A 230,686-nucleotide genomic window follows, 5' to 3' on the forward strand; every position below is an offset into this window, starting at 1 on the left:
CTTGGCGAGCGGGCCGAGGTACTTCTTCTTCAACTCCTCGGAGCCGGAGAGGATCACCGGGAGCGAGCCCAGCTTGTTCACGGCCGGGATCAGGGACGAGGACGCGCAGACGCGGGCCACTTCCTCGATCACGATGACGGTGGCCAGCGCGTCGGCGCCCGCGCCGCCGTACGACTCCGAGACGTGCACCGCGTGGAGGTCGTTCGCGACCAGCGCGTCCAGGGCCTCCTGCGGGAAGCGCGCCTCCTCGTCCACCTCCGCCGCGAACGGCGCAAGCTTCGCCTCGGCCAGCGAGCGCACAGACTCCCGGAGCATCTCGTGCTCCTCGGAGAGGCGGAAGAGATCGAAGTCATGGCGCATGCGGGGGTACCCCAGTCTGTCCCGGCCGCCCACAGGCTAGCGACGGCAACGAAGATGGCACTCAGTACCCTAAAGTATGCACACTCAGTGCCATGAATCCAGTCCCTGCCCTGGTCGCGTGGAGCCGGCCGCAGGCCACCCGAGGACGGTTCCGTCCGGTGCTATGTTCCCGGCATGAGTGAGGCACATGGACACGCTTCGGGGGGCGGCGGCAATTCCGTGAAGCCCTCGATGCGCGATGCCCTGATCGCGGCGGCGTTCGAGCTGTTCCTGGAGCGCGGATTCGAGCAGACCACGATCGACGACATCGTCGGGCTCGCTGGTGTCGGCCGGAGATCGTTCTTCCGCTACTTCCCGTCCAAGGAGGACGTGGTCTTCCCCGATCACGAACGGTGCCTCGCCGAAATGACGGCGTTCCTGCAGCAGGAGGGCGGCGAGGAAGAACCCGTGGCACGGGTCTGCGACGCCGCCCGCCTCGTCATGCGGATGTACGCGGATGACCCCTCCTTCTCCGTGCAGAGATATCGCCTGACCAAGAGCGTGCCGGGGCTCCGCAGCCATGAGTTGTCCGTGGTGTGGCGATACGAACGCACCCTCGCCGACTACCTGCGTCGACGCTTCGCCGGCTGGTCCGACGGGACCCTGCGGGCCGATGTGATTGCGGCCTCCGTCGTCGCGGCCCACAACCACGCCCTTCGGTCGTGGCTTCGCTCCGGCGGGCAGGGGGACGTCGCGGCCCGCATGGACCTCGTCCTCGAGTACGTACAGAGTGCCTGGGGTCCGGAAGTGGAGGCTCAAGGCGCCGGCGGGCGCGAGGCAGAGGGTGTCGTAGTCCTGATCGCGAAGCGCGGAACGCCGATGTGGCGCGTGGTCCGCGGGATCGAGTCCACCCTCGAGGAGAGCTGACCCCTTGGGTCGCCCACACCCTCCTCTAAGGGAACTCAGTTCCTTTACAGGTGGCACTCAGTGCCATAGTCTCTCGCTGGCGCGCCGCCGTGTGGCGGCCTACGTGCCACAGCCGTGACCGGGATGGTCCATTCACCTCCTGTCGCGGAACGCTTCGGATACCTCCGGCTGCGCGTGCAGGGAGATGACACGGTGTTCTATGCAGCGACCGAGACCTCGGACGACGATCCCCTCCGAGGGAATGGCGTTTTGAGCGCCGAACCTGCGCCGCCCGGGGACTCGGATCAGCCAGGTCGAGATTCCCCGGACGGGGTGCGGGGCGGCGAGCTGTACTTCCAGCGCTGCCGTTGGTGCCGTACCGCGGTCTTCCGCCGCCTGCTGTGCCCGGTCTGCGCTTCCACCGATCTGGCATGGGAGCGCAGCGCCGGCACCGGCGTCGTTCGCCACCTCGCCGTCGCCGGCCGGAACACCGGTACTCCCCGAGTGCTCGCCATCATCGACATGAGGGAGGGGTTCTGGCTGCGCTCCAGGATCGTCGGCGTGTCACCAGGCACCGTGCGGGTGGGAGCCGTGGTGCGTCTGGCCGCGGACAGCGGACCGGGACCGCAGGAACTCGCCTTCCGACTCGGCGACGTCTCCCACGGTGTTGAGCCGCAAGCCAAAGACCGGGGGATCTTCTTCTCGTAGCCGGGGTCGATACGCTCCATCCAGCCGGCGTCGTCCCGGTTGCGCAGTCCGCAGGCCAGGTACGGCTCGTGCAACCGGGCCAGCGCGTCGCGGTCGCGTACGACGCCCAGCCCCGGGCCCTTCGGCACTGCACCGGTCCGTCCTCGAAGGGCAGCACGCCGCTTCGCCTGCCGCCCGGCACGGTGGCAGCCGTTCTGATGAATCAGGAGCCTGCGCCGCCGGCCTGGCTAGCTCGGAGCGCTCGGAGCGCTCGGCAAGCATCACGGGGAGGTGCGCCAGCCGGTGGCCTTCGGCATAGGGCGCTGCATCCGGTGCAGTGTGCCGTAGGCGGCGGAGGAGGCGCTGGTGGCCTTGCAGGACATGACGGAAAGGTGACGCCCCCGTCGCTCTTTGAGAGAACAAGGAGAGACCGGTCGCCAGGGCACCCACCCAGACGTCGCCGGTGGGCTTGTCGGGGGTGCATCCCGTGGCCGGATGCGTGGGCGCGAAGACCTTCCGCAGGCAGTTGACCGCTCCCGGCACCGCCCCCTGCCCGGCCAGCGCGTCGGCCACCTGGCGCACATCGAGGACCCGGGTTTCCCCCGGCCGGACTGGCTGGACGCCACCACCGGGCCAGGCTCCCTCTCCGCGACCCCGGGCCGCTGGGCGGCGGTCGCGGCCGCCGGGCCGGGTCAAGAGTGAGGGTCGAATTTCGGACGCTCAAAGGGTTGACACGTGAGTAACATGCGCGCAAAATCGCGGAACCGGACGACATTGCCGAACGACGTTCGGATCATGACCCAAGGGTGACGCCCCGGCCCTATCTCCACGGATGGCCGCAAACAGCGCCGAAGTCCCCGGAGGCAGATCGGGCACGCCCATCAGTCATCTGCAGCCACGGTCTGTGGTGTGCACTCCCGTTCCCCCGAAAGGGCATACTCGTGCTTGGCCTGCGCTCGATCCTGACCGTCCTCGCACTCGCGGTCACCACCATCGCCTGCCCGCTTCCGTCCGCCGTCGCCGACACCACCGACGTTTCTCCGCCCGGCGCGAATGATTGGTCCTGCAAGCCCACCGCCGAGCATCCCGACCCGGTCGTGCTCGTGCACGGCACGTTCGAGACCATGGCCAAGAACTGGCCGACGCTGAGCCCCGCGCTGAAGCGAGAGGGCTACTGCGTCTTTGCCCTCAATTACGGTGACAATGCCATGGGACCCATCGCCGAGTCGGCGAAGGAACTCGACACGTTCGTCGACGCGGTACTGGGGGCCACCGATGCCCGCAAGGTCGACCTCGTCGGGCACAGCCAGGGCGGAATGATGCCCCGTTATTACATCAAGAACCTCGGCGGAGCTACTGAGGTCGACGACCTCGTCGGGATCGTTCCGTCCAACCACGGCACGAAGAACGCCATCCCCCGGCCGGTTGAATTCCAGAACAGCCCCTGCCCGGCCTGCGACGAGCAGCAGGCGGGGTCGCAGTTCCTGACCGACCTGAACGCAAAGGACGAGACGCCGACCGGCCCCGACTACACGGTCGTCACGACCAAGTACGACGAGGTCGTCACGCCCTACACCAGCGCGTTCCTCCAAGGCCCGGCTCGCGAGGTCACCAATGTCACCCTCCAGGACGCCTGCCCGCTGAACACAATCGAGCACGACCAGGCGCCCAACGATCCGGTGGTCCACCAGTGGGTCCTGCACGCGCTGGAGCGCACCGGCCCGGCCGACCCGGCCTTCCTGCCCTCCTGCATCGTCTGACGCTCGGCTCTCTTCCCGGCAAGAACCGCACCGGGACGGATGCCTTGGTATCGGCCGCCGGTTCCGGGGCTCCCGCCGTTCACGGTGACAACACTTGCGGGCGGCACGCCATGATCACGGTGCGACGCAGGCAGCCAGGCAGCCAAGGGTCGGGAAACGGCAGCGCGTCCGTGTCCAGCAGCCGCGGAAGCGCAACCGGTCACAGCGGCTGCCCACTCCCCGAAGACCCGGACGGCGAGAAGAGCCTGTCCGCCGCAGCAGGCGCCGGCGCGTTTCCAAGCCAGCGCGAAGCCGACTTCCAACGGGGGCGGCCAGCACGTCCCATCGTCGTGCGTCGTCGACTCCTGCCACCGCTCGAACGTCCTCTTCTGCCGATGTGCGTGCAGTCAACTGTCGGACGTGACCGCGGTGCCGGCTTCAGCTGTCGTGCCCGGCGGTTCGGCGCCGCTGGGCACGGTGGGTGAGCGCATCGAGGATGCGTTGCCACGCCGGTGATGCCTCGGAGATCCGGGAAACGACCAGCTTCAGGTACCTTGGCCGGCTGCTGTCTCGTTCGTGTTTGATCTCCCATGCGTCCAGGTCATCGATGAGCCGGTCCAGGCGTGGATCGTGCGGATCCCAGTCGACTGATTGATCACAGGCGAGATACAGGCGCGTCGTCTCGGGGTCGTCGAAGCCGGCGTTCTTGTCCCGAATCCGCTGCGGCATGGCGCTCGGATCCAGTGCCTGCATCAGGATCCACGAGTCGCGCTCCAGTCGTACCCGCTGTTCGCTGACCCCAAGACCGCGCATCCGGTTCAGGATGGCGACCACCTCGGGGGGCAGGACAAGCCTTTCGCCGCTGGCCAATTGAGCGATCCGGCGGCGGTAATCGGTGAGCTGGTCGATCTTGCGCTGCAATTCGGCGTCGATGTCGGTGATGGCCGAGACGAACTCGGTCGGCTGTGCATGCAGCAGCGCGTCGATACGGGCCAGCGGAACACCGGCATCGGCGAGGGTCCTGATCCGGATGAGATCCACCGCCGCTTGTGCGCTGTAGCGGCGGTAGCCGGAGGCATCGCGCTCGGGCTCGGGCAACAGGCCGACGTGGTGGTAGTGGCGAACGGTGCGCACGGTCACGCCGGCGGTCGCCGCGAGTTGGCCGATCGTGAGCACCGTCCTCCTCGGGTTCGTAATACGTGATTGTGCCGAGTCTAGGGGCGAGCCGCCCGGGCGACGACGTCGCGGATCGCCTGGACCACGGCATCGGGGCGGTCGAAGCAGAGCCGGTGGTGGAGGGTGTCGGAGAGGATGCGTTGTTCCCCGTGCGAGACCGCGTTCACCAGGGCCGCGTCCATTCTCGTCTTGCCATCATGCATCTCTTGCAACGTCCGCTCCGACGTCAGCGCCTGCTGGGCGGGGTCGATGCCCAACACGGTGAGAGCGACCACCGGTACGTCAGGGATGTTCGGTCCGGCCCGCAGTTCAGTGGCGAGTTCGGCCAATGTGCCGCGCTCGGCGATGCCGACGTGGATCCATTCGTCACTCTCATGGGCATCGATCAGCGGTTCCCGCACATGCTCCGGGTAGTCCGCAAGCAACTCGCCGCGCATCTCGCGCAGGGCCGGGCGCATCTGTTCGAGCTGCTCCAGATCAGGTGCCATCTGCTCGCAGGCGGCGAGATGCATTGCGGGCGGCAGGAAGTTGTCCCAGTCGCGATGGAGGGCGTCCAACCAGACCAGTCCCGCCACGTCCCGCGGGTACAACTGCGCGAACCGATGCGCGTAGAAGCCGCCGAGGGAATGTGGCACGAGAACGTACGGGCCGGCGATGTCCTGGGAGCGCAGCAGCTCGTGCAGTTCCGTGGCGACCGCGGCGGCAGTGCGTGGCAGCGGGAGGGGATCGCTGTAGCCCGTGCCGCCGCGGTCGTACACCACGGCGGTGGTGAACTGCGAAACCCCTTGCTGGACACCGAAATAGTCCAGGCCGACCGCGCTGGCGCCCGGCAGGAACACGACGGCCGGTCCGCCGCTGCCCGACCGGTGCACGAAAAGACGGCGGCCGTCGATCTCCTGGAACCCTCCGAGCGGCGGAGCGGGCCGAGCCGAGGGAGTGATGTTGTTCGTCATGCGACAAGGCTCCAACCCTGACGCAGGGGCAGGGTCAATCCCTTCCGCCGCAGTACCCGAAAGGTGCGCATCTGTTCAACGCTCTGCCATGCGGCTGACCGGAAGTCCATCGCGACGGTTGGGCAGGGCGCTGATCGGGAGCGATTCGTCCCGCTGTGGCTTGCCGTGCTCACCGGCTCGTGCGGTCGGTCGGCGGAGGCAGGGGTGGCAGCGCTCGGCGGCCCGCTGGCGTGCTCGCCGAAGCAGGAAAATGGAACGTCCGTACGCCAGTGCAAGGAGCGGCCGCCTCTCACGGCCGGCAAATTGATGACACCGGAGACGGACCCGCAGTACGGGCCCGTCTCTGGACTCGGGTTACGAGTCGAGCTCTGACCGGTCAGTGACTGGCAGTCGCAGGCTCACCGCTGTTGTGATCGGCGACGGCGGGCGTGAAGGTGACGTCCAGGCGTGTGAGACCGCGGAAATTGAGACTGCGCTGCCACTGCAGCGAGGAGCCGTCCAGGCGCAGATCGGGCAGCCGGGTGAGGAGGGTTTCCAGGACGACAGCGCCTTCCAGGCGGGCCAGCGCCGCTCCGAGGCAGAAGTGCGGCCCGTACCCGAATGCGACGTGTCTCCCGCCGGATCGGTGAAAGTCCAGCTCGTCGGGGTCGGGGAAAGCGTCTGGATCCCGGTTCGCGGCGCCGCACACCAGGAGCAGCACCTGTCCGGCGTCAATGGTGCGCCCCGCCAGTTCCAGGCGGCGCCGCGCCCGACGCAGCAACAGCTGAACTGGGCTGTCGTACCGCAGAAGCTCTTCGACCGCGGCGGGAATCAGGTCGGGGCGCCGGCGCAGCTGGTCGGCTGCGCCGGGGTTGCGGAGCAGCGCCAGTGCGGCATTGCCGATGAAGTGGGTGGTGGTCTCATGTCCGGCGATGAGCAGCAGGGCGCAGTTGGCGAGGAGTTCGTCGAAGTCCTGGTCGGTGTCCTTTGCCTGCGTGGTGAGCAGAGCACGCAACGTGTGGGGCGCGGGGGCATCGTGACGGGTGAGGAGTATCCGAAGATAGGCGAGCATGTGGGCCATGCTCTGCGAGGCGGCACGACGTTCGTCGGCGTCGAGCCGGGAACTGCCGATGGCCGCGGCGATGGGGTCGGACCAGGAAGACAGCGCAAGTCGATCCTCTTCCGGCACATCGAGGAGATCGCAGATGACGGTGAGGGGCAAGGGGCGGGCGAGGTCTGCGACGACGTCCATCCGCCCGGTCGGCGCGATCTTCATGACGATCCGCTCGACAGCCTCACACATGTGATCGCGGAGCACCGCCACGGCCCTCGGGGTAAAGGCCCTGCTGAGCAGGGCACGCAGCCGGGAGTGATCAGGAGCGTCGCTGTAGAGCATTTGCCGGCTCAGGACTTGGGCCAGTGGCCGCAACTCCTCCGACACGGACTCGATGTCGGGATAACGCACCGACGACAGCCGCGGGTCACCAGCGGCGCTGCTGACCACCGCATAACTGGTCGCGACCCAGGCATCCAGACGACGGTCCCAGAAAAGGTCATCGGTGCGCCGTAGCTCCTCATAGAAGTCGTAGAGGCGTTCTTGAGTCCGGGGCCGCATGGCCAGCAGCAGGGATGCCGGCGACGAGTGGGTGCGCATCGGCCCACGCTAGCGCCGCGTCAAATCGCATCGGTCCGATTGTCGTTTTCTGTCCGATCGGCGGCCTCGGCGGGGCAGGTGATGGCCGGGGCTGTTCCAGTGGGACTCGCTCTGCACTCCCCCCGCTTGGGGCAGTCCGGACACCTGCCCGGACCACTGGTGAGCACCGCCTCCACCAGCAGGGCGTTCGCTGACGCGCTCCACTCGCACATCGATCCCGGGGAACGGCACGTCGCGACCGTCTTCCAGGCACCCACGGTGTCATCACCCGCTCGGGGCGAGTGCTGGGTACGGGAGTGTCAGGCGTCGCGTCGGTGTACGGCTCCCCAACCGGCCAGTAGCGCAGCTGCCGCCCACAGCGCCGTCACTGCGAGACCCGCCCAGGGGCCGACGCCTCCCGCCGGGTCCTGGTACAGGACTTGTTGTCCGGCACGGTCCGGGAGATAGGAGGCAGCGCCCTCGGCGATGTCTCCGACCACGAAGGACACGATCAAGATGAACGGGACAAGCAGGCTCAGCACGGCGACGGCGCTGCGAAGCAGGAAAGTGAGTCCCGTGGCGAACAGGGCCATCAAAGTGAGGTAGGCCCCTGCGCCGATGCAAGCCCGCAGCGCTCCCGGCTCGTTGAGGCCGATGGCGTACTCCCCCAGGAACGCCTGGCCCGCGAAGAAGGCGGCGAATGCGGTTGCAAGTCCCACGACGAGGGCGGCGGTGGCCACGACCGCCGTTTTGGCTGCGTAGAAGAGACCCCGGTGCGGCACGGCCGACAGTGAGATCCGCAGGGCACCGCCCGCATACTCGGATGACACGGCGGTTGCCCCGAAGGCGATGGCGGCGATCTGCGCGAAGTTGATCCCGTAGAAGGCTCCGAAGACAGGATCCCCGCCGTTTTCCGCCTCCGCTCGGCCAACGGTGGCGAAGACAAGCAAAGTGATGGCCAGCGTGGCAGCGAAGACCGCGACCAGCGATCCGAAGCTCGCCCTCACCGACCTGATCTTGATCCATTCGGAGTGGAGCACTGCGGCGACGGACATGGTCAAGCCTCCTGCGGTGTGGTCGGGGACATGGGAGTTGTGCCAGCGAATTCCGTCTCGCCCGTCGTGAGAGCGAGATAGGCCTGCTCCAGAGAGGCACGCTCGTCAGTGAGTTCGAGAACGGGAATACCCTCACGGGCGGCGACGGCTCCGACGTGCTCGGCTTTGGCGCCTTCCACCACCCATCGGCCGTCGTCATCTCCCACAACCGTGTATCCCTTGGCCAGCAACGTGGCCCGCAGCCGGGCGGGGTCGCTGGTGCGTACTCGTACGCGCCCCTGGCTGTGCTGTTCGAGGAACTCCTGCATGGGGACATCGGCGAGGAGTCGGCCCCGGCCGAGGACGACGAGGTGGTCGGCGAAGGTCGCGGTCTCGTTCATCAAGTGGCTGGAGACCAGGACCGTGCGGCCTTCGCGGGCGAGCCGGCACAGCAACTGGCGGATCCAGATGATCCCTTCTGGGTCCAGGCCGTTGGTGGGCTCGTCCAGCATGAGGACGGGCGGATCCCCGAGGAGCGCGGTGGCGATGCCCAGGCGCTGGCGCATGCCGAGCGAGAAGGTTCTGATGCGGCGGCGTGCCACGGTGGCGAGACCGGTGTCCTGAAGGACCTCATCCACGCGGCGGGCCGGGATGCGGTTGCTGACGGCGAGGAAGCGCAGATGGTCACGGGCGGTGCGGGAGCCGTGGGCTGCCTGCGCGTCCAGCAGGGCGCCGACAGTGCGCAGGGGCTCGCGGCTCCCGTGGGCACGGAACCTGACGCTGCCCTACGAGGTGGGGATCCCGCTCCTCGACCGGCTCTTCGCGGACCCCACACGCTACGTCACCCGGTCCGTGGCCAACCACGTCAACGACATCTCCAAGAAGGACCCGAACCTGGCGCTCGACACCCTTGAGCGGTGGCAGAGCTCTGGGCGCCGGCGTCCGCGCGAGATGGGCTATGTCATCCGCCACGCCGCGCGGACCCTGGTTCGCGCCGACCATCCTCGCGCGCTGGGCATCGTCAGGTCATCCCTCGTCGAGGCGCGACAGGCGACAGGCGAAGATGAAGAGTAGCCTCCCCACCACGGTTGAACATGCGGCGCTGGGTCTTGCCGGACGACGCCTGCAGCGGGCTGACGCCGCGGAGTGCGGCGAAGGATGACTCGCTGCCCGCCGGCCGGGCCGGACACCATGGCCGCTCAAGCGGCAGAACCCACGGCCGCGCCGGCTTCGGATGTCACGCCCTGCTCGTCAGCCGACCACCGCTTCACGCATACCGAGCGCCCTGTCTACTGGCCGTCTTCACCGCCCTGCGCCGCCAGACTCCGTACGTGCGCCACGGCCTCGCCGAGAAGTTGTGCGGGGACGAGCCAGTAGTCGTAGATGCCGCCCTGCGCGGAGTTGTAGCCGCAGAGCACGGCCACTCCTGTGCCGAGGTGGTCCTTGAGCTCGCCGGCCAGCCACCCTACGAAGCCGCTGTTCTCGGCTGCGGCCGGGAAGTGAAAGGAGAAGACGCCGAAGACCTCCGCCTCGTCACCTTGCGCCGGCTCGAGGATCGACCAGCCTTCCTCGTCGCGCACCAGAGCAAGCGCGTCGGCGGACGGCTGCGGCATTGGCCCCGCGGAGTGCTCGTGGTACGCCCAATGCCCCGGCAATACTTTGAAGACGGCCCCTGCAAGCACTCGGCGCAGCCGCGTGCGGGTTTCCTGTGGTGTTTCGTGGCTGATGCTGACCATGTGCCGTTCCTTATTTGGTTCCGGGGCGTTCGTCCACTCCGCAGGATTCGCCCCCTGGGCGTGCGGCCGTCGTGCGCGCCATTGCTCCCGGGGGGCCGCCCCACCGAGGCCCCCGGTGCCGAGCATGGCATGCCGCCATGGCGCGTGCCTCGTGGGCGGGGGCAGTCGTACGTTCCCGCAGCGCGGTGACGATCGCCCCGTGCATCAGCAGAACGAACTGCCGTGCGAGTTCTGCGGCTTCAGGGTGACCGCTGTCCGCCAGCAGGCCGGCGACATAGGCCGTGACGCTCTCCTTGTGCTCGGCCGCGACCCGGTAGGCAGGGCTGCCGGTGTCGGCGGTCTCGGGTCTTCCGTCCAGCGCCCCCTGCGTCCGGTCCCGCCACCCGGGCTTGCTCGCGCCATCTGCCACGGCGGCCGGGGCCAGATCCGGCAGGCACACCGCGGCGGGCAGGGAGATCAGTTGGCCGGCCTGGGACTCGTCCTCAACGCCGTGGTGCTCTGGAACAGCCGCTGCCTGAACGCCGCCGTCGCCCATTGGAGTCTGGGGATCTTGGGACGTAGGTTGGCGGCATGGTGGAGGGGGCGAAGGCCGCGGCGGAGTTGGCGTCCGCCGGTGAGCAGACGGAGGGGCGGCACGCCGCTCCACAGGGTGGGGCGAAGGGCGGACTGGCGCGTTCGTCGTTGCTGATGGCGCTGGGCACGGTGGTCTCCCGCGCGACTGGGCTGATCCGTCAGGTGCTGCAGGCAGCGGCTTTGGGCACGGGGCTGCTGGCCAGCACGTACAACACTGCGAACACCGTGCCGACGAGCCTGTACACCCTGCTGATCGGCGGAGCGCTCAATGCCGTGCTCGTGCCTCAGTTGGTACGGGCCAGGTCGACGCAGCCCGATGGAGGGCGAGCTTACGAGCAGCGGCTGGTGACTCTCGTACTGTGCGTCCTGGGTGCGGGGACAGCACTGGCGGTGTGGGCCGCGCCGCAGATCGTGGGCCTGTACATGCGTGACACCCCGGAAAGCCACGAGGCGTTCGAGCTGACCGTGGTGTTCGCCCGGTTCCTGCTTCCGCAGATCTTCTTCTACGGCCTGTTCAGCATCCTCGGCCAGGTGTTGAACGCGCGAGAGAAGTTCGGCGCGATGATGTGGACACCGGTGCTGAACAACATGGTGCTGATCGGCATGTTCGGCGTGTACCTGGGGCTGATGACGATCCCGGACCAGGTGGAGGACATCACCGCCACGCAGGTGCGGTTGCTGGGCCTTGGCACCACGGCCGGTATCGCCGTGCAGGCCCTGGCACTGATTCCCTTCGTGCGTGCTGTGGGTTTCCGGTTCCGGCCCCGCTTCGACTGGCGGCGCACGGGACTGGGCAGGAGCATCCATGCCGCGAAGTGGACCCTCCTGTTCGTCTTGGTCAACCAGGTGGCACTGGCCGTCGTTACCAACTTCGCCAACGCTGCGGACCAGGAACTGCCGCATGCCGGCACGGGCTACTCGGCCTACATGTACGCGCAAACCATCTGGATGTTGCCGCAGTCGATCGTGACTGTCTCCCTGGTGACCGCGATGCTTCCGCGCATGAGCAGGGCCGCTGCCGAGGGGCGCATCCCCGACCTGCGGGTGGACCTCTCGCAGGCCCTGCGAGTCACCGGTGTCGTCATCGTGCCCGCCGGGTTCCTCTTCCTTGCGCTGGGCCCGCAGATCTCCACCCTGCTGTTCGCCCACGGCGCGGCGGACGCCGCGTCCGCTCAACCGCTCGGGCACATGCTGCAGGCGTTCGGGCTCGGACTGATTCCGTTCTCCGCTCAGTACCTGCTCCTGCGCGGCTTCTACGCGTTCGAGGACACCCGGACCCCGTTCTTCATGGCGGCCTGGATCGCCGCGGTGAACATCGCGCTCGCCATCGCCTGCCATGTGCTGCTGCCCGCGCGCTGGGCGGTGACCGGCATGGCGGGCGCATACACCCTGTCCTATCTGGCCGGGCTTGTGCTCACCGCAGGACTGCTGCGCAAGAAGCTTGGCGGTCGGCTCGACGACGGAGGGCTGCGCCGCACCTACGTCAAGCTGCTGATTGCCGCCGGACTCGCCGCGGGTTCGGGCTGGGCCGCTGCTCGGGCCTGTGCAGCCATGCTCGACACCGGCACCGGGCCCAATGCGATCACTCTTGCCGCTGGAACGATCGCGATGACGCTGGGATACCTGCTTTTCGCCAGGCTGATGAGGGTCAGCGAGCTGCGAGTCCTTCCCGGTGTGAAGTGAGAGCCTGCGCCGAGCATGACGGCTCGGCGTCACGCGCATGGCGCGCCTCCCTTTCCGCCGCGGCGAGTACGGAAGCTGTCCTGAACAACGGTGAGGGAGGTGAAGGCTGGATCCGTGCCGTGCGACCCTCAGCCGGCCCACCGGCGCGGACGCCTCCGCCTCGATCAACTCGCGGTGGAGGTCTTGCGCCAACGGTCTCCTTGAAGGTGTGCGGCACACCGCTCAACGACTCAGAGATGGTGCAGTCAACACACCAGCGGCGCCGGCAGTTGGCGAACTGCGAGACGGTGCAGGGTGGAAGGTGCGCATCTCACCGCGCATCCGGCACATCGCGCGAACGATGACGCGGCCCTTGTTGGCGGTGCGGATGTCGTGGATCCCGATGGTGCGCACCGAGACTCTTAGCCGTCGCTGTCGATGTAGAAACCTCGCGTTGCTATGCCGTCACGTTCTCGACATGAGCCCTCCGAACACGGCTCGGTTGTAGAGCCGCTGGTGCCACTCGTTGGCGTCCGATCCGGGATCCGTTTTCAGGACGGGGTTCGGGCCGGTCTCGATGAGGTGCAGAAGCGTCCAGGCGGCGCCGTAGCAGTCGTCCGGACCGAAGCAGGCGACCAACGCCTTCGCTTCCTCACCTGTGACTGGCCTAGTGATCGCGTGGATCTGCTGATCGCGCCTGTCTATCTCCTCTTCGCTCGCGTCCCAGTCCGGGAGCGGACCATCGGCGACGAATTCCTGCACTTCGGGTCTCATGGACGAATGATCGGCTGTCGTCGCCGGCATGGGCAAGGCGTCTTCCCCGCTGGTCACGCGGCTGTGGCGTCTGCCAACGACGTCGCAGGGAACGCGTGCTGCTCGTCGAAGAGTTCGCGCTTGTTGAAGTAGTGGGAAAGCTGCCCGATCATGCGGTTGAAGAGGTTGCGCTGGGCGGCCGCGCGCCGGTCCCCTTGTTCGCGTCGTCGCCGGTGGTGGGCGTTTGCCCACCTTGATCATTGTCGAGACAGACATCTACGACGCCCGCAGAGGCTTCAACGAGGTGTGACAACGGTCACGAGGCTCGCTGTTCGACAGGTGCGCCGGGACGCCCCGGCACGGCAGCGCACGCTGCGCGCGGCCCCTCCCTTCGAACTCGGCACCGCCCTCGACGGCAGCGCCATCGGCGAGGTGATCGCCTCCCGCGCCGCGTCCGTACCGGTCGGGGCGACCGTCTCCCACTTTCTGGGCTGGCGCGAACACGCGGTCCTGGACGCGACGGCGGCCACCGTCGTCGACACCGCGCTCGCCCCGGCCTCCGCGTATCTCGGCCCGCTGGGCACCACGGGCCTGACCGCCTACGCGGCACTCACCCGAACCGCGCCAGTGGGCGAGGGCGACGTGGTCTTCGTCTCCGCCGCGGCCGGCGCGGTCGGCAGCGTCGCCGGGCAACTGGCCCGGCAGCTGGGGGCGTCCCGTGTGATCGGCTCGGCGGGCAGACCGCGCAAGACCAAGAAGCTCCTCGACGCGTTCGGGTTCGACGCGGCGGTCGACTACCGCCAGGGTGGGTTGACCGAGCAGCTCTCGGAAGCGGCCCCCGACGGCATCGACGTCTACCTCGACGCCGTGGGCGGCGACCACCTGCACGCGGCCATCGGGGCGATCCTCGGGTCGGGCATCTCCTCCTTCTGCGGCATCGAGGACGCGTCGGTCCACTTCGTGTACGACTCCCTCAACGCGGGTGAGGCGGCACTCACCTCCCCGGACGCCGCGCTCGACGCCCTCGTCACGTAACAGGCGCCGGAACGCCGTCGGGAAAGCCGGGCGCCGCTCCCATCCGGCAGGCCCTCAGGCAGAGGGACCGAACCCGTCCCATGAGACCAGTGCCGACGCGCGTACCTGCACATCGGACGCCGACCCACAACACAGCCAGTGGCCCAGAGCCTTCTGCCACCGCGGCTGGGACGCCGCTCCGCGTACAGCGCTGCCCAGCCGGTCCACCGTCATCGGCCCTTTGGAGCCGCATCACTGGTGGTGGACGCACTGGGGCGGGTGGCTCGATCCTGGTCGATCTGCGCACCACCCACAGCGATGACCACCACGACGGAGCCGGCGAGCACCTGCATGCCGGTGCTGATGACGGCCCGGAGCAGGTACAGCAGCGGAGCAGTCAGTAGCATGACGCCGCCGGCGATGCCCACGTACAGCCAGTTGGGGGTGAGAGCGATGTCGGAGTTGTCCGCGCCGGGATCGAACGGCTTCCAGCCGGTGTAGTCGATGCCGAGCAGGAAGGCCGCTACGGCCCCGATGACATCGAGGACGAGCAGCCAGACGGCCAGGGCGATGTCCCCGACGACGGGCAGCCACCGGCGTCCGGTTCGCGGGGGCGGCACGTTGGCACCGCGGAACTGCGGGAGGCCGGAGGGCTGTCGAGAGGCGGGGTCGGTCATGGGTAGAAGCTTCCCTCGAAAGCCGGGCCGGGTCGTGAGTACAGAAACTCAGGACCCGGCGTCGTGCACATGTCAGCCGTGCACCAGCGGCGAACCGAGAAGTTCCTTGAAGGGTCGGTGCCGCGTCGTTCCACGCCGCAGGCGTAAGCCCTGAGATGCCGGAGCATCCCGGCTTGCGCCGAAGGTGCCTCGAGGACGTGGCTGCCAACTCGGCTGATGCCATCGGTATTCAACGGGGCACGGTTCGTGAAGAACCCGATCGCCCACCGGAGCGACATGCCACGCGGTGGCGGGCCCAGGACGGTGACGGACGAGCAGGTCGCCGCCGGTCGTCACCAGGACGCTGGAGTCCACACAACTGCATGGGGCTGCCAAGGCCCCCGCACAGGCCGGTCGTTGCGTCCATGGACTCACCCCCTGCCATGAACCGCGGAGACCGAGGCCCTCACCGCTGCACGCGCTTCCTGCGCATCCGACGCCGCCAGGGCGATCGAGGCGAGGCGGCGGCACTCGTCAAGGGTGTGGGCCGCCAGGGCTGCCCGGACGTCGGCCAGGCAACCAGGTGCGGTTGACAGGCTGGTGACGCCCAGTCCGACCAGGACCAGGGCCAGCAACGGATCGGATGCCGCCTCCCCGCACACCCCGGTGGGACGGCCGTGTGCAGCGCCGGCCTCGGCAGTGCTGCGCACCAGGTCGAGCAGGGCGGGCTGCCACGGGTCGAGGAACTCGGCCAGACTGCCGAGCATGCGGTCGGCGGCGAACGCGTACTGAGCCAGGTCGTTGGTGCCGATGCTGAAGAAGTCGCAGCTCTGCGCAAGGGTCCCGGCGCGCAGGGCTGCCGCGGGCACCTCCACCATGGCGCCGGCCGTGCGCAGTCCGTGCGACCTCGCCAGGTCGGTGAACTCCGCCGCTTCGGCCGGCAGGGACACCATGGGCGCCATCACCCACACATCGGCCGTGCTGTCCTCGGCCGCCGCGGCGATGGCGGCCAGTTGCGCCGCCAGCAGCTGCGGATCGCGGCGGGCGGTGCGCAGTCCGCGGACGCCCAGCGCCGGGTTGGGCTCGTCGGGCGCGGTGACGAACGGCAGGGGCTTGTCGGCTCCGGCGTCCAGAGTGCGTACCACGACACGGCGCCCGGCGAACGCCTCGAAGACCTTGCGATAGGCGAGGGTCTGTTCCTCGGCGGTGGGAGCCTGGGCGCGGTCGAGGTAGAGGAACTCCGTACGGAAGAGTCCCACGCCCTCGCTGTCGGCCTCTGCGGCCGCCGGAAGTTCGGACAAGGCGCCCAGGTTCACCAGCAGCTTCACCGCGTGACCGTCCGCCATGCGGCCTGGTCCGCTGACTCGTGCCGCGTTGCGCCGCCGGTGTTCCTCTCGTGCGGTCGCTTCGGCGACAGCGTCCGGCTCCGGGTCGGCCACGACCGTCCCGGCAGCGCCGTCCACCAGCACCAGCTGTCCGTCCGTGAGCGCGGCTGCGTCTGCGCAGCCGACGACGGCGGGCAGCCCGAGGATCTTCGCCAGGATGGCCGTGTGGCTGGTCGGCCCGCCCTGCTCGGTGACGAGGGCGAGAACCTGCGTCGGGTCGAGGAGGGCGGTGTCGGCGGGCGCGAGGTCGTCGGCGACCAGGACATGGGGACGGCCGGGGGCCGGCAGGCCTGGCATGGGCAGCCCCAGGACGCGAGCCACCGCGCGGTTGCGCAGGTCGTCGAGATCGGCGGCGCGTTCGGCGAAGTAGCCGCCGGCCGCCAGCAGCGAAGCGCGGAACCCTGCGAACGCGGCGTCCAGCGAATGCGCCGCGTCGCTGCCCTCGTGCACGAGCGACTCCGCCCGGTCGGCGAGGGACGGATCGGCGGCCATCATCGCCTGCGCGGACAGGACCTCGGCCGCCTCACCGGCCACGGCCGCGGCGCGCCGCTCCAGGTCGGCCGCGACGTCGGCCAGGGCGTCGCGAGCCACGGCGGCTTCTGCCGGGGCGTCGACCGCCTCGATTCTGCGGGGTGCGGGTAGAGCGGGTGGGGGTGCCATGCGGGCGACCGGGCCGTAGGCGGTGCCGCCGCCGACCCTGATACCGCGCATCAGCATGGGCGTCACGCCGGTCGTTCCGGTCACTGCTGCCCCTTCGCGTCGAGGTCGGAGGCGACGAGCGCGGCCAGTTCGTCGATCGCGGCATCGGCGCCGTCGCCTTCGGCGGCCAGGACGAGCAGGTCACCGTGCTCGGCTCCGAGGGCGAGCACGGACAGCAGGCTGCGGGCGTCGACCGGAGGCTGTCCGTCCCGGGCCACGGTCACCTTGACCGGCTGCCGGGAGGCGGCCTGGACGAAGAGCGACGCGGGGCGGGCGTGCAGTCCGGAGCGCGAACCGATGGCGACTGTGCGCTGAGACATGGATGGCCCTCCTACAAGAGGTTGCGGGGACGTGGTGTCCGGTGACGTGTGCGACGGGTCAGCGGGGCACGACGCTGTGCCCGGGACGACCTGGTCTGTTGCCCAGCGCTTCGGGACGCCTCGGCCGCTTCGGGCAGCGGCGGGAGCATTCGCCCCGCGGGCGGCGACCGGGCGTCGCAGAGAACGCCGACGCCCTCGCGCGGGGCGCGCAGAGCGGCTCCGCCGTCTGTCGGTGCTCCACCAGGTACATGTTGATTTGAATCCGTTCAATGACCGAACCTGTGGTTTTCAGGGATGCTACGCACTTCATCGGGGCGAAGTAAAGAGATACGGGCATGAAACATGGGGTGGTACGTCGATCAGGGCACACGATCGGACAGCGGACGGACACAGCCGGGCATGCGGCTGGAGGCCTCCGGGGCGAGCCCGCGCAGCCGTCTCCCCCAGGCCCTGGCGGCACGCCCCGTAAAACGTCCCGCGCCACGCCCGTCAGATGTCCGGCGACGGGTCTTCGCGGTGTCCGTCAGCCGTCCGAAGTCACCAGGCAGCCCGGCGGAGCGGACGAACGCGCCCGTGACCTGTCCGCGTACGGCCGCGGCCCTCCTCCCCACGAATGGTTGGTCCTGAACCGCCCGAGACGGAGCAGAGAGCTTCTTCGATTCCTTACGGATAGGGTCCGGCCATGACCGGTGAGTGGCGAAGGGATCGGATCGGTGCCGCTCTGCGGGGCGAGAACCCGACCGTGCTGCGAAGGCTCGATTCGGGGTTCGCGGTGATCGGCGACGTTCAGTTCCTGCCGGGTTACTCGGTTCTTCTGGTGGATGAACCGAATGTGCAGCGGTTGAGCGACCTTCCGAAGGTCAAGCGGTCGTCGTTCCTGTCCGACATGGACCGGCTGGGCGAAGCGGTCGAGCGAGCGTGCCGGCGGCTGGACCCGGCTTTTCGGCGGGTCAATCTGGAGATCCTGGGGAACACCGACCCGTTCTTGCATGCGCATGTCTGGCCTCGGTTCGAGTGGGAACCCGCTGAGCTGGTGCGCCGCCCGGTGTGGCTCTACCCGCGTGACAGGTGGAGCGACGAGCAGTACAGGCTCGGCCCGCACCACGACGCCTTGCGGGATGCGATCGGCGGCGAACTGGATCAGTTGCGCTCGACAGCCTGAAGGCATGGTCTGTCGACTCGTCGGGGCACGGCCCTCACGACACGCACCGGTACGGAGCCGTGCGAGCCGTGCCAGGCCGTCCCCCACGCGCCGCCTCTGCGGTGCCACCACGGAGGTTCGGACGATGCAGCACACCCGCGCCCGGCACGCCGTTCTCGGCGTGCTCGCCGCGCTCGTTCTCCTTCCGCCCGCGGCCTGCGGCGGCGGGTCCCCGGCCGGTCAGGGCGACTCAATGGACCCGGCGCCTTCCCCGTCCCGACCGACGTCCCCGGCCGAGGAGCGCCTCTCGGTCCGCAGCCCCGGCCTTCATCCTGACCGGCGAGAACATCGACAACTGCGCCCGGTTCATCGGGCCTGATGACAGCGACTCGGCACCCTGCCCCGACAGGGGCCGGCCCGGCCGCCTCGACGCCCAACAGCAGCCCGCGCGAGGAGGTGGTCAATGGACGACGTCGAAGACGTTCTTCTGCAGGCCGTTGGCGTAGACCTCGTGCTCGACGAGCTTGAGCTTCTGGGTGTCCTTGTCCGTGTCGCTGAACAGACGCTTGCCCGCGCCGAGCAGGAGCGGGTAGACGAGCAGGTGGTATCGGTCGATCAGGCCGGCGTCCGAAAGGGTGCGGTTGAGGGTGGCACTGCCGTGGACGATGATCGGGCCGCCCTCTGTCTGCTTCAGCGCGGCGACCTCCTCGAGCGTGCGCAGGATCGTCGTCTCACCCCAGTTCGACACCAGGTCGTTCTCGGTGAGGGTGGTGGAGACGACGTACTTCGGCATCGCCTTGTAGCGGGCGAACTCGTCCATGCCCGGCCACACCGGGCTGAACGCCTCGTAGCTGACCCGGCCCATCAGCATCGCCGTGGCCTCCTCCTGCTCCCGGCCCTTGATGTCGAACGCCTCCGGGACGAACTCGATGTCCTTGAAGGTCCACCCCGAGTTCCGGTAACCGGGCTCCCCGCCCGGGGCCTCCACGACGCCGTCGAGCGAGACGAAAGCGGTGCTGATCAGGGTGCGCATCTCACAACTCCCAGGTGTTTCAAGGCTGTGGGTCAACAGAATCGGTCGGTGCTTGCTTCGACCTCGAGGCCGGAGTGCACCACCTGTCACTGACTGACTGCCGACCGCGGAAAAACTCATCGGTCGCTGATCATATGGCCGGCTCGCACAGGCAGCAGGCCCTCGGGGCCGTGCGGCCGCGGCGACGCCCTGATCCGGTTGAACGTACTGCGGGGCAGCCCGGCCGGGTCACCCTCGAATCGAGGGCGACCCGGCCGTCACCGTGCCTGGCGCTGTCAGCGCGCCGCCGGGTTGACCACGGTGACCGTCAGGTCGTCACCGGCGTCGCCGGTCACCGTGACCTGCACGCCGTGGCCCGCGACCTTGACGCTGGCCTGCGGCGCCGACGTGTCGTAGTACGCGTTCGGGTCGGTGTCGTCGAAGACCGGGATGCCCGGAACCGACGGCGCGCAGGCCGCCTTCGTCACGACGGTCTGGTTCGGTCCGTTGCCCGACAAGACCTCCTTGTGGAGGCAGGTCGCGTCGGTGGCCTCCAGGCCGAAGGTCGCGTCGAACGGCTGGCGCCGGTTGCTCGGCGCGGTGCCGTCGTCGTAGCGGAACGGCGCCGGGCGGGCGTCGACGGCCATCGCCGAGCCGCCGCCGGGGTGCGCGCTGACGTTGTTGTCGTCGAAGGACCGGTCGACGTACCAGACGAGCATGCCGTTCTGGTACGTGAAGAATTCGACCCAGTCCGGTGCCGTGATGCCCTTGCTGAACTGGTAGGGGCCCTCGGCGAGGAGCTGGTCGCTGCCGGTGTACTCGCGGTTCTCGACGAGGTAGTAGCGCGGGTACGTGGCCGTCTCCGTGCCGGTCGAGATCTTCCACCTGCCGGTCGCCGTCCAGCCGCCGGCGCCCTGCTCGACGTCGTCGGTCAGCAGCGTGGTGCCGCCGGAAGAGAGCGTGATGTCGTCCAGGAACGCACCGGCGAAGTGCACGCCGCCGTCGGTCTGGTAGCGGAAGCGGAACAGCGATGGCTTGCCCTGGGAGTCGTACGTGTGGCGCAGCGTCGTCCACTTGCCGGCCGAAGAGCCGTCGACGGCCGCGCCCGCGCGCTGCCAGTTGGCCCCGCCGTCGAGGGAGTACTCGGCGAAGAGGTAGTCGAAGTCGGCCTCGATCTCGTACCAGGCGCTCGCCTTGACGGTGACGCGCGAGGCGGCGGGGACGGAGCGGGTGAGGGACTGGTTGAGGCCGTCGGCCGAGCCGGTCCACCAGGCGTGGGCGCCCGAGGTGGGCGTGGCGTACGAGGTGCTGCTGGTCTTGTCGGGCAGGGCGACGCGGACGGCCTGTTCCTTTCCGGTGACGTGGAGCTGCGCCGGGTTGAGGGTGAAGCTCCCCGACGTTCCGAGCGGGGCGTCCGCATAGTCCAGCCAGCCCAGGAACAGCTTCTCCTCGGCCCCCATCAGGCCCGGATGGGTGCCGATGCCCGCGTTGGCGGCGGCACCGTGGCTCAGCCAGGAGCCGGAGCTCATCAGGGTCCAGAAGGCGGTGGAGTTCTCGCCACCGCCCGTGTCGTAGTAGTCCGGCAGGCCGAGGTCGTGGCCGAACTCGTGGCAGAAGACGCCGAGTCCGCCGTTCTCTCCCTCGGTGGTGTAGTCGCCGAGCCAGTACTTCGACTGGCCGATGCGTGCGCCGCCCGCCTTGTTCCGGGTGCCGGACACGTCCGGGCCGGTCAGGCCGTAGTCGTCGCCATTGACGTACCAGCGGTGGGACCAGATGGCGTCCTCGCCCTGCGCACCGCCCCCGGCGTCCTCGCCCATGCCGGCGTGGACGGCCTGGAAGTGGTCGATGTAGCCGTCGGCCTCGTCGAAGTTGCCGTCGTGGTCCCAGTCGTTGCGGTCCCAGACGTCGAACTGGGCGAGGTGGGCGTCGATCTCGGCGGGGGTCTTGCCGGCCGCGATCTGGGCGTCCCACCAGGCATTGCCGGTGTCCTGGACGAAGGCCCACGAACCGCCGTTGTCCTCCACGGCGTTGTCGCCGTACCAGGAGGCGTTGTAAGGGACCTTGACCCAGTCCTCGACGGTGTTGGTCACCGAGTAGCGGCCGTTCGACAGCTTCTCGTAGTACGTCTTCATGGACTCGCCGGAGCCGTTGAAGAGGTTCTCGTAGTACGCCTTGTCGAAGTCGGCGGTCCAGGCGTTGGAGTTGTCCACGCTCCGGTCGGGCTGGGCGATCTGGTTGTGCAGCGGGCCGGGGACGGTGCCGTACTTGCCGGCGCTCTGGTCGCCGAACTCGGAGAGGATGGTGAAGATCTTCTCCTGGCGGACGGCCGTGGTGGTCTCGGTCTCCACGAACTTGCCGGGCGCGACCTCGACTACGCCACGGGCGTTCGCCTTGGCCTTCCCCTTGGCGATCCTGTCGATCGCCTGCTTGCGCAGCTCGGTGCGCTGCTTCGTGAGCGGTCCGGGACGGTTGTCGGAGCGGGGCGCGGCAGCGGTGGCTCCGGCGGTCTCCGACGAGGCATCCCGGGCCTCCTGCGCGGCGGCGGGCTGTTGCCCCGCGGCGAGGAGGGCAGCGAGCACCGACCCGAGGGTCATGCCCACGACAGATCTCTTCACGTTGCGATCCCTTTCGCATGTATGCGTCGCATGGTTCGCGTGATTCCGTGTGGTGCTTGGGGTCTCCCCAGGCCCGCATGGCCCAGGGGAAGGATCGCCTGGGGGAACGATCGCCGCAGAGTCTGGCATGAAGAGAGGCGTCCCGAGGAGAGGGAAAGACCGTAATTCCGCGCCGACTTGCGCGGTACGACGCAAGGACGTTGCGCACGGCGACCGGATGGCCGGATGGCCGGATGGCCGGATGGCCGGGCGCTCAGGGGGCGCCTCGGATGGACCACGCCTGCAGTGGGGCGCGCAAGGATTCCGAGGAATCCCACGATGCCGGTGCGTCCCGACCTACGGGTGGCCCTTGCCTCGCCGCGGCGCACGGTCGAGGGCATCCTCCGCGTCGCCGAGGCCGAGCGCGGCGGCGGGGCCCGGCCTGCTCACCGGCGGGGTGCCGGGTCCATCGCCGAGTCGACCGGAAACCCGGTGATGGTCTCGACGGTCCGCTGCCTCGGCGAGGTGCTGCGCAGCGGCATCCGAGTCACGCGGACGAACGAGGCGCGACGGGGCGACTTCATCGAGGCGGTCAGGCAGGAGCACCACGCCATCGTGTCCGCGATCGAGTCCGGCGACGCCGAGGCGGCCCGGGCCGCCGTGCGCCGTCACACGGGGCACGCCGCCTCGCGGCTGCGGGACGCGGACGAGGGGTTCTGGAACCAGACCGGGGCATCCACGTGGATCTCGACTCCGCTCCCTGACGACACAGCAGCAGGCCCCGAGCGGGTGCCGGGCCGGTGCACGACCGGCCCGGCACCCGCTAGGCCACGTCCTGGCCGGTTCGGCCGGTGTGGCGTAGGCCGGCGAGCCCCTGCTGCCGAGGTGGATGGATGTGGCCGTCCGTCGCGGGAACACCGCCGAGCTGCCCGACCCGCAGGTCGGCGGACGTTGTCGCAGCCCTCTCCCCCGGCTGACCCACTCGGCTGGCCCACCGGTCCGCCGAGGTTTGGCGGAAGGTGGACTGGACAACCGCACAGTCGGGGCCTGGGTACGGGATGGAGGGATGCGCCTCCCTTCGGCGGTCCCACGAACCCACACGGGTACGAGGTGCTGACCATGACGCTTCCGATCCGACGCGGCGGCACGGCCGAAGAGGAGCGGACCTGAGCGACGGCCTCCGCATGGGGCGCATCCCCGAGCACGGAGGCGTTCGAGCGGCGCAAGGTCAAACAGAAGAGTGGTGCCGCACGAGCCCAGGAGACACGAGCCCAGGAGGCGCTCTCCCGGCTTGCCGCCGGTCGCGTACCTGCTCGTGGGCCGGTCGGCGGCCACGTTCGGGCAGAGGGGTCAGGAGGTGTCGCACGTGGCGTCACGTCTGCGGTTGACTTTGCTCGGGGTGGGCGCGATGAATTCGCCGCGCTACGCACCGGCAGGTCTGCTGCTCCGCCACGGACGCCGCTCGGTCGCCTTCGACGCCGGGCCCGGTGCCGATCCGCCGCCGCGCCTGGACGGCTGGCTGGTAACCGACGAGCGGGCCGAGCTCAGGTCGGCCCTCCGCCGCACGGCGGCGGACCGTGACGTGCCGCTCCGCATGGGCGACCTGGACCTGGGCGACGTGCGTATCCGCGCGTGTCCGGTGGTCCACACCTCGCATCCCGCCTGCGGATACCGGATCGAACTCGACGGGATGGTGGCCGTGTGGGCGCCGGAGTTCTGGACCTTTCCGGCCTGGGCGGCGGGCGCCGACCTGATGTTCGCGGAGGCGGCCGGCTGGGATCGGCGGATCCGCTTCCGCGGCGGGGTCGGTGGCCATGCCCACGTACAGGAGATCGGCCCCGAGGCGGTGCGGCACCGGGTACGGCGCCTGGTGTACGCCCACATCGGCCGGCCGTGCCTGCGGGCGATGGACGCGGGGCGACGCCCCGAATGGGGCGAGTGGGGCCGCGAGGGCAGGACGTACACGCTGCCATCAGCCGGGGCCGGCGTACCGGAGCAGACCGCGGGGCGGCCGACCCCGGCCGACTCCCCCAGCGACACCGGCGGCGAGTCCGCGGGCGACAAGGCCGGACCGGCGGCCGAGGAGGAAGTCGTACACATCCACGCGGAGGACGATGCCGACGCACCCCCACCCGGGGAGTGACGGGCCACGAACCGGTGAGGGGCAACGGGCATCCCGCCTCTGGACCGCACACCATGGGAGGCGAAAACGCCATGACCGAGCCGCTCACCGCCTCGCACCAGCTCATCGCAGCTCATCTGGTCGACGGCCGGATGGCACCGGGCGAGGAGATCGGCCTGCGGGTCGACCAGACCCTGTGCCAGGACGCCACCGGCACGCTCGTGATGCAGGAACTGGAGGCGCTCGGCCTGGACCGGGTGCGTACCGAGCTGAGCGTGCAGTACGTCGACCACAACATCCTCCAGGCCGACGAGCGCAACGCGGAGGACCATCTCTTCCTGCGCTCCGCCGCGCAGCGCTTCGGCCTCTGGTACTCCAAGCCCGGCAACGGCGTCTCCCACCCCACCCATATGCAGCGTTTCGGCGTCCCCGGCAAGACCCTCATCGGCTCCGACTCCCACACCTGCGCCGCCGGCGCGCTCGGCATGCTCGCCGTCGGCACCGGCGGCCTCGACGTGGCACGGGCCATGGCCGGCGAGCCGCTGTATCTGCGCATGCCGCACATCTGGGGAATCCGCCTGGAAGGCGAACTCCCCGACTGGGTCAGCGCCAAGGACGTCATCCTCGAACTGCTGCGCCGCCACGGCGTCAAGGGCGGTCTCGGCCGGATCATCGAGTACCACGGCCCCGGCCTCGCCGCACTCACCGCGATGGACCGGCACGTCATCGCCAACATGGGCGCCGAACTGGGTGCCACCACCAGCGTCTTCCCCTCCGACGAAGCGGTACGGCGGTTCCTGCGCGCGGAGGGCCGCGAAGAGGACTTCAGCCCGCTCACCGCCGAACCCGGCACCCCGTACGACCTCACGGAGGTCATCGACCTCTCCGCCCTCGAACCGCTGATCGCCGCGCCCACCTCCCCCGGCAACGTCGTCCCGGTCGGCGAGGTTGTCGGCACCCCGGTGAGTCAGGTGGTGATCGGGTCCTCCGCCAACCCAGGCCTGCGCGACTTCGCCGTCGCCGCCGCGATGGCGAAGGGCCGTCAGACCCACGGCGGGGTCAGCTTCGACGTCAACCCGAGCTCGCGCGAGGTGCTCCAGGACCTGACCCGGACCGGTGCCACCTTCGACCTCATCGCCGCCGGGGCCCGTATCCACCAGGCCGGCTGCCTCGGCTGCATCGGCATGGGCCAGGCGCCGGCCGCCGGGCGGCACTCGCTCCGTACCTTCCCCCGCAACTTCCCCGGCCGCTCCGGCACGTCGGACGACTCCGTGTGGCTCTGCTCTCCGGAGACCGCCACCGCCTCCGCGCTCACCGGGAAGATCACCGACCCCCGGGCCTGGGCACTGCGGCAGGGGGTCGAACCGCCGCACCTGGATCTGCCTGAACGGGCCTCGGTCAACCGCGCGATGCTGGAGGCCCCGCCCGCGCCCGAGACCTCCGCCGCGGTGTCTCTTGTCCGCGGCCCGAACATCTCCGCGCTGCCCGACCTCGACCCCCTGCCGGACGAACTCGACGGACCCGTGCTGCTCAAGGCCGGTGACGACGTCTCCACCGACGAGATCTCACCGGCCGGTGCCCAGGCCCTGCCCTACCGCTCCAACCTCCCCAGGCTCGCCGACTTTACTTTCACCCGCGTCGATCCCGACTACCCCGACCGCGCCCGGCGCGCGGGCCCTCACGTCATCGTGGCGGGCGACAACTACGGCCAGGGCTCCTCCCGCGAACACGCGGCAATCACGCCCCGCCTGCTGGGCCTGCGCGCCGTCATCGCCCGGTCCTACGCCCGCATCCACTGGCAGAACCTCGCCAACTTCGGAGTCCTGCCCCTGGAGTTCACCGACCCGGCTGACTTCGACCGGATCGACCAGGGCGACCGACTGTCCCTGACCGGTCTGCGGACCCGGCTCGGCGACGCCCAGGAGGCTCATCTGCTGGTGCACAACACCACCAAGGACGAGGACTACCACGTCACCCACCGGCTCACCGATCGGCAACGGTCTGCCGTCCTCGCGGGTGGCGTCATCCCAGCCCTGGCGGCCCGGCAGGCGTCGCCCTCACCGGCGCGTCCGGTCCGCTCGCATGACGGTTCGGGATGAGCGGGTCGCCGGCTCCTGTAGGGGACCGACGAAATGCGGCTCGCGAGGTGACGGAATGCGCCTGGTGGCCGAAACCTGCCGGGAGATCTCAGCGTTGCATCACGGTCCTGCTATGTCCTGGGTTGGTCCGTCTGCGGCTACCGTCGCATCGTGGCAACCTTCCGGCCGCAGGGCGGCAAAGTCCTGACGGGGACATGCCCGGCGACACCGTCGGGGTGAAGAACGGCTCGATGGCGGCCCACGACGACCAGTTGGCGTTGAGAAGACAGCAGCGACGGCGACGATGGCGTACGCGGATTGGTGAATCGCCGGTCGACCGGTGTTCGCCCCGTCCTTACTTCCGCACAGCGGCAGTGGGGCTGCTCGTGGGTAGGGATATGGCTGTCCTCGGCTTCACGGTGATCGACAGAGGGGGATCTTCATGCAACGCGGTCTTGCAGCAAAGAGCGCCGTCGCGGTGGTGGCGGCGCTTGCGCTCGCGGCGTGCCAAGCGTCCGGTGGCGACGGATCGGAGGGCACCGGGCACAACCGCGGAACGGACAGCAGAGCCTCCGGTACACCCACTCCGAAGATCCGCGGTGTCAAGGCCCCGGAGCGGTTTTCGATCGAGCGGGCCATCGCCCTCCCCGAGTCCGCAGGGGCGGGCAATGTCGCCATCGCCGGGGTGCGGAACCCCCTGCCCATCGCCCTCCGCAAAGGCGTGGCGTACATCGCCAGGCCTGACGGAATGGAGATCGCCAGCGGGTACTCCCGGAGCGACCCGGTGCGGATCACCTCCGAGCGCGAACCCCTCACCACACTCGACCGTTTGGGACCGACGGTAGGCGGCAACCCCGCCCGCAGGCCGATCATCACCCAGCACGGGGGCCGGACTCTGGTCCTGAGCAGCCTCGTCGCCAGGGTGCCGGGATCCGGCACGACCAAGGGGCACGACGCGTTGGAACTGATGGCCGTGGACGCCGACAAGACCACCAAAGTCTGGTCGGTCGAGATCCCTCTCGCCGAACACGACTTCGGCGTCGACGAGGGCCAGAGCGAGGTCGTCGGACGCAACGGCGACATCGTGGCCGTCCTCGCGCACGGGCAGCTCTTCGGCGTGGACCTCGGCAGCCACCGCAAGGTGTGGGCGGCGCAAGGCACGTACGGCGAGGGTGCCGCCCTGGCCGGCAGCACTCTCGTGGCGCTGCGTCGGGTGGACGGCTTCAACCCGCCCCTGGTGGGGATCGACCCGGCCACCGGCAAGCAGAAGTGGATCTTCGACGGCATCACCTCCTCCACAGTCGCGGCGGCGGGCCCCGACACGGTCATCGCGAGCGGGTACGTGCGCGACGCCGAAGACGACGGTGCCCTCCTGCTCGACGCAGCGACCGGCAAGAAGGTGCGGCAGTTCCCCGACGACGCACCGGCATTCGGAAAGTGCACCTACGACAATCTCTTCACGACCGTCTGCATGTCCTTCGATGGGGTCGCCGCCTATGACCCGGCGACCGGCGAGCAGCGGTGGGCGCTGCCCGACAAGGCCGGGAGGCGTGCCGCCCCCAACGTGACGCTGGTCCGGGAGGGGCTGGTTTACGGCACCACCGAGAACGGCCCGGTGGTCCTGGACGCCACCACTGGCGAGGACAAGGAAGACCGGCCCGGCATCGCGCCCTACATCAGCGACGGTTACATCGGCATCGCCCTCAAAAAGCCGGACAACACGGTGACGGCCTACCGAGTCCAGGACTGAGGCCCGCGCTTCATCGGGGGCGTCCACGCGGGACACACCGCATTTCAGGGGCGACCGGGCCAGCCACCCGACCATGCTGCTCGGCGACGACCTCACGGTCGTCGCCGCCGCGCTCAGAACTGGTGGCTACGCCGCAGCAGGGGGAGCTGCCGGTGGGGACGGAAGCCCAGCTTCCGCCCCCAGCCGGGTAATGAAATCGCCGATGGTGTCGGGGTCGAGTCCGCCGTGTGTGAGGGCAACCGACGAACTCGGCACGTGAGGTGACGGTTGCCTGCCGGCAGGCTCAGCGAGCCGGGCGGCCGCCACGAGCCCAGTGACGCTCACGCTCCGATGCGCGCCCAGTCCGCGAACGCGGAACTAGCTGGGCGTGGTGCTGCCGCGGGCGTCGCGCTCATGGTCCCGCCCCCTTCGGTCAGCGCCGCTCGGGCATCATGTACGTCGGCAGGTCGCCGGTTCCCGTCACCTCAAACCCGCGGCCGTTGTTGTCGAGGACCTTGCTTCCGCGCTCCCCATCGGCCACCCACTCCACTTCGACCGTGAAGCGTACGTGCCAGTCACCGGGGTCGAGTTCGAGGCCGAGCTGCTCGGGGTCACTCTCCGAGACCTTGAGAGGGAAGTCGACGGTCGTACCGTCGTCCGCGGCTCTCGGCAGGACTTTCACCGGATACTTGGAGAGATCCACGTCGAAGGGACGGGTCATCATGGAGCCCCCGCACGCCCGTTCGACGACGATGACTCCGGAGTTGGGCACCGCTGCGCGTTTCAGGACCTTGACCTTCACTCCCGTGACCACAACGGCTTTGGGCGTCGGAGTCTGCAAGGTCAGCACCAGTTCCGGTGGATAGCCTTCGCCGTCGTACGCATCCACTCCAGGGTCGGCGGTGCCGTAAGGGTTCCGCCTCATCTCGTCCAGCGTCGCGTCGGTATATCTGACACACCCGACGATGCCATAGCTGTGGTGCACCGTCACACCGGGCGGCTCCGGGTCGCTGACCTTGCCCCACACCCAACCCCACCAGCCCAGGAGCACCGTCGGGACCAAACCGGCCAGCACGGCGAGCCAGAAGGCGATCCACTGTGCTCTGTGCCGTGAGGGCGACGGCGTCCGCGGCGGATAGGGCGGCATCGGTGGAATCCCGGCCCTCCCGGGGCCAGGAGGCGTCGGTGGCTGCCCGCCCGACGGCACAGGTGCGCTTCCCATCCGTGGTCACCCCCAGCTCCGTGCCTCTCAACCGCGGTATCCGTGCGCGTGTCCACCATGTCCCAACCCGTGCCACCGTGCCGGTCACTTCACAACTTCTCTTCCATGCCGTCCCGTCTTGAGGTGTCCAGGGCGCGCTCCCGTCGCCCCGCCTCCTCCCGCGCGCGTGTTCGGGACGGGTTGACGTGGCTCCGCTCTGAGCGTGATCGGCACTGAATGTGGCCCCACCTGGGCGGGAGGGCCTGTGGGGCATCCGGCATGCCGGATGCCCCACAGGCCCTGGTTGCCGACCCGGACCGGTCGGCCAAGCCGGCCGTCCAGCACGCCTCAGCCGAGTACCGCAGCAGTGCGCCCGCGATCCCGGCCCGCTCGGCTGAGGCCGAGACCGAGACCGAGACCGAGGCGCAGAAGGCGTGCACGGCCGAGACGCGCAAGCACCGGCACGCCACCGATACCGCTGCCCGGGAAGGCGCGGCCACAGCTGCTCACGCGGCCCGCGACGGCACCGGCCACCACGGGGCTGCCCCATCGAGGACCGACCTGCACGTGCCGAACTGTTGACGTGGCGTGCAAGGAGGCTGTTGCGCCTGGTGAGGAACGCCCTGGCGCGAAGGTGTGGCCCGGCGTGCCTTACCCGGTCACCAGGTGTGTGCGACGTCCACGATGAGCTTGTCGCCGGACTGGAGCACCCGGAAGGGAAGTTTGGCGCGTACGCCCAGGCCGATCTGGGTCTACCCTTCGAAGCTCGCCCCGAACTTGGTGTCCGTGAAGGTCTTGTATCCGGTGATCTTAACGCCCGGTAGCGGCTTCCCCGCCTTCGCGGCGTACGTCGGCTTGGTCGTCGCCGGGTCGTAGCTCGGCGCGGACACGAAGATCTGCAGGATGCCGCCGCCCTTGACCGGGATCTGCTCGCCGGAACCGTCCTGATGGAACTTGGCCACGTAGCCGACGTGGTAGCCGATCTTGCCACTCACGCCTTTGACGTCGAAGACCATGCGGTCGTAGCAGGTGCTTTGGCTGGTCGTGATGTTCTTCAGCGGCTTGGAGTCGGAGTCCGTGGCCGACTTGGTGCCGCTGCCCCAGGCACTCGAACAAGCCTCGGCCAAACCGGACTTGTCCGCGAGACCCGTTGCGGCGCTCGCCGCCCCGGCCGTGCCGACGAGACAGGCGCCCGCCAACACGAGCACCGCTGCAGTTGTTCCTAACTTTGGCATGACGTACCTCAGAGAAGATTGAGTACAGGACCATACGGAGGGGGCAGCGCCCCCTTCCGTGATCTGCACCCTTTCGTCAGGCCAGGCCAGTGTCCATCCGTCCTCGTACTCAACTCGCCTCTAGGTACCGCGCGGCTTCCCCAAGGTCTGCGGGGCATGGATCTCCATGCTTGCGGCCGGGACGGTTGTTGAGGGGCCTGTGCTCACCTGACGTCGGACCCGGCGATGACACACTTTCGGCGGTCGCCGTGCATGACGTGGGGCTGAGGTGTCCCCCTCGTGCGGTGACCGGTCGATCGAGCCGTCGGTGTCTGAAGCGGCTCGCGTGGCGACAGAACGGGGATGAAGCACGGTCCGTTGCCGTCCTCCGACTGCCCGGTGAGCAACGTCAGACGGCGGCGACTTTCCGACTCCCCATAGCCTCGCAGGTTACTGTCCGAACTCGCGGAACCTGAGAGCGCGGTCAGCCGGCGCCACGCCAACTGCTCGGCCGGATCATCGCTGTTCGCGCGGATTGAGGACTGGTGATCGGCCGCAGCCATGTCCGTGAGTTCCACCGCCAGCGCGGCAACGTCGCGCGCCACTCTCGACTCCCTGGTCATGTCGGCGCGTTGTGCTCGCTGACCGCAACCCTAAAGGCGCATATCGGGTGTAAAGATCATTCCGGAGAACGGTGACAGGTGCCTCCGCGCACCGGGATAATGGATCTACGCGCGAAGGCAGAGCCGGATCGCTGTGACGGTCACGGTTGCCCTGGAAGACGTAGAGACGCTTGGCGTATGGCGTGGCCACCGCCTGAAACGCCTTGCGGGCGTTGATCGTCAGCTCGACTTCGTTGCGGCGCTTGCAGATCTCCTTCCGAGGCACCGGCTCAGCGGCGCAGGGCGGTCTCCCGTTGCATGTGCGACAGCTTCTCGGGATTGCGCACGGCGTAGAGCCCGGTGACGAGGCCGTCGTCGATGCGCACCGCCACGACGGTGTCGATCGCGCCGTCGAACCGGAGAATCAGCGCCGGGTAGCCGTTGACCTGCGCCGGCCGCAGCGAGCCCGCGGCGGCGATCCTGCCCAGCCCGGCGGCCAGCAGGCGGCCCACCTTGTCGGCCCCCACGACGGGCCGCAGGACGGCCTGCTTCACTCCACCACCGTCCCCCAGGAAGACGACCTCCGGCGCGAGAATGTCGAGCAGGCTCTGCAGATCACCCGTTTCGGCCGCCCGTTGGAACGCATCGAGCGCGTCTCGGGTCTCGGCCGGGGAAACGACCCCGCGCGGCCGCCTGGCCGCGACGTGCGCCCGTGCCCGGTGTGCGATCTGGCGGACCGCGGCCGGGCTCTTGTCGACGGCTTCGGCGATCTCGTCGTACGCCAGATCGAACACCTCGCGCAGCACGAACACCGCCCGCTCGGTCGGCGTGAGCGTCTCCAGCACCAGCAGCATCGCCATCGAGACGCTGTCGGCCAGCTCGACGTCCTCGGCCACGTCCGGGGCGGTCAGCAGCGGCTCGGGCAGCCAGGGGCCGACGTAGGACTCCCTGCGGCGGCCGAGCGTACGCAGCCGGCTCAGCGCCTGGCGCGTGGTGATCCGGACCAGGTACGCACGCTGATCCCGCACCGTGCCGAGATCGACACCCGCCCACCGCAACCAGGTCTCCTGCAGGACGTCCTCCGCGTCGGCGGCCGAGCCGAGCATCTCGTAGGCGACGGTGAACAGCAGGTTGCGATGGGCGACGAACACCTCGGTGGCGGGGTCCGTGCCCCCGCCGCCGGTGAGCTGCCCGGCCGTGTCCTCTGTGCGCTCACTGTGCGCGCTGCGCTCGCTCTTCACCGGCTGCTCCTGCCTGCTCGCTCTCGACGGTGCCACGCGCACAAGACGCCGGTCCCCGCAGCTTTGTGACACGCATGAGCCGTGGCGCACGTCACACCACCGCGGCGTCACAAGGAGCGGGTCGCCGGCATCTCGTGTTCGTCCAGTGCAACACCACGAGTGAGGACGAAGTCATGGACGTCCGATTCAATCTGTTCGACAACGAGATCGCCGCCAAGTTCACCAAGCGGTTCGCAGGCGCCGGCCTGGTGATCCACCAGTCGCCGCTGCCGAAGTCCACGCAGGAGCTGGTGTCGCTGCGTGCCAGCCAGATCAACGGCTGCGGTTGGTGCATCGACATGCACACCAAGGAGGCCGCAGCCGCCGGTGAAACCGCGGTCCGGCTGAACCTGGTCGCCGCCTGGCGCGAGTCCACCGTGTTCACCGAGGCCGAGCAGGCCGCGCTGGCGCTCGCCGAAGAGGGCACCCGGCTCGCCGACGCCCACGACGGCGTGTCCGACGAGACCTGGGCCCAGGTGCGCAAGCACTACGACGACGACCAGATCGCCGCGCTGGTCTCCTTGGTCGCCCTGATCAACGCGGCCAACCGGCTCGCCGTGATCGTGCACCAGCGGGGAGGTTCCTACGAGCCCGGCATGTTCGCCGCCGCGGTCGACTGACGGCAGACGAATCCGGCCCGGCCGGGATCATTCGATCCCGGCCGGGCCCGCGCATGTCCGGTCGCGACTACGGCGACCCTGACCACACGGCTGAAACCGGCGACCTGACCGGCCGGGCAATATCCGGGTCAGGGCCTCGTGATCATCCCACAGGCGGGTCTTCCGGCTCGGTCATGGCGAACTCCCCCTCCGTCTGGCCGGACGGCGTCAGATGCGCCAGGAGCGGATGCGGTCGGCGGCGTCGTACGCGTCGGTTCGGCCGGCGTCGATGTCGCGGGCGAGGTCGATCAGGGCGCCGTACGGCGGGTTGATGCCTTCACCGGTGGCGTCCATGTACGCCACGGCGATCGCCGCGCCGAACAGGGCGTTGCGAGCCGGGAGAGGCTCCAGCCGGACGAGGGCGTGCATCAGTGCGGCCGCGCGCCAGGCGTTGTCGACGGTGACACCGACCTGCGGAGTGTTGACGCGGTGGCGGGCGACGGCAGCCACCAGGTTGGAGAAGTCGTGGATCGAGGGCTGCTTGGGCAGGACCTCCGCCTGGCGCTCCAGGAGCCACCGGATGTCGATGTGGAGGTCCACGGTCAGGCCGCCCGCCGCGAGGCGTCCAGCCGGTCGGGGGCGTCATCGGGGAATGCCTCGTCGAACACGGCAGCGTTGTCCGTGACGAAGGCGCGGAAGACCTCCGCGGCGCCTTCCAGACGGGGGTCGCGGACCGCGTTGCGCGCGGCTTCGGTGATGAGCGAGGTAACCGTGGTGCCTTCGGCTTCGGCACGCGCCTGCAGTTGCGCGTGGAGCTCTTCGGGGACTCGGATCGTCACTGGTTTCGACATGCTCCGAACGTACAGCAGGGCGTACAGCACGGAAACCGGCTCGACGGAACTGAACCGATACGAGTGACCTTCCCGAGCACCCGGCCTCAGACCCCAGCCGCCCGAGTGGCTCCAGGCCACCCGGGAAGACGGCGGACCCAGGACCCAAGGTCCGGCCGCCGTGCCGGGTCCGACCCGTCGGCGATGACATGGGGCCGTCCGATCGGTGGCACAGGTATGTGCCCAGCAGGAGAAACAGGGGGCTGATCGCGCAGATGACACGGGCCGCGGCTGGTCAGGCCGGGGTGCGGGGCCTGCCCTCGTGTCACCACGGAAGGCGATGCCCCGGGCGACCGCTCGGGGGGTGTCACGCCGTCGGGCCGTCACGCCGGAATCGCCCCAGCACGGGGCTCCTGACCCTCTTCGGCACTCAAAATGCATCCACTTCGGATATTCCGGGCGAGTGCTGTCGCGTGGCCGGATGGCGGCGTGACAGGCGATCGGGACGTCGCGACGGTAACGGAGAGTGACGGCGGGAGGCGTGATTCACAGGTCCCCCAGTCCCCCGCTCTGCTCACAGGCACTGTGGATCTGCCGCCAGGTCCCAGCCGGACCAAGTCCAGCAGCTGGTTCGCGGGCCACCGGGTGATGTCGCGCCGGCCGCGGTGGCCCAGAGGACGCCCACCGCCGGCGATACAGCGGGCCCGATCGTCGCGGCGGTCCTCCGTGCGGGGGGCTTGAGAGCGGGGGCTGGGGAACGGCCGCACATCTGCCGCCCCTAGTGTGGGGCACCTCTTGGTGAGGAGCTGGGGGAACGGCGAACGGCGGAGGACTTGTGGGCAAGAGAAGGCGCGCCGCGCGCAGGAGAACGCACCCTGCGCTGATCGGCGGCGTGGTCGCGGTGGTCGTGGGCGGCGCGGGGTTCGCCACGTACAGCATGTACGGCGCCGTGGCGGACGAGGACACGACGGCGGGCGGCACTGCGAAGTCGGTCAAAGCAGGCCCGGTGACGGCCGCGGAAGCGAGGGCGACGACCGACAGGTTCCTCACCGCGTGGCAGCTGGGCAACGCCGCGCAGGCCGCCGCGTACACCGACGACACGGCTGCGGCGCAGACCGCGCTGACCGCGTTCCGCAAGAACGCACACATCGACCATGTGACGCTGACCCGTGGCGAGGCGTCCGGCGCGACGGTGACGTTCAAGGTCTCCGGCATCGTCTCGTACAAGGGCAAGAGCAAGCCCCTGGCCTACGACTCCCGGCTCACGGTCGTCCGCCAGGCGAAGGACGGCAAGCCACTCGTCGGGTGGCAGCCGTCCGTCGTCCACCCGGACCTCAAGCAGGGCGACACCCTGGTCACCGGTGAGGCCGGGGACCCGCCCGTCAAGGCAGTGGACCGCGACGGCAGGGAGCTCACCCAGGCGGACCACCCCTCGCTCGGAACCGTCCTGGACGGGCTGCGGGAGAAGTACGGCAAGAAGGCCGGGGGTACGGCTGGGATCGAACTGCGGGTGGTTCGGGGAGGCAGCGCGGACGTCTCGCAGAAGGACGACGGCTCGGGAACGAGCGAGGAGAGTGACGACGAGACCCCCGACAAGACGCTGCTGACGCTGTCCGACGGCACCCCGGGGACAGTGAAGACCACGCTCAGCGCGACCGCGCAGGCCGCCGCCGAGCGGGAAGTGGGTAAGCGCGAGCGGGCGTCCGTAGTCGTCATGAAGCCGTCGACCGGTGAGATCCTCGCCGCGGCCAATTCGAGCCATGGCTTCAACACTGCACTCCAGGGGTCCCTGGCGCCCGGCTCCACGATGAAGATCGTGACGTCGTCGATGCTGCTGGAGAAGGACCTCGCGTCGATCGACAAATCGCACCCGTGCCCCAAGTACGCGTCGTACGGCGGCTGGAAGTTCCAGAACGTGGAGAAGTTCGAGATCAAGAACGGCACGTTCCGATCGAGCTTCGCCGCCTCCTGCAACACCGCCTTCATCACGCAGGCCGAGAAGCTCGACGACGACGATCTGACCAAACAGGCCCAGCAGGTCTTCGGTCTCGGGCTCAACAACTGGTCGATCGGGGTGTCCAGCTTCGACGGGGCCGTGCCAGTGCAGAGCAATGCGCAGATGGCGGCGTCGCTCATCGGGCAGGGCGGGGTACGGATGAACCCGTTGAACGTGGCGTCCATCATCTCCACGGCCAAGACGGGCGTCTTCCGGCAGCCGTACCTGGTCTCGCCCGACGTCGACGACCGCACGCTCGCGACGGCCGCGCGCAAGCTGGACGCGTCCGCGCAGACGCAGCTGCGCGAACTCCTGAACTACACCGCGACGTCGGGCTCCGCCGCTGAGGCCATGGCGGGCGTCGGATCGGACATCGGCGGCAAGACGGGCTCCGCGGAGGTCGACGGCCAGACCAAGCCCAACGGCTGGTTCACCGCATGGAGCGGCGACCTCGCCGCGGCGGCGGTGATCCAACAGGGCGGCCGCGGCGGCAAGTCGGCGGGGCCGCTGGTGGCGGCGGTGCTGAAGGCGGGCAGCTGACGGCCGCCCACAGCGGTGAGGGAACGCACTCGCGTGCCCGTACACCCCTTCGGCAGATCTCGTTGTCGAGATCGGCGACGGACACCAGCCCCCGCTTCTCGCCGATTCACTCGGCGAAGACGGCGACCCGGGAGCGCTGTACGGATCGGCGTCCGCGCGCGGCGTCAGGTGGTCGAGCCCGGGGCGGCAGTCACCGACGTCGAGGGAGGTTCTTTCGACGTGCTGGGTGTTGCACCTCTGGCCGTGCGGCCCGGCGGGGCTGTTCGGCCTGGTGCTTCTTCTCGTACGGGCCGAAGCGGATCGGGTCGAGCCCGGGCTGATCCACGCACTCGCGAGTGAGATGAAGCTCGAGGCGGCCCGGTGAGGACGACGGCGTATCCGAACGGGTCGGTGTAACGGACGGGCCGGTTGACTCGCGGGCGAATCAGCTCTCGGAGCGGGTGCGGAGGGCTGGCCGACCGGTTGCTGCACGGCCCGGCCGTCGCCCACAGAGCGTTGGGCACCATCGGAACGGGGGTTCGTCGCTGTAGCCGCCGGCCGCTCCGCTCCGGAGATCACCGGCACAGCGGGCCGGGGGCGGGCTCGTACGCCGGGTCTGCGACGAGTCCGGCGCCCGCGGCCATCAGGTCGTCCTCGACACGGCGCTCCAGCAGGGAGTACGGGTGCTGGTTGGCCGGCGGGGGTGCCGAGCGCCGTGAGGATCGCGGCGGCCCGAGCGGTCCGGTCGGGACTGTCGTTCGACAGGCCGGTGCAGAGCGCCTTGCGATGGCGCACGGCCGTGTCCAGCGCACCCATCGTCACCTCGAGCGAACCGCCCGGATCGGGCCGGTGTACGTGGAAGACATTGGCATCTGGCCAAGGCCAGAGGCCCTCAGGCATCCCGTGCGAAGCGGTCGAGCAGTGCGTCCAGCCCTGTGGCCAGCCCCTCCAGCCCGCCGTGCTCGGCGATGGCGGGGGCGATCTCCCGGAGTCGGGGAAGCTCCTGCGCGGGCATGCGGTGCAGGCCGAGCCGGAATGCGGGATCGGGTTCGTCGGGATTGTCCACCATGGCTCGCAGCTCCACGAAAACGTAGCCGAGGACCCAGCTGGTGAAGGCCCGGAATGCGCCGGCGACCTCGCTCTCGTCGAGGCCGGCCTGTTCGAGGAGGGCCAGCACACGCTTGTGTTCCTTGAGGACGGCCCGCATCCGCGTGGCCAGGAGCGGTACCACCCGGGGGTGCGCCAGGGAGACCCGATAGGTCGCCTCGGCGGCCCGGTGCAGCTCGATGCGCCATTCGGGATCCTTCGCGGTGCCGCCCGGGGCCGTCGCTTCCTCGCCACCGGCGGCGAGGAGGCCCTGCACCTCGAGATATAGCTCCTCGACCAGCCCGTCCAGGAGTGCGTCCTTGCCGTCTGCATACCGGTACAGGGTCATGGCTTCCACGCCGAGCTCGGCTCCCACTCTGCGCATACTCAGCGCCGAGAGCCCCTCGCGGTCGACGAGTTCCAGGGCAGTGGCCAGGACGCGTTCCCCGCTCAGCCGACCGTAACGGCCGCGGTCCCCGGCGCGCCGACCCCCGCCGGACTCTGAGTGCTTCATCGTGCCTCGCCTCCGGATGCAGATCGTTCCTGGTTGGTCCGAGCGCCTTGACCCCATGCACACATCGGCGCAAGATGTACATATACGACGTAAACATACGACAACAGGATACGGCGCATACCGTGCCGTTCCCGCACCATCTTTCAGGACGTGTCTCATGGAGCGATTCGCATCGGAGGCCGACGGCGGCACCGACCGCATGGTTCCTGCCGGCGAACGGGAGCAGGCGGCCCTCGAGGCGCAGATCCGGCGGCTCTCGCGCCGCAACGTTGTGCGGATCACGGGCGACGGGCCGGTATTCGCCCATCCCCCCCGCTCCCGCGTGCCGAAGCGTGACACCTTCGTTCCCGTGCTCGGCATCCGTGACAGGGCGATGGTCGCCGCACTGACCATCGGCTGGCTCCTGTGCTTCGTCTGGTTCTGGCTCTGGTGGCTGCAACCGGAGCACCGCGTCGGCTGGGCCGGGCTGATCGTCAACAGCGTGCTCCTGCTGTATCTCGCCTCTCTCCCGTGCTACTTCCTCATCGCGGTCGGCCGCCTGCGCCAGGTCACGCCCTCGCTGGAGATTCCGCGCACCCCGGTGGCGTTCGTGGTGACCCACGCTCCGTCGGAGGAGTGGACCACGGCACGCCGCACGCTGCAGGCCATGCTCAGGCAGAAGTTCCCCCACCCCTATGACGTCTGGCTCTGCGACGAGGACCCGACACCGGAGAGCCTCGACTGGTGCCGTGAGAACGGTGTCCGCGTCTCCTGCCGACGCGGAGTCGCCGCGTACCACCGGGCGACCTGGCCACGTCGCACCAAGTGCAAGGAAGGCAACCTCGCCTACTTCTATGACCACTGGGGCTATCGGCAGTACGCCGTGGTGTCCCAGCTCGACTGCGACCACGTGCCGAGCCCGACGTATCTCGCAGAGATGGTCCGACCGTTCGCCGATCCCGCGATCGGCTATGTGGCCGCGCCAAGTGTGTGCGACGCCAACGCCGCGGGCTCTTGGGCGGCGAGGGGAAGGCTGCACCGAGAGGCGCCGCTTCACGGCCCCTCCCAACTCGGACTTGCCTACAGGCTTGCTCCGATGTGCATCGGCTCGCACTATGCGGTGCGTACCCGGGCCCTGCGCGACATAGGGGGCATCGGCCCGGATCTGGCCGAGGACTTCTCCACCACGTTCCTGCTCCACTCGGCCGGATGGCACGGAGCGTTCGCCATCGACGCCGAGGCGCACGGCGATGGACCGCTCACGTTCGCGGACATGGTCACCCAGGAGTTCCAGTGGTCACGCAGCCTCACCACCATGCTTCTGGGTCTCCTTCCACGGCATCTCGGACGGCTGCCGTGCGTGCTGCGACTACGCTTCGCGTACGCGCTCTCGTACTACCCTCTTCTCGCGCTGACGATCAGTGGCGGCCTCTTGCTCTCGCCCGTCGCGGTGGCCACCGGGCTGCCGTGGATGAACGTCAACCTCATCGACTTCCTGCTTCACTTCTGGCCGTTGAGCGCCTGGATTCTCATGACACTGCTGCTGATGCGGCGGCGCGGGCTCCTACGCCCGGCCGCGGCTCCTGTTCTGAGTTGGGAGGGCTGGCTGTTCGCCCTCGCGCGCTGGCCCTTCGTCGCCTGGGGGGTGCTCACGGCAATACGGCAGAAGGTCCGGCCACGGCCGGTCGTCTTCAAAGTCACCCCCAAGGTCCGCTGTGGTCTTGAGCCGCTGCTCACCCGGCTGGTGGCTCCGTTCGCCCTTATTGCTCTGACGCTGTCCGCCGCCGCCCTCTACGGCGAGATGACCAGTCCTCAGGCGGGCTACGTCTTCCTGTGTCTCCTCGGTGCGTCGGCCAATGCGACGGTCGCCATCGCGGTGCCGTTGCTGCACGTGCGGGAGACGTCCCGAGCGGCGGGCACGCCCGTCCGCTCGGCCCTGGCGACCGCTCGGCTGCCGATCTTCACCGGCGTCGTGGTTCTGCTTCCGCTCGCCCTGGCTGTACGGGTCTACCCGCCGTATCTGGGCGCGGTCCTCGGCTGGTGAGGCGCTGAGACATTCACACGACATCGGCCCTGCGACCCCTGAAGGAGAAAGCCGTGACGAATCCCTCAACGATCATGGTGACCGGTGCCACCGGTTTCATCGGCAGCCACACATGCGTCGAGCTGCTCGACCACGGCTACCAGGTCGTCGTGGTCGACGATTTCTCCAACAGCTCGCCGCAGGTCGTCTCACGGATCCAGCGCCTGGCAGGCCGCTTCCTGGATGCCGTCTACAAAGTGGACGTGCGGGACCGGCGAGCTCTGTCGTCGGTGTTCGACCGTCACCGCGTGGACGCTGTGGTGCACTTCGCCGCGAAGAAGGCCGTCGGGGAGTCCGTGCGTCTGCCTGTCGAGTACTACGACGTCAACGTCGGCGGGACGACTGCGCTGCTGGCGACGATGCATGAGCACGGGGTGCGCCGACTGGTGTTTTCTTCGTCCTGCTCCATTTACGGGGACGTCGACACGAGCCCTCTGACCGAGCAGGACCCGGCCCGGCCCAGCAACCCCTATGCCGCTTCCAAGTGGACCTGCGAACAAATGCTCGCCGATGTGTGCCGTTGCCGCCCGGACTACACCGTGCTGTCACTACGTTACTTCAACCCCGTGGGAGCGCACCCCAGCGGACTGCTGGGAGAAGCCCCTCTCGGGGAGCCGGACAACCTGATGCCGTACCTGGCTCAGGTCGCCGCCGGCAGGCGCGAGCGGCTCAGGGTGTTCGGCAGCGACTACGCAACAGCGGATGGCACGGGCGTCCGCGACTACATCCATGTGATGGATGTGGCGGAGGCCCACCGCATCGCTCTGGAGCACCTCGGCGACAGTACGGGCCTGCGGGTGTTCAACCTCGGCGTCGGCTCCGGCACGTCGGTCTTCGAACTCCTGACGGCGTTCGGCGAAGTGTCCGGAAAGACCATCCCGTACGAGGTTGTGGACCGCCGCCCGGGTGACGTCACGGAACTCGTCGCCGACCCCAGCGCGGTGACCCGGGAATGGGGCTGGCGCGCGAGCCGTGATCTCGCCGCGATGTGCCGCGACGCATGGCGCTTCCAGCGGCTCAACCCGACCGGCTACGCGGCGGGCTGAAGCCCACGGGTACCGGCACCGACCGGGCGGCTGCCTCCACTTTCGCCGACCCGGCAGCATGATTCACCAAGGAGATCGACATGCGGATGACAGTCATCGGAACCGGATATGTGGGCGTTGTGCACGCCGCCTGCATGGCAGACATCGGGCACGAGGTCCTCGGCCTCGACATCGACGCCGAGCGGATCGCCGCGCTGTCCGATGCCAGGCCGCCGATCTACGAGCCCGGACTGCGGGACCTGCTCGCCAGGACCGTGGCATCGGGCCGGCTGCGCTTCACCACTGACCTCGTCGAGGCGGCGGCTTTCGCCGAGACGCACTTCGTCTGCGTGGGCACGCCGCAACAGCAGGATTCCTGCGCGGCCGACCTGCGGTACGTCGACGCAGTCGTGGACGGCCTGGCGCCGCGTATGCGCCCCGGGAGCCTGATCGTGGGCAAGTCCACGGTCCCGGTCGGCACCACGGCCCGGCTCGTCCGGCGTCTGCGCCGGATCGCGCCCGACGTCGAGATCGCGTGGAATCCGGAGTTTCTGCGCGAGGGGTTCGCCGTCCAGGACACCATGCGACCGGAACGACTCGTGGTGGGCGTCGCATCGCATCGCGCCGAGGCGGTGCTCCGGGAGATCTACGCGCCCATGATCCACGCGGGCGTCCCGTTCTTCTGCACCGATCCCGCCACCGCCGAACTGGTGAAGGTGGCGGCCAATTCCTTCCTGGCCACGAAGATTTCGTTCATCAACGCCATGGCCGAGGTGTGCGATGCGGCGGGCGCCGACGTGGTGACGCTGGCCGAGGCCATCGGCGAGGATTCACGGATCGGGCACCGCTTCCTCCAGCCGGGTCTGGGATTCGGAGGCAGCTGCTTCCCGAAGGACATCCGTGCCTTTGCGGCCCGCGCGGAGGAGCTCGGAGTCGGCGAGGCGGTGGCCTTCCTCCACCAGGTCGACGAGATCAACACCCGGCAGCGCCGGCGTACGGTCGCGCTCGCCCGCCGACTCATCGGTGGATCGTTCGCCGGCCACAATGTCGCGGTCCTGGGAGCGGCCTTCAAACCGGACAGTGACGATGTGCGCGACTCGCCGGCTCTCGCGGTCGCGGCCGCCATCAGGAGCGAGGGCGCGCGGGTGCGCGTCCATGACCCCGAGGCCCTCGACAACGCCCGGGCCGCCTTCCCCGAACTGCAGTTCACGCTCGACGTGTCAAAGGCGTGCGAGCAGGCGGACCTCGTGCTTCACCTGACCGCGTGGCCCGAGTACGGCGACATCGACCCGAGCGAGCTCGCGAAGGTGGTAAGCCGCCCGGGGATGCTCGACGCGCGCGACACCCTCGACGCGGCGGTGTGGCGATCGGCCGGCTGGACGCTGCACGCGCTCGGCCGCCCGCAGCCCGCCCTGACCTCAAGGAGGAACTCATGCGTGTCGTCGTGACCGGTGGTGGGGGATTCGTCGGATCGCATCTGTGCGATGCCCTGCTGAGCAGAGGAGACTCGGTCTGCTGCCTGGACGACTTCTCCACGGGAAAGCCGGAGAACGTCGCACACCTGCTGGGCACGGAACGGTTCGAGTTCATACGTGCCGATGTCACCGAGGGAATGGACGTATCCGGCCCGGTGGACGTCGTGGCACACCTCGCCAGCCCGGCTTCACCGCCCGACTACCACCGTCTGCCGCTCCAGACGCTCGCCGTGGGCAGCCGGGGGACGGAGAACGCTTTGGGATTGGCCGACCGGCATGGAGCCCGTTTCGTCCTGGCCTCGACGAGTGAGGTGTATGGCGACCCGGAGGTTCACCCCCAGGAGGAGGCGTACTGGGGCCATGTCAATCCCATCGGGCCACGCAGTGTGTACGACGAGGCCAAGCGCTTCGCGGAGGCGCTTTCCGCGGCATACCGGCGCAGCCTTGGGACCGACGTCGGAATCGTCCGGATCTTCAATACCTACGGCCCCCGCATGCGGCCTCATGACGGTCGTGTGGTGTCCAGCTTCATCCGCCAGGCTCTGGACGGTGAGCCGCTCACCGTCTACGGGGACGGTAAGCAGACGCGGAGTTTCACCTATGTCGACGACCTGGTCCGGGGCCTTGCGGCAGTGATCGATTCGACTGAGTACGGGCCGTTCAATCTCGGGAACCCAGAAGAGCGCACTGTGCTGGAACTGGCGGAGCTTGTGCTGAAAGTGACCGGATCGCGGTCGGAGATGCGATTCCTTCCCCTGCCTGTCGACGATCCTGTCCGCCGACGTCCCGTGATCGGGCGCGCCCGGATGCGGCTGGGCTGGCGCCCGGAGATCGTGGTGGAGGAAGGAGTGCGCCGCACCGTCGACTGGTTCAGGTCGCGAGCGGCGCGGAACCTGCCCACGAGCCCGGTCCGGGCTCTGGAGGAATCTGTGGAGTGCTGATGGCTGAACGGGTGAAGAGCCTGTGGCCGGCAGCCCTTGCCGTTGCGCTGGGAGTCCTGCTGGGAAGCGGATGCGTAGACGTTCCTCACTACACGCCCCAGCACGTTTTCTATGTCGCCCCGGACGGCGACGACAACAACGATGGCGGGTCGCCCGGCACGGCATGGCGGACCCTCGGCCGGGCCGACCGCGAAACATTCAAGCCGGATGACCGGCTGCTGCTCCGGGCGGGGGCCATTTTCCGGGGTCAGCTGAGCCTGAGGGCCGACGAGGCGGGCCGGGCGGGCAAGCCGCTGATGATCGGCTCGTACGGAGACGGGCGTGCCACGATCAGAGCTGTCGGCGCCTCGGGCATCGCCGTCCACAACACCGCGGGGGTGGAGATCCGTGACCTGAGGATCGTCGGCAACGCCGACAGCTTCGCGCGCGGGAGCGGGATCAGTTTCTACGCGGACGACCCGGGCGGCCGGAAGTCGAAACACGTCCGTGTATCAGGGGTTGATGTATCCGGGTTCAGGTATGGCGTGGTGGTGGGTGGAGGAGGCAGTGGCGCGGCGGGATTCACGGATGTGCGGGTCAGTGACTCCAGACTGCATGACAACAAGGATGCGGGCCTGTTGACGTACGGTCCACGATTTGATGCCGAGTCACCGGACTTCGCCCATGAGGACGTCACGCTGTCCCGTGTTGAGGCGGATCACAATCCCGGTGATCCCACGGCGCATGACCGCCACACGGGTAGTGGCATCGTCCTGGGCAGTGTGCGGGACGGGAAGGTGGAGCGGTCCACGGCGCACGACAACGGGGCGGACTCGGCCACCGACGCGCCTGAGGGGCCGTTGGGGATCTGGGCGTACGATTCGACCCGCCTGGTGTTCCAGCGCAACGTGTCCTACCGGAACCACACGGGCTCCCAAGTGGACGGCAGCGGCTTCGGGCTGGACCAGAACACCTCGTTGTCGACGATTCAGTACAACCTCTCGTTCGGCAATGACGGTGCCGGTTATCACGCGTACACCGGACTCAAGAACGGCGCGCATCATGGAAACACCATCCGTTTCAACATCAGCAGTGAGGATGGGCGCAAACTCGCCGGCAACGGCGGACTGACGGTGCACGGCGCGCGGATCGAGGACCTCCAAGTCCACAACAACACGGTCGTGCTCACGCGTGCCGGGCCGGGGGAGGCGACAGTCGTCCGTGTGTCGGGGGGGCCGCACGGCGTGGCGCTGCGCAACAATCTGTTCGTCAGTCCCCAGGCCCCGTTCATCGACGCCGCGAAGTCGTACACACCGGCCGAGATCGTCCTGCAGGGCAACGACTACTACGACGCCGCCGGGCCGTGGACCGTGCGATGGGGAAACAGGACCTTCACCGATCTGGCGGAGTGGCGCTCGGCCATCGGCCAGGAGCGGCACGGTTCAGCACCGACAGGCGTGCGGGCCGACCCTTGCCTGGCGGGCGGCGGGGATCCGGTGATCACGCGCACCGGCGGTGCCGCCGCCATGGTGCCCGAGTGCGACAGGCTGGCAGGAAAGGGCCTGGACCTGCGGTCGTCGTTCGGAGTGGACCCGGGGACAGTGGACTACTTCGGCCAGAGCATCACCGAAGCGCTTCCGATCGGTGCCGTACGGCCGCAGCCGACGGGCTGACCGGGGCAGGCACCGGCTGCTCCGTCCGAGCACGATGCCTCGGACGTGATCCTGATCCTCGATGACGACGACTCACCTGCGCACTGTCCAGTCCGTCGATCTCAACGACTTCAAAGCGGTCAAGGACAAGAGGGGCCACTCGGTCGAGGGCGCACTCCTCGTCGCGGTGTCACACGACGGTTGACCGGGACGCTGTCGGGCAGTGACACGGCGGCGCGTCTGCGTCCTGGCCCCCTGGGCACCTCTGCGTCCGGACCCCGAACTCCAGCGGACTGACCATCGTCGAGATCCCCTCGCAACGGTGCGGACCTCGAGGCGGTCGGGAACTTCCTCTGGGATCATGAGATCTACGCCGCGCCGGCGGCCTATCCGCTCGCCCGCTTGACCGCGTCGGGTCCGCCGCCACATCATCGCCGCGAACACCGACGACGACTTCGTTCGGCACCCCCACCGCGCTGTCCGTCATCGCTCTCGCCCCGGCCGTCCCGCGGACCGCTGGTGCTGGTCGGCGGTGTCGCCTCTGACCGGTTCGGCCCTCGCAAGGTGATGCCGACCAGTGAGCTGGTCCGCGGGCCAAGACTGGCAGTGCTCTCTGTCCGCGCGCTGACCGGACCCCTTCAGCAGTGGCACGTGATCTGCGTGTTCGCGCTGTACGGCGGTCGGCGAGCAACTGGCCGACTTCCCCCCAGGCTTTCATCCATCTCGCGCTGATCATGGCCACGGTGGCCCTCGACGAGGCACTGGACTGCGCCGAGGCGTGATGCCGGCGCCGCACCGACCGGCGCCGCGTGGGCACGATGTCGGGGGCCGGCCGGTCCGCCGCGGCTTCAGGTGCACACCGGCTCGGGGTCGACCAGTTCTGGGCGTCGGGATGCGGGCGTTCTTTACCGATGATCAGCCCATCCCCCCGGGCCGGCCCTTGAGGCAGTCGCCGTCGAGTTCGGCGACCCAGGCGCCGTCGCGGAGTTCGCCGTCGGGCTCTACGGCCGCTGTCCACGAAGCCCGGGATGGCCGGCGCCGCGGTGTCGATGGCGTCGGTGAGGGGCATGCCGACCGAGTACGACGGCCTGCGCCCACTCTGGGAAAACAAGACGACGAACTCGTGGGTGCCGCCGCCGGAGTCGGTACGGATCAGCGTCTGGCGTCCACGCCGTAAGCGCTTCGGCAGCTGTGCCAGGGCCGGCTGCGTGGCTTCGACGCGGTCTGCGGCGGTGGCTGACGCGGCCGACGCGACCGGTCTCGGCGGGCCGGGAGTGGGCAGACCGGAGAGGCTGCGACCAGCCGGCGGACGGTTCTCTGCCGCCTTCAAGGTCTGCCGATCACGCACGGCTCCAGCCTCGTGGATGATGTGACATGCGCCATGCCGCGTTCCGCTCCAACGATGCCTGTTAGCAGGAGACTCCCGACGAGATATGCACGCATACCTCTCGTAACGGGCATACGTCACATTCACGAACACGGCATGCGGCCCGCTCGGCGCTTTCGCCGCCCCGCACGCGATAACAGTGTTTTCACAGCGCCACAGACGCCTTCCCCGAACCCTGGCTCCGGGACAGCACGCCTGTGAGCCCATAGGCAAGGCCCCTTCCCTCTACGAAACCGCTTAGTAGCGATCTCTTGTTGCCCTGTATGTGCGGCCCTCCTAAGAATGACGGGGCCGCGGGGCGACCCGGGTGGCTCAGGCGCAGCCCAGCGCCGGAAGCCTGGTCGGTAAGTCGGTAGGGAAGGACGAGAATGAAGCGAAAGATGGCGACGATACTGGCCATGGCGGCGGTTACCCTTTCGCTCATGGCCGTGCCGTCCGAGGGTGCCGTCACCCCCTCCCGCCTGGGTGTCTATGTCGGCCCGGGAAAAACCGATGCAGTGAAAAACTTCCAGACGTGGCTCAGCCGGTCGCAGGTTCATGCGACCGACTATGCGGACCCGTCCGAGAACACCCAGTGGAATCAGTACGCGTTCAAGTACTGGGGTGACTGGAAGAGGACCGAAGGCCATCGGCAGTTCATACTTGGTCTGCCTATGCTGCCCAAGGGCGGCAACTTCGCGGACGGGCTCGCCGGTAAGTACGACAGCCAGTTTCGAGACCTCGCCGACCTGATGGTCAAGAACGGCTTGGGCGACTCGGTCGTACGCCTCGGGTACGAGGGCAATAACAAGATCATCGGTCCATGGCAGGGTACCGACGATCCGGCAGCTTATCGGGCGATGTTCCGACGCGTGGTCACTCTTATGCGTGCCCGTACCGGAGCGGCTTTCCAGTTCGACTACAACATGGCCGTCGGTACCTCGGGCAAGGTGACGTCATTCGAGACGCTGTACCCCGGCGACTCCTACGTCGACATCGTCGGGTTGAACATCTACGACGTGTGGTGGGGGCACCCGGGCGCTACGCCGGCTCAGCGGTGGAACCACACTCTCACCACCGCCATGGGAGTGAACGAGTTCAAGGAGTTCGCCGCCGCCCACAACAAGCCCAAGTCCTACCCGGAATGGGGCCTGTACCTGAAGGGTGACGACTATGCGGGGGGCGGCGACTCGCCCTACTTCATCGACCGGATGGCCGAGCTGGTCCAGGACTCGAAGTACCAGGCGTATTTCAACCTGGACTGGGGCGGCGGGACGCTGGACAACTTCCCGAACGGCAAGGCGCAGTACAGGCTCCGCTTCGGAGGCTAGCCTCGATCGTTCATGATGGCCCGTCAGTTTACTGACGGGCCCTCTACCGTGGCTCTACGACGCCGCCATGGACGGAATCGACGCGGAGCGGCAGCACAGTCGCTGGGTATCGCCCCGATGGCGCTCGGATCATGGTTCACGCCTTTCAACGAAGGACGGTACGTCCGCCCTGTGCCGCCGGCGAGTCCGGAGGACGCACGGTCACACGCGTCACGGCCGCCGGCGGAGTTTGGGCCTCCGCCTCGACCTGGACGCCGAGGCGCCGAGGACCGTCACCGCATTGCTGCCGCGCTCACTGCGCTGGCGCGGGTCAGCCGTGGCAGGGCGAGGAAGACCGTCGAGGCAGCGAGCAGGGCCGCCGCGCACGGCACCCGGTAGCCCGCCGAGGCCCCCGCCGCGTCGACCACCCACCCGGACGCGGCGTAGCCCAGTGCGACCCCGACGGAGAGACCTGAGACGATCCAGGTGATGCTCTCGGTGAGCTGGGCGGCCGGTGCCAGGAGGCCCACCAGCTCCATCGTGATGGTCATGGTCGGCGCGATGGACATGCCCGCCACGAAAAGCATCCCCGCCAGCATCGCGAGATTCGTCGCGAACAACAGTGGTGCCATCGTCACCGCCATCACCCAGACGCTGACCAGCAACCGCCGCGGAATCGCCCCCCGCGGCCTGATCGCGCCGAAGACCACGCCCGCCAGGCCCGAGCCGAGCGCGAACACGCCCAGGAGAAGGCCGGAGAGGGCCTCGTGGTGGTGAGCGTCGGCGAACGCCACCGTCACGACCTCCACGGAACCGTAGGACGCGCCCACCAACATCAGCGTCAGCACCAACAGGACGAGTCCCGGGATGCGCAGCGCCCAGCCCCCGGCGCGTTGCGGCTCGGGGCGCACCGGCGGTTCCGTACGTCGCTGAGCGGCGAACAGCAGGACGCCGACGGCGAGCAGGACCGCGGCCGCCAGCGGGCCGGCCTCGGCAAAGCCCCTCGTCGACAGCGTGATGGCGAGGATCGGCCCGACGACGTAGATCACCTCGTCGAGCACCGACTCCATCGAGTACGCGGTGTGCAGCAGCCGCGGTGACTCCCGGTGGATCTCCGCCCAGCGGGCCCTGACGAGCGCGCCCATGCTGGGCATGCAGCCCGCTACGGCCGCCGCGACGTACAGCGTCCAGACCGGGGCGGCGTACCGGGCACACAGCAGCAGCGCACAGATGGCGGCGACCGTCACGGCAGTCGCCGGGAGGACGACCCGGCGCTGGCCATGTCGGTCGACCAGCCGGGAGATCTGCGGCCCGATCACTGCGGTAGCAAGCGCTTGCGTGGCGGAGACCGAGCCGGCGAGCGCGTAGTCACCGCCGAGCTGCGACAGCATGGTGACGATGCCGATGCCGATCATCGACAACGGGAGGCGTGAAATGAAGCCCGCGGCGGAGAAGAACAGACTGCCTGCAGGAGAAAAGATCCGGCGGTAATCGTAGAGCATGGGGACTCCACGCTCCGTCAGGAGCCGAGCGTCACTGGGTGGTTCCGGTCCGCTTTCCGCGTCCTCCATTCTGACGCATGGCGCGGTATCCCGCGACCCGACGCGGCATCGACGCGGCATCGCACCGTGCGCGTGCGGGAAATGGCGAGCCGAGTAATCTGGATGGAAGACACGTCGATGTCTCGGCGAGAAGGAGCCCGTATACCAGCGACCGTGTATACCGGCGATCGTGTTCACAGGCGACCAGGGACGAGTCCCGACCGACCCTGGAGAATTCTCCTTTATCAGCCCGATCTCACGGGCTCTTCGACGTCGCCCGGTGCCGTTCGCCCAACTCGGTCTGCCTGACGAGTGGCCCTCCCAGGAGGTGACTTGGGTGAAGGCGCGACTGCGCAGCCAGGCCGCGATGGCCGCCGTCACTGCATGCATCGTCGTGCTGACCGCGGTTTACTACACATTTCCGGAACAGCGGCTGATCTACGTCTCCATCTCAATGACCGGAGTCATCGGTATTGTCCTGGGTGTATTCCTCAACCGCCCGGCGCATCAACTCTCCTGGCTGTTGCTGGCTGCGGGAAACTTGACCTTCGCCGCGGGCCAGGCCACTCAGATCTTCCTTCTCCAGGCGTACCAGGAGGAGATGCCGTTCCCGTCGATCGCCGACGGCTTCTATCTCGCGGCATATCCGCTCTACGCGGCCGGGCTGCTGGACTTCGTCCGCTGGCGCACGGCCCGGCGCGACCGCGCGAGCCTCGTCGACGCGCTGATGCTGACAGTCGGTCTGGCACTGCTGTCGTGGCTCTTTCTCATCGATCCGTACGCCCGGGTCGCGGATCTCACGTGGGTACAGAAGGCGTTCTCCATCGCCTATCCGCTCGGCGACGTCCTCGTTCTGGCGATGCTGCTGCGCCTGCTCGTCGGCGGTGGCGGCAAGAGCCGCTCCCTCATGCTGCTCACCGTGGGCACCGTCGGCCTGCTCACCGCCGATGTTGCTTACGGCCTCATACAACTGAACGGGACCTGGCGCACGGGTACCGCGGTCGAGCTCGGCTGGGCCGTCCTGTACGGCGCCTGGGCGGCCGCCGCGCTCGATCCGTCCATGCGGTCGCTGACCCAGCCGGCGGAAAAGCGCGCCGATACCGGCAGGGGCCAGCTGAGCCTGCTCATCCTGGCGTCGCTGATCGCACCGGCGCTCCTCCTGACGCAGGCGGTGCGCCGCGTGAGTGCCAATGTCGGCGTTATCGGGGTGTTCTCCGCGGTGCTCTTCGCCCTGGTGCTCTACCGCCTGGCGGGCGTGGTGGCGACGCACCGGCAGGCGGTCGGCCGGGAGAAGGTGCTGCGCATCGCGGTGTCGTCGCTGGGCGGAGCGGGCGATGTGCGGGATGTGGCCGCCGCCGCCCACTCCGCGGCGATGAACCTGATGCAACACAGCTCGCCGCGTTCCGCGCTGCTCACCCTGCCGGACAACATGCTCTGGCTGGACGGGGACTGCGGCGGACGCGGGCCTGTTTCCGTGCGGGTGACCGCAGCCGTACGGGAACTGATCGCGTCCGGCGAGAACCGCCTGGTGGCCCTCGACGGTGTGGGGCCCTATCTTGCCGCCGACCTCGCGGGCGACGAGGAGTCGGCCCGCCGCGGCCATGCGCTCGTCTGCCCGCTCACCTCCCAGGATCATCCCTCGGGCGATTCGCTGATCGGGGCGCTCATCGTGGCCGGCGACGAGCAGGACCTGCTCGTGCTGCGGGAAGCGCTGGCGACCCTCGCCGCGCAGACAGCACTCGCCGTGGCGCGGGTCGCCCTCGCCGAGGAGGTCAACCGGCGTAACAGCGAGGCGTACTTCCGCACGCTGGTGCAGAACGCCTCCGACGTCATCCTGATCCTCGACGACGACGACCGGGTCCGTTACGCCAGCCCTTCCGCCGACGAGATGCTCGGCATTCCGGACCTGGAGGGCACCCACCTCCTCGATCTGGTGCCGCCGCAGGACAGCCGCGCGGTGGTCGAGACGCTCGGCAGAATGCGGAGCCGGGAAGGCCAGACCAGGCGTGAGCACTGGCGCATGGCCCGCGCCGACCGGGCGTCCATCGAGGTCGAGGTCAGGTGGAGCGACCTGCGCGAGGAGGCGACCGTCGGTGGGGTGGTGCTCACCCTGCGGGACGTGACCGAGCAGCGCAAGCTCGAACGCGAACTCACCCACCAGGCGTTCCATGACTCGCTCACCGGTCTGGCCAACCGTTTGCTCTTCCAGGACCGGGTCAGCCACGCCCTGATCCAGGCTCAGCGCGACGGCACGGTGGTCGGCGTGCTCTTCCTCGACGTGGACGACTTCAAGGTCGTCAACGACATACACGGCCACAATGTGGGCGACGAACTCCTGGTCGCGCTGTCACTGCGGCTCCAGACCGCCGTCCGTGCCTCCGACACCGCCGCGCGCATCGGGGGTGACGAGTTCGCCATACTGGTGGAGGGCTCCGTCCTGCCGGCGGGCGTGGAGCGGTTCACCGAACATGTGATGACGATCTTCGCCGAGCCGTTCCGGCTCAGTGTGGGGCCGGTGAGTACGTACGCCAGCGTCGGCGTCGCGACGACGGAGGACAGCATCGACTCGGTCGAACTGCTGACACACGCCGATCTCGCGCTCTACGCGGCAAAGACGGCGGGCAAGCGCCAGTGGCGCCGCTACCACCCGGATCTGCAGAGCGGCATGGCGGAGCGCGCCAGGATGCAGGAGGGCCTGGACAATTCGCCGATCGAGACTGCGTTCATGGTGCTTTACCAGCCCATCGTGGAGCTCACCAGCGGGCAGATCGCCGGCTTCGAGGCGCTCGTTCGCTGGCCGCACTCCACACGCGGCATGGTGCTGCCGGATGACTTCATCACGCTGGCCGAGGAGAGCGGGCAGATCGTGCCGCTCGGCGCCTGGGTGCTTGACCGGGCCGCGAACGAGGCTGTCCGGTGGCAGGGCTCCGTGCGGCGCACCGGGATGGCCGACCGCATCGCACCGTACGTCAGCGTGAACGTGTCGCCGCGTCAGTTCCGCGACGAGGCTTTCTATCAGGTGATCCGGCGCGCCTTGGATCTCTCAGGCATCGAACCATCGTCTCTCGTCCTTGAACTGACGGAGAGTGTGTTGATGTCCAACGACGAACGCATCCGGTCCGAGATGGGTTCGCTCACCGACCTCGGGATCCGCTTCGCGATCGACGATTTCGGAACGGGCTACTCGTCGCTGAGCTATCTGCGTGAGTTCCCGATCTCGATACTGAAGATCGACAAGTCGTTCATCGACGAACTCGGGCGCTCCCCCGAACAGTTCGCTCTGGTCGAGGGCATCACACATCTCGCGGACACACTCGGCCTCACGGTGATCGCCGAAGGAGTGGAGAACGTGGGGCAGCAGCAGTTGCTGATCTCCATGGGCTGCCGCTTCGGTCAGGGGTACCTCTTCGCCGAGCCGGTCAGCGCCGAGGAGTCGGAGCACCTCGTCCTCGCGCCGCCACTCGGCCGCCTGGCCGGATGGCCCGGTGCGCCTGCGGAAGGGAAGCCGTGATGGCGGCCGCCCTCTCCCGCGAGAAGCGCAGGTCATGCTCCGCAGGACGTCGCGCGAGGCAGGAGACCCAAGGTGACAGAACGTGATCACCCGCCGGGTGAGTCGGCTGCGCTCTGCGTCGTGCTGCGCAACGACGAGGAGCAGTACGCTATCTGGCCCGCCGATCGCAGGATCCCCGCCAGGTGGCGTCGAATCGGCGGACCGGCGTCCGCCGCGTGGTGCGAAAGCGTGGTCGACCGCCTGTGGACCGACATGCGGCCCGCAAGCGCCCGCGCCGAGCGGCAGCACCCCGGATCCGGGTCAGGCACTGTGCCCGAGCTGGTCCGGGAGCGGGCGCGGCGTGAGCCGTCCGCTCTCGCCGTGCTCTCGGACGAGGGTCAGCTCAGCTACACCGAACTGACCGACCGCGCCGACCGGCTTGCCCACCAGCTGCGGGAGTCGGGCGTCGACGCAGAGTCCGTCGTCACCGTGTGCCTCGACCGCGTGCCCGATCTGGTCGTTGCGCTGCTGGGGGTGCTGAGCTCCGGCGGCGCGTTCCTGCCCCTCGACCCGGCCACTCCGCGGCAACGGATGGTGGGACTGGTCGCGGAGACCGGGTCCCGCCTCATCGTCTCGAGCCGCGAGCACGCCCCGAAGTTCGCCGGGTGCGAGGCGCGCATCATCGACGCCGGGGAACCGGACAGGAAAGCGCCGGTGGAGGCACCGCGGCCGGCACGCGGCCCCCGGCCGGACGACCTCGCCTACGTGATCTACACCTCCGGATCCACCGGACCCCCCAAGGGTGTGATGATCACCCACCGGTCGTTGGCCCACTCCCTCACCTCGGTGGCCCGGGCGTACGAACTGGCGCCCGGCGACCGAGTGCTGCACGCCGCTGCGCTCGGCTTCGACACTTCAGTGGAGCAGATCTTCGCCACGCTGATCAGCGGCGCGACACTCGTCCTCGCAGGAACACAGCCGTGGGCGCCCACCGACCTGCTGCGCCGCCTCCCGGAGTACGGGATCACCGTCGCCGACCTGACCCCCGCCTATTGGCAGCGGATCGTCTCCATCGCGGACCGCGGCGAGATCCTCGCGTCGCTGAGGCTCGTCATCGTCGGCGGCGAGATCGTCACCGCGAAGGACTGCCGCGCCATTCTGCGCCGGATCCCCGGCGCGCGGCTCGTCAACGCCTACGGACTCACCGAGACCACCATCACCTCCACGCTCTGCGACCTGAACGAGGAAGTGCTCGCCGCGCCGGACACCGCCGTCGCCCCGGTCGGCAGGCCCCTGGAGGGAAATCACGTCCATGTCGTCGACGCCGAACTGCGCCCGGTACCGCCGGGCGGGCGCGGCGAGATCTACATCGGCGGCCCGGGGCTGGCGCGCGGTATCTGGCGGCAACCCGCCCTGACCGCCCAGCAGTTCCTCCCCGACCCGCACGGCTCCGGGCCGGGGGACCGGATGTATCGCACCGGGGATCTGGGCCGCCGGCGCTCGGACGGCAACCTGGAAGTCCTGGGCCGGGTCGACGACCAGATGAAGATCCGCGGGTTCCGGGTCGACCCGGCGGAGATCGAGGCCGCACTCGTCTCCCACCCGGAGATCGGCCAGGCGATGGTTATGGGTCGGACACGCGACAACGGCGAGCGGGACCTCGTCGCGTACTACACGCCGGCCGCGCCGACGACCGGCAACGGGGCGGCGCTGCGCTCACGGCTGCGGTCGGCGCTCGCCGAGCTCCTGCCGGGTTACATGATCCCGGGAGCCTTCCACGAGGTGGACCGGCTGCCGGTCACGCCCAGCGGAAAGCTCGACCGCAGGGCCGTGCCGGAACCCAGGGCGGCGGCGACGACGGCCGGCGCCGACGACCGTCCGGTGCTGCACGGGATGGCCCAGTTGTGGGGCCAGATCTTCGATGTGGATTACGTTCGTCCGCACGACGACTTCTTCGAGCTGGGTGGCAACTCGCTGCTGGCCATGGAGATGCTCGCCCGGACCCGCATCATCTTCGGGATCGGCGTCACGCAGATCCGCGATCTGACCCGGTCGCTGCTGCTGTGTCCGACGCTCGCCGCGTTCGCCGAGTCCGTGCGCCGGGCACGTGCCGGCACACTGGCCCACCCGAACGGCGGCAGCGTCGACTTCGCCGCCGAGACCGATCGGCACCTTCCGGCGATAGGCCATGACGCGCCGACTCCGGACCCCCGGCACCCCGGCGACGTCCTCCTCACCGGGGCGACGGGATTCTGCGGCGCGCACATGATCGAAGAGCTGCTGCGCAGGACGACGGGACGGATCTTCTGCCTGGTCAGGGCCTCCGACGACCGGCACGGCATGGAGCGGATCCGCGCGAGTCACCAGCGGTATGTCCTCAGCGATCTGTCCAGCGAGCGCGTCCAGCCGGTCGTCGGCGACCTGGGCAAGCCCGGACTGGGCCTGTCTCCCGGCCGGTTCGAGGAGCTGGGATCGACCATCGACGCCGTCTACCACTTCGGCGGCCAGGTCAACTTCATCTACCCGTACCACGAGTTGCGCGCGGCCAACGTCGACGGAACATACGAGATCATCCGCCTGGCCGCCCGAAGGGCCGTCCCCGTTCACTTCGCCTCCAGCATGGCGGTGCTCGCCGGATTCGGGCCCGCCGGGGTGCGCGAGGTGACAGAGAGCACGCCGTTGCGCTTCGCCGAGTATCTGTCGGTGGGATATGTGGAGACCAAATGGGTCGCCGAGGCGCTGCTGAAGAAGGCGTCCGACGCGGGCCTGCCAGTCGCCGTCTACCGTCTGATGGACATCACGGGCAACAGTGGAACCGGCGTGATGAACACGGGCAGCGAGATGTGCGCCCTCATCGGCTTCATCGCGCGGACCGGGCTGTGCCCCGACGTCCGGCTGCTGCTGGATTTCCTGTCGGCCGACTGCCTCGCCCGCGCACTCGGACACATCTCCACCCGCCGTCCCGCTCGTGGCGAGGTCTACCACCTGACCAACCCACGTTCCGCGCTGCTGGGTTCGCTCGCCGAGCGCATGCGCCTGCGGGGTTACCCGGTCCAGGAGATCCCGTACGCCGATTGGATCGCCGCTCTGGTGAAGTACGCGGCCGGGCACCCCACCGACCCGATCACCCCGTTCGTCCCGCTCTTCGTCGACCGGTGCCACCGCGCCGACATCACCGTGAGCGAGATGTACTTCCAGGGCGTTTTCCCGAACTTCACCCGCACCAACGCGGTACGGGCGCTGATGGACGCCGGGATCGACGTTCCGCCGGTGGACGCGGAGATGATGGACCGCCACATCGACTTCCTCCAACGGACCGGCTACGTCTGGCCGGTGAAGAGCCCGGGGCAGGGAGCGGCACAGTGGTGAGCCGATGCCCCGGCTGGGAGGCGCTGGACGTGCTGCGAGCGGCGCCCGACGGTCCGGTGGCCTTCGGCGCTGATCTCAGTCCCGCCGGCCTCCTGGCGGCGTACCGCGCCGGGGTCTATCCGTTCCCGGCATCCGACGAGTACACCCGCACCCTCAACGAGGTGGTCTTCGCCGATCAGGTCCAGCAGGGCCGCATACGGCTCGTGGGTGAGGAATCGGCCGATCCCTACGCCGTCTCCTGGTGGTCGCCCGACCCCAGGCCGGTGCTGCCCGTCTCGGCCGTGCACCTCAGCCGCAGCCTCGCCCGCCGGCTGCGCAACAAGCTGCCGTGGTCGACCACCCTGGACCGACAGTTCGAGCGGGTCGTCCTCGAATGCCGCGCCGACCGCATCCCCCGGTGGCTCACCGAAGAGCTGATCTCAAGCTTGATCCGCCTCCACGAACTCGGTCATGCTCACAGCGTCGAGGTGTGGGAGGACGGCAATCTGGTCGGCGGCGTCTTCGGCCTCCGGGTCGGATCGGTCTTCAGCATGGATTCGATGTTCTTCCGCCGTTCCGGCGCCTCGAAGGTCGCGGTGACCGACCTCGCGGCGCGCTTCGCACAGGCCGGCGGCGTGCTGCTCGATGCGCAGCGGGAGAGCCCGCACGTCAGCGGTATGGGCGGCATCCTCGTACCGCGAGAGCAGTACGTGCGACACCTGCGCCCCACCGCGCGCGACAGCCCGCCGATGCCCACAGCCACCTTGCCCGCCCGCCGCCTCGCCCAGCCGACAGGATCGCGCTGACCGCATTCGTCGGCTCCTGTTCACCTATACCGCCGTGTCTCTGCCCCTGCTCCAGTGGTGATCCGGGGCGCGTACGCGCACAAGGACGCCGCCTTCCGACGGCCGTCCGGCGACTTGTCTGGACAGGGGGCGCTTCTCACTCCGTCTTTCCGAAAGGGGCGAGCAGCGCGTCCAGCCCGGCGGTCAACGCCTCGGGGCCACCTCGTTCGGCGAGGACGGCGGCCGTCTCCCGGAGTGTGGGCAGTTCCTGCGGTGGCATCCGGTGCAGGCCGAGGCGGAACGCGGGCTCGGATTCCTCCGGGTTGTCCACCATGGCCTGCAGTTCCACGGAGACGTAGCCGAGGACCCAGCCGGTGAAGGCACGGAAGACCGCTGCGGAACGGGCCTCGTCGAGCCCAGCCCCCCGCAGCAGCGCGAGCACGCGCTCATGGTGCCTCAGGACCGCGAGGGGCCGGCGGGCCAGCGGGACGGCCAGCATACGGGTCGAGAGCAGCGGCACCACGTGGGGATGGGTCAGGCAGACGTCGTACGTGGCCTCCGCGATCCGGGCGAGTTCGGCACGCCAGGCGGACGCCTCGGCCCCGGCGGCCAGACGCTCCTCGAGTTCGACGTACACGGCTTCGACCAGGCCGTCCAGGAGGGCGTCCTTGCCTGCGGCGTACCGGTAGAGAGCCATTGCCTCCACGTCGAGCTCGGCGCCCAGCCGGCGCATGCTCAGCGCCGAGAGACCATCCCGGTCCACCAGCTCCAGCGCGGTGGCCAGCAGGCGCTCCCGGCTCAGCCGGCCGTAGCGACCACGGTCACCGGCCCTGCGTGCCGGAGCCGCCGCGGTGTCCCCGACTGTCCCTGCGGACTCCGCCCTGTCCTTGGCCATGCCTCGCCTCCTGCTGATCGCCCCCGAGCGGTGTCCCGCCTGTATTGACTCTACGCACATCCGGGTACAAAATGTAAGTATACATCGTAAACATACGGCACTGGCGATCGCGTGGTTCGCGGCACAGCTGGACACGTCACTACAGCGGCCGGTGCCCTGGCGACGGCAGCGCAGCGCGGAGCGCGTTATGACCGACACCCGCATCCAGGCGATGCGGAACTCGCCGACAGGCCGACGGCCGCCCACGACCAGGTGCACCGCGCTGGACCTAGGTATCGATCATGAGAACACTCATCGAGGATTACGCTCTCATCAGTGACCTGGAAACCGCCGCCATGGTCGGCAGGGACGGGTCCCTGGACTGGCTGTGCCTGCCCCGTTTCGACTCGCCGGCCTGTCTGGCCGCTCTGCTGGGCACGGAGGACAACGGATTCTGGCGGGTGGCTCCCGCCACCCGCCTTCCCTGTACTCGTCGGGCGTACCAACCGGACACTCTGGTCCTGGAATCGGAATGGGAAACCGGAACCGGCGCGGTGCGGGTCACGGACTTCATGCCGCCGCGCACCCAGCTGCCGGGCGTCGTCCGCATGGTCGAGGGCCTGTCGGGTTCGGTGCACATGCGCAGCGAACTACGGCTGCGTTTCCACCAGGGCCGTGTTGTGCCGTGGATTCGGGTCGCAGAATCCGGCACGGTCGCGGTCGCCGGACCGGACGCCGTCTGGCTGCACGCCGACGGGTCGGTGCCTGCGCTCCACAACCAGGACTCCACGGTCCTGGAGTTCACCGTCGCGGCCGGACAGCGACTGTCCCTGACCTTGGTTTGGTCGCCGTCGCACCGGCCGGAGCCGCCGGCACCGCTGTGCGTTCCCGCGGAGACAGCGCTGAAGGAGACGAGGGACTACTGGCGGCGCTGGAGCGCCCAGTGCCGCTACCAGGGACCGTGGCGGGACGCGGTGGTGCGTTCCCTCATCACCCTCAAGGCGCTGACCTACGCGCCCACGGGTGGCATCGTCGCCGCGCCGACCACCTCGCTGCCGGGGTGCATCGGAGGCGAACGCAATTGGGACTACCGGTACTGCTGGCTGTGCGACTCCACTCTGGCACTGTCCTGCCTGCTGCGCAGCGGCTACCGGGAGGAGGCGAGGGCATGGCTGGACTGGCTGGTGCGGGCCATCGCGGGCGCCACCGCCGACCTTCAGACCGTGTACGGCGTCGGAGGGCAGCGGCTCCTGCCGGAGACCGAGGCGCCGTGGCTGCCTGGCTACGAGGGTTCACAGCCGGTCCGGTTCGGCAACTCAGCAGTGGATCAATACCAGTTGGACATGTACGGCGAGGTCCTGGATACGCTCTGGCTGTGCCTGCGGGCCGGGATCCCCATGCCGGCCCACGTGTGGAGCCTGGTCGAAGCGCTCATGGGCCACCTCCGGCGGCACTGGCACGAGCCGGACCAGGGGCTGTGGCTAGTGCGGGGAGCCCGGCGGCAGTTCGTGCACTCCAAGGTCATGGCGTGGGTGGCCGCCGACCGCGCCGTGCGCATGGGGGAACTGCTCGGGAGGAACCAGTCCTTGGGCCAGTGGCGCGCCATGCGCGAGGACGTACACCGGGAGGTCTGCCGTGAGGGCTGGGATGCGCAGAGGAGATCGTTCGTGCAGTCCTACGGCTCATCGGCCCTGGACGCCTCGGCACTGCTGATCCCCAGGCTCGGCTTCCTGCCTGCCCGGGACGAGCGGGTGCGCGGCACCGTGCGTGCGATGCGGCAGCTGGACCACGGGGGGTTCGTGCGGCGGTACGAGTCCGACGGCCGCGGCGTGCACGGTGTGGACGGCATGCGCGGCCCCGAGGGCGCATTCGTGTCGTGCTCCCTGTGGTACGCCGACGGCCTCGCCGCCACCGGGCATCCGCAGCAGGCCAGGGAGGCCTTCGAGCGCGTCCTCGCCATCCGCAACGACGTCGGTCTGCTCGCCGAGCAGTGGGACCCCGACACCGGCCGTCAACTGGGCAACGCACCGAAGGCGTTCAGCCACATCGCCCTGGTGGAGACGGCGTTCGCCCTGTCGGCAGCACCATTGCCGGCGGGAGGGCCCGGACATCGCCGTGGGCGGCGAGCACCCGCGACAGTGCGGCCGACAGGGTCGGCGGAAGGTTCGGGTTCAGGCGACGCCACAGCGCGTGGAACCGCTGCCGGCCGTCGTCCGGGCCCTCCCGGCATCAGATAGGCGACGTTGGCGGCAGCCGATCCACGGCTCGATACGGCGGCTCCCGGCGGCGGCGAGCATCAGCGGGCACAGGTTGGGACCGGCCCCGAACTCCAGGGACCGGGCAATGCCATCCGGCGCAAGCGACCGACAGAGGGCCGCGTAGTGGGGCGATGCCCGCCGCGTCGGCCGGGTGCAGCTCGCGGCAGTCCTCGACGAGGTGGTCCCTGATCGGCCATGACGCCCGGGGCCGCCGTCCGGCCATTTCGCCAGGTGAGGGAATGCGGTCCCACCGCCGCCGAGGAGGGGCAGCCGAGGACCACCGACACATTGCACGCCGTGCCGCCTGGTCAACGCCGGGCCCGGCCAGGGGCCCGCCGGTGTCGGGCTGGTGCGGTCGCGCCGATCGACACGACCGCACCGCTGAGGGAAGTGAACCCGCGGCTCCAGCCCAGAACCGCGTGCCTGCGCCTGAGTGCCGGGACCGGGGATTCACTCGGGAGATGCAGCGGACCATGACTGACTCCACCGGCGCAATCATGATGTCGCACGGGAGTATCAGCCGGTGACCTTTCCTGTGGCGACAAGTGCGAAGTCGGCGTCGGTCGCGGGGGTCTCCACGTGTCCGTCCGAGTTGACCTGGCTGGCGATGACCTCGATCGTCCAGCTGCCGGCGGCCGGGTTCTGGATGAACACGTTCTCGACGGTGTCGATCGTGTTCGCCGAGCCACCCGGAGTTGACCAGTTTCCTGCCGCGAGTCCGTTGTTTCCCCAGTACACGGTGCCGTCCGGAGCTGTGAGCTTCAGGGTCAGGTCGTTGACGCGAGCCTGGGCCGCCGACGGGGATCCCATCGGGTCGGTGTAGGCCATGGTCGCCTTCAGCGGCTCGCTGCCGTCGGTGGTCAGCGTGTACGTCGCGGCCTGGCCTGCCGTGAGTACGTCGGTCTCGTCGACCAGGATCGGCAGCTGCCAGTTGTTGGCCTCTGCCTGCTGGTACAGGTTGCCGGCGCTGGCCGAACCCCAGCCCTGCTTCATCCGTGCCAGGTCGTGGGAATCGCCCGTGAAGGCGTACTGGTCGGCCGAGTTGATCAGCAACGCCTTCGCGGTGGCGGCGTGCGGCCGGGACGCGAAGACGTCGCGGTCCAGACCGGGGCCGCCCTCGAAGACCCCGTCGGCCCACATCTGGAAGATGAGGCCCGCGTAGCCGCAGGTGATCGGGGTGGAGGCGCTGGTGCCGCTGAACGTGCCGGTGTACGCGGCGTCACCGCCGCTCGCGGTGGTGTGGACCGCGTCGTAGTAGTTCGACAGGTCCGGCTTGATCCGCCCGTCCGCGGCAGGGCCGATGCTCCCACCGCCGTTCCACGCGTCGTCGGCGCGGGAGACGGTGTCGTAGTGGTAGATGCCGCCGACGGACACCACGTTCTTCGCCCACGCCTGTGGCCGGGCGGAGCGGTTACCGGTGTTGCCCTGGGTCTGGCAGATCAGGATGTCGTGGTCGAAGACGATGTCGTCCATCGCCGCCGACGTCGAGTTGTAGCCGAAGGTCAGCGCGCTGCCCCAACTGTTGGACTGGAACACCGCCCGGTACGGGCCAGTCGGGTCGACGAGCTGCGCGGTGTGCGCCCACCGGTCGGACACCTGGTTGTTGGCGAAGATGGGCTGCGCCTGGGGAAGCAGACCGCGGGCATTGGCGTTGACTCCGGAGGAGAAGATCTGTCCGTACGTCGAGGTGCCGTGGCTCGTGCTGGTGGTGTTGGCGGTATGCATGATCGGCGGGAATGCCGCGAACTCTTGGTGCGTGGTGCGCAGCCCGGTGTCCATCACCTCGCCGCGTACGCCTTGGCCGAGATAGCCCCGGGCGGTCTCGATCGCGTTGGCGCCGCCCGCGACGCGGGCGTTGTTCATGTCCACTTCGGGTGCCGTCCAGACGTCGAGCGCGAGCACCGCGTCCAGGTGCGCCACGGCAAGCGCCTGCGCCGGCTCCAGGGTTGCCTCGATCAGTTGCCGGCTCGCCGACGCGACGTGCACCTTCCCGCCGATCGCCTTGATCCGCTTGACCACGGCCCGTTGGTCGGCGGCGCTGCGTTCCACGAGGGTGATGAGGTATCGGCGGCTGCTGGACGGGACGACCCCGCCTTCGATCTTGTCGCCGGCGTCGTACGGGCCGACCCATCGCACGAACGGGAGCGCAGCGACCTGCTCTCGGGTCGCGTGGTCCATGCGCACCACGTACGCGGCGTCCGGAATGTAGGCGCCGATCCGGGCGCCGAGGGCCGCCAGCGCGGCGCGGTGGCTGTCGCGCGGCGTGGTCGCGAACTGGACCAGGTACGCGCGGCCGACCTCCGACCGCAGGCGTCCCCGCGGCCGGGAGCGTTCCGCTTCCGGTGTGGTCGGATCGAAGGTGCGGGTGCGCAGCCGGATGAGCGTGGGCTGGTGGTCCTCGCTGGCGCTGGCGAGCCGGGTCGGTTCCGTGCGGCCCTGGTACGCCGGCATGGACAGGGCGGGGCTGGCGGCGGCGGCGAGGGCCAGGGCCAGGGCGAGGACGGTGTATGTCGCTGCGCGCGCGGAGTTACGCATGGGGCTCCTGGACGAAGATCCGCCGAAAAGCGCGGATGGGCGAAACCGGTCGAGGAACGCTAACCGGTAACAGTCAGACAGAAACCGCCTGAACGGGTGACGATGGATCAAAAGCACCCGCAGCGGGATCTATAGTCGCGGCGTGCAGATGCTGTGGACGCTTATGGGCGTCGCTTCGGCGGTCATGGTGACGGTGCTGCCCGGTGTGGCGGTGCCGGTGGAGAGTCACGCTTCGGGACGTGTCGAGCAACCACCGGGCACACTGTCGATCACTGTGCCGGCCGCGGTGAGTCTCGGCGGGGCCTCGCCCGGTTCATCGATCAGCCGACAGATGGGTGAGGTTCGGGTGTCGGATACGCGGGGGAGGCGGCCGGCGGTCTGGACGGCGACGGTGTCGGCGAGCGACTTCACGACGCCGGGCGGCGGCGCCGCTCGGCAGATCTCCAGGAGCCAGCTCTCGTACTGGTCGGGTCCGGCCACCAGCACCATGGGCCCCGGCACCCGCGTACCGGGCCAGGCCACGAGCGCGCAGGCGCAGAGCCTGAGCGTCCCGCGTACCGCGTTCACCAAGACGTCGGGCAACGGGAACAACACCACCGCCTGGCAGCCGACACTGATCCTCGCGGTGCCGGCGACCGCCGTGGGCGGCACCTACACCGGGACAGTCACCCACTCGGTGGCATGAAACACACTCGGTGCCGACATACCGTCATATACAGAGCTACGGTGATTCCGTGCCTAAAAGACCTTTGATTTCGTGTGTCATTGCCGTCGCCTTCGTCGGGGCGGCATCGCTGCCTGCGGTCGCCCAGCCGTCGGGGGACACGACCGTGACGTTCACCGTGGCAACGGCGAACCTCAAGATCGAGGTGCCCACCTCGCGCAATCTGGGGTCCGGGTTCCCGGGGCAGACGGTCAGCGGCCAGCTCGGCACCGTGACGGTGATCGACGAGCGGGCCGCGGCGGACGCCACGTGGACAGCGTCTGTGGTCTCGACGCAGTTCGACACCGGAACAGACCAGGAGACCGAGGTCATCCCGCCGAACCTGGTGAACTACTGGTCCGGACCGGCGACCGCCACCTCCGGCAACGGCACCTTCGTGCCCGGACAGCCCACTCGTGCCGACCGAGTCAGCCTGGAGCGGCCACGCACCGCGTTCTCCAAGACCTCGGGCAGCGGAAACAACAGCGCGAGCTGGAACCCCACCCTGGAGATCACCATCCCGCAGCACGCCGTCGGCGGTCTCTACAGCGGGACGGTGACCCATTCGGTGGCATGAGCCGGTGGGTGGCCTGCTCCTTGCGGTGTCACTGTTCCTGGGATCAGTCGCGCCCGTAGCCGCGGAGGCACCGCCGCGGGGGTCTGGCGACGTGAGCGTCGGAATCCGGCTCGTCGACGCGCCGGTCAGCCGCCGCGAAGACAGCCGTGCCCACCGATACATCATCGATCACATCAAACCAGCCCAGCAGATTCGCAGGCGCATCGCAGTCACCAACTACTCGGACACCCGTCACCGCGTACAGCTCTACCCCGCAGCCGCCGCGGTCCACAAGGACGGCTTCGCCTTCGCCCCCGGTCGTACCGGCAACGAGCTCACCAAGTGGGTGACGGTCGAGCCCAGTGCACTCGTCCTGGCACCCGACGAGACGGCGACAGTGTGGACTGAGGTCACCGTGGCGAACGATGCGACCGGCGGCGAACACTACGGTGTCATCTGGGCGGAGATCAGCCCCCATCACGACCGCTCGGAGCAGGTACGCAACGTGGCCCGCGCAGGGGTGCGCATCTATCTGTCCGTCGGGCCCGGCGGGGAACCGCGCTCGGACTTCCGCATCGAAGATCTCACCGGCATCCGCGCCGCGGACGGCGTACCGGTGGTCACGGCCCGAGTGAAGAACACCGGCGGGCGGGCCCTCGACCTTACGGGCAAGCTCACCCTGTCGGACGGGCCGGGCGGCGCGTTCGCAGGCCCGTTCAACGTCAAGGCAGGCACCATCGGCCCGGGTCGCTCGACGCTGGCGAAGACCACACTCGACCCGCGGCTGCCGGACGGTGTGTGGACCGCACGACTGACGCTCACCAGCGGACTCGTCAAACGAGAGACCAGCGGCCGCATCACCATTGGTCAGCGCGGCGGGAACACCTCGATGGCCATACTCACGGTCGGCGGCCTCTTTTCAGTTGCCGCAGCGCTGCTCGTCGCGTACGCATACCGCCGCCGCAACCGCTTCCGCTGACCGGGACAGGCCGGGATGCCGGGAGCGCGGCGTCAGGGGCATTCGCCTCGGCCATACGCTTCCGGAGGCGGACATGCGCCGCTTCATCGATGGTGAGGACTGGCTGACGGCCTTCAATTACCTGTCTGCGCACCCGAGCTCGAACGAGCCGCGCACACCCGGTCGGGCCACAGCTTGCGGCGGCGGTTGACGGTGAGCAGATCGCCGGCCAAGCGCGTCCGATGATGCACCCGCCTACGGCCCGGATGGGCTCAGCGGCATCACCCGCTCCAACCGCCGGATCCTGACCCCGAATGGCAGCAGGGGACTCGACAGAACACCCACGGCAACAAGAATGGGAGACCGCGGACGGACATGAGGGGGCGGCATGTCGGCGTATCTGTGGCGGGGAGGCGGCGGCCGCCGGCGGGGGTGGATCCGCTATCTGGCCGCAGTCGCGGCCGGTGCTCTGGCGCTGATGCTGGCGGCGGTCTGGACGTCCGGACCGCTGGCCACCGGTATCGGTGCGGCGGTGACGACGGTGTACGGGCTGGTGGCCGACCTGTTACGCCCACAGCGGGAACCGCAGGACAGCGGGGAACTGCTGCGAAGCCGTTCGGGGCGGATACCCCGGGTGCTGCATGTTGACCGTCCCGAGCTTGCCGGGGTGCACGCCGCCGAACCCGACCAGGTGACGGAAGGGGGCGGCCCGCCACCGTACATCGAGCGAGATGTCGAACCGGAACTGCGCCAAGCGGTCACGCAGGCACGGTTCGTCCTGGTCGTCGGGGAGTCCACGGCGGGTAAGACCCGTCTCGCCTACGAGGTCGTCCGGTCATGCTTCCCGAGGCACGCGTTCGTCCGGCCCATGACACGCGCCGCCCTCGCCGAGGCCTTCCGCGTGGCGCGGCGCAGGCGCAGGGCGGTGCTGTGGCTGGACGACCTCGAGGACTATCTGGGCGCCCAAGGCCTCACCGTGGCAGCGCTGGCCACGCTGCTCGACGCCCGGCCCGGGCGGGTCGTGGTGTTGGCGACGATGCGGTCGGAGGAACACCGCCGCTACGACGCGCGGGAGGAGAGTCGGCTGACCGGCTCCGACCGCGATGCCTGGCGTATGCAGCGCGAGGTGCTCAGTATGGCCGCCGTCATCCGGCTGGCCCGGCGATGGTCGGACGCCGAATGCCGACGGGCGGAGCCCTTCCGTCACGATCCGCGGATCAGGCAGGCGCTGAACGGACGCGAGCGCTTCGGCATCGCCGAGATCATCGCGGCCGGCCCCGAACTGCTGGCCTCCTGGCAGAACGCCTGGGCACCCGGGGCGAACCCTCGCGGTGCGGCGGTGGTCGCAGCCGCGGTCGACTGCCGCCGTGCGGGGCTGCGGTGTCCCGTGACCCGCGAATGGCTGCGCGATCTGCATCCGCCGTACCTGGATGGGCGCGGCGGCGGCGACCTGCAACCCGAGGACTTCGACGACGCCATGCGCTGGGCGTGCCAGGCCGCGTACGCCACCAGCGGACTGCTCATCGGCAACTACAGCCAGGGGTACCTTGCCTTCGACTACTTGCTCAACGCACCCGATCTCGCTCCGGTGCCCGACCATCTGTGGGACGCGCTCCTGGACCTGGTGGCTCCGACCGATGCCTACGACCTCGGTCTCGTCGCCCACCAGGAGGCACGACTCACCCGCGCCGTCACCGCGCTGGAGCGCGCCCGGGGGGCGGGCATCCCAGGGGCGGCGTTCTCACTGGCCATCGCCGTCGGGGACGCCGGGCAGCCGCGCCGGGCAGCCGGCGAGCTACGGGCCCTCGCCCAGGAGCGAGCCGCGGCCCTCGGCCCCGCACACCCGGACACCCTGGCCGCCCGACACCAGCTCGCCTTCTTCACCGGCGAGTCGGAAAACCTGCGCACAGCTACCACGCTGTTCAGGGAGCTGGTCGAAGACACAAGGCGCGAGCTGGGCCCCGAGCATCCCGACACGCTGGCGGCGCGCCACCAGCTTGCGTACTGCACCGGCGAGGGCGGTGACGCCGATACCGCGGTGCGACAACTGCGGGCGCTCCTCGACGACCGATTACGCCTGTTGGGAGCGGCGCATCCGCAGACGATCGCCACCCGCCGCAGTCTCATCTGGTTCACCGGCCTCCGCGGCGAAACCGACCGAGCCGACCGTGAGATGCGGGAACTGCTCTCGGACGCGCTGCGCAGCCTCGGGCCCCTCGACCCCCACACGCTGGCCATTCGGAGCAGCCTGGCGTCCTTCGCTGCCCTTGCAGGGCGGGCCGATGAGGCCCTCGCGGGCTTCGACGCTCTCGCTGCCGACCGTACGACGCTTCTCGGCGTGGACCATCCCCACGTCCTTCACACCCGACTCGACCAGGCCCGTGCGCTCGCGATGGTGGGGCGCCCGACCGAGGCCGCCGAGGCTCTGGTGCGGATCACTGCTGACGCTCGCCGCATCCTGGAGCCGGGCCACCGGCATCTGCGCGTCGCCGAACAGTTGCTGGGTGAACTGGGCGGAAGGTAAGAGCCGGTCGTTCTTCCCTGCCGTGCAAGGAGCGCGGCTGGGCAGTTTGAGGCGACCCCCGACAGCCGGGTCCTCAGCAAGGGCCGCATCCGGTAACGGCCGCCCTGTAGTCGATCTGAGGATCGATCGGTGATCGGGAGGGCTGCGACTCGGCACGCGACCACCCTTCAGCCGGGGTGCGCCGGCCACGCTCGCGTATCTGTCACCCGTCGCTCCTCGGCCTGTTCGGCGCCCCGGTCGTGGATGCAAACGGCCACAGATGGAAGCCGATCCAGTCATCCAGGGCCTGGCGCGGGCGTGGTCGCCGGACAGCAGCAGGATCCGTTCAGAGGGCGCCATGCACGCAAGCCGGTTCTCCTGGAGGCGCTGACGGCCGAGGTGCGGGCGCTGCGCGAGCGGGTTGCCGCGCTGTCGGAAACCGGGGTGGGCGCAATGCCCACCCCGGTCGGTTCACCCGAGGAACCCGACGTGCGGGGCTGAGGAACCCGCGCTGTGCGGGCCGACAAGCCGCGGTGCGCGGCTGACGGTCACCACATCCCGCCGCCGGGAACCGTGGCTCCCGCCAGCCGGATGACCGCAAGCAGGGTGTCAATGCCACCGAGCACGACGGCGACGAGTGCCGGGACGGGCTGAGCGCCGTTCCAGCGGCGGCCCATGCCGAGCCAGCCGCAGGCGATCGCGATCGGGCCGAGGATGATCCCCAGCACGAAGAATCCCGCGATCGCACAGATCAGCCCGATGATTCCGAGTGCCGCGCGATCCGGCCCGCTCCGTGACCACGTCCGGCCACGTGAACGGGGGCTCCTGCGCGTGGTGTGTCCAAAGCCCGCCATCATCACTCCCTGAGTCGTCGAATCGGGCTCCGACAGCGGGTACCCCCTCTCAGCGCTCCCAGACCTTGAACGCTCCGACCCGGTACGGGGGATTGGCGAACCCCGGGTACCGCCGCCCCGGGGATGTGTCGAACCGGCCCGTCTCGGCGCTCTCCGCCGACCGGTACGCAGCAACGGGCCGCCCGGTCCGGTTGGCGAACGTCTCTGCCGTGGTGCACCGGCTCCAAGCTGACGGGGGTATCCCTGCACGATGGCTATGCCGTCAAGCAGGATGGGCCACGTAAACACGCACGGAAGCCGAGCCGTTGAAGACCTCGTTCAGAGGCCTTGGCCTTCGGCCAGGGGCTTTGGCAGGGGCTTTGTTCAGGGGCTTTGGCCAGGGGCCGTTCGCGAGGTGCCGCTGGCCCGTGAGAGCGTCTCCCTGCCCCTTGGCTGCGTTCTGCGATGTCGTCGAGGTCTCACAGGGAGAACCGGCGCAGTTCGTCACCCTTGGCGCGTACTGCCGCAGGAGCCGGTTCGTGTTCTCGGAGAGCCCCTGTGCCCCAGCTGGCGAGCGGTATGTGGGTCGCGCGGCCGCGTCGGATTCCGGGACACCACCGCGCCGAGCACGTCGGTCACGACCAGCTCGACCTGGAGCGCCGAACAGCCCGGCCGTGCCCGGCATGTAGGCGGTCGTGAGGCCGCGATCGGGGCGCGCGGTGCGACCGATACCCAAATCGCATAAGCTCCACGGTAGTTGAGGAACTGCGAGGAGTGAGCATGCGCTCTGCCGTCATCGGCTCCACGGAAGGCCGGCCGATCTGATGTCCGCCCTCCCCGACCCCGGTGCCGATGACCTCGACCCCGCGTCCGCGCCCTTGGTGCCGACCGCGCGTGACACCGTCACTCCGCGATCGCGTGCGAACGCGCGTAACCGGGTGGTCCGTTTCGCGATGCCGTCGGTCATCGCGCTCGGTGGCGCCCTCGCCTCCTACGCCAGCGTCGGTGAGGGATTCGCCGGCAGCCCGTCCCTGTCCCAGGTGGTCGCGACAGGTTTGACGGCCTGCATCACCTATCTCGGTGCCGCCGCCGTGACCGACGGCGGCGCGGTGAGCCCCGGTCGGGCCGACGATCCGCACGGCGTCCAAGATGTTCCGCCGGAGCAGCGGACCGTAGCCCTCTGCTACCTGCCGGGAGAGCGGACCTGGGCGGACTGGACCGCGACGGTGCTGGTCCGCGCGGGATTCACCGTCCTGCGACGGGGCGGGCTGCCGCCGCAGGACGAAGGCATGGAGCAAGCCGCCCAGCAGCTCCTGGACGGCGCCGACAGCGCCCTGATCCTGCTCCCCGAGATCCCACCCCAGGATCTCCCCCGCTACGCCGACTGGCTGAACCAGCTGGTCGCCGCTCATGAGGAGGGCGAGCCGATCGGCTGGATCCGCTATGGCTCGCTCGATCTGTGGGACAACGGGCCGACGGGGGCTGTGAATCCGCTCGAGGCGCTGCCCCACGACGCCTGCCTGGACCTGTCGTCCGGGGAACCGGATGTGGTCGCGTCCACGCTGGTGACGCGACTTCACCGGTTGGGGCTGCGCCCCGGGGGCGCCGTGACGGATGTGGCACTCCTTGCCGCCGGGCTCAGCTATCCCGCATGGGGTGCGGCCATCACCAATTTCCCGCCGCGCAATCCGCACTTCACGGACCGTGACGCAGCCCTGGCCACGTTGGCGCGATGCCTGCTCTCGGACGACGGCGGGCCCCGTCCCGACGCCGGTGGTCTTGTGGGTCTGCCGGGCGTCGGCAAGACCCAGACGGCGTTGGAGTTCGGACATCGCTTCGCCAGCCACTACGACGTGGTGTGGTGGGTCAACGCCGAGCGTCAGGTGTCGCTGAGTGGCCAGCTCTCCGAACTCGCCCGGGCCCTCGGGGCGGAGGAGGTGCCCGACCTGACGGTGATGCTCACCCGCCTGTGGGCCGCTCTGCGCGGGCGTAGCCGTTGGCTCCTTGTCTACGACAATGTCGAGCAGCCCCCGGATGTCTCCACGATCTGGCCCCGGGCGTCGAACGGCGACGTACTGATCACCTCGCGCAACCCCAACTGGGGATCTCTGGGCGTGACCCGGGTGCCGCTCAAGACCTTCGATCTGGACGACGGAGAGGCCTTTCTCCTCAAACGCACTCGGGAGTCCGACCGCGACGCCGCGCGGGATGTCACCGCCCGGCTCGGCGGTCTTCCCTTCGCCCTGGAGTACGTCGGCGCCTATGTGGAGGAGCGCCGTGCGTCCCTGGCCGGCTACCGGGCCCTTCTGGGTGAGGGACCGCGCCACATGTCATCAACAGCCGACACGGATTGGTATGCCTCGGCCATGGCCACTTCCTGGAACGTCAGCTTCGACCAAGCCAACGACGAGGACCCGCATGTGCGGGCACTTCTCTCCGTCTTCTCCTTTCTGGCGCCGGACGGCATTCCCCGAGACATGGTTCCCGTTCACATCGGCGTCGTGGGTGGGGAACGAGGGGGGTTGCCCGCCACGCGCGCCGAGTACGACCGCGCGGTGGCTGTCCTGGTCAGGCTGTCGCTGGTCGACGCCACGGAGGACCGCATCACCATCCACCGCCTGGCCCAGGAGTATGTGCTCAGCCGGATGACCGGTCCCGAGGAGCAGCGCTGGGCGGTCTGTTCGGCGCTGATGCTGGTGAGCGCGGCGTTCCCCATGGAGCCCCTGAGTCCGGCGTCCTGGGTGACGTGCCGGCGCATCATGCCACACGTTCTGGAGCTCACCGAGTCCCGCGCGGCGCACTACCCGCTGCTGCGGGAGCGCTGCCCGGCCGTGCTGGGCTCCCTGCTGCTGCGTGCGGGACGCTATCTGCACCTGCGGGGCGAACACGGTCCGGCAAGGGGGCTGCTGGAACAAGCCCTCGATGTGGAGTCGTCGCGGGCGGAACCGGACCGGCTGGCGCGCGCCATGGTGCTCGCCGCGCTGGGCCGCGTCTACTACCACCAGGCAGAACTGGCGGATGCGCGCAGGGTTACCGAGCAGGCCATCGCGGTGGCGGTCGGCGAGCTGAGCGAGCAGGACCACTTCGTGGGCCGACTACGACTCCATCTGAGCCGCATTCTCCGGGAGTTGACCGCGTTCGAGGAGGCCGAGCAACTCGCGGGCGAGGTGCTGGAGCATTTGCGGCAGTCGGACGGCGAGCGGCATCCTCTCGTCGCGGAGGCGTGGGCGACGTACGGCGACGCCCTGTGGCGGCGCGGCCGTCTCCGGGAGGCCGCCGATGCCTACCGTGAGGCGCTCGAGGTTCGTTCGGCGCTGCCCGGCACGCCGGCCATCGACATGGCCACCTGCCACAAGCATCTCGGCATCATCAGCAGGGAACTGGACGATCTCGACGTGGCGGAGCAGGAACTGCGCACCGCGCGCACCCTGCTGATCGCCGACTACGGAGTCGACTACGGGGAGAACCACCGTGACGTGATCGACGTCGACGGTCATCTTGCCGAGGTCCTGCGTCGCTCGGGGCGCCTGGAGGAGGCCTACGGACTGCTGCGGCGGGTTGTCGCGGTGCGGGAGGAGGAATTCCAGGACCACCCGGATGTGGCGGGCAGTCTGACGAAGCTGGGTGCCCTACTGCGCGACCAGGGCCGCTACGAGGAGTCGGAGTCGGTGCTGAGCCGGGCCGTCGCCATGTTCGAGCGGTGCATGGGCAGCGAGCACCCGTATGTGGCCGATGCGGCGGTCGAGCGCTCCCTGACCCGGCGTGCCGCGGGAGACCCGCAGGGCGCCGTGGCGGACATCGACAGGGCGGTTTCCCTCTATGCGGCACGGTACGCAGCGGGGCACCCCGACCTCGAGCGGGCCGAACGGGTGCGGCAGGAGATCGCCCCGTAGCAGCGGGTCCATCACCGAAGTGTCGGCCACACCGTCATCGCTACTGATCATTTCGAGGCACCTTCCCGGAGGCCGGTCCGAGCGGTCAGCCGTCACTCACCGTGCGCGCTTCACGGAAGTGGAGCCAGAACCCGTGTTGTGACAGCACCCTGCCTTCGTCGTGGGCCGGGCGTGCTCGGCAAGAGGCAGCCTGCCCGTTGGTGGGGCGGCCCGATAATGCCTGGCGGCTGGGCGTTCGGTTGGGCAAGGTGCCGGGTGATGAGCGGTGAATACGAGATGTCATATGCCTGCCTCGACTCTGTCGAGGGCCTGCTGCAGCGGGGGCGTGGCCTGGGCGCGGTACGAGCGCTCCAAGGCCCGCAAGGGGCCGCCGTGTTCGTGTACGACGGGATTCGCCGCGACTGGCGGTGGGACGCAACCGACGACCGCGCTCCGTACCTGGCGAGCCTGGTCAGGGGCCTGGAGCTGTCGCCGACGCCGGTCATCGGCCAGTTGGCGGAGGACGAGGAGTCGTGCTCGCGAGCCTGCGAGGTGCTGGAACTGCTGGCACTCGCCGGATCGGACGAGGCCCGGGAGGGGCTTCGGACGTATATCAGGGAAGGGAAGCACTGGGTCCGCGTCCTCGAGTCGGTCTCGGCCGGCTGGCCGACCGTGTGGTGGGACGACCTCGGTGACGTTGCACGCGCCCGGATCGGCGAAAAAGCGGAGCTTCCGTGGTACTTCGAACCGTGGACCCGCTTCGGGATCGAGGTGCAGACCCGCCCGTTCGTTCCGCGGCCGTGCCTGGCAGGGCTCAGCGACGACGAGCTCCTCGCCCTGCTCACCGGCAGCACTGCCGAAGGCAACGTAAAGGTCGACGCGCTGCGTGCGCTGAACGGCCGGGAGCCCGTCGAGGAGCTGATCCCGCTGGTCCCCTCGCTCGGCACCCCGGACGGCCGCCGGCCTTTGCCCCTGCTCACTCGGGCGGTTGAGCGCCTCGGCGCCCTCGCGATCCCGGCGGCGCGGGGGTGGGCACAGGACGGACGCCCGTGGCTGGCTCAGTTGGGAGCGAACGTCCTGGCCGACCACCCCGGTCCCGAGGCACTTCCGGGACTCGTGGAAGAACTCGCCCAGCAGTGGGCAGCGCGGGCCTGGTGCGGCCCCCAACGGACGGCGCAGCGTGTGGGCCGGTTGGGGACCGACGCCGCCGGGGCTGTCCCCTACCTGCGGCGCTTCTGGCTGCACACTCCGCACTCGTACGAGCGGGCCGCATATCTGGAGGCGCTCGCCGCCATCGACCGGAGTGGGCTGGACTACGCGTACACCGAGTCCCTCTGGGACTGCGAGGAGACGGCACGGCTGGTGGGGATTGCCTCGGCACCGGCCGGCCCGGAAGCCCTGGAGCGGATCGCAGCACTGCGCGACGACCCGATGGAGACGCCCGAGGTACGAGCAGCAGCCGCAGCACGGCAGGCGTCGATCACCAACTCCGTGTCTGTCTGACGGACCAGCTCGGCAACTGGGTACCTCCCATTGCGTGGTTCGGGAGCGCGGAGCGACCGATGTGCCCGGCTACCGGCCTTCTTCCTTTGCCTTGCGGCTGCGGTAGGTGCGCATGGCGACCTGGGCTCCGCATCGATTCGGACTGCAGTAGGCCGCGGAGGAGTTGCGCGTGCGGTCGTAGAACCCGAGGTGGCACGGCGGGTTTCGGCATGCTTTGAGGCGCATCCAGGAGCCGCGCAGGGCTACTTCGGACGCTGCGGCGAGCATCTTTGCGAGCGCGCCCCGCACCCCGCTCTGGGTGGGCGCGAGGTGTACGCCGGAAGCGGTGATGACCGGAGCAAGGGGATACAACTCCGCACTGCGGCGCAGATACTCCTCGGCTCCGGTTCGGCCCTGGTCGTCCTGCTCGCCCGCATGGGCCAGCAGGACGAGGACCAAGGCGTCCCTCAGCTCGCGTGCGGCGGCGGCATCGGCATCGGTGACCAGCGATCCGGAGTCGATCAGATCCTCCTGCCGCAACCACCGTGAAAAGGCGGCCCCGTCGAGGAGTTCCTCACGCGTGCCGTCGATCGCACGGGTGTTGACGAAGGTGAGTACGACCTCAGCCGCGGCCGAAGGGCTGAGCGTCGTCCGGCTTGCATCCATGGCCATGAAGCCCAGTGTACCCGAGGCAAGAGAGGCGTCATTACAGAGGGACATAGACATCAGGGCGACAGTGCGCTTGTTAGTTATGAGCTAAGCGCTTATGGTCATAACCATGACGAACGACAGCGACACCTCGAACACTGCCCGCACCTGGTTCATCACCGGCTCCTCTCAGGGCCTCGGTCGCGCATTGGCAATCACCGCCCTCGACCGCGGCGACCGCGTCGCGGCCACTGCCCGCCGGCCGGAGTCGGTCTCCGACCTCGTCGACCGCTACCCCGGCCAGGCCATCGCGCTCGAACTCGACGTCCGAGACGAAAGTGCGGCACACCGCGCCGTCGAGCAGACCCTCGCCGCCTTCGGCCGCATCGACGTGGTCGCCAATATCGCGGGATACGGACTGTTCGGCGCCGTCGAGGAGGCGACCGACGCACAGGCCAGGGCCATCTTCGACACCAACGTCTTCGGCCCGCTGAACGTGCTACGCGCGACGCTGCCCGTCCTGCGAGGGCAGCGATCGGGCCACATCCTCCAGGGATCCTCGCTCTACGGGCAGTCGGCGCACCCGGGCGTCGGCCTGCTCGCCGCCGGCAAGTACGCGCTCGAAGGACTGTCCGACGCCCTGGCTGCCGAACTCGCCCCCCTGGATGTCAAGGTCACCCTGATCGAGCCGGGCTACATGGGGACCGGTTTCCTGTCCCACCTGGTCTTCGCCGAACCCACCCCCGACTACGACCGGACCGTCCGCGCCGTCCACAGCTCGCTCGGTGAACTGTCCCCTGAAGCGTTCGTCGATCCCGCCCGGGTCGCCGAGGCCGTCATCACCGCCGTCGACGCCGAGCAGCCGCCCCTGCGCCTGACCCTGGGACGCGCGGCGGAGGACGGCATTCGCGGCGCCCTCGGCGCACGCATACGCGAACTGGATGCCTGGACGGACATCACCCGGAGCGTGGACGGCGCTCCCCGAGGGTCCTGACCAATCGGGCCGGGCGGCCTTCGGGTGACCGAAGGCCGGCAATCGGCTCCGGCAGCCCGACGGCAAACGCCGGGCGCACCCTGGGGATCTTGATGACAAACCGAAGCCTGCCCATGTGACGTCCATCGCGGCCAGCTTGGCGACCCGCCTCCTTTGCCGCCATACCTGGATTCTGTCCGTCCACTGCTTGGCCCCGCCATTTCGGTCGAGGCAGGGCCAGTTGGTGGTCTGGAGCGCGTAAGTGTCTTTTGAGCTGGGATGATTGAACCGTGTCGGGGGGGTTCCGCCGTTCCCAGCGGAAGGCGAAACCACCCTAGTAGGGTGCGGCGGCCTGTTCCTTCTCGAAGTGGCAGGCCACCAAGGTTGCGTCGATGTCCAGGACCAAGCCGGGCAGAGCACGGCGGCCGGCCCGGACAGCGGGTATGCCCTCACCGTTTTCGGCGGCCTGCAGCCACGGCAGGACGAGTCCAACGCCGTGATCACACCAGCCACATCAAGATCATCGCATCGGGGTCAGGCGGAGGTCCCCAGCCCAGCTCTCACAACGGACCCGACCGGTGGGGAAGGAGAGCTCCAGGGCGACGCGTCCCGTGTGCGGTTCGTGGTCTTCTCGCACCGCCAGAACGCTCTCCCCGATGTGGTATGCGAACGGCGTCTCCTTTCCGATCGCTCCCGTTGTGATGAGCCCCCAGTTGCCCACGTCATAACCGGCGTGCGGCTCCGACACCTCAACGACCAGACACCAATCTGACCCGGTCGTGATGTGAACGGCACCATCCCGGTCACCGATCAGCCACACATCCATCGGGCCCGCCGGTTCATAGCTGCCGTACAGGTGCCACGACGCGACGACCTCCGCGAGTCGACGCCCTACCAGGCTCTGGGCACTCGCCCCAGCGCCATGAAGCGGGCACTCGTTCGACTTCTGCGACTCCATCGGCCGACAGTACCGCCGCCAGCCGGCCTTCCAGCTCAGCCTTGTACGGCACGAGCCTCACCTGGTGGCCGCATCCTTGGCGAGGGAGAAGGGCAGGAAGGCCACTTGGTCGCACGCGTCGGGTCGTGTTCTCTTCGGCTGGCGACCGAAGTCTCATCCGTGCTTGCGGAGGTACGCCTCCAGCTCGGCGGCCCCGGTCAGCATCGCCCGCCCGCGGGCGGACAGCCGGCCGCGCCAGTCGCACAGTGCGGCCTCCAGCGGCTCCAGCCCGCCGGCCGCCCGCACCTGGGCGATCAGCGGGGAGATCTGCTCCAACAGGTAGCCGCCCCTCCTGAGCTGGTGGGCCAGCTGGGCGTCGCGTACATCGGCCTCGTCGTAGACGCGGTAACCGGTCAGCGGGTCGCGGCGCGGGCGCACCAGCCCGGCGCGCTCCCATTTGCGCAGCGTCGCGGGCCGGATTCCGAGCTTTACCGCCAGCGGCCCGATGAACGTGCCGCCGGGCCCGGACACCGCGGCCGGCTGGGACGCCGTGGTGGCCTCCAGGTCGCGGAGGGCGCTCTCCACGGCCTGGAGGGTCCGGCGGTCGTCGCGGAGTTGGGCGTGGCTCTCGTCGATGAGGCGGAACGCCTCCTCGGTCGCGCCCTCGTTCACCGCCCGCATGATCGCCGTCGCCGTCTGGTGGCCGTGGCCGGGCACCAGGGCGAGGAACGCGCGCAGGGCCTGCGCGTGCAGCGGGGTATAGGTGCGGTAGCCGTGGGCTGTGCGACCGGCGGCCGGAAGGATGCCGACCTCCTCGTAGTTCCTGACCGCCTGCGTGGACAGACCGTGCCCGCGCGCCAGATCAACCGGCCTGAGACGCTCACTGCTTTGAAGGTTTCGTCCCATGGTCCTTGCCGATATCGCTCGGAAGTTTCAAACGAAAGTTCAACGATACCGTTGAAGGCATGGCTACTGACATCAGGGAAACCATCCATGCCGTCGAGGCGGCCGCCGTCATGAGGCTGCTCCCGGCACGGCCGCGGCTGCTCGCCCTGGGCGAACCAACCCACGGCGAGGACACTCTGCTCGACCTGCGCAACGAGCTCTTCCGGCAGCTCGTCGAGGAGGAGGGCTACCGGACGATCGCGATCGAGAGCGACTGCATGATGGGTCTGGTCGTGGACGAATACGTCACCTCGGGCACGGGCACCCTCGACGAGGTCATGGAGCGCGGAATCAGCCACGGGTGGGGCGCGTCCGCGGCCAACCGCGACCTCGTGCGCTGGATGCTCGCCTACAACGACGGCCGGCCCGCGTCCGAGCGGCTCCGCTTCGCCGGTTTCGACGGCCCGCTGGAGATCACCGGCGCCGCGAGCCCCCGGCAGGCCCTCATCGCACTCCACGGCTACCTCTCGGCCCGGGTGGACGCGGACCTGCTCCCCTGCACCGCGGAAACGCTCGACCGCCTGCTCGGCCCCGACGACCGGTGGACCAATCCCGCCGCGATGAGGGACCCGGCCCAGTCCGTGGGGCAGTCGGCCGAGGCCAGGGAGCTGCGGCTGCTCGCCGACGATCTGGGGGCGCTGCTCGACGAGCAGACGCCCCACCTGATCACGGCGACATCGCGGGACGACTGGGACCGGGCGCGCCTGTACGGGCGTACCGCCACCGGCCTGCTGCGCTACCACTTCTGGATGGCCGACACCTCACCGAGCCGCATGACGCGGCTGGTGGGCCTGCGGGACCGGATGATGGCCGACAACCTCCTCGCCGTCGTCGCACGGGGTCCGGCACTGGTCCACGCCCACAACGGCCATCTCCAGCGGCACAAGAGCACGATGCGGATGGGCGGCCTGCCGCTGGAGTGGTGGAGCGCCGGCGCGCTCGTGAGCACCCACCTGGGCGAGGGGTACGCCTTCCTGGCTACGGCTCTCGGCACGATCCGGCACCAGGGAGTGGACACCCCGCCGCCGGATACCGTCGAAGGGCTCCTGTACGCGCTCCCGGAGGACCGCTACGTCGTCGACGCTCCCCGTCTGGCCACCGCCCTCGACGACACGAGGCCCGCCCCCCGCGTGTCCCCCTACTTCGGCTACTCCCCACTTGACCCGGCCCACCTGGCCGAAAACGACGGGATCGTGTTCGTCAAAGACGTCTCGCAGAGCTAGTGCCACCATCAGCAGTCCGGCCTGCCGGGGCACCCCGGATACGCGGGAGCGTCCCGGCCGTCAACGGCGAATACGACCGCTCCCATCGCCGACGCGCCGTCAGCCGCCCACCAGGGCCGACGAAGGCTTAGCGCACGATCTGACACGGGTGTTCCTCAGACCCCGAAACGGAGGCTCAGCCTCGGTTCCGCGGGCCGTAGAGGGCAGCAGCAGTCCCCGTGGCCAGGGCCCAGTAGCGGTCCCCGTAGGACCAGTGCCACCACTTCCCTGATGATTAGATGTGTTCAAGCACCGGGGAAGGGACGAGTGTGAGTGAGTGGCATGTGGTGTGGGTGCCCGACCCGGGCCGGTGGGGGACGCTTCCTGAAGCGGGAGTGTTGGGGGTCGAGGACCTTCCAGCGGCGGTCGAGCGGATCGGCTTGATGCCGGGTGATCCTGTCTTCATCGCTCCAGACTTCACCATCGACTCCGACCTGTTGGAGTTCGTTCTCTCGAAGCACTTCCGCTTCCTTGCGCGGGAGACGAAGCGAAACTACGCCACGGACATTCGGATCCTCCTGACGTTCCTGTCGTCGCGCGGGACCGACTGGCGCCAAGCCTCCGAGCAGGACCTGCTGAACTACAGGACCTGGCGCTGTGATGCTCCGCAGAATCCCGAGCGAATCAGCGGGTCGAAATGGAACCGTGAGGCCGCCGCCTTCACCCGCCTGTTCAAGTGGGCGAGGGTGAGCCCACGGCCGGTGGACGCGTCCCGGCGGGAGGACCGTGCGGCTGACTCGGTCAGTGCCCGGGTGTCGTGGCTGACACCGCGTACGTGGAGCTTGTGGTCGGACGTCGGCCTGCGCGGTCACGGCCGCGACGGGGTGCCGAGTTGGGGATGGGATGCGCGGACCGAGGCCCGTAACACCTCGTTTGTGCAGTTCATCTTGAGCTCGGGGCTTCGGCGACAGGAAGGCGGGTCGCTTTTGACGTTCGAGCTGCCCGCTCAGCGGTTGCAGCACGGGCGCTACCAGCACGGCCAGCTCGCCGGGGCGGTGACCCGATCGAAGAACGGCCGTACCTTCTACACCTCGCTGGATGCCCTGCGGCAGGTCGAAACCTATGTGCAGTCGGAGCGGGCTTGGGCGGTGAAGCGCGCTCAGCAGATGGGCCGCTACGAGCGGGTTGAGCAGATGCGCCTGGTCACGAAGGTGACCCGCGGCCGGGCACCGAGAGTCTTCTGGGTGGACCGAAATGGTGTCGAGGGCCATCAGTACTTGACCCATCTGGGCTGGCGGGAACGGCAGCGGCTGTTCCTCGAAGGCCCGGAGGGGCCGGAACCTGCGTGGCTGTGGCTGACCGAGCAGGGCTTGCCGATGCTTCCCGACCGTTGGAACACGGTGTTCACCACGGCGAACCTGCGCTGCGAAGAGGTTCTGTTGACCCCCGCCGAGCGGGAAGTGGGCCGGAACCTCCGAGCCGCAGAGGTCCGGGGCCGGACTCCGTACGCGACCCCGCACTCCACGCGTCACTCCTTCGCGCTGTACATGCTCATCGTGCTGAACCAGCTGATGGAAGCCCGCTTCGGATTGACCGCGCAGGACCGCCGGGATTTCGCGATGCTGTTCGGTGATCCCTGGTGGCTGGTCAAGACCCTCCTCGGGCATGCAGACGTCGAGACGACCAAGCGTCATTACCTGGCTCCGGTCGCACATCTGCAGCTCGAATCAATCCTGGCGACAGCCGAGGCCGACGGGCCCGACCGCGAGGTCGAGGACATCGACGGTGTGTTCGCGCGGCTCGCGAAGGAGTCGGCCGGGATCCAGGACATCGACGTCATCGTCGACCGGCTGCCGGAGGCCGGACGGTGAGCCGCCGCGGGCGTCGGGCGATCCTGCCGCCAACCGATTTCACTTTCGAGCCACCGCTCGCTGCCAGCGGCCTGGTGGTCACCATCGTCAACAAGGCTGGCCACGGGAAGGACTTCGTCTTCTCCGACCTGCCCGTCCCGGAGCCGATGCAGCGCTCTCTGGCAACGGTGTTCGCTGCCCAGCGAGCGAAGTGGACCAGCCACTACAGCGCCACAGCTGCCTGGAACAGGCTGAAGGTGTTCGCCGAGTTCATCTCCGGTTTCGACACTCCTCCCGAGGATCTGACCGGCCTGGACGCGGCGACGCTCAAGCGCTGGCGGCTGCAGAACATCAGCACGAACACCGGTCGCACCACGCTGCGGGTAGTCCATCGGATACTCCGCAGCGACCCCCGGTTGAACGAAGGGCCGGTCGCAGAGGAGCTGGCCCGTCGCGTTCCCGCACCGAAGCCCGTCAGGAAGTCCTACGACGAGGCGGAACGCGAGCACGTGCTGCTGGCAGCAGGCCGTCAGTTCCGGGCTGCCTGGCTCAGGATCCGGGAGAACAGTGAACTGCTGGAGAGGTGGCAGGCGGGAGCCCTGGATGAGGGCAGCCGTGACTGGCGGCTCGGGGAAGCGCTGGACCATGTGGCTCATGTCGGGGACGTGCCCCGTACGCAGTTGCCGAGTGGTCGACAGGCCATCACCAACCGCGGATTGCTGGGCGGCCGCGACATCGAGCACACGTGGGGCCGACTGTTCCTGACCCCGTCGGAGCTGACAGCCCTGGCCGTACTGCTGACCGATCGCTTCGGCTGGAACCTCTCCGTCTATGACCGTATGCCGGCCCCGACCAGGGCTCCGTCGGTCGCGGAGAGCACGAACGTGACCTACCACGTGAAGGTCGAGAAGCGCCGGGCCGGGAACGGCTGCTGGTTCTCCACAGAGAACATCACCGACTCCGGGGCCGACTCGCCAGGGCGATTGATCACGCAGGCACTGCAGGCCACGCTCCACGGTCGACTCCTGGCTGCGCAACTGGCTCCAGGCGCAGACCTGTTGATGACAGCCCGCGCGGTTCGACAGAAGGGCGGACGCAAGGACATGGACCGTCCCCCGGCAGTGGGCCCGATCGTGTTCGGTGTCTCGGGTGTCGACGGAAAGTCCTGGGCGATCGAACACAAGCTGAACGGCTCGCCCTTCCGCCAGATCCGACGCACAACGGTAACTCGGGAGGGCAAGCCTCTCCAGCATTCACAGGGGACGCACGAGAGCGTCTACGTGCTGCCCGACCAAAAAGTCCGACAAGCCTCGCAGCAGACCTTCGAGGACGGCGCGCTCGAAGCTCTCGACCAGGCGCAGAAGATCTTCTTTGGCGGCCGCCTCGCTCAAAATCCGGACCCGGCCCACGGACAAACCGCGACCGCGGACTGCGCGGACGAGACCACCACCCCATGGCCTGCCCCGGACGGCGGCTGCGGAGCCGACTTCCTGCTCTGCCTCGCCTGCCCTAACGCACACGTCCACCCAGGTCACCACCCCCGCCTCGCCCTCCTTCACGAACACATCCAGGGCCTGCGGTCGGCGATGCCTGAACACAGATGGCACCAGCGCTGGTACGAACACTGGCAACGGCTCGACGACCTGGCGGACAAGGTCGGCCGCCCGTCCTGGGCTGCCGCTCGGGTACGGGCCAGCGACACCGACCGCACCTTGGTCGATCTCCTGCTGAAGGGACAACTTGCCTCATGAGCCTCCCTCTTGCCTCGGAGAGCGACCCCTATCTGCTGCCGATCCCCACCCCGGACAGCCCGGTCGTCCTTCCTCGGTGGATCAGCTCCGGAAACGCCAACCCCAACGGTCGTTACCAGGAGCCGGTCTGGCCGCTCGGGCCGTTCATCGACCGTCCCGGCGCCAGCTTGATCAAGATCCACTGGAGGAACTGCCCCGCACCGATGACGGGGCAGATCAAGCAGGTGACCTGGATTCTGTTGAACGGCCAGCTGCGACCCACCTACCTCCAGAGCCGAGGGATTCGGGCCCGTGCCAGAGGCTCCGCCAATGAGATGCGGGAAACCTGCTACGAGTGGATGCGACTCGGCCGCTGGCTGTACACCGCTGGCGTCAAAGATCTGCGTGGCTGCACCGACGACCACTGGATTGCTTACGTCACTGACCGCTTCCGCACCAATCCGACCCGGCACCACGCTGAGGAAGCTCTGAGTCGCCTCACCGATCTGTGGGCATTCGACCAGCTCTGCACTCAGCCCATCGGCGTCACGCAACCACCTTGGGAACGGGAAGGCGTCGACGACTATCTGCCATCCTCCACCCCGCAGGACACCGGCGAGAACACAACCGAGCCGCTGGATCCGAGCGTGGTGAGCCCGCTGCTGATGTGGGCGATCCGCATGGTCGACGACCTCGCGGACGACATCCTAGCCGCCTGGGTGGAATGGCGCCGCATGCAGCAGTTGGCCATCACCAACCCGGGCTCGCCCGCAGGACTGGCCGCGCTTGATGACTACCTCTTGCCCCGACTCGCTGCGGGCACGGGCCTGCCGACCACCGAGTGGCGCGGCAAGACTGTCCTGGCCGCAACATTCATTGCGGCCACCGTCGGCTGCAGCGTCAACCAGGTCAGTGGCTTTCGACAACGCCATGAGCTCAGCACGCTGCGGCCAGGTCCCTGCCCGCTCCCGGTAGCCGTGACCGGGCAAATCAACGGCAGGCCCTGGCGCGAGCACCTCGACTTCAACGAGGTCTCGACCTTGATGAGGCAGTTGGCCACCGCCGCGATGATCGTCTGCCTCTATCTGACCGGCATGCGACCGCAGGAAGTACAAGGTCTGCGGTCCGGCTGCTGCCCCGACCCTGAGGACGGCGGCCGCCATCTCATCCGCAGTCACCACTACAAGAACGTCACCGACGACGACGGCCAGCACGTCTCGGCCGGTGAGGAACGGGAGGTCCCCTGGGTCGCCATCACCCCGGTCGTCCGCGCGATCCGAGTCCTTGAACGCATGGTCCCCGAGGGCGAACTGCTCTTCAGCTCCGCCCATCACGACTTTGCCCGCGGCCGCCAGCGCGGCGGCGCTTTGAAGAACAGCAGCATGAACCAGCGGATCGAGGACTTCATCGCCTGGATCAACCGGGAGACCGAATCCCACGGGTTGCAGAACCAGGGCGTCCCCCAAGACCCTCACGGCGCCATCGGGCTCGGGCGGTTCCGCCGGACCCTGGCGTGGCACATCGCCCGCAGACCTGGTGGGCTCGTCGCACTCGCGATCCAGTACGGCCACATGCGCACCGTCCTCGACGCCCGTACGTCCAGCGGGTACGGCAGCCGAAGCCGCCGCGGCATCCACAGTGTCCTCGATGTCGAGACCGCTCTGGCCGCCGCTGACACCGCCGCGCGGCTGCGGGACCGCCTCGCCGCCGGCGAGAAGATTTCCGGGCCCGCCGCCCGACGAGCCCTCACCGCCGCCGTCCAGGCGCCACGATTCGAGGGCCGTACGGTCACCCAGAAGTTCGCCAAACAGGCCGCCGACTACCTGGCCCGCGACGGCCTGGTCCTCTTCGACAACCCGGACGCTTCGCTGATCTGCGTCTTCAAGCGCGACAACGCGCTCTGCGAACCAGGCCCCAACGCAACCTCCCCGAACCAGTTCGACTGCCGCCCCGGCTGCGGGAACGCCGTCCGCCTCGACAGCCACGCGACCGAACTGCTGGAAGAGACCGACCGCATCAACAAACTCGCGGCCCTCTCCCCTCAGCCGCTGGCCAGGCGCCTCCGCATCACCGCCGAGCAATACCGCGCCACCGTCGACACTCACCACGCCACCGCCCAACCTGCCGAGGACCTGTCGTGACCGAGCAATCCACCGACGAGCGGACACGCATCCGTGCCGCCATGGACCGGCTACTCACCGGCCAGCCCACAGCCTCCGACGGCGCACTGACCGTCGTCGCTCTCGCGGCCGAAGCCGGTGTTCACCGCATGGCCCTCCAGAAGCGCCATGCGGACCTGAAGGCCGAGTTCTACGAACGCGTCCGCACCGAGACGAAGCAACCCCCGGAATCGGAAAAGCGGCTCCGCAAGACCGTGTCCGACCTGAAGGAAACCGTTGCCGCGCAGAAGGCCGAAATCACGGAGCTCCGGCACCAAGTCACTCAACTCGCACTCGCGAACGCCGTCCTCACCCATCAAGACAGGGGGGCAGGGAAGCCCCCGGAAGAGGTGCCGGACAATGTCGTTCCCCTCCATACGACGGGAGGGTGACCACCTGCCCTACTGCCTGCCGGATGGCCATCCACAGCGGTACCCACTCTCCCTTCGGGGCACCATCGTGCCGAAGCCGATGTTCACGAGAGCGGGAGGTATCCCGCCCCTGGCAGACGTGGCTTGTCGGGCCAGGCTGCGTTGGTGAGGGGCGCGGGGCCGGTGGCTTGATCGGTCGGCGCGTCTTGATCGCTGCCGCGCCTGTTGATTAGCTGGCGACATGACTGATCTTGGACCTGTCGCCTGGCCACCTGCCCCGATCAGGACCGAGATGCTCGTGCTTCGTGAGCCCGAGGCCCGGGACCGTGCGGCGTTCATCGAGCTGCTTGCCTCGCCAGAGGTGCACACCTACCTCGGCGGCCCCCGCCCGCGTGACGAACTTGAGCGCGAGATGCCCGGGATACCCGAGCGGTGGCCCGGGAGTTTCGTCGTTGATCTCGACGGAGCGATGATCGGCCAGATCCTGCTCAGGAGAGCACCGGAGCACAGTCGCCTGGCTGCCGCGGGGAAGGTCGATCTCGGCTACATGTTCCTGCCTCGAGGTGGGGATTCGGGTATGCCGCCGAGGCGTGCGCGGCGGCACTCGACTGGTTCGACGGCGTCCTTCCCGGTGAGCCGGTGGTGCTCCACACCCAGACCGCCAACGTCGGCTCGATGCGTCTCGCGGCAAAGCTCGGGTTCACCGAGGTAGAGCGGTTCCATGCCTGGGACGCCGAGCAGTGGCTCGGCGTGCGGTCCCCGATCACTCAGTCCCATTGAGTTCGTGCTCTACAGCGCGGATCCGCAACTCGACAGCCCTACCGGCACCGAACTTGGCGCTGTTGAAATTCGTGAACATCTCACCAGACGAAGACGACCGGGCGCCGTCTGAAGCGCTGCCTACGGAGACCTCAAGCTTGAACACAAGAACTTGACTGGGAACACCACTCAGTCGGATAGTTCACCATGCCGACCGCGGTCAGGGCTTCGAGCATCACAGCGCGGTTCTGCTGGGCCTGTGCGGGAAGGCCGGCGGCGTGGGTGTAGCAAGCACCGCCACTTTCCTCCGGTGTGGCGGCTTCGGGGCTTCCCATGTCGATCTCGACGCCGTCCTTTGTGCAGACGGTGAGGTCGATGGCGGCCCCGAGACGTGGCCGGCGGTCTCCAGTGGGGCGACCCAGCGCGTGGCTGCTGTGTGGATGCGGGCCTCTGACGCTTCAGGGTGAAGCCGCCGCAGCGTAGCCGCGTAGTCGTTGAAGATGCTCACCTGCAAGGCTGGGCGCCGGTAGCCCTCCACCAGCAACCACTGCCATCCCTGGGGCAACAATTCCTGAGCGCGTATCAGCCGCTGCACCACGCCGGCTCGCAGATGCGCCCAGTCGCCCGCGCTGTCGGACCGTCGCTGATCGACGCGCAGCACGCCACGACAATCCAGCAACGGCTCATCACACTCCTCGACGGATATGGCAGCGAGCTTCGGATCCGACATCAACACGATCTCGTTCATGGGCTGATCATCCCCCGGCGGATCACCGGCTGAGCCACGGCTTCCGTGCGGCATGTCGTCACACGCAAGCAGGACGAATCTCCCCCTTCGTGGTCACGCAGAGGTCGCTCAGCAATCATCGGGCAGGCTCCTGAGCGTCGCTCGTGCGGGTGGCGTCCTGTGCGGATGAAGGTTCCGCTGAAGGCGGGGCACACGCCGACGTCAAGCTGCGCCCGACGGTCGACGCCAAGGCACCCGCACGGGCACGCCATCGCCTTCGTCGCCGGTGACTACGTCCACGACGACGGCACCTGCGGCGGCAACCTTTCACGGAGTACGCGTTCGGCGTCCTGGCCGCGGGCACCGAGCCGGGCAAGGTCGACGACGCCAAGCCCGGCAAGACCTCCAAGACCAGGCCGGCCGCCGTCCCGCAGGGCGGCACCACCGGGACCCCGGCAAACACCGGCTCCGCGTCCGCCCTCCCGCAGCTCGCGGCAGCTGCCGGAACGGCCCTCGCCCTCGGCGCGCAGGGTTGTCGGCCAGGGCGAACAGGAACGGCAGCCTCGCCGTCGTACACGCGTACACGTCGCCCTGGTGCTGGACCGCGCTGTAGAAGTCGCCGAGCGCCCTCCTGCGGACCTCGGCGTCCATCGACCCCATGCCCCTCAGCACGCCGGGACCTCGTCGGCCGGAGCGTATGCATGGGGCATCGACGGCCAGTCGATGCTGTCACGTTCGTTGATCAGCGCGGCACTATGCGGAGGGCACTGACGCCACTGCGGTGTCCATCTGAGCGCTCTGGCAGGCCGCGCTCCCGCTCGACGGTGATTTGAGCGTGTACTGGCCGGACGGGCCGACTACGACGCTCAGTCACAACGTGTGACTGAGCACTGCGCGCTTGGCGCGTTTCGCCAAGTGAAGCGTTCGGGACGTGGCGGCAGTCGCCGGGAACTCGTCGACGCCGAAATGCATCGCCCGTTCGACCACGGTCCGGGCAGGATGCTCCCTGTGAACCATGTACTGTGCGGGCTCGCCGCCAATGCGGCCCTTCCATCCGAATTGGTCGACCGTCTGATCGCGGTCGCGGACGCGGACATCGCCGAGGGCCTTGCCGGTCGCGCGGAGCTCAGCCATGCGCAGGCGGTTGCCCTGGCTTCGCGGGTTGAGGAAATCGCTGTGCGGCTTGCGTACGAGGGCCTGCTGACCACCGCCGACGTCGATCCCGTGGCGCAGCCGCATGCCGCGCTCGCCTTGCTCGACGAGCGTTCCGGGGACCTGGAGTGGGCACGGAAACCCGGCGACCTGGTCGTCGTGCCCTGGTCCATCAACTGCGGCACCTGCGCCCGCTGCCGCGGCGGACTGACCGCCCACTGCACCGCGGTCCCGCACATGGCCATGTACGACGCGCCGATCGGCGGCACATGGGGCGGACTCTTCTCGGACACGGTCCGCGTCCCGTTCGCGGATCACATGCTGGTCCCGCTCCCGGCCGGCCTCGACCCGGTGGCCATGGCCTCGGCCAGCGACAACTGGTCCTTGTCCTGGCGCCTGGTCGCACCCCACCTGACGGACAAGCCCGGCGCCCGGGTGCTGGTCGTCGCCCGCGGCAGCATCGGCCTGTACGTGTGCGACATCGCCCGCGCGCTGGGTGCCTCCGACGTCCTGTACGTCGACCCGGACCCCGAACACCGCCGTCTCGCCGAGAGCTACGGCGCCCGCACCGCCGAGGCGATCGAGCCGATCCCATACGGCTTCGACCTGGCAGTCGAGGCAACGGGCCGCGTCGAGCAGCTCGCGCTCGCCGTCAAGTCCCTTGCTCCCGAAGGGGTCTGCGAGTCGGCGGGCAACCACTTCCGCCCGGGCGAGCTGCCGCTGCTCGACATGTACCTCACCGGTGTCACCCTCCGCATCGCCCGCGACAACGTCCGCGCGCACATACCCGACGCTCTCGACCTCGCCTCCTCCGGAAAGGTCGCGCCCGAACGCGTCGTCTCCCACGTCCTCGACTGGGAACAGCTCCCCGACGCCCTGCCCGAGAAGCACCTCAAACCCGTCTTCGTCCGAGACATCAGCCCGTTTCTGCTCGCGCGCTGACGACCGCGGCCGCGAGCACGTACACACAGAAACACGGCACCGAGAAAGCCTGATGAACTCGCCCATCACTCCGACAAGCGCCGGCCCTGAACCTCTGGCAGACAAGAACCTGGAACAGCAACGAGAAGCGATCGCCACCCTCGGCCACCATTTGCGGCTGCTTGTCGATGCCACCGTGCGCACCACTGCCCCGGCGGACGTACTGCACACGTCATGGACGGAGTGCGTCGCCTCACCGCCCAGCTGACGGGCCGACGGCGCGCACGTGCGGAGAGCCCGGCCGTCGATGAGTTCCCCCGAGGGGTACGGACCTACAGTCCGGTCACCGGCGTCGGCAGCCCCCTCTCACCGCCCCTGCTCGTAGCGCAGGCCGACGGCGGCCTGTTCGGCAGGTGCACCCTCGGCATCGCTCACGAGGGCCCGCCCGGCTACGGCCACGGAGGCATGAGCGCCATGCTGCTGGACGAACTGATGGGCTGGGCCTGCACCGCTGCGGGAACGCCCGCCATGACGGTCTCCCTCGACGTGCGCTACCACCGGCCTGTCCCAGTGGAGACGCCCCTGCACGTCTTCGCCAACGTCACCGGAACCAAGGGCCGCAAGATCTACTCGGATGGCTCGATCGCCACCGAAGCGGACTCTGCCACGCTCCTCGTGACGGCCCAGGCTGTCTTCATTGCGCCTGATGCAGGCCAGAAGCTGCAGTTGTTCCCGGCTGTGACGTCGTGAGCCGACATCGCGGCGCACGGCGCTCGCGGTAGTCGGTCCCGGCGAACTCCGGCGGGCGGCCACCGCGGGCACCAGGCTTTCCGCGGTTGCGATGTGGTCGGCCTCGTCCGGGATGGCGCAGCGGATCGATGAGGGTCGGGTCACATTGCCGGCAGCACGCGGGCGTGCGCGGCGGCCAGTGCAACCTGCACTGCCCGGTCCGCGGTCGCCTCGTCGACCGGCTCGCCGGTGAACACGAGCCGGAAGTAGATCGGCGCGGCGAGGGCCTTGAGGAGTTCGGCGGGGTCGGTGTCCGCAGGTAGTTCGCCGCGCTCAACGGCTCGGGTGACAATGGGTTCCGCCCGCCGGAACCGGTCGTCGAAGAGCGCGTGCTTGACTTCGGCGAGCTGGGGGATGCGTACGGCGTCCGAGAGGGCGACGGTCAGCAAGGCCCGGCCTGCTTGCGTGGTCATGGTGGCAACGAGGGAGCGTGCCAGAGCGCGCAGGTCACCTTCCACCGCCCCGGTGTCGGGGATCGGGATGTGCGTGGCGAAGTGGCTGGCCAGCGCGTCGGCGACAAGGCCGTCAGAGTCTTTCCAATTCCGGTAGATCGTCGTCTTGTGTACGCCGGCCCGTTGGGCGACGCCTTCGACGGTCAGAGCTGCATACCCGGTCTTCGTGAGCTCGGTGATCGCCGCCTCCAGCACGGCGGCGCGCATCTTGTTGCCTCGCCCGACAGCAGGGGCACGCCTTGAGGGCGACCCGACAGACTCCATTGCAACTCCTGGTTGCGTTGATGGGGGAACATGCGACAGGATCAGGATATCGCAACTTCGAGTTGCAATGTGGCTGCGCTCTTTCGGGGCCGCAGGCACTCCTGACCCACGGATTGAGGTCCCCATGACCCGTGACTCCCGGGCAGCCGCCCGAGCCTCACTGCGCGACCACGGCGACACAGCCGCGTGCAGCGTTGAGTACGGTCCCCGCCCGATCGACCATGGCTCCGCGAACTCGGTGTCGCAAACGGTTCCGCGCACGAGCTGGACGCCGGATGCCATCCCCGACCAGTCGGGGCGACTGGCTGTTGTCACCGGCGCCAACAGCGGCATCGGGTACGTCACCGCTCGGGAACTCGCCCGCTGCGGTGCCCACGTCGTCCTGGCCTGCCGCAGCCGCGAGCGTGGGCGGGACGCAGTGGAGCGGCTGCGAACCGAAGTCCCCGGCGCCCGCACCGAACTGCGCATGCTCGACCTCGCCGACTTGAAATCCATCCGCAGTTTCGCCGAGGGCTGGAGCCACGACCGGCTTGATCTCCTCGTCAACAACGCCGGTGTCGCCATGGTGCCGTTCTCCCGGACTGTCGACGGCTTCGAGTCCCAATTCGGCATCAACCACCTGGGCACGTTCGCGCTCACCGGTCTCCTCATGCCGCACCTGCTAGCCGCCACCGACCCGCGCGTGGTCACGGTCAGCAGTGAGGGCCAGCGATTCGCCCGATTCGACATGACCAACCTCAATGCTGAGCACCGCTACCGAGCGATGTTCGCCTACCTGCAGTCCAAGCGGGCCAATCTCTACTTCGCCATGGAACTGCAGCGAAGGGCCGACATCGCCGGGCTGGGGCTGCGCAGCACGGCTGTCGCCCCCGGACTCACGCGCTCCAACGTGCTCACTGGCGGTCCCAACAGCACCCGGGGCCGCGCATACCGGATTCTCACGCGCCTGCTCTTGCGCATCGCCTTCCGCCCCACACCAGAAGGCGCCAAGACCTCCCTGTACGCCTCAACCGTGCCCAACCTGGCCGGTGGGAGCTACGTCGTGCCCGATGGGCCGTTCCAGCTCCGTGGCGAGCCCGTCCTCCGCAGCCGGGAACGCGCCATCCAGGACTCCTCTACAGCGCAGCAGTTGTGGGTGCTCTCGGAACAGCTCACCGGCGTGCACTACTCATTGCCCGCAGAACCGTCTTCTCAGAAGTGACATCTGCTCCCGGTACGCGTCCGGACCGCCGAGCCGGGCGGCCTCCTCGGCGTGCTCCGCCGGGGTGTTCTCCCCCGTCGTACAAGCCACACGCAGCCATCGCCGCGGCGGTCTGCTCGACCGTGGCCGGACTCGCCCCGCCCCATCCACCAGGGCATCGGGGGGAGGCACCCGCCGCGTACCGCGACGTGTGCGCGATCCGCGAGCGAGTGCTCGGCCCGATCATCCCGACACCTTCCTCAGCCGCCGCGAGGTCGCTGTCGGCCTGGGCCGGCTCGGCCGCTGGGCGGACGCACTCACCGAGTGGCGTCGGGGTAGCGGCCGCCCGCACCAACGCGTCCTGGGCCCCCGGCACCCTCGCGAGCCGCAACGACGAGGCCCACTGCCGTCGGCGGCTCGGCCGCGCCCGGGAGACGGAGGACTGCACCGAAGGCGACGGCGCTGCGGTATCAGAGGACGCCCGACGGCCGGTGAACCACCGGGCACCGAACGGAGCCCACTGCGTCCCGCGCGCGTCAGCGCAGGCCCGTGTCGCACCTGACCGTCACGTCCGCGTGCATGCCGGGACGGACGATGACGTCGATCGGCTTGCAGGAGTTCGTTCCCGGTACTTCGGCTGTCACGGTGTACTCGCTGGGGCGCAGAGAGACCCGGAACCGGCCGTCCTGCCCGGCGCGCGCCGTCGCGGCAACGTCATCCGTTGTGCGCTCGCGTACGTGCACGGTCGCCTTGGTCGGTTCGCCCCGGCAGTCGTCCTCGCGCTGCTCCGGGGCTCCCTCGACGGGGCACACCGGCCACAGGACGACGACACCCGCCACTCCCGACCCGCCGCCCCTCGGCCCGGTGCCGGGTCCCTGGTGCGGCGAGTTCTCGCAGGAGGCGAGTGCGGCCATCGCGATCAGCGATGCGGTGGCGGGCACGGTCAGGACACGGGAACGCACCGTGCTCCTCCTCAAGCCCGAACCGTCTGTGCGGACAGCTCGCAAGCCGGTGTACACCTCCACTGTAGGAGGGCCTGCGCCACGCACCATGCCTGACGGGACAGAAACAAGGGCGGAGGGGCGACGCAGCGCCCCTCCGCCTCAACGGTGGTCCGGTCTCGTTTCGCCTAGCAGTAACCGAGACGTCCGATCCGCGAACCCCACATGCTCGTGCTCACGTGCCGCTCATTCACGAGCCAGGCACGCTGGCCGACCGGACAGCCGCTGACGGCCACGGGGTCGATGGTGACCGCCGAGTAGTCGCCCCAGCGCTCGACAGTGGCCGACGACGGATTGTAGGGGCCGGTCGCCACCGCGAAGGTCACGCCTCCCGTGACGGTCGTGGAATCGGTCGCGAACCTTCCGCTGCCCTTGACTGCGGCGTGGTGGAGGCCGGAGCCGACCGCGTCGGTCGACGACCAGGTGAAGAACATGCGTCCGATGGGGTTGGCCGCGGTGCCGCCGACCGGGGAGCCGACCACCGCGGGGTTGAAGTCGTCCGAGTCACCGGATTCGAAGACGAACCCGGACGCGGTCAGGGCGTTGGTGCCGGTGTTGATCTGGTACCACTTCGGCGTCGGACGCGAACCGGCCGCGATGGTGTGGATGTTGAGGAGCTGGTTGCCGATCTGGGTGCTGGCGTTCTGAAAACGGGCGTCCAACGAGTCGAGCCGGTCGGGGAATCCCGGCTGGCGCGCGTCCGGAGGTGCGGCGAACGCCGGCACCGGCACGTTCACCGGCGCGGCGATGCTCGCGTTGCTCCGGCCAAGGCCTGTGGCCCGGAACAGCCTCAGGGCCCCGGAGGGGCTGCCCGTGAGGAGGAAGGCGTTGGCGTTGTTGTCCTCCACGATGGGGGGCGCCACCGAGCCCACCGCCCCGAGGTTGAAGTACTGGAACGTGGTGGCGCGCCCGTTGTAGATGTCCGCCTTGGCAAGGCCCAGCACACGCGTGCGGAGATAAGTGGTGAGGGAAGCGTTGAAGACGTTGCCCGTGATGATCAGGGCGTCCTGGTCCAGGCCCAGCTGCGGGAAGTCGAAGAAGTCGGTGCCCTCCGGCAGGTCGAACCTGTAGCGGAAGTACGGGCCGGTCGGGTCGGACGTCGTGGACACGGCGATGAAGAGGTTCTGGACCGAGGGGTTGGTCGGCTCAGGGAGCGCCTCGGCGACGATGACCCATCGGTTCCACTTCTTGTCGTAGACGACCCGTGGATCGAAGATCATGGTCGTCGTGTAGCTGAAGAAGCTGGCGAACGACACGTTCAGCACGTTGGCACCGTTGGCCTTGTTGAAGACGCCGATGCCCCTGCCATTGGTGACCTCCACGAAGTGGTTCAGGCCGACGGCGCCGTGCGTGTCCGGTGGGCGCGCGCCGGTGCTGCCCTGGTTCAGGCCCTCGAAGCCGAACTGACCGGCGGGCGGCGCCAGGAGCACAGAAGACCGTGCGCCAACGCTCGGGCGCTTCTGCGGAGGAAGCTCTCGGGCCGTGGCACGCCGCTCTTCTGTGTCTGTGGGGAGCGGTGCCGGGGGCTGACGTCGGTCCTCGGACTCCGTGTTTCCCCTGGGCGTCACGGCCTTCGCCGGAGGCAGCCGGATGTGGTCGGCCGCCACCACGGCGTCCCCGTGGTCCCGTGCCGTGGCGCTCGGAGACGTCCCGGGCATGCCGAAGCTCAGCGTGAGTGCTGCCAGCACAAGTGGCAGGACTCGACGAACGCTTCGTCTGGTCGTCAAGGTGACCCTCTTTTCCTGATGCACAGCCACAAGGCTGTTGTCGGAAACCCCGGGCCATCATGGAGAGGGCGTGAAGCCAGTCGACGTCCTGAAAGGCCGGGACACGCCGAAGGTCACCTGCTTGCCGCGCACAACGGGAAACGGCCTGCTGGGACGCCCGCTTCGACGCTCTCGCCGACCTACGGGACCGTGGCCCGCGGCCATCACCGAGCGTCAGACCGAGAATGCCAAGCACGTTGAAAGCGCTGTGCGCCGTGGGAGGCGATCCAGTCGGGGCGGTTGGGTAGCCTGCCGTCGTGAAAATCGGATGGAACACTGAAGACTGGTTAGCAGACACTCGGACGTCGTACGACACCGTCGCCACCAGCTACGCGGACCGAGTACGCGACCTTCTGGCTGAAACGCCCCACGAACGCGCGGTCATGGCGCAGTTCGCCGACCTGGTGCACACCAGCGGTGGGGGGGCCGGTTGCGGACGTGGGATGCGGACCGGGGAGAATCACGGCCCACTTGCGTGAACTGGGCGTGGACGCGTTCGGGATCGACCTGTCGCCCGCGATGATCGAGGTAGCTCGACGTGATCACCCCGGCCTCCGGTTCGAGGTCGGTTCCATGACGGTCCTCGACCTCGCCGACGCCTCGATGGCCGGCCTGGTCGCCTGGTACTCGCTCATCCACGTCCCCGACGACGAAATCGGCTCGGTCTTCACGCACTTCCAGCGAGTGTTGCGGCCCGGTGCCCCGCTGCTGCTCGGCTTCCACGTCGGAGATGAGTCACGGCTGAAGACGCAGGGCTACGGCGGCCACCCGATGAGGGTCTGGGTTCACGTCGCCGGCCCGGCCAAGTGACCGCCTGGCTCAACGGTGCCGGCTTCACTGTCGAGTCACGGAGGACTCTCAGCTCGGCCGAGAGCACGCTCGGCGGAATCCTTCTCGCGCGCCGCCGACCCGACACCCAGTAGGAGCCCAATCTGGGTATGAAGCCACCTCGTTCGGCGAGTCTGCGGTGGCCAAATGAGGGTACACGCGACGTCCGCGAAGGCGAGGAAGTGGTCGGCCCTGCGCTCGGCGGGGGAGGCAGCGGTAGCCGGCAAGTTGAGGTGACCTGTAAGACTGCACCGGTTCTTCTGTCTCCACGCGGTTCCCCGCTCCCATCGACGACGCCGGTATCGCCCGGGGAGCCGATCCCTCGAAGAACCAGGAGAAGATATCGGCTGACGGGCACGGGACCTGGGCCGGGTCGTGGGCGTCGCCGCGGCGCACTCCATGAGCACCCCGTAGGTCTTGCCGTCCCTGCTCGCCTCCGCGCGCATACGTCTGGCCGGCACGCGCGCTCGCGGGTGGCACTCGGAGTGGCGCGCAGTCGCCGCGGCGCCGACCGGTGTGGCGGGTCAGGCGGAGCCTGCGCCGTGCGGCCGGCGCGCGGGTTCGTGCAGCAGATGCACGTCGTTGCGCAGGATGGCCAGCCACAGCTCGAGGTCGGCGAGTTCGGGTACGTCAGCGGCCGGTGGGCCGGCGGGGGGCAGGGGTTCGGCGGGGTCGTACGACGGGCCGCCCCCGTCGGCGGCGGCCGCCGTTGCGGTCAGCGTGCGCGAAAGCGTGACGGCCTGTCGCCGTGCCTCGTGTGCTTCCCGCTCGGTGAGGGCGGCGCGGTCCGGCCGGTCGTAGAGGGGGATCCAGTAGCTGCCGGCCAGGGCGTGCTGGCCGACCATGAGTGCCACGTGCCAGTCCGTCGCGTCGCCGTCCAGTTCCGGGGAGCCCGGCTCGCTCAGGTACTGGGCGTAGGCGGTCTGTGCGAGGACCAGGGCGTGGGAGGCCGGCTCGCCGTTGACGGGGGCGCCCCGGCCCGGGCCGGTGAGGATCGCCGCCGTCACGGACGTGACCAGGCCGGCGCACTCCCGTAGCAACCGGGCCATCGCGTTGAGCAGTTCACGCCGCGCGCCCCTGGGCCACGCGAGCAGTCCGCACAGCAGGCCCACCGTGCTGCCGATGAGGACGTCCAGGAGTCTGACCTCGTCCAGTTGCCATGTCGCGGGCGCCAGTTGGGCGAAGACGATGGACACCAGGACGGTGAACATCGCCTGCGCCCAGGCGATGCCCAACAGCGGTCCCAGTGCGAACGTCGCGATCATGACGGGCGCGAGGAGGGCCGCGTACACCATGCTGTCGGGGCCGAGCACCGTGAGGAGCGCCGCGGCGCACAGAGCGCCGGCGAGCGTGCCCGCGAGGGCACGCGCCACCGCCTGGCGGGTCTGCACCACGGTCGTGCGTACGAGGGTGAGGACGGCCAGGAGGACCCAGAAGCCGTGGGAAAGATCCAGGAGCCCGGCCACCAGGCGTGCGACGCCGAGCCCGAGGGCGACCCGGACGGCGTTCTGGAAGAGGACCGACCGGGGGGTCAGGTGTGCGCGTACGCGCCGGGCCCACAGCCACCAGGTGGGTGCGTCGGCGTACCAGAACAGGGACCGCGGTTCCACGGATCCGATGCCTCGGCCGCACAGGGCCACCCGTGCGGCGAGCTCGACATTGCGGGCCGACTCGGCCGCGGCGAGGACGGCTGCACGGAAGCGCGGGTCGGGCTCGGGCCGCTCGTGGACGGCCCGGCGTCGTGCCGTCTGGAACCGGACGATGGCCTCGTGCACGGCGCCGGGTCGCGGCGGCGCCTCGTCGCGCAGGGCTTCGGCAGTGTGCCGGCACGTGTCGGCCACCGCCTCCAGCAGGGCCGCGGCGAGCGCGTCGGGGCAGTCGGGCCGGGTGTGGGTGAGCCCCCTCAGCTGGTGCAGCAAGGTCCGGGCGGACGCTCCGGCCTGGGCATAGGCACGGCTGGTCCGGGACGGCGCCGCGGGCCGCTCACCCTGCGGCAGCCTCGCGGGACTGAGGTCGTCGGCGATTGCGTCCACCGTGCGGTCGTCTGTGCCCTCCCCGGTCCGGCCGTCGGCGGCGAGGCGGGCGGCGAGCCGCGCGGCCGTGGCGGAGGCGAGGGCCAGCCTGGTCCGGTATCCGCGGGTGGGCTTCTCGGGCAGGAGCCAGCGTTCCGCCGCGGCGAGCAGGCCCATGCCGAGGGCCAGTCCGGCGAGTCGGTCGCCGATCTGCTGCGGGGCGTAGGGCGGGAAGCAGGCCAGGATGTAGCACAGTTGGAGACCGCTGGACGGCCCGGCGACGCGCGGTCCCGCAACGGCGCTGAACGTGAAGGTGAAACCGACGACGACCATGCCCAGCACCGCCGTCAAGGTGTGTACCGCGAGGAGGGTGCCGACGGCGGTGAGCGTGAGCGCCACCGGCAGTGCCCTCACCACACCGGCCGACCGAGCGCGACCCGATCCCGTCATCCGGGACAGCACCCCGAGGGCGATGACTCCGAACAGGGCGTAGACCGACATCACCGGGCGTTGCAGGCCGTACCGGCAGGCGTAGAAGCCGGCGCAGACCGCGACGGTCACCCTGACCGCCGAGCGCAGGGCGTCACGGCGTCGCGGTGCGTTCGGTGACAGGCCGTCAGGCACGGTGCGGGGGCGTTCGCGTACCGGAAGCTGCGCGTGTGCGGTACAAGGCCAACACCACCTCCGACGAGCCGGCGAATCGGCGGGCCACGCCGTCGGCGGAGGCCCGTCTTCCAGCGTAGGCCCCCGTGGGTGGTCCCGGCGGAGGCGACAGTGCGGAGGCGATGGGGCGGGGCCGCCCGGGCGACGGATCCGGGCGGGAGTCGGATAATGACACTGACGGACCACCTGGAGTGTCTTGTGCAGCGATACCCCCTCATCGCGGACCACGGACTGGTGGGCGATCTGCAGACGGCGGCCGTGATTTCGTCGGAAGGCGTCGTCGACTGGTATGCCGCCCCGCGGTTCGACTCACCCGGCATCTTCTCCGCCCTCCTCGACCATGACGTCGGCGGGCACTTCAGCCTGGGGCCCGACACTCCGGACGGGACGAGCAAGCAGTTGTACTACCCCGGCACAGCGGTCCTGGTGACGCGGTTCATGTCGCCGGACGGGGTCGGGGAACTCATGGACTGGATGCCTCCCCTGCTCTCCCCCACACCCTCGGACCGGCACGCCCTGATCCGTGTCCTGCGGTGCATGCGCGGCACCATACGGTTCCGTCTGGAGTGCGCGCCCCGTTTCGACTTCGGGCGCGACCGCCACATCCTCTCGACGGACGAGGGGCCGGGCTCGACGCGCGAGGGGCGGGGCTCGGCGCGCGAAGGGCGGGCCGTGTTCCGCGGTGCGCGTCTCGACGCCCATCTGCAGGCCACGTTCCCTCTGCGCCGGCAGGGCGACGATGTCGACGGCACGGTCGTACTGAACGCCGGTGAGACGGCGGGCGTCGCCCTCACCGTCTGCGACGCGGGCGGCGAAGCGCCCGAGCCCATCGCCGTCGACGGGCTCACCGAACGGCTGTGGCAGGCGATCCGATTCTGGCAGGGCTGGGTGCGGACCACTCGCTACGCCGGCCGCTGGCCGGACATGGTGCACCGTGCGGCGATCACGCTCAAACTGCTGACGTACCTGCCCACGGGGGCGCCGATCGCCGCCGCCACCATGGGGCTGCCGGAGCAGGTCGGCGGGGAGCGCAACTGGGACTACCGCTACACCTGGATACGGGATGGCTCCCTGTCCGTCCGGGCCCTGCTCGACCTGGGCTTCGTGGAGGAAGCGACGGCCTTCACCGACTGGCTGATGCGGCGGCTCTCGGAGAGGGCGGACCTGCCGCACGGGCCCGGCGGAACGCCCTTGCAGATCATGTACCGCGTCGACGGCGACCCCGACCTGCCGGAGGAGATGCTCGGGCACCTGGAGGGCTACCGGCGCTCGGCTCCCGTTCGGGTGGGCAACGCGGCCAAGGACCAGTTGCAGCTGGACATATACGGCGAAGCCCTCTACGCCCTCGCACAAGGGCGGGGCGCGCACGGCCCGGACGACGGCCCCGGCCTCTCCTCCCGCGAATGGAAGGCCGTCGCACGCGTCCTGGACGAGCTCACCACGCTGTGGGACCAGCCGGACGACGGCATCTGGGAGACCCGGGGCGGCCGGCAGGACTTCACGTTCAGCCGGGTGATGTCCTGGGTCGCCTTCGACCGGGGTCTGCGGCTGGCGGACCGACTGTCCTGGCCGGCCGACGTGGCGCGGTGGAGGACGGCGCGCGACACCGTCTTCACCCAGGTCATGGAGAAGGGGTGGCACAGCGGCCGCCGAGCCTTCGTCCAGCACTACGAGGACGACGTCCTCGACTCCTCGCTGCTGCTGGCACCGCGCGTCGGTTTCGCCTCCCCCACCGACCCCGACTGGCTGAGCACGCTGGACGCCATGGAGAGCTCCCTGGTCTCCGACAGTCTGGTCTACCGCTACGACCCCCACGCCTCGCCGGACGGGCTGCGCGGCAGCGAAGGCACCTTCAGTCTCTGCAGCTTCCTCTGGGTCGACGCCGTCGCGCGCGCCGGGTGCCTGGAGCAGGCCCGGTTCGCCTTCGAGAAGATGCTCACCTACGCCAACCACGTCGGGCTCTTCGCCGAGGAAATCGGTCCGACCGGCGAGCAGTTGGGAAATTTCCCGCAGGCCTTCACCCACCTGGCGCTCATCATGGCCGCGACGACGCTCGACGACGCCCTCGACCGGCTGGTGCAGGGCCGCGCGCCGAAACGGCGTCGCAGCACGCCGCCGCCCCACCTGTGGTGACGCGGATGCGGTTCGAGCGGCACGGAACTAGCCTGAAAGGGTCCGTCCTGTGTCCGGGGCTCACGCCACGGAGGGTCCAGTGGACGATCAGCACTACGACGTCGTCATCGTCGGCAGCGGTGCCGGGGGCGGCACGCTCGCCCACCGCCTCGCCCCATCGGGCAAGCGGGTCCTCATCATCGAACGGGGCGGCTACCTGCCGAGGGAGCGTGAGAACTGGCAGTCCCGTGCCGTGTTCGTCGAGTCTCGCTACCGCGCCGACGACATCTGGTACGACCATGAGGGCCGGCCCTTCCCGCCCGAGGTCAACTACTACGTCGGCGGCAACACCAAGTTCTACGGCGCGGCCCTGTTCCGGCTGCGACCCGAGGACTTCCACGAGATACGACACCACGGCGGGCTGTCGCCCGGCTGGCCGCTGGACTACACCGACCTGGAGCCCTACTACTCCCAGGCGGAACAGCTCTACCGGGTGCACGGACAGCACGGCACGGACCCCACCGAAGGTCCGGCGAGCCTTCCGTACCCGCATCCGCCGGTGACTCACGAGCCCCGGATCCAGCAACTCGCCGACCGGCTCGGCGGGCTGGGACTGCACCCCTTCCCCCTACCGATCGGCGTCGACCTCACCGAGGGACCCGACGGAGTCCCCACCCGTGACAGCGCGTGCGTGCGGTGTGACCGGGTCGACGGCTTCCCCTGCCTCCTGCTCGCCAAGTCGGACGCCGAGATCGTCTGCGTCACCCCGGCCCTGCGACACGGGAACGTCTCGCTGCTCACGCATGCCAGGGTCGACCGGCTGGAGACGGATCCCACCGGCCGGACCGTCACCGAAGCGGTGACCACCCTGGAGGACGGCACGACCGCCCGCTTCCGGGCGGACGTGTTCGCCGTTGCCTGCGGCGCGGTGAACTCCGCGGTCCTGCTCCTGAAGTCGGCCTCCGCGCACCACCCCCGCGGCCTCGCCAACAGCTCGGACGTGGTGGGCAGACACTACCTCCGGCACAACAACGAGGCGCTCATGGCGGTGTCGCGGGAACCCAATCCCACGCGCTTCCAGAAGACCCTGGCCGTGAACGACTGGTACCACGGCGCGGACGACTGGGACTACCCGCTGGGCGGGATCCAGATGCTCGGCAAGTCCGACGCGGAGCAGATCCGCGCCGACGCCCCGCACTGGGCGGGCGTCTCACCCCCGGACATGCCCCTGGAGGTCCTGGCCCACCACTCGGTGGACTTCTGGCTCTGCGGAGAGGACCTGCCCGACCCCGACAACCGGGTCACCGTGGGCCCGGACGGCAATGTGCGCCTGGCGCTCAGGGACACCAACACGGAAGGCCTGCGACGCCTTCGCCACAAGTTGGCGGGCATGCTGGAGGACCTGGGCATGCACCCCCACCGCCTGCTTCCCCACATGGTCTACCTGCACAAGGACATGCCGATCGGCGCCACGGCCCACCAGGCGGGCACCGTCCGCTTCGGGGACGATCCGGACTCCTCCGCCCTGGACGTCAACTGCCGTGCCCACGACCTGGACAACCTGTACGTCGTCGACGCCGGATTCCTCCCGAGCATCGGCGCGGTCAACCCATCCCTGACGGTGATGGCCAACGCCCTGCGTGTCGGCGACCACCTCGTCCAACGGCTCGGATGAGCCCGGACCCCCCAAGCCCCACCGCACGGGAGAGACCATGGCAACAACGGACAGCGTCGACGCCCTCGTCATCTTCGGCGCCACTGGAGACCTCGCCAAACTGGAGACGTTCCCGGCGCTCGCCGGACTCGCGGGGCGGGGGCTGCTCGACGTGCCCGTGATCGGTGTGGCGAAGAGCGGCTGGGGACTGGATCAGTTCCGGGACTACGCGACAGCCTCATTCCGCAACAACGGCATCGACCCGGCCGGTGCCCCGGCCGGCCGGGTTCTCGACGCGCTGCGCTACATCGACGGCGACCTCACCGACCCGGCGACGTACGACACCCTGGCCGGCGAACTCCGCGACTCCCGACGCGCGCTCTTCTACCTGGAGGTCCCTCCGGCGCTGTTCGGGCGCATCGCCCAGGGCATCGCGACCACCGGGCATGCCGAAGGGGCCCGAGTGATGATCGAGAAGCCCTTCGGGACGGACCTGCGCAGCGCTTGCGAGCTCAACGCGACCGTCCACGAGGTGTTCCCCGAGGACTCGGTCTTCCGCGTGGACCACTGGCTCGGGCTGGAGCAGATCGAGAACCTCATGTTCGTCCGTTTCGCGAACTCCGTTCTCGAGCCACTGCTGAACCGCACTTACGTCGAGAGCATCCAGATCACGATGGCCGAGGCGTTCGGCGTGGACGACCGGGGCCGCTTCTACGACCGCACCGGAGCAGTGCGGGACGTACTGCAGAACCATCTGCTGCAGGTGCTCGCCACCGTGGCCGCGGACCCGCCGGAGGGGCCGGGCCTCGCCAACTGGCAGGACTCGCGGGCACGTGTCATCAAGGCCCTCCAGCCGCTCGACCCGCACGACACTGTGTTCGGCCAGTACGACGGGTACGACGACGTCGAGGGCGTGGCCGCGGGGTCCCGCACCGAGACGTTCGTGGCGGCGCGGTTCGCGGTGGACTCGTGGCGCTGGTCCGGCGTGCCCGTGTACATCCGGGCGGGGAAGAAGCTGCCGGTGACGGCCACGGAGATCCTCGTGACGTTCCGGCGCCCGCCGTGCGACACGTTCGGGCTGGGCCCCGCTCTCGGTTCCAACCACCTGCGCGTCCGGTTGCGGCCCGATACGGCCATGACATGGGCCATGGTGGGCAAGAAGCCGGGCCCAGGCGCCCAGCCTCAGATCGACGCGCTCACCTTCCACGAAAGCGCCGCCCAGGACATGCGCCCCTATGACCGGCTCATCGGCGCGGCGCTGGAAGGGCAACGCTGGTTGTTCGCCCGGCAGGACACCGTCGAGGCCGCGTGGAGCGTCGTCGACCCGGTGCTCGACGGCGCGGAGGGTGCCCCGCATCCGTACGAACAGGCCACCTGGGGCCCGAAGGAGGCCGAGACGGTGCTGCGGCCCGGCGAACACTGGCACGACCCCCGGCCACCCGAGGCCGGCCCGTCCCGCGCGGCGTGAGGGCGCGCTGGGCGACGCGCGGCCCTTGGCTGCCGATCGCGCCAGCGCCCGGCGGCGTGACCCCGACCGCTGGACACGGTCATGCGGCTGTGTCAGCCGGTAGTTGATGTCGCGTTTCCGGCGTTCTCGTAGGCGATCGGGCTGCGCTGCCCGAGCCGGGAGTGACGGCGTCGAGTGTTGCAGCGGTGCAGCCCCGAACCGAGCGGGAACTCCTGCCGCCGGCACCGCCGCCTTGGGCTGACCAGGCACACTGCTAGATTCGGTCGCCATGCGATCACGTGAGTACGACCTCGACTTCCGCAACCGGGCCAGTCGAATACGGGCCTGGGGCATGGGTCTGTTGTCCTTGGCGGCGCTCTTGTGGACATGGTGTTTCCTGTTGCTCCTCACACCGTACGAGGTCGACAGGAAGCCTGACGACCGCTACCCCGAACAATGCGAATCACGGTTGTTCACGGAGCGCGGCACGGCCAACGAGGGTCTGTACAGACACGATTGGTGCCAGAACGAACGCGACTGGCCCGAGGCCCTGGCCGTGCTCGGGCTGTCCCTGCCCGTAACGGCCGCCGGTGTGGCGCTCTTCACGAGCGGCAGCGTGGCGCGCCGGATGAGCGCCCACGCCGAGGCCATGCGCGAACTGGACAAGCTCGCCGACGCGCCGAAGGCTTAACCACCACGGTCGATATCAGAAGGCGCCCTTCGCGCGGATCAAGCGTGCGACGGTGCGGCCTGCTGAGCGACGTGTTCAGCTTCACCGTGATCCATCCAGGGCATACACATCAGCGTCCCGCCCCCGCGCGATCAACTCCATGTGGAGCCGTCTGTCGTGACAGCCCCGCGCTGCCAACAGTGGCGAACGTTGCCTTGTGCGGCACTGGCGCGAAGAAAACGCGCACGCCGGCCCCAGCACGAGATTCTCAACCGTCCCCGTGCCCGTACAACGGGTGATCGCCCCCGACCACCCAGGCGGGGCGGTCTATGGGATGTAGCGGCGGAAGCCCTGTGCCAGGGCTTTGAAGCCGCACGCTTCGTAGAAGGTGTGGACGTACGCGTCGTCCGCTGACAACAGCTGCACCTTGTAACAGCCGGCCGACTCGCCCAGCTGCACGACGGCCTCCATCAGTTGGCGTCCGATGCCACGCCGCTGGAAGGAGTCGGACACCACGACGTTCTCCACGAACAGGATGGCTCGACCGCCGCGGGTGAGGTTCGGCATGACGATGCAGTCCGCCGTTCCGGCCATGGTGCCGTCAGCGTGGGCGACGAGGACGGTCCGTCCCTGCTGCCTCGGCATGGCTGCCCAGATGTCATCTGCAGATGACTCGGGCAAGGGCGCGTCGTCCGGGTTCAGCTCGCTGTAGAGGGTCAGCAGCTCTGGCAGGTCTGCCTCAGCTGCTGACCGCACCGTGATCTTCATGCCCAGAGCCTGGAACGAGCCTTCCCCTACGACCTGGTGCAGGTCCAGGCGGTCTGGCACCCGTACGTACGCAGCGCCGGCCGGTCAGCCGGTGCACACCACGGCGCTGCGCAGCCGCCTCCAGGCGATGTCCTGCCAGATCGTGTGGCACCCCTTCCGGTCCACCGGACCCGGTCGCTCTACCGGAGGCAAGGTGGAGGTGCGCCGCACCCGCGCACGGATGGCGGGGGCGTGATGGCCACTGCTCAGCCGTTGTGACGGCCGCGCTCGCGCACTCCGGCGACGAGCACTCCGAGGGCGAAGACCAGGACGAGGATGAACATGAGGAGGCCGAGGACGTCCTGGAGCCCACTGGCCAGACCGCTGTAGCCCACGTCGACTCCGAAGATCACAGAGCACACACCTGCGACAAGAGCGGTCCAGCCCAGCCAGCCGGCGATGCGGCGACTGGCGAGAATCGCGGCCCCGAAGAGCGCGAGGGTCAGTCCGAGCATGATGCGGAAGTAGCTCTGGAATCCCCATTCCAGCCAGCGCACGGTCTCGGCGTTGGCAAAGCGGATCGCCTTCTCCGTGCCCGACGCGCTGAACCATGAGTCGACGGCCTGCTTCAGTCCCACGCCGTCCAGCCCCTGCAGAACAGCCCAGATCGCGGCAGTCGCAACAGTTGCCGCTGCCGCTAGCTGCGCGACCAGGCAAGGCCCGTCGGCACCGCGCAGGACGCGGTACAGCACGAGGAGGCCGCTCAGCGTCACCAGGACGCCGATGAACTGACCAAGATGAACGGCGACCCAGGCGCTGCTGTCCGCGTACTCGGTGAAGATCGCCGTATGGTCGTTCTCCTCTCCCGAGGGATGAAGCACGGCGGTCAGGATGACGTTGAGTACGAAGCCCCCAAGCATGAGCCCGCCGGCGATCGTCAGCAGCCTCCGCGAGTCGGCTTCATCCGCCCCTTTGCCAACGTGGATATGCGGACTCATCAGCAGACCCCAGCCCTCTCGATGTCACCGACCTACGTAGGTGAGGATCACCAGATGCAGCCGCTGTCTCAGGACACGCGGCACTGCCTCACCCGAACGAGGTCTGATCGCGTCCGATTGCGCAGCACCCTGGACAGCGCGCACCAAACCAGCGGATGAGAGCCGATGACCGGATGCCGGCACCTCAAAACTGGTTGCACCATCGAACCTTTTGGTTGTACGGTCGAACCATGTCGAGCGATCGCAGGGCTGATGACCCGGTCGTTCTCCAGGACGCTCTGGGGAGCTTCGTCCGCGCCTTCGGGCTGCACCAGCCGGAAACGACTCCTTGTGGCCGGCCGATCCCGGTCTCCGAGGCGCATGCCCTGAGCGAGCTGGCACAGGAAGGCGAACTGCGGCAGGTCGAACTCACCCGTCGACTGCGGCTGCAAAAGAGCACCGTGAGCCGGCTGGTCAGACAGCTGTCCGCCCGTGACTGGGTGGAACGCGCCCCGGCCCTCGACGACGGGCGCGGCGTCGTACTGCGGCTCACCCCTGCGGGACGGCGAGCGGCGCAGAACCTGGTCGATGCACGACGGGAGCGGTTCTCCCGGCTGCTCGATTCGATCCCGGCCCACGAAAGAGCGGGCGTACTGCACGCCCTCGATGTGATGGTGGAGGCGCTGGATGAATAGCAAGGGCCGGGCCCTGTTGGCGGGCGTGGGCGTGGTCGTCGCCGGCGCGGTGACGGCTGTCGCCCTACTGACCAGCGGCTCACGGCAGGATCCAGGCGAGGGCCAGGCCGAACGACGGAAGCTGGTGGCAGAGCGAGGCAAAACCGTGATGCCCTTCGACCTTGAGCAGACCACCCACCGCTTCATCCCCACGACCAGGGGTGGCACCCAACACGTCGTGGTCGACCAGCGCGGCGATACCGAGCAGATCGCCCTGATACGCACTCACCTGCGCAAGGAAGCCGGGGCGTTCAGCCGGGGCGACTTCGCCGACCCCGCCCGGATCCATGGCGCCGGCATGCCCGGCCTCGCCGAACTGCGTGAGGGGTACGACCGTATCGAGGTGCACTACGACGACCGGGCGAACGGGGCCACGCTGACCTACACCACGGAGGATTCCGCTTTGGTCGACGCCCTGCACGACTGGTTCGAAGCCCAGCTCGGTGACCACGGCGCGCACGCCGAGTCCGGCCATTGAACCGGCGAGGGACCGTAACCAGTCCCGAGAGCTGCCCGGCGGGGGTTTCCTGGAACCTCAGCGGAACCAGGCCCCGGAGTGCCGGCCGACCGTGATCAATCTCAGCGGCACTTCCTGTACCGCAACTACTCACCCTCGATGATCACGGAAGCAGCTGAGCCTCGGCTGCGCCCGCTGGGCGCAAGCCGAAGCGGTCCGCCCAGGCCGTGTCCGACAAAGGCCGAGTCCTGCGGCCTTCCTGCATGGACGCGGGTCGGACAAGCGGACACGTCGTGGGATATTCATGCATGTGACCAATCAGGATGGCGGCCCGCGCTGCGAACTCGTGCTCATGGACGGATCGAGTGCCGCGGATGTCGCGCTTGTTCATCGTGAGGCGCTTCGGGTGCTGCGTTCGGACATCGGCGTGGCTCACCTCGACGCCTACAGCGACGATGCCTGGCCACCTGCGGTGCTGCACGCATACGAGCGTGCGTTGTCCCTGGCACGCGAGGAGGTCTCGGCCGGCACTCGCTCCCCCGGCGCCGATACCGGGATGGGGATAGACATCGACGTCCGCGACGACAGACAGTTCGAGGTGCTGTCGGACCTGGCCCCGTACACGATCAATGCTGAAGGCTGGCGAGGGGACCGGTTGGTCTTCAGCGCCAGTGACTCGGGAACGTCCCTGTGGATTGCCGTCACAGAGGAACAGAAGGCAGAACTCGTGTCCCGGCTGGAGGCGCTGGGGATCCCACCGACTGTGCTCGCCGTCAAGCCACGCGGCCACTGAGACGCATTCACAGCACGGGTTCGCGGAGCCACAGGATGAGCGAGCCGAGCTGCAGTCCGGCCTGGTGGCGGGCGGCGAGTTCGCCGAAAGGTCGGCGGGACGATCCGCAGTGCTCGCCGGGGCGCTGGGCGGCACCGGAGTTCCTTCGAGAGACTGGCGGCCCGGCTGCATCCGGGCGGCGCTCGGCATGAAGAGCCAACGCGCGCCACCGTGTGGGGCGGTGGCGCGCGTTGGTGTCGCAGGCGGTCTCGCGTGAGGTGCCGCGTGGTGTGTCAGCTGCGGAGGGGGCCCTCGCAGAGGTAGTCCGAGGTGCCCGCGCGTCGGTCGGACCAGATGTCCACGTCGTCGAACGAGCAGTTCATGTCCGTCAGGTTGTTGTCGCCGCCCGCGGCGCGGTCGAGGAGGAAGTAGTCGACCGTCTCGGACATGTCCTTGAAGACGAGGTCGGCGTCGCCTGCGTCGGTCAGGTTCGCGGTGATGCGGCCGGTGCAGACGAACCGGGGCCGCTCGGCCGTGCCGCTGCCTTGGCATGCGGGGATGCTGCCGGTCGTCGCGACGAAGGAAGCGCGGACTCCGTCGGCGGAGTCGTTGCGGAGCTGGTCCACGGGAACGTAGCCGGTGTTCGGCACGAACAGGTCGTCGACATGGGCGATCTGCGCGTCGAGGAAGGCGTCGTACGCGCTCTGCAGGCCCATATCCTTGCCGAGCCGGTCGCGCCAGGCGTCGAACGCGGCCGGGTCGTCGGCGCGCAGGCTGCGGTACATCTCCCGCAGCAGTGAGGGGTGCTGCGTCCACAGGAACTCGAAGAACGTGCCCGCGTAGTCGTAGAAGCGGAAGCCGTCGCCGTCGTACGTGGCGTGCAGCAATTGGTCCACGGTCATCCGCGGTCCGCCGTTCGCCGTGTCGTCGATGACGCCCTGGACGAGCGACTTGCGGACCTTGACGCCGTCACTGCGGCTGGCGCCGGCGAAGAACTCCGCCGTGCCCTCGTCCATGGCCGTGGTGCGATCGCCCTGGTACCAGGGGCCCTCGCCGAAGAAGCCGGGCACCGCCCACCGGCCGTTGAGGTAGTGCCCGTACTCGTGGCGGAACAGCTCCTCCAGGGTGAGCGAGGAGTCCTGCGGGACTCGGCGCTGGTACGTGTAGAAGGTCGCGCCGTTCTCGATGTAGATGCCGCCGTTGTCGGTGCCCATGCCGGTCAGCAGCGGGTGGAAGATCTCGTACTGCTTGCGGGAGGAGTACAGGACGATGTTCAGGGTTGAGTTGGGGTCGCCCGCGAGGGGCTCGTCACTGCCGACCACGCGATGGAACTGCGCCTTGACCTGCTTGCTCGCGTAGTACAGCTGGTCGACGGTGGCCCGGTCGAGGCCGGTGCGGACCCTGATGCGGTCGATGCCGTCGACGCCGTAGACGTAGGTGTAAGGGAAGAGGCGCTTCTCGATGTCGGACTTGCACACGCGGTAGGGGGCGCAGGCCTCGTACACACCCAGCCAGGTGGCGACCTTGGCCCAGGGCTCGCTGCTGTCACCGAATGTGCGTGCCGTGACGCCAAGGAGGGCGCCCAGGTCGGAGACGGTCGTGTTGCGGAGCCCGTCGATCTGGCCGAAGCGGCCGTACTCGCTCAGCGCGTCACGCACGACCCAGGCGTTGGGCCTGTCCTTGAGGTGCGTGTGGCGGGCGAAGGTTTTGAAGGCGGCCCGGTAGGACGGGGAAGCCTTCGCCGCGGCATGGAAGGCGGTGTCCTGGTTGCCGGGATAGACGCCGAGGTAGTTCAGGCTGAGCGCGGCGAGGGCGGCGCCGGCCCATGAGGTGTCCTGGGCGGTGTCGGGGTGCCGGGCGTCCATGGTGGCCAGCACCCTTTTGACCAGCGCGAGTTGGTACTGGCGCAGACCAGGTGCCGAGGCCGCGTAGAGCGCTTCGCGCAGGGTCTCGGCGTTGCTGCGGGTGGCATCGAAGGTGCGATTCGCCGAGCCGAAGCGGGCGACGGCACGTCGCATGGTGGTGAGGGTCGGCGCGTCGGTGATGTCGATCTCGTCGCGCGAGAAGTCGTGGTACGCGACGGCGTGGAGATACGTGAACATCTCCAGCAGGTGGCTGCCGTTCCTGCCGTCGTGGGATGCGGCGAGGCCGGCGATGCGGCGGGAGACGGCCTGGACGTGCGCGTCCGACATGACGGGGACGAGGCGCTGATCCCAGGTCCACAGGATCGACCGCAGACAGCCGTCGGCGGTGACGGCGGGGTCGGCGAGGAAGTCCGCGAACTCCCCTGGGGCAAGGCCCGTGACGCCGTCGAGCGTGCAGGGCACGTTTGCCGTGCCCGTATCGGCCTTGCCCTTCTGTGCGGGGGTACGAGGTCCTGGAACACGGCCGCCGGTGAGGCCGCCCGGTGTCGGGAGCGTACGGGCAGCGCGCTCCGGGGCCTCGGCGAGGCGGTCGACCCTGTCGGTGGGGTTCGGCTGGGAGGCCGACCGTATCGCCGAAGGCGCGGCGGGAGCCGTGGGAGCGGGCTCGGCCGCAGAGGCGGGCTGGACGGCCGTCACGCCGAGCGCGAGAGCCGTCACGGTGATCAGGACCGCGCGCAGGGATCCGCGCGCGACGGGGCGCGGCGGTCGGAGTGACTGTCTGGACTGGAACACATTGGCTCCTGTGTGGGAGGTGGCAAGAGGTTGCGCTGTGCGATGGGAAGGCACCTCGGACTCCAACTGCCTTGGTGGAGACGGCAGTTGAACTGATGCAACATGTGATGCGTAACGTAGTAATGTGAAATGGCACAGTAAAGACCTGTGCACCATGGATTGCGGACGTGCCCCTTCAGAGGGGCTCGGGGCAGTGGCAGGCCACCCGACGGACCTGGCCCGGCGCCGCGGGGCCTGCGCTCCGGCGCCTCGGACGCGGAGCGCCGAGACCGGTTCGTCCGCGACGATCAGGCGTGGGCTTGTGGCCCAGCGCACGGGCGATGCAGATGCGCTGGACCTGGCCGCCGGAGAACTCGTGCGGAAAACGGCCGGTGTTCACGCTGCGGCCCCTGCCGCTCGTGGAACGCGTGTCGCCGGAGCAGCCGGCCGCGCCGAGGGGGAAGGTGAGGGTCGCCACCAGAGCGGCGGTGCAGGTGTGCGCTCGTTCATCAGCGGTCACTCCACGAACAGTCCGAACCAGGGCGATGAGATGTGACCGGTAACATAGTAATGTGAAATTGCACTACACAAGAGGCGTGCGCGAAATCGAGGAGGACGCAATGAAGGAACCCGTGGCCGGCACCCACCGAACGGTCAGTCACGACCTGCCGCCCTCCGCGGAGTTCGAGGAGTTCATGGCGGGCGGCTGGGCGGCCTCCCCGCTGCCCGGCGACATCCGGCTGCCCGTCGCCGGCTTCACCGCCGCACGTCGCGGCAGACTGTCGGCCCGCTTCCCCGGCGAGCGGCTGATCATCCCTGCCGGAGAGTTGAGGGTCCGCTCCAACGACTGTGACCACCACTTTCGGCCGCACAGCGCGTACGCCTGGCTCACCGGCCTGACCGGGGAGGAGCAGGCCGGGCGTCCGGCCGCGGTCGCCGCGCACCGACGCCGGCTTCTACCGGGACCGCCGCTACGGCGAGTTCTGGGTCGGGCAGCGTCCCGACCTGGCCGAGGCCGAGCTGATGACGGGGATCCGCTGCGACGGTCTGGATGCGCGGGGAACGCTGCCGCCGGGGCGCGACGCCTCGACCGACGCCGAACTCGCCTCGGTTTTGAGCGAATTGAGGCTCGTGAAGGACGCCTGGGAGGTGGAGCAGCTCCAGCTCGCCGTGGACCACACCGCCGCGGGCTTCGAGGACGTCGTGCGTTCCCTGCCGCGAGCCCTCGCCCATCCGCGCGGCGAGCGCTGGATCGAGGGCGTCTTCGGACTGCATGCGCGCGCGGAGGGCAATGGCACCGGCTACGAGACCATCGCCGCGGCCGGGGCCCACGCCTGCGTCCTGCACTGGATACGCAACGACGGCCCCCCGGACGCACGGCAGTTGCTGCTCCTGGACGCCGGCGTGGAGACGGACAGCCTGTACACGGCGGACATCACGCGCACCCTCCCGCTCTCCGGGCGGTTCTCGCCCGTGCAGCGGCAGGTCTGTGAACTCGTGCTCGCCGCCCAGGACGCGGGCATCGCCGCGCTCAGGCCGGGGGCACGGTTCCGCGACTTCCACCGCGCCGCGATGCGGGTGATCGCGGAAGGGCTCACGGAGTGGGGAGTCCTCAAGAGCCCCGAGGGCGACTTCCATCGGCGCTACACGCTGTGCAGCAGCGGCCACATGCTCGGGCTCGACGTCCACGACTGCGCGCAGGCGCGGGCGGAGGCCTATCTCGACGGGGTGCTGGAGCAGGGGCAGGTGCTGACGGTCGAGCCCGGCCTCTACCTCCAGCCCGACGACGAGACGCTCCCTGTCGAACTGCGCGGTATCGGCGTGCGCGTCGAGGACGACCTGGTCATCACGGCCGAGGGGGCACGGCTGATGTCGGGAGCACTGCCGCGCACCCCCGACGCGATCGAGGCGTGGATGGGGGCGCTGACCGAAGGGCACTGATCCAAGCCCGTGTTCGCGAGGGGCCCTGGAGGGTATGGCCCCACCCGTAGTCACCTGCGAAAACAACGTGACATCGTACGCTGGTGGTCCTCTCGGCCACGAGGGCACAGGGCGAAAGGAACACCACCACCATGGGCCACCTGAAGCAGCGCAACCTCATCACCGCCAGGGAGCGGCTGCGGGACCAGGTCGCCCACGCCCTGCGCGCCGCGCTCATCTCCGGCGAGCTGCGCCCCGGGGAGGTCTACTCGGCGCCCGGCCTGGCCGAGGACTTCGGGATCTCCGCGACACCGGTGCGCGAGGCAATGCTCGACCTGGCACGAGAGGGCCTCGTCGAGCCCGTCCGTAACAAGGGCTTCCGTGTCACGGAGGTCAACGAACGCGATCTCGACCAGTATTCCGAGATCCGCGTCCTGATCGAGGTCCCCATGGTCGGCCGGATCACCCGCAGCGCCTCAGTCGAGGACCTGGAGGCGCTGCGGCCGGTGGCGGAGGACATCGTGCGCGCCGCGCACAGGCACGACCTCATCGGCTATCTCGAGGCCGACCGGCAGTTCCATCTCTCCCTGCTCGCGCTCGCCGGCAACGACCGGCTCGTCGAGACGGTCGGCGATCTGCGCAAGCGCTCGCGGCTGTACGGGCTGACCGCCCTGGACGAGCGCGACCAGCTGATCCCGTCCGCCGAGGAGCACGTCGAACTGCTCGACCTGATGGTGGCGGGTGACGCGAAAGACGCCGAGAAGTGCATGGCCCGCCACCTCGGGCATGTGCGATCGCTCTGGGCCGAGGGCGCGCAGGAGAAGGAGCGGCAGCCCGCCGCGCGCGGCCCCAGGAGGAAGCTGGGCACGGCCCGATGAGTGCAGTCGCCGGTCAGTCCGACGCAGATCACCGAAGGGGGTGAGTAGCGTCGAGATCTACGATGACCACCATGGAACCAGCGCCCGCCCTCGTCCACCTGGACAGTCCCTTCATCAACTTCCGAGACTTCGACTTCGGCGAGGGCTCCCATGGCTACCGCTGGGTCAACGCCAAGCGTTTCCAGCTGGCGTCCGAGGCGCTGGACGACCGAAGCGTGCTGGCCGCCTTGATCGCAGACCCTCAGTTTCGGGACACGTACGACGGAGCCGGCGTTCAAGACTGGCCTCGGCACGGTCAATGGTGGCTTGACCGCATCACCCCTGACACCTACAGGGCAGTCGACGACGCAACCGCGGCCGACACCATCCACTCGTGGGCCGGCCGGCACGGCGACGTTCCAGAGCAACTCCAATCACGCCTGCGGCAGGAGGTCTACACCCCGATCCGCACAGCGACCAGCCGATACGTGCTGGGACAGCTCCCCGAAGACGCGTTCCACGACTATGGCCCCATCCACATGGATTACCACGAGCTGGTCCTTGTCGACCGTTCCGCAGCCACACTCACTCTGCTCGTCGCAGCCGGTGACTAACCCCTCTGAAGGCCCCGCACCACTGACGCCTGAAGCCAGGGCATTCGGACATGCCCATACCCGACTCCGCCCCTAGCGTTCTTCCAGGACGACCTGATCAGGACCTATCGCGGCTTCCTCGACCGCCGGCGCTCGGAGAGGCCCGTCGAGGAGTACCGGGAACCCACCGAGCAGGAGTGGCGGTCCTCCGGATCGGACCCCGCCAAGGACCGCGCCTCATCGAGATCATCCAGAACCTCGAACGCATCCGCGAAGCCCGAGGTAACGGCTGGCTCGGTGAAGTCGAAGGGCTCCAGGTCAGCCTCGACGCTGCCATCGCCAAGCTCAACAGCCTCAGCCGGGCCCCGGCTGACGGCCGGCCTCAGCCGGCCGACCTCGGCGTGCCCGTCTTCACCGACTCCGCTTCACCACCCCAGAAGGGTTCGAACCTCAAGGCCGTTCGGGCTTGTGGGCAAGAAAGGTGGCGAATGTCCTCTCAGCCCCTTCGCTGGGTTCCTCCACCAGACGTGCGGTGAGGACGAGCCCGGCCCGCTTCAGGAGTTCGGCAATCCGATCAGGCGGCAACAGGTAGGACTCGTAAGTCACCGGATGACCGCCGTACGCCTGTGTGGGACGTAGATGCTGGTCGGCCCCTACGTGGCCGGCGAGCATCAAACAGCCGCCAGGCGCGAGAGTGCGGTGGAACTCGCCGAACACCACCGGCAGCAACGCCGGTGGTGTGTGGTGGGTGGAGTAGTAGGCGAGGATGCCTCCGAGGCCGTCGTCCTCGATCGGGAGCGAGGTCATCGAGCCGACGCCGAAACGCAGATCTGGGTAGGAACTGCGGGCCAGTTCGACCATGGCGGGCGATAGGTCCATGCCGAACGCAGACACTTGCCGCTCGGCAAGGCAAGCCGTGACTTTGCCGGGCCCACATCCCAGGTCGGCGACGGGCCCGAGGTCGGCCGTTCGCACCACCTCTGCGAAGACGTTCAGCATCCCTCGTGACAGCGGATCCAGCTCCGCCGGAGGCTTGACCTGTTCGAAGTAGTCGGAGGCGACCGTGTCGTACGACTCCCGGACGGCGGCGAGGTAGGAGAGATCAGGCATGCGGGCGACTCTAGTAAGGGCCCGCAGCGCACGTGATCACTTTCTTGGAGGCCGAGCGGATAGGCCGGCACAGGGCATCCAGGTGGCGGGCCGGTACGGCTCTGATGATCACGAAGTTGCGACGCTCGTGACTGCTGTCCGTGCGCACTTACGTCCCGCGCAGTCGCAACCTGTGGTCCACTCACCAACTCCTTGGTCAAGGTCTTCGGGGAGCGTCGCAGGGGAGGGTAGCCCGATCCGCAGTGGAATGCCCACGGACCCTGCATCACCGTGGACCGATGAGTTTGGCGCCAGTGGTTCGTCTGACCTGGTGACGATCGTCGACCGCACGAGCGACATGGAGCTGACCTTGACGAATGAAGCCGACCTGCAACCTGCTGTAGCCGCCGAGTTCGTGGCCCTCGCCGACCTGCTCGGCTCCGCCTCTGATGCGCAGTGGGACACTCCATCTTTGTGCGAGGGCTGGCGGGTTCGCGAAGTGATCGCGCACTTGACCATGGCGGCCCGCTACTCCGTAGAGGAGTTCATGGCCGAATTGCGCCACTGTGACTTCGACTTCAACCGCTTGTCGAACCAGATTGCCGGCCGGGACGCCGAACTGCCGACCGGCGAGCTCGTGGCCAACCTGCGTGCCGACGTGATGCACCACTGGACACCGCCGGGCGGTGGGTACCACGGCGCGCTCAATCAAGGCATCGGCATTCAGGGACGCAGCTTCCAGGCCACCGACCTTGACTGATCGTACGGATCAGGCCCGGCACTGCACGGCGCCGCCGAAGACCTGGCACTCAGGCTCTGCGGTCGGACAGTCCCGGGTGGACGGCTCCAGGGCACGCCGCTGTAAGGACTCCGGCGGATAGGAGTGGGCTCATGGTCGCCGGATGGGGCGGTCGTCCCAGCGGTAGTTGACCCAGGCGCGGCGGATCAGGCTACGCACGGTGATGACGGTATCCGCGAGGCCGCGCTTCGGTGATGGGGCATCATCACAGACCGGCCGCGCGGGATCAGGCCTGTCCCCGTGCCCGGTGCCGTCTTGCGTACGACCAGGTCACCGCGGTCATCAGGACCGGGATGGCGAACAGCGGGGCGAAGGCGAGGCCCCAGACGGTCTGTGCCGTACCGCTCGACATGTACGTCTGGCTCTCGACGGTGAATGCGACCACGAGTTGCCACAGTGCCACCAGGACGAGCACGCCCGAGGCGGCCCAGGCCAGCGCGGCGAGGGCCGGGGGGCGCAGCGGCCGCCACCGGTCGCTGACCAGGAGCAGCGGAAACAGCGCGGCCAGCTCGGCAAGGACGGAGAGACCAACGACGTATGCGATACCCCAGCCCGGAATGCCGAAGACGTCGCGCAGCACCTGGTCGCTGTAGCCCACATAGACACCGGACGCCATGGCGATGCGCCACAGCCCGGACGGGACGGCGCACAGAGCGATGGCGTGGGCGGCGCGGCGAGCCCAGACAGGCGCGGGTGCGGAGGCGGTGAGAGGAGCGGTGGCTGTTGTCATGGCGTACATGCTGGCCCTGGAGATGACATCCGCGCTTCGTCCGCTACGACGAACCGTCTCCGCCAGGCGGAGGAGGGCGCACCCGCTCGGCTGGGACCTGAGGAGGGCTCAACCGCCGGACGGACCGGGGTCTCCAACCGTCCGGCGAGCGAGGGCATGACGACTGATCCAGCTCGGTTCACGCAGGACATGGAGATTGGCACCAGTGTCAGTCGGAGCACGGTCCTGCGCCTGGTCGGCGCCTGCCCAACCTTCGCCCTCCCGCAGCGCTTTCTGGGTCGTACCACTTCACCGTGCCGCCGGCCGGCCCGCTGCGGAGTCGTCGTAGTGGTCCGCCGAGGCCTGCCCAGTGCTTTCCCGGGCGCGGTCACCGGAACTCGGTGAGCAGCAGCGCGATGTCGTCGGCTCGGTATGAGGAGCCGCGGGCGTTGTGCAGAAGCCGGTCGGCGAGTTCGTCCAGCGAGTCCGCACGGGCGTGGGCCAGGGATGCCCGCAGACGGTCGATCCCCACGTCGATATCGGCTCCGGGTTCCTCGACCAGTCCGTCGGTGTAGAGGGCGAGGACGGATTCCGACGGGAGGGCGATCCGGGTTTCGGGGTAGGCGCTCGCGCGCTCCACCCCAAGGATCGGGCCGACGTCCAGGTCGAGGACATCGGTCGTCCCATCGGGGCGGCGGAGCAGGGGTGGGGGGTGGCCTGCGGTGACGGCGTAGGCGTGGTGGTCGTGGGGGTCGAGGAGCACACAGCAGCAGCTGGCCAGCAGCCCAGGGCCGAGGTCGATGAGTGTTCGGTTGACGCCCGTCAGCACATCGCCGGGCATGAGCCCTACGGCCGCGAAGGCCCGCACCGCACTGCGCAACTGGGCCATGGTGGCAGCGGCGGCGATGCTGTGCCCCTCCACGTCTCCGATCACGAGAAAGACCCCCCTGTCAGTGGGGATGATGTCGTACCAGTCGCCGCCGATGTCCATTCCGCTGGTGCCGGGCAGATAGCGTACGACGCTGCGGATACCCGGGACTACGGGCAGCCGGTGCGGCAGGAGCGCCTGCTGCAGGCCGCGCGCGAGGGCGAACTCCGAGTCGTACAGCCGCGCACGCTCCAGAGCTTGGGCGATCAGCCCGGCGAGTGCGGTCAGGACGCCGCGGTCCCTCTCCGTGAACTCATGGATCTCGTCAAAACCGAGAACGCAGGTGCCGACAGGCCGGCTGGAGGCGATGAGCGGCAGATACGCCCACGAGCTCACCTCGCCCGTGGGGATGCCCGGGTAGCCCCGGGAAAGATCCTTCTGCGACTCGATGAAGAGTGGAGCGCCGGACGTCAGGGTCTCCGTGCCGGGCAGGCGGGCGTGCAGCGGTACGCCCTCCAGCCAGTCCAGGAAGTCTTCGTGGTGGCCGGTGTGAAAGAGCAGGTGCATCGTTCCGTCGCGGACCACATAGATCGCCAGTTCCTGGCCTCCGAAAGCCGGCAGAAGCTGGTCGGAGACGACTTCGCACACTTCGCGGGCTGTGACCGCCTCGGTCAGCGCGCTCCCCAGCTGCAGGACGTGGTACATGACGCCCATGCGCGCGGGCGCGGGCGCGGTGGCCGGTGCCGCAGCTGCCGGGGAGGCGGAGGGCGTCGAGTCCGGGGATGGCCGACCGACGGGCACGACCCAGCCGGTCACTCCGTCCGCCTCCGGATGGAGGGAGAAGGAGAGCCACCGGTCGGGCGAGGGGCAGGCGAGGAAGGAGGCCGGCGCCTGCGAGATCATCGCGAACCGGTGCCGGTACTCGACGTCGGGATCGGACAGCCACGGCAGCGCCTCCCAGAGGAGATGGCCCAGCAACTCGTCGCCGGACGCGCCCATCAGCCGCAGGGCACTGTGGTTGGCGTAAGTGACCCTTCCGTCGGGGGCGAGGGAGAAGACCCCGTCCCGCAGCCGCTCGACCGCTGCTACGGCCATGTGGCCGGCCCGGGCGTCGACGACCGCGCCGACCAGGTGAGTGCCTGCCCGCGTGTCGTCGGCGTTCGGCACGCGGCCCCACAATTCGACCGTGTGGTATCCCTCGCCGCCGTGCCCGTCCTCTCGCAACCGCAGGCGCCTACTGGTGGTCCGGCCGTTGACGGCCGCCTCTCGGCCGCAGGCCCGGAAGGCAGCACGATCGCCGGGGTGAAGGAACGAAGCAAGCGTTTCGGCCCGTCCGTCGAAAGCACGAGGGTCGAGACCGAACATCGCGCAGAGCTCGTCGTCCAGGATGACGGTGCCGGTGACGAGGTCCCACTGGAACAAGCCGACCCGCACGGCAGCTCCCGAGGGAGCCGGGACCTCGACGGGGACCGTTTCCGGGTCGCATTCCACCGGATCGCCGGTACGGGCGCGGAGTGCGGCCAGGGAGTCGCCGAGCCGGTTGGCGACGCTCCGCATGTGGCGGCGCTGGGCCTTGGACAGCCCTTCGCTGCCTGGGGATGCCGCCCAGACGATCGCCAGCGATCCGAACGTCTCTCCGCCTGCTCCCACGGGCACGGAGCAGGAGCCGAAGGCGTACGGCAGGGCCACGGCGAGCTGGGGATACCGGCGCATCGTCTCCTCTGCGTTGGCCAGGTGGACCGTGCGCCCGGTGCTGTACGCCGCGGCGACCGGGATGGGACTGTTCACCGCTATGAGGCGCCAGCCACCGAGCAGGGAGGGGGTCGTGCCGCACGTCGCGCCGAGCACGATCGACCGGCGGTCGCGGGAGCGCAGAAAGACACTCCCTGCGTACGCGCTGGTTTTTTCGACGGCTTCGACGACGGCTGCAGCGAGGAGATCCTCACGCTCCGCCGTCTTGCCGACGGTCATCCCGTGCATGCTTCCAGTGTGCGCAGTTCAGCACCGGTCAGCTCGACTGGCAACCGAGGGTGACGAACCGATTGCGCATCGCAGGCGCGTGACCGCGGCAGCGGGCCATCCCGATCGCTCCGTGCGGATCGGGGACGACTTCGTGGGTACGGTCCAGGCACACCGAGAGACCGGAGGCCCACTCGAAGAAGTCCTCGATCCGGCCTGCGCATCCCGTCCGGGTCGATGCGGATGGGCGGGTGATCCGAGCGATGCCGAGGGGCAACGGCTGCGCCGTTTCTGCCACTGGCGCCGGGCGGCCGTGAACCGCCGCCGGTGACACCGGCGGCGGTCGGGGTGCGCGTCAGGCGTGGGCGCGTGCCACGTCACCACTGGCAGTGGACGTGGGTGCTGTGCCCGCTGTCGCCCGGACCCAGTACGAGCTTCGCGGCGTACGACCTGCACGCCTTCATCGGACTCTTCGCCGCGGCACCCCATTTCCGGCCTGCCCGTCAAGGCGGTCGGCCCTGCGGTGCGTCAGACGTTCTGCGGGCTCCAGGTCTTCGGCGACGGGGTGTCGGCCGCCGACTGGGGGACCTTCGCGCAGGGGGTGTAGCCCGACAGGAAGAGGGAGGTGGTCGAGTTGTTCCACCGCAGGTCGAACTTGTCGCCCGTCGCCGGGTCCTCGAAGCGGAAACCCAACGTGACATGGTCCTTGACCTCGCGGTTGCCGTCATGGGTGAGGGTCCAGCCGGCGGAGGAGAACTGGCGGCGCAAACGCGCTTCCGTGGCACGGGCGATGTCGACCGGGATGTCCTCGACCATCCAGCTGAGGTCGAAGGTGACGACGTCCGGCAGGGTCTCGTCGATGCTGAGGCCGCCCGCGTAGCAGCTGTGACCGGGGATCACCTGGACAGGCGTCACTGCCTCGTGGGGCGGCAGGGCCATGCCGTCGTACGCCCACTGCGCGCGGTCCGTCAGGCGCTGGGAGAGCGTCGCCGGGTCGGCGGAGGGGTACTCCCGCTCCAGCACGGAGCAGCCCGTGGTCGTCAGGGCGGCGAGCAGCAGGGCCAGGAACGCGGCGGTCTTCCTCATGGGGGCAACGGTACGAACGAGGCGGCGCCGGTCACATGAGTACGGGTACTCAACGCCCGCAGGAGGAGGCGTGGGCCGACGTGCAGAAGAACCAGGGCTCGCCGGTGATCTCCCCTCGGAGCCTGCGAACGCTCTGGTCATCGTCGCCGACAACACGGTGCGCCTCGCGAGACGCTGCCGCGCCGGCGTGGTGGGGATGTCCCAGGTGTCGCGGTCAGCGGTTGATCCGGGCCATCGGTTCGCGGTTGGCCGCCCGCGCAGCGGCGAGGTCCTCGTCTCTGGTGACGCCGGGCATGGGAACTGTCCGAGTGCCTCAGCGGGCTGCCGAGCAGCCACCTGATGAACGGCTTCAGGGCCACTTACTGAGGGAGCCGTAGCTCCTGCGATGGCTCGCCCGTATCTGCGTGGAGTCCGGAGCAGAGCAGGTCGAAAGCCTGGAATGCCGCTGTGGCGACCCTGTCGCGGGCGTCCGCGGGTGATTCGCCGGACAAGATGCGTCGTTGCAGCTCGCGCAGGGTTGCCCGGTGGATGCCTGCGATGGCACCTGCGAGGAGTGCGGGCATCGGCTCGTCGGCCTGGTTCGGTCCGGGGGCGGTGTTCGGCGGATGTTCGGTCAGGGCGGTCGTCAGAGCAGCTTCGGCACGTTCGCTGATCTCGCGTTCGCGTGCGCGCAGTGCGGCGCTGTCGTGGATGACTTGCCAGAACCTCAGCGCATCGGGGTGGAGCCCGAGCGCGGGGTCGTCGTGCCGCAGAGCGGTCAGCAGATCGTCGCGGACGGTCTCCACTGGGCAGGCGCCCGGTGCACGGCTGCGTACCTGGGCGGCGAGATGACCCTCCACCTCTGCCTGGCGATCGAAGAAGAGGTCTTCCTTGGTGGGGAAGTAATTGAACACGGTGTTGGTGGAGACGCCCGCGTGTCGTGCCACCTCGGCGACCGTGACCTGGTCGAAGCCGTGCTCCAGAAAGAGAGGGAGAGCCGCGTCGGCGATCGCCGTGCGGGTCTGCTGCTTCTTGATCTCTCGAAGGCCCATGCCCAGATGATAGTGTCAGTACAAATTTGCAGTGACACCAAGATTTGAGGGTGGGGCAAGCATGACCTTGCACTTCGGCATCTATCCCGGCGGGATACTGGGCGATGACCAGGGCATCGTCCGCCCCGTACGCCCGGACCTGCCGGACCGCATCACCGAGGCACTTGACGCACTGCAAGGCGACTCGCCCACCCTGTTGGTGCGCGCCTACCACCCGTTCGCCGCGACCGTGGCGCCGCTGGAACCGCCGACGCCCGCCGACCCCCAGACGTATCTCCAACGGGGCCGCAAGCTGGACCTCGTGCTGCCGTTCCGCGAGCCGTCCGGCGCGCTGGACGGGTGGCTGGAGTTCGTCCGCGAGGCTGTTCGCACCAGGGGACCGCAACTGGCCTCCGTCCAGATCTGCGAAGAACCCAACGCCGACCTGCCCGTGCTCGACGGCAGCACCCCCAACGTCCTCAATGCGCTCGTCCAAGGAGTCATCGCTGCCAAGCAGGAGGCCCGAGCCCTGGGTCACAGCCTGGCGGTCGGCTTCAACGCCGTACCGACCTTCGATCCGGCCGACACCTTCTGGTCCGAGCTCGGCGCCCTGGCAGACGCCCGCTTCCGGCAGAGCCTGGACTACGTCGGCCTGGACTTCTTCCCGGACGTGTTCCGCCCCATCCCCGGCGAGCAGTTGGCAGAAGCGGTCACTGCGGTCCTCGCCGGGTTCCGGCGCACCGACCTGCGGAAGGCCGACATCCCCGACAGCGTCGCCATCCGCATCTGTGAGAACGGCTGGCCCACCGGCCCCGGCCGCAGTGAGCAGCGACAGGCCACGACCCTCGAAACGGTCGTCCGGACCGTGGCCGCCCTCGCCCCCGACCTGAACATCGACGGATACTCGTTCTTCGCCCTGCGAGATGCCGACAGCACCGCCGAGGGGCTCTTCCACCGCTTCGGTCTTCTGCGCGACGACTACACCCCCAAGCCGGCCTTCGAAACGTACCGACGCCTCATCAGCGACCTGGGCAATCCACCGGTCATCCCGGCACGTTGACGCGCCACTGCGGAGAGAAGCCGCAGGCCCTTCAGCCGGTGGAAGAAGCCGTACACGGCCGCTTCACGGCCCTCAGAGCCGCACGTGTGCCAGAGTCGGCCCTACTGGCAACCTGAGGAAGGGCCAGCGGTCTTACCGTGATCCTTGCGCCGGGCATTGCGGGCAGCCGGGCCACGCCCGGCCGCCGCGCCTGTCACCTCCACGCCGGTCTGCTCCGCGCGCTGAGGAAGGTCGCCTCAACCATCTGAAGTTCGCCGAGCGCAGACGGTCAGGAGTTCACCAGCGCTTGCCTTCGCTGTCTCGGCGTGTCGTTGGGGAGGGCCCGTGATGATGGAGCGGCAGAAGACCCGGTGGCAGGGGGAAGTGGCAGTGACGCGGATACGTCCACACATAGCTGGAATGCTGGGGGGAGCGGCCCTGCTGCTGGTACTGGTCGCCGTCATATGGCTGCCTGGCGTCGTCCACCCCGCGCTGACCTCGCAGGACCTGACTCGGGTCAAGAACCCAGAGAAACGCATCGAGCTACAGCAAGCCCAGTCCCAGGTACAGAGCAACCTCCGCAGCCAGCTCCTGCAATGCCTTGGTGGATTCGTCGTAGTGGCAGGCGCAGCCGTCGGCTGGCGCCAACTCCGCATCGCGCATGAGGGACAGATAACGGAACGCATCAGCCGAGGGATCGAACATCTCGGCAGCGACACGGTGGATGTGCGGCTGGGCGGTATCTACGCCTTGGAGCGGGTCGCGAAAGACTCCTCGGCGGACCGGCAAACCCTCACCTTTATCCTCTGTGCGTTCGTGCGCGGGCATGCACCGTGGCAGGCGGGCACCCCCGACGGCTCGCAACATCCCATGCCTACGGTGGACAGTCAGCTTTCCTGGTTGGATCACCGTGCTCCTGACGTGTGGGCGGCTTTGCGCGTACTCGGCCGACGCCCGACACAACCGGACGAGCGTCCACTGTTCTTGGCACGAGTGGATTTGCGGCGCGCAGCGCTCGCGGGTGCACGGCTTGAGGGCGCGAACCTACGGCACTCGAACCTGGCGGGGGCGTGGATGCCGAGCACCAACCTGGACCGCAGTGTCTTGAAGAATGCTGATCTGGGGCAGGCGAACCTGCAGGAAGCGCGGTTGGCCCATGCCGACCTGCGCCGGGCCCACTTACGGGGGGCCGACCTGCGCAAAGCGGTGCTGCGGGGCGCTGACCTGCGAGGAGCCGATTTGTCAGGCGCGCAGTTGGCTGGGGCTGATCTCACCGGGGTACGGACCGACGACACAACTGTCTGGCCCGAGGGTCAGCGCCCTCGGTGACTCCCGTCACCGGCACCGACCAAACTCGGCTGGACGCCGACGCCTTGGAGCCGACTGGAGAGCTTCATCGGTTCGGCGGCGCGCAGCCGATGGCCGTCGATCGTCTGTGACCGTCCCGGCCGACGCAGTACCCGCCCGCGCGGCTCGCTGTGGGCCCGCGGCGACATGCTCTTCGGCGCGCACCGGCGTCAACGGGTTCGGCTGAACGGGCTGAGCGCAGATCAACGGAAGAGGACACAGCATGGCGTACGAGTAACATACGTACCACGGCGGGAAGTTCAGGGCCACACGCCGGAGAAGTCGAGTTTGTGGGCCCACTCCGGGTGGTCTATCAGCGGGTTGCGATTGCCCTGGATCTCGGCGATCGCGGCATTGCGATGCAACTCGTACTCGCTCACCGGCTCGTTGTCGTGCCAGGAGAGCAGCAGCGGCAGCCGCTCCTCGGGGAACTCCCGCGCGGCGTCACCGATGAGCCCGGGGTACCGCAGCAGGAAGTACAGGGTGGCCCTCGCGACGGCGCCCTTGCCTTCCTCGGGCTCGAATCCCACCGCCTCGCGCATTCCGCACTCGTGCCGGACCGCCTCCTCGAAGCCCGGGAAGTCGACGTAGGGGAAGTTGCCGCGGAAGCTGTTGCATCCCACCTCACAGGCGAAGAGGTGGTGGAGGTCTCCCCGCATGGGTTCCTCCTTGGTGAACCACGACTGCGGGACGACGTGCTCGCAGTTGAAGGGCATCGACGCCTCCAGCGCGTCGAACTCCGCCGCCAGTTCGGCCGGTCCCGCGGTGCTCTCACGCAGCAGGAGTTCCTCCAGACGTGCGATGCGGGCCATCTCGACAGCGGCGTCGGCGCGGATGAACTCCTCGGCCGTGAAGGTCCTGCCGGAGTAGATGCTGCGCAGCCGGCCGTCCTTGTGCAGGTCGACCCACGGGTACACGAGACGGATCGGCTTGTACTTCGGCCTCGGCACGTGCGTGTCCTCCAGCAGCCGGGTCAGCGCCCTGCGCAGCGCCTTGCCGTCACCGGTCCCGACCCCCGCGTAGTAGGCGTCGCGTGCGGCCTTGTCGGCGGCACGGTCGAAGTACACACGCTCCTGTCCGAGCCGGAAGTTGACCAGGGCCGCGTCCACGTCCCTCTCGACCGCCAGGCCCGCACCTGAAGTTCCGTCCGCGCCCGTCACGGACGGGGCGGCGGTGCGCGCCACGGCGGCCCGGGGGGCCGGCTCGCGACCCCGTCCCATGCCGTCCGCCGGCCCCAGAGAGACCCTGAACCGCAGGGGGATCGTGAAACGAACGGCGTCCTCGAAGACGAACGTTCCGTCCCCGGCGACACCTCCGCCGGCCACGGCCACCCCATCGGCGACGGCCGCGCCGGCCTCGCCCGCCGCCGCGCCGTCGAGCGCGGCCGGCACCGCCGAACGGCGCGAGGCGGCCATCGGCGGCCGTGCGGCCGGGGCGGTGAACACCTCGTCCCGCAACTGTGCTTCCGCTCCGGTCAGTGTGATCTCGCGCAGCGCCTGCAGTACGCGGCTGATCCGCACGCCCTCATTGGCCTTCCAGGCGATTCGGTGCTCGCCCGCCGCCGGTGTCCATACGCTTCCGTCGACGCTCAGGGGCCGGTTCGCCGCGTCCGTCACGGGGACTGCCGAGTGGTGCAGCGCCACGACCTCCCACTGGTCGTTGAACACCGGAGAGCCCGACGACCCCTGATCGGTGTCCGACGCGTAGTGCAGGAACCTGTCCAGCAGGTCGACGAGCTGGTTCTCGCGGAGCGCGAGTTGTTTCGGCTCGCCCCGGGGGTGTTGGATGACGTTGACGAACTCGCCGAGAATGACCTTTCCCTGTGCTCCGCTGAGGGGCAGCCATCCGAACGCGGAGAGCGGATCGCCCCGCGCGTTGCGTGGTGCCACCGCGACAAGGCTGAAGTCCAGGGCCCGCTCGGTCACGAAGAACCGCTCAGGCTCCAGCGGGAACACGACCGGTGTGAGTGCCTCGCCGTCGGCTCCCGCCTGGAAGTTGAACGCGACGACGCTTCTGCCCGCCGTCTCCTTGCTGCGCAGCACATGGTTGTTGGTGAGCAGCAGGGTCGGGGACACCATGAATCCCGTGCCGTGGCCGCCCCCCGGTCCGGCGGTGGTGATCCGTCCCACCGGGCGGGCCGCCCGGGTGCCGTCCTCCAGGAACGCGACCGGGGTGAGATTGTTGCGCCCGATGAGCCGTTCCAGCCCCAGCACATCGGCGCCGAAGCTGTCCGGGGACAGGGGCAGGGTGCTGCCCGCGGTGGTGGCCGGTTCCGTGGGGGAATGCTCGATCGCCCGGGCCAGGGACCAGTCGGCACCCAGCCGGGCGAGTCGTTTGCCGACCCGTTCCGGCTCGTCGGCGTACAGCACGCCGCGATCGTCGAGTACGGACCGTATGCGCTCGCGTTCCACGGTGCGGTCCGCGTAGCGCCGCGCTGCCGCCTCCAGTTGTGACAGGTAGTCCGCTTCCGTCTCGGACACGCGTTCCGATGTCGTCATGGCTCAGCCTCCTGGTCCGCTCCCAGTGATGCCTCAGTCGTCCCGCCCGGGCGGCGGCATCTGCGTACCGCCCCGGCAGCCGAAGAAGGAGGCGTTCGGACAGAAGGCGTCGAAGCCCATCCCGAACCGCGCGAAGGCGCTCCAGGCCGCACTGCGGACCTGTTCGTACTCCTCCGCGGTCAGCGGGCCGCCCTCGTTCCTCATCGCCTTGAAGGCGCTCATGACGGCGTCGCGGGCCATGAGGAACGACGGGTCCTTCGGTGTGAGCTTGAGACCGTCGACGACAGCCTGCCAGGTCACGCGGTAGCCCCTCTTCTTGTCACCGAGCGCGGCGGAGACCTTGCGGGTCACCTCCATGAGCGCCGCACACCAGATCTCGCCGACATCGTGGACTTCCTGGTACGTCAGGTCCTCGTTGCCGGTGCCGGAGATCTCTCCCGGGCCCCTGCCGATGTCACCGAAACCGCCGGGGTACCGCGAGTCGTACGGCCGCTGCCGGATGCCTTCCGGCCGCTTGACCACCCAACTGCCGGTGACAACCCGCTCGTCGGGACGTGAGAAGTTCCGGATGGTGAGCGCGAAATAGTCTCCCCAGCCCTCGCCCATCGCCTCCGACTGCTCCTCCTCCAGTCCGTTCGCGTCGAACAAGCCGCCCACGAGGCGGTTCGTCACGCCGTGGACGAACTCGTGGTACACGACGTCCGCGTCGTCGGCCGTGTGGCGTTCGCTGCCGCCGCGCCTGACCAGGCCCATGTTCATCACCGCGGCCAGCCCGTCCGCCCGTGTCGACATGTTGGCCGTCCCGAACACCGGCCCCGGGTGCGCGAAGGCGAGGACGGGATCGGCGCCCTTCCCCAGCCCGGTCGGGTTCGTGGTCTGGAAGTTGCCGTGCTCCTCCGTGAAGCCGAGCGTCATGAAGAAGTCGTGCATGTAGTTGCAGAAGTAGAAGATGTTGGTGACGAACTGCTCCGGCGTGTCCTCCCGGGCCTTGAACACTCCGTTGCCGGCGCCGTCGAGTGCGATCCGCACGGGTTGCCGGCTCGTCCCGTTGAGGGCGCGCACATTGTTGCCCTCGGTCGTGAGATTCCCGTTCTGCGGCTGGTTCCAGGCCATGAATTCGGAAGGGAAGCCCGCCGGCAGGAGGGTGGGATAGTCGCTTGCGGGCAGCGGGAAGGGCACCTCGTCGAAGGTGCTCTCGCCCGGGTTCTGCTTGAAGACGTGTCCGGCGACCGCATGGTTGGTGGTGTCGTAGAAGTAGAGGATCTCCGGCGCGGAGATGTCCGCGGTCTGCTCGTCGGCCTCGACGAGGGCCTGGTACTGGGCGGCCAGGTTCTCCCGGGAGAAGAGGAACAGCCACGTCAGCCGGACGTGATCGCCCATGTTGAGGTACACCAACCGGGCCGGGACGGGCTCCTCGAACGGTCCCTTGCTGAACGTCATGGGCTGGTCGTTGCGCGGCTGGTGCGACAGGCGCTCGAAGCCCTCCGAGAGGTCCAGACGGGGGAGTTCGTCCGTGCCGAAGGGGCTCTGAAGCGTGCGCGGCTCGGCGGCCTTCGCGGCCGCCACCTGCAGAGCCACCTCGGCCGGAATCGCCGGCTTCGCCGGGAGATCCGCCGGCACGCTCGCCGTCTGCCCGACGATCCGGTCGACCCGGCCGCCCTCGTGAAGCCATACCTTCGGGGACATCGCCCACACCTCGATGCCATTGAGCGTCTGCCGCAGGCTCACCACCCGCATGCCCTCGCTCGTGGTCGTCACCGTCGGATCGGCCTCGAATTCCACCGCGTCCTCGGGTGCGAATCCGATCGTCTCCGACACCGAGGCGACGTAGGCCCTGGCACGGGCGATGTAGTCGGCGTCGGAGACCGCGCGGGTCTCGTCCTCTGCGGCGAATCCTGGAGCGTCCGCCGTTCGCAGCTCGCCCAGGTGCCCGGTGAAGCGGTTCAGCTTGCCGCGCTGGGCCGTGCGCGTTTCGTCGTCCGGGCCGGTCGACTCCAGGAAGGCGTCGGCTCCCGCCACCTCGCCCAGGCGGTCGTAGGTCATGTCTCGTTTGTCGATGAGTGCGCTCATGGCGCGGTCCCCTGTCCGGAGCGTTCGAAAGAGCGTCACAGACCCGCGAGGGTCAGCGCGGCCACCGCGACCGTGCGCGCGATCGAGGCCGCGTAGTCGGTGTCGTGGTCCCTGTCGAGAAGGGTGTCCCCCGGCCTGTGGTACTGCCGGGTGCCGGTGGCCGGTCGGGTGTCGTCGAAGAAGTTCTCGGAGACGGCGACGGCCGCCCAGCCGCGTTCGTGGAAGCTCGCATGGTCGCTGCGGCCCACGGCCGGATCGGCGGCGCCCGTGAGTTGCTGGACCGTGAAGTCGGGGGCGACCGCGGGGCCGGCCTGTGCGACGAGGTCGGCCAGTGCGTCGGAAGCGCCCGCGACCGGACCGGGAACGACGGAGCCCGCGTGGATCTCCATCGTCCGCGTGCCGCCCTGGAAACCCGCGATCATGTCCATCTGCAGGACGCCGGCGATGTCGTCCCCTGCCGCCGCGGCCGCCCGCGCGTAGGCCTTGCTGCCGACGAGCCCCTGCTCCTCGGCGTTGAACAGCACGAAACGCACACTCCGTGCCGGCGTCCTGCCCGAGGCGACCATCGAACTCAGGCACTCCGCCGTCGCCATGACCGCCGCTGTTCCGCTGCCGTCGTCGTCCGCGCCCGGTGCCGGATCGACCGCCGGGTCGTACGGGCGTGAGCGGCCCGCGGAGTCGAAGAAATCGCCTTCGGCACCGGTCGAGTCGAGGTGAGCGGTGACGAGGACGACGCCGTCCGAGGCCTCGACCGCGAGCTCGGCCTCCACATTGGAGATCCTGTGCCCGCGCCAGGTGAACGCGTGGCGCCTGACCTTGAGACCCAGCTCGTGGAGCCGCCCGGCGAGCGCGTCGACGACCCGCACGTTGTCCGCGCTCGACGCGTCACGGCTGCGCACCGTGAGCGGGCCGCCCTCGACGAGCGGATCGGCACCGGAGATACGGGCCACATGGGCCCGTATCGCCGACGGCGTCACCGCCGCGCGCACCGCGTCGACCGTCTCCTGGGAAGGGGCCCCGGGGGCGAAGGCGGCGACGAACCGTTCGGCACGCGCCTGACCGGGGCGGGAGAGGAGAGCGGGGTCGGGAAGCAGACGCTCGATGTGCCCGGGCCGGGCGCCGGGGATGTGCACGTTCTCGATCGGGAGACCGGCAGCGGCGGCTGTGTAGACGCCGCCGGGCGCCGGACCGAGCGAGGAGACCGGCGGCCGCGACCCGGAGAGTTCGGCCGAGACAAAGGCGAACGCCGCTGCCGCGCGCATGGTCGCCTCCGCCCTGGCCCTGGAAGCCGCCGAGGCTTGAGCGAAGGCCTCCGGTACGGCAACCGGGCGGTCGTCACGTACGAGAAAGGCGGACGTCTCCTCCACCTGACCGCGGAGGTCGGCGGTGAACCCGCTCTGCTCGACGGCGCGCACGCCCCGCGCGGTCGACATGGCGAGGACGAGCCGGTCGGACGCCACGTGCACCGGCACGACCTCGCCGAGGTTCGCGACCGCCTCCAGCTCGGCCAGGCTCCGGTCCTCCGGCACTTCGATCCTCGCCCAGTAGACGGGACGGCCCTCGACCGCGGCGAGCGTGAAGACGGGGTGGGCCGCGGTGCGCATCCCCGCCTCGCGCGCGAACGCGCGCTCGTCGGCATCCTCGCCCACGAACACGCAGTCGCCGGCTCCCGCCCCCGCGCTCGTGACGGCGCCGTCGAATATCGCCCGACCGTCCTTGGCGCCCCAGTGGACCAGTGCCTCGTCCGTGAAGCGGCTGCCGAACGCGGCTTCGAGCGCGGCCGCCGCGTTCTCGCGCGCGTTGGTTCCTGGGCCAGGGTTCGAAATGATGCCCCTGCGTACCTGTGCAAAGGAATCGAGAACCTCGCCGACGCGCGGGCGCGGGTGAAAGGTCCATGAGCCGTCGGCTGCGACGCTCACGTCCGCGAGTGTGGCACCGATGTCGAAAAACAGTACGGACATCTCGGCGTCTCCAGAGAAGAACACGCCTTCCGGTAAGGACTCCAGCGGGCTGCAACTCAAGGGCGCCCGCTCACAGTCCCCGATATCTCCACTATCCCCGCAGCTGCGGATTCCTGCATCCGGGGCCTGTCCGGCCCCTTGGGCAGCCGGTCATCCAGTCCGCCCGCTCCTGCGCAATCTCCTCGTTGACACGCCCGATGTATCCTCAGGAGCCAGTCCACATGTGTGGACCCCGTGGCAGCCTGCAGGGGCACGGCACGGGGTCCGCGGCATAGGACCGTTGACGGGCTCGGCCTCCACGGGGTCGGGCCCGTCAGTGCGTGTGGGGAAGCTTCAGAGCCCCAAGTACTCGCGTACCGTGCGGCACATGTAGTACACGGCCTGGAGACTTCCCCCGACCAGTCGCGCTGCATCAGCAGCCCGTTGCCAGAAGGTCCTCGCCGGCTTGTGGTCCCCTTCGGGACCGCGGCCGACTGTCACGCCATCACCTCCCCTCACCAATGGAATCCAGCGCCGGCGTACCCACCGGGCGACCCGCGGGGACGGACGCGGACACGACCGCCACGAGGTGGGTTTTGAAGTAGCCCTGACAGACGGGTGCGCTCAGGACATGCACGCACAGGCGTGCATCGAGCAAGCATCTATCGGTGTGCGAAGCGCAGTTCAGGGCGGACGCCGGCCTGCGCGGGACGGACGAGCTCGAAGGCCACTTGACCGCAAGGGCTGACGTGGACGCCGTGAACGGCGGGTTCGGGCAGGCTGTTGTAGTGGAAGGGTGTGGAGAAGTAGTAAGCGCCGGTGTCCGGGAGAACGACGATGTCACCGGGGTCCAGGAGCGGCAACGGGCGGTCGCGTGCCAGCAGGTCGCCGGCGAAGCAGGCCGGGCCTGCGATGTCCTGCCGCACGGGCCGCCCTCGCTTGGCACGACCAAGGGGGTCATGGGCCTCGATCCGCAGCGGCCAGGCGTCGGGATTGAACACGGTCCGCGTGGCGACCTGGACGCCGGCGTGCGTGATCGCGATCGGGCGGCCACCCGCGTTCTTGGTGTACTCGACGTACGCGGCGGTGAAGCCGTTCTTGGCCATGATCGAGCGTCCGAACTCGGTGACGATCTCGTACCTGCCCGTGAACAGCGCCGGCGCGTGCTCACGCAGGCGGTCCACGTAGGTGTCGAAGCCGGGGGTGATCTCGTCGCCGGCGAAATTGACCGGCAGACCCCCACCGATGTCGATGCCGACCACCTGGCGCCGCCCGAGGGCCTCGTTGACCTCTTCGGCGAACTGCACCGCCTGCCCGATCCCCCGGGCGATCAGGTCCAGCGGGCAACCCTGCGACCCGACATGCGTGTGCACCCACGTGAGCCAGGGATGGTCCCGGTACGCCCGCAGCAACCGCTGCCGGTTGCCTTCGTCCGCCAGGGGGACACCGAACTTCGACGTCTCCGTGGCGGTGCTCATCGCGGCGATCGCTCCCCCGCCGACCTGGGAGTTGATGCGCACACCGATCCGAGACCGCGGGGGGCGCGCTGCGAGGATCTCGTCGATCCTGGACAGTTCCTGGAAGTTGTCCGCGTTGACCGCGACGCCCAGACCCAGAGCCCATCGCAGTTCCGCGCGGGACTTGGCCGGGGAGTCGAACACGATCCGATCGGGTGCGAAGCCCGCTGCCAGCGCTGCGGTGAGTTCACCGGCGGTGGCGACTTCGCAGCCCAAACCGTTGCTCCGCAGCTCCGCCAGCACGGGCACCAGGCAGTTCGCCTTCGCCGCGAAGGCGTGCAGGACACGGAGCGAGTCAGGGAACGCGCGATGCAGGGATCGTGCCGTCGCGGCGAGGCCGTCGAGGTCCACGAAGCCGGCCAGTACGGCCTGTTCCGGGTCCAGCAGTCCTTGGCGCACGGCTGCCCGCAGGATGTGCTCACGCCGTTCGGCGGGTTTGAGGAGGTTGGTCACGGCACGCCTTCCGGTGTCGATGTCCTGAGCGCCCGGCAGTCCTGCCGGGCGGGTCACCAGGCTGCCCGTGGGTGCGGGAAGGTGTCTTCGTGGAGTGTTCCGAGATGCTGCCGCCGAAACGGCACGGCGGGGCAACATCTCGCAGTACACGCCTTGCCGTTGTGCGCGGCGACAAGGGAATCGCGTTCTCCTCTTGCCGATGGCCAAGTGCTCACCTGCCGCCGCGCTCGAGCAGGCGCAACTGGACCTGCGCGAGAAGGCGGGCGTCAGGGCTGTTCAGGTCCATACCCGACACCTGGGTGAGCCGGCGGATGCGGTATCGCAGGCTGTTGGGATGCACACCCAGCGCCCGGGAGGCGGCGGGCACGTCACCGAAGTGGTCGAGGTACGCCCGCAAGGTTTCCACCATGGAACTCCCGCTGTGGTCGGCGTCGAACGCCGCCAGCCGGGCCACGGGAGTCTGCGGCGGCAGCACCAGCCCCGTCAGTGCGTCCATGACCTGCATCATGCCGACCGTCTCGGCCACCTCCCCCGTACCCGCGACGGCACGGGTCTCCCCTGCCTTCAGCAAGGCTCCGAGGGCCAACTCGGCCGATCGGCGGGACTCGGCCAACCCCGCCAGGCCCTCTGCCACGTCGCCCAGGCCGATCTTCACGCCCGCGCCGAGCGCGGCCGGCAACTGCCGCACCAGCGAGTCCCCCAGCCGCGCCACCTGTCCATCTGCCCGCTGTCTGTCCGGCTCCAGTGCGCCCAGCAGTACCAGGGCCCTGCCGTTGAGGACCACGACCACGGCCTGGTGGCCGTAGGCGGCGCAGTGCAGCGCCAGCAGGCCGTGCAGCCGTGCGGGGTCTCCGCTTCGCCGTGCGGCATCTTCGTTTCCTTGACCCTGCCCGGTGTGCACCGCCAGGACGGCACAATTCCCCTGCGCCGGGAGCGCAGCCCGCTCGGCGAGCACCTCGGCGGATCCGCGCCCCTCCAGCAACGCACGGGCCGCGTCTTCCACGAGACGTGCGTGCGCTCCGCGCGTGCGGTGATGGATCAGGTGAGGGGCAGCCGCCCGGGTCGCGGCCCGCAGGACATCGGACGCGTTCGGCGCGAGGGGCCGGCCCGCGGCTGCCACCCAGATCGACCCCAGGATCTCACCGCCCGCCCTGACCGCCACGACCAGACGCTCCGGGATCTCGCCCTTCGCCGGCCGGTGCAACACGTCGCCCGCACCCCACAACGCCTGGAAGAATCCGGCCTCGTGCATCGCGGCGACGCGCCACGGCGGAACGCGACGGCCGAGGATGGTCAACCGGCGCAGATCGTCTACGTCCTCCTCCGTCGAGGAGTAGGCGAGCACCCGGGACTCCGTGTCCTCGATCGTCACCGCGCCACAGACGACGGCCGCGACCGCGTCGGCCAGTCCGTTCAGGTCGCCCAGCGCCACGGCCACCGCCCCCGGATCGGGCGGGACACCCGCCGAGGCCAGTCCTGCCCGCAGCATGCTCACCAACTGCGCCCAGGTGCACCATGCCGTACGGAAGAGCACCGCGGGGCCGGCCTCCTCGGCGGCCGACCGCAGCACCGCGGCCGCCCGATCCGAACGGGCCGGCCCGAACACCACGGCCACCGCTCCGGCGCCGCCCACGCTGCGCACGACATCGACGGCAACGGCCGACTCCGGATCGACACCTACCGCCAGAAGCAGTTCCCCGGGCCCGATGCCGGGCTCCAGCGCATCCAGCACGGTCACCCTGGCGACCGCCGCCGCCAAGCCTCTGGGGGCCATGCACAACTCCAGGGCCCCCGTACCCACCACGGACAGCAGGCGCTCCAGCGTGACCTCCTGCGACGCCCCCGTGGAACCCCACGCGGATAACCCGCTCGACTCCATCGATCCTCCCCCTGCCCCTGTGCCCGCCACAATCCGCAGCGGCATCCCCGAGCGGCCCGGACAGCGACGTACGCCCGGCGCTCGGAGCGCGTCGGTGGCCGGCCCGGAGTCGTCCGGGGCGGGCGTGAGGGCCGGGCCGCCGCTACCGGCTTTCATCTCGCCAGGGGAACGTAGCGTAAGCCAACTGCCGGGGACCGCGTCGGCGCCTTCGGCCAAGTCGCCGACCGGGGAGGGTGGATGGTCTCGCGGCCGGGCCTCCTCCCCTCGTGCGGCCCCGCGCAAGGCGGTAGCCAGGACGGGCGCCGGCCGTCCTCGACGACGAACTCGGGAGGACGTGGCCAATCCCCGCCTTGCGGTTGCCTCGACGGCGTCGACCGCCCTCCCCTTGGCCGACGCTCGTTGTCAGCTGCGGTGGACCTGGAACGGCGCGAAGCTCTGCGCGACGGGCATGAGCTCGATCGTGTTGATGTTGACGTGTGCCGGCTGGGACGCTGTCCAGTACACCGACTCCGCAATGTCGTCGGCCGCCAGGGGCCGCATGCCGGCGTAGAGCCGGTCGGCCCTTTCCTGGTCGTTTCGGAACCTCACGGTGGAGAATTCGGTTCCCCCGCCCATTCCCGGTTCGATGCAGGTGACCCGGACACCGGTACCGTGCAGGTCGCTGCGCAGGTTCAAGCTGAACTGGTGCACGAACGCCTTGGTGGCGCCATACACGTTGCCCCCGGGGTAGGGATAGGTGCCGGCGATCGATCCAATATTGATCACGTGTCCCCGCCCGCGCGCGACCATGCCGGGTAGGACCGCACGCGTGCAATGGAGCAGCCCCTTGCAGTTTGTGTCGAGCATCGTCATCCAGTCGTCGAGATCAGCCTGATGGGCCGGCTCCAGGCCCATCGCGAGGCCGGCGTTGTTGACGAGGAGATCGATCCTGGAGAAGTCGTCCGGCAGGCCCGCCATCGCAGACCGGACCGCCTCGCGATCTCGCACGTCGAGCACCAGAGGAAGAACATGGGGCCCCAAGTCCGCTGCGACCTCCGCGAGTTTGTCGCCCCTGCGTCCCGCGATGACGATACGTGCGCCGGCTGCCGCGAACCGCCGCGCGATCGCTGCGCCGAAACCGCTGCCGGCCCCCGTGACGAATACCGTGACCTGTGGTGCTGTCAGCAGGGTCACCGCCTGTCCTCCTTGTCCGCTTCGGCCGGCAGCGAGTTGAGGAAGCGCTGGAGCGCGACGTCGAATTCGGCAGCCCTTTCCAGGTTCGGCATGTGCGCCGCCCCCTGGATGACTTCGAGCTTGGCCTCAGGGACACATTCACTGATGAGGCGGGCATCGCTCACCGGAGTGAACTCGTCGTCCGCCCCTACGACGACCAGCGTCGGCACCGCTATACGAGCGAGCATCTCGATGTAGTCCGGTCGTTCCGCTCTGCCTCGCAGCGCAGCCGCAGCACCCTCGGGAGACGTACGGGCCATCATGCCCATCACATGGTGCGCAACACTCGGCAGCGCCTTGATGTTGTAGGGGGCCACCATCTTGGGCAGCACCTCTTGGGCGTAACCGCTCATGCCCTCCCGCAAAAGGCGTTCAGCCATCGCGTAGCGAGAGATCCTGCCGTCCTCTGTCTCCGCCGCGGCGAACGTGTCAGCGAGGAGAAGTCCACGGATGCGGCTGGGGAACAAGCGGTAGAACTCCATGACGATCTGTCCACCCATGGACAGGCCGCCGAGGACGAACCGGTCGATCTTGAGGTGGTCGAGAAGGCTCGCAACATCGCGCGCGAACGTCTCCAGAGTGGTCTTGCCGGCCACCACCGAGCTCTCGCCATATCCGCGCAGGTCAGGCGCGATCACGCGCCAGCCGGCCTGACTGAAGTGCTCGATCTGCGGTTGCCACATCGAACGGTCGAACGGGTGGCCATGTATGAGCACCAGTGGTTCGCCGGTGCCCACATCCTCGTACCCCACGGTGATCCCGTCGAAGAAAGCCTGACTCACGACAATCGCCTCTCCTCATTCGCCTTGACCGCTCGATGCTATGAGGTGCAATCTATCGGTGCAATGAAAACAATGCCCTCGGTGCAATATAGGGGTGCCAGTGGAGGACTACCGGGTGATCGCCGATCGCCTCGCCAACGACATCGCTCGCGGCCGTCTGCGGCCGGGGGACCAACTCCCGCCGCAGCGCAGGTTCGCACGGCAGCACGGCATCGCGAATTCGACCGCAGCGCGTGTGTACCAGGAGCTGATCGTCCGTGGCCTCGTTGTGGGCGAAGTCGGTCGCGGCACGTTCGTACGAGCCGCCGCACCTCCACCCGAACCGGCCCTGGCCGAGCCGGCCGACGCGCGAGTCGACCTGGAGCTGAACTTCCCGGTTCTTCCCGGGCAGCCGGCACGGCTCGCCCAGGGCCTCACGCGCATCCTGCGCCCGGACGCACTCGCCATGGCCCTTCGACCCGTCGGAGCATCCGGACACACTCTCGCCCGCGAGGCCGCAGCAGCGCACCTCAGCCGCGGCGGCTGGGCACCGGACTCACAGCGGCTCCTGTTCGCCGGCAACGGAAGGCAGGCGATCGCAGCCGCGATCGCAGCCCTGGTGCCCGCCGGGGAACGCCTTGGCGTCGAGCCGCTCACCTACCCCGTTGTCAAGGGCATCGCAAACCGCCTCGGCGTCACGCTCGTTCCCCTGGCCGTTGACGATGACGGCCTTGTGCCGGATGCCCTCATCGCCTCCCCTGCCCTGCGCGCCGTCTACCTTCAGCCGACACTGCACAATCCGCTGGGCATCACCATGTCCGAGGGACGACGCGCCGAAATCGCGGACATTCTCGAGCGGAAGGACATGTACGCGATCGAGGACGCCATCTACGGCTTCCTCCGCAACGACCTGGCGCCTCTAGCCGCGCTCGCGCCTGAGCGCACCGTTGTGGTCGACAGCCTGTCCAAGCGGCTCTCCCCAGGTCTGACGGCAGGCTTCCTGGTGACGCCGCCTCGCATCACACAGGCCGTCGCCTCGTCCCTCAGGTCAGGGACATGGCTGGCGCCGGCCTTCGCCCTCGAGGCGGCAACTCAGTGGATGACCGACGGCACCGCGGCCGACATCGAGCAGTCGAAGCGGCAGGATGCTGCGACGCGCCAGCGGATCACGATGGACCGGCTTGCCGGTCAGACGCTGCGCGCCGACCCTCACGCCTACCACTGCTGGTGGGAGCTGCCGGATCCGTGGCGGGCGGAGACGTTCGTCGCCGCCGCCGCTCGCCGGGGCATCGCCGTCACACCCGCCGCGGCCTTCGCGGTAGGAACGGGTCACGCGCCCAACGCCGTTCGGCTCGCCCTCTCCTCCCCGCCGACGGACACGCTGACGCATGCTCTTGACGTGCTCCTCGAATTGGCCCACGGCGGGCCGGAAGACGCCGGACTGGAGTAGGGCTCCGCGTTGCCGAGGCCAGACCACGGCAACGCCGCCGGGCTCCGGCATCCGGTCCAGAGAATCTGGAGGAGTCCGGCCGCCCGCCGCCGCACACAGTCGGTCGTACGTCGACGGGCTTCAAGGGCGATGAGCCGCTGCGAGAGGGCGGGAGCGGCCAAAGTGCGCCAACCTGATCGGGGCCTGCCGCTGGTCCTCCTCGCCCAGGTCCTCGAAGCGGGCCGACAGGGTGTCCAGGCCCGTCATCACCTGCCGGTGCCAGCCCATCACCACCGGCGCGCGGACGCGGACACATCGCAAAAGCGGGCTACGGGCGAGAGATGACTGGGGTCCGTCTTCGAACAGAACTTGCCGAGAGCCCGAGCCGCCACCCTACCCGCTGCCGAACAACCCACCCGAGCTCCCCAGCGCCCCCACAGGGCTTCCTCCCAGGCCCTCCCGGGCCGCTGACATCCGTGTCGGCGCACCAGCGGGTTGAGTGGTGTGCCCACCCACTCAGAAGTGGGTCGCTTACGCGAAGTTCGGACGTTCATCGGCCCGTCCTCTTGGCGATGGCCGGCGGCCCTCCGTGCAAATCCTTGAGCGATGACGTGAGCAATGGTCAGCATCGGCGGCCACGACGGTCACAACTCCTTCATATTTTCGCTGCTCTCCGTGGTTCTGTGTAAGCGGAGCGCAATCGACGTGACGCGAAGTCCTCTTGAGTCCACCTGGAGACGGCAAAAGACTGCTGCGGTGACAAGGCCGCACTTGTGTCCCCGGACCCGCGGCACAGCAGTCACGATCGCCATGTGAGGAGAACGTCGATGCCCGACGCCAGCCGTCGAGACAACGCACACTCGATCATGCTCACCGACGGCACCGCCACCCGTACCCGGGAGGCGGCCACCGTCGACCTGGCGCCAGTCCAGGAACTGCACCGCCGTTGCTCGCTGGGCAGCCGAGCCCTGCGATACCACGCGGGCAAGTCCGGGCTCTCACCGGCCGAATGGCGTCAGTTGTCCAACCCGGAGCGCGGCACCACGCTGGTGACCACGCCGGCCGAGCATACGGGCCACATCATCGCCATGACCAACGTCATGCGCACCGATCAGCAAGGGGTGGGGGAACTCGCGATCCTGGTCGAGGACGCGTGGCAGGCAAGGGGGCTCGGCACCGCGCTGGCCGAACATGCGGCGGCCGTTGCCCGCCGCGAGGGACACCACACGCTGGCCGCCGCGGTGGCGGCGGGCAACAAGCCGATGCTCCATGTCCTGGAGAAACTGGACGCGACGCCGGTCGACGCCTCTGGGCCCGTGCTCGACCTCCGCATCCCGCTCTGAAGATGCCTGGCGGGCCGAGCGCCGTCGGCATGCGCTGGACATAGGACGTCCACCGAGCACGACCTGCGGGAAATCCTGGACGCGATCTTGCGCGTGGACCGCACCGGGGTGCAGTGACGTTACCTGCCACAAGACTTCCCGCCTTGGGAGACGGCTACTTCGCCAAGTGGCAGAAGGACGGGGTGTTCACCGAGCTCACCGGCGTGCCGCGCAGGCTTACGGCAGGAGGGGGCAAGCACGCGGAGCCGTCCGCGTGCTTGATCGACGCGCAGAGGGTGAGGACCTCCACCAACGTCCCGGCCGCCGGGCAGGGCACCGATGCGGCGAGGAAGACCGTGGGCCGCGAGGGCCGCGAGTAGCAGGACTCCGTCGCCGGCACACACCTGACGCACCGATGCCGGGATGGAACATCGGGCGAGCACGACCCCTAACTGGAGGCCCGGGCCGGGTCCTGACTCCTGATCAGGAGTACGGCGGGGACCAGCAGCAGGATCACTGGTGTGGGCTCCAGGATCATCGCTCCTACGAGGCTCCAGGCGGCCAGGCCCCAGCCGATGACCGGAGGCACCGCGATCTCGCGCCGCGCCAGGTCCATCACGAGTATGCCGAGCAGCATGACCGGCACCGCGAAGCTGCCCAGGGAGACCCAGAAGGCACCGGCCGCGCCGCCGGGGTGTACGAACTCCTCTCGCGGCAGGCCCCACAGCTCGCCGGTGAACCAGTCGCCGAAGTACCGCGTGTTCTGCGCTCCCAGCACCACAAGGTGCAGCGTTCCCAGTGCCAGCAGGATCCGTCCAGCCCATCGCATCATGCCCAACCCCCTTACGAAACCAATAGTTCCGAAACTGACAGTACCGTAACATGGCCGCATGGCACGACCGCGAGACACCCGTGTGGACGAGGCGATCCTGAGCGCCACCCGAGACCTGCTGACGGAGGACGGATACGCCGGACTGACCATGGACGCGGTGGCCGAACGGGCGCGGATCGGCAAGGCGGCGATCTACCGGCGCCACGCGACCAAGCAGGAGATGGTCTTTGCGGCCGCCGTGCACGGCACCGACCTGCCCGACCCACCGGACACCGGGACCCTGCGCGGGGACCTGATCGCGCTGGTCCAGGAGGTCGTCGACCAGCTGAGCCACCCGGCGGCGGCCGCCGCGGTCCCGGGGTTGCTCGCGGACATCGGCAGCTCGCCGGAGCTGGCCGCCCGCTTCCAGGACGCCTTCGTCACGCGCCAGCAACTGGGCCTCGGGCATCTCCTGGACCGGGCGCTCGCACGCGGGGAGCTCCGCAGCAGACCGGACGTGACCTTGACCCACGCCATGGTGTGTGGGCCCGTCTTCGCCGTGCTCTACCTACAGAACCGCACCGGGGACGGGCTGGCCGAGTGGCTCGGCCCCTTGCTGCACAGCGCGCTGACGGCATGACGAACGCCCGACGGGAATCCCGCCGGGCCTGGCAGCGGCGATCCGGTTGTCCCGGCATCACGGAATGAACCGCGAATTCCGGGATGAGACGCCGGGAGAAAACGACCTCTCACCCGCTTCGGCGTCTCGGCGGCGCAGGCAGCGGTACGTCGGCCCGAAGGGCGGTCAGCGCCACGGCGCCAAGTGCGGCCGGCACGACCCGGCGAGCACCTCAGAACGGTTCAATCGGCGGCATCGCGCAGCAGATCCAGCAAGCCCAGTGCCGTCGGCAGCGGGGCGGCGGGCAGCGCCACATGCACAGTCCGGTGCGGAGGGAGGTCGCCGAGCCGGCACAGGACGAGTTCTGCCGGGACCGCCCCGGCAGCCAGCGAGGGGACCAGCGCGACCCCCAGGCCCGCCGCCGCATAACCGAACTTCCCGCTCCACTCCGCGATTCTGATGACCTTCTTTGGTCTGAAGCCCGCTCGGGCCCAGGCATCGGCGACCATCGTGGGACTGGCCGCGGGCGTGTCCTGGATCCAGACCTCGTCGCGCAGTTCCCTCAGGTCGATCGTCCCGGCTCCCGCCAGGTGATGCTCGCGGTGGAGGGCGACGAACAGCTCGTCCTCCAGCAGCACTTCCGTCGTCACACCCTCGGCCGACGGCAGACCGGACGGATAGTCGCTCACCACGGCGATGTCGAGCGCCCCGTCCGCAAGGCGCTGCATCAACGTGCCGGTCCGGCCCTCCAGCACGATGACCTCGACCTCCGGCGTGGCCTGCTTGAACCGCCGCAGGGCGGCGGGAAGCAGAGATATGTTCGCGGTCGCGAATGCCCCGACACGGAGTATCCCGCCCTGGCCCGCGTGGAGGACGGCCAGCTCCTGTTCTGCCGTCGCCAACCGCTCAAGCACCTCAACGGCGTGGCGATGCAGCGCCTGGCCGGCCGGGTTGAGCCGTACGCCCCGGGGGAGCCGCTCGAAGAGGGGGCCACCCGCCTGTTGCTCCAAGGAGGCAATCCGCCGGGACACCGCGGACTGCGTGTAGTTGAGTTGGGCCGCTGCTCTGGTGAACGTCCCGGTGTCGGCCACGGTCACCAGCAACCGCAGCGCGTCGATGTCGAACATATTCCTCCCATGCATGACTTCCATGCAATTTAGTCGCTGGTGGAATGCCTTGTCTCCGCCCTAACGTCGCCCACATGCCTCGCGCTCACTTCCCTTCCGGCGCTGCGGCTGATGTGTTCACCAAGGCGAAGATCTTAGGAGGAGACGTGCTGTCATGGGAGAAGGTACGGACAGGGCGGCCCCGGTGACCGGGGAAGCCGCGATCGCGCTGCCGGCGATGCTGGCCGATCTCGAGGCGCTCGTGGTCTGCGAATCGTTCTCGGCCGACCACGAGGCCCTGGCCCGCAGCGCCGCAGTCGTCGGCGCCTTGGGCGCGAGAATGCTGGGCGCCGAGCCGGAGACGATCGTGCTCGACGGTGTGACGCATCTGCGGTGGACCTTCGGCAGACCGCGGGTGCTCCTGATGGGGCACCACGACACGGTGTGGCCCGTGGGCTCGCTGGAGACCTGTCCCTGGTCGGTGGTCGACGGGATCGCCCGCGGCCCCGGAGTCCTGGACATGAAGGCGGGGCTGGTGCAGATGTTCCACGCGCTGGCCGCCTTGCCGTCCCCGCACGGCGTGTGCGTGCTGGTCAGCGGTGACGAGGAGGTCGGCTCCCCGACCTCCCGGGGGCTGATCGAGGCGACCGCGCGTGAATGCGCGGCCGCCTTCGTACTGGAGGCGGCCGCGGACGAACAGGGCGCGCTCAAGACCGCCCGCAAGGGCACCTCGCGGTACGAGGTCGTGGTGCACGGCAAGGCTGCCCACGCGGGGCTGGAGCCCGAGAAGGGAGTCAACGCCGCGATCGAGGCCGCCCACCAGGTCCTGGCCATCGCCGGCCTCGGAGCCTTGATGGGTGCCACTGGTTCCGTCCCGGGAGCCCCGACCGTCACGCCCACCCTGCTGTCGGCCGGAACCACACTCAACACGGTGCCCGCGCTGGCGAAGGTATCGGTGGACGTACGAGCAGGCACCCAGGCGGCGCAGGACCGGATTGACGTTCTCCTGCGCGAGCTGACCCCCCGGACGCACGGGGCTCGGCTGAGCGTGCTGGGCGGCCGGAAGCGGCCGCCCATGGAACCGGAGTCCTCCGCCGAACTGTTCGACCTGGCCTGCCAATGCGCCTCGGAGCTGAGCCAGGAGCCGCTGCGTGGGGTCGCTGTCGGCGGCGCCTCCGACGGCAATTACACGGCAGGCACCGGCTGTCCGACGCTGGACGGCCTCGGCGCCGTCGGAGGCGGGGCCCATACGGACACCGAGTTCGTCGCGGTCGCCCAGATGGTTCCCCGCACCCGCCTGCTCGCTCGCCTGATCACGCGGACCCTGCGTTGACCAAAACCCGTCAACCCATGGAGACCCTATGCGCACCCGCGTCCTCACCATCACAGCCGCCCTGCTTCTCGCTGGCGCTTGCGCCTCATCCCCCGAGGAGAAACTCGAGAGCTGGTACCACTCAGGCGGCGAAACACACATAATGCGCTTAACGGATGACACGTCCAGGGTCTACGTGAGCATGGCCCCCATCGGCACCATCGGGACCGCATGCCAGGACCTCCTGAAGGATCTCGCCGCTGCCGAAGCCTACGACCCGATTCCGGACGAGGACGCCCAGTCCTCCTGGTCAACCGCTCTGACAACCTTGCGCAATGGTGCGTCCGAGTGCACCGCCGGAGCCGCCGCACAAGACGCGGGCCAGGTTTCTCAGGGCGTCATGGAGATTCAGATCGACGGACTCGGCTACCTCACAAGCACCGTCCATCTGATCGCGATGGAGCTGACCAGCGAATAGCAGTACAGCAGTTCCACGGAAGGGCCGGTGCCCACATCGCGCCGTGCTGGTCAGCAGGCCCCGCAGCCGGCAGAGTCCCGGCGGCGGACGTGATGACGTCACCGTCGCAGATGGCGGCCTCGGCCATGCAGTCGCCGACGACTTGAAACCGACAGGTTCCCAATCCCGAAGGGGTGCACGGCGGGTTCGCGCCGCCAAGTCCGCGCCGGCCGGCCGATGGACGACCTCGGAAATCTCCGACCGCAGGCGATGAACCCGGCACCGCGTGACGGATTCGTCAGGCGGGTCAGCCGGCGCGTACCGCCGTCACGGTGAAGCGTTCGACGGCGGCGACGTGACCGCCCGTGGAGGCGACAACGGTGAGCACGGGATCGTGGGCCCCGGAGAAGGAGACCTTCACGTTCCAGGGCTGGTCGTTGCCGCCCGCAGGAGTGCAGCACGGGGACGTGCCCAACGGCGCCTCGGACGAGGGTTGGCGCACCTGGACACGGATGCTCTCGTCCACTCCGGAGATCCGCCCGCCGGTCACCAGCGGTGAGTGCACGAGCGACCCGTACGCGGGCGTGGTCAGCGAGAACGTCGTGTCGTCGGTGCCGACGACCTCCCACGGGGCATCCGGGCCGGTGCCGAACCGCACGAGGTGGATCACCGCTGCGGTGCCGCTCTCAGGCCCCGTCGGTGCGACGCCGATGCGGGCGTGCCGGCCGCTGACCTTGTGCGAGGAGACCCGGTCGATCTCTTTGAAGCCGAGGTAGTCACGGGTGAAGGCCAGCGCGGTCTGGTCGGGGTCACCGTGCCAGGGCTGGTGGCCGCCTGCGCGGTAGGCACGCTCCCACGCCTGGGCCTGGGCTAGCGTGGCGAACGGCCACACCGGCTGGAGGCTCCAAGAGCCGAGCGCAGGTGTGCCCTTGGGGGTCGGCGTGGGCGTGGTCGGGGCATTCGTGGCCGAGGGGGTGGCCGCCGAGGGTGCCGAGGTCGGCGTCATGTGCGAGGACGCGGGCGTCCCGGGTGCGGCGGGCGCCGATGCCGATGCGCTCGGGGACCCGCCGGAACCACTGCACGCAGTGAGCAACAGGCCAATCACGGTCGCTGCGGCGAAGAGTCGGAACGGGAGCGAGATGTTCATACGTGCCCCAGGAGAGGTGGAACCGACCGTGGACCGGCCTGTCCGCTATCGTGCCATCAGTCCGGTCGACGTCACAGTGGCTGTACGCACGCTTCGGACGGTGTCACCCTCCCAGGTGACGTGATCCGCGCCTCGACGGGGAAGCAGCACATGCCGCCTGCGCCGAACGCCTCGGAGAGCACCCTGAAGCTCGCGGCCCCTGGCACCAATCGCAGCCATCCCGTTCACCGAAAAGCGGTTGTCCGGCCCTCGTTCCCGTCAGTCCACCGCCGCCGCCTTCACCACCGCGTCGCCCGCCGCACACCGCTGTGGGGCGACGCCCTGGCGGTCCCCCGCCGTGATCACCGTCGAACGCCTCCACACAGAGCGCACCACCCCGACGACGTCACTGCCGAATGCGCCGAACGCGTCCAGGTCTCCGCGACCTCTGCCAAGCGTGGGCGGACCGCTACCGCGCGCTGGGCGAGGCGGGAATGGCCGCGGCTCCAGCCGCCCTGCCGCCCGCGGCGGTTACTCAGGCCCGTCTGCTCGCTCGAGCCCGGCGACCTCGAACTCCACGCGGACCTCGTCGGCCAGCCGCAACGCGCCCAGGAACGCCGTGTAGGGCTTGATTCCCCAGGTGGATTGTGTGACGGTTGCCCATCCGCGCAGGAGCCTGTCCCCATTCCCCTTCCCGTGCACCGTCACCGGGTGGGTCCGCCCCTTGATGGTGAGGTCACCGGTGATCTCGAACGACTGGGGCGTCCCCGCGATGCCGGTGGAACGGAAGGTGATCGTGGGGTGCTCTGCGGTGTGCAGCAGGGCCTTGTCTCCCAACGTCCGTTTGATTTCGGCCCGGTCAGCGTCGGTGAGCGGCTTCAGTCCGCCCGCTCCCTCCCGCACCTCCAACGAGGCCGTCTCGATCGTCACGCGCACCGACGACCGGTCCGGGGCGCTGACGGCTACGACCGCTTCTCCGGACCATCGGGTGGCCTCGATCGTGAGGTCGTGCCCCGCCCTGCGGCCCAGCCCGGCGCGGCCGGTCTTGATCAAGAGGCGGCCGGTGGACGGTCCGAGCCGGTATCTTCCGTCTGTGAGCGTCACGGCGCCGAGGGTACGGGGCGGATGCGGCCGGGGCGTTGAGGCAGCCCATTCGGCGTGTCCCCGGTCCCTGCGCCGAGACGAGGCTGGAGTGGAGCCGGATGCACTGCGCCCGGTCACGGCACCTGCCTTCGCCGGCGAACCGTGGTGGCCGCTGCAGCGAAGGAAACCTGCCAGTCCGGCGACCACTTGCGTCCGGGTACCGGAACCTGTGCTTGCTCCCCGGCAGCGACTGCTCGATCCGCTCCGACAGCTCATCCGACTCGCTTTGAACGCCTGACCGGCACCAGGAAGCCGTGGCCCACGGCGAGGCCGGTCATCGGCAGGCGTGTGCCCTTGTCCGCGCCCGGGGATGCCGGAGGCAGGTGCGTGCTGCGAATAGAGGCGGGACTCCAGCGTCGGCGCAAGATGCCATAGGGGGCCTGAAGTTGTCGATGAACTCTCAGTTTCGGAGGGCAGTCGGCACCAGGGGCCGCAGTGGAGCGCCTTGTATGGGTGCGGTGGGAGACGGCCAGGCTGCTGAACGGTGCCTACCGGCGTTGCGACGCATGGCACCGGATCGTTTTCTTGGAGGGAGACGAAGTCGTCTCTCCCATCCGGCACGTGCCGGATACCCACGCCCCGCCGGGCAGACGACGATGTCCTTTTCTTCCGCGATTGCCTGGGCCACCGATGCGTCGCGCGACCCGTGAAGCCACGGCTTACAAAAGAAGCTTGAGTCGTTTCTTGTCAATAAACAGTTCCTCTGAATATATAAAGGGATGGATCCCATCGGTAAAAGTGGTGGCGAGGAGGCGATGACAGGATGCTGATTGCGGACCGATCCCTCCCGTGAATTGGACCGTCTCCCCCAGGATCTCTTCAGCGGTGCGCGCCTGCCGTCGGCCATGCCGACGGACGCCTGGCGCGAGGGCGACTCGGTATGGGTCAAGTTCGAACTGCCGGGCGCCGATCCCGACTCCGTCGACCTGAAGACCGAGTGCGACGTGCTGACGGTCGCCGCCCGAGCGCGAGCCGGTCACGAAGGAAGACACCGAGGTCCTCATCTCCGCACGGCCCACGGGCGCCTTCATCCGGCAGCTCTTCGTCGGAGACCCTGACACCGAGCCATCGAGGCGACCTACGACGCGGGCGTGCTGAGCCTGTGTATCCCGGTCGCCGAACAGGCGAAGCTGCGGAAGATCGCGATCAGCGGTGCCGGTCAGAAGGAACTGCAGTCCTGACCGGTGCGCCACGAGTCGCCCTACGGCCGTCAGGCCGCAGGCGCGGCGTCCACGGAATGCAACGAAGGAAGATCAACCGCGAAGCGGGGAACGCCCATGGAAGCACTTGTCTGGCTGCTCATCCCGCTGACGGCCGCTCTCGGCGTCGGCGTCTGGGCGTGGTACGTCTCGCGCCCGCACCCCATCGACGTCTGGACGGACGTGGATCGCTACGACCGTCTGCGCGCCTCCCTGGGGCGCGGGGTGGACGTAGGGAAGAGCCAGGCCCCGTAGAGAGCAGGCCTGAGACGTCCTCCTCTGGGTGAGAGGTGTCGGACGATGGCTGTGATGTCCTCACCCATCGCCGCAGCGGACCTGCCTGGCCGCGCCGCCCGAGCAGCGGCTGCCTGTTTCCGGCGTCCGGCCGCAAGGGTGGCCGGGGAGCCCGGGTGCGTCCCGCCACAAACCGTGTCGTTCGCCGAAGCCCGTGCCGGCGGTCTGCCCTGGACAGACCATGTCGTCGGCCCTTCCCTGGGGACTGATCGCACTTCACCTGGTACGGGCGGGGCTCGTCCGCAGCGTGACAGCACTGGCCTCGACGACCTCGGAAAGGGCCGGGTCAACGGGCCAGCGGTGACCCGCGTACACCCCTGACATCGGTAAGCAAGCGCCGCAAGATCGAGATCGGCAAGCACCGGCAGATCAAGATCGGCGAAACCGCCTGACCGCTCAGATACGACCCTGGGTCCCGGAGCGCGGCGTCACTCCGGCCCGGGGTTTGCGGTCTCGTATGTCCTCGTCCAGGAGGCGCCGCACCGGCAGGCGTACTGCTCGACCAACTCGCCGTCGTCGGACACAGCCATGTCCCGCCGTACTCGCACGTGCACGTGCTGCTCACTCATGGGAACCACGCTCCATATGGGCGGCTCCACCTGAGCCCGCCGCCACGGCGAGCATATGCAGCTGCACACGGCAAATACCACGACCCTGTCCGCAATCTCACAGGCTGACCCGGCAGGAACTCCTCGCGTCCGGGCAACGGGACCAGGAGCCATGTCGTCGAGCCATGCCGTCGTCGGGCTGCCACACGCCTGCCGGGATGCACGTCAGCAAGGTGCATTCAGCTCCGTCATCCCCGCGCGATCCGCCCATCATGACCGGGCCCGCAGGCGGCGGTGGAGCCCTCATAGAACTGCGTCCGCCTGGAAGAGAGGCCGGGGAGCGTGTTCGTACGCCGATGACGCCCGCTCGTGGACATGCATCTCATGTGGTGTTACCGGATGCGCCTGTACCAGTGCGAGTGGAAGCTGTGGGCATGGCCATCATGCCGCCTGTCGTCGTGTATCCGCCGTCATCCACGGGTGGCCGCCGCGTTCGGCTGGACTCGCGGATCCTCGGGATGGCCTATGACCTGCGCGATCTTGCGGACTTCCTCCGCCATGCCGGACTCGACCCGGACGTCCTCGACGTCGAGAACACCGAGCTGATCGAGTGGCGGGGCGGCGGTCCACGTGTCTGGCCGAAACCGCCGCCGTGAGTTACGCGCGCGGTGAGGAAACGGCGATGGGTGCCCGGTTGGACGGGTCAAAGACCTCGGGTGCGGGTCACGGGGCGAGCCAGCAGGACGCCCAGAGCGATCATGCCGGCGCCGAGGGCGAAGTGGAGCCAATTGCCGGCGGTGTTGATCGGAACGAAGTTGGCGGCGCTGTCTTTGTCGATGATCAGCCCGTAGATCCACAAGGCCAGGTAGATGATCCCGCCGCCTATGAGGAAGGTGCGGGCGGTGGCGGCGGCACGGGCCATGGCGAGGCCGGCGACACCGAACAGCAGGTGCACAAGGTTGTGCAGGATCGACACCTGGAACAGGCCCAGCAGCTTGGCTTGCGAGTGGTGTTCCGCGAATTCCATCGCACCGTAGTTGGTGGTGACGCCCGGAATGAAGCCCAGAATGCCCGCGAGAAGGAACACCACTCCCACGAGCATCGCGGCCTGCTGGACCGGTGATCTGGTCACTGACGTGCGGTGTGTGCTGGTCATGATGTGTCCTCCAGGGAGATTCCTCTGCCTCTCGGCCGCGAGTACCCATGCCGACCTCCCCCAAGCCACCGGTGCCGACGGAGCGCGGATCGAAAGTCCGCAGGGACAGCAATGGCCGAGTTCGGGACCCCCGTCCGTGGGGCTGTACCGACGCTCACCAAGGCCGGCGGCCGCCGGGAGTCGGCCCGCCGATCGGGCATCCCGAACTGGAAGTCATCCGCTGAGCGCAGTGGAGGCAACGCCGGGGTGGCGGGCAGCTTGGGAGGGATGAGTGAGCTGCGGTAGTCCGGCTCCGGCGATCTCGGCCACCGGGTGGCCGACGGCCTCGACCAGCGAATCGGCTGAGCCCACGACGGTCTGGACTGCCGGGCCCGAGCGGGCGAGCCGCGGGCTGCGTGCCTGCAGGAATGCCGGGGAGATGAGGACGAGCCTGCTGATGCGGTCCGGATGATCGACGGCGAAGCGCAGCGCGAATGCTCCGGCGCGGCGCCCGGACGCCGGTGTGGTTGGCGATTGGTGCCGGTGAGCATCGAGCAGTGCTCACCTGCGGGCGCCCTGGGGACCTCAGCCAGGAACCGCGCGAGGTAGTCGATCGTGACGATCGGCACGAAGGTGTCGGGACCACCGGTCGGTGCGGGCAGGCTCCCGTTCCACAGATCCTCGACGAGGGAGGCCAGGCCGGCGTACTGGCCCGGCCCGATCACGGTGCTGGGGTTGACGGTGGTCAGCGGGACCGCCAATACGCGGGCTCGGGCGCGCACCGCGAGATCGCCCTCGAACTTCGACGCCTCGTACGCTCCCAGCCCGGCGTAGTCGGGGTGGCCGTCGGCCGCGCTCACCCGGTACCCGCTGATGTGCGCACAAGCCAGCCGCCCCTGGCCAGTGCGTTCTGCCGGGCCATTGAGAAACTTCTCGGTCCGCGGCTGCATTCGTAGGCCCGTGGGAGATCCTCCTGGGGGCCGGCAGTGCCGCCGTACGCGGCGCGCCGCAGCTTCGCGAGGAGATTGTCCGTCCGCAGAGGACGACGAAAGGAAAGGCAAGGAGGTAACCCACTCCTTGCCACTCTCAAGGTATAGCGCACCGGGGGGCTTGCGGCAAGGCCCCCGTCGTGCCGCAGAATTGCCGGCCGAAGCCAGGACCTGCGGAAATGGGAGTCACGAAGTGCGTGTGTTGTTGCTGACGTATGGGTCGCGCGGGGACGTCGAACCGATGGCAGGACTCGCGGCGCAGTTGCGGGAACTCGGCGCGGAGGTGCGGGTGTGCGCGCCGCCGGACGAGGAGTTCGCGGAGCTGCTGGCCGGGGTCGGCGTGCCGCTGGTGCCGTGCGGCCCGTCGGTGCGCGCGCTGGTGACCGGCGTGACGCCGCCGTCGGCGGCAGACGCGTTCCGGCTCGCGGCCGAGTTGGTCGCCGCACGGTTCGACACGCTCGCCTCGGCGGCCGAGGGATGTGACGCGCTGGTGGCGACCGGTTTGATGCCGGCCGGCGCACGGTCGGTGGCCGAGAAACTGGGCATTCGCTACGTGTACGCGTGCTACCACCCGTTCGAACTGCCGTCGCCGCACTACCCGCCGTCGCCGCGGCCGGGACGGCCGTTCCCACCGGACGTGACCGACAACCGGGTGCTGTGGGACCTGGACGCCCAGCGCGTGAACGAGCTGTACGGCGCGGCGCTCAACACCCACCGGGCGTCGATCGGCCTGCCACCGGTGGACAACGTCCGCGACCATGTCTTCACCGATCAGCCGTGGCTGGCGGCGGACCCGACCCTGGGACCGTGGCAGGAGCTGACGGATCTCGACCTCGTGCAGACCGGCGCGTGGATCCTGCCGGACGAACGCCCGCTGCCGGCCGAGTTGGTGGCGTTCCTGGACGCCGGCACACCGCCGGTGTACGTGGGCTTCGGCAGCATGCCCATGCGCGCATCGACAAACGTCGCTCAGGTGGCCATCGACGCGATCCGCGCGCAGGGCCGCCGCGCTGTCGTGGGCCGCGGCTGGGCAGACCTGGCCCTGATCGACGACCGGGACGACTGCTTCGTCGTCGGTGAGGTCAACCAGCAGGCGCTGTTCGGCCGGGTGGCCGCTGTCGTGCACCACGGCGGCGCGGGCACCACGACGACGGCCGCCCGGGCCGGCGCGCCCCAGGTGGTGGTACCCCAGTTCGTGGACCAGCCGTACTGGGCCGGCCGGGTGGCCGAGCTGGGCATCGGCGCTGCACACGACGGTCCGACTCCGACCTTCGAGTCCCTGTCGGCCGCGCTCGGGACGGCCCTGACCCCGCAGACCCGCGCACGGGCGGGGGCTGTGGCGGGCGCGATCCGCACCGACGGGGCGACGGTTGCCGCGAAGCTGCTGCTCGACTCGATCAGCCGGGAAAGGCCGCCAGTGTCCGCGTGAATCACGCGGGATCGTCGAACCGGGACCGACAAAGACGAGAACCTGCAAACCCTGGCGGCCCGGACCGGCAACGGCCACGGGGTCCACGTCAGGCGGAGCGTTGCTCGTCATGGCCACCAGGTTCGTCACGCCGGTCCAGACGCCTTGCCGCGCGCAATGGTCGCAAGCGGCCTCATATCGGAGCTGATGACGTGAACCCCCTGACCACCCACGCGTTCGACCTTCCCGACCGCCTCTCCCCCAAGGCCGACCCGACGCTGATCGCCGGCGATGAGCAGCACTTCGCGGCCATCGCGGAGTGCCTTGAGCAGTCGATCGCCGATCTGTCCGACCGCCTCGATGCCGCGCGGCAGGCGCCCGGCGGCCTCGGCCAGCAGGCGATGGAGCGGGACATGGAGATCCACCGGCTGACCGCTCGCCTGCGCGCACTGCGTCGCTTCGGTCTGGACCTGTGCCTTGGACACATGGTCAGCGCGGACGCCCCCGAGCCCGTGTACATCGGGCGACTCGGCCTCACCGACAGCGCGGGGCGTCGGCTGCTGATCGACTGGCGCTCCCCCGCGGCTGAGCCGTTCTTCGGAGCCACCCACGCCAATCCGATGGGTCTGGCAAGCCGCCGCAGGTACCGCTGGACCCGCGGCCGGATCAGCGACTACTGGGACGAGGTGTTCACTTCGTACGGGTTGGTCGGGCACGCCGCGCTCGACGACCAGTCCGCCTTCATCGCCAGCCTGGGCAGCAACCGGTCGGCACGGATGCGCGACGTCCTCGGCACCATCCAGGCCGACCAGGACGCCATCATCCGGGCGGGATCCCGCGGCGCTCTCGTCGTGGACGGCGGTCCGGGCACGGGGAAGACCGTCGTCGCTCTGCACCGCTCCGCCTACCTCCTCCACTCCGACCCTCGCCTCGGACACCGTCGGGGCGGCGTGCTGTTCGTCGGCCCGCACCGGCCCTACCTGGCCTACGTCGCCGATGTCCTGCCCAGCCTCGGAGAGGAGGGCGTGCAGACCTGCACCCTGCGGGACCTCGTCGCCGAGGGAGCCGGAGCCGCGATCGAGACCGACCCGAACGTGGCCCGCCTGAAGTCGTCGGCGAACATGGTGAAGGCGATCGAGGCGGCCGTCCGGTTCTACGAGGAGCCGCCCACCGAGGGGATGACGGTCACGACCCACTGGTCCGACATCTGGCTGAGCGCGCACGACTGGGCCGCGGCGTTCGAAGCAGCAGAACCCGGCACCGCGCACAACGAGGCGCGCGACCAGGTCTGGGAGGAGCTGCTCGCAATCCTGGCGGACAAGCACGACGGCGACGTCTCTGCCGATCTGCTCCGCAAGTCACTCTTGCAGAACCGGGAGTTGCTCACGGCCTTCAACCACGCGTGGCCGCTGCTCGAAGCGGCTGACCTCGTCGGAGATCTGTGGTCGGTACCCGCCTACCTGCGGATGTGCGCTGCCTGGCTCGGCCCCGACGACGTTCGGAAGCTGCAGCGCGCGGACGCCCAGGCATGGACGGTGTCCGACCTGCCGCTCCTGGACGCAGCACGGCAGCGGCTCGGCGACCCGGAGGCGGCACGACGAAAGCGTCGGAACAACGCCGCTGTCGCTGCCGAACGCGAGCGCATGGCGGGCGTCATCGAAGACCTGCTCAGGGCCGATGACGACGGTGAGGGAGCGGTGACGATGCTGCGCGGACAGGACCTGCAGGACACCCTGGTCGACGAGACCGCACTGTCCAGCGCCGAACCGGACCTGCTCGCCGGCCCGTTCGCGCACATCGTCGTGGACGAGGCTCAGGAACTGACCGACGCGGAGTGGCAGATGCTGCTGCTCCGGTGCCCGTCCCGGAGCTTCACCATCGTCGGAGATCGTGCCCAGGCCAGGCACGGGTTCACGGAGTCGTGGCAGGAACGGCTCGAACGGCTCGGGCTCGACCGGATCGACCTGGCCTCCCTGAGCATCAACTACCGGACGCCGGAGGAAATCATGGCGGAAGCCGAGCCGGTCATCCGGGCCGTGCTCCCGGATGCCAACGTGCCGACCTCCATCCGCAGCAGCGGCATCCCGGTCGTACACGGATCTCCTTCGGATCTGAGCTCGATCCTCGACACCTGGCTCGCCGCACATGCCGACGGGATCGCCTGCGTCATCGGCGATCCCACGTTCCAATCGACGTCCCGCGTCCGGTCGCTGACCCCGGAGCTGTCGAAGGGGCTCGAGTTCGACCTCGTCGTCCTCATCGACCCAGAGACGTTCGGCACGGGCATCGAAGGAGCTGTCGACCGCTATGTCGCGATGACCCGAGCGACCCAGCAACTCGTCGTCCTCACGAGCTCCTGACGTCGGCCGGACGAACGCCCGCTCCTGGCCGAGTCGGCGGCGTTCCTGGACGCCGGCGCACCGCCGGTGTACATGGGCTTCGGCAGCATGCCCATGAGCAAGAGCACCGGGTTCGGCCGCTTCCCCGCCCGCAACTACGACGCCGACGCCGCCTGGCTCGACCTCGGCCTCGCGGCGGTCGATCCCCTGGCCCGGGCCCGCTTCCTTCTGCCGGACGGCGAAGTGGCCGCTGCCGAACCCAAGAAACCTCCGTTGCCGGCTGCTGCACGTTGCCGCCCGCCTCAAAGCGGGCGGACCGTCACCGGCCGGTGTGGCGGCACACCACGACCTGAAGGGGTGCGCGGAAGGAGAGCAGGCCGAGCATCGGCGGCTGTGCCCCCGGCTCCGCGAGCGTCGCGTCCGGCAGGGCGCGGGCTGCCGCCCGCAGAGCGACTGCGGCTTCGGTGCGGGCAAGGGAGGCGCCCAGGCACCGGTGCCGTCCCGCACCGAATGCCAGGTGGTGGCGGATGTTCTCCCGATGCGGGCACAGTCGGCCGGGGTCGTCGAACACGTCAGGGTCCGACCCGGTGCCCATGAGCATCAGCAAGAGCTGCGCACCGGCCGGCAGGTGTACGCCGGACAGTTCCGTCTCGTGTGCGGTCACTCGGCGCCACGTGGTGACCGGCGGCTCCCGGCGCAGGATCTCCTCCACCCACGCCTCGGCGAAGCCGTCCTCCGCCTCGACGCGCGCCCAGACCTGCGGGTCGGCCACGGCCCGCAGCAGCGTGGTGGAGATCAGTTGCCCGGTGGTGGACTGCCCGGCGATGAACACGAAGAAGCACACGGCCACGGCGGTCGCAATATCCAGCGGGGCCCCGTCCGGCGTGCGGTGCCGGCGCAGTCCGCCGATGAGCCCGTCCGGCGCCGGGGCCGCGGACACCTGGGCAGTCAGCCATTGGTGGAACGTGCCGACCTGCTCCGCCAGGTACAGCTGCCGTTCGGCCGGAGGGCGACCGTAGAACAGTTCCAGTGAAGCGTCGCTCCACGCCGCGAGTGTGGCGGCGGATATGCCCTCGATGCCGAGGAGTCGCATCATCACCCGGCACGGCAGGAGTCGCGCATACTCGGCGGCCAGGTCGCAGTGGTCGCCGGCGGCGTACCGGGGCCGCAGAGCGGCCAGCATCTCCGAAGCCGTCCGCTCGACCATCGGCACCGCCGCCGCCACACGTTCGGCGTTGAAGAAGCGCATGACCAGGCGCCGGAGGTCCGCGTGTTCGGCGCCGCGATTGTTGGCGAGGGCGGGCGGCAGGGAGAAGCCCGCCCTGGCGAGCGCGCGCAGTGCGGACACGGGCAGAGGTGTCACGGAGTGCTGGGCGTTGTCGGGCAGATACGTGCCCGGATCCAGCAGCACGCTGCGCACATCCGCGTAGCGGCTGACCAGCCAGAGGCCGGTGTCGGGATCGAACTGGACGGGCGAGGTGCTCCGCAGCGCTGCCAGTGTGGGGTACGGGTCGGCGACGAACGGGGGGTCGAAAAGGCCAGGAAGGCCGGTCGGCAGGGGTGCCGGACGTGTCTCCGTGCTTGCCACGCGCGTGCTCTCCGTCAAGGCGTACGGACCATCACCCGACGGGGGACAGTTGATCAACGCTGGCCGCTTGGGGCCGGGGCCACGATAACCGACGGCGTGGGCCGGGCATGGTGCGCCCCCGCCCCGGTACGAGCCCTGGGCCGGGCGGGGATCCGGCCGGGCGCGGTGACGGTGCTGGGCTGGGCTGGGCTGGGCACCGTGCCCGCGCGGACCGGTGGTGAAGGTCTCCATGCAGCCGCGGCATCCGTCGGCAGTCGGCAGAACCGGTGGAGCAACCACCGTCCTGCCGGCCTTCGGCTTCGCCGCCGGCCTCGCCTGTCGTCGCCTGCCCTCGTGGGGGCAGACCGTCGGCGATGAGGCACGCCCGGCCGACATGGGCCTGGGGGAGGAAGCCCATCGCCTCAACTGCCCCGAGCGGGGCGTGTCTCAGTTCTCCTCCGGCCGGGCGCGCCGGGCGTACGCGCGGGCGGCGCGGGCCCGGTCGCCGCAGCGGGTCGAGCACCAGTGGCGGCGGCCGTGCCGGAGCAGGTAGCGGTTGCAGGGCACGGAGCCACAGGCGGTGAGGCGTTCGGCGTCGGGGGAAGTGAGCAGGTCGGCGGCGTCGGCGGCGATTGCCGCGAGGGCGTGGTCGACGATCTGGCTGGTGGGGTGCGGGGCCGCCCGGTAGGGGCCTGTCTTGTCGTCCCATTGCAGCAGCGGGGCGGTGGGAACCCTGGTCAGCGCGTCGTTGACTGCGTCCAGGGCGGCGGGGAGCGCGGGCAGCGCTGCGACGCGCGAGGCGAACAGCCCCCTGATCTGTTCGCGCAGGGAGCGCAGCTGTGCCGCGCACATCTCCCGCATGCCCGCATCGACCGGGGCGAGACCGCGTTCCGTCAACCACTGGTTCGCCCCTGCGGGGGTGCCGAGCTGGTCGATGTAGTGCCCGCCGGGCAGCGCGATGGTGCTGTTGGCAAGGGCGAGAGAGAGGTACTGCTCCGCGCCCGGCGCGGCCGGCAGGGCACGCTCGGCGATCGCATCGTCTTCCACAGCTCTCATGGTACGGCTTGCCCGAATCCATGATTCTCACGGTTTCACTTGCATTCATCCGTGAGGAGCGCTTACGGTCATCTCACGGTTAAATCAAAATCATCCGTGAGGTGCTCCTTCGTGTCTTCTTCCTCTTCCGTTGCGACCGAGCAGTTCCCCGTCCGCGTCTTCGGCGGCCCGACCGCCCTCTTCGAGTACGGCGGCCTGCGCTTCCTGACCGACCCGACCTTCGACGGTCCCGGCGACTACCCGGTGCCGGGCGGCCCGGTCCTGACCAAGACCTCACCTTCCTTCGGCACCCCGGCCGACCTCGGCCGCGTCGACGTGGTCCTGCTCTCCCACGACGAGCACGCCGACAACCTGGACAACTCCGGCCGCGCCCTGCTCGCCGACGTCCCGCTCACCCTCACCACCCCCAGCGGCGGCAAGCGCCTCGGGGAAGGGGCCACGGGCATGGCCGACTGGGAGTCCCTCGAACTGGACCGACCCGGCGGCGGCACGATCACCGTGACCGGCGTGCCGGCCATTCACGGGCCGGGCCCGCGCGAGGACGTCGAACCGTTCACCGGCCAGGTCGTCGGCTTCGTCCTGACCGGCGACGGCCTGCCCACCGTCTACGTCAGCGGTGACAACGCCTCGCTCGACCTGGTCGGCCAGATCGCCGAGCGGTTCGGCCCGGTGGACACCGCCCTCCTCTTCGCGGGAGCCCCCCGCTTCCCCGTCCTCTTCGACGGCGAGTGCCTCGTCCTCGACAGCGCCCAGGCCGCCGAAGCCGCCCGGATACTCGGCGCCCGCCGCGTGGTGCCCGTCCACTACGACAGCTGGACCCACTTCACCGAAGGCCGCAACGACCTGGAGGCCGCCTTCACCACCGCAGGACTGGCCGGCCGCCTGGACTGGGGCCACCGCAACCGACCCGGTTGGGCGAACGGCCAGCGTCGACAACAGCGGTGAGACCTGATCCGCACCGCTCACATCCGTGGGGTCCGACGACCAGCCGGGCCCCACGGAACGCAACACCACGCGCCATGCACCGGCCTGGCCCGCCCAGCACCACTGAGGGACAAGCATCTCCATTGAGAACAACACGTGTCTGGTGCGCCGCTTCTGCGAAGCCCTCGAATCGGAGGCGTCGACAAAGGTCTCGTGGAAGTCGAGTTGCGTCCATCGGGGCACCGGGCGGCACCGTTTTCCGACGGCGACGCGGCGAGAGCCCGTACCGTCTCGACAGCGCTGTCCATCGCCGCCGCATCATCGTCGAACGCTGTCAGCGCAGACCGAAGACCCCCGGCTCCCCACTCATCGACATGTGGTTGACAACGACATGGCCACCCGTCACGGGGATCAGTTCGGGGCGGATCGAGAGGGCCGCGCCCTTGCCGTCGTCCGGCTCAATTCGCCCGCGTTCAGTTCCGTGCGCGTCGAGCAGGATGACGAGACCGGCCCCGTTGTCGGCCAGGACCCCAATACGTCCGTCCCGCTCACGTGCGAGGCTGTATGCGGCAAGGCTCTGTGCCTTGTACTCCCACAACTTGCGGCCGTCCTTCAGGGAATGAGCGACTACCACATCCGGAACGAGATCATCCTGCTCGGCGAGCGTGACCAGCTGGTTCCCGAGGACAAGGGGCCGACCTTCGGTGCCGGTGCCTGACGATATGACCTCCGGGACGACGAGGTCTCCGGCCGGCCCGGACAGCGGTACGGTCGCGGCCGGCGCCCCCCGGTCGTCGAAGCCGAGAAGGGCCCTGGTGCCGCGCGGATCGTCTTCCGATACGGCGATGACCACCGGCGCCACGGAGACCACGGCGGCGGTGGTCTTCGACTCGATGGGCAGGACCCTGATCCACTGCTCCTTGCCGGTACGGGTGTCGAGCGCGACCAACCGCGCGTTTGCGCCGCACTGTTCGACGAGGAGGGTACGGGTGGCGGTGGCGTCCACCGCCCGGGCCTCGCAGTTCTTCGCCAGGACCCGCTGCCAGCGCTGTTCGCCCGTTTCGGTGGAGCGGGCCCGCAGCACACTCCCCTCCGCGGCCACGGCGGTGAAGCCGCCGACGGCGAGACCGCCTTCGACGAGACCGTCTCCCGTGAGGGGCCGCTGCCACAGCGCCTTGCCGTCGGAGATGCGCACGGCGACGAGGGTCGCGCACGGCTTGTCGTGCTTTCCGTACGCGATGAGACCGACGCCCTGTTCGGCGCCGGGGCTCATGGCACAGACGGCTTCGCGATCCGGGGCGGGCAGGGACCAGCGAACGGCGCCGTCGCGGGCCCTGTACGCGAAGAGCCCGTCAACCCGGCCCCGCACCACGACGTCCCCCAGCCCCCAGGCGCCGGGCCCCTCGTCGTAGCGGTTGCCGGTGGCCGGCACCTGCCAGGCGGCGGTCGACTTCGCGGGGCGCTCGGGTGCGGTAGGAGCTTTCGACTCCGGGCGCCGCTCGACCTCGTCGTCCGGCCAGAGGACCCAAAGCCCGCCGAAGAGGCCGAGGCACACAGCGACCGCGAGCATCCCCAGCACGGCGGAGTTCCGCCCCGGACGAACGGCGTTCATCTTGTTCGGCTGTGCGCCGGTCCGGCCGGCTGCCTTCGCCGCCGCCTCCGCAGCGTCCATCGGACCAACCCCGTCGGCTGCCCCGTCGGCCGGGTCTTCAGCCGTGCGTCGTGCGCCGGCCGACCGAGGTGACAGGCCACGCGCACAGAATCCCGCGAGGAACGCGCCCATCAGCCCGGAACCCCACAGCAGCGCCCACGCCGTCGCCCCGTACGCGGCAGGCTCCGTAGCCAGCAGCACGACCACCGCCCCGACGACCGCACCGGACAGCAGAACGGCGACCGTCGAGGCCGTCGTACGTCCACACATCCCCAACCCCCCACCCCGGGACGCGTACACTTCGCGCCTCCGGGGGCGGAATCTATCGTGCGCTCCTCCTCCCCGCCTGCCCCAGCCAGTTGGCGGGGTTCAACCGCCGGATGCGCCCGTTTCCGATGCGGCATCGGCATCAGTCGATGTCCAGGACTGCCTTGCCGTGGAGGCGGCGTTGGACAAGGGCGTCGATGCGGGCCGAGCCGAGGAACGAACCGCGACACCGGGGCGACCGGGGCAGGCGGGGCAGGCGTATCCGACTGGCGATGCGGGCGCGGTGGGACTTCGGCCGGGCCACGGCGTGGGAGCGCTGCCGCCGGCCGTGTCGTGGCGAAGCGCCCGGCCGTACAGCGCAGACGCACCTCACCTTCGGCGTGTCCAGGGCGCCGGGGACGGCCGCCGGATTCCCGAGCCACCGACCTCGGCCGGAAGACCGATCGGGCTCGCCCTGCCACGTTCTCACTCGCTCCTGCTGCGCTCTCACCAGCCAGAGGTAGTGTTGTTCTGCCGGTCACACGAAGAGTCCCTTCGCCCGCTTCGGCAGCGCGACCGTGGCGGCTCGTCGCCATTGGGCCGTCGGGCTTCCGCTCGACGGAGGGCAACCGGCACCCCGCTGCCGTCGGTCCGAGTGTGGTGCGCGTGATCGTCACCCTCACCCCCAATCCGAGCCTGGACCGCACCCTGGAGGTTCCGGACCTGCGGCCCGGCTCGGTCATCCGTGCCACCGGCACCCGTGTCGATCCGGGCGGCAAGGGCGTCAACATCTCTCGCGCGCTGGCCGCCAACGGTCACCGGACGGTGGCCGTCCTGCCGTGCGGCGGCGCCGAGGGCGAACAACTCGCCGAGCTGCTCGCTTCCGAGGGCGTCGAGGTGGTCACCGTCCCGATCGCCGACAGCGTCCGGGTCAACATCAGCGTCGTGGAGCCCGACGGGACCGTCACCAAGCTGAACGCGGCCGGCCCACGGCTCTCCCCCACCGAGATCGACGCGCTTGGCGCAGCCACCTGTGCCGCTGCCAATGGCGTCCGGTGGGTGGCCCTCGGCGGCAATCTGCCGCCCGGTGCCCCCGTCGACCTGTACGCGCACCTGGTGTCGCGCCTGCGCGGCAGCGGGGCGCCGCGTATCGCCGTCGACTCCAGCGGCGCCCCGTTCGCCGCTGCCCTGTCCGCCGGTCCGGATCTGGTCAAGCCCAACCGGGGCGAACTCGCCGAGGCCACCGGGATGCCGGTGACCACCCTCGGCGAGGCCCTGACCGCGGCGAACGTGCTGCGTGCGCGCGGTGCCCGGACGGTGCTGGCCAGCCTCGGTCCCGACGGTGCCCTGCTGGTCGGCCACTCCACCGTGTTGCACGGGGAGCAGCGCGTCGCCGAACTGCGCAGCTCCGTCGGTGCCGGGGATGCTCTCCTCGCGGGGTACCTGGCGGCCCTCACCGAAGGGCCGGCCGCCCTCGCCGAGGCCCTGGCGTGGGGTGCTGCCGCGGTGTCGCAGCCCGGCAGCGGAATGCCCGGACAGTGGGACCTGGACCGGTCGGCTGTCGTCGTGCACACGTATATCGATCCCGATCGTCTGATCTCCGAACGGAACTGACATGATGCCCGACCTCATCACCGTGGATTTCGTGGATCTGGACCTGCGGGCCGCGGACCGTCATGAGGCGGTCCGATCCCTCGCTGCCCGGCTCGCCGCCGACGGCCGGGTCACGGACCTCGACGGGTTTCTCGCCGACGCGCGGGACCGGGAGGAGCAGATGCCCACCGGCATCGAAGGGGGCATCGGCATCCCGCACGCCCGCTCCGTCCATGTCACGCTGCCCACACTCGCCTTCGGGCGCAGCGCCGACGGCGTCGACTTCGGCGCCGCGGACGGCCCGGCGGACCTGGTATTCCTGATTGCCGCGCCGGCCGGCGGCCACGCCGAGCACCTGGACATCCTGGCGTCGCTCGCCCGCCGCCTGGTGCACGCCTCCTTCAAACAGGCCCTGCGCCATGCCGTGGACGCGCAGGCGGTCGTCGACCTCATCAACAAGGAGGTGGGTGGCAGGTGAGGATCGTCGCTGTCACAGCCTGCCCGACCGGCATCGCCCACACCTACATGGCCGCCGAGGCCCTGGAGCAGGCCGCCGCCGATGCCGGGCACCAGATCGTGGTGGAGACGCAGGGTGCCGCGGGCGCGGTCAGGCTGACGGCCGCGCAGGTCGCGGCGGCCGACGCAGTGATTTTCGCGGCCGACACCGAGATCCAGGACCGTGAGCGGTTCGCGGGCAAACCCGTCGTGATCGCTCCTGTGAAACAGGCCATCAACCATCCGCGCGAGCTCATCTCGCGGGCCGAGGAGGCCGCGGAGTCGGCAGCCCCGGAGGCCGCGGCGGAGGGCACTGGTCCGGGCGATGCCACCGACCACGTCACCGCAGGCGCCGGGGGCGACGAGGCCGCAGGGGCCCGTGGCGCGGCGGGCGGCGGCCCCGCGCACCGCGCGCCCCCGGAGGGCGCCAAGGTCCACCCGGCCACCCGGTTGCGTCAGTGGTTGATGACCGGAGTCAGCTACATGATTCCGTTCGTCGCCGCGGGCGGCATCCTGATCGCTCTCGCCTTCATGATCGGCGGCGCCGAGGTCGCCGTGAAGGTCGACGGCGGCACCTGGCAGGGGCAGAACTACCCCGAAGTCACCGACCTGTCCGAGCTGCTCGACCGCGCCGGTTACGCGGGGGTGCTGTTCAAGATCGGTACAACGGCCTTCTCCATGCTGGTGCCGATCCTCGCAGGCTTCATCGCATACGCCATCGCCGACCGGCCGGGCCTGGTACCCGGCGTGGTCTCCGGTCTGCTGGCCACCGCGACCGGCGCAGGCTTCCTGGGCGGCCTGGCCGGCGGTCTGCTCGCCGGTGCGGTGGTGATGGCTCTGCGGAGGATCCACCTCCCGCGTGCAGCCGCGGGGGTCATGACCGTGGTCGGGATTCCGCTCGTGTCCACGTTGGTGATGGGCTTTGTGATGATCGTCGTCATCGGGGAGCCGATCGCCGCCGCGCAGCGTGGCCTCACCGACTGGCTGGACGGCCTGTCCGGAGCCAACGTGATCCTGCTGGGCGCGCTGCTCGGCCTCATGATGGCCTTCGACATGGGCGGTCCGGTCAACAAGGTCGCGTACACCTTCGGCGTCGGCAGCCTGGCCGGCGGCGATCTGCGGGTGATGGCCGCCGTGATGGCCGCGGGCATGGTGCCTCCGCTCGCCCTCGCCCTGGCCTCGATCGTGCGGCCGGCCCTCTTCACCGACAGCGAGCGCAAGGCCGGGGAGGCCGCCTGGCTGCTGGGGGCCTCGTTCATCACGGAGGGTGCCATCCCCTTCGCGGCGGCCGACCCGCTGCGGGTGATCCCGTCGATCATGGCCGGGAGCGCGGTCACCGGCGCCCTGTCGATGGCCGTGGACGCCACCTCGCGCGCCCCGCACGGTGGTCTGTGGGTCATCGGCCTGATCGGCCGCCCCGTCCTGTACCTGGCAGCCATCGCGGCGGGCGTATTGGTGGGCACCGCCTGTGTGCTTGTCGCCAAGCACCTCGGACGCCCCGCGCCCGAAGGGGCAGCTGCGCTGCCCGGGACCACGGGCCGGTGAACCTGCCGAGCGGCGGGCCCGCTCGTGGGACCTCGTGGTGCGTCCGGCTGCTCGGGTCCGACGACGGGATGGACGGAGCATCGTAAAAATGGACGGAGCATCGTAAAAAACGGGCGCTGGCCTCAGTTCACCGCTTTCTGCACGAGCGCGCCGATCCTCGCCTCGTCGTCGGCGGTCAGCTCCTTCAGGGCGTAGGAAGTCGGCCACATGGCACCTTCGTCGAGGTTCGCCTTGTCGCTGAAGCCGAACGTCGCGTACCTCGCGTTGAACTTCTGCGCGCTCTGGAAGAAGCAGACGACCTTGCCGTCCTTGGCGTACGCCGGCATCCCGTACCAGAGCTTCGGTGCCAGGTCCGGCGCGCTCGCTTTGATGACGGCGTGGAGCCGTTCGGCCATGGCCCGGTCCGACTCCTGCATTTCGGCGATCTTCGCGAGCACTGCGACCTCGTCCTCCGCCGCCTTGTCGGCGCGCGATCCGCGGCGCGCGGACGCCCTCAGCTCCTGGGCGCGCTCCTTCATCGCGGCTCGCTCCTCGTCCGTGAATCCCTCGGACGTCCTGTCGGTCGCGGTGACGCTCTTGGCGGGCTTCTGTGAGTCCTTCATGGCGGGTTTCCTCCCGGTATACGGATTGATGGGTACATCTTCGTGCTGGAGATGTGCCGCAGCGACGGCTTCTCCGAAGCGCGGAGTCACGGGCCATCCCCCAGAAGGCTCCGATCAGTCACGGCCTTGAGATCGCTCGCCGACTCGTCCGGTGTCGGCAGCGATGGACACAGGGCACCTTCGATGCCTGTTGGGGTGTGCGGGTGAGCCGGTGGCAGGGCGGCGATGAAGCCGATGAGCCGGCCCCGGCCGGCGGGTCCGTGCCCGCCGGCCGGGTTCGGGGGCCTCATCCCCACGCGCCGGCGATCTGGCGGGTCGTGGCGTTGAGCCGGTTGAACAGGTTGGTGACGCCGATCATCAGGACGATCGCGGCCAGCTGCTTCTCGTCGAAGTAGGTGGCGGCCGTGTCCCAGACCTCGTCGCTCACCGGGTCGGGACGGTCGGCCAGCCGCGTCGCGGCCTCGGCCAGCGCGAGGGCCGCCCGCTCCTCCTCGGTGAAGTACGGGGCCTCCCGCCAGGCGGCGACCGTGGCCAGCCGCTCGTCGCTCACTCCGGCCTTGCGGGCCGTCTTGGCACCGCCGTCGACGCAGGCGCTGCACCCGTTGATCTGGCTGACCCGCAGGTGCACCAGCTCCAGCGTCTGCCCGTCCACACCACCGGAGTGCACGGCCTTGAGGATCTCCTGAATGGGTTGCATCGCACCGGACAGCACGACGGCGGGGTTCTGCATACGAGACTGCATCTCGGTCTGCTCCTCTTCCGGTCAGTGCCCCGTTCCCTCGGGGCGTGACTCCATGACAGCCGGGCCGGCTTGTCACGACCACGGCGATGGGACACCGTGGGACAGCTGAAACGGCCTTGACCAGCGGCGACTTGGTTCGGGAGAGTTCTGCCGGAGCGGGACGGGAAGGCGGGGGAAGGGTGGACGTGGAAGAACGGACGGGGAAGAGCGACCCACAGGAAGAGCTGGCGGCCCGGCTGCGCCTGCTCCAGAAACTGTCCGGGCTCGGCGTACGGGCCCTCGCGCGCGACACCGGCCTCAGCTCCTCTTCGCTGTCGCGCTACCTCAACGGGCAGACCGTGCCGCCCTGGCCCGCGGTGGTCGCCCTCTGCCGCCTCGTCAAGCGCGATCCCCGCCCCCTGCGTCCCCTGTGGGAACGGACCTCGAACCCCTTGCCGGCGCCCCCGAAGAGCAGCCGCCAGGTCCGGCCGCTGCCCCGCAACGATCTGCCGCGCGAGGTGCCCGACTTCACCGGACGCGAGGAGCGGCTCGCCGCCGTGTTCGCCGCAATCGACAGCCATCGGGCGGTCTCCGTCGACGGCATGGCGGGCGTCGGCAAGACCTGTCTGGCGGTGCACGCCGCGCACCGGCTCGCCGCCGATTTCCCGGACGCCCAGCTCTACGTGGACCTGCACGGGTTCACCGAGGGCCGGCCACCGCTCGACCCCGACTCCGCGCTGCGGATGCTGCTCGGCGCGCTCGACGTTCCGTCCGAGAAGGTCCCGCAGGAGGGTGTCGAACAGCTGGCCGCCTGCTGGCGGTCGGAACTGGCAAGCCGACGGGTCGTCCTGGTCCTCGACAACGCCGCCGACGCCGAACAGGTCCGCCCGCTGCTGCCCGGCGCCGGCCCCTCCGTCGTCCTGATCACGAGCCGCAACCGGCTCCTCGGTCTGGACGAGGTGCCCCCGGTGTCGCTGGACGTGCTGAGCCCGCAGGAGAGCGCGGAGCTGCTGGCCCGTGCCAGCGGCGACCCCGGCGGCACCGACGGCAGGCTGGCCCGCGATCCGGAGTCCGTCGCCGAGGTGCTGCGGCTGTGCGGCCATCTGCCGCTGGCCCTGCGGCTGGCCGCGGCACGACTGCGGCACCGGCCGGGCTGGACCGTGGGCATCCTCGTCGAGCGGATGGCGCAGGGCGCGAGCGAGTTCGACACCGCGTTCGCCATGTCGGTTCGGCAGTTGAACCGGTCCCAGGCCCGCCTGTTCCGGATGCTGGGCCTGCTGCCCGGGGCGTCCTTCGACGAGTACGTGGTGGCGGCGCTGGCGGACGTGCCGCTGCGCAGCGCCCAGGCGATGCTGGAGGACCTGCTCGACGCGCACCTCGTCCAGCAGCCGACAGTGGGCCGCTACCGGCTGCACGACCTGGTGCACCAGCACGCACGCCGGGCCGCGGCAGGACAGGACTCAGCGGCCGAGCGGGAGAGGGCATTGGGCCGGGTGCTCGACTACTACGTGCACGCGGCGGCCGCCGCCGACGCCGCGATGCCGTTCCTGTCGCCCGGTCGGGCGGCCTCGGCGGGCCGGCCCCCGGCCGAGCTGCCGCGGTTCACGGACAGGAACGCGGCCTTCGCCTGGCTCGTCGCGGAGTACGGAAACCTGATGGCCGCCTTCGAGACGGCGTCCGCTGTCGGGGCCGACGTGCACGTGTGCGAGCTGCCGCGTTTCCTGCGGGCCTACTTCGCACGGCGCTGCGGCACGACGCATCTCAACTTCCTCTTCGAGCGGTCGCTGGCCTCCGCCGAGCGCCTGGGCGATCCGCTGCAACTGGCCGAGGCGCACAGCGATCTGGGCTTCGCGCGCTACAACGCGGGCCGGATGGCGGAGGCCGCCGCCGGTTACGAGGCGGCCGGACTCCGACTGTCCCAGACGGGGGACGCGCGGGCCGAAGCCGAACTGGCCATGCGCCGCGGCTATCTGAGCTGGGACGCGGGGCACGTCGAGGAGCCGCTCGAACTCTTCCGGCTGGCAGGGAAGCTGTACGAGAAGGCCGGCTGCCCGACCGGCGCGGCCCACGCCGCCGCGTCGGAGGCTTGGACGATGCTGCAGCTCGGACACCGTGCGGAGGCGGCGCAGCGGGCCCGGGAGGTGCTGGGCATCCCGCACACCGATCCCGCATGGCCGCCCGCTCTGACGGCCCGGATCACGCTCGGCGTGGCCACCGCCCGCGAGGAACCCGACGAGGCAGCGGAGCACCTGTATCAGGCGCTGGCGCTGGCCCGCGAGGACGGGCACCTCAACAATCAGGCGTGGTGCCTCAACTGCCTGGGCGTCGCGCTGCGGCAGATGGGCCGCTACGAGGAGGCACTGGCCAGCCACCGGGAGGCGTTCGCGCTGCTCGACGAGCTGTTTGAGGAGCACTGGAAGATCCATTTCCTCAACGGCTACGGCGAGACCTGCCGGCTCGCGGGCCTCCCCGAGGAGGCGCTACGACTGCACCGGCAGGCGCTGGAGCTGGCCCCGCGACTGGGAAACCGGCACGAGGAAGCGCTGGCCCACGAAGGCATCGCGGTCGTGCTCGACGAGACGGATCCGGTTGCGGCCGCCGAGCACCGTGCTGCGGGGCAGGCCGTCCTGCAGGAGCTCAATCCCGGGGCTTGCCGATCGGTCCAGCAATGTGATGGCCGGCACGTACGCCGCTCCGGGGGGTGAGGGTCGGTCAGTAGGGGTGCCCGTTCGGCTTGTTCGTCCATGCCTCGTAGGACGTGGCCCCGCCCCCGGCCGAGCGCGCTCCCGCCGTGTCCATGTGGCGGGCGCTGCGGTCGTGGCGGTGTGCTACCGGGTGATCATCGCCATCTTCGGCCTGACCACCTGACCATGAGAGAGAAGGCGAGCACCCACCAGCCTCGGGCGGCAAACCGACTCGCACGGGAAACACGGGGACACCCCAATCACAGCGACGCGCTCGCCCTCGGAGAGGCCCTCGACGGCAGAACCAAGGCCATGAACAACGCCGACCGCCTCGGGCCCCCCTGGGCCGTCGGGAGCGACGGGAATCGCTCTCTTCACCGTGTGCCGGTCGGACGTACAGACCATGGCCGCGGTGGTGCACACGCCCCCGTCATTGGAGCCGGTTTCGGGGACCGGTTTCTCTATGACGCCGGCCTCGCCGATTCTCCTGAGGAAAAGGCTCTCATGGTGTCGATGGCCCTCCCCAGGGCAGTTGTCTGCGCCACGAGCCTTGGAGGGATCGTGCGACTGGGGATATCTCCGCCGGCGCTCTCGGCACTTCTTCGGCACTTCTTCAGCACTTCTTCACATCGATCCTCAGCTTCATCCGCCGAGGCAGCTTGCGCAAATTCTGGAGTTCATGACGCGCGCAAACAGGGCCTCAGCATCCCGCCGGAACCGGTGAGGAGTTGCCGAGGCGGGCGGCCTTGAAGAACAAGCTCAGGGGGCCGCACCACTCCAATGCGCTGATCGCAGCGCCCTCGCGCGGACGCCCGCCGACACTGGGAGCATGCCGGGACGCCTCGAGGACCAGGCCTGCAGGATCGGCTGTCGGGCCCGCCCTCTCGGGCGTTGACCGCCGACGTCCGCCGTAGCCGTCCGAGCCCCGAGGAGGGAGCATGCAGCCCGCATTCATGGTCAGGGCGATCGGCTTCCTGCTCCGCCGGGAAGGCCGCTCGCTGCACGTGAAGGCTGCCGGCGGCGCGACGGTCGTGCTGGGACTCACCATGCTGGCCGGCTCATGGGCCGTCGTCGCCGCCGAACACGGCGCTGTGGGCGCGAATCTGACGACGTACCCGAGGGCTCTGTGGTGGTCGGTCGAGACGGCGACCACGGTCGGTTACGGGGATTTCTACCCGGTGACGTTGTGGGGCCGGATCATCGGCGCGGTGGTGATGGTCGTCGGCATCACCACCTACGGCATGGTCACCGCCGCCCTGGCGACGTGGTTCGTCGGCCGGGAGACCGAGCGGCGCCGGCACCTGGCCCGAAGGACCGAACAGGCCGCGCACCGCCTGAGCGAGGACAGCGTGCGCGAGCTGCACGAACGCTTCGACCGCCTGGAGCAGATGCTGTCCGGTGGAGGGAGCCGGCCGGACGTGCCCGACCACCGGTGAGAAACCGGGTGCGATCGCGGTGGCGCTGCCCCTCGGCGAGCGCGGGCGGTTCCGGGCACCCATGCCCAGGATCAGATGCACTCAGCCCCAGACGGTCAAGGTGAACTCGTAGGTGAAACCCGGGGTGCGGACGAAGACGTCGTCGCGACCCCGCATCCAGGTTTCCACCCCATCGGCGACTCGGCATCATCTCGGCTGCGGTACCCCCATGCGTGCCTGCTTTTCCGCACCTTGTGCCGACTGCCGCGAGTACGGCGCGGCGTTGCAGCCCTGCTTGGCGATCATAGAAGGATGACACGGCACACCGCGGGGCAAGAACCGGACGCCGGGCAGCCGCCGGCAACGGACAGGACACCGTACACGGGTGCCGTGTACGGCTCGCTGCTGTCCGCATCGGTCATCGCCGGAGCCAGCACGCCAGGACCGTACCCGCGTCTGCAGCTGGTGCTGCTCCTGCTGTGCACGGGAGTGGTGTTCTGGGCCGCGCATTCCTACTCCGCACTCGTCGGCGACCGGTTCCTGCACACGTCGGCGAATTGGCGGGAAATCCGCCACGTCTGCACCCACGAGTGGCCCATCGTGCAGGCCGCCGTCGCGCCTGCCGCCGCTGTCGCGATCAGCCCGCTGTTCGGCATGGGGCTCGAAGCGGCCGCCTGGCTGGCGCTCGGCGTCGCTGTGGTCCAGCAGGTCGTCTGGGCCAGCGCCGCGGTGGTCCGGGCCGGCGCCTCTCGTCGTGTGGTGCTGACGGCCGCGGCCGTCAACCTCGCGCTCGGCCTGGTGATCGTGGCCGCCAAGGTCACCGTCCAGCACGTATGAACATCACCTCACCCAGCCCGCGAAGTCATGCATCACAAGCCGCCGGCATGCGGGCGGGTCGTTGCCGACGCCGCGGGACGTGCCCCGCGGCGCCCCCGGCCGGCTCGGCGGGCAGCCGTCGACCCGGTGTTCACATGCGATCTGCCGGCGCTGCGTTTCGACTGCGGCCATGTCCGATCGGAAATCTCCCGTCACCGGGCCTGACCGCCGACTCCCACGCGGACAGCTGTGCCGGTCTCGGCGGCGATCTCGCCCTCCCCCTCGGTGTCCACGTGCGGCAGCAGCCGGTCGAGCCAGCGCGGCGTCCACCAGGCCGACGTGCCGAGCAGCGTCATGGCCGCGGGCACGAGCAGCAGTCGGACGATCGTCGCGTCGATGAGCACGCTGGCGGCGAGTCCCAGCCCCAGCATCTTGACCACGATGTTGTCGCTGAGGATGAAGGCGGCGAAGACGCTGACCATGATGAGCGCCGCGCAGGTGATGACGCGCGCGGTGATTTCCAGGGCATGCGCGACGCTGGCCTTCGGGTCCCCGGTGCGCAGCCACGCCTCGTGGACCCGGGAGAGGAGGAAGATCTCGTAGTCCATGCTGAGTCCGAAGACGATGGCGAACATCATCATCGGTACGTAGCTCTCGATCGGGACGTCGCCGGAGACTCCAAGTGCCGGGCCGCCCCAGCCCCATTGGAAGACGGCGACGACGACGCCGTACGAGGCCGCGATCGACAGCACATTGAGCACGGCTGCCTTGACGGCGACGAGGACGCCGCGGAAGACCACGAGGATGACGAGGAAGGCGAGCCCGACGACGACGGCGATGATCAGAGGCAGCCTGCTGGAGACGATGTCCAGGAAGTCGACCTGGGCGGCGGTCGTGCCCGTCACATAGGTCTGGGCATCGGTGCCGGAGACCGCCTGGGGCAGAACATCGTCCACGAGACGGTTGACCAGGTCGGTTGTCCTCTCGTCCTGGGGAGCGGCCGTGGAGTACGCGGTCGCGATCAGCACGTCGCCGTCCGGAGTGGCAGTCGGGGGCGTGATCACCGCTGCGTCCGGCACATCGCTCAGGGCCTTCTGCACGGCGGTGGCAAGCGCGGAGCGGTCGGCCTGCGGCACGTCGGTCTGATCGACGACAAGGGTCATCGGGCCGTTGGAACCGGGCCCGAAGGCAGTGGACATCAGGTCGAAGGCGCGCCGGTCGGTGAAGGACTTCGGGTCCGCTCCGTCACCGATGTGTCCCAGCTGGATGGAGAACAGCGGGATGGCGAGGGCTGCCAGGACCACCGCGCCCGACGCCAGAAACCACCAGGGGCGGCGCTCCACGCGCTGGGCGTAGCGGTGCCAGGTGCCGTGGGCCTCCTCACCGGGTTGGGTGTCTGTCTCAGCGATGGGCCTGCGCACCCGGAGTCTGTCGATCCGCCGTCCGACGAGCGCCAGCATCGCGGGGACCAGGGTGATCGCGCCGAGGACGGCGGTGACCACGGTGACTGCGGCGGCCAGGCCGAGTTTGCCGATGAAGCTGATCCCGGACACCCACAGGCCGGAGAGGGCGATGACGACCGTACAGCCGGAGACGAGCACCGCACGTCCGCTGGTGGCCGTCGCGAGGCCGGCCGCGGTCACCGGGTCCTGCCCGTTCATGAGGTTCTGGCGGTGCCGGGTGATGAGGAAGAGCGCGTAGTCGATACCGACACCGAGGCCGATCATCGTCGCGAGCGTCGGCGACACCGTGGCAAAGGTGAACGCTGCGGCCAGCAGTCCGAGGAGTGCCAGTCCGCAGATCACGGCGATGAGCGCGGTCACCAAGGGCATGACGGCGGCCACGACGCTGCCGAAGCCCAGCAGCAGCACGAGGATCGCCACGGTGAATCCGATGGCCTCGCTGGTGCGGTCATCGGGCTCGGGACGCGCCAGTTCACCGAGCGGTCCACCGTACTCCACGGTCACATCGGCTGCGCGCAGCGGCTGGACCGCGGTGTCCACGCCGTCCAGGTAGGACGACTCGAGTGTGGAAGGCTGGACGTCGAACCGGACGGTGATGTAGGCCGTCTTCCCGTCGGTGGAGAGCGGGCCGACGTTCTTGGTCCCGGCCGGCGGCGGCGTCGTACCCGGTGCCGACAGCGGGTTCTGCGCGCTGAGCACATGAGGCAGCTTCTGCAGATTCGCCACGGCGGTCGAGACCTGGCCGCTCACGTCGGTGAGTGGCTTCGAGGCGTCGTACAGCACGATCTGGGCGCCGTAGCCACCGGCGGCGGGATCGTGGGCCTTGAGAACGTCGAGGCCGTCGTGTGACTGGGAGCCGGGCAGGGCGAAGTCGTCCGAGTACGCCCCGCCGTGCGTACGACCCAGTACCTGGAGTCCGACCAGGGCGGCCAGCCACAGGACGATGACGGTCAGGAAATGGCGGGCGCACCACTCACCGATGCGCCGCAGCGCGCCCTTCGGGCGTGGCAGGGTGGCACTCCCGGCCGGGGACTCTGACGACGACATGCGTACTCCCGACGACCGCGGGGCGGGATCACCGCCGCAGTCCGTGAGCTGTCGTGCGCACTCCTGAGGAGCACACACCGGACTACCGACAGTGAAGGCGGCTGCGGCCTGCCCGGCACCTCCGGACGGGAGAACGGGTGACACGGCGTCCCGGCCCCGGCCGGGAGGGCGGGCCCCGGGGCGGCAGCCGTACGAAGCCCCTGGGGATGACCCACTGGACGCTCGGCGTGCTGGTGTGCGCCGGGGCCGCAGGCCTCGCGGAAGAGCCGGTGGGGCTTCGCCCGGCAACGGCGGCATGCCCGCCGAGCCGTCCCGCCGTAGCGTGGTGAACGGTGACCAGGCGAAGGCCGTCGGCCCGCCATCAGCCACACCCGGTCCTCCCGGACCGTCTCACATTCTCAAGGACCGCCATGCGTCGTTATCCACCGATCGCGGACCACGGGCTCATCGGAGATCTGCGCACGGCCGCCCTGGTCACCTCCGAAGGCGTGCTCGACTGGTTCTGCGCGCCGCGCTTCGACTCCCCCAGCATGTTCGCGGCGCTGCTGGACCATGACCGCGGCGGTCACTTTGCGATCACCCCGCAGGCGACCGGTGCCACCACCCGGCAGCTGTACCTGGCGGACACCGCCGTCCTGGTCACGCGGTTCATGACGAACGAGGGCGTCGGCGAAGTCGTCGACTTCATGCCCCTGGGCGCGGCCGAAGCCCCCGCGGACCGGCACCGCATCGTCCGCGTCATGCGCGCTACACGGGGCACGATCGGTTTTCGGCTGGCGTGCCGTCCCAGGTTCGACTACGGGCGCGCGGAGCACAGCCTCGAACTGGAGCCCGGCGTCGCCCGTTTCGGCGGACCGGACAGCAATGCGTTCCTCCATGTCGCGGGGCCGGTGCACCTGGAACGCGACGGGCAGGACGTGCGGGCCGATGTGGTGCTCCATGAGGGACAGCGGGCCGCGGCCATACTGACAGTGTGCGAGAGCGGCGCGAAGTCGCCTCCACCGCTCACCGAGCCGGGCGTCTGGCAGGAGTTCCGTTCCACGTACGACTACTGGCACCGCTGGCTGCGCCGCAGCCGGTACCGCGGGCGCTGGCAGCAGATGGTCAATCGGTCCGCGATCACGCTCAAGCTGATGACGTACGCGCCCACCGGTGCACCCGTCGCGGCGGTGACCATGGGCTTGCCGGAGCAGCTGGGCGGAGAACGCAACTGGGACTACCGCTACACCTGGGTGCGTGACGCGTCCCTGTCGGTGAAGGCGCTGCTGGACCTCGGTTTGGACGAGGAGGCCGACGACTTCCGTCGCTGGCTCGGCGTCCGAGTGCGCGCGGGCAGGACCGCCACGGGTGAGCCCCTGCAGATCATGTACCGGGTGGACGGCGACCCGCACCTGGCCGAGGAGATCCTCGGTCATCTGGAGGGCTACCGGGGTTCCGCGCCGGTGCGGCTCGGCAACGGCGCCGCCGACCAGTTGCAGATGGACATCTACGGCGAGGTGGTCTTCGCACTCAGCCAGGCACACGATGCGGCGCAGCTGGCCGGATACGACGGCTGGCACAATCTGAGCGCGCTGCTCGACTGGCTCGCGGGTACGTGGGACCGCCCCGACGAGGGCATCTGGGAAACGCGTGGCGGGCGCAAGGACTTCACCTACAGCCGCCTGATGTGCTGGTCCGCGTTCGACCGCGGCATCCGGCTGGCCGCGGAGCTGGCGCGCCCGGCCGACGTCGCCCGGTGGACGGCCGCACGAAACGCAATCTTCCACCAGGTGATGGACCGCGGCTACAGCACCCGCCGTGAGGCGTTCGTCCAGCATTACGGCAGCGAGGTCCTGGACGCCTCGCTTCTGCTGATGCCGGACGTCGGCTTCCTCTCCCCCAAGGACGGTCGCTGGCTGTCGACACTGGACGCCATGGACAGGGAGCTTGTGGCCGACAGCCTCGTCCACCGGTACGACCCGGCCGCCTCACCGGACGGGCTGCGCGGGGACGAGGGGACGTTCTCCCTCTGCAGCTTCCTGTACGTGAATGCCCTCGCCCGGGCCGGCCGACTCGGCCAAGCCCGCTACGCGTTCGACAAGATGCTCACCTACGCCAACCACGTCGGGCTGTTCGCCGAGGAGATCGGTCCCACCGGCGAGCAACTGGGCAACTTCCCCCAGGCCTTCACCCATCTCGCGCTGATCACGGCCGCGATGGCCCTCGACGAGGAACTGGACCGCGCCGAGGGGTGATGCCGGCGCCGGCACACCGACCGGTGCCGCGTAGGCACGATTTCGGGGCCGGCCCGTCCGGCGCGGCTTCAGGTGCCCGCCGGCCGGCGATCGACCGGTTCGTTCCCGCGGGCCGGGCTGTGGCTGGTGCGCCGCGAGCCCAACACCCCAGCGCCGCGAACGGTTGAGCGCGGAACGACGGTCGCGAGCACTGGGTCAGTGCCGGCTCCGGTCGCGCGGAGCCGGCCTGGCCACTCCCCCGCGCGGGCAGCACGAACTTCCAGCATCCCCGGTGACCGACAACCGCTGCGCCCGGTCGCGTCCCAAGCCCTGGTGACCGGCCGAAGCGGTTCCTCGATGCCTTCGGCGGAGCGGAGCGGTGCGCGGCCGGCGACGGAACCGCAGCACAGCCCAGGTTGTCCAGCAATCGTGATCGTATCTCCGTAGCGATCTCCTGAGACCATCGATCGACGAGGAGCACGACGATGACCACTGACAGCCGTACAGGACCGCCCCGCTTCGGCAACGAACGCGAAATGCTGCGAGCCTTCCTCGACTACCACCGCGCAACGCTCGCCATGAAGTGTGACGGGCTCACCGACGAGGAGTTGCGGCAGCAGTCGATGCCGCCCTCCACGCTGTCACTGCTCGGCCTGGTGCGGCACATGGCCGAGGTGGAGCGCGCGTGGTTCCGCCGGGTGTTCGACGACAACGATGCGCCGATGGTCTGGTCGGACAAGATCGACTTCCAGGCCGCGTACGACGCGAGCGAGTCGACCAGGGCCGAGGCGTTCACGGCATGGGAAGCGGAGGTCGAGAACTCCCGCCGCATCGAGCGGGAGGCCGAGTCACTTGACCTGACCGGGTATCAGCCGCGGTGGGGCGAAGAGGTGTCGCTCCGCATGGTGCTGATACACGTGCTTCTGGAGTACGCCCGTCACAACGGGCACGCAGACTTTCTGCGCGAGGGTGTCGACGGGGTCGTAGGAGCCTGAGCGGTCTGCCCGGCACACGGCGAGCGCTCGAACGAACCGGTGGGGCGGTTGGTCGTCGATCCCGCCGACCGCCCCACAGCCGTCCCGTCAGGGGCGGCCGAATCGCCGTCTCGCCCGGCCGCCGCAGTCACTGTGCTGCCGGTCGCCGCCGATCCGGCGAGGACCGGCCCTCGTTGACGGTCGGCCTTGGCAGTCGGCGCGACCCGAAGCCGCCGCGGCCGTTGACGAAGCCGCCCGTGGCAGCTTGCAACAGGTCGCGTTGACGGCGGCTGTCGCCTACATGTTGCCGACTCGGGCAGACCCTCTACGCGTTGCACCAACAGGGCATTCCGCCACGGTGCGGCCAGGGCTCCGGTGGCTGCGGTGTGCGCGTCGCCACGGTTCACGACATGCCGGGAGGCAGGCGGCGAAGAACGCGGAAAGAAGGCGTGTTTGCCTGTTCGGTGAGTCACCGAACTCTGCGCCCGCCAAAGGGAACGGCGGTCTCCGGGGACGATGGGGACACGACGCGCCGTAGTTGATCCTCAAGTTGGCATATGCCCCACGCCGCACATCTCTCTCGTTGGCGCCGCCGCCCCTCTCCCGTAACCCAATTGAGCAAAGGCGGAATGGTGAATTCACCATTTCACCGGCCCTCTCACGGGAAACAAGTCGTCGATGATCCGCCCCAAAGTTCGCTGCGGAGGTAGTGTCGGACATCCGCAGTCGTTTCGGTGCCGAAACGACTGCGGAACGGGGGAGGAGGGACTTACAGGTGTCCTCGTCCTGTCGGATTTCCCAGTCTGCAAGCGAACCGAGGGATCATCGATGGCAGTGATCAAAGTCCTCCTGGTCGACAGCGAACAGATCGTACTCGAGGGTTTACGCAAGCTTCTGGACAGCTTCGGCGAGTTCAGCGTGGTGTCCACGGCACTCGACGGCGCTTCGGCGATCCGGGCCCTGCGGGCGCACCGGCCGCACATCGTTGTCACGGGTCTGAGCATCGCGGGGGCGGGCGGCATCCACGCCGCCCGGCTGATACGCAAGGACTCGGAGCACGTCCGGATCGTCATCCTCAGCTCCAACCAGCAGCCCGTCTTCATGCGGGAGGCGTTCGTGGCCGGCGCCAACGCATACCTCTCGCGCCGCATCAGCGGCGAGGAGCTGCGTCAGACCCTGCTCGCGGTGCACCGCGACGGCGCGGCGCTGTCCGGCGCGGCGGCGGGGCTGATCCTGCAGATCGCCTCGGGGCGCTCTCCCGAGGACGACTGCCCACTGTCCCACCTGACGGGGCGCGAGCGGCAGATCCTCTCGCTCGTCGCCGACGACCACGACACCGGACACATCGCCAAGCACCTGGGCATCAGCCCCAAGACCGTCCGCAACTACCTCAGCCGCATCTACGCCAAGCTCGGTACGCCCAACCGCGTACAGACCACGCTCTACGCCAAGCGCTTCATGGGCCGGTCCTGGCAGCCGGACGGCGTGCCGGTCGAGCCGTAGTCACCCCCTGGGTCCTCCTTGCGCGTGTCGGGGCAATTACGCTACGCTCCACGTAGCGTATTTAAATGATCATCACGGAGGAGCGCCCCATGACCGGCAGCCGCTGGTGGACCCTCGTACTGGTGTGCGTCGGCAGTTTCATGCTGTTGCTCGACGTCACGATTGTGAACATCGCCCTGCCGGACATCGAGGAGGCGCTGGACGCCTCGCTCAGTGATCTGCAGTGGGTGGTCGCCGCATACGCGGTCGCCCTCTCGGCGGCCCTGCTGACAGCGGGGTCGCTGGCCGACAGGTTCGGCCGGCGGGCGGTGTTCGCCGTCGGCATGGCGTTGTTCACGGTCGCGTCCCTGCTGTGCGGCATAGCGGGCGATCCGCTGTTCCTGAATGCCGCCCGGGTCCTCCAGGGGCTGGGTGCGGCGGCGCTGCTGGCCACCTCGCTGGCCCTGCTCGCCGCCGCCTATCCCGGAAACAAGGAACGGCACCTGGCGCTCGCCGTCTGGGGTGCCGTGAGCGGCGCGGCCCTCGCGGTCGGGCCGCTGGCCGGCGGCGTCCTGGTGGAGGCCATCGGCTGGCGCTGGATCTTCCTGGTCAACCTGCCGATCGGCGTACTCGCCCTGATCGGGGCGCTCACCCGGATGACGGAGTCGCGGGCGCAGGTGTCCGGCCGTGTCGACTGGCCCGGATTCCTCACCCTCAGCACCGCCCTGGGTGCCCTCTCCTTCGCGCTTCTGCGCGCCAACGAGGCGGGCTGGAGCAGCACCCAGGTCGTCACGGCGTTCATCACCGCCGCGGTGGCCCTGGGGTTGTTCGTGTGGGTCGAACGGACCCGCAGCAATCCGATGCTCCCCGGCGTCGTCTTCGGACGCATCACCACCACCGGCGCCAGCCTCGGGGTGCTCGCGATGAGTTCCACCGCTTTCGCCCTGCTGCTGTATCTCACGCTCTATCTGCAGACGGTGCTGGGACTGGAGCCTCTGGAGGCCGGGCTGCGGCTGCTCCCCCTCACCCTGTCGATCTTCGTCGCCTCGGCGCTCGCCGCGCGGGCCGGATCGGTCGTGCCCGCCCGCTGGCTGGTCTCGGGCGGGCTTGCCCTCATCGGCGTCGGGCTGCTCCTGATGGGCGGTCTGGAGACCTCCGACGACTGGACGGCGCTGCTGACCGGTCAGCTGGTCACCGGCCTCGGCGTCGGCCTCGTCAACCCCAACGTCGTGGCGGCGGCGATGGGCGCTGTCGACTCCGAGCGGTCCGGCGTGGCCTCGGGCCTCAACAACACCTTCCGCTCCCTGGGCATCGCGCTCGGAGTGGCCGTCATGGGCGCCGTGTTCGCCGAGCGGGTGAAGGACTCCGTGTCCGGCGCACTTGCGGGCACCCCGCTCGCCGACCGCGCCGACGGCCTCGCCCACGCCGTGTCCTCGGGACAGATAGGCAAGGCAGTGGGTGAACTTCCGCCCCAGGAGCGCGGAATCTTCGCCCAGGCAGCTCAGGCGGGCTTCATCGACGGGCTGAACTCGATCCTCGTCTTCGCCGCGATCGTCGCCTTCGCCGGCGCCGTGGCGGTCGTTCCGCTGATCAGGAGCCGTGACATGCAATTGAGCGGCGACACGGCACAGATGGCGGCCGTCGCCGGTCACTGACCCTCACCACGGCTGCGCGTACCTGTGAGCCGTGCGCCCGGGTGACCGGGCGCACGGCCCTCTTCCTCCCACTCTCAGGAGTCATCGCGGTGCACACCGAATACACTCGCTGCGTCGTCGTGGGCGGTGGTCCTGCCGGCATGATGGCAGGCCTGCTGCTCGCCAGGCAGGGCGTCGAGGTCGTCGTACTGGAGAAACACGGCGACTTCTTACGGGACTTCCGCGGGGACACCGTCCACCCGTCGACGCTGCGGCTCATCGAGGAACTCGGCTGGATCGACGAGTTCCTCGCCCTGCCGCACAGCAAGGTGACCACCATCAGCGTGGAAACCCCCGCCGGGCGCACGGACTTCGCCGACTTCTCCAAGATCGGCGGTAAGCACCCGTACATCGCCTTCATGCCGCAGTGGGACGTCCTCGATTTCCTGGCCAGGAAGGGCAGCCAGTACCCCGGCTTCCGGCTGATCCAGAAGGCGGAGGCCACCGAACTGGTCCGCGACGGCGACGAGGTCCTCGGCGTGCGTGCCACGACGCCGAACGGTCCGATGGAACTGCGCGCGGACGTCGTGATCGCCGCGGACGGCCGGCACTCGGCCATGCGCGGGTCCGCCGGTCTCCAGCCGTCCGTCAGCCAGGCGCCGATGGACGTGCTGTGGTTCCGGATCAGCCGGCTGCCCGACGAACGGCTGACCTTCCTGCACACCGGGGAGGGCTTCGTGTTGATCACCATCGACCGCGGTACGTACTGGCAGATGGCCTACGTGATCCCGCAGGGGGCCTACGAGAAGGTGCGGGACGAGGGAATTGAGCGACTCCGCGCCGACGTGAGCGCGGTCAACTCCGGTCTCGGCGCCCGGATGTCCGAGGAGATCGGCAGCTGGGACGACGTGAAGCTGCTCACCGTACGGGTCGACCGGCTGCGGACCTGGCACCGGCCGGGCCTGTTGTGCATCGGGGACGCGGCGCACGCGATGTCGCCCGCCGGCGGCGTAGGCATCAATCTGGCCGTTCAGGACGCGGTCGCCGCCGCCCGCATTCTGGGGCCCGTGCTGCGCGCCGGGCGCGCTCCGGACCGGCGCGACCTGAACAAGGTGCAGCGACGCCGCGAACTGCCCGTGCGCGCGGTCCAGTTGGCCCAGGTCCACATGCTCGCCGACCTGTACCCCAAGAACCGGCAGACCACCGTCGAACGGCCGCTCGCGGCACGGGTGGTGCGCCGATTCTCGTTCCTGAACAAGTGGACCGCCATGTTCATCGGCGTCGGCATTCGCCCGGAGCACATCGGGCCCGCGATGGCCGGGGTCGGCGCGAGGTCGGGGCGCCGCACCGAGTCCTGACACCACCCGCCCCCGGGCCCGCCGTCGGATCAGGCAGCGACGGCGGGCCACAGCGTGTCGAGAACCGTGTCCGCCCAGTCGGGAGGCACGGTTCCTTGCATCGCCGAGCGGGCGATGAAGGATCCAGCCAGCATGCTGACCACCGTGGGACAGTCGATTTCCGGCCGGAGATCGCCGACGGCGATCCCCTCCTGGAGAGCCGTCAGCAGCACATCGATCCGGGGCTGCAGCACACTCTCACGGAACGCGCGGGAGAATTCCGGATCGTCCTCGTCGCCGCGCAGGAGAGCGGCCAGCGCACGCAGACCCACGACTTCTTCGAGGCCCTGGCGGAATTGCCCGAGAAGGAAACGAAGACGCTGCCTGGTGGAAAGGTCGGGCGGAGGTTCCGGAATTCCCTCGACGAACCCGAGCGAGGCACGGAGAAGTTCGTAACGGTTGCGATAACGACGGTAGATCGTCGTCTTCGCGCAACCGGAATGGAGCGCGACGGCCTCCATCGTGACACCCTGCGGACCGCGCTCCCGCAGCAGTTGCAGCGCAGAGCCCACGATTACCCGGGAAACGTCCTCACTGCGCGGACGGCCGGGCGTCGGGCGGCCATTTCTTTCCTGTCTCATTATCGGTAAGTGTACCGCCGGTCGGCCGGATTACCGGCCAGTTGCCTCGTCGGCCGCCGGCGGTCCCCGCGTCCTCGCGGATTTGTCGGCACGCCCTCAGGGACGTATCGGCGCACCCGCGGTGAAAAGCCGCCCGAGCCCGCGGAGCATCGCCTCGGCGCCGTCCGTACTGCGGCCTATCGAGGCGAGCCAGAGCCGGTCCTCACCGGGCAGACAGCGCGGGCCGAGACCGGCGAGCGCCCGGCCCGGACCGATCTCCACATAGACCGTGACACCGAGCGCGTCCAGCGCCCGGATCCCGGCGTCGAAACGCACCGGGCCGCGCATGTGAGCGCTCCAGTGATCCGGATCGTCCAGCGCATTCTGGCCTGAACTCTCCCCTGTCACCGTGGAGATCATCTCCACGCGCGGCGCGGAGACCCGTACGCCGGATGCCACCGCCCGCAGCTCGTCGAGGAACGGCTCCTGGAGTGGCGAATGCAGCCCCTGCGGCACGGGAAGGGCGGACGTCCGCACCCCCAGAGCCGTCAGCCGCTCCACGACCACGGCCAGTTCGGCGGCCGAGCCGGACAGCGACACGTCGTCCGGGGAGAGCACGGCGGCCACTCCCACCCGGGGAGCCGGCCCGGCGAGATCCGCCAGCACCCCGAGGACGAACTCCTCCCCGGCGCCCACCACACACATGGCGCCGTCGTCGACCCGCGCGGCCAGAGTGGTCTCCGCGGCCAGCAGCACAACCGCGTCCTCGATCGTGAGGGCGCCGGCCAGATGGGCCGCCAGATACTCGCCGGAGCTGAAGCCCATGACGGCATCCGGCTCGACCCCCCGTTCGCGCCACAGCGCGGTCAGACCGCAGCCGACCGCGAACGTGGCGAGCGCCGCGTGCGGGAGGCGGTGGATCTCGGGGCCCAGGCGGGATCCCGCCTCGAGCATCTCGGCAAGCGGCACCTTGACATACGGCGCCGCGGCCTGCGCACAGCGGTCGAAGGCCTCACGATAGGCGGGTTCGGACCGGTACAGGTCCATGCCCATCCCGGCGAACTGTGCACCCTGGCCGCTGCACAGGAAGGCGATCCGCAACGGCCCGTCAGCGGCCATCCCGGCGGAGACCTCACGGACACGGCCGCCGTCCAGATGCGCCGTCAGGCGGTCGGCCAGCTCGGCGGCGTTGTGACCGGTCACCGCGAGCCGGTGCCGGTCACCGGGCTCGACGGCCGCGAGCGCGTCGGCGCACAGTGACCGGGGCGACCCGTCCTCGATCAAGGTGAGCAAGGAAACGGTCTCGCGGGCGAGTTGAGCCAGGGCCGCTGGGGTGCGGGCGGCGAGCGGCAGCAGATGGGCGGTCGGTTGCACAGTCACGGGAATCTCCTTCAGGCGTCGGTACGGGCGACCGCGCGGCACCACGCCGCTCCCGCGTCGGCCAGCGCTATGGGGAATGCCATGAACGTGAACGGTCCCTCGGGCACGTTCCGCAGTCCGCCCAGGCCTTCGATCTGGATGAACTCCCGCTCCCTGCCGTGCATGTGCGCGGGCCACAGCGCCGAGGAGTCGCGGGTACCGAAGAACTTCTCCACCATCGCCCGGGCCGGCCCGTCGAAGCTCCAGCAGTCGGTGCCCAGTACCTTCACCCCGAGGTCGAGCAGATGGTCGACGGCTTCCGGAGTGATGGCGGTGGACTCGGTGTAGTACGCGGGGGTGCCGAGCCGGAGGTCGGAGTCGGTGCGGAAGAGCACCACCGTTCCCGGCCCCGGCTGGGCCGCGGAACGCTGCAGCGCCTCCTTGACGTGCCCTTCGGTGACCGTTCCGCCGCACTCGCGCACGTCCAGCACGAGCCCGGGACCGCAGAACCACTCCAGTGGCAGGTCCATCACCTTCTTCGCGGGCTGTCCCTCGCACGTCGGCCCGTAGTGGAAGGGCGCGTCCACATGGGTGCCCTGGTGCACGGACATCCGGTAGAACTCGTTGGACAGGAAGCAGCCGCCGGGCACGTCCTGCGGGCGCAGCCGACGGCGGCCGGACAGCCAGCGCAGATAGTTGACGATCCGGTCGCGCCGGGTGTCGCCGGGCAGGGCACGGATGCGGCGGGAGAGGATCCCGACGCCCTCCTCGTGCAGCCACTGTTCGAACTGCACGCCGGGTGACCGGCGGCGGACCGGGATGCTCAAGTCGGTGTACACAGGGCCTGAGCCGATGCTGTGGGTGGTCACGGTCGAACCTCGTTCGCAGCAGAGTCGTTCGCGGGCGTGCCGGTGCGTGCACCGGATGCGGGGGCACGGGTCCGCCTTGTGCGGAGGGAGGGCAGCCATGCCGGCACGGACCCGCGGTAGCGGGCGTACTCCTCGCCGAAGGTCTCCAGCAGACTCGGTTCCTCGACCCGGACCGCGGCGACGTACGACACGGTGAGCACCACGGCAGCCCAGACGGCGACGGAAGAAGCGGGCCACAGAAGGGCCTCGCCGACGAGAACCAGCGTCATTCCGGCCGCCATCGGGTTTCTGACGACCCGGTACCAGCCGTCGGTGACCAGATGGTCCGGCGGCAGATCCCCCAGGGGGGTTGACTGGCGCAGGTAAACCCGGTCCACGGCGAACGCCGTCATCCACGCGCCCAGCAGGACCAGCACGATCCCGGCCGGGAGCGCGGCCGCACGGGTCAGCGGCACGGCGGGGCCGGGCAGCCCCAGACCCAGCAGGGTGGGCACGACGCCCGCCACCACGAGCGGCACCGCCAGCGGGCCGGCTCGCAGCGTACGGCCCCGGCTCATGCGGCACCCGCCATGACCAGGGCACCCGCCGTCGCGGGGCCGTCCCCGTAGACGGCGCGCATCCGGTCCAGAACGCCCATGGCCGCCGGGCCGTACTCCTGTGTCCCCACGGTCTCCAGGGCCAGTGACGCCACGACGCAGCCGAGCCGGCAGGCGTCCTCCGGTGCCAGACCGCGCGCGATGCCCGCGAGCATCCCGGCGCGCAGCGCGTCACCCGCGCCGGTCGAGTCCGCCACGGTCACATCGGGCACGGCCGGCACCACGACCGGCTCGTGCCCGTCGCGTTCGAGCAGCACACCGTCGGCCCCCAGGGTGGTCACCCAGGTGCCGACGGAGTCCAGGATGCGCCGGGCGCCCCAGCCGGACCGCTCCTGGAGCAGCGCCGCCTCGGACTCGTTGGTGAACAGGTAGTCGGCCCCACCGATCAGGAACTGGACGTCGCCGCGGCTCATCCCGGTGATCTGCTGTGAGGGATCGGCGGCGAACGGAATCCCCGCCGTCCGGCATTCCTCGGTGTGCCGCAGCATCGCGGCCGGTTCGTTGGGCGAGACGACCACGAGGTCGAGACCGTCTGCACGTTCGGCGACAGGACCCAGCGGGATCCCGGCCGCGGCGCGCATCGCGCCCGCGTGGAAGGAGCCGATCTGGTTCTGCTCGACGTCGGTGGTGCAGACGAACCGCGCGGTCTGTTCGTGCGGCAGCACGCTCACCGAGCCGGTGTCCACGCCGTGCTGCTCGAGCCACCTCCGGTACTCGTCGAAGTCGGCGCCCGCCGCACCGACCAGGATCGGTGTCAGTCCGAGGACACCGAGGCCGAAGGCGATGTTGGCGCCGGCCCCGCCACGGCGGATGTCGATCCGGTCCACGAGGAACGACAGGGACAGCACCCGCAGCCGGCCGGCCACGAGTTGCTCCGTGAAACGTCCGGGGAAGTGCATCAGATGGTCCGTCGCGATCGATCCGGAGACGGCGATTCGCATGGCGGTGTGCCTCCTGGCGGAAGAGGGTGCGTGGCTCAGGAGCCGGCGGGGGAACGGCTGCTCCGCCGCGAGAGCGGGGAGCAGCCGCACGGCCCTGGGGTTTTCTCCGGCGGATCCCGGCCGGTCACCCCTCGGTCGTCAGGACGCCTTCACGGCTCCCGATTCGATCTTTTCCTTGATGTTGACCTGGTTCTCGACGGTGTGCGTCTGCATGCGCTGAAGGACGGTGTCCAGCGGGACGGTGAACGTCTGGTCCAGTTCGAAGTCCTGGATCCAGGTCATCCGCGTTCCCGACGGGATCGCCGTGCACGTCCACTTCAGGTGCATGAAGCCGAACGGGAAGAGCGGATCACGCCGTTCGGCGACGGCCACCAGCTCGCGGTGGTCCACCAGCCGCCAGGAACGCCAGCTGTTGCCCTCCTCGTTGGTCAGCTCGAAGACGATCTCGGTCCAGCGGCCCTCGCGCTCCTGCGAGATGACGACGGCCTTGTGGTACTCGTTGAAGATCTCCGGCCAGCGGGCGATGTCGTTGATGATGGCGAAGACGTCCTGCGGGTCCGCGGCGATGTCGATGGTGTTCTCGATCCTGGGCACGTCTCATCCCTCCGTCGCGGCCACGCCGACGGGCACGCCCGAGGAGCGCAGCCGGGTCACACAGGCGACCATGTCGCCCAGGGTCTTGAAGGCACCTTCGCCATCCGCGTCGATGGAGATGCCGAAGTGCTCCTCCAGTGCCACGACGATCTCCACCATCTCGGTGGAGTCGATGTCCAGGTCCTCCGCGAGCCGTGCTCCGTCGAGGAGTTCGTCCTCCTGGAATCCGACCTCGCACATGACCGAGACGACTTCCCGGCGTATGTCCGTGTCCATGTGTCCTTCCATTCCTTCGCTTCCTTCGCTGATCCGGGACCGGGCGCGGTCTGTTGGGGGCAGAGTTGCTAGCTCGCGAGAGCCACGGCGACCGCCACGCCCGCGTCGTGGGTGATGCTCAGGTGGAGCGCCGTGAGCCCGGCCATCCGGAACGCCTCCTCGGCACGGCCGGTGAGCAGGGGCAGCGGCTCACCGGAGCCGCCGCGGGTGATCTCCACGTCGTGCCAGCCGGCCCGTGTGCCGTATCCGGTGAGTGTCTTGCGGACCGCTTCCTTGGCGGCGAGCCGGCCGGCGATGCAGTTCAGCCGGTACCCGGCCGACGTGCCCGAGCACAGGGCGCGTTCGGCGGGGGTGAGCAGTCGGGCGACCAGCCGGTCGCCGCGCCTGGCCACCAGCGACTCCAGGCGGGCCACATCGACGACGTCGATCCCGACGGCCCGCACCCCGGCCGGAGCGAGTTCCTCCGACGGCCTCGGCGGACGCGGAACGGACCACGGGTTCGCGATCCGGCGCGCCACCTCGTCGGCGACCGAGGCGCTCAACTGCGCAGCAGCAGACACGCGTTGACACCCCCCAGGCCGCGGGAGACGACCAGGGTGTGTCCCCACCGGCCGGTCCGACGTGCCTCTCCGCGCACCAGGTCGAGATCGATACCCGGTGCGGGACGGTCGAGGTTGGGCGTCGGAGGGATCAGGCCCTCGCGCATCGCGCTCAGTGCCAGCACCGCGTCCGCGGGCGCTGCGCCTCCCAGCAGATGTCCGAAGCCCGCCTTGGGCGCGGTGACCGGCAGGTGGTCGGCGTCCGCGCCGAACGCCTCCCGCAGCGCGTACCCCTCGGTGACGTCCTCGAAGGGCACGCCCGAGCCGTGCGCGAACACCGCCCCGATGTCCCGGGCGGTGACGCCGGCACGTTCGACCGCCGTCGTCATGGCCCGGCCCAGCACCTCGCCGGTCGGCTCCACGGTGTAGTACGGCATATAGCCGTCCGTGCTGACGCCCCAGCCGCCCAGCTCCCCGTGGATGACGGCGCCGCGCGCCTCGGCGGTCTCCCGCCGCTCCATGATCAGGAAGACGGCGCCCTCGGCGAAGACGCTGCCGCCGTGGCCCGCGTCGAACGGGCGGTAGAGCTCGTGCGGCTGGAGACTGGCCCGGCTCTTCGCGCCCAGCCCGCTGGTCTCCAGGCACAGCCAGCCGTACGGCGACAGAGGTGCCTCAACGCCGCCGGCGATCACCATGTCCGCGTGGCCCCGCTGGAGCGACTCGGCGGCGCCGATGAGGGCATACGCACCGCTCGCCCGGTCCGCCACGAAGGTCCGGGCCGGCCCCTTGATGCCCTGGTCGATGCAGATGTTGCCCTGCGGGGCCGCGGGGAACCAGGCGGTCGCCTGGTACGGGCTCACCGCACGGGGGCCCTCGGTCCACAGCTTGCGGAGCTCGCGCTCGGCGAACTCCCAGCCGCCGAGGACGTTGCCGACCATGACGCCGGTGCGTTCGGCCGGGATGTCCTCGCCGACCGTCAGACCGGCGTCGGCCAGTGCCTGCCGTACGGCGTGCACCGCGAGATGGGTGAATCGGTCGGTGCGCTTCACGAACCGCGAGGGCAGGTGGTCGCGAGCGGAGAAGTCGGCCTGTCCGGCGGCGGTGCACGCATAGTGGGCCGCGTCGAACCGGTCGATGCCGGTGATGCGCCGGCGTCCTTCGCGGACGTCCGCCCACAGCGGCTCCACACCGGTGCCGGACGGCGTGACCGCGCCGATGCCGGTGATGACGATCGCGCTCATCGGGTGGCCTCCTCGGATGCCGTGGGAACCGCGCGGGTGACCATGGCCGCGTGCAGTCCGGCGAAGCCGCTGGCGTCCTTCAGGACGGCGTCGCCGTGCCACGGCCTGCCCGTGCCGGGCACGTAGTCCAGATCGCAGGTGGGATCGGGGGTCTCGTAGTTGGCGGTGGGGTGCACGAAGTGCCTGCGGTGGGCCAGCGCGGTGAGCACGATCTCCATGGCGCTCGCGGCCGAGAGCGCGTGGCCGAGCATCGACTTGGCGGAGTTGACCGGGATCTGGTGGGCGCGTTCGCCGAGCGCGAGCTTGAGGGCGCTGGTCTCGCAGGTGTCGTTCTGCGGGGTGGAGCTGCCGTGCGAGCTGACGTGGTCGATGTCCTCGGGCCGCACCCCCGCGTACTCCATGGCCTGGGTCATGGCGCGGGTCAGATCGGCTCCGTCGGAGAGCAGGTCCGTCATGTGCACGGCGTTCGAGGTGTGCGAGAAGCCGGAGATTTCCATGTACGGGGTGGCGCCGCGCCGCAGCGCGTGCTCCTTCTCCTCCAGGACGACGATGCCGCAGCCCTCGCCGAGCACGAAGCCGTCACGCCCTGCGTCATAGGGCCGGGACGCGGCCTCGGGACGGTCGCCGTACGCACGCGAGAGACAGCTGATGATCTCGAAGGAGGCGACGGTGACGGGTGTGATGGGAGCCTCGCTGGCGCCGGCGATCATCACATCGGCCTCACCGTGGCGGATGGCCTCGAAGGCATGGCCGACGGCGTCGATGCCGCCGATGCAGCCCGTCGACAGGGTGACGCAGGGGCCCTGCGCGGCCAGGAGTGCGGAGAGGACGACACCGGGCGTGTTGGACATGGATGCCAGATACAGCCCGCGGCCGGCCAGGGAGGGATCGATGGGCTTGCGCCCCCGGTCGGTGACGGCGAGAAACTCCTCCTCCATCTTCGGGGTTCCGCAAATGGCCGTCGACAGCGATATTCCGGCGCGCTCGGGAGCGTACTGCCCTGGGTCGAGACCGGCGTCGCGCAGTGCCTGAAGGGCGGCCGCCACCGCGAATTGGGAAAACCTGTCGAGGCGTTGCACCTCGGGCGGCAGCGCCGGGATGTGGTCCTCGAAGTCCGGGACCTCCGCGATCGCGTCGGAGATGAATTCGAAGGAACCGAAGAGATCCGAAACCGTGATCTCGGAAAGGGATTTGGTGACGCTCTTTCCTGCTGACACGACGTCCCACAGGGCTTCTGTTCCGACGCCTGCCGGGCTGACCACTCCCAGCCCGGTGACCACAACTTCTCGCATATTCATCGCCTCTGTCCTGTCAGGGCCGTGACCAGCCCCCGTGTGACGGTCTGTTTCGGCACGAGTCCGGACTGCTCCATCGCAGCGCGGCAGTCGGCAGGGTCCCGGAGCCCGCCGTGAGGGGTGTTCACCAGCAGGCTGAGATCGAGCATCGCGCGGGGCAGCGGCGGACCGCCGGGCCCGGCCCGCATGATGTCCGCAAACAGCAGCGTCCCGCCCGGGCGCAGCATCCGGGCACAGCCGTCGATCATCCGGGCCGTCTCCCGCGGCCCCGCGAACCTTCCGGCGTGGGCCATCACGACGGTGTCGAACGTGCCGTCGGGAAACGGCTGCCGCGGCCCGAAGTCGCCCGGCACGAAGCGGAACCGGCCGGCCGCCGCCGGGCTCTTCGACACGTGGCGCCGGGCGACCTCCAGCAGCCCCGGCACGTCATGCGCGGTCACCTCGGCGGCCGGGTCGGCGGCGGCGAGCGCGATTCCCCACTCGCCGCTGCCCGCGGTGTAGTCGAGAACCCGGCCGGCGGGCCGCAGCCCGAGGTCCGCCACCACGGCGGCCGCCACCGGCGCCGCCAGCGGGAAGGCGCCGGCGAACATGCCGGGGTGGCGGCCGCGTTCGCCAGGAGGCCCGAGCCGGGACCCGCGGACGCCTGTGCGCACCGCGTCGGTGAGACGGGCCCAGTTGTCCCACTGGTCCAGCACCTCGGTGAAGTGGTCACCGAGATCTCCGGGCCGGCCCGGGACCAGGTACTCCGCGGCCAGTGGTGTCAGCCGGCGCCCAATGGCCTCGTCCCCGGCGACGAGGTCGAGATCCGCCAGGGCGTTCAGCAGCCGGGTGAGAGCGCCGGTGTCGCAGTCCAGCACCGACGCGAGCTCCCCGTCCGGCCGCGGGCCGCCGGCGAGTTCGGTGAACACGCCCAGTTCGACGGCCGTGCCGAGCACCCGGGCGCGGGCGAAGCCGAAGTTCAACGCGAGCAGGGGTCCCGGGTCCGGACGGCGCCCGGCATCGGGGTGAGCCGCGTCGGTTCCGTGCGCCCCGGCGGAAGCCATGGGACTTCCCTGGACGCCGCGCTGAGTGTCGCGTGTCACCGACCGCCCCTACTTCGTCGCCACGACGAGACCGGAGAGCAACGAGATGTTGCTGGTCTCCACCGAGCTGAAGCCGGCCTCCTTGACCCAGCCGATGATGTCCTCGTCGTCCCGGACCTCGCCCTCCTCGGTGTTGACGAGGAGGATCAGGCCGAACATGTACGGGAACAGACCGGTGGCCAGCGACGGCATGTGCGCGTGCACCAGCAGCCGCCCGCCTTCGGGCAGATGGTCGTAGATGCGCTTGATCAGGTGCGAGGCGCGCTCGGGACCGTAGCCGTCGAGCACGTGGGACAGCAGCACCGTGGAGCTCTCGGGCCACGTGTCGTTCATGATGTCCGCGGGGTGCGGCGTGACCTGGTCGCCGATACCGGCGTCCGCGACGTTCGTGCGGACGAGGTCGATGACCGCCGGGTAGTCGAGCGACGTCACCTTGAGGCCGGGATTGTGGCGGGCGAGCGCGATGGAGTAGTCGCCGGAGCCGCAGCCCAGGTCGATGATGTGGTCGACGCCCTCCAGCGGTGCGGCCTTGGCCAGCTTGTCGGCCTGCAGGCGCGAACTGACGCGCATGGCCTGGATCAGCCGCGCGGTGCCCTCGCGGCCCTCGCCCGCCGCCGCGCCCTGGTCGCGGTACCCCTGCTTCAGCACGCGCTGGTTCAGGGAGGCGTTCTCCCGCACCGCGTCGGCGAGCTTGTCGAAGTGCGCGAAGTGCTTGTTCTGGTGCTCGGCGAAACCGCCCATGTACTCGGGCCGGCCGGCCACCAGATAGCGGGAGGTCTCGGCGGTGTTCGCGTACGCCTCGCCGTCACGCCGGACGAGATCGAGACCGGTGAGCGCGACCAGCAGAGCGCGGGTCGGGCGCTGCTCGAGACCGAGACGGTCGGCGAGCTCGCCGATCGTGAGCGGTCCCTTCTCGAGGTTCTCGAAGACGCCGAGGTCGAGGGCGGTGAACACGGCCTTGGACTGCAGGTAGGCGGTCAGGATGCCGTGGACCCGCGAGGAGTCCTCAGCGGTGCCCTGCGCCGGCGCCACGGGGACGGATGCGGTCGTCACTTGCCCTCCTGGGAGCTCGCGTACTCGGGAAGCTGCGTGTACTCGTACGGGTCGTCGGAGAGGAAGAAGTTCCGGACCGGCGGCCGCTCGCAGGGCGCGACGACCAGGAACCGGCAGGACTGGTCCGGGCCGGTGACGAAGCCGTGCGGCTCGTTGCGGGGAATGAACACGGCATCCCCGGGACCCACCTGCTCGGTACGGCTCTCACCCGGCATCACCAGGCCCATCGAGCCGTCGATGACATAAATTTCGTGCTCCCACTCGTGGTAATGCGGCGGAGTGGAACCGTTGGGTGCGAGCTCGAATTCCGTGAGGACGAACCGGTCCGCGCCATCCGGGGTGTCGATCAGCTTGCGGTGCAGCGCCTCTTTCGCTCCCGGCTCCCTGACGACTTCCGCTTTCACGTCCGTCCTGTGGACCTTCTTCATCGAATTCCCTTCGCCATCTGCACTCGTGATCTCGTGCCTGACGCATCGAAACTAGACGCGGTTCGACGGGTTTTCGATGGGCACACCTCCCGGCGGGCCGGTGGCATCTGCCCGTGGTGGGCAGGGATGTCCGCCCAGGTGTCCGGGACATGTGCCCAAGGCGTCCGCGACGGTCGCCGCCCGCCCGGAGCAACCGGAATCAGCGGTGCGGCTCCGGGGACGACGTAGGAGATGCCGGTGGTACCGGCCGTGCATCGCCGTCGCTCCAGGCGACTTCCCCCGTGTATGGCCGCGGTCCGCTCCATGATGGGGGCGTGGTGGAAGCGTCCGCTCGCACGGCGGGAGTCCTCACCCACCGGGTTCGCTGCGGACGGCATCACCCCGTGCTGGGTGGACGTCCCGACGACAGACCTGCCCGACTACACCGGGTGGGCTTGGCGGCACGGTCCGAACTGCTCGCTTCCGTGCCTGCCCGCCCGTTGGTGTCCGGTGCACGGCCGACCGGGCCGGCCGCTCACCGTATTTCCGACGAACGGATCCCCGGCGTCGACGCGACCCTGCTCGGGCGATCGGCCGACAGCTGCGACGACCTGATGACGCTGGGCTTCGTGCGCACGCCGTCGGCCGGGCCGAGGCACCGCAGGGCGTGCCGGCGCTGTCACCGGAGCAGGCGGCGGCAGCCGGGCAGCCCGGCGTGCGGCTGTGCCGCCTGTGCGGCGCGGCTGCGGAGCGGGACACCGTGCGCCCGTCTTCGGCTGGCTGACTGAGCCCGCCGGGCGGGACCGCGGGAGAAGTGGTACCCACTGTCGGCGGGAGAGACGCGGCAGCTCGATACCGGCGAGTTCACGTAGCACAAGCGCCAATTGATCAACACAGGTTGCTGACACACCCCCTGATCACCATCACCGTTCCGGACACCTGGACGGAATGGGTGCCAGGGGCGAGCCGGGCTGGACGCAGCAGTCCTTCCCCGGACTGAGCCGAATGCAGCTGCACCCTGGGCGCCGGAAATCCCCGCTGTTTACGTTTGGCGCGGAATGCCGGGGAGTTCCATGAATCCAAGGAGCACCATGGGCCGCCCAAGTACGACTACATCATTGTGGGCGGAGGCTCGGCAGGCTCTGCACTGGCCAACCGGCTCACTGCGGACCCGAGCAATGAAGTCCTCGTCTGGAGGCGGGCCGAACCGACTGGATCTGGGAACATCCTCACGTATCAGGACTGTAAGCTCGCTCCCGTGACACGACAGCGATCGGCAGCCTCCGCCCTTGTCGCAGCGTTCGCGCCCCGCGGCACGCTGCGCGCCTCGATCAACCTTGGCAATCCGGTCCTTGCGAACAGGGACGCGGCGAGCGGCGAACCGGTCGGTGTGTCGATCGATCTCGCGCGTGAGTTCGCGCGGCGGCTCGGTGTGACGATCGAACTCGTGGTGTTCGAGAGGGCGGCGGGGTCGGTCGATGCGGTGAAGAACGAGCGGGCCGACATCGGCTTCTTCGCCATCGACCCCGCCCGTAGTGACGGGCTGCTGTTCACTGAGCCCTACGTGCTCATCGAAGGCGGCTACCTCGTACCTGAATCGTCGCCGCTGACGCACAACGCGCAGGTCGACAGCAAGAGCCATCGCATCTCGGTCGGTTCCGGCAGTGCCTACGACCTGTTCCTCACACGTGAGATCAGGCAGGCCGAGATCGTCCGGCTTCAGGGCGCAGGGGCTGCGCTCGCGGCCATGCGCGCAGGCGATGTGGAAGTGGCTGCCGGTATCCGCCAGGTACTCGAAGGCGAAGCACAGCGCGCGCCGGGTGTGCGCGTACTGCCGGGCCGCTTCATGGTGATCCAGCAGGCCATGGGCATGCCGGCCGGCAGAGGTGCCCAGGCGCAGGCTCTGCTGGCCTCGTTCGTCGAGGAGATGAAGGCCAACGGCTTCGTCGCTGACGCACTGAAGCGCCATGGCATCGAAGGCGCGATCGTGGCGCCTGCTGCCTGACTTTCCCCGGCACAGACTGTCGTGCTGCCCGCAGCACGACCGCCTCTTCCGCCCGACTTCGAGCACGGGAAGAGAACCCCGAGCGGATGCCGGTGTTGTTCGACGACGACGTCGTGTTCGAGGACGAGGGCGGCCCGCGGGCAATGCGGGCGGTGAACGTCTGGCTTCGTACGCTGCCGTCGATCGGCGCACCGTCGCCGAACTCGTGGCGGGCGTACGCGCTGGCGGCCGGGGACTGGCTGATGCGTCTGCGGCGGCACTGTGTCGCGGTGTTCGGCACACGGCACGAGCTGATGGCCGCGCTTGGTACGTACGCGGACCGCCGCCTGTCGGGGCCGTTGGACGAGCGGCTGGAGTCCTCGTCGTGGGGGTCGGGTTCGGGCAAATCGACCGGGACGTCGCCGAGGCGGATGCGGACCGCTCCGCTGGTCTCCTCGATGTGATCGACCGGAGCCGGGAGATCGACACGGGCCACTGGGCATAGAGCAGTAACAGCATGCGAGCGAAACGTAGTCGATCCACGTCGTGCGGAACTTCCGCCCCTTGGCCCCGGCGGAACCAGGTGTCGATCCCGTGGGCGGTCCCCGGAGCTGGTCTCCACCAGCCGTCCCTGCACCACCCGCTTGCCCGTGGCCACCGTGAACGGCACCGCGTCGCTGAACTGGCGCTTCAGCACGTCGCGGTTCGCCGCAGCCATGCGCTCTTCGCCCGAACGGATTCACCCTGGCTCTTCCCCGGAGGCCGGTCCGGCCGTCCAATCAGTGTCTAAGCCATGGGCGAACGACTCCGCAACCTCGGCATCCGCCTCGCGGAGACCCGCTCAACCGCCCTGTTCCAGCTCGCCACTGAGGTACCCGCCGCCGTCCTCGCCCGCACAGTCGGCATCGACATCACCGTCGCCGTCCGATGGCAGTTAGCAGCTGCCGGGGACTGGGGGTGCTTACACAGCCGAGGTCAGCCGCCGAAACTCGAACACTGGCCCCATCCCCATGTCAGACACCGCTGACATGCTCCTTCTCATGACGCGTGAAAGCAGACCCGACCTGGCCCAGATCACCAACACCCACGCGGTCACTCCCGAACTCCGACGCGAACTGATCGACTGTTGGATCGCGGTCACCAACTCGGGCGGCGCCGCCGGATTCCCTTTCCCACCCGTCCAAGACGACGAGGTCGCGCCAGTCATGGACAAGCTCCTCGGCCGTCTGCATCCGCAACACAGCCGCCTCATCACCGCCAGATTCGACGACGCTCTTGCCGGATGGGTCGTCCTCCATCGCGATCCCTACCGGCTCGTCGGGCACTGGGGCACGGTCAACCACCTTCAGACCCACCCCGAATCCCGCGGGCGCGGCGTCGGCTCCATTCTCATGCAGGAGCTGCGGAAGATCGCCCGCGACGAACTCGGGCTCGAACAGCTCCGTCTCGCAGCCCGGGGAAACGAGGGGCTGGAGGATTTTTACAGCCGGCTCGGATGGCGTGAGGTCGGTCGCTGGCCCGGGGCCCTCCGCCTCGCATCCGACGACACCCGGGACGAGGTCCTGATGCTCCTCGATCCCCTCTGATCACAGGGGTATCCGTGAGTACCCATACCCGACTCCACCATTAGGCGTCTCGGACGAGTACCGCAACCGGCTGCTGCACCAGAAGCATGGATGCCGCGACGACCGCCGCCGTCGGCCACCTCATCCAGGCTCTGCCATCACTCGGCCCACAGGAGGCGGAGGCCGCGCTGGCGAACCGCGGTGCCGATCCCCGTCCGAGGGGCGGCCCGCTTCCTGGAGGAACTGGCCGGACACCTGGCCGCCCACCCCGACGCGTTGGCCTCGGGCAGCTCGCTCTGTCCCCCGGTTCTGCTGCAACCCACTGAAGTCCTGCACGACTCTGGGCACCCCGTGGTCCGTCCCGGTTGCCCACTACAGGAAGGTGCGAAGCGACCTGCGCCAACTCCGTCCCGAGGGACGTCTCTGCGCCTCCTGCGACGCCGCCGGGCGACATGTGCCCGCTGCGGGCGCGAGAACGAACGCATCGCGGCCAGCCGTCCCGAGGGCCGCACACCTGCGTGAGCTGTGAAAAGACCGGAGCCGCCTCTGCGACGGCTGCTACCGCGGCCCCGAGGTGATCTGTTCGGTCTGCGGACGGACCCGCCCCTGCAACCGGAACCAACGGGCCAGCGGGTCTACGGGTCTGCGGGTCTTGGACCGACTACCTCGCCGCACGAGCCGAGGACCTGAAGGAACCTCCAGGAGGCGATGAATGCCGATGAGGGGCACGATTCGTGCAGCGGCTGGGCAATCGATAAGGTGCCAGGTCACGACCGCACCCCGTTCGATCCACGGGCCGGTCAGGGCTCTGCCGCAGTTTGTGGCACCTCCACGGCTGCCGTGCTGACCTCTGCCTGCCTGGCCCTGGGACACCGGGGGCGATCTTCACGGCGGAGCAGTCGGGCCCCGCCGACTGGTCAGGAGGAACGAGTGGCGCAGATCATCACCGAGGTCTCACGGACGTTCAACGAGTTTCTGCTCTTGCCGAACCGGACCCGGACCGACTGCTCGCCCGCGACGGTCGAGCTGCGCACGCCGCTGGTGCGGCACATCGTGGGTGAGCCGTCGGCGATCGAGCTGCACTCCCCGTTCACGTCCGCGATCATGCAGGCCGTCAGCACACCGGAACTCGCGATCGCGCTCGCTCGCAACGGCGGTCTGAGCTTCCTTCACCACAACCAGTCGATCCAGGACCAGATCACAGCGGTCTGCCAAGTGAAGAACTTCAAGGCCGGATTCGTCACCAGCGACACGAACGTCCGGCCTGACGACAGCCTGGGTCTCCTGGTCGACATCATGCGCCGCACAGGTCACAGCACCGCTGCTGTCACCCACGACGGGACCGCCACCGGCCGCCTGCTCGGCCTGGTGACCTCCCGCGACTTCCACCCTCAACGCCACGACCTGACCGAACCGGTCGGCGGGCGGATGACCGCCATCGCCGACGTGCCCCATGCAGGGCCTGACACCACGCTTTCCGAGGCCAACGCCCGGCTGTGGGACGAACGGCTGGACTGCCTCCCGGTGCTGGACGGCGAGGGCAACCTGCAGCATCTGGTGTTCCGATCCGACTACACGGACAACAAGCGATTCCCGAACCAGGTCGTGGACGCCGCCAAGCGCCTGCGCGTGGGCGCGGGTGTCAACACCCATGACTACCAGGAGCGCATCCCGGCCCTGGTGGAGGCGGGTGTGGACGCGCTGTGCTTCGACTCGTCCGACGGCTACAGCGACTGGCAAGCACAGGCCCTGACCTGGGTGAAGAAGCACTATCCCGAGATCCCGGTCGGTGGTGGCAACGTGGTCGACGGTGAGGCGTTCACCTTCCTCGCCGAGGCGGGGGCGGACTTCGTCAAGGTCGGTGTGGGCGGCGGTTCCATCTGCATCACTCGCGACCAGAAGGGCATCGGCCGCGGCCAGGCCAGCGCTGTGCTGGATGTTGCGGCGGCACGGGATGCCTTTCGCGAGCGCACCGGCGAGTATGTGCCGATCTGTTCCAACGGCGGGCTGGTGCACGACTACCACGTCGCTCTGGCGCTGGCGATGGGGGCGGACTTCGTCATGATGGGGCGTTACTTCGCGCGATTCGACCAAGCGGCCGGCGCGAAACTGCCCACCCGTGACGGCTTCGTGAAGGAGTACTGGGGCGAGGGCTCGAACCGTGCCCGTAACTGGCAGCGCTACGGTCAGGGCGGTCAGGGGCTGGTCTTCGAGGAAGGCGTGGACGGCTACGTCCCCTACGCAGGCGATCTCAACGAAGGGCTCGCCCTGACCGTCGCCAAGCTCAAGACCACGATGGTCTCCTGCGGTTCCGCCACCCTGCCAGAGTTCCAGTCCACGGCCCGGCTGACCCTCGTTTCGGACCAGAGCTTCCAGGAGAGCCATGCCAACGTCACCCTGCGGGACACCCCGGCGACGGTCTCCTGACCAGCCGCCGAGGCCCATCGAGGACTACTGGTGGGAGGGGAATAGTGCACGGTCGGAATAAACCTCCCGCCAGTGAGGAGTCACCCGGGTGATCGCCCTGGCCGAACAGCTCACCGACACCGGCCCCGACAGCCGTTGTTCGGGCAGTTCCCCGGCTTCGTATCAAACCGGGCGATGACCTGACTGCGGCAGTGGGTGGCCTCGCCCGCCGGACGCCGCATGGCACTGGAGCCGATCCCCGACGAGCCGGTGCACCCCCCGCCGCCTGCGGCGAACACTGTCTGTCGAAATGGCTGCCAGGCCCGGCGGCCGCGTCACCAGCTCCTCTTGTCCGTCCTTGCTGCCAAGGACGACAAGCTTCAGCGGCTCCGCCGCGAGCTGAGCATGTTCAGCTGCGCGGGCCAGGCACCCCTCCCGGAACCGCGGCAGGGGGACGACGCCCCGGCGTCGTCCCCCTGCCCCGCCGCGAAGCTGAGGGCCCGTATTGACACGTAGACAGGTTAGACAGCCTCGAGTTCGGACAGGTCTGGGCAGTCGGGCCTCCGTGCTCTCTCAACTGGCGTGAAGGATCCGAAAGCGATCGGGTTCCGCCGGATCTCGATCAACGACTTGGACTGGCGTCCAAGCCCATTGCCACACGCCGATGCCTGGCGTGCGGGAGAACTGGATCCGCCCGCGGGTGCCTTCGACTGCAACGCGCGGCCACGATTCGGCAATGCGCGCCCGGTCCGCGCCGTGAGAACGCAGCACATCGGCGAGGACGGCAACCGTGTCGTAGCCCTCGAAGGCGACGAAGGAGGGCGCTTCGGCCAGCCGCTCGCGAAGGGCTGTCTCGACTCGTGCGCCGAGTGGGCTGAGGCGCTCGGGCAGATAGCGCAAGAACGGGATCGCGGCGCTGTCGTCGCCCAGCAACGTCGCCCATTCGGGGAACTCCGGTTGCCCGGCCGGGGCACCAATCATGATCTCGGCGAGGCGCTGGTCGCGCCGGACAGCCTTGACGATCGACACTGCCGGCTCCGGGTGGCCGACCAGAAGAAGGAGGGCAGTAGCGCGATTGTCGACGAGTTCGTCGCACACGGCCGCGGGGGCGAGCGCGCGCATGTCGAGTTCGATGACGGTGCCGCCGCGTGGAGCGAGGTGGTCCCGCAGAATGCGGGCCCCCGCTGCCCAGTAGACACTCGACTCGGCTGCTACGGCGACTCGACCATGGCCCGCGCTGAGGAGGAAGTCTGCGTAGATCTGCCAGCCGTGGGACTGCGCCGGGGCGAGGCGCGCGACCCATTCCGTCGGCTGTTCGGTGAGCGCGTCGAGAACCGCTGAGGAGCAGAGGAACGGCAGGCCGAGGGCGTCGGCCCTGGCGGCAGCGGCGCGAGCGACGACGCTGTGATACTCCCCCGCCAGGGCAGCCACGCCCAGGCGAGCCAATTCGTCTACGGCCGCCGCGGCCCTCTGTGGATCAGCCGCGGTGTCTCGGACCACCAGCTCGAGTGGTCTTCCGACGATCCCGCCGGCGTCATTGACTTCGCGAACGGCCAGTTCGAGTCCAGCGAGCAAGTGTTGGCCAGCCTCGACCCAGCCAGGCCGAGTCAGCGGAACGAGAGCGCCGATCTGGACGGATGATCCGTCAGTCCGCTCCGCTCCAGGTGGCAGTGGCGGCGTATTCATGCGTTGGCGTCTCCCGTGCGACGATTCGGTTGCAGTTGGCCCGGACCGCAGAGTGGCAAGGCCCGGTAGTACGCGTTCATCTCATGCCACCGTGGCGGGCGCACCCGGCTGACCATGCCGGACATTGCATCCACACCATCACCGACAGGCAACCGATTATTTGATCGCTGAGCTGCCAGGCTTCAAGAAACCTTCCATTGATCCCCGAGGCCGATGTCACACCCAGGATCAGCAGGGGCCGAGACCCGGGGATAGAAGACGTGATGGGCCTGGTCGACGAAGTATCGGCCCTGCGGGTTCTTCGCGAACTCGCCGCTGCCCGTCAGGACCATCCACGCCTTCACCGGCCACCGGCGGTCCAAGAAGCGTGGGTGATCGCCGAGAAGGCGAGCCCCGCCGCAGCTCCGGGGCCGGGCCGATGTCCAGCCACTCGTCGAGTCACAGCAGGCCGACCAGGGGCCGGCCAGCAAGTCCCCATCGCAGGCGCACCAGCTGGTGGTGACGGGCGGAGCGTCGTACCGCGGCTCGCTGTCCTGACCAGGAATTGCCGCTCGGGGGCGTACGCCCGGACATCGTGATCCCGTAGGTACGGGCTATGCGATTGGCCGTTTCCAGGGCATCGCGATCCGTCCTGCGTTCTCCCCGGTTGAGCGCTTGCGGGCCGACACTGTGGCATCTGTGCCCGTGGCATGGTCTGGGCGAAGGAAGCCGATGAGCCGCGCTGAACGACAGTTTGTCTGCCCTGGCGACGGCTCGCGGGATGCGCCGGGCCGGTCGCCGGGCGGATGCGGGGACGGTGGTCCGGCCCGCATGGGCCGGACCACCGTCCGGGTGTGGTGCCGCTGCCGGGTGTCAGAAGTCGAACAGGTCGGTGACCTGGGACTGTGCCACACAGCTGTTGGAGAACGTCCGTTCATAGGAGACCCGGCGGCCCTCCCAGACGCCGTCGGCGGTGACGGTGACAGGAGCGTAGATCTTCGGGCAGACGCGGTCCGACTGCTCCTTCAGCGTGAGGGCGGGCTGGCCGTGGGCGCGTTCAAGATCCGCGCATGCCGCCGCGGCGCTCGGATGGGTTCCCTGCGCGGTCGGCATGCAATCCAATGTGACGGCCCGTTCGACGGTGGCGGTGGACGCGCTGTCGCCCTGACCGGTTGTCAACACCAGGGCGGACGGGGCGTACATGCTCTCGGGCGTGCTCGCTGCGGCCGAGCCGGCGGTCAGGCCGACGACGCACGCGGCGACCCCCGCCATGCAGGTGATCTTGAAAGATGAGTGACGCATCGAAGTCTCCTCCTGTGGACTGCAGAACCCCTTCAGCGTTGCTCGGGGCCGGGAGAACGGCACATCCGTGCCCCCCACTTCGGACACCGGCGAGGAGGGCAAGTGGGCCGAAAAGGGGCATGATCCAGGGTATCGAAATGGTAGGGATGCAGGTTTGATGCCGATTCGTCTGCATCGGCTCCCGAAGAGCGGGCCGGCTTTATGCCTGTCAATGAGCCGTCACTCCTCGACCGAGATGACGCCTTTTCAGTGGCTGGGGAGAGGAGTCGTTGAAACGGCATCAAAATTTCTCGGACACGGGTTTGCGTCAAGCTGTCGTGTCACGTGCGGCAGGTGGTGTCGTCGGCGGGTGAAAATCCTTTGCCCAAGTCCCCTGAATGACAGGGGAATTCCTGCGCGGGTGGTCTGCTGCCGAGGGCGGGCAGGAAGATCTCCATCGCTCTGAAGTTGCTCCTTCATGCATCTGTTGTCCGGATCTCTGCCTGTTCATCGGGTCTCACGGAATCCGTCGGCAACGTCGATCCGATTCGGGGCAGTCGGTGCCGAACGCGGGCCGGTCGGGCCCCATGGCAGGAAGGAAGGCCATTGCGTACTCGTCGTCGATTTCTTCGAGGCGGAACTGCCGCGCTGGCGGCGCTGGCCGTCGCCGGGACAACCGCAACCGTGCACCAGAAGGAGTTCGACCGGGCGACCGGGAAGGGGGAGGGCGGCGCGAGCCGGACCGGCAGCACGGCCGGCGAGCCGTTCGACGAGACCTACAAGGGCAGGCACATCCAGGGATGGCCTACTGATCACGGGCATCACGGGACCGGGGGCGGCTACCGCGTTCTGATCGACGGGACCGAACTGCACGTCATGCAGAACGGGGACGGGACGTGGGTCAGTCTCATCGATCACTACGAGGTCTTTGCGACGCCGCGGGCCCTTGCACGGTCGGCGGTCGACAATCTCGCCGGCGCCGACCTCGTGCCCAGCCCGGAGCATTCGTGAGCGTTGCGGAAAGGAGCAACTGACATGGCAGTGCGAAAAGACCAGTCCACGCTCACGTCCACGGAGAGGCGCGACTTCGTCGACGCCCTCCTCGGGGTCAAACGCAGCGGGCGCTACGACGACTTCGTGCGCACCCACAACGAATTCATCATGAGTGATACGGACCAGGGAGAACGGGTGGGCCACCGGTCTCCGTCCTTTCTGCCCTGGCACAGGAAGTTTCTGCTCGAATTCGAGCGGGAACTGCAACGAGTCGTCCCGTCCGTGACCCTGCCCTATTGGGACTGGAGCAGGGACCGTACGCCCGATTCCTCCCTGTGGGGCTCCGACTTCCTGGGCGGCAACGGACGCAGTCGCGACGGCCAGGTGATGAGCGGACCGTTCGCGAACCTGACCGGGGACTGGTCCATCGACACCCAGGTGGACACCCGCCCCTTCCTCCGGCGTGCCCTGGGCGGCGGCGGAAGGTCATTGCCCACCCGCGCGGACATCGAGGCGGTTCTGTCGGTGGAGACCTACGACGCACCGCCGTGGAACAGCACCTCCTGGAGCTTTCGCAATCTCCTCGAGGGCTGGCGCGGCGTGAACCTGCACAACCGCGTGCACGTATGGGTGGGAGGCCACATGGCAACGGGCGCGTCCCCGAACGATCCCGTGTTCTGGCTCCACCACGCCTTCATAGACAAGCTGTGGGCCGACTGGCAGACACGGCATCCCGCCTCACGCTATCTGCCCGACACCCCGACCGTGAACGTGGTGGACCTGGACTCCACGATGCGCCCCTGGAACGACGTCACGCCGCGCGACATGCTGGACCACACCCGGTTCTACACGTTCGACACGGAGCCCAGTCGCGTGCCGTGATGCGGGGCGGCCGTGTCTGGTCCGTGGTGGCGGAACTCGCCGTGCCGACCCAGTTCTTGGCTCCCGACAGTTCCCATGCCTTGGAGTCGTTGCGGTTTGCCGGGCACAGGACGGCTGACGGAAACGACGAGGCGTGAGTCAGCGTCGATGACGGTGGTTGGTCGAGCAGCGGTAGTTCTTGGTCTGCTCCGCGATGCTGTGGTCGCGGGTAGGTACCAGGATGCGGTCCACCACTAGCACAGTGTCCTTGCGGACCCGACTGCGGGGATGCAGCGCGAGCGAGGGCGCGAGCTGCCTCACGATGCGGTCGGCGGCCGACTTCGAGATCCCGAACAGTGGTGCCAGCTGCCGCAACGTCAGGTTCGTCCGCCAGTATGCGGCGACCAGCAGGACTCGGTCCTCCAAGGGCAGACTCCCCAAACGCCCCTTGCGGACCGGGTCTGCGCCTCCCCGTCGCAGCGCAGTGATCAGTTCCGAACTGCTTCGGGCTCAGCCCAGAGTACTGCGCAATCCTGAACGGCTCCGGTGCCGTGATCGCAGCCCTCACACGAAGATCATCCCCGTGATCGCCCCCGTGTTCCCCCCGCGCCGCGGGTGCCTGGGCTGTAGCTCTACCGAGCTGCGGTCAAAAGAGCCACCGGTCGAGGAGCTCCGGCCAGAGGAACCCTGCGTAGCCCTTGAAGGCTGCAGGGTCGATCTCTTTCAGCTCCTGGGCCGGACGGCTCAGCTCGGCGAAAGTCTGCTCTTCCTAGTCCTCGGAGAGGTACTCCTCGGGGCCGTCCGGCTCGCTGAGGAGCTCTGATGTGGAGACGCGCTACACCGACCTTTTGACCGCCCGGACACTGATCGAGTCGATCGCGCACCGCGACCAGTCGAGCTGGCCGTTGGCCGAGCCGGTCCAACACAGCGCGGCTGCTAGCGTCTGAGGGCGTGAGCGACAGCGTGTATGTGGGCAATGCGGGAAAGGACGCCGCACTGGACCGGGGATGGCTCCTCGGGCACTTCAAGAGTGCCGACGACCCCCGGCACAGTACGGACATTGAGATCAAGTGGGGCGTCCACCCGCGCGGTGACGAGCGCATGCACTGGGTGAACGGCGAAGTCAGAACGGCTCTTCTCGTCCTCGTCAGCGGGCGCTTCAGGGTCGAACTTCCCGGTCGGAGCGTGCTGCTGAAAGAGCAAGGTGATTACGTTGTCTGGGGACGCGGTGTCGGCCACTCATGGTGTGCGGAAGAGGAATCGGTCGTGCTGACCGTTCGGTGGCCGTCCGTACCCGGCTACGCGACGCCGTAGGCACGGGACCTGGAGGTCGCTTCCCCTTCCCGCGACCACCCGCACGGGACGAATCGGATCCGTCCGAGCAGTTCAGTTGCTCAGTTTCCGTTAAGGGCCCAGCTTGTTCCGCCCCGCGACACCCGCGCTGCCCTCAGTTCCGTACGGGCAGCAGGTGTGGGCGTTTGGCCGTGCGGGCGTCGCCCGTTGAGCGACCGCGCAGGCGTCTGCCCAGCCAGGGGCCGAGGAAGGTGGCGGCCCAGTTCAGTTCGGCGGTGATGGCGTTCCATCCGGTGGGCCAGGGGGTTTCGGGAGGGGGCAGGGGGTGTGTCCACGTGTCGTCGCTGCCGGGCAGGGCGAGGGCGTGGGCCATGGCGGCAGCGATCCGCTGGTGGCCCAGCGGGCCGGCGTGGAGTCGGTCCGGGCTCCACAGGCGGGGGTCGGTGACCACGGGATGACGGCTGGTCTCGGCGACGATCACGCCGTGGCGTCGGGCCGCTTGGCGGATGCGGACGTTCAGAGCCGTGACGCGGGAACTCAACGGCCGGGCAAGCGGGGTGATACGCGCGATGTCGGGGAAGGTGAGGGTGGCGACGCGGGCTCCCTGCGCGGTGAGCGCGGCGAACATCGACTCGACGTGGCCCGCGACCTCATCGGCGTCGAACCGCGGCCGCAGCAGGTCGTTGACCCCGGCGACCACGGTGGCCAGGTCGGCGCGCAGCGCAAGGGCGGGAGCGAGCTGCTCGGCGCGGACCTGGCGGGCCAGGCGTCCTCGTACGCCCAGATTGGCGTATCTCAGACCGGCGTCGTGCTCTGCGAGGTGTTCGGCGAGCCGGTCGGCCCATCCGCGCAGTCCGACGGTGTCGTCGCCGTCACCGAGACCCTCCGTCTGACTGTCGCCAAGAGCGACATAGCGCAGGTCGGCGCAGGGCAGGCCGGCGCGGGGCGCGCCGTGCGGCTCATCGCCGGACATGGTTGCCTTCTCTCCCCCGCAGGATGGTGACCGTACGTACGCACCAGTCATGGTTGCCCCGCTCGAAGGCGAGGCCGCGCAGGCATGTCAGGTAGGGGCCGATGCGCTCGCCGTGGCGCAGGAACTCCTCTTCGGTGTGCTCTCCCCGCATGGCGTGCAGCAGCTTGGTGAACAACTCGACCTTGGCCTGTGCCATGGCGGCGCGTTCGGTGAGCTGATCGATCAGCGTCAGTGTGTCGACGTGGTCGGCGGCCTGCACTTTGACGACGAGGTCGTCGCGCAGGAACGAGGGCTTGGCGGCGGTGCCGGTGAAGTGGTCCAGCTCGGCCAGGCCGGCGTCGGTGACCTTGAACAGACGCTTGTTGGGCCGGGTGTCCTGGACCACTTCACGGCCCGTGATCAGTCCGTCCTTCTCCAGCCGGGTCAGCTCGGCGTACACCTGCTGGGGCTGGGCGTGCCAGAAGTTGGCCACACCGAGGTCGAAAGCCTTGACCAGCTGGTACCCGCTCAGCTCCTCGTCGAGCAGTGCCGCCAGAACCGCGTGCCGCAACGCCATCGGGTCGCTTCCTCCTCCTTGCGTCCGTCCACGAACACCTTCATGATACTCATAAATCTGACTAGTCATATTCATGAGTATGGAGGGGACGTCATGACCGCAGCAGAACGCTTCCGCGCCGCCGTCGAAAGCCGTGATCTCACAGCCCTGGAGGACTTGTTCACCGACGACATCCGCCTTTACAGCCCCGTGAAGTTCACCCCCTTCGAGGGCAGGCCCATGGTCCTGGGCCTCTTCGGGGTCCTGCTGCGCACCTTCGAGGAATTCCGCTACGTCGGCCGTTTCGACGGCACTGCCGAGACGAGCGCCGACGGCACCGCCTCTCCCTCGGAGGTGCTCCTGTTCCGGGCCACCGTCAACGGCAAGCAGATCCACGGCATCGACCTGCTGCACCTCCACAGCGACGGCCGGATCAAGGAGTTCACGGTCATGGTCCGCCCGCAGTCGGCCGTCCACGCCTTGGGCGAGGCGGTCCTCGCCGGCCTGATCGACGACGGCCTGGTCCCGGCGCCCGCCGGCCCCGCAGGGCAGCAATCGGCGTAGAGGCGGGCCGAGTCGACCGCGTAGGGGGACGGGGTTCGGGGTTCGGTCGAGCCCGGCCCACACGGCTCGTTCCGGACCCGGCGTGGCCCGGCGCCGACCGGCGGCATTGATGCTGCCGGCACTCGCCGGGCCCACGCTCGGGGGCTGTCCGTGCCCGAGGACATGATCCCGGCTGTGGACTTGAGACCCGAACTGCTGCCCCCGCCCGTGAGCTCGCAACGGCTGGAGGAAGTGTGCGCCGAGATCACCCAGATCGCCGGCCTGCTGTGCACCGAACCCGAGACGGCGCACGAAGCGATCGCGGCCTTCAACGCGGCAACGGGCCACCACTCGACGCTCTCTGCTTCGCCGAGTACGACAGCAGCAGGAATCTTGAGGACTTCGCCCGGGAGGCGGCCCGGCCGGCCCACCCCAGGGTCGTGGACGTCACCCGCAAGGAGCTCGTCGAGGTCGTTCGCAGAATCCTGGACATGTCCCCGGACGGGGACTATTACATGAGGCTGCTCGAAGTGAACGTGCTCCATCCCGCGGTCAGCGACATGATCTTCTGGCCGTCGGACGAACTGCACAACGCCCCTGCGGAGCGGATCGTCGACGAGGCGCTGAAATACCGGCCGATCGCGTTGTGAGACGCGAACGCCTATTGCCGCAGCCCTGGACGCAATGGATGCCGGCCAGGGCTCGTACGCCCTTCGGTCGACCCCGGGTCGGGGCGGCGTCAGCCGGCGGTGTACGCAAATCGCGCCGCGCACCCACCATGTCCTCGTGCTCGAACCTGGCCGCTTCCCGTGCCGGCGACCATCCGGTCGAAGTCGCCATGGGTCCGGATCGCGCCCTTCACGTTGCCTGGACCCTGCCGGGGCCTGACCCACCCGGCGAAACCTGTGCGGTCACAGCATCAGTCCTGGCTGCGGATCATCGACATCAGCAGTCCGTGGGTCGCGGCGTCTGCGGCTACCACAAGCCCGCGGCCTGTCTGCCCGAGCGGGGCGCCGTCGATCCCGGTGACCACGCAGCCGGCAGCCCGGCACAGAGCGATCCCGGCTGCGAAATGCACGCTCCCGGAGAGGTCACCGCCATCAGTGAGGTATCCCGCCCGCTTGCCGGCCGCGACCCAGGCCAATGCCAACGTCGACGACACGACCCGCGGCCGGAACCGCTCGATGAACCCCGGGTGAGCCAGCAGGTCCACGGCCCGGAATCCGGGCGCGCTGGGGAACGGCGGATCCAGGTTGACGTCCACCAGCCGGGTGGCAGGCGTGGGCATCAGCTGCGCATCGACCCCGTCGTGCCGTACCCAGGCGGTCTCACCACCGGTGAAGAAGACCTCGCCGCTGAAGGGGTCGGCCACCGCCGCCGCCCCGTCGCGCAGCGCCACGTTGACGGCCACCGGCATGTTGCCGGCGGCGTAGTTCAGCGTGCCGCACAAGGGGTCGACCAACCACTGACGCACAGCGCCGACCGCACCCTGCTGCCCGCCCTCCTCGCCGAGCACCGCATCATCGGGCCGAGCAGCACGGATGACGCCGAGGATCGCCTTCTCGGCCTCCACATCGGCGGCAGTCGCGAAGTCCCCGCCATCACCCTTCTCGATGCGGGTGAGCCGCTGACCGTACATGCTGCGCACCACGTCCGCGCCGGCACGTGCCCCGGCTATCGCCACCTCAGCATCGTCAGAGCTCGCGTGTGAGTTGATCATGCCGTGAAGAGTATCGGGCCGAGGCTGCAACTCCGGTGAGTCTATGGGGACATGGCACTAGCCTTGGCTGCCATGACCACCCTGGAGAAGATCCATGACGTTCCCGTCCTGATGTGCGCCTCCGAGGGCGAGACGATTCGCAGCGAACTTGACGTCCTGGATCTCGTCGGAAATGCCGCGTACCAGGGTGTCCAGTGGGTCGCCATCCCCGCGGAACGATTCGACGAGGCGTTCTTCCGTCTGCGCACGCGCGTCGCCGGCGACATCATCCAGAAGTTCGTCAACTACCGTGTGGGACTGGCGGTTCTCGGCGACATCTCCCGGCATACGGCGGCCAGTTCTGCCCTGCAGGACTTCGTGCGTGAGTGCAACCGCGGCCGGCAGACGTGGTTTCTGGCCGGCATCGAGGAGCTGCGGGAGCGGCTCTGACACAGGCGAGCCTGATCCGGGGCTTCATCGCCGGCCGGAGAACCGGGCGCCATGCTGCGGACCCGGGGTGAAGGTGCGGCGGCAGATCACCACGACCGGCTCGTGCGCGGCGTTGGGAAATTCGTCGCGCCCGGCGAACGCCGCCACGTAGCCTGCGGACATGGGATCTCTGGTACGACACATCACGGTCGACAGCGCCGACGCCTACCAACTGGGCGCCTTCTGGGCCGAGGTGCTCGACGGCACGGTCCACGAGGACGACAAGCCGGGTGACGAGGAAGTGCTGGTCGCCGGGGCTGGCGGGACGCTGTTGTTCGTGACCGTTCCCGAGCGGAAGGCAGCCAAGAACCGGGTCCATCTGGATCTCCAGCCGCAGGACCGCACCCGTGACGAGGAGGTGGACCGCCTGCTGGCACTCGGCGCGACGCTGGTGGGCGACCACCGCGTCCCGGACGGACGGGGCTGGGTGACGCTGGCGGATCCGGAAGGCAATGAGTTCTGCGTGGAGCGCAGTGCGGCGGAGCGGGCGACGTGAAGGACCGGGCAGTGTCTCAGGCCCACCGTCGTCATCGCCCCACCCCGACGAGGCCGTCGCGCCCTGCCTGACGTTCCGCGGTGAACCGGTCTGCTCCTGTGTGTCGGAAGTGTCGGACTGTGCGTGTCAGGGGTGATAGGGCTGTCGCTCGGGCAGTGTCCCGCGGCCTTTGCCTCCGCCTTGTTCCCGCGGTCCTTGCCGTGTCTCGGGTCGGCGTACACACCTCCGCGTGCCCGTGGCGTCGGGGGGCGAACGCGCCGTACCCGGAATCGGCCGACAGGGCAGGTACCGTCCGGAGATCGGGGTAGCCGCAGCGGTATGAACGGAACCAACCCCCTGGCAGTCGTCACCGGTGCTTCCAGCGGCATCGGCTTCGAACTGGCCAAGCAATTCGCACAGCACGGCTACGACCTGGTGATCGCCGCCGAGGACGCCGCTGTCGACTCCGCCGCCGTCACTCTTCGTGAATACGGGACCGATGTCCGTACGGTGCGGGTGGACCTCGCCACGTACGACGGAGTGGAGACCCTGTGGGGCGGGCTCTCTGCCGCGAGGCGGCCCGTGGACGCTCTGGTGCTCAACGCGGGAGTGGGGCAGGGCGGAGCGTTCCTGGAAACCGACCTCGCCGATGAGGCCCGCATCATCGACCTCAACATCGCGTCGACCGTGCACCTCGCCAAACGCGTCCTGCCCGGCATGGTCGCCCGTGACCGGGGACGCGTACTCATCACCTCGTCCATCGCTGCGACGACGCCCGGCTCGTTCCAGTCGGTCTACAACGCGTCCAAGTCCTTCCTGCAGTCCTTCGCCCAAGCCCTGCAGAACGAATTGAAGGACAGCGCCGTGACAGTGACCTCCCTGATGCCCGGCCCCACGGAGACGAACTTCTTCAGGCGCGCGGAGATGCTGGACACGAAGGTCGGGCGCGCCAGGAAGGACGACCCGGCCCAGGTCGCCGAGCAGGGGTACGACGCACTCATGGCCGGCAGGCCCAAGCTGGTGGCGGGGTCGCTGAAGACCAAGGCTCAGGGCGTCGCCAACCGCGTCCTCAGCGACCGGTTGAAGGCCGCCGGCCATCGGCGCATGGCGGAGTCCCGTCGCGGCCGCTGACATCCTCATATGAGACTCGGCCCCGCTGCCGGCAGGGCCGTCACGTTCCTGCTGCCACAGACGGCGTTGTTGTGCCCCCTGGTCCTGGGGGACCCGCCGTGGACTGTGCGAGCCCCTGGGGACCAGGCGGCGCAACGCGGCGGGATACGGCACAGGTGAGAGGGAGGGACTTTGCTCTGGTGGCGTCGCCTGTCCCGGGAGGCTGCGGCGGTCGGCCGCTCAGCGAGCCGGGCGCTGCATGGCCCAGGGCCGGAGAGAGATGTGGCCGTACAGTCGCTCAAGGCCGCCGGGGCCGCCGTACTGGCCTGGGCGCTCACCGGATGGTGGTGGGACGCGCCGATGGCGCTGATGGCCCCGTGGGCCGCGGTGGCGCTGGTGCAGAGCACGGTCTACCGCTCCGTCCTGTCGGGCCTGCAGCAGATGGCCGTCATCGCCATCGGCACCGTGCTCGCCGCGACAGCAGCCGCGTTCACGGGGAACACCATGGCGGCCATGGTGCTCGTTCTGCCCGTAACCGTGCTGCTGGGCAACTGGGCCCGCTTCGGACAGCAGGGCATCTACGCTCCGACCACCGCCCTGTTCGTCCTTGCCTACGGCTCCTCTTCGTACGCCGACGTCGGACACCGACTTCTGGAGACCCTCGTCGGCGCCCTGATCGGGATCGGAGTGAACGCCCTCGTACTGCCCCCGGTCCACCTGCGCGACGTCCGCGAGCGGCTGGAGCGGCTGCCCCGGGAGAGCGCGTCACTGCTGCACACCATGGCGTCGGGCATGGCGAGCGGCTACGACCGCTCGGACGCGGAGACCTGGCACGACCGCGCCCGCCGACTCTCGGACATCGTCACCGGCCTGCACAACGCGCGCGACTGGACGCAGGAGAGCTACCGGTTCAACCCCGGCCACCGCCTGCGTCGGAACGGGCCCGCCCTGCCGTCGCAGGACCTGGACAGCGCCTGGGACCGGGTCGTGCACCACGTGATCTCCCTGACACGGCTGCTCGTCGAGGCAGCGGGCGGACAGCCGTCCCTGCGCCCGCCGCCCGGTTCCGCACTCGAGCAGCTGAGCGAGGTACTGCACCATGCGGCCGACCTCTGCCTGCCGGAGCGGCTGCCGGCGCAGAGCGCCCGCGGCGTGACCGGCCCACCGGCTGAGCGCGGCAGGCTGTCGGCCGAGGCCTGGCGGGCCCACCGCCGATTGAAGTCCCAGGTGCTGACCCACGACAGTGAGACGGCGACCTCTCTGGGCGGGCTCGTCGCCGAGACGCAGCAGTTGCTGTCCGCGCTCGAGCCGCGAAACGAGCGGGACTGACGGCTTGCGCCCCCATTCCCCCGTCGCGCCGGTTGGGCCGGGCCGTAGCCGGCCGCGCGGGTGGCGGATCGGGGTGTGCGTCAGTCCGGGTGACACGGCAGGCTGGGAGTGTGAGCAACCACGTGGGTACCCCGATCGTCGTCACCGGCGTCATTCCCGGCGACCCGCCGTTCCGGGTTGTCCAGCTGTACGGCGAGCCGGCGGGCATCGCGCACGACATGCTGGACGTGATCCAGCTGGCGCACGAGGCGGGGGTGAAGCCTGTGGACCTCGACGACCCGGCAGTGGTGAGGTGGGTGGGCGGCGGGAAGTACCACTGGACCCCGTGACTGGACTGCATGATCGCTTGGGCCCGTGATCACTGTCGCCTGGTCGCCTCACCGCGGGTCACTTCACCGCGGGTCGCCCCACCGCGACACGACAGCGGCCCTTCATGCGGCACCAAAAGCGGCGCTTCACCGGGGCGCAGACAGCACGGAAGCGACCCACGAAACGGGCTCCCTGCGCCGGCATTGTCCGGATCAGGTAATGGGGGTCGTCTTCGGGTCTCCCCGACCTTCAGACCTCTCAGCCCGACCGTCGACGTCGGCCCCGGCGGAATCACTCCGCCAAAGTCGGCTACTCCGGTCGAACTCCCTCGCTCGTTCCGCGGGTCTGATAACAGAATACCCCTCACCGCGCCCGACAAAAGCCGTCGAAGCGTGATTTTTTGCCTCCAACCCAGGTCTCATGCCCTGCCTCATCGCCTTGCCCGGGATGCAATGCACTGGCGCTGACAGCATGCGATCAGCCGCGTACGAAGCGCATCCGGGAACGGCGGACGGGCCCGCTCGGGGGCTTTGCACGCCGGGCGGGCCCTACGGTGTCGGATCAGAACAGGCAGCCTGCGGCGAGCCGTTGCCCGACAGGTGTTCGTCCCATACCCAGCCGGCCCCGGGCACGTAGGACCACGTGTTGCCGTACTCGTTGACGATGAAGCACCTCACCTCGACGGTCGCGCCCTGCGCGTACGTCTTCAGGCGGTAGCACTCGCCGTAAGGGCCCATACGCGGCGAGGCGTCCCGCAGGGCGGTGTGGGTCGTGGTGTACGGGTTGTCGGCGCGGGTGGGGGCCGCCTGACTGCACCGGCCCGCGGTGGCCGCGGCGGCCGTGGTCACGGCCGCCGCGTTGAGCGTGACCGCAGCGGCCGACATGGCGAGCGCCGCCGCGGTGATGCGGAACCGGGCCGTCGGGATATCGGACATGGTGGTTGCCTCCTGGTCGCCTGCTGGACGTGTGGCTGCGCCGTTCCGTCCACCGCTCGGGGGCCGTGGCGTGGCGACGCCGGGACACCGTTGCATGCGTCCGTTGCCGTTCGGGAGCCTCTTCCCTGTCCGGGACACGTCCCGGACAGGGAGGGGACGGGAACCCGCGGTGTCACCACGTCGGCGTCCGCGAACGAGCACGCCCCCGCGGCGCCGGCCGCGGCGTTCGCGGCCGCGCGCGGCTCACACGGTGCGGGCGATCCACCGCCGCAGTGCGGTGTGGATGGAGTCGTCCAGCGTGCACAGGGCGTCGATGGCGTCGAGGTCACCCGGCAGCGGAGCGATGCCGGCCATGGTGAGCGCGGCGTGCAGGTCCAGACGGCGACGGTCCTCCGGCTCCAGCGGCATGGGGACGCGCCGACAGGCGTCCGGGGCGGGCAAAAAGAAGTCGCCCGGCTCCGGGGTGCCGTGGGGCGTGTGCGTCGTCTGGGAGTGGTCGTCGATGACGGCGCCGGGGAAGCGGTAGGGGTCGAACACCGGCTGCGGCGCCGCGGTGTGGGGAAATGCGTGTCCGGTCATGGGTGCCTCCTCAGTTGTCGGTCAACTGGGTGGGAGGACAACGCGGCGGCCAACTGCGGTTGCGGTATACCTCCTTTGCCACCCGAATGCCCTCTATGGCATCTCGTCACAAGAGAGATGAACCGACAGGCGGGGGAACAGCGGCGGACAGGTCGGGGCGCATGTCCGACGCCACCACGGCCCTGACGCCGCGTACCCGCCGGATTCTCAGATGACTTCCGCATTCCTGCTGGGTCGGGTCCCCGAGACCGACTTCCTCGCCGACAACCCGGTGCTCGGCGTGGCTTCGGCGGTCCCGGTTCAGCCGGCGGATACCGGTTGCCGGCACAAGGAGCAGCGTTCCCTGCCGTCCCAGGCGGACCAGCCGAAGTCGGCGGGCGAGAGAGAGCCGCCCTCCAACTCGGCGCGAACCGCGGCCCGGTAGGCCCACACCGCCGCGAGGTACGGGTGGTAGGCGTTGTGAACCTCGGCAGAGGACCAGGCCGCTCCCGCGGCGACGGCGCCGCGCAGTGCGCGCAGTTGCTCGAACAGTGTTTGGGCCGCTCCCGCGACCTGTGCGCTCGCGTCGATGAACAGTCGTTCCCGTACCTCGTGCACTCCGGCGTCCATCAGAGCCGCGCGACTGTCGGCCTCCAGGTCGGCAGCGGTGTCCAGGCCTTGTGCGAGTCGGCGCAGCCGACTGTGGGCGGTGCCGACGGCAGCGATGAACTCGATGTACACCTCGCGCCGTCGCGCGGCCAGGCCGCGATCGTCCTCGTGCCGCGTGCGCAGTCGATCGGCCAGGACGGTGCCGGACATCGCGACCGCGGCACCGCCGAGTGTGGCGACCAACGTCCCCCAGTCCACACCTCTCCCCTCCCCCAGGCAGCCTTCCTGGCACCGTAACAGTCCGCCGCCTGCGCCCACTCCGTGGCAGCGGATGCCAAAGAGCGACGCCGATCACAGTCGGCGCCGCGAGGAGGGGGCACCGTGGCTGCGACCCCATTGGCCGGCCGCCTGGTGGTGGCAACACCAGGCTCAGCACGCACTCCCCACGGCGCACGCCCCTTGCGACGATCGCGCCATGAACCGACGCACCACGTTGATCACCGGCGCGACGCAGGGTCTGGGCCGAGGTATCGCGCTCGACCTCGCCTCGCGCGGCGGCACTCTCCTGCTCCACGGCCGCGACCGCACCCGCCTCGACGCCGTTGCCGCCGAGGTCCGCGCCTCCGGCTCCGGCGCCACCGTGCGCACCTATCTCGCGGATCTGTCCGACCTCGACCAGGTGCACGCGATGGCAGCCCAGATCCGTGCGGCGGAGCCACGGCTCGATGCGCTGGTCAACAACGCCGTTGCCGGTGGCGGCTCCCAGCCCTTGCGGCGGGAGCTGAGCCGGCAGGGGCACGAGCTGCGGTTCGCCGTGAACCACCTCGCCCCGTACGCCCTCACGCGTGCTCTGCTGCCGCTGCTCACCGCGTCCGCACCCGCCCGCGTGGTGAATGTGGCATCGATCGGGCAGGACGCCGTCGACTTCGACGACGTCATGCTGGAGCAGGACTACGAGGGACTGCGCGCGTACTGCCGGAGCAAGCTTGCGCTGATCATGGCGAGTTTCGAGTTGGCGGCGGAACTCGACGGCAGCGGCGTCACGGTGAACACACTGCATCCTGCCCATCTGATGGACACCGATGGCGTACGCGAGTACGGCCTCACACCGGCGACGAGCATCGACGAGGGCGTACGCCCGACGGTGCGGCTGATCACCGATCCGCAGCTGGAGACCACGACCGGCCGCTATTTCGACCAGTTCACGGACACGCGCGCGCACGAGCAGGCGTACGACACGGTCGCCCGCCGACGCCTCATGGAACTGACGCGGCGTCTGATCGGGGAGGCCGATGGCGCATACGCCGGTGACGGGTGGGGCCCTGTGGGCTGAGCCTCCGCCGTCACGACCGCAGCGACGTCATCATGGTGTCGGTGCCGTTCGCCCGCTCCGTGACGTGCCCCTGATTGCCCGCTGGGGCGTTGTCGTAGTTGTTGAAGCCGCCCCACAGGCCCTGCTCGTTGACCTGGATGCGTTCCTCGGAGGGGGTCGGCGAAGAGCATCGCGCCCGCGGCCGCCGTCGTCGCTTTCCTCAGTCGGCCTTCCGGGCGGACGGCGCCGCCTTGGAACGGCGGCAGGCGGGGCACTGTCGCCGGCTCATGAGACGAACCGGATCTCCACGGCCCGGCCGCCTTCTTGGTTGAGTTCCTCGGCGTGGTGACGGGCGGCGTGGCGTTCGGTGGCGGTGAGGGTGCGGAACGGCTGGAGCGTGACCGTCACCCGGCGTGCGGTGCTGCGTTGGCGCCAGGTTCCGGTGATCTCTCCTCGTACCACCAGCACGCCGGGGGCGGCCGTCGCACGCCAGACCGTGGCGCGCTGGGCGCGGTCGGGCAGCAGCAGTTCACGGTCGGCGATCTCGGTCAGCGGATCGTAGGAGGGCAGCAGTCGCACTCCGGTGGCGGCCGGTGCGTTGTGCAGGGCGTCGAGGTCTTCCTGGTGCATCCAGCCGCGCCGTCCGTCGACGGTCACCTCGCTGAGCTCGTCACCGAATGGCTCCCACAGGCGTCGGGCGGCCGCCGGTGTGAGCGCCAGCCACTTCGCCAGATCCGCGGGCCTGGCCGGGCCGCACCACCGCAGGAACCGCCGGACGAGGAGGTGCCGACTCTGCTGCGCGTCGGCCCCGCGCCGGCGGGTGGGCCGCTTCAGGTAGTGGAACGGCCCGGCGGCGTCCACCGTGATGCACAGGCCGGCCTGCAGTGTGGCGTAGCGGAACAGCGTGTCCTGCACATGGTGCGCGGCACAGCCCGGGCACCACGGGCGCAGCTGTGCGTCGACGATCTCGTTGAGGGCGGTGCTCAGTTCACCCTTGGTACGCGCTCGCCGGTCAGCAGTCGCCGCGCGCATCGCCTCGGCGACCTGGTCCACCGCGTCGCCGAAGGCGATGTGCCGGGCGCTCAGCTCCTGGCCGAACGGGCCTACCTGCTCCTTCGCCAGGTCACGGGCGTCGTCCGGACGCAGCGCGGCTGCCAGGCAGGCCAGGTCCGCTGCCCGGTGCAGGTGCGTGGCGGCGCGCATGGAGTGGACCAGGGCCAGGTGTGCCGGATCGACGCTCTGGCCGCGTGCCCGCAGCGCGACGTCCGCGGTGCGTCCCGGCGGTGAGTCCTGCACACCGGCCAGCAGCACACCCTCGCACAAAGGGTCGCCCGCCGGGCGGTCGATCTGGTGGACCGCCGCCCGGTGGTTCAGTACCTGCGCACGGGTCACCGCGAAGGCCCCCTGTGCGGGCTCGACGTGGTTCATCACACCTCCATGGCCATGTGCGGGCAGGCTAGGCCTCCCGCCGGCCCCATCCGCTGAACCGGCGGACGGGAGCCGGGGGTGTCGCGCCGGGCGGAGGGGCGGCGCCGGGCGGAGGGGCGGCGCCGGGCGGTCCGGTGCCTAGGGGCGGAGACGCGGCCGGGTCGTGATCTCCATGTTGTGGCCGTCCGGGTCGTCGAAGTACGCGCCCCGGCCACCGAAGAGGCGGTTGATCCGGCCGGGGCGATAGGTGGTCCCAGTGAGGTGCTCAAGCCGGGTAAGGTGCCTGCGAAGTCAGGCATGAGGGGGCGCGTTGGAACGACGGAAGCTGATCGGGATAGGGGCGGGGCTGGCGGTTCTACCCGCCTGGTGGGCCCTGCGTCAGGTGGCGAACGCGGCCAAGGGGGACTGGCACACCGACACCGCACCGCTGGAGCGGGCGTTCCCGCTGCTGGGCCCGCTCACCGACGCCAAGTGGGTGAGCAGCCGGGACGACGACCGGGGCGTACCGTCGCCGGAGCTGGTGATCTCGGGCTTCGCCCGGTTGACCCAGGGGAAACTTGCCGAGCTGACCGCGGCCCACGCCTTCGTCTCCGAGGGGCCGGCCGCTGACTTCTCCTCGTGGTTCGAGAAGCCTCTCAAGGGCGAGGGGCCGAATAACGCGCAGTGGATCCGGTCGCACGAGCTCGACCGCGACGGCAGCGGCTACTCCACCAACCTGTGGTTCGACCGTCGCAGCGACACCGTTCGCTTCTGGGCACTCAACCCGTACGGCTAGGCCATTTCGTTTGGATCACCGGACGGACCAGAGAAAGATGCCTGCGACGTGCAGTCCGGCCAGGTAGATGGTCTCGGTCTTCTCGCAGCGGGTGGCGATGCCACGCCATTTGCTTCAGGCGGTTGATGCATCGTTCGAGGTGTTGCGTTGCTTGTATGTCTCGCGGTCGAAGGCGGGTGGCCTGCCGCCCCGGCTGCCTCTGCGGAGGAGGTGGCCCCGCTGGCCGGCTGGGATGGGGGTGACCGCCCGGATACAGCGTTTGCGCAGGTGCTCGCGGATGGCGCGGGAGGAGTACGCCTTGTCGGCCAGGACGAGGTCCGGCCGGGTACGGGGACGTCCACGTCGGCAGGGCACCCGCAAGCGGGCCATCACCTGCGCCAAGGCAGGCGCATCTCCGGCCTGTCCAGCGGTGAGAACGAACGCCCGGGGCCGGCAGTTGCCGCAGCAAGGTGCTTCCTGCGCCGCATGCGGAGTCACCTCGGACGACACGCCCCGGTGCCGTCGCGGGAGTTGCGCATCAGGAGCGCCCGGACGGCCGGGGCGGCGGCACGCCGTAGCCCACGAGGGCATACCGGCCGCTGCCTCGGGTACCCGGGGTCCGTGGAAGCCACCGCTCCATGGCGTTCCTGACGCCCGGGGGCGGCCCAAGTCACCACGGAAGGACGGCATTCGATGTCGAAGGTCGAGCAGTCGATCGAGGTCGATGTACCGGTCAGCACGGCCTACAACCAATGGACGCAGTTCGAGACGTTCCCGCAGTTCATGGAGGGCGTTGAACGGATCGAGCAGCGGACCGACACGCTCACCCACTGGGTGACGGAAATCGCGGGCGTGAAGCGCGAGTTCGACGCGCGGATCACCGAGCAGATCCCGGACGAGCGCGTGGCGTGGACCACCGTGTCCGGTGACGTGCGGCAGGCCGGGGTGGTCACCTTCCACCGTCTCGAGGACGCGAGGACGAAGGTGATGCTTCAGATGGACTTCGACCCCGCCGGAGTCACGGAGAACGTCGGCGACAGGCTCGGGTTCGTCAAGCACCGCACATCGGGCGACCTCACCCGTTTCAAGAGGTTCATCGAGTCCCGGGGCGTGGCCGACGGGTCCTGGCGCGGCAGCATCTGACGTTACCGGCGGCCAAGGCCGCATGGTCAGGCCGCGCGACGGCACCGCTGTCCGTTCATCGGCGGCGTACCGCGAGCGCTGATGCCGTCAGTCAGCGCATGACCGAAGGTTCCCTCGCACCGAGCAGTTGCCGAGGGCCGTTCTCTGGGCATCTCCCTCCTCATGACCTTTCAGGAGGCGCCCGTGAACGACCTGCCATTACCTCAACACCCGCCCGTCGCATGTGCCGTACCCGGCAAGAGCTCCTCCGCCTGCGCCGGCGACGGGGGTGAGGTGGTGTGAAGAGGCTTTTCGGGCCGGTACAGATGTCCGAGCCGAAGGTCTCGGCCGCCGAGGAGGAGTTGTTCGGGGGGCCGCTGCGATACGACATGGGGTGGTCCGAACACGAGCGCGCCGGGCTGGACCTGACCATGGTCACGGCCCTGCGTGCCATGCCGCGGCTGGTGTTCGGAACGCTGCGCCGTGCCTGGCGGGCGGACCGGCCGTCGCTGCTGGGTGTCGGGATCGCCGAGGTCGGGCAGGGCATCGCGGCGGCGGTGGGTCTGTTGGCCGTCAACGCGGTGATGCACGCCCTGTTGGGCACCGGAGACCCGGTCGACCGGCTGCGGGCCGCCCTTCCCGCCCTGATCACCGTCGCGGCCGTCGCCGTGGTCAACGCCGGCTTCGCGGGCTGGTCAACCTCCCGGGCCGGACGCTTGGAACCGCTGGTGGAGCGGGTGGCCACCACCGAGTACCTGGCGGCGGCCACCGCGGTGGAACTGGAGGCGATCGAGGACCCGGCGTTCCGCCGGCTGATCGACGTGGCACAGTACGGGGCCGCATCCGCCCGGCGCATGATCGGGGCGTGTGTCGCCGCGCTCAACGGCACGATCGCGCTGATCGCCACGGCCGGGGTCCTCACCGTCCTGCATCCGGCGCTGCTGCCGATGCTGCTGCTGATCGCGGCCCCGCGCGGATGGGGTGCGATGCGGGTGGCGCAGGAGCGGTATGTGTCGGTGATGACGTGGGTCGAGCACGTGCGGGCCGGCCGCCTGATCGGCAGCCTCCTCACCGAACGCAGCGCCGCCCAGGAGGTGCGGATCCACGGAGTCGGTCCGTTCCTGCTGGACCGCTACCGCGACATGGCGGAGAGCGCCGAGGCCGAGCAGAAGCGGCTCGCGGACGAAAAGGCGATCACCGAGCTGGTGGCGGCGGCGTTCTCCGGTCTGGCGGTGGCCGGTACCTACGCGGTGATGGGATGGCTCATCGTGGCCGGGCACATGGAACTCGCGGTCGCAGGAACCGCGGTGATCGCGGTCCGCTCGGGTTCGGCGAGTCTGGGCGCGCTGGTGATGAACATCAACACACTCCACGAGGAGTCCTTGTACGTCCAGGACCACGACCGGTTCCTCACCGAGGCGGCAGAGCGCGCGATCCCCACGACAGGCGCGTTGGTGCCCGCGCGGATGGACGGTGTCGTCCTGGACGGCGTCGGTTATCAGTACCCCGACCGCGACGAACCGGTTCTGCACGAGGTGTCGTTGTCCGTGCCGATGGGGTCCGTGGTCGCGGTGGTCGGCGAGAACGGGTCGGGCAAGAGCACCTTGATGAAGATCCTCGCCGGGCTGCTGCTGCCGCAGAGCGGCGGCGTGCGCTGGGGCGGTGTGGAGCTGGCCGGCCTGGACCGGGCCCAGCTCTTCCGGCGTGTCTGTCTGCTGACGCAGGACTTCCAGCGCTGGCCCGTGACCGCCGCGATGAACATCCGGCTCGGTCGGCCCGAGCACGCCGCCACGGACAAGGACCTTCAGCCGTCGGTCGACCATGCAGGGGCGTCGACGATCGTGGAGAAGCTGCCCCATGGGCTGCGCACGTTGCTGTCCCGGGTCTTCCGCGGTGCCTCGGAGATCAGTGGCGGCGAGTGGCAGAAGATCGGCCTGGCCCGTACCCACTGGCGTTCCGAGACCGGCAGGGCCGACAGCGTCCTGATCGTCGACGAGCCGACCTCCGCCCTCGATCCCGAAGCGGAGATCGAGGCGTTCGAGCGGATCCGCCGCCTCGCCGGCCCTCGGCGGGCCGTCGTTCTCGTCACCCACCGCATGTCCGGGGTGCGCTACGCCGACAGCATCCATGTCCTGCACCGCGGGCGGCTGGTCGAACAGGGCAGTCACGACGAGCTGATGGCCGCCGACGGGCGGTACGCGGCGATGTTCCGCACCCAGGCCGCGCAGTACGCCCCGGCCGGCAGCCGTACCGTCCCCCGCCCCGGCGCCCCGGCACACCCGCGACCCCCCGGCGCCCCCTCGGCGTGAGCCACGCCGAGGGGGCGCCGGGGGGCCGAGTTGGGGGGTCGGCGCAGGCCGGGCCGTGCAGGCCGACACCGGCGGGCCTATGTCGGCGGGCCGATGTCGGCATTCACGCGGCTGCGGCTGCCCCCGCCGGGGCAAGTTCCGCCAGGCCGAACAGGAGGGCGTAGCCGCGGGGCAGTTCGGCGAGGATGCGGCGCGTGAGGGGTTCGCCCGCCTGTTGTGCGAGAAGGCTGAGGACGGTGCTCGTGGCCCAGCGGGCTTCGGGACGGCTGATGGGTGCGAGGCGGGCAGCGACCGCGTCGACGAAGTCGGGAGCGGTCAGGGGCTGGGTCAGCGGTATCTGCCGGCTGATCAGCAAAGCCGCCTCCGCGGGCAGCAGGCGGGCAAGTTCGCAGCGTTCGTCGCCGCTGACGTGGCCGCCGAGGACGATCAGCACTGCGCGCAGAACGCGTTCGGCTTCCGCGCCGGTGGCATACCGGCCCGAGTAGCGCACCTGCTGGACGAGTTGCTGCCAGTGCACGGTGGGTGGTCCTTTCTCGGTGGACAGGGGCAGCCCCACGGAACGGCACGGGGGCTCGGGGTGGGTCAGATGGCGTCGCGCCGAGCCGGGGGAGGCGGGCGGTCGAGCTCACGAAGGACGGGATCGGCGCGCATCACCATGACGAAACACCTCCAGCCGGTTCAGCCAGTAATGCCCATGCGTTTCACCGGAGAACGTTTTAGCATGTCGTCCAAAAGACGACAAGAGTGATGTCATCCATCGGGTGACACGGCGCGGATGGGCCGATCCATCGAGGCGACCCCTGGCCTGCGCTGTGCGTACGCTGGGATTGCGGCGTCCCCGTGCAGGGAGGAGGCGCGTCATGGCGGGCGGCCATCGTTTCCACCGCGACCAGGACGGTCACTCCATATCGGTGCAGCTCAACGGCGCACGCAACGCAGTCGAGGTGCTGGTGGACGGCAAAGTGGTCGCCTACCGGAACGGGCTCGGCAAGGACACCTCGGTGCTCACCGCCGAGCTGCCCGGGGATCCGCCGCAGCCGTTCCGCATCCTGCTCGCCCCCGTGGCAGGTGCTCACGGGGCACCGTCCTGTGTGATGGAAAGCGCCGGAACGCGTTGCCTGATGCCGCTGGTGCCACTGGGCCGGCCCCACCTGGGCGCACAGCACGGCCCGTCGCCCACCCGGCTCATACGGCGCCGGCTGCGCAGACTGATGCGGCGGCGGGCGAGGCACCGCTAGCCGTGTCCGGTGGAGCGGCCCACCCCCCTCAGCGGGCGCCGGGCAGACACGGAGGGCCTGCCCAGGCTGGTGGGGACGAGCCTTCCGGGGCAGGCTGAGAGGTGCCCCGCCTACGGGCACCCCGGCCGTGTGAAGGGAACTCGGGATGATCCAGATCGCGGATATCCGTGAGTGGCGCACCCACGACGTCGTCGACGCGGACGGGCGGAAGATCGGCGCGCTGGAAGGTGTCTACGTCGACACCCGCACGGACGAGCCGGCCATGGCCACGGTCCAGATCGGTCTGCCCACCCGGCAGCGCCTGGTGTTCGTCCCCCTGGACGGCGCGGTCGTGGGGCCGGGTTACGTCAAGGTGGACTACGACAAGGCGCTGGTGAAGAAGAGCCCCTCCATCGGCACGGACGACATCCTCCCCGCCGCGGACGAGCCGGCGGTGTTCGAGCATTACGGCCTCACCTATCGGCCCGGCGTCAGCGGCGAGCGGCAGCTCGCTCGCCGCTGAGCGCGAAAGGAGGGCCGCACCGTGACACTCTTTCTCCTGCTCGTCATCGTCGCCATCGTGCTGGGCATCATCGGCGCCGTGGCCGAAGGTCTGCTCTACCTGCTGATCATCGGCATCGTGGTCTTCGTCGGAGCCCTTGTCCACCTCCTCCTGCACTGGCGCCGCTCGGGCCGGCGGCCGGTCCGCTGAGACGTCCCGGGGTGCCCCACGTGCCGTCGACCGTAGAGGCAGGCCGGCTCCCTTCCGTCCTGGCCGGCATCCGCCGGATGCTGCACACCGAGTTCCGTGACCCTCGCCTCGTGGCGGTCCACGACACCGAATGTTCCCTGGCCAGGCGAGGACGACTTCTTCCTCCCCGTCGTCGCCGAGAGCCCCGGCGCACGGGTACTCGACCTCGGCGTGGGCACGGGGCGGCTCGCCCTCGGCACGGCGGCCGCCGGCCACACCGTGACCGGCGTCGACCCGGCGCAGGCCCGCTCCGAACGGGGCGCGCTCAGTCGGGCGGAATCCGGGTGCGCGGGCGCGCCCCGGCGGTGGTGACCGCGTCCCCGCATTGACACGCCGCGGGGCGCGAGCGTGACAGGACGCGACAGGGTGCGGAAGCAGCCGGGAATCAGGAAGTGCGCGGTCCCTCCTCGGGCACGCACGTGTTGCCATGGAGGGCGTACGTGCCCGAGCGCGGATGAGACCGACCGCGCGTCCCCGCCTGGGCTCGCGTTGGCCGGCGATGCCGCGATGTGCTGAGGATGCCTGACGTCTCACCAGGCGGTCAGGCCAAGGCGACCAGGCTCCGGTAGCCCTCGTTCCAGAGGTCCTCCTCCGCGTCCGGCAACAGCAGCACGCGGTCGGGCCGCAGCGCGTCGATGGCGCCCGCGTCATGGGTGACCATCACGACGGCGCCCGGGTAGGAGCCGACCGCCGTCAGGACCTCGTCACGGGACGCGGGGTCCAGGTTGTTGGTCGGCTCGTCCAGTAGCAGCACGTTGGCGCCGCAGTGGACGAGCGTCGCCAGGGCCAGGCGGGTCCTCTCCCCACCGGACAGCACACCGGCGGGCTTGTCCGCGTCGTCCCCGGAGAACAGGAACGCGCCCAGCACGCGACGCACTTCACCGTCCGTCAGGTACGGCGCGGCCGCGGCCAGGTTCTCCCGGACCGTGCGTTCCCAGACGAGGGTGTCGTGCTCCTGGGCGAAGTAGCCCAGTCGCAGACCGGGCCCGTGCGTTCTGCCTGGGCGAAGGGGCGCCGTTGCACCCCGCCGCTCGGTGCCGGAACCGTTGCGCCGGTCAGTCCGGCCGAAGATCTGATGAGGCACCGCCTCGCCGGTGACCACAGTCGCCGCATCGTGAGTGCCGCCTGCCCCGGATCCTGACAGCACTCGTGTGCACGGCGGTCCGCAGGACCTTTCAAAGACATGGGGGAACCATGAGCCACCGCATCCGTCTGTCCCGTACCACCGCCGCCATGGTCGCGGCGGTCGGCGCGCCGTCGCCGTCTCATCGCCGCATCGGAGCGCCGCCGCTGCTCCTGCCACCTCTCCGCTGCTTCCTCGCGCCCCAGCAGCTGCCGCCGCACGCCGCATCGGCGTGGTACGCAGGGCCCGTGACGTCCGGACAGCCCGCCCCGCTCCGATGTGCGTGGGGCGAGTCGCTGTCCTCCGTCGCGCAACGTCGTCAGCACTGGGGTGGAGTTCGTCACGCGACGCCCTGCACGTCACGGTCGTCCAGCGCAGCACCACCTGTGCGAAGAAGCTCGCCGCGCTGTGGAAGAGGAAGCTCGCCGGTTGTGCCGGTGAACTCATAGAACAGGACCGGGAGGTGACGATGGCGACGTGCTACGGCCGACTGGACGTCGAGGAAGGTCCGTGCTCACAACGCCGTGGTCTCGGAGATGATCAGGTCGGTCACCGCCTTCAGGCCGCCCTGGGACAGGGCGCGCCGCTGCCGGTCGGCCGGCGTGCCCTGTTGGAGCAGCCGGTGCACGAGGGAGACGACCTCCCGTGTGTCCCCCGCCGCGTCCAGCGCCGGAGTGATGTGCTCCATCAGCTGCGCCACGACGTCACCGGCGCTGCGGCGCTCACCGGTCGTGGTGATCAGGCTGCCGCCGAGACCGTGGCGGGCGGCCTGCCAGTTCGCGGCCTGCAACACCTCCGGAGCGATGGAGGGCACGGGCACGGCCGCATCGGCCTCGCGGATGGCCGTCATGACCAGTGCCCGGACGATGCCGGCGAACATGACCGCTTCGTCGGCGCGCAACTGCACGTCGGGGCAGCGCACTTCGACGGTCGGGAAGCGGTCGGACAGCCGGGCCTGCCAGTACAGCTGCCCGGTGTCGCGGATGATGGCGGTGTCCAGCAGCGTCTCGACCCGCTCGTTGTGGTCCACGAGGTCCCGGAAGGCGGGCGGTGGCCCGCTGACCGGCCAGCGCCCGAAGATCACGGTGCGCCAGCTGGCGAACCCGGTGTCGTGCCCCTCCCACAACGGCGAGTTCGCGGACATGGCGACTAGGACCGGCAGCCAGCCGCGCAGGCGGTTCAGGACGGCTACGCCGGCTTCGGGGCACGGCACTGAGGTGTGGATGTGCAAGCCGTTGACGAGCTGCTCGGCGACCAGCTGCGGGGCCTGGATCTGTAGTGCGCGGTACCTCGACTGCTCCGTCACCAGGGCCGTTCCGTGACCTCTCAGGGGTGGTGTGCCGCACGCGGCCAGCCGGCATCCGTTCGCCTCCGCGGCAGCACCGACGGCATGCCGCAGCCGCAGGAGGTGTCCCCCGGCCTCCTTCAGCTCGGTGCAGATCGTGGTCGCGACCTCGACCTGCACCTGCAACAGCTCCGACTGCAGCTCCTTCGCGTCCACGAGCGGGACGAGTCCGGCCGCTGCCCGCACTTGTTCCGCCAGCGGTACGGGCACCCCCGTGTCCGGATCGAGCAGCAGGTACTCCTCTTCCAGCCCCAGGGTGACCGGCTCCACACAGCCCTCGCAGCGTCGCATCGTCGGACGTCAGGGTGGTCGCACTCTGACGCGGGTGGCGCCCGGGAGACAGCCGGCAGCCGTGATCGAGTGTCGTGGGTGGGCACGTGCGATTGGCGCAGAAGCACCGGTGGCTTCGCCCGAAAGGCGGCGGTGACGTCCCGGAGCGCCGAGACCGCATTGCCGTCACCGTGCTGCCGGTTCTCTGCTCAGCGCCGGGCGGGTCGGGTCCGCGGGCGCACCGGAAGCCCGTGGGGCCACTGGAGCCGTTCGCCTCGCAGGCCGTCCGGGCAGCGACCCCTCACCGGTTGCGGTAGGACCTGTGGCACATGGGGACCCGCCCGCGGATGACCTTCGCGCCGCCGGTGGCGGGCCGCCGGGTTGGTCAGGGTGCACCTGGCGCTGAGCGCCGGACCGCACGAGTGCCCCGGCGGAACATCGGCCTCGCCATCGCGTTACGCGCCCTTCCCGTGCTGAGGTGTGCGGGTTGGACTCGCGCCCAGGCTCCCGAACGTCGCCGGGTTGCGAACCTGCGCACCGACAACGGTGCCACTGTCGACCGCAGCGGCCGCGAAGCCCCTGTTGCTTCCTTCCTTTCACGGCAGCAGGAAAGATCAATGTCAGTGGCCTCTGAGACCTCTGATCTCACTCCCGCCCTGACGAGAGCCGTGGGAGCTGATCTGTCGCCACCTGAACATGACGGAGAGCCAACTTGACCAGGTAGGGGCGCCATCGGGAGCGTGGGGCGAAATTCCCGTAGCGCCCGTCTGTCAGTGCCGGATGCAAGACTGCCCAGCGTGATCGAACCGAACCCGAAGGCGGACCTTCTCCGCTACCTGCAAGACGCTCGTGAAGCCCTGCTGTGGAAGCTCGACGGGCTCTCGGAATACGACATCCGCCGCCCTCTGACGCCCACCGGCACCAACTTGTTGGGGGTGGTCAAGCACAGCGCCGGTGTGGAGTTGGGGTACTTCGGCGACACGTTCGGCCGGCCGTTCTTCGGCGAGGAGCCGCCGCCCTGGTGGTACACGGAGGACGCCGAACCCAACGCGGACATGTGGGCGACCGCGGACGAGTCACGCGAAGAGATCGTCGGGCTGTATCGCCAGGCATGGGAGCACTCGAACCACACGATCGCGACGCTGGCGCTTGATGCCATCGGTCATGTCCCGTGGTGGCCGGAGGAACGACGAGAGACGACACTGCACCATGTCCTGGTACGTGTGATCGCCGATGCCAACCGGCACGCCGGCCACGCCGATATCGTGCGAGAGCTCATCGACGGGGCGGTCGGGTGGGTGAAGGGCAACGACAGCATGCCGCCGGGCGAACAGGCATGGTGGGAGGCCCACCGGCGTCGACTGGAACGCGTGGCGCGGGAAGCCGGCAACGGCTGACCCCTCTGTCGCTGCCGGCTCCTCCGGGTTCGGGTCGGACGGTCCTCTGGTGGCGTCGGCCACTACTCCCCAGTGGTGCCGCTCAACTGGCCTCGGCCCGTTCGGCCTGCGCCTGAGCGCCCTCGCGCCTGGGCGGCAGGAGAACGCCTCCACGCCCGCCGGATCCGGCCCCGCGGGAGCCCGCCCAGGCGTGCACGTGGCCTTCGAGAAAGGCCACCCTTCAGGGAGCACTGAGCGGTTCGAGTCCGAGGGTCCGGTTGAGCCGTTCCTCCACCGCACTGAGGCCCTTGATGCCTTTGGCGAGTTCCTTCCAGCCCCGGTCCATCTGCCTGGCCTTCTCGGTGCTCTGGCTGCTCTCGCCCGTGTCGAGCCGCGTCGCGTCGTAGACGGCGCCGCCACCCTCGTTGATGTGCTTGAGCGCGGTCGACCAGGCGGCCTGGGTCTTCGGGTCGGGGATCGGAGGGTACTCCTGGGCCTCCTTGACGTCGTCGAAGAACCAGGTGAAGTCAATGACCCACATGTCCTGGTCGTGGTGGGAGTAGACCTCCTCGGCCTGGCGGCGCACGCCGGTGATCTGCTCCTCGCCTCCCGACTCGTACCAGAGCTCAACGTTGGCTGCGGTCTGTGCGGAAGTGGTGGCGGACGGGTAGTACGTCGGCGGAGTGCTCTCCGTCGGCGTCAGCAGGTCGGTGATCGCCGTGGTGGTGTCCGCGGGTGTCGGTTCAGTGGCCGGTGCCACGCCAGGAGCGGTGGAACAGGCGGCCAGGTTCACGGCGGCTGTGAGCGCGGTGAACGCCAAGGCGAGGTGACGTGCCGGTTGCTTCATCGCGCGGTCCTTCGCATCGGTTCGACCGGCAGAGGGACGCGGTGGACCATCGGCCCGACCTCCGCATACTCGGTGTCCGCCCGGGTTCCACCATCCACGGTGCCCAGGCCGTCCAGGGTCAGGCGGCCCGTCGCCGCGATGTTGCCGTCCGGGGCGCCCGACAGCGGCTGCGGTCAGGGGCCCCTGGCCCAGTGCTGAGGCGACGCGGGAGACGACCGCAAACAGGTCGGCGCTGGACTCCGGTTGCCTGGAAGATCGCCCGGGGCCGCTCAGGACCTCCAGCCGGGCACCGGGCGTTCGTGGGGTCAGCTCTCGTACGAGCCCGTCGATCCGGTCCTGTGCCGCCGCGGGGGGTACGCGTACGTCCGCCGACGCCCTCGCCATCGCTGGCACCGTGTCGCGCGCGCTGCCGTCGATCGTGATCGTCTCCGGCTGGACTCTCAGCAGCCTCGTACCGAGGGTGCCGACCACCTCGGCACTGTGCGCCACCGCGGAGTGGTTGCCCGAGAAGGACTCGCACCGGACAAGCTCCTCCGGATCGGCGAGCATCACAGGCAACTGGCGCGCGGCCCCCCGGCTCACTGATCCCACCGGTCCCACCGCTTTCCACCCCGTCGCCACATCACACCTCTCCCCTCGGATCGCACGTGTCAGTGAAGCGGCCGCGTGCCTTCCTCCTCCACAGCGCCGCCGCCGCACGGACGACGCTAGGGCGCGGCAAGGGATGTCACCAGCGACTGGATTGCATGGGATCTATGCACCGCAGGCATATGTTGGGGACGAACTCCAGGACCGGACGAAGGTCTGGCGGCGGGAGGAACGTGTATGAGAACGACGCGCTGCGGCGGCTCGTGGCCCTTGCCGAGACCGGGGCGTTCACCAAAGCGGCGGTCCGGCTCAGCTCCACCCAGCCCGCGGTGTCCCGCCGGATCACCAGTTCAAGGAACTGGAGCGACTTGAGCGCGCGGTCCTGAACGACACCGCCTTGCTCGCCTCCGCCCTCCGGCCGTGCCTCATGCCGGCTGGCTGCGCCACCACGGGGAACTGCGTGCCTGGGCAAGGAAGGAACTCGAAGTGAGCGAGGAGGAAGTGCAACTCTGGCCGAAATCAAGGCTCCTCATCCCCATGGCCGGCGTGTCGGATCCGTCAAGAACCCCAGTCCACCCGACGGCCGTCCCGCCGGAAGGACTCCTCGACGCCCGCCCAGTCCTCCACCCATTCACCGATGCAGTTGATCTCCATGCCGGGATCGTCGGCGACACGGATCATGACGCCGACAGCTTCCGCCCGCTCCTCGGGGCTCACGGCGAGATCGGCCAACTTGTCGACCCGGATGTAGCGCCCGGCATCGTCACCCGAGGCAACTCGTCCCACAACCCCGTAGTGCCGCGTGGCCCCCGCGTACGCCGCGATCACCTCCGAACGGTCGGGAACCGCTGTCACACGCAGCTCTGACGACGGGCCGACTGCGTCGGTGCCGCCGCGTTCGGCTACGGCGGCCTGGAGATAGGAGCGTCCGAGTCCGGCAGCAGCCATCCGCAGCGCGGGCAGGTGTGCGGCCGGCTCTTCGTCCGCCCAGGACAGCACGGTCGCCACGTCCTGATTCTGCGTCTCGTCCTCTCGCGCCAGCAGGTCCGTCTCGCATCGCCGCCCCAGTTCACGGGCGAAGTCCCGGGCAAAGGAGGAGGTGGCAGCCGCGCCCTGGGGGCTGCCACTGATGAGCATGGCCACTCCGGCCAGGAGCAGCCTCGCCCCGATGCGTACGAGAGCGTCTCCGCCGGCGCTGTGCGCTTCCGGTCCGATGTCGGGAAGTTCTGTCAGGCTGTGATGCAGTTGGCTCGCCCTGTCCGCGTCGATGGGTCCGGCCTCCCACAGTGCCTCCAGCGCTTGGAGGTAGACCTCACGGTCCCCTTCTCTGCCGTCCTCTGTCAGCGCCCAGAAGAGGACGCCGGACGTGCGCTCGGCACAGGCGGCCGCGAACGCCCTGGCCTGATCGAACGAGGCCATGAAGGCAATGCCCCGTACGCTTTCCAAGATCTTCACGCGGTTCCACTCCAACCGTTTCCACAGCGCGCCCGGGAGCCCGCCCAGGCTCCCGGGGCACCGATCATGCAGTAAGGAGGCGGTCTACGGCCACCAGAAGGTCCTGTACTTGCGATCTCCTCTGCCGGTGACCTGCCCGCTCACCACACCTCCCGAGCGCTTGATCAGATCGCCGCAGATCTCGGGGCAGACTTCCCTGGAGGCCCCGCCCGCGATGGGTTCGCCCCCCAGCTCGTCGATGTACAGCAGGGCGTTCTGCTCGGCGTGCGTGGTTCCGACCTTGTTGGCGGGTACGAAGATGTCGCCGCGCTTCTCTGCCGCGACGGCCTGCGCCGGGCTGAGTCCGTCGCCGCTGCCGGCCACCACATTCCGCTCGAACCATTTCCCGGGCCGGCCGGGGAAGGGAAGCCGCGCCCGGATCACCGCGGTCGTCTTCGTCCTCTCGGCCCACTTCACCGCCTCCTCGATCTGATCGGCCGTCTTCCCCTTGGCCTTCTCCAGGGCGCGTACCTCGCGGAGGTATTGGTCCTGGTAGTCACGAGCGTCCCGTGCCCGGTCCTCCGCCAGTTGCTTGAGCTGCCTGGGCGTTCGGCTGACCGACTCGTCACAACCGCCGTCATTGTGGACCAGTACTGGTGTGCCACCCGCAAGCACGTAGTACGTGTGCAGGTCCGCCACGGTGAGGTTGTGCACGGTGGTCGGCCGCGTCCGGTGCTGAACCGCGCTGATCTGCACATGAGTGCCGGCGCTTGTGCGCAGCCACTGCCCCGGCTGCAGAGCGGCAGCGTCGGTCCATTCGCCCAGCCGGGGTACCCAGAAGGGGTGGCCCGCGGTCGCCGTGACGGTGCCTCGGGTGTCGTTGCCGGTCACGGTGACGTCGACCAGGGTCTTGTCCCCCGTGCCACGGATCTCTCGCGTGACCGGTTGGGCTGCCGTTTCCCCGCTTTCGGGGTCGGTGGCCAACACGAGATCACCAACACGTACATCCTCGATGTCCCGCACGGTGCCGTCGGCCAGGAGGACGGGAGTACCGGGGGCAAAGCTGTTGGGTACCCGGCAGCTCGTGTCTTTGACGGTCCTCACTTCGTCGATGACGACGTTCTCGCCGTCGACGGTGGCCGTGGCCTGCCCACCCTGCGCGATGGCCTTGTCGAAAGCCTTCCGCCCCGGGTCGTGGGAGGCCCCGGGTGTCCGGATCCGCACCGCCGCGTAGTTACCGTTGGGCTTGGCAACGAGGCCGTCGTAGGTGTTGGAGAGGTTGAGCCGCGCGGCCTCGGAAGCGGGCAGTCTGGACACCGCGTCGGGTGACAGGTGTGCCGTGACCGGCCGCTCGTCGATCTTGACATCGTGTTTCTTCGCATACGCGTCGAGCCAGGCCGTCTGCTGGGTCCTTGACAGACTGTCGCCGCCGTCGGCCGGCGGCCCCGCTGCGCTCTGGCCGACGTGGTCCGGTGGGCGAACCGCATCACCACCCTGTGCCATGGAAGTCGCGGCGACCGGTGGGTTGTCGGCGAGGCTCTGGAGAAGCGAGGCCATCTCCCGGAGCAGCTGCTGACGCCGGTTGTTCAGCCGTTGCTTGTCGCTCTTCAACTGGTTGACGCGCTCGTTGTGCGCGTTCATGTCGGCGGCGAGCTGGGACTTCTCGGCTTCGAGCTTCGCCTTGTCGGCGTCGAGCTTCGACTTCTGGGCCTTGATCGAGCCCAACTCGTTCCGGAGCCTCGCCCGCTCGGCGTCGAGTCGAGCCTTCTCGGCGGCGTACGCGTTGTACTGTGCGGCTTGCTCGGGCAGCCGGAAGCGATTCGGCTTGGCGTTGTGGGCCGAAACCCTGGCTTGGTAGCTGTCAATCCGGGTGTTGTGGGCGATGATTCTGTTGCCGCAGCGGGCGTCCTCCTTGTTGTAGGCGTCGGCGTGTGCGTTGAATGCGACACTGCGCTTGGCGAGTGACTCCTTCGCCGCCGTCAGCGCGTCCTCGCGGCGGGGCAGCGACGCGATCTCTTGGGCGAATGAGGCGATCCGAGCATTCAGGCCAACGGGGTAGTTGCTGCCCGGCCTGAGCGGATCGGGCGTGGCGGCGCCGGCGGACTGCGCAACGGCAGACGGATCGAGTCTGACGGTCGCGGAGTTCGCGCTCGCCTCCGCTCCCGTGTTGAGCACCGGTACCAGCGTCGAGACAATGATCAGGAAGATGAGGCGCCGCACGGCAATCGGAGCGCGGAGGGCCGTTTTCAGAGCGGTCTTGTTGATCACGGTCATCCGCTCGCTTTCGCGGCGAACCGGTCAGTGATCCTTGTGACGGCCGGCTTGCCGTTGCCCGCCCCGCAGACCGCCACTTGCAGGACGGTCCTGCCCTTCAACCTCGCCTGGCGGTGGCAAGCCCACCCGTCGCCCGCGACCTGCGCCGCCGTCCAACCGAGCGTCTCCGAGGTGGCGGTGTCGGTCGTGTAGGCCCACTTGGAGGTACGTCCGTCCTGGTCGGTCCTTATCGCGGACTGACATGATTCGAGACCGTCGCTCAGCGTGCGGAACACCGCTCCGGCCTTGTCGCTGTCGGAGTACACGCCGATGACCTGGGTCACCGTGTAGTCACCCACGCCTGCGGAGTCCTGGTAGGTCGCCGACAGGAACGCGGTCCACTCGCGACCGTAGACCGCCTGGGTCGCCGGCCCCACTGCCACGGCACAACTCGACGGATCGGCCTCGAGAGCACGAGGCGGCTCACTCGCTCCCGGGCCGGAGACCAGCGTGATCCCAGCCAGCTTGCTGACCTCGTCCGGGGTGAGGGCATCCGCCTGGACCGTTCCCTCGACCACGCGCAGGGGGATGGCCTTTGGCTGATCCGGCCGGGCCCACCAGCCGACGCCGGCCAACACGAGGCAGATGACGACGGCGCCGGCCGATACCGCTCGCCGATGTCTCGGCAACAGACGGCGCAGCCGTCCGGGTGGTCCCGGCGGGAGCGGACGACCCGACGGCCCGCCTGACGCGCTGCTCGGGCCGGCCTGGCCGTGAGACGAGGCGGCAGCGTCGGCCGCCGCGCCGCGCCCGCCCAGGCCCCGACTGGAGTGGACTGCCACTAGTCGCCCCCTCCCCCGCCACACGAAGAGCCGCAGGAAGGAGTCGTACAGCCGCCTGGCTGGCCGGGCCGCGGCCGCCTGCACTTCGCCCCCGCCGGGACCAGTGCGCCCGTCGGCACCGTCCACAGTTCCTTGTCCGCGCTGAGCCCCGCCTCTTCGATCAGGGCCACGGTCCGCAGGTGCTCGTCCGGGGCATGGTCGGGGGTGTCCGGTCCGTCGGGACAGTGGTGTACGAAGCGTCCGAGCCGAGCGCACAACTCGGCATACTGTGCCGTGTGCAGGATGAGGGCGTGCCATCCCTCGTCGACCAGGCGCGAGGGCCGGATGGGTTTCGTCGGGAACTTCACGGCGGCCACGACGAACTTCAGGGCTTCTTCGACGAGGCGCCTGGCCGTGGGCTCGTCCATGCCGGGGTTGTTGTCCATGACCGTTGCGGTGACACTCCCGAACGCGTCAGGAGCGAGTAGGTCTCGTACATCGTGCATGTGCGTGTCTTCCTTCCTGGTGTGATTCCTCTGGCACCCACCTCGGCCGTTTTCGACCTGCCAGGATCGATCCGGCCGGGCGGGGGGTCTCTGTCTCGTCAATGCCGGGAGGCGATGATCAGGAGCAGGACCACGATCCCCAGGGCGATCAGGCATCCGGAACCGCCCCCGGAGGACCCCTTGCGGAACTCGACCACCCCTCCGGGGACGGTGTGTGGGTGGCATCGTGCGTAGTGGGTCTCGATCGCCTGTTGGCCCTGGGATTCGCTCCCCCAGGCGGTGCGGTGCCCGCACTCGCCGCACCGGTATCGGTAGCTGTCGGCCATGCCGGTCTCCTTCTGTGCTCGTGGGTTACGTGTGGCCGCTGACACGTCCTGTCGGACGCTAGGAGCGGTCGGTGAAATCGCCGTGAAACAACGGGCCGTACCTCAGTCGTCGCCCCGCTCGGCACCCGGTGGACGGATGCCGGCCAGGTGCTCGGCGAGCGCGTGGAAGACGAAGACATTCGGGATTCCGGATGCCACGGTGCCCAGCAACTGCCACCGGCCGGCCACGCGGACGGCGACGGAACCGTGCCGGGTGTCGATCCGCTGGACCTGCGGCCATCGCATCGACATCCGTCCGGAGCCGACCTCGTCCTCGGTGATCCAGACTGGGCCGAAGGTGAGCCGAGCTCCCTGGGCGAGCGCGGCCAGGGCCTGCGGCACCTGGGCGTCGGTGACGGCCCTACGGAGCTCGGGCTCCCACACCTCCGCGTGGCCGAAGTCGCCGCCGCGCAGCACGATCCGCTCACCGTCGACGTCGTTGAGGACGTAGGCGCGGGTGATGCCCTGCGGGGACAGAGCTGTGCGTTGACGCACCACGGCGGTGTCGCTGCGGATGACGTGGATCCGTCCGTCCACGACGGCCGTGATTCCGTGCTCGAAGAAGTCCAGCCGTGCACCCGCGTTCACCCTCTTCCTGCCGATGGGACGCCGCAGTCGGCGTGCGCCCGCCGCAGCGGCCCGCGAGATGACCCGGATCGCCGCTCCCCGCCCACCGTGTGCGCTGACTCCATGCAGTGCTGCCCGATAGGTGGCGCGTCGCCTGCCGAGATGTCCCCGGCCGGCAGCTTCGGAGATCCTCGCCAGCAGCAACTCCGCGTCGCGGTCGCGGGGGGTCCCTTCCATCACGCCACACCCGCCAGGCCGGGGCCGGGACTTACGTCGTCCTCACGCAGGATCGCCCACCGTGCCCGCCGCAGCAGTTCGCCCGGGGCCACCCCCAGATCGTCGGCGAGCCGCCTGCGGGTGCGGTCGAAGACGACCATCGCCTCGGCGCGCCGACCGCCGCGCTGCAGCGCGCGCATCAGCAGCGCGGCGACCGGTTCGTTCAGCGGCTCTTCCAGGGCCAGGGCGGACAGTTCGGCGATCGCCTCGGCGACTCGGCCGAGCCTCAGCTCCCAGTCCGCCTTCCGCTGCGCCAGGGTGACCCTGCGCTCGGCGAGCCGCAGCCGCTCCAACTCGGCCAAGGGGCCGGGCAGACCGGCCAAGGGCTCGCCACGGAAGAGATCCAGCGCCCGGGCGCACAGCCGCACCGACTCCGACAGGTCACC

The 230,686-nt window shown here is 69.4% G+C and carries 191 protein-coding genes, 17 pseudogenes and 1 riboswitch (1 of these 209 cut by a window edge); of the genes and pseudogenes, 108 read left to right on the top strand and 100 right to left on the bottom strand.

Translation table 11 applies throughout. From position 1 onward, the window contains the following. A partial coding sequence (locus J7E88_RS10510) for an acyl-CoA dehydrogenase family protein (RefSeq protein ID WP_215179525.1) occupies positions 1-360 on the bottom strand: 360 nt, incomplete at its 3' end. Positions 361-534: 174 nt separating this feature from the next. Here J7E88_RS10510 and J7E88_RS10515 point away from each other — a divergent pair. From J7E88_RS10515 to J7E88_RS10530, 4 genes are all read left to right on the top strand, one after another. Beyond that, positions 535-1,266, top strand: coding sequence for a TetR family transcriptional regulator (locus J7E88_RS10515; RefSeq protein WP_374196261.1), 732 nt, complete (start codon positions 535-537; stop codon positions 1,264-1,266). Positions 1,267-1,515: 249 nt separating this feature from the next. Continuing rightward, positions 1,516-1,953 (top strand): OB-fold domain-containing protein, encoded by a 438-nt coding sequence (locus J7E88_RS10520; protein WP_215179526.1) that lies wholly within the window; start codon positions 1,516-1,518, stop codon positions 1,951-1,953. Positions 1,954-2,427: 474 nt separating this feature from the next. After that, a complete protein-coding gene (locus tag J7E88_RS10525) occupies positions 2,428-2,634 on the top strand; it encodes a hypothetical protein (protein WP_215179527.1) in 207 nt (68 codons plus the stop codon). Positions 2,635-2,873: 239 nt separating this feature from the next. After that, complete coding sequence (locus J7E88_RS10530; RefSeq protein WP_308307456.1) at positions 2,874-3,692, top strand: alpha/beta fold hydrolase; 819 nt, start codon at positions 2,874-2,876, stop codon at positions 3,690-3,692. A 417-nt stretch (positions 3,693-4,109) separates the two neighbouring features. Here the strand turns inward: J7E88_RS10530 and J7E88_RS10535 are convergent, their stop codons facing one another. The 5 genes and pseudogenes from J7E88_RS10535 to J7E88_RS10555 form a co-directional block, all read right to left on the bottom strand. Further along, a complete protein-coding gene (locus J7E88_RS10535) occupies positions 4,110-4,847 on the bottom strand; it encodes a MerR family transcriptional regulator (RefSeq protein WP_215179528.1) in 738 nt (245 codons plus the stop codon). 38 nt (positions 4,848-4,885) lie between these two features. After that, a complete protein-coding gene (locus tag J7E88_RS10540) occupies positions 4,886-5,800 on the bottom strand; it encodes an alpha/beta fold hydrolase (protein ID WP_215179530.1) in 915 nt (304 codons plus the stop codon). A gap of 376 nt (positions 5,801-6,176) precedes the next feature. Beyond that, a complete protein-coding gene (locus J7E88_RS10545) occupies positions 6,177-7,433 on the bottom strand; it encodes a cytochrome P450 (RefSeq protein WP_215179532.1) in 1,257 nt (418 codons plus the stop codon). Positions 7,434-7,732: 299 nt separating this feature from the next. Continuing rightward, positions 7,733-8,467, bottom strand: a complete 735-nt coding sequence (locus tag J7E88_RS10550) for an ABC transporter permease (protein ID WP_215179534.1) — start codon at positions 8,465-8,467, stop codon at positions 7,733-7,735. A gap of 2 nt (positions 8,468-8,469) precedes the next feature. After that, a pseudogene (locus tag J7E88_RS10555) lies at positions 8,470-9,198 on the bottom strand (ATP-binding cassette domain-containing protein); the annotation flags it as partial. A gap of 40 nt (positions 9,199-9,238) precedes the next feature. Between J7E88_RS10555 and J7E88_RS10560 the strand changes: the two are divergent. After that, positions 9,239-9,520 (top strand): hypothetical protein, encoded by a 282-nt coding sequence (locus J7E88_RS10560; RefSeq protein ID WP_215179536.1) that lies wholly within the window; start codon positions 9,239-9,241, stop codon positions 9,518-9,520. Between the two features lie 215 nt (positions 9,521-9,735). Here J7E88_RS10560 and J7E88_RS10565 read toward each other — a convergent pair whose 3' ends face one another. After that, positions 9,736-10,182, bottom strand: coding sequence for a DUF6196 family protein (locus J7E88_RS10565; protein WP_215179539.1), 447 nt, complete (start codon positions 10,180-10,182; stop codon positions 9,736-9,738). A 388-nt stretch (positions 10,183-10,570) separates the two neighbouring features. Between J7E88_RS10565 and J7E88_RS37375 the strand changes: the two are divergent. Together J7E88_RS37375 and murJ are read left to right on the top strand one after the other, a co-directional pair. Further along, positions 10,571-10,711, top strand: a pseudogene (locus J7E88_RS37375) (Tn3 family transposase); the annotation flags it as partial. Between the two features lie 41 nt (positions 10,712-10,752). Beyond that, a complete protein-coding gene (gene murJ / locus J7E88_RS10575; RefSeq protein WP_215179541.1) occupies positions 10,753-12,438 on the top strand; it encodes a murein biosynthesis integral membrane protein MurJ in 1,686 nt (561 codons plus the stop codon). A gap of 444 nt (positions 12,439-12,882) precedes the next feature. Here murJ and J7E88_RS10580 read toward each other — a convergent pair whose 3' ends face one another. Continuing rightward, positions 12,883-13,191: a hypothetical protein gene (locus J7E88_RS10580; RefSeq protein WP_251022432.1), complete on the bottom strand. Its 309-nt coding sequence runs from the start codon at positions 13,189-13,191 to the stop codon at positions 12,883-12,885. 285 nt (positions 13,192-13,476) lie between these two features. Between J7E88_RS10580 and J7E88_RS10585 the strand changes: the two genes are divergently transcribed. After that, positions 13,477-14,205 carry a zinc-binding dehydrogenase gene (locus tag J7E88_RS10585; protein WP_374196262.1) on the top strand — a complete coding sequence of 243 codons (729 nt, stop codon included), beginning with the start codon at positions 13,477-13,479 and terminating at the stop codon, positions 14,203-14,205. A 209-nt stretch (positions 14,206-14,414) separates the two neighbouring features. Here J7E88_RS10585 and J7E88_RS10590 read toward each other — a convergent pair whose 3' ends face one another. The 3 genes from J7E88_RS10590 to J7E88_RS10600 form a co-directional block, all read right to left on the bottom strand. Next, the gene (locus J7E88_RS10590) at positions 14,415-14,861 is read right to left on the bottom strand and encodes a DUF6234 family protein (protein ID WP_215179542.1); all 447 of its coding nucleotides are present in this window, start codon (positions 14,859-14,861) and stop codon (positions 14,415-14,417) included. A 410-nt stretch (positions 14,862-15,271) separates the two neighbouring features. Beyond that, a complete protein-coding gene (gene ptsP / locus J7E88_RS10595) occupies positions 15,272-16,942 on the bottom strand; it encodes a phosphoenolpyruvate--protein phosphotransferase (protein ID WP_251022472.1) in 1,671 nt (556 codons plus the stop codon). A gap of 23 nt (positions 16,943-16,965) precedes the next feature. Beyond that, positions 16,966-17,244 (bottom strand): HPr family phosphocarrier protein, encoded by a 279-nt coding sequence (locus tag J7E88_RS10600; RefSeq protein ID WP_215179543.1) that lies wholly within the window; start codon positions 17,242-17,244, stop codon positions 16,966-16,968. Positions 17,245-17,926: 682 nt separating this feature from the next. Between J7E88_RS10600 and J7E88_RS10605 the strand changes: the two genes are divergently transcribed. Next, positions 17,927-18,406, top strand: coding sequence for an HIT family protein (locus tag J7E88_RS10605; protein ID WP_215179544.1), 480 nt, complete (start codon positions 17,927-17,929; stop codon positions 18,404-18,406). A 439-nt stretch (positions 18,407-18,845) separates the two neighbouring features. Here J7E88_RS10605 and J7E88_RS10610 read toward each other — a convergent pair whose 3' ends face one another. After that, complete coding sequence (locus tag J7E88_RS10610) at positions 18,846-19,418, bottom strand: dihydrofolate reductase family protein (protein WP_215179546.1); 573 nt, start codon at positions 19,416-19,418, stop codon at positions 18,846-18,848. A gap of 275 nt (positions 19,419-19,693) precedes the next feature. Then, on the bottom strand, positions 19,694-22,012 hold the full coding sequence (locus J7E88_RS10615) for an immune inhibitor A domain-containing protein (protein WP_215179547.1): 2,319 nt from the start codon (positions 22,010-22,012) through the stop codon (positions 19,694-19,696). Positions 22,013-22,486: 474 nt separating this feature from the next. On the opposite strand from J7E88_RS10615, the gene J7E88_RS10620 reads away from it, so the two are divergent. The 4 genes from J7E88_RS10620 (at position 22,487) to J7E88_RS10635 (ending at position 27,941) form a co-directional block, all read left to right on the top strand. After that, the gene (locus J7E88_RS10620) at positions 22,487-23,161 is read left to right on the top strand and encodes an FCD domain-containing protein (protein WP_251022474.1); all 675 of its coding nucleotides are present in this window, start codon (positions 22,487-22,489) and stop codon (positions 23,159-23,161) included. A 196-nt stretch (positions 23,162-23,357) separates the two neighbouring features. Beyond that, a complete protein-coding gene (locus J7E88_RS10625; RefSeq protein ID WP_251022433.1) occupies positions 23,358-24,134 on the top strand; it encodes an MBL fold metallo-hydrolase in 777 nt (258 codons plus the stop codon). Positions 24,135-24,205: 71 nt separating this feature from the next. Further along, complete coding sequence (locus tag J7E88_RS10630; protein ID WP_215179549.1) at positions 24,206-26,212, top strand: aconitate hydratase; 2,007 nt, start codon at positions 24,206-24,208, stop codon at positions 26,210-26,212. Positions 26,213-26,633: 421 nt separating this feature from the next. Next, the gene (locus J7E88_RS10635; RefSeq protein ID WP_215179550.1) at positions 26,634-27,941 is read left to right on the top strand and encodes a PQQ-binding-like beta-propeller repeat protein; all 1,308 of its coding nucleotides are present in this window, start codon (positions 26,634-26,636) and stop codon (positions 27,939-27,941) included. A 412-nt stretch (positions 27,942-28,353) separates the two neighbouring features. On the opposite strand, the gene J7E88_RS10640 is transcribed toward J7E88_RS10635, so the two are convergent. Continuing rightward, the gene (locus J7E88_RS10640) at positions 28,354-28,947 is read right to left on the bottom strand and encodes a hypothetical protein (protein ID WP_215179556.1); all 594 of its coding nucleotides are present in this window, start codon (positions 28,945-28,947) and stop codon (positions 28,354-28,356) included. Positions 28,948-29,400: 453 nt separating this feature from the next. On the opposite strand from J7E88_RS10640, the gene J7E88_RS10645 reads away from it, so the two are divergent. Further along, positions 29,401-29,703: a hypothetical protein gene (locus J7E88_RS10645; protein WP_215179558.1), complete on the top strand. Its 303-nt coding sequence runs from the start codon at positions 29,401-29,403 to the stop codon at positions 29,701-29,703. Between the two features lie 170 nt (positions 29,704-29,873). On the opposite strand, the gene J7E88_RS10650 is transcribed toward J7E88_RS10645, so the two are convergent. Together J7E88_RS10650 and J7E88_RS10655 are read right to left on the bottom strand one after the other, a co-directional pair. Then, positions 29,874-30,329, bottom strand: a complete 456-nt coding sequence (locus tag J7E88_RS10650) for a hypothetical protein (RefSeq protein ID WP_308307458.1) — start codon at positions 30,327-30,329, stop codon at positions 29,874-29,876. A gap of 898 nt (positions 30,330-31,227) precedes the next feature. Further along, positions 31,228-32,178 (bottom strand): RNA polymerase sigma-70 factor, encoded by a 951-nt coding sequence (locus J7E88_RS10655; protein ID WP_308307459.1) that lies wholly within the window; start codon positions 32,176-32,178, stop codon positions 31,228-31,230. Between the two features lie 173 nt (positions 32,179-32,351). Here J7E88_RS10655 and J7E88_RS10660 point away from each other — a divergent pair, with 173 nt between their 5' ends. Then, positions 32,352-32,837 carry a carboxymuconolactone decarboxylase family protein gene (locus J7E88_RS10660; RefSeq protein ID WP_215179562.1) on the top strand — a complete coding sequence of 162 codons (486 nt, stop codon included), beginning with the start codon at positions 32,352-32,354 and terminating at the stop codon, positions 32,835-32,837. A 207-nt stretch (positions 32,838-33,044) separates the two neighbouring features. Here J7E88_RS10660 and J7E88_RS10665 read toward each other — a convergent pair whose 3' ends face one another. Further along, positions 33,045-33,416 (bottom strand): toxin Doc, encoded by a 372-nt coding sequence (locus tag J7E88_RS10665; RefSeq protein WP_374196263.1) that lies wholly within the window; start codon positions 33,414-33,416, stop codon positions 33,045-33,047. A 2-nt stretch (positions 33,417-33,418) separates the two neighbouring features. Further along, positions 33,419-33,667, bottom strand: coding sequence for a YlcI/YnfO family protein (locus tag J7E88_RS10670; RefSeq protein ID WP_215179563.1), 249 nt, complete (start codon positions 33,665-33,667; stop codon positions 33,419-33,421). A gap of 814 nt (positions 33,668-34,481) precedes the next feature. Here J7E88_RS10670 and J7E88_RS10675 point away from each other — a divergent pair. Beyond that, positions 34,482-36,182 carry a penicillin-binding transpeptidase domain-containing protein gene (locus tag J7E88_RS10675; protein ID WP_215179564.1) on the top strand — a complete coding sequence of 567 codons (1,701 nt, stop codon included), beginning with the start codon at positions 34,482-34,484 and terminating at the stop codon, positions 36,180-36,182. Between the two features lie 871 nt (positions 36,183-37,053). On the opposite strand, the gene J7E88_RS10680 is transcribed toward J7E88_RS10675, so the two are convergent. Then, positions 37,054-37,761 carry a TetR/AcrR family transcriptional regulator gene (locus tag J7E88_RS10680; RefSeq protein ID WP_215179565.1) on the bottom strand — a complete coding sequence of 236 codons (708 nt, stop codon included), beginning with the start codon at positions 37,759-37,761 and terminating at the stop codon, positions 37,054-37,056. Between the two features lie 199 nt (positions 37,762-37,960). Here J7E88_RS10680 and J7E88_RS10685 point away from each other — a divergent pair, with 199 nt between their 5' ends. The 8 genes from J7E88_RS10685 to J7E88_RS10715 all read left to right on the top strand — a co-directional run bounded on the left by J7E88_RS10685 (position 37,961) and on the right by J7E88_RS10715 (position 47,592). After that, complete coding sequence (locus J7E88_RS10685) at positions 37,961-39,784, top strand: glycosyltransferase family 2 protein (RefSeq protein ID WP_251022476.1); 1,824 nt, start codon at positions 37,961-37,963, stop codon at positions 39,782-39,784. 74 nt (positions 39,785-39,858) lie between these two features. Continuing rightward, complete coding sequence (galE, locus tag J7E88_RS10690; RefSeq protein WP_215180125.1) at positions 39,859-40,869, top strand: UDP-glucose 4-epimerase GalE; 1,011 nt, start codon at positions 39,859-39,861, stop codon at positions 40,867-40,869. A gap of 80 nt (positions 40,870-40,949) precedes the next feature. Further along, complete coding sequence (locus J7E88_RS10695) at positions 40,950-42,296, top strand: UDP-glucose/GDP-mannose dehydrogenase family protein (protein ID WP_215179567.1); 1,347 nt, start codon at positions 40,950-40,952, stop codon at positions 42,294-42,296. After that, positions 42,281-43,264, top strand: coding sequence for a UDP-glucuronic acid decarboxylase family protein (locus J7E88_RS10700; RefSeq protein WP_215179568.1), 984 nt, complete (start codon positions 42,281-42,283; stop codon positions 43,262-43,264). Before J7E88_RS10695 ends, J7E88_RS10700 begins: the two co-directional genes overlap by 16 nt. After that, a complete protein-coding gene (locus J7E88_RS10705; RefSeq protein WP_215179569.1) occupies positions 43,264-44,916 on the top strand; it encodes a right-handed parallel beta-helix repeat-containing protein in 1,653 nt (550 codons plus the stop codon). Before J7E88_RS10700 ends, J7E88_RS10705 begins: the two co-directional genes overlap by 1 nt. 61 nt (positions 44,917-44,977) lie before the next feature. Continuing rightward, positions 44,978-45,100 carry a hypothetical protein gene (locus tag J7E88_RS36740; protein ID WP_285427531.1) on the top strand — a complete coding sequence of 41 codons (123 nt, stop codon included), beginning with the start codon at positions 44,978-44,980 and terminating at the stop codon, positions 45,098-45,100. A gap of 439 nt (positions 45,101-45,539) precedes the next feature. Beyond that, a complete protein-coding gene (locus J7E88_RS10710) occupies positions 45,540-45,677 on the top strand; it encodes a hypothetical protein (protein WP_215179570.1) in 138 nt (45 codons plus the stop codon). 985 nt (positions 45,678-46,662) lie between these two features. Beyond that, a complete protein-coding gene (locus tag J7E88_RS10715) occupies positions 46,663-47,592 on the top strand; it encodes a glycosyl hydrolase (protein WP_215179572.1) in 930 nt (309 codons plus the stop codon). A gap of 272 nt (positions 47,593-47,864) precedes the next feature. On the opposite strand, the gene J7E88_RS10720 is transcribed toward J7E88_RS10715, so the two are convergent. Then, entirely contained in the window at positions 47,865-49,073 is a 1,209-nt protein-coding gene (locus J7E88_RS10720) for an MFS transporter (RefSeq protein ID WP_215179574.1), read from the bottom strand. A gap of 376 nt (positions 49,074-49,449) precedes the next feature. Between J7E88_RS10720 and J7E88_RS10725 the strand changes: the two genes are divergently transcribed. From J7E88_RS10725 to J7E88_RS10735, 3 genes are all read left to right on the top strand, one after another. Further along, a complete protein-coding gene (locus J7E88_RS10725) occupies positions 49,450-52,623 on the top strand; it encodes a bifunctional diguanylate cyclase/phosphodiesterase (RefSeq protein WP_215179576.1) in 3,174 nt (1,057 codons plus the stop codon). A gap of 72 nt (positions 52,624-52,695) precedes the next feature. After that, complete coding sequence (locus J7E88_RS37020; protein WP_215179578.1) at positions 52,696-55,971, top strand: amino acid adenylation domain-containing protein; 3,276 nt, start codon at positions 52,696-52,698, stop codon at positions 55,969-55,971. Further along, positions 55,968-56,756 (top strand): leucyl/phenylalanyl-tRNA--protein transferase, encoded by a 789-nt coding sequence (locus J7E88_RS10735; protein WP_308307460.1) that lies wholly within the window; start codon positions 55,968-55,970, stop codon positions 56,754-56,756. Before J7E88_RS37020 ends, J7E88_RS10735 begins: the two co-directional genes overlap by 4 nt. Before the next feature lie 136 nt (positions 56,757-56,892). Here J7E88_RS10735 and J7E88_RS10740 read toward each other — a convergent pair whose 3' ends face one another. Further along, positions 56,893-57,630 carry a TetR/AcrR family transcriptional regulator gene (locus J7E88_RS10740; protein WP_215179582.1) on the bottom strand — a complete coding sequence of 246 codons (738 nt, stop codon included), beginning with the start codon at positions 57,628-57,630 and terminating at the stop codon, positions 56,893-56,895. Between the two features lie 281 nt (positions 57,631-57,911). Between J7E88_RS10740 and J7E88_RS10745 the strand changes: the two genes are divergently transcribed. Then, entirely contained in the window at positions 57,912-59,846 is a 1,935-nt protein-coding gene (locus tag J7E88_RS10745) for a glycoside hydrolase family 15 protein (protein ID WP_215179584.1), read from the top strand. Positions 59,847-60,383: 537 nt separating this feature from the next. On the opposite strand, the gene J7E88_RS10750 is transcribed toward J7E88_RS10745, so the two are convergent. Further along, positions 60,384-62,402, bottom strand: coding sequence for a S8 family serine peptidase (locus J7E88_RS10750; RefSeq protein ID WP_215179586.1), 2,019 nt, complete (start codon positions 62,400-62,402; stop codon positions 60,384-60,386). Positions 62,403-62,544: 142 nt separating this feature from the next. On the opposite strand from J7E88_RS10750, the gene J7E88_RS10755 reads away from it, so the two are divergent. The 5 genes from J7E88_RS10755 (at position 62,545) to J7E88_RS10775 (ending at position 67,623) form a co-directional block, all read left to right on the top strand. Next, positions 62,545-63,087, top strand: a complete 543-nt coding sequence (locus J7E88_RS10755; RefSeq protein WP_215179588.1) for a hypothetical protein — start codon at positions 62,545-62,547, stop codon at positions 63,085-63,087. A gap of 145 nt (positions 63,088-63,232) precedes the next feature. Beyond that, complete coding sequence (locus J7E88_RS10760; protein WP_215179590.1) at positions 63,233-63,682, top strand: hypothetical protein; 450 nt, start codon at positions 63,233-63,235, stop codon at positions 63,680-63,682. Positions 63,683-63,773: 91 nt separating this feature from the next. After that, positions 63,774-64,640 carry a peptidase gene (locus tag J7E88_RS10765; protein WP_215179592.1) on the top strand — a complete coding sequence of 289 codons (867 nt, stop codon included), beginning with the start codon at positions 63,774-63,776 and terminating at the stop codon, positions 64,638-64,640. A gap of 367 nt (positions 64,641-65,007) precedes the next feature. After that, a complete protein-coding gene (locus tag J7E88_RS10770) occupies positions 65,008-67,143 on the top strand; it encodes a tetratricopeptide repeat protein (RefSeq protein WP_215179594.1) in 2,136 nt (711 codons plus the stop codon). A gap of 297 nt (positions 67,144-67,440) precedes the next feature. Then, positions 67,441-67,623, top strand: a complete 183-nt coding sequence (locus J7E88_RS10775; protein ID WP_215179596.1) for a hypothetical protein — start codon at positions 67,441-67,443, stop codon at positions 67,621-67,623. A gap of 47 nt (positions 67,624-67,670) precedes the next feature. On the opposite strand, the gene J7E88_RS10780 is transcribed toward J7E88_RS10775, so the two are convergent. Continuing rightward, a complete protein-coding gene (locus J7E88_RS10780; protein WP_215179597.1) occupies positions 67,671-67,979 on the bottom strand; it encodes a small hydrophobic protein in 309 nt (102 codons plus the stop codon). An 800-nt stretch (positions 67,980-68,779) separates the two neighbouring features. Between J7E88_RS10780 and fxsT the strand changes: the two genes are divergently transcribed. Together fxsT and J7E88_RS10790 are read left to right on the top strand one after the other, a co-directional pair. Then, on the top strand, positions 68,780-71,848 hold the full coding sequence (fxsT, locus tag J7E88_RS10785) for an FxSxx-COOH system tetratricopeptide repeat protein (RefSeq protein ID WP_215179599.1): 3,069 nt from the start codon (positions 68,780-68,782) through the stop codon (positions 71,846-71,848). A gap of 258 nt (positions 71,849-72,106) precedes the next feature. Then, entirely contained in the window at positions 72,107-73,330 is a 1,224-nt protein-coding gene (locus J7E88_RS10790) for a hypothetical protein (protein ID WP_215179601.1), read from the top strand. A 69-nt stretch (positions 73,331-73,399) separates the two neighbouring features. Here J7E88_RS10790 and J7E88_RS10795 read toward each other — a convergent pair whose 3' ends face one another. Then, a complete protein-coding gene (locus tag J7E88_RS10795; RefSeq protein ID WP_251022434.1) occupies positions 73,400-73,981 on the bottom strand; it encodes a CGNR zinc finger domain-containing protein in 582 nt (193 codons plus the stop codon). Positions 73,982-74,087: 106 nt separating this feature from the next. On the opposite strand from J7E88_RS10795, the gene J7E88_RS10800 reads away from it, so the two are divergent. Then, positions 74,088-74,951, top strand: coding sequence for an SDR family NAD(P)-dependent oxidoreductase (locus J7E88_RS10800; RefSeq protein ID WP_215179603.1), 864 nt, complete (start codon positions 74,088-74,090; stop codon positions 74,949-74,951). Positions 74,952-75,450: 499 nt separating this feature from the next. On the opposite strand, the gene J7E88_RS10805 is transcribed toward J7E88_RS10800, so the two are convergent. Together J7E88_RS10805 and J7E88_RS10810 are read right to left on the bottom strand one after the other, a co-directional pair. Then, on the bottom strand, positions 75,451-75,888 hold the full coding sequence (locus tag J7E88_RS10805; RefSeq protein WP_215179605.1) for a hypothetical protein: 438 nt from the start codon (positions 75,886-75,888) through the stop codon (positions 75,451-75,453). 153 nt (positions 75,889-76,041) lie between these two features. Then, positions 76,042-76,773 carry a TioE family transcriptional regulator gene (locus J7E88_RS10810; protein WP_215179607.1) on the bottom strand — a complete coding sequence of 244 codons (732 nt, stop codon included), beginning with the start codon at positions 76,771-76,773 and terminating at the stop codon, positions 76,042-76,044. Positions 76,774-76,832: 59 nt separating this feature from the next. Between J7E88_RS10810 and J7E88_RS10815 the strand changes: the two genes are divergently transcribed. Further along, positions 76,833-78,035 (top strand): erythromycin esterase family protein, encoded by a 1,203-nt coding sequence (locus J7E88_RS10815; protein ID WP_215179608.1) that lies wholly within the window; start codon positions 76,833-76,835, stop codon positions 78,033-78,035. Positions 78,036-78,210: 175 nt separating this feature from the next. On the opposite strand, the pseudogene J7E88_RS35750 reads toward J7E88_RS10815, so the two are convergent. Beyond that, positions 78,211-78,300: pseudogene (locus tag J7E88_RS35750) on the bottom strand (dipeptidase); the annotation flags it as partial. Positions 78,301-78,313: 13 nt separating this feature from the next. On the opposite strand from J7E88_RS35750, the gene J7E88_RS10820 reads away from it, so the two are divergent. From J7E88_RS10820 to J7E88_RS10840, 5 genes and pseudogenes are all read left to right on the top strand, one after another. Beyond that, positions 78,314-79,885 (top strand): site-specific integrase, encoded by a 1,572-nt coding sequence (locus J7E88_RS10820; RefSeq protein WP_215179609.1) that lies wholly within the window; start codon positions 78,314-78,316, stop codon positions 79,883-79,885. Then, complete coding sequence (locus J7E88_RS10825) at positions 79,882-81,615, top strand: hypothetical protein (protein ID WP_215179610.1); 1,734 nt, start codon at positions 79,882-79,884, stop codon at positions 81,613-81,615. Before J7E88_RS10820 ends, J7E88_RS10825 begins: the two co-directional genes overlap by 4 nt. Beyond that, a complete protein-coding gene (locus J7E88_RS10830; RefSeq protein WP_215179611.1) occupies positions 81,612-83,735 on the top strand; it encodes an integrase in 2,124 nt (707 codons plus the stop codon). The genes J7E88_RS10825 and J7E88_RS10830 overlap by 4 nt, the downstream gene beginning before the upstream one ends. Beyond that, a complete protein-coding gene (locus J7E88_RS10835) occupies positions 83,732-84,145 on the top strand; it encodes a hypothetical protein (RefSeq protein WP_215179612.1) in 414 nt (137 codons plus the stop codon). Before J7E88_RS10830 ends, J7E88_RS10835 begins: the two co-directional genes overlap by 4 nt. A 271-nt stretch (positions 84,146-84,416) precedes the next feature. Further along, positions 84,417-84,904, top strand: a pseudogene (locus tag J7E88_RS10840) (GNAT family N-acetyltransferase). Between the two features lie 131 nt (positions 84,905-85,035). Here J7E88_RS10840 and J7E88_RS35755 read toward each other — a convergent pair. Beyond that, entirely contained in the window at positions 85,036-85,218 is a 183-nt protein-coding gene (locus J7E88_RS35755; protein WP_251022435.1) for a hypothetical protein, read from the bottom strand. A 128-nt stretch (positions 85,219-85,346) separates the two neighbouring features. Here J7E88_RS35755 and J7E88_RS35760 point away from each other — a divergent pair, with 128 nt between their 5' ends. From J7E88_RS35760 to J7E88_RS10860, 3 genes are all read left to right on the top strand, one after another. After that, positions 85,347-85,664, top strand: a complete 318-nt coding sequence (locus J7E88_RS35760) for a hypothetical protein (RefSeq protein WP_251022436.1) — start codon at positions 85,347-85,349, stop codon at positions 85,662-85,664. 954 nt (positions 85,665-86,618) lie between these two features. Then, a complete protein-coding gene (locus tag J7E88_RS10855) occupies positions 86,619-87,704 on the top strand; it encodes a zinc-binding dehydrogenase (protein ID WP_308307461.1) in 1,086 nt (361 codons plus the stop codon). A 213-nt stretch (positions 87,705-87,917) separates the two neighbouring features. Further along, positions 87,918-88,433, top strand: a complete 516-nt coding sequence (locus J7E88_RS10860) for a PaaI family thioesterase (protein ID WP_251022437.1) — start codon at positions 87,918-87,920, stop codon at positions 88,431-88,433. 140 nt (positions 88,434-88,573) lie between these two features. Here the strand turns inward: J7E88_RS10860 and J7E88_RS10865 are convergent, their stop codons facing one another. Further along, positions 88,574-89,131: a TetR/AcrR family transcriptional regulator gene (locus J7E88_RS10865; protein WP_215179613.1), complete on the bottom strand. Its 558-nt coding sequence runs from the start codon at positions 89,129-89,131 to the stop codon at positions 88,574-88,576. 181 nt (positions 89,132-89,312) lie between these two features. Here J7E88_RS10865 and J7E88_RS10870 point away from each other — a divergent pair, with 181 nt between their 5' ends. Together J7E88_RS10870 and J7E88_RS35765 are read left to right on the top strand one after the other, a co-directional pair. After that, entirely contained in the window at positions 89,313-90,389 is a 1,077-nt protein-coding gene (locus J7E88_RS10870) for an oxidoreductase (protein ID WP_215179615.1), read from the top strand. A 152-nt stretch (positions 90,390-90,541) separates the two neighbouring features. After that, positions 90,542-90,863, top strand: a pseudogene (locus J7E88_RS35765) (serine/threonine protein kinase); the annotation flags it as partial. Between the two features lie 41 nt (positions 90,864-90,904). Here the strand turns inward: J7E88_RS35765 and J7E88_RS10875 are convergent. Further along, a complete protein-coding gene (locus J7E88_RS10875) occupies positions 90,905-91,330 on the bottom strand; it encodes a carboxypeptidase-like regulatory domain-containing protein (RefSeq protein ID WP_215179617.1) in 426 nt (141 codons plus the stop codon). 167 nt (positions 91,331-91,497) lie between these two features. Continuing rightward, the gene (locus J7E88_RS10880) at positions 91,498-92,799 is read right to left on the bottom strand and encodes a hypothetical protein (RefSeq protein WP_215179619.1); all 1,302 of its coding nucleotides are present in this window, start codon (positions 92,797-92,799) and stop codon (positions 91,498-91,500) included. A 599-nt stretch (positions 92,800-93,398) separates the two neighbouring features. Here J7E88_RS10880 and J7E88_RS10885 point away from each other — a divergent pair. Next, positions 93,399-94,058 (top strand): annotated as a pseudogene (locus J7E88_RS10885) (class I SAM-dependent methyltransferase). Positions 94,059-94,487: 429 nt separating this feature from the next. Here the strand turns inward: J7E88_RS10885 and J7E88_RS10890 are convergent. Then, positions 94,488-96,599 carry an FUSC family protein gene (locus J7E88_RS10890; protein WP_215179621.1) on the bottom strand — a complete coding sequence of 704 codons (2,112 nt, stop codon included), beginning with the start codon at positions 96,597-96,599 and terminating at the stop codon, positions 94,488-94,490. Positions 96,600-96,836: 237 nt separating this feature from the next. Between J7E88_RS10890 and J7E88_RS10895 the strand changes: the two genes are divergently transcribed. The 4 genes from J7E88_RS10895 to J7E88_RS10910 all read left to right on the top strand — a co-directional run bounded on the left by J7E88_RS10895 (position 96,837) and on the right by J7E88_RS10910 (position 102,542). Then, the gene (locus tag J7E88_RS10895) at positions 96,837-98,771 is read left to right on the top strand and encodes a glycoside hydrolase family 15 protein (RefSeq protein ID WP_215180129.1); all 1,935 of its coding nucleotides are present in this window, start codon (positions 96,837-96,839) and stop codon (positions 98,769-98,771) included. A 79-nt stretch (positions 98,772-98,850) separates the two neighbouring features. Then, on the top strand, positions 98,851-100,425 hold the full coding sequence (locus J7E88_RS10900) for a GMC oxidoreductase (RefSeq protein WP_215179623.1): 1,575 nt from the start codon (positions 98,851-98,853) through the stop codon (positions 100,423-100,425). Between the two features lie 37 nt (positions 100,426-100,462). Beyond that, complete coding sequence (gene zwf, locus J7E88_RS10905; protein WP_215179625.1) at positions 100,463-101,872, top strand: glucose-6-phosphate dehydrogenase; 1,410 nt, start codon at positions 100,463-100,465, stop codon at positions 101,870-101,872. A 268-nt stretch (positions 101,873-102,140) separates the two neighbouring features. Then, a complete protein-coding gene (locus tag J7E88_RS10910) occupies positions 102,141-102,542 on the top strand; it encodes a hypothetical protein (RefSeq protein WP_215179627.1) in 402 nt (133 codons plus the stop codon). A gap of 306 nt (positions 102,543-102,848) precedes the next feature. On the opposite strand, the gene J7E88_RS10915 is transcribed toward J7E88_RS10910, so the two are convergent. Both J7E88_RS10915 and J7E88_RS10920 read right to left on the bottom strand, forming a co-directional pair. Then, positions 102,849-103,289: a GNAT family N-acetyltransferase gene (locus J7E88_RS10915; protein WP_215179628.1), complete on the bottom strand. Its 441-nt coding sequence runs from the start codon at positions 103,287-103,289 to the stop codon at positions 102,849-102,851. A 245-nt stretch (positions 103,290-103,534) separates the two neighbouring features. After that, positions 103,535-104,188, bottom strand: a complete 654-nt coding sequence (locus tag J7E88_RS10920) for a hypothetical protein (protein WP_215179629.1) — start codon at positions 104,186-104,188, stop codon at positions 103,535-103,537. A 308-nt stretch (positions 104,189-104,496) separates the two neighbouring features. On the opposite strand from J7E88_RS10920, the gene J7E88_RS10925 reads away from it, so the two are divergent. The 3 genes from J7E88_RS10925 (at position 104,497) to J7E88_RS10935 (ending at position 106,229) form a co-directional block, all read left to right on the top strand. After that, positions 104,497-104,940, top strand: a complete 444-nt coding sequence (locus J7E88_RS10925) for a MarR family winged helix-turn-helix transcriptional regulator (RefSeq protein ID WP_215179630.1) — start codon at positions 104,497-104,499, stop codon at positions 104,938-104,940. Continuing rightward, positions 104,933-105,457: an aspartate carbamoyltransferase gene (locus J7E88_RS10930; RefSeq protein WP_251022439.1), complete on the top strand. Its 525-nt coding sequence runs from the start codon at positions 104,933-104,935 to the stop codon at positions 105,455-105,457. The genes J7E88_RS10925 and J7E88_RS10930 overlap by 8 nt, the downstream gene beginning before the upstream one ends. A gap of 289 nt (positions 105,458-105,746) precedes the next feature. Next, the gene (locus J7E88_RS10935; protein WP_215179631.1) at positions 105,747-106,229 is read left to right on the top strand and encodes a hypothetical protein; all 483 of its coding nucleotides are present in this window, start codon (positions 105,747-105,749) and stop codon (positions 106,227-106,229) included. Positions 106,230-106,501: 272 nt separating this feature from the next. Here the strand turns inward: J7E88_RS10935 and J7E88_RS10940 are convergent, their stop codons facing one another. Together J7E88_RS10940 and J7E88_RS37380 are read right to left on the bottom strand one after the other, a co-directional pair. Further along, positions 106,502-108,865 (bottom strand): collagenase, encoded by a 2,364-nt coding sequence (locus J7E88_RS10940; RefSeq protein WP_215180133.1) that lies wholly within the window; start codon positions 108,863-108,865, stop codon positions 106,502-106,504. A 252-nt stretch (positions 108,866-109,117) separates the two neighbouring features. Beyond that, positions 109,118-109,232: pseudogene (locus J7E88_RS37380) on the bottom strand (ATP-binding cassette domain-containing protein); the annotation flags it as partial. A 232-nt stretch (positions 109,233-109,464) separates the two neighbouring features. On the opposite strand from J7E88_RS37380, the pseudogene J7E88_RS10950 reads away from it, so the two are divergent. The 3 genes and pseudogenes from J7E88_RS10950 (at position 109,465) to J7E88_RS10960 (ending at position 112,235) form a co-directional block, all read left to right on the top strand. After that, positions 109,465-110,785: pseudogene (locus tag J7E88_RS10950) on the top strand (aminopeptidase P family protein). Positions 110,786-110,916: 131 nt separating this feature from the next. Continuing rightward, positions 110,917-111,642, top strand: a complete 726-nt coding sequence (locus J7E88_RS10955) for a GntR family transcriptional regulator (protein ID WP_215179632.1) — start codon at positions 110,917-110,919, stop codon at positions 111,640-111,642. 71 nt (positions 111,643-111,713) lie between these two features. Then, positions 111,714-112,235, top strand: coding sequence for a hypothetical protein (locus J7E88_RS10960; protein WP_215179633.1), 522 nt, complete (start codon positions 111,714-111,716; stop codon positions 112,233-112,235). 429 nt (positions 112,236-112,664) lie between these two features. On the opposite strand, the gene J7E88_RS10965 is transcribed toward J7E88_RS10960, so the two are convergent. Next, positions 112,665-113,324 carry a class I SAM-dependent methyltransferase gene (locus J7E88_RS10965; protein ID WP_215179635.1) on the bottom strand — a complete coding sequence of 220 codons (660 nt, stop codon included), beginning with the start codon at positions 113,322-113,324 and terminating at the stop codon, positions 112,665-112,667. A 310-nt stretch (positions 113,325-113,634) separates the two neighbouring features. On the opposite strand from J7E88_RS10965, the gene J7E88_RS10970 reads away from it, so the two are divergent. Then, positions 113,635-114,063 carry a maleylpyruvate isomerase family mycothiol-dependent enzyme gene (locus J7E88_RS10970; RefSeq protein WP_215179637.1) on the top strand — a complete coding sequence of 143 codons (429 nt, stop codon included), beginning with the start codon at positions 113,635-113,637 and terminating at the stop codon, positions 114,061-114,063. Positions 114,064-114,192: 129 nt separating this feature from the next. Here J7E88_RS10970 and J7E88_RS10975 read toward each other — a convergent pair. The 5 genes and pseudogenes from J7E88_RS10975 to J7E88_RS10995 all read right to left on the bottom strand — a co-directional run. Continuing rightward, positions 114,193-114,282 (bottom strand): annotated as a pseudogene (locus J7E88_RS10975) (IS5/IS1182 family transposase); the annotation flags it as partial. Between the two features lie 46 nt (positions 114,283-114,328). Further along, positions 114,329-114,841: a hypothetical protein gene (locus tag J7E88_RS10980; RefSeq protein ID WP_215179639.1), complete on the bottom strand. Its 513-nt coding sequence runs from the start codon at positions 114,839-114,841 to the stop codon at positions 114,329-114,331. 358 nt (positions 114,842-115,199) lie between these two features. Continuing rightward, positions 115,200-117,659, bottom strand: coding sequence for a SpoIIE family protein phosphatase (locus tag J7E88_RS10985; RefSeq protein WP_251022441.1), 2,460 nt, complete (start codon positions 117,657-117,659; stop codon positions 115,200-115,202). 507 nt (positions 117,660-118,166) lie between these two features. Next, a complete protein-coding gene (locus J7E88_RS10990; protein ID WP_215179641.1) occupies positions 118,167-118,724 on the bottom strand; it encodes a hypothetical protein in 558 nt (185 codons plus the stop codon). Positions 118,725-119,083: 359 nt separating this feature from the next. Continuing rightward, on the bottom strand, positions 119,084-119,755 hold the full coding sequence (locus J7E88_RS10995; RefSeq protein WP_251022442.1) for a TetR/AcrR family transcriptional regulator: 672 nt from the start codon (positions 119,753-119,755) through the stop codon (positions 119,084-119,086). Positions 119,756-119,816: 61 nt separating this feature from the next. On the opposite strand from J7E88_RS10995, the gene J7E88_RS11000 reads away from it, so the two are divergent. Together J7E88_RS11000 and J7E88_RS11005 are read left to right on the top strand one after the other, a co-directional pair. After that, positions 119,817-120,794, top strand: a complete 978-nt coding sequence (locus tag J7E88_RS11000) for a hypothetical protein (RefSeq protein WP_215179643.1) — start codon at positions 119,817-119,819, stop codon at positions 120,792-120,794. A gap of 327 nt (positions 120,795-121,121) precedes the next feature. Beyond that, the gene (locus J7E88_RS11005; RefSeq protein ID WP_215179645.1) at positions 121,122-122,102 is read left to right on the top strand and encodes a pentapeptide repeat-containing protein; all 981 of its coding nucleotides are present in this window, start codon (positions 121,122-121,124) and stop codon (positions 122,100-122,102) included. A 278-nt stretch (positions 122,103-122,380) separates the two neighbouring features. Here the strand turns inward: J7E88_RS11005 and J7E88_RS11010 are convergent, their stop codons facing one another. The 7 genes from J7E88_RS11010 to J7E88_RS11040 all read right to left on the bottom strand — a co-directional run bounded on the left by J7E88_RS11010 (position 122,381) and on the right by J7E88_RS11040 (position 134,471). Beyond that, a complete protein-coding gene (locus tag J7E88_RS11010; RefSeq protein WP_215179647.1) occupies positions 122,381-124,618 on the bottom strand; it encodes an endonuclease in 2,238 nt (745 codons plus the stop codon). A 33-nt stretch (positions 124,619-124,651) separates the two neighbouring features. Then, complete coding sequence (locus tag J7E88_RS11015; RefSeq protein ID WP_215179649.1) at positions 124,652-126,688, bottom strand: M36 family metallopeptidase; 2,037 nt, start codon at positions 126,686-126,688, stop codon at positions 124,652-124,654. 35 nt (positions 126,689-126,723) lie between these two features. Continuing rightward, positions 126,724-128,649: a M28 family metallopeptidase gene (locus J7E88_RS11020; protein ID WP_215179651.1), complete on the bottom strand. Its 1,926-nt coding sequence runs from the start codon at positions 128,647-128,649 to the stop codon at positions 126,724-126,726. 641 nt (positions 128,650-129,290) lie between these two features. Further along, the gene (locus tag J7E88_RS11025; protein WP_374196264.1) at positions 129,291-130,655 is read right to left on the bottom strand and encodes a diaminopimelate decarboxylase; all 1,365 of its coding nucleotides are present in this window, start codon (positions 130,653-130,655) and stop codon (positions 129,291-129,293) included. Between the two features lie 154 nt (positions 130,656-130,809). Continuing rightward, the gene (locus J7E88_RS11030; RefSeq protein ID WP_215179655.1) at positions 130,810-132,477 is read right to left on the bottom strand and encodes a CdaR family transcriptional regulator; all 1,668 of its coding nucleotides are present in this window, start codon (positions 132,475-132,477) and stop codon (positions 130,810-130,812) included. Between the two features lie 402 nt (positions 132,478-132,879). Continuing rightward, positions 132,880-133,650 carry an SDR family NAD(P)-dependent oxidoreductase gene (locus tag J7E88_RS11035; RefSeq protein WP_308307463.1) on the bottom strand — a complete coding sequence of 257 codons (771 nt, stop codon included), beginning with the start codon at positions 133,648-133,650 and terminating at the stop codon, positions 132,880-132,882. Then, positions 133,647-134,471: an alpha/beta fold hydrolase gene (locus J7E88_RS11040; RefSeq protein ID WP_308307464.1), complete on the bottom strand. Its 825-nt coding sequence runs from the start codon at positions 134,469-134,471 to the stop codon at positions 133,647-133,649. The genes J7E88_RS11035 and J7E88_RS11040 overlap by 4 nt, the downstream gene beginning before the upstream one ends. 100 nt (positions 134,472-134,571) lie before the next feature. Here J7E88_RS11040 and J7E88_RS11045 point away from each other — a divergent pair, with 100 nt between their 5' ends. From J7E88_RS11045 to J7E88_RS37025, 3 genes and pseudogenes are all read left to right on the top strand, one after another. Continuing rightward, positions 134,572-135,900 (top strand): PLP-dependent aminotransferase family protein, encoded by a 1,329-nt coding sequence (locus tag J7E88_RS11045; protein ID WP_215180143.1) that lies wholly within the window; start codon positions 134,572-134,574, stop codon positions 135,898-135,900. 806 nt (positions 135,901-136,706) lie between these two features. After that, on the top strand, positions 136,707-137,222 hold the full coding sequence (locus J7E88_RS11050; RefSeq protein ID WP_215179657.1) for a GNAT family N-acetyltransferase: 516 nt from the start codon (positions 136,707-136,709) through the stop codon (positions 137,220-137,222). Positions 137,223-137,226: 4 nt separating this feature from the next. Continuing rightward, positions 137,227-137,569: pseudogene (locus tag J7E88_RS37025) on the top strand (transposase); the annotation flags it as partial. 80 nt (positions 137,570-137,649) lie between these two features. Here the strand turns inward: J7E88_RS37025 and J7E88_RS11060 are convergent. Beyond that, complete coding sequence (locus tag J7E88_RS11060) at positions 137,650-138,033, bottom strand: DUF6463 family protein (protein ID WP_251022443.1); 384 nt, start codon at positions 138,031-138,033, stop codon at positions 137,650-137,652. A 58-nt stretch (positions 138,034-138,091) separates the two neighbouring features. Between J7E88_RS11060 and J7E88_RS11065 the strand changes: the two genes are divergently transcribed. After that, the gene (locus J7E88_RS11065) at positions 138,092-138,652 is read left to right on the top strand and encodes a TetR/AcrR family transcriptional regulator (RefSeq protein ID WP_251022444.1); all 561 of its coding nucleotides are present in this window, start codon (positions 138,092-138,094) and stop codon (positions 138,650-138,652) included. Positions 138,653-138,873: 221 nt separating this feature from the next. Here J7E88_RS11065 and J7E88_RS11070 read toward each other — a convergent pair whose 3' ends face one another. Continuing rightward, positions 138,874-139,758: a LysR family transcriptional regulator gene (locus J7E88_RS11070; protein WP_215180149.1), complete on the bottom strand. Its 885-nt coding sequence runs from the start codon at positions 139,756-139,758 to the stop codon at positions 138,874-138,876. A gap of 217 nt (positions 139,759-139,975) precedes the next feature. Here J7E88_RS11070 and J7E88_RS11075 point away from each other — a divergent pair, with 217 nt between their 5' ends. Beyond that, positions 139,976-141,070, top strand: coding sequence for a M20/M25/M40 family metallo-hydrolase (locus J7E88_RS11075; RefSeq protein WP_215180151.1), 1,095 nt, complete (start codon positions 139,976-139,978; stop codon positions 141,068-141,070). Between the two features lie 28 nt (positions 141,071-141,098). Beyond that, the gene (locus tag J7E88_RS11080) at positions 141,099-141,527 is read left to right on the top strand and encodes a hypothetical protein (protein WP_215179661.1); all 429 of its coding nucleotides are present in this window, start codon (positions 141,099-141,101) and stop codon (positions 141,525-141,527) included. Positions 141,528-141,813: 286 nt separating this feature from the next. Here J7E88_RS11080 and J7E88_RS11085 read toward each other — a convergent pair whose 3' ends face one another. Beyond that, positions 141,814-142,512 carry a hypothetical protein gene (locus tag J7E88_RS11085; RefSeq protein WP_251022445.1) on the bottom strand — a complete coding sequence of 233 codons (699 nt, stop codon included), beginning with the start codon at positions 142,510-142,512 and terminating at the stop codon, positions 141,814-141,816. Positions 142,513-143,163: 651 nt separating this feature from the next. Then, positions 143,164-143,736: a YceI family protein gene (locus J7E88_RS11090; protein ID WP_215179664.1), complete on the bottom strand. Its 573-nt coding sequence runs from the start codon at positions 143,734-143,736 to the stop codon at positions 143,164-143,166. 809 nt (positions 143,737-144,545) lie between these two features. Here J7E88_RS11090 and J7E88_RS11095 point away from each other — a divergent pair. Then, a pseudogene (locus tag J7E88_RS11095) lies at positions 144,546-144,956 on the top strand (Hsp20/alpha crystallin family protein). A 96-nt stretch (positions 144,957-145,052) separates the two neighbouring features. Next, positions 145,053-145,229, top strand: a complete 177-nt coding sequence (locus J7E88_RS11100; protein ID WP_215179666.1) for a hypothetical protein — start codon at positions 145,053-145,055, stop codon at positions 145,227-145,229. A gap of 467 nt (positions 145,230-145,696) precedes the next feature. Here the strand turns inward: J7E88_RS11100 and J7E88_RS11105 are convergent, their stop codons facing one another. Beyond that, positions 145,697-145,837: a hypothetical protein gene (locus J7E88_RS11105; RefSeq protein ID WP_215179668.1), complete on the bottom strand. Its 141-nt coding sequence runs from the start codon at positions 145,835-145,837 to the stop codon at positions 145,697-145,699. 413 nt (positions 145,838-146,250) lie between these two features. Between J7E88_RS11105 and J7E88_RS11110 the strand changes: the two genes are divergently transcribed. Continuing rightward, the gene (locus J7E88_RS11110; protein ID WP_215179670.1) at positions 146,251-146,472 is read left to right on the top strand and encodes a hypothetical protein; all 222 of its coding nucleotides are present in this window, start codon (positions 146,251-146,253) and stop codon (positions 146,470-146,472) included. Between the two features lie 47 nt (positions 146,473-146,519). Here J7E88_RS11110 and J7E88_RS11115 read toward each other — a convergent pair whose 3' ends face one another. Continuing rightward, a complete protein-coding gene (locus J7E88_RS11115) occupies positions 146,520-146,972 on the bottom strand; it encodes a DUF4383 domain-containing protein (RefSeq protein WP_215179672.1) in 453 nt (150 codons plus the stop codon). A gap of 1,161 nt (positions 146,973-148,133) precedes the next feature. Between J7E88_RS11115 and J7E88_RS11120 the strand changes: the two genes are divergently transcribed. Then, a complete protein-coding gene (locus tag J7E88_RS11120) occupies positions 148,134-149,369 on the top strand; it encodes a glycosyltransferase (protein ID WP_215179674.1) in 1,236 nt (411 codons plus the stop codon). A gap of 191 nt (positions 149,370-149,560) precedes the next feature. After that, positions 149,561-151,708, top strand: a complete 2,148-nt coding sequence (gene helR, locus J7E88_RS11125) for an RNA polymerase recycling motor ATPase HelR (protein ID WP_215179676.1) — start codon at positions 149,561-149,563, stop codon at positions 151,706-151,708. A gap of 298 nt (positions 151,709-152,006) precedes the next feature. On the opposite strand, the gene J7E88_RS11130 is transcribed toward helR, so the two are convergent. Together J7E88_RS11130 and J7E88_RS11135 are read right to left on the bottom strand one after the other, a co-directional pair. Next, positions 152,007-153,275, bottom strand: coding sequence for a cytochrome P450 (locus tag J7E88_RS11130; RefSeq protein WP_308307465.1), 1,269 nt, complete (start codon positions 153,273-153,275; stop codon positions 152,007-152,009). A 426-nt stretch (positions 153,276-153,701) separates the two neighbouring features. Continuing rightward, complete coding sequence (locus J7E88_RS11135; protein ID WP_374196265.1) at positions 153,702-154,301, bottom strand: ABATE domain-containing protein; 600 nt, start codon at positions 154,299-154,301, stop codon at positions 153,702-153,704. A gap of 120 nt (positions 154,302-154,421) precedes the next feature. On the opposite strand from J7E88_RS11135, the gene J7E88_RS11140 reads away from it, so the two are divergent. Then, entirely contained in the window at positions 154,422-155,255 is an 834-nt protein-coding gene (locus J7E88_RS11140; RefSeq protein ID WP_215179681.1) for an MBL fold metallo-hydrolase, read from the top strand. 313 nt (positions 155,256-155,568) lie between these two features. Here the strand turns inward: J7E88_RS11140 and J7E88_RS11145 are convergent, their stop codons facing one another. Beyond that, a complete protein-coding gene (locus tag J7E88_RS11145) occupies positions 155,569-157,155 on the bottom strand; it encodes a PQQ-binding-like beta-propeller repeat protein (RefSeq protein WP_215179682.1) in 1,587 nt (528 codons plus the stop codon). A 642-nt stretch (positions 157,156-157,797) separates the two neighbouring features. Here J7E88_RS11145 and J7E88_RS11150 point away from each other — a divergent pair. Together J7E88_RS11150 and J7E88_RS11155 are read left to right on the top strand one after the other, a co-directional pair. Then, a complete protein-coding gene (locus tag J7E88_RS11150) occupies positions 157,798-158,745 on the top strand; it encodes a 1-phosphofructokinase family hexose kinase (RefSeq protein WP_215179683.1) in 948 nt (315 codons plus the stop codon). Between the two features lie 4 nt (positions 158,746-158,749). Further along, positions 158,750-160,764: pseudogene (locus J7E88_RS11155) on the top strand (fructose-specific PTS transporter subunit EIIC). Between the two features lie 122 nt (positions 160,765-160,886). On the opposite strand, the gene J7E88_RS11160 reads toward J7E88_RS11155, so the two are convergent. Together J7E88_RS11160 and J7E88_RS11165 are read right to left on the bottom strand one after the other, a co-directional pair. Then, entirely contained in the window at positions 160,887-161,366 is a 480-nt protein-coding gene (locus tag J7E88_RS11160) for an iron chaperone (protein ID WP_215179684.1), read from the bottom strand. A 286-nt stretch (positions 161,367-161,652) separates the two neighbouring features. Next, positions 161,653-162,108 (bottom strand): carboxymuconolactone decarboxylase family protein, encoded by a 456-nt coding sequence (locus tag J7E88_RS11165; protein ID WP_215179685.1) that lies wholly within the window; start codon positions 162,106-162,108, stop codon positions 161,653-161,655. Between the two features lie 185 nt (positions 162,109-162,293). On the opposite strand from J7E88_RS11165, the gene J7E88_RS11170 reads away from it, so the two are divergent. Further along, on the top strand, positions 162,294-164,792 hold the full coding sequence (locus J7E88_RS11170) for a tetratricopeptide repeat protein (protein WP_308307466.1): 2,499 nt from the start codon (positions 162,294-162,296) through the stop codon (positions 164,790-164,792). Between the two features lie 123 nt (positions 164,793-164,915). Here the strand turns inward: J7E88_RS11170 and J7E88_RS37385 are convergent, their stop codons facing one another. Next, a complete protein-coding gene (locus tag J7E88_RS37385; RefSeq protein WP_374196266.1) occupies positions 164,916-165,380 on the bottom strand; it encodes an alcohol dehydrogenase catalytic domain-containing protein in 465 nt (154 codons plus the stop codon). A 329-nt stretch (positions 165,381-165,709) separates the two neighbouring features. Between J7E88_RS37385 and J7E88_RS11180 the strand changes: the two genes are divergently transcribed. Beyond that, positions 165,710-166,207 carry a potassium channel family protein gene (locus J7E88_RS11180; protein WP_215179687.1) on the top strand — a complete coding sequence of 166 codons (498 nt, stop codon included), beginning with the start codon at positions 165,710-165,712 and terminating at the stop codon, positions 166,205-166,207. A 291-nt stretch (positions 166,208-166,498) separates the two neighbouring features. Continuing rightward, positions 166,499-167,023 (top strand): hypothetical protein, encoded by a 525-nt coding sequence (locus J7E88_RS11185; protein WP_251022447.1) that lies wholly within the window; start codon positions 166,499-166,501, stop codon positions 167,021-167,023. A gap of 191 nt (positions 167,024-167,214) precedes the next feature. On the opposite strand, the gene J7E88_RS11190 is transcribed toward J7E88_RS11185, so the two are convergent. Continuing rightward, positions 167,215-169,512: an MMPL family transporter gene (locus J7E88_RS11190; RefSeq protein ID WP_215179688.1), complete on the bottom strand. Its 2,298-nt coding sequence runs from the start codon at positions 169,510-169,512 to the stop codon at positions 167,215-167,217. A 410-nt stretch (positions 169,513-169,922) separates the two neighbouring features. On the opposite strand from J7E88_RS11190, the gene J7E88_RS11195 reads away from it, so the two are divergent. From J7E88_RS11195 to J7E88_RS11215, 5 genes are all read left to right on the top strand, one after another. Continuing rightward, complete coding sequence (locus J7E88_RS11195; RefSeq protein WP_215179690.1) at positions 169,923-171,746, top strand: glycoside hydrolase family 15 protein; 1,824 nt, start codon at positions 169,923-169,925, stop codon at positions 171,744-171,746. Positions 171,747-172,210: 464 nt separating this feature from the next. Continuing rightward, entirely contained in the window at positions 172,211-172,720 is a 510-nt protein-coding gene (locus J7E88_RS11200; protein ID WP_215179692.1) for a DinB family protein, read from the top strand. Positions 172,721-173,527: 807 nt separating this feature from the next. Further along, positions 173,528-174,202, top strand: a complete 675-nt coding sequence (locus tag J7E88_RS11205; protein WP_215179694.1) for a response regulator transcription factor — start codon at positions 173,528-173,530, stop codon at positions 174,200-174,202. 65 nt (positions 174,203-174,267) lie between these two features. Beyond that, positions 174,268-175,836 (top strand): MFS transporter, encoded by a 1,569-nt coding sequence (locus tag J7E88_RS11210; RefSeq protein WP_251022448.1) that lies wholly within the window; start codon positions 174,268-174,270, stop codon positions 175,834-175,836. An 89-nt stretch (positions 175,837-175,925) separates the two neighbouring features. Next, the gene (locus J7E88_RS11215) at positions 175,926-177,173 is read left to right on the top strand and encodes an FAD-dependent oxidoreductase (protein WP_215179696.1); all 1,248 of its coding nucleotides are present in this window, start codon (positions 175,926-175,928) and stop codon (positions 177,171-177,173) included. Positions 177,174-177,202: 29 nt separating this feature from the next. Here the strand turns inward: J7E88_RS11215 and J7E88_RS11220 are convergent, their stop codons facing one another. The 13 genes from J7E88_RS11220 to J7E88_RS11280 all read right to left on the bottom strand — a co-directional run bounded on the left by J7E88_RS11220 (position 177,203) and on the right by J7E88_RS11280 (position 188,045). After that, on the bottom strand, positions 177,203-177,793 hold the full coding sequence (locus J7E88_RS11220; protein WP_251022449.1) for a TetR/AcrR family transcriptional regulator: 591 nt from the start codon (positions 177,791-177,793) through the stop codon (positions 177,203-177,205). Between the two features lie 96 nt (positions 177,794-177,889). Next, entirely contained in the window at positions 177,890-179,152 is a 1,263-nt protein-coding gene (locus J7E88_RS11225) for an acyltransferase domain-containing protein (protein ID WP_308307467.1), read from the bottom strand. A gap of 11 nt (positions 179,153-179,163) precedes the next feature. Then, positions 179,164-180,000, bottom strand: coding sequence for a cyclase family protein (locus J7E88_RS11230; RefSeq protein WP_308307468.1), 837 nt, complete (start codon positions 179,998-180,000; stop codon positions 179,164-179,166). Continuing rightward, complete coding sequence (locus J7E88_RS11235; protein WP_215179700.1) at positions 179,997-180,557, bottom strand: isoprenylcysteine carboxylmethyltransferase family protein; 561 nt, start codon at positions 180,555-180,557, stop codon at positions 179,997-179,999. The genes J7E88_RS11230 and J7E88_RS11235 overlap by 4 nt, the downstream gene beginning before the upstream one ends. Further along, on the bottom strand, positions 180,554-181,537 hold the full coding sequence (locus J7E88_RS11240) for a carbohydrate kinase family protein (RefSeq protein WP_215179702.1): 984 nt from the start codon (positions 181,535-181,537) through the stop codon (positions 180,554-180,556). The genes J7E88_RS11235 and J7E88_RS11240 overlap by 4 nt, the downstream gene beginning before the upstream one ends. 138 nt (positions 181,538-181,675) lie before the next feature. Further along, positions 181,676-182,131 (bottom strand): SRPBCC family protein, encoded by a 456-nt coding sequence (locus tag J7E88_RS11245; RefSeq protein ID WP_215179704.1) that lies wholly within the window; start codon positions 182,129-182,131, stop codon positions 181,676-181,678. A gap of 3 nt (positions 182,132-182,134) precedes the next feature. Continuing rightward, entirely contained in the window at positions 182,135-182,407 is a 273-nt protein-coding gene (locus tag J7E88_RS11250) for an acyl carrier protein (protein ID WP_215179706.1), read from the bottom strand. A gap of 68 nt (positions 182,408-182,475) precedes the next feature. After that, positions 182,476-182,967, bottom strand: a complete 492-nt coding sequence (gene acpS, locus J7E88_RS11255) for a holo-ACP synthase (protein ID WP_215179708.1) — start codon at positions 182,965-182,967, stop codon at positions 182,476-182,478. Next, positions 182,946-184,187 carry a beta-ketoacyl synthase gene (locus J7E88_RS11260; protein ID WP_215179710.1) on the bottom strand — a complete coding sequence of 414 codons (1,242 nt, stop codon included), beginning with the start codon at positions 184,185-184,187 and terminating at the stop codon, positions 182,946-182,948. Before J7E88_RS11260 ends, acpS begins: the two co-directional genes overlap by 22 nt. After that, the gene (locus J7E88_RS11265) at positions 184,184-185,485 is read right to left on the bottom strand and encodes a beta-ketoacyl-[acyl-carrier-protein] synthase family protein (protein WP_251022450.1); all 1,302 of its coding nucleotides are present in this window, start codon (positions 185,483-185,485) and stop codon (positions 184,184-184,186) included. The genes J7E88_RS11260 and J7E88_RS11265 overlap by 4 nt, the downstream gene beginning before the upstream one ends. Then, positions 185,482-186,525, bottom strand: coding sequence for a class I SAM-dependent methyltransferase (locus tag J7E88_RS11270; RefSeq protein ID WP_251022451.1), 1,044 nt, complete (start codon positions 186,523-186,525; stop codon positions 185,482-185,484). Before J7E88_RS11270 ends, J7E88_RS11265 begins: the two co-directional genes overlap by 4 nt. Positions 186,526-186,573: 48 nt before the next feature. Beyond that, the gene (locus tag J7E88_RS11275) at positions 186,574-187,617 is read right to left on the bottom strand and encodes a methyltransferase (protein ID WP_215179714.1); all 1,044 of its coding nucleotides are present in this window, start codon (positions 187,615-187,617) and stop codon (positions 186,574-186,576) included. Beyond that, positions 187,614-188,045, bottom strand: coding sequence for a cupin domain-containing protein (locus J7E88_RS11280; RefSeq protein WP_215179716.1), 432 nt, complete (start codon positions 188,043-188,045; stop codon positions 187,614-187,616). Before J7E88_RS11280 ends, J7E88_RS11275 begins: the two co-directional genes overlap by 4 nt. Positions 188,046-189,282: 1,237 nt before the next feature. Here J7E88_RS11280 and J7E88_RS11290 point away from each other — a divergent pair. From J7E88_RS11290 to J7E88_RS11310, 5 genes are all read left to right on the top strand, one after another. Further along, on the top strand, positions 189,283-190,029 hold the full coding sequence (locus J7E88_RS11290; RefSeq protein WP_215180166.1) for a transporter substrate-binding domain-containing protein: 747 nt from the start codon (positions 189,283-189,285) through the stop codon (positions 190,027-190,029). Positions 190,030-190,115: 86 nt separating this feature from the next. Further along, positions 190,116-190,472: a hypothetical protein gene (locus tag J7E88_RS11295; RefSeq protein ID WP_215179718.1), complete on the top strand. Its 357-nt coding sequence runs from the start codon at positions 190,116-190,118 to the stop codon at positions 190,470-190,472. A gap of 329 nt (positions 190,473-190,801) precedes the next feature. Continuing rightward, positions 190,802-191,035, top strand: coding sequence for a hypothetical protein (locus J7E88_RS11300; RefSeq protein ID WP_215179720.1), 234 nt, complete (start codon positions 190,802-190,804; stop codon positions 191,033-191,035). A 13-nt stretch (positions 191,036-191,048) separates the two neighbouring features. Then, positions 191,049-191,594, top strand: coding sequence for a GNAT family N-acetyltransferase (locus J7E88_RS11305; RefSeq protein WP_215179722.1), 546 nt, complete (start codon positions 191,049-191,051; stop codon positions 191,592-191,594). A 909-nt stretch (positions 191,595-192,503) separates the two neighbouring features. After that, positions 192,504-194,000: an IMP dehydrogenase gene (locus J7E88_RS11310; RefSeq protein WP_215179723.1), complete on the top strand. Its 1,497-nt coding sequence runs from the start codon at positions 192,504-192,506 to the stop codon at positions 193,998-194,000. Between the two features lie 552 nt (positions 194,001-194,552). Here the strand turns inward: J7E88_RS11310 and J7E88_RS11315 are convergent. Both J7E88_RS11315 and J7E88_RS11320 read right to left on the bottom strand, forming a co-directional pair. Continuing rightward, positions 194,553-195,665 carry an ABC transporter substrate-binding protein gene (locus J7E88_RS11315; protein WP_215179724.1) on the bottom strand — a complete coding sequence of 371 codons (1,113 nt, stop codon included), beginning with the start codon at positions 195,663-195,665 and terminating at the stop codon, positions 194,553-194,555. 852 nt (positions 195,666-196,517) lie between these two features. Beyond that, complete coding sequence (locus tag J7E88_RS11320; RefSeq protein WP_215179725.1) at positions 196,518-196,946, bottom strand: subtilase-type protease inhibitor; 429 nt, start codon at positions 196,944-196,946, stop codon at positions 196,518-196,520. 585 nt (positions 196,947-197,531) lie between these two features. Here J7E88_RS11320 and J7E88_RS11325 point away from each other — a divergent pair. Further along, positions 197,532-197,936 carry a tyrosinase cofactor gene (locus J7E88_RS11325; RefSeq protein WP_251022452.1) on the top strand — a complete coding sequence of 135 codons (405 nt, stop codon included), beginning with the start codon at positions 197,532-197,534 and terminating at the stop codon, positions 197,934-197,936. Positions 197,937-197,960: 24 nt separating this feature from the next. After that, positions 197,961-198,800: a tyrosinase family protein gene (locus tag J7E88_RS11330; protein ID WP_215179726.1), complete on the top strand. Its 840-nt coding sequence runs from the start codon at positions 197,961-197,963 to the stop codon at positions 198,798-198,800. Between the two features lie 43 nt (positions 198,801-198,843). On the opposite strand, the pseudogene J7E88_RS11335 reads toward J7E88_RS11330, so the two are convergent. Together J7E88_RS11335 and J7E88_RS37390 are read right to left on the bottom strand one after the other, a co-directional pair. Next, positions 198,844-199,347, bottom strand: a pseudogene (locus tag J7E88_RS11335) (transposase family protein); the annotation flags it as partial. 279 nt (positions 199,348-199,626) lie between these two features. Beyond that, positions 199,627-199,711: pseudogene (locus tag J7E88_RS37390) on the bottom strand (IS5/IS1182 family transposase); the annotation flags it as partial. A 19-nt stretch (positions 199,712-199,730) separates the two neighbouring features. Here J7E88_RS37390 and J7E88_RS11340 point away from each other — a divergent pair. Then, on the top strand, positions 199,731-200,093 hold the full coding sequence (locus tag J7E88_RS11340; protein WP_215179727.1) for a signal peptidase I: 363 nt from the start codon (positions 199,731-199,733) through the stop codon (positions 200,091-200,093). Between the two features lie 133 nt (positions 200,094-200,226). Here J7E88_RS11340 and J7E88_RS11345 read toward each other — a convergent pair whose 3' ends face one another. Continuing rightward, positions 200,227-201,045 (bottom strand): SGNH/GDSL hydrolase family protein, encoded by an 819-nt coding sequence (locus tag J7E88_RS11345; RefSeq protein ID WP_215179729.1) that lies wholly within the window; start codon positions 201,043-201,045, stop codon positions 200,227-200,229. Next, positions 201,032-201,601 (bottom strand): PadR family transcriptional regulator, encoded by a 570-nt coding sequence (locus J7E88_RS11350; RefSeq protein WP_215179731.1) that lies wholly within the window; start codon positions 201,599-201,601, stop codon positions 201,032-201,034. Before J7E88_RS11350 ends, J7E88_RS11345 begins: the two co-directional genes overlap by 14 nt. 93 nt (positions 201,602-201,694) lie before the next feature. On the opposite strand from J7E88_RS11350, the gene J7E88_RS11355 reads away from it, so the two are divergent. Together J7E88_RS11355 and J7E88_RS11360 are read left to right on the top strand one after the other, a co-directional pair. Further along, positions 201,695-202,144: a nuclear transport factor 2 family protein gene (locus tag J7E88_RS11355; RefSeq protein WP_215179733.1), complete on the top strand. Its 450-nt coding sequence runs from the start codon at positions 201,695-201,697 to the stop codon at positions 202,142-202,144. A gap of 266 nt (positions 202,145-202,410) precedes the next feature. Further along, positions 202,411-202,773, top strand: coding sequence for a hypothetical protein (locus J7E88_RS11360; RefSeq protein WP_251022453.1), 363 nt, complete (start codon positions 202,411-202,413; stop codon positions 202,771-202,773). Between the two features lie 269 nt (positions 202,774-203,042). On the opposite strand, the gene J7E88_RS11365 is transcribed toward J7E88_RS11360, so the two are convergent. Then, on the bottom strand, positions 203,043-203,843 hold the full coding sequence (locus J7E88_RS11365) for an inositol monophosphatase family protein (protein WP_215179735.1): 801 nt from the start codon (positions 203,841-203,843) through the stop codon (positions 203,043-203,045). Positions 203,844-203,915: 72 nt separating this feature from the next. Here J7E88_RS11365 and J7E88_RS11370 point away from each other — a divergent pair, with 72 nt between their 5' ends. After that, the gene (locus J7E88_RS11370) at positions 203,916-204,272 is read left to right on the top strand and encodes a DUF4180 domain-containing protein (RefSeq protein WP_215179736.1); all 357 of its coding nucleotides are present in this window, start codon (positions 203,916-203,918) and stop codon (positions 204,270-204,272) included. 24 nt (positions 204,273-204,296) lie between these two features. Here the strand turns inward: J7E88_RS11370 and J7E88_RS11375 are convergent, their stop codons facing one another. Beyond that, entirely contained in the window at positions 204,297-204,434 is a 138-nt protein-coding gene (locus J7E88_RS11375) for a hypothetical protein (protein WP_215179738.1), read from the bottom strand. Here J7E88_RS11375 and J7E88_RS11380 point away from each other — a divergent pair. From J7E88_RS11380 to J7E88_RS11395, 4 genes are all read left to right on the top strand, one after another. Continuing rightward, positions 204,433-204,807, top strand: a complete 375-nt coding sequence (locus J7E88_RS11380; protein WP_215179740.1) for a VOC family protein — start codon at positions 204,433-204,435, stop codon at positions 204,805-204,807. The two genes, J7E88_RS11375 and J7E88_RS11380, sit on opposite strands and share 2 nt — an antisense overlap. 318 nt (positions 204,808-205,125) lie before the next feature. After that, on the top strand, positions 205,126-205,917 hold the full coding sequence (locus tag J7E88_RS11385; RefSeq protein WP_215179742.1) for an SDR family oxidoreductase: 792 nt from the start codon (positions 205,126-205,128) through the stop codon (positions 205,915-205,917). Between the two features lie 261 nt (positions 205,918-206,178). Continuing rightward, positions 206,179-207,225: an aromatic acid exporter family protein gene (locus J7E88_RS11390; RefSeq protein WP_308307469.1), complete on the top strand. Its 1,047-nt coding sequence runs from the start codon at positions 206,179-206,181 to the stop codon at positions 207,223-207,225. 110 nt (positions 207,226-207,335) lie between these two features. Beyond that, positions 207,336-207,554 carry a hypothetical protein gene (locus tag J7E88_RS11395; protein ID WP_215179746.1) on the top strand — a complete coding sequence of 73 codons (219 nt, stop codon included), beginning with the start codon at positions 207,336-207,338 and terminating at the stop codon, positions 207,552-207,554. A 152-nt stretch (positions 207,555-207,706) separates the two neighbouring features. Beyond that, a riboswitch (TPP riboswitch) is annotated at positions 207,707-207,874 on the bottom strand. A gap of 208 nt (positions 207,875-208,082) precedes the next feature. Here the strand turns inward: J7E88_RS11395 and J7E88_RS11400 are convergent. The 3 genes from J7E88_RS11400 to J7E88_RS11410 all read right to left on the bottom strand — a co-directional run bounded on the left by J7E88_RS11400 (position 208,083) and on the right by J7E88_RS11410 (position 209,894). After that, positions 208,083-208,469: a hypothetical protein gene (locus tag J7E88_RS11400; protein WP_215179748.1), complete on the bottom strand. Its 387-nt coding sequence runs from the start codon at positions 208,467-208,469 to the stop codon at positions 208,083-208,085. 243 nt (positions 208,470-208,712) lie between these two features. Continuing rightward, entirely contained in the window at positions 208,713-209,048 is a 336-nt protein-coding gene (locus tag J7E88_RS11405) for a hypothetical protein (RefSeq protein WP_215179749.1), read from the bottom strand. A gap of 300 nt (positions 209,049-209,348) precedes the next feature. Next, complete coding sequence (locus J7E88_RS11410; RefSeq protein ID WP_215179750.1) at positions 209,349-209,894, bottom strand: CchlQ; 546 nt, start codon at positions 209,892-209,894, stop codon at positions 209,349-209,351. A 217-nt stretch (positions 209,895-210,111) separates the two neighbouring features. On the opposite strand from J7E88_RS11410, the gene J7E88_RS11415 reads away from it, so the two are divergent. Further along, complete coding sequence (locus J7E88_RS11415; protein ID WP_215179751.1) at positions 210,112-210,969, top strand: SDR family NAD(P)-dependent oxidoreductase; 858 nt, start codon at positions 210,112-210,114, stop codon at positions 210,967-210,969. Between the two features lie 264 nt (positions 210,970-211,233). Here J7E88_RS11415 and J7E88_RS11420 read toward each other — a convergent pair whose 3' ends face one another. Together J7E88_RS11420 and J7E88_RS35770 are read right to left on the bottom strand one after the other, a co-directional pair. Further along, positions 211,234-212,376, bottom strand: coding sequence for a DNA glycosylase AlkZ-like family protein (locus J7E88_RS11420; RefSeq protein WP_215179752.1), 1,143 nt, complete (start codon positions 212,374-212,376; stop codon positions 211,234-211,236). Between the two features lie 138 nt (positions 212,377-212,514). Beyond that, positions 212,515-212,655: pseudogene (locus J7E88_RS35770) on the bottom strand (VOC family protein); the annotation flags it as partial. Between the two features lie 31 nt (positions 212,656-212,686). Here J7E88_RS35770 and J7E88_RS11425 point away from each other — a divergent pair. Continuing rightward, the gene (locus J7E88_RS11425) at positions 212,687-213,151 is read left to right on the top strand and encodes a hypothetical protein (RefSeq protein WP_251022454.1); all 465 of its coding nucleotides are present in this window, start codon (positions 212,687-212,689) and stop codon (positions 213,149-213,151) included. A gap of 15 nt (positions 213,152-213,166) precedes the next feature. Here the strand turns inward: J7E88_RS11425 and J7E88_RS37395 are convergent. Next, positions 213,167-213,670, bottom strand: a pseudogene (locus tag J7E88_RS37395) (transposase); the annotation flags it as partial. Between the two features lie 153 nt (positions 213,671-213,823). On the opposite strand from J7E88_RS37395, the gene J7E88_RS11435 reads away from it, so the two are divergent. Together J7E88_RS11435 and J7E88_RS11440 are read left to right on the top strand one after the other, a co-directional pair. After that, positions 213,824-214,273: an SRPBCC family protein gene (locus tag J7E88_RS11435; protein ID WP_215179754.1), complete on the top strand. Its 450-nt coding sequence runs from the start codon at positions 213,824-213,826 to the stop codon at positions 214,271-214,273. A gap of 305 nt (positions 214,274-214,578) precedes the next feature. Further along, positions 214,579-216,561, top strand: a complete 1,983-nt coding sequence (locus J7E88_RS11440) for an ABC transporter ATP-binding protein (RefSeq protein ID WP_215179756.1) — start codon at positions 214,579-214,581, stop codon at positions 216,559-216,561. A 103-nt stretch (positions 216,562-216,664) separates the two neighbouring features. Here J7E88_RS11440 and J7E88_RS11445 read toward each other — a convergent pair whose 3' ends face one another. Next, a complete protein-coding gene (locus J7E88_RS11445) occupies positions 216,665-217,078 on the bottom strand; it encodes a DUF2267 domain-containing protein (protein WP_215179758.1) in 414 nt (137 codons plus the stop codon). 343 nt (positions 217,079-217,421) lie between these two features. Here J7E88_RS11445 and J7E88_RS11450 point away from each other — a divergent pair, with 343 nt between their 5' ends. The 4 genes from J7E88_RS11450 to J7E88_RS11465 all read left to right on the top strand — a co-directional run bounded on the left by J7E88_RS11450 (position 217,422) and on the right by J7E88_RS11465 (position 218,841). After that, a complete protein-coding gene (locus tag J7E88_RS11450) occupies positions 217,422-217,799 on the top strand; it encodes a hypothetical protein (RefSeq protein ID WP_215179760.1) in 378 nt (125 codons plus the stop codon). Positions 217,800-217,944: 145 nt separating this feature from the next. Continuing rightward, positions 217,945-218,301 (top strand): PRC-barrel domain-containing protein, encoded by a 357-nt coding sequence (locus J7E88_RS11455; RefSeq protein ID WP_215179761.1) that lies wholly within the window; start codon positions 217,945-217,947, stop codon positions 218,299-218,301. A gap of 21 nt (positions 218,302-218,322) precedes the next feature. Continuing rightward, positions 218,323-218,490, top strand: a complete 168-nt coding sequence (locus J7E88_RS11460) for a hypothetical protein (protein WP_215179762.1) — start codon at positions 218,323-218,325, stop codon at positions 218,488-218,490. 96 nt (positions 218,491-218,586) lie between these two features. Then, positions 218,587-218,841, top strand: a complete 255-nt coding sequence (locus J7E88_RS11465) for a class I SAM-dependent methyltransferase (protein ID WP_215179763.1) — start codon at positions 218,587-218,589, stop codon at positions 218,839-218,841. Between the two features lie 229 nt (positions 218,842-219,070). Here J7E88_RS11465 and J7E88_RS11470 read toward each other — a convergent pair. Then, positions 219,071-219,520, bottom strand: a pseudogene (locus J7E88_RS11470) (ATP-binding cassette domain-containing protein); the annotation flags it as partial. A gap of 646 nt (positions 219,521-220,166) precedes the next feature. After that, positions 220,167-221,288 carry a glutamate--cysteine ligase gene (locus J7E88_RS11475; protein WP_215179764.1) on the bottom strand — a complete coding sequence of 374 codons (1,122 nt, stop codon included), beginning with the start codon at positions 221,286-221,288 and terminating at the stop codon, positions 220,167-220,169. A 776-nt stretch (positions 221,289-222,064) separates the two neighbouring features. Between J7E88_RS11475 and J7E88_RS11480 the strand changes: the two genes are divergently transcribed. Next, entirely contained in the window at positions 222,065-222,664 is a 600-nt protein-coding gene (locus J7E88_RS11480) for a DinB family protein (RefSeq protein ID WP_215179765.1), read from the top strand. A gap of 220 nt (positions 222,665-222,884) precedes the next feature. On the opposite strand, the gene J7E88_RS11485 is transcribed toward J7E88_RS11480, so the two are convergent. After that, the gene (locus tag J7E88_RS11485; RefSeq protein WP_215179767.1) at positions 222,885-223,490 is read right to left on the bottom strand and encodes a hypothetical protein; all 606 of its coding nucleotides are present in this window, start codon (positions 223,488-223,490) and stop codon (positions 222,885-222,887) included. 821 nt (positions 223,491-224,311) lie between these two features. On the opposite strand from J7E88_RS11485, the gene J7E88_RS11490 reads away from it, so the two are divergent. Continuing rightward, positions 224,312-224,464: a LysR family transcriptional regulator gene (locus tag J7E88_RS11490; protein WP_215179768.1), complete on the top strand. Its 153-nt coding sequence runs from the start codon at positions 224,312-224,314 to the stop codon at positions 224,462-224,464. A 172-nt stretch (positions 224,465-224,636) separates the two neighbouring features. On the opposite strand, the gene J7E88_RS11495 is transcribed toward J7E88_RS11490, so the two are convergent. The 7 genes from J7E88_RS11495 to J7E88_RS11525 form a co-directional block, all read right to left on the bottom strand. Continuing rightward, positions 224,637-225,533 carry a hypothetical protein gene (locus J7E88_RS11495; RefSeq protein ID WP_215179770.1) on the bottom strand — a complete coding sequence of 299 codons (897 nt, stop codon included), beginning with the start codon at positions 225,531-225,533 and terminating at the stop codon, positions 224,637-224,639. An 84-nt stretch (positions 225,534-225,617) separates the two neighbouring features. Further along, complete coding sequence (locus J7E88_RS11500; protein ID WP_215179772.1) at positions 225,618-227,786, bottom strand: polymorphic toxin-type HINT domain-containing protein; 2,169 nt, start codon at positions 227,784-227,786, stop codon at positions 225,618-225,620. Next, positions 227,783-228,343: a sensor domain-containing protein gene (locus J7E88_RS11505; RefSeq protein WP_215179774.1), complete on the bottom strand. Its 561-nt coding sequence runs from the start codon at positions 228,341-228,343 to the stop codon at positions 227,783-227,785. The genes J7E88_RS11500 and J7E88_RS11505 overlap by 4 nt, the downstream gene beginning before the upstream one ends. Before the next feature lie 263 nt (positions 228,344-228,606). Next, positions 228,607-229,092 (bottom strand): hypothetical protein, encoded by a 486-nt coding sequence (locus tag J7E88_RS11510; RefSeq protein ID WP_215179776.1) that lies wholly within the window; start codon positions 229,090-229,092, stop codon positions 228,607-228,609. Positions 229,093-229,190: 98 nt separating this feature from the next. Beyond that, positions 229,191-229,418 carry a hypothetical protein gene (locus J7E88_RS11515; protein WP_215179778.1) on the bottom strand — a complete coding sequence of 76 codons (228 nt, stop codon included), beginning with the start codon at positions 229,416-229,418 and terminating at the stop codon, positions 229,191-229,193. A gap of 102 nt (positions 229,419-229,520) precedes the next feature. Continuing rightward, positions 229,521-230,261 (bottom strand): DUF6585 family protein, encoded by a 741-nt coding sequence (locus J7E88_RS11520; protein WP_215179779.1) that lies wholly within the window; start codon positions 230,259-230,261, stop codon positions 229,521-229,523. Beyond that, positions 230,261-230,686: the final stretch of a BTAD domain-containing putative transcriptional regulator gene (locus J7E88_RS11525; RefSeq protein ID WP_215179781.1), read on the bottom strand. Its footprint extends 657 nt past the window's final position; only the last 426 of its 1,083 coding nucleotides appear in the window; the start codon falls outside the window, past its right edge — the gene reads right to left on this strand; it ends in the stop codon at positions 230,261-230,263. The genes J7E88_RS11520 and J7E88_RS11525 overlap by 1 nt, the downstream gene beginning before the upstream one ends.

Source organism: Streptomyces sp. ISL-10 (genome assembly GCF_018614575.1).
GTDB lineage: Bacteria > Actinomycetota > Actinomycetes > Streptomycetales > Streptomycetaceae > Streptomyces.

Bases quoted from the DNA above. Each gene is read 5' to 3' on its own strand.
- J7E88_RS11515 (WP_215179778.1), bottom strand. From the start codon at position 229,418: ATGGCCGACAGCTACCGATACCGGTGCGGCGAGTGCGGGCACCGCACC.
- J7E88_RS11315 (WP_215179724.1), bottom strand. From the start codon at position 195,665: ATGAATACGCCGCCACTGCCACCTGGAGCGGAGCGGACTGACGGATCA.
- J7E88_RS11080 (WP_215179661.1), top strand. From the start codon at position 141,099: ATGCGCACCCGCGTCCTCACCATCACAGCCGCCCTGCTTCTCGCTGGC.
- J7E88_RS11240 (WP_215179702.1), bottom strand. From the start codon at position 181,537: ATGCGAATCGCCGTCTCCGGATCGATCGCGACGGACCATCTGATGCAC.
- J7E88_RS11300 (WP_215179720.1), top strand. From the start codon at position 190,802: ATGGGCGAACGACTCCGCAACCTCGGCATCCGCCTCGCGGAGACCCGC.
- J7E88_RS11005 (WP_215179645.1), top strand. From the start codon at position 121,122: ATGATGGAGCGGCAGAAGACCCGGTGGCAGGGGGAAGTGGCAGTGACG.
- J7E88_RS10750 (WP_215179586.1), bottom strand. From the start codon at position 62,402: ATGCGTAACTCCGCGCGCGCAGCGACATACACCGTCCTCGCCCTGGCC.
- J7E88_RS10630 (WP_215179549.1), top strand. From the start codon at position 24,206: ATGACCGAGCCGCTCACCGCCTCGCACCAGCTCATCGCAGCTCATCTG.
- J7E88_RS10965 (WP_215179635.1), bottom strand. From the start codon at position 113,324: ATGCCTGATCTCTCCTACCTCGCCGCCGTCCGGGAGTCGTACGACACG.
- fxsT (WP_215179599.1), top strand. From the start codon at position 68,780: ATGTCCGCCCTCCCCGACCCCGGTGCCGATGACCTCGACCCCGCGTCC.
- J7E88_RS10525 (WP_215179527.1), top strand. From the start codon at position 2,428: ATGCGTGGGCGCGAAGACCTTCCGCAGGCAGTTGACCGCTCCCGGCAC.
- J7E88_RS11010 (WP_215179647.1), bottom strand. From the start codon at position 124,618: ATGACGACATCGGAACGCGTGTCCGAGACGGAAGCGGACTACCTGTCA.
- J7E88_RS11190 (WP_215179688.1), bottom strand. From the start codon at position 169,512: ATGTCGTCGTCAGAGTCCCCGGCCGGGAGTGCCACCCTGCCACGCCCG.
- J7E88_RS11085 (WP_251022445.1), bottom strand. From the start codon at position 142,512: ATGACGCCGACCTCGGCACCCTCGGCGGCCACCCCCTCGGCCACGAAT.
- J7E88_RS10705 (WP_215179569.1), top strand. From the start codon at position 43,264: ATGGCTGAACGGGTGAAGAGCCTGTGGCCGGCAGCCCTTGCCGTTGCG.
- J7E88_RS10980 (WP_215179639.1), bottom strand. From the start codon at position 114,841: ATGTACGCCATGACAACAGCCACCGCTCCTCTCACCGCCTCCGCACCC.
- J7E88_RS10515 (WP_374196261.1), top strand. From the start codon at position 535: ATGAGTGAGGCACATGGACACGCTTCGGGGGGCGGCGGCAATTCCGTG.
- J7E88_RS10865 (WP_215179613.1), bottom strand. From the start codon at position 89,131: ATGCGCGCCGCCGTGCTGGAGGCGGCGATCACCGAGCTCACGAAGACC.
- J7E88_RS11380 (WP_215179740.1), top strand. From the start codon at position 204,433: ATGGGATCTCTGGTACGACACATCACGGTCGACAGCGCCGACGCCTAC.
- J7E88_RS10815 (WP_215179608.1), top strand. From the start codon at position 76,833: ATGGCTACTGACATCAGGGAAACCATCCATGCCGTCGAGGCGGCCGCC.
- J7E88_RS11050 (WP_215179657.1), top strand. From the start codon at position 136,707: ATGCCCGACGCCAGCCGTCGAGACAACGCACACTCGATCATGCTCACC.
- J7E88_RS11330 (WP_215179726.1), top strand. From the start codon at position 197,961: ATGGCAGTGCGAAAAGACCAGTCCACGCTCACGTCCACGGAGAGGCGC.
- J7E88_RS10780 (WP_215179597.1), bottom strand. From the start codon at position 67,979: ATGATGGCGGGCTTTGGACACACCACGCGCAGGAGCCCCCGTTCACGT.
- J7E88_RS10600 (WP_215179543.1), bottom strand. From the start codon at position 17,244: ATGTCTCAGCGCACAGTCGCCATCGGTTCGCGCTCCGGACTGCACGCC.
- J7E88_RS11030 (WP_215179655.1), bottom strand. From the start codon at position 132,477: ATGGAGTCGAGCGGGTTATCCGCGTGGGGTTCCACGGGGGCGTCGCAG.
- J7E88_RS35755 (WP_251022435.1), bottom strand. From the start codon at position 85,218: ATGGGAAGCCCCGAAGCCGCCACACCGGAGGAAAGTGGCGGTGCTTGC.
- J7E88_RS11485 (WP_215179767.1), bottom strand. From the start codon at position 223,490: ATGAAGCAACCGGCACGTCACCTCGCCTTGGCGTTCACCGCGCTCACA.
- J7E88_RS10990 (WP_215179641.1), bottom strand. From the start codon at position 118,724: ATGAGGAAGACCGCCGCGTTCCTGGCCCTGCTGCTCGCCGCCCTGACG.
- J7E88_RS11260 (WP_215179710.1), bottom strand. From the start codon at position 184,187: ATGAGCGCGATCGTCATCACCGGCATCGGCGCGGTCACGCCGTCCGGC.
- J7E88_RS10955 (WP_215179632.1), top strand. From the start codon at position 110,917: ATGGGCCACCTGAAGCAGCGCAACCTCATCACCGCCAGGGAGCGGCTG.
- J7E88_RS11105 (WP_215179668.1), bottom strand. From the start codon at position 145,837: ATGAGTGAGCAGCACGTGCACGTGCGAGTACGGCGGGACATGGCTGTG.
- J7E88_RS10685 (WP_251022476.1), top strand. From the start codon at position 37,961: ATGGTTCCTGCCGGCGAACGGGAGCAGGCGGCCCTCGAGGCGCAGATC.
- J7E88_RS10770 (WP_215179594.1), top strand. From the start codon at position 65,008: ATGTCGGCGTATCTGTGGCGGGGAGGCGGCGGCCGCCGGCGGGGGTGG.
- J7E88_RS11145 (WP_215179682.1), bottom strand. From the start codon at position 157,155: ATGTGTGGACGTACGACGGCCTCGACGGTCGCCGTTCTGCTGTCCGGT.
- J7E88_RS11060 (WP_251022443.1), bottom strand. From the start codon at position 138,033: ATGATGCGATGGGCTGGACGGATCCTGCTGGCACTGGGAACGCTGCAC.
- J7E88_RS10820 (WP_215179609.1), top strand. From the start codon at position 78,314: ATGTGTTCAAGCACCGGGGAAGGGACGAGTGTGAGTGAGTGGCATGTG.
- J7E88_RS10740 (WP_215179582.1), bottom strand. From the start codon at position 57,630: ATGGCCAAGGACAGGGCGGAGTCCGCAGGGACAGTCGGGGACACCGCG.
- J7E88_RS10545 (WP_215179532.1), bottom strand. From the start codon at position 7,433: ATGCGCACCCACTCGTCGCCGGCATCCCTGCTGCTGGCCATGCGGCCC.
- zwf (WP_215179625.1), top strand. From the start codon at position 100,463: ATGGCAACAACGGACAGCGTCGACGCCCTCGTCATCTTCGGCGCCACT.
- J7E88_RS11235 (WP_215179700.1), bottom strand. From the start codon at position 180,557: ATGAGCCGGGGCCGTACGCTGCGAGCCGGCCCGCTGGCGGTGCCGCTC.
- J7E88_RS10930 (WP_251022439.1), top strand. From the start codon at position 104,933: ATGAATAGCAAGGGCCGGGCCCTGTTGGCGGGCGTGGGCGTGGTCGTC.
- J7E88_RS10920 (WP_215179629.1), bottom strand. From the start codon at position 104,188: ATGCTTGGGGGCTTCGTACTCAACGTCATCCTGACCGCCGTGCTTCAT.
- J7E88_RS11320 (WP_215179725.1), bottom strand. From the start codon at position 196,946: ATGCGTCACTCATCTTTCAAGATCACCTGCATGGCGGGGGTCGCCGCG.
- J7E88_RS11455 (WP_215179761.1), top strand. From the start codon at position 217,945: ATGATCCAGATCGCGGATATCCGTGAGTGGCGCACCCACGACGTCGTC.
- J7E88_RS11345 (WP_215179729.1), bottom strand. From the start codon at position 201,045: ATGTCCGGCGATGAGCCGCACGGCGCGCCCCGCGCCGGCCTGCCCTGC.
- J7E88_RS10860 (WP_251022437.1), top strand. From the start codon at position 87,918: ATGGACGGAGTGCGTCGCCTCACCGCCCAGCTGACGGGCCGACGGCGC.
- J7E88_RS11185 (WP_251022447.1), top strand. From the start codon at position 166,499: ATGACACGGCACACCGCGGGGCAAGAACCGGACGCCGGGCAGCCGCCG.
- J7E88_RS10580 (WP_251022432.1), bottom strand. From the start codon at position 13,191: ATGAGACCCGAAGTGCAGGAATTCGTCGCCGATGGTCCGCTCCCGGAC.
- J7E88_RS11440 (WP_215179756.1), top strand. From the start codon at position 214,579: ATGTCCGAGCCGAAGGTCTCGGCCGCCGAGGAGGAGTTGTTCGGGGGG.
- J7E88_RS11100 (WP_215179666.1), top strand. From the start codon at position 145,053: ATGGAAGCACTTGTCTGGCTGCTCATCCCGCTGACGGCCGCTCTCGGC.
- J7E88_RS10550 (WP_215179534.1), bottom strand. From the start codon at position 8,467: ATGTCCGTCGCCGCAGTGCTCCACTCCGAATGGATCAAGATCAGGTCG.
- J7E88_RS10610 (WP_215179546.1), bottom strand. From the start codon at position 19,418: ATGCGCACCCTGATCAGCACCGCTTTCGTCTCGCTCGACGGCGTCGTG.
- J7E88_RS10830 (WP_215179611.1), top strand. From the start codon at position 81,612: ATGAGCCTCCCTCTTGCCTCGGAGAGCGACCCCTATCTGCTGCCGATC.
- J7E88_RS10635 (WP_215179550.1), top strand. From the start codon at position 26,634: ATGCAACGCGGTCTTGCAGCAAAGAGCGCCGTCGCGGTGGTGGCGGCG.
- J7E88_RS11020 (WP_215179651.1), bottom strand. From the start codon at position 128,649: ATGTCCGTACTGTTTTTCGACATCGGTGCCACACTCGCGGACGTGAGC.
- J7E88_RS10910 (WP_215179627.1), top strand. From the start codon at position 102,141: ATGCGATCACGTGAGTACGACCTCGACTTCCGCAACCGGGCCAGTCGA.
- J7E88_RS11475 (WP_215179764.1), bottom strand. From the start codon at position 221,288: ATGCGACGCTGCGAGGGCTGTGTGGAGCCGGTCACCCTGGGGCTGGAA.
- J7E88_RS10800 (WP_215179603.1), top strand. From the start codon at position 74,088: ATGACGAACGACAGCGACACCTCGAACACTGCCCGCACCTGGTTCATC.
- J7E88_RS11305 (WP_215179722.1), top strand. From the start codon at position 191,049: ATGACGCGTGAAAGCAGACCCGACCTGGCCCAGATCACCAACACCCAC.
- J7E88_RS11370 (WP_215179736.1), top strand. From the start codon at position 203,916: ATGACCACCCTGGAGAAGATCCATGACGTTCCCGTCCTGATGTGCGCC.
- J7E88_RS10700 (WP_215179568.1), top strand. From the start codon at position 42,281: ATGCGTGTCGTCGTGACCGGTGGTGGGGGATTCGTCGGATCGCATCTG.
- J7E88_RS11015 (WP_215179649.1), bottom strand. From the start codon at position 126,688: ATGAGCGCACTCATCGACAAACGAGACATGACCTACGACCGCCTGGGC.
- J7E88_RS10680 (WP_215179565.1), bottom strand. From the start codon at position 37,761: ATGAAGCACTCAGAGTCCGGCGGGGGTCGGCGCGCCGGGGACCGCGGC.
- J7E88_RS10960 (WP_215179633.1), top strand. From the start codon at position 111,714: ATGGAACCAGCGCCCGCCCTCGTCCACCTGGACAGTCCCTTCATCAAC.
- J7E88_RS10995 (WP_251022442.1), bottom strand. From the start codon at position 119,755: ATGGGCCTTCGAGAGATCAAGAAGCAGCAGACCCGCACGGCGATCGCC.
- J7E88_RS10745 (WP_215179584.1), top strand. From the start codon at position 57,912: ATGAGAACACTCATCGAGGATTACGCTCTCATCAGTGACCTGGAAACC.
- J7E88_RS11270 (WP_251022451.1), bottom strand. From the start codon at position 186,525: ATGGCTTCCGCCGGGGCGCACGGAACCGACGCGGCTCACCCCGATGCC.
- J7E88_RS10540 (WP_215179530.1), bottom strand. From the start codon at position 5,800: ATGACGAACAACATCACTCCCTCGGCTCGGCCCGCTCCGCCGCTCGGA.
- J7E88_RS10565 (WP_215179539.1), bottom strand. From the start codon at position 10,182: ATGGTCAGCATCAGCCACGAAACACCACAGGAAACCCGCACGCGGCTG.
- J7E88_RS11205 (WP_215179694.1), top strand. From the start codon at position 173,528: ATGGCAGTGATCAAAGTCCTCCTGGTCGACAGCGAACAGATCGTACTC.
- J7E88_RS11165 (WP_215179685.1), bottom strand. From the start codon at position 162,108: ATGCAGTCTCGTATGCAGAACCCCGCCGTCGTGCTGTCCGGTGCGATG.
- J7E88_RS11435 (WP_215179754.1), top strand. From the start codon at position 213,824: ATGTCGAAGGTCGAGCAGTCGATCGAGGTCGATGTACCGGTCAGCACG.
- J7E88_RS10870 (WP_215179615.1), top strand. From the start codon at position 89,313: ATGACCCGTGACTCCCGGGCAGCCGCCCGAGCCTCACTGCGCGACCAC.
- J7E88_RS11385 (WP_215179742.1), top strand. From the start codon at position 205,126: ATGAACGGAACCAACCCCCTGGCAGTCGTCACCGGTGCTTCCAGCGGC.
- J7E88_RS11250 (WP_215179706.1), bottom strand. From the start codon at position 182,407: ATGGACACGGACATACGCCGGGAAGTCGTCTCGGTCATGTGCGAGGTC.
- J7E88_RS11350 (WP_215179731.1), bottom strand. From the start codon at position 201,601: ATGGCGTTGCGGCACGCGGTTCTGGCGGCACTGCTCGACGAGGAGCTG.
- J7E88_RS36740 (WP_285427531.1), top strand. From the start codon at position 44,978: ATGACGACGACTCACCTGCGCACTGTCCAGTCCGTCGATCTCAACGAC.
- J7E88_RS11000 (WP_215179643.1), top strand. From the start codon at position 119,817: ATGACCTTGCACTTCGGCATCTATCCCGGCGGGATACTGGGCGATGAC.
- J7E88_RS10695 (WP_215179567.1), top strand. From the start codon at position 40,950: ATGCGGATGACAGTCATCGGAACCGGATATGTGGGCGTTGTGCACGCC.
- J7E88_RS11500 (WP_215179772.1), bottom strand. From the start codon at position 227,786: ATGACCGTGATCAACAAGACCGCTCTGAAAACGGCCCTCCGCGCTCCG.
- J7E88_RS10670 (WP_215179563.1), bottom strand. From the start codon at position 33,667: ATGTCGAAACCAGTGACGATCCGAGTCCCCGAAGAGCTCCACGCGCAA.
- J7E88_RS11510 (WP_215179776.1), bottom strand. From the start codon at position 229,092: ATGCACGATGTACGAGACCTACTCGCTCCTGACGCGTTCGGGAGTGTC.
- galE (WP_215180125.1), top strand. From the start codon at position 39,859: ATGGTGACCGGTGCCACCGGTTTCATCGGCAGCCACACATGCGTCGAG.
- J7E88_RS11405 (WP_215179749.1), bottom strand. From the start codon at position 209,048: ATGACCGGACACGCATTTCCCCACACCGCGGCGCCGCAGCCGGTGTTC.
- J7E88_RS10590 (WP_215179542.1), bottom strand. From the start codon at position 14,861: ATGACCGACCCCGCCTCTCGACAGCCCTCCGGCCTCCCGCAGTTCCGC.
- J7E88_RS11280 (WP_215179716.1), bottom strand. From the start codon at position 188,045: ATGAAGAAGGTCCACAGGACGGACGTGAAAGCGGAAGTCGTCAGGGAG.
- J7E88_RS10715 (WP_215179572.1), top strand. From the start codon at position 46,663: ATGGCGACGATACTGGCCATGGCGGCGGTTACCCTTTCGCTCATGGCC.
- J7E88_RS11450 (WP_215179760.1), top strand. From the start codon at position 217,422: ATGGCGGGCGGCCATCGTTTCCACCGCGACCAGGACGGTCACTCCATA.
- J7E88_RS10915 (WP_215179628.1), bottom strand. From the start codon at position 103,289: ATGAAGATCACGGTGCGGTCAGCAGCTGAGGCAGACCTGCCAGAGCTG.
- J7E88_RS11400 (WP_215179748.1), bottom strand. From the start codon at position 208,469: ATGTCCGATATCCCGACGGCCCGGTTCCGCATCACCGCGGCGGCGCTC.
- J7E88_RS10645 (WP_215179558.1), top strand. From the start codon at position 29,401: ATGCCGGATGCCCCACAGGCCCTGGTTGCCGACCCGGACCGGTCGGCC.
- J7E88_RS11195 (WP_215179690.1), top strand. From the start codon at position 169,923: ATGCGTCGTTATCCACCGATCGCGGACCACGGGCTCATCGGAGATCTG.
- J7E88_RS10660 (WP_215179562.1), top strand. From the start codon at position 32,352: ATGGACGTCCGATTCAATCTGTTCGACAACGAGATCGCCGCCAAGTTC.
- J7E88_RS11520 (WP_215179779.1), bottom strand. From the start codon at position 230,261: ATGGAAGGGACCCCCCGCGACCGCGACGCGGAGTTGCTGCTGGCGAGG.
- J7E88_RS10810 (WP_215179607.1), bottom strand. From the start codon at position 76,773: ATGGGACGAAACCTTCAAAGCAGTGAGCGTCTCAGGCCGGTTGATCTG.
- J7E88_RS11200 (WP_215179692.1), top strand. From the start codon at position 172,211: ATGACCACTGACAGCCGTACAGGACCGCCCCGCTTCGGCAACGAACGC.
- J7E88_RS10720 (WP_215179574.1), bottom strand. From the start codon at position 49,073: ATGCTCTACGATTACCGCCGGATCTTTTCTCCTGCAGGCAGTCTGTTC.
- J7E88_RS11375 (WP_215179738.1), bottom strand. From the start codon at position 204,434: ATGTCCGCAGGCTACGTGGCGGCGTTCGCCGGGCGCGACGAATTTCCC.
- J7E88_RS11160 (WP_215179684.1), bottom strand. From the start codon at position 161,366: ATGAAGGACTCACAGAAGCCCGCCAAGAGCGTCACCGCGACCGACAGG.
- J7E88_RS10620 (WP_251022474.1), top strand. From the start codon at position 22,487: ATGGTCTCGACGGTCCGCTGCCTCGGCGAGGTGCTGCGCAGCGGCATC.
- J7E88_RS10790 (WP_215179601.1), top strand. From the start codon at position 72,107: ATGAGCGGTGAATACGAGATGTCATATGCCTGCCTCGACTCTGTCGAG.
- J7E88_RS10985 (WP_251022441.1), bottom strand. From the start codon at position 117,659: ATGCACGGGATGACCGTCGGCAAGACGGCGGAGCGTGAGGATCTCCTC.
- J7E88_RS11110 (WP_215179670.1), top strand. From the start codon at position 146,251: ATGGCCATCATGCCGCCTGTCGTCGTGTATCCGCCGTCATCCACGGGT.
- J7E88_RS11295 (WP_215179718.1), top strand. From the start codon at position 190,116: ATGCCGGTGTTGTTCGACGACGACGTCGTGTTCGAGGACGAGGGCGGC.
- J7E88_RS11210 (WP_251022448.1), top strand. From the start codon at position 174,268: ATGATCATCACGGAGGAGCGCCCCATGACCGGCAGCCGCTGGTGGACC.
- J7E88_RS10805 (WP_215179605.1), bottom strand. From the start codon at position 75,888: ATGGAGTCGCAGAAGTCGAACGAGTGCCCGCTTCATGGCGCTGGGGCG.
- J7E88_RS11355 (WP_215179733.1), top strand. From the start codon at position 201,695: ATGACCGCAGCAGAACGCTTCCGCGCCGCCGTCGAAAGCCGTGATCTC.
- J7E88_RS11065 (WP_251022444.1), top strand. From the start codon at position 138,092: ATGGCACGACCGCGAGACACCCGTGTGGACGAGGCGATCCTGAGCGCC.
- ptsP (WP_251022472.1), bottom strand. From the start codon at position 16,942: ATGCTGATGCGCGGTATCAGGGTCGGCGGCGGCACCGCCTACGGCCCG.
- J7E88_RS11180 (WP_215179687.1), top strand. From the start codon at position 165,710: ATGCAGCCCGCATTCATGGTCAGGGCGATCGGCTTCCTGCTCCGCCGG.
- J7E88_RS11415 (WP_215179751.1), top strand. From the start codon at position 210,112: ATGAACCGACGCACCACGTTGATCACCGGCGCGACGCAGGGTCTGGGC.
- J7E88_RS10795 (WP_251022434.1), bottom strand. From the start codon at position 73,981: ATGGCCATGGATGCAAGCCGGACGACGCTCAGCCCTTCGGCCGCGGCT.
- J7E88_RS11265 (WP_251022450.1), bottom strand. From the start codon at position 185,485: ATGAATATGCGAGAAGTTGTGGTCACCGGGCTGGGAGTGGTCAGCCCG.
- J7E88_RS10605 (WP_215179544.1), top strand. From the start codon at position 17,927: ATGACCGGTGAGTGGCGAAGGGATCGGATCGGTGCCGCTCTGCGGGGC.
- J7E88_RS11220 (WP_251022449.1), bottom strand. From the start codon at position 177,793: ATGAGACAGGAAAGAAATGGCCGCCCGACGCCCGGCCGTCCGCGCAGT.
- J7E88_RS11420 (WP_215179752.1), bottom strand. From the start codon at position 212,376: ATGAACCACGTCGAGCCCGCACAGGGGGCCTTCGCGGTGACCCGTGCG.
- J7E88_RS11365 (WP_215179735.1), bottom strand. From the start codon at position 203,843: ATGATCAACTCACACGCGAGCTCTGACGATGCTGAGGTGGCGATAGCC.
- murJ (WP_215179541.1), top strand. From the start codon at position 10,753: ATGGTGGAGGGGGCGAAGGCCGCGGCGGAGTTGGCGTCCGCCGGTGAG.
- J7E88_RS11115 (WP_215179672.1), bottom strand. From the start codon at position 146,972: ATGACCAGCACACACCGCACGTCAGTGACCAGATCACCGGTCCAGCAG.
- J7E88_RS11070 (WP_215180149.1), bottom strand. From the start codon at position 139,758: ATGTTCGACATCGACGCGCTGCGGTTGCTGGTGACCGTGGCCGACACC.
- J7E88_RS11075 (WP_215180151.1), top strand. From the start codon at position 139,976: ATGCTGGCCGATCTCGAGGCGCTCGTGGTCTGCGAATCGTTCTCGGCC.
- J7E88_RS10925 (WP_215179630.1), top strand. From the start codon at position 104,497: ATGTCGAGCGATCGCAGGGCTGATGACCCGGTCGTTCTCCAGGACGCT.